198 protein-coding genes and 10 pseudogenes (2 of these 208 only partly in view) are annotated in these 230,686 nt (G+C 60.1%); 77 read left to right on the forward strand and 131 right to left on the reverse strand.

Annotated elements, in window-relative coordinates; translation table 11 throughout:
- Both AWB64_RS00255 and AWB64_RS00260 read right to left on the reverse strand, forming a co-directional pair.
- Nucleotides 1-850 carry the 5' portion of an MFS transporter gene (locus AWB64_RS00255; protein ID WP_060816645.1) on the reverse strand. The gene continues 449 nt to the left of window position 1, outside the view, so only the first 850 of its 1,299 coding nucleotides appear in the window; it begins with the start codon at nucleotides 848-850; its stop codon lies off the left edge, out of view.
- Nucleotides 851-1,233: 383 nt separating this feature from the next.
- Nucleotides 1,234-1,917, reverse strand: coding sequence for a GntR family transcriptional regulator (locus tag AWB64_RS00260; RefSeq protein ID WP_060816646.1), 684 nt, complete (start codon nucleotides 1,915-1,917; stop codon nucleotides 1,234-1,236).
- A 137-nt stretch (nucleotides 1,918-2,054) separates the two neighbouring features.
- Between AWB64_RS00260 and AWB64_RS00265 the strand changes: the two genes are divergently transcribed.
- From AWB64_RS00265 to AWB64_RS00355, 19 genes are all read left to right on the forward strand, one after another.
- Complete coding sequence (locus tag AWB64_RS00265; RefSeq protein WP_060816647.1) at nucleotides 2,055-2,456, forward strand: carboxymuconolactone decarboxylase family protein; 402 nt, start codon at nucleotides 2,055-2,057, stop codon at nucleotides 2,454-2,456.
- A 178-nt stretch (nucleotides 2,457-2,634) separates the two neighbouring features.
- Nucleotides 2,635-3,429 carry an alpha/beta fold hydrolase gene (locus tag AWB64_RS00270; RefSeq protein ID WP_060816648.1) on the forward strand — a complete coding sequence of 265 codons (795 nt, stop codon included), beginning with the start codon at nucleotides 2,635-2,637 and terminating at the stop codon, nucleotides 3,427-3,429.
- A gap of 113 nt (nucleotides 3,430-3,542) precedes the next feature.
- On the forward strand, nucleotides 3,543-4,223 hold the full coding sequence (locus AWB64_RS00275) for an SRPBCC family protein (protein ID WP_075643206.1): 681 nt from the start codon (nucleotides 3,543-3,545) through the stop codon (nucleotides 4,221-4,223).
- 29 nt (nucleotides 4,224-4,252) lie between these two features.
- Complete coding sequence (locus AWB64_RS00280) at nucleotides 4,253-5,134, forward strand: FAD binding domain-containing protein (protein ID WP_060816649.1); 882 nt, start codon at nucleotides 4,253-4,255, stop codon at nucleotides 5,132-5,134.
- An 18-nt stretch (nucleotides 5,135-5,152) separates the two neighbouring features.
- Complete coding sequence (locus AWB64_RS00285) at nucleotides 5,153-5,674, forward strand: (2Fe-2S)-binding protein (protein WP_060816650.1); 522 nt, start codon at nucleotides 5,153-5,155, stop codon at nucleotides 5,672-5,674.
- 4 nt (nucleotides 5,675-5,678) lie between these two features.
- Entirely contained in the window at nucleotides 5,679-8,045 is a 2,367-nt protein-coding gene (locus AWB64_RS00290; protein ID WP_060816651.1) for a xanthine dehydrogenase family protein molybdopterin-binding subunit, read from the forward strand.
- A 66-nt stretch (nucleotides 8,046-8,111) separates the two neighbouring features.
- Nucleotides 8,112-8,840: an enoyl-CoA hydratase/isomerase family protein gene (locus AWB64_RS00295; RefSeq protein WP_060816652.1), complete on the forward strand. Its 729-nt coding sequence runs from the start codon at nucleotides 8,112-8,114 to the stop codon at nucleotides 8,838-8,840.
- A 145-nt stretch (nucleotides 8,841-8,985) separates the two neighbouring features.
- Nucleotides 8,986-10,653: a UbiD family decarboxylase gene (locus tag AWB64_RS00300; protein ID WP_060816653.1), complete on the forward strand. Its 1,668-nt coding sequence runs from the start codon at nucleotides 8,986-8,988 to the stop codon at nucleotides 10,651-10,653.
- Complete coding sequence (locus AWB64_RS00305) at nucleotides 10,640-11,233, forward strand: UbiX family flavin prenyltransferase (protein WP_060816654.1); 594 nt, start codon at nucleotides 10,640-10,642, stop codon at nucleotides 11,231-11,233. Before AWB64_RS00300 ends, AWB64_RS00305 begins: the two co-directional genes overlap by 14 nt.
- 78 nt (nucleotides 11,234-11,311) lie before the next feature.
- Nucleotides 11,312-12,784 (forward strand): NAD-dependent succinate-semialdehyde dehydrogenase, encoded by a 1,473-nt coding sequence (locus AWB64_RS00310; RefSeq protein WP_060817138.1) that lies wholly within the window; start codon nucleotides 11,312-11,314, stop codon nucleotides 12,782-12,784.
- Between the two features lie 144 nt (nucleotides 12,785-12,928).
- Nucleotides 12,929-14,590, forward strand: coding sequence for a UbiD family decarboxylase (locus AWB64_RS00315; RefSeq protein ID WP_060816655.1), 1,662 nt, complete (start codon nucleotides 12,929-12,931; stop codon nucleotides 14,588-14,590).
- A gap of 58 nt (nucleotides 14,591-14,648) precedes the next feature.
- Entirely contained in the window at nucleotides 14,649-16,007 is a 1,359-nt protein-coding gene (locus AWB64_RS00320) for an MFS transporter (RefSeq protein ID WP_060816656.1), read from the forward strand.
- Between the two features lie 60 nt (nucleotides 16,008-16,067).
- Nucleotides 16,068-17,105, forward strand: coding sequence for an XdhC family protein (locus AWB64_RS00325; protein ID WP_060817139.1), 1,038 nt, complete (start codon nucleotides 16,068-16,070; stop codon nucleotides 17,103-17,105).
- Nucleotides 17,106-17,660: 555 nt separating this feature from the next.
- Complete coding sequence (locus tag AWB64_RS00330) at nucleotides 17,661-20,102, forward strand: alkaline phosphatase family protein (protein WP_060816657.1); 2,442 nt, start codon at nucleotides 17,661-17,663, stop codon at nucleotides 20,100-20,102.
- A 281-nt stretch (nucleotides 20,103-20,383) separates the two neighbouring features.
- A complete protein-coding gene (locus AWB64_RS00335; RefSeq protein WP_244163891.1) occupies nucleotides 20,384-21,538 on the forward strand; it encodes a cytochrome-c peroxidase in 1,155 nt (384 codons plus the stop codon).
- A gap of 526 nt (nucleotides 21,539-22,064) precedes the next feature.
- The gene (locus tag AWB64_RS30645; protein ID WP_075643226.1) at nucleotides 22,065-22,433 is read left to right on the forward strand and encodes an NUDIX hydrolase; all 369 of its coding nucleotides are present in this window, start codon (nucleotides 22,065-22,067) and stop codon (nucleotides 22,431-22,433) included.
- A gap of 259 nt (nucleotides 22,434-22,692) precedes the next feature.
- Nucleotides 22,693-23,511: a MipA/OmpV family protein gene (locus tag AWB64_RS00345; protein ID WP_060816659.1), complete on the forward strand. Its 819-nt coding sequence runs from the start codon at nucleotides 22,693-22,695 to the stop codon at nucleotides 23,509-23,511.
- A 10-nt stretch (nucleotides 23,512-23,521) separates the two neighbouring features.
- The gene (locus AWB64_RS00350) at nucleotides 23,522-24,199 is read left to right on the forward strand and encodes a response regulator transcription factor (protein ID WP_060816660.1); all 678 of its coding nucleotides are present in this window, start codon (nucleotides 23,522-23,524) and stop codon (nucleotides 24,197-24,199) included.
- Nucleotides 24,200-24,255: 56 nt separating this feature from the next.
- Nucleotides 24,256-25,626: a sensor histidine kinase gene (locus AWB64_RS00355; RefSeq protein ID WP_060816661.1), complete on the forward strand. Its 1,371-nt coding sequence runs from the start codon at nucleotides 24,256-24,258 to the stop codon at nucleotides 25,624-25,626.
- A 29-nt stretch (nucleotides 25,627-25,655) separates the two neighbouring features.
- Here the strand turns inward: AWB64_RS00355 and AWB64_RS00360 are convergent, their stop codons facing one another.
- The gene (locus tag AWB64_RS00360; RefSeq protein ID WP_060816662.1) at nucleotides 25,656-26,636 is read right to left on the reverse strand and encodes an aldo/keto reductase; all 981 of its coding nucleotides are present in this window, start codon (nucleotides 26,634-26,636) and stop codon (nucleotides 25,656-25,658) included.
- 542 nt (nucleotides 26,637-27,178) lie between these two features.
- Here AWB64_RS00360 and AWB64_RS00365 point away from each other — a divergent pair.
- On the forward strand, nucleotides 27,179-29,566 hold the full coding sequence (locus AWB64_RS00365; RefSeq protein ID WP_060816663.1) for a phosphocholine-specific phospholipase C: 2,388 nt from the start codon (nucleotides 27,179-27,181) through the stop codon (nucleotides 29,564-29,566).
- A gap of 52 nt (nucleotides 29,567-29,618) precedes the next feature.
- Here the strand turns inward: AWB64_RS00365 and AWB64_RS30650 are convergent.
- A pseudogene (locus tag AWB64_RS30650) lies at nucleotides 29,619-29,729 on the reverse strand (IS3 family transposase); the annotation flags it as partial.
- A 9-nt stretch (nucleotides 29,730-29,738) separates the two neighbouring features.
- Between AWB64_RS30650 and AWB64_RS32665 the strand changes: the two are divergent.
- Nucleotides 29,739-30,002: a hypothetical protein gene (locus AWB64_RS32665; protein WP_374728597.1), complete on the forward strand. Its 264-nt coding sequence runs from the start codon at nucleotides 29,739-29,741 to the stop codon at nucleotides 30,000-30,002.
- Nucleotides 30,003-30,275: 273 nt separating this feature from the next.
- On the opposite strand, the gene argC is transcribed toward AWB64_RS32665, so the two are convergent.
- Nucleotides 30,276-31,205: an N-acetyl-gamma-glutamyl-phosphate reductase gene (gene argC / locus AWB64_RS00370; protein ID WP_060816664.1), complete on the reverse strand. Its 930-nt coding sequence runs from the start codon at nucleotides 31,203-31,205 to the stop codon at nucleotides 30,276-30,278.
- Nucleotides 31,206-31,328: 123 nt separating this feature from the next.
- Between argC and AWB64_RS00375 the strand changes: the two genes are divergently transcribed.
- The gene (locus AWB64_RS00375; RefSeq protein ID WP_060816665.1) at nucleotides 31,329-32,213 is read left to right on the forward strand and encodes a LysR family transcriptional regulator; all 885 of its coding nucleotides are present in this window, start codon (nucleotides 31,329-31,331) and stop codon (nucleotides 32,211-32,213) included.
- 46 nt (nucleotides 32,214-32,259) lie between these two features.
- On the opposite strand, the gene AWB64_RS00380 is transcribed toward AWB64_RS00375, so the two are convergent.
- Together AWB64_RS00380 and AWB64_RS00385 are read right to left on the reverse strand one after the other, a co-directional pair.
- Nucleotides 32,260-32,859, reverse strand: a complete 600-nt coding sequence (locus AWB64_RS00380) for an NADPH-dependent F420 reductase (protein ID WP_060816666.1) — start codon at nucleotides 32,857-32,859, stop codon at nucleotides 32,260-32,262.
- Nucleotides 32,860-32,931: 72 nt separating this feature from the next.
- A complete protein-coding gene (locus AWB64_RS00385; RefSeq protein ID WP_060816667.1) occupies nucleotides 32,932-33,666 on the reverse strand; it encodes an SDR family NAD(P)-dependent oxidoreductase in 735 nt (244 codons plus the stop codon).
- Nucleotides 33,667-33,773: 107 nt separating this feature from the next.
- On the opposite strand from AWB64_RS00385, the gene AWB64_RS00390 reads away from it, so the two are divergent.
- From AWB64_RS00390 to AWB64_RS00400, 3 genes are all read left to right on the forward strand, one after another.
- Nucleotides 33,774-34,796, forward strand: a complete 1,023-nt coding sequence (locus tag AWB64_RS00390; RefSeq protein ID WP_060816668.1) for a LysR family transcriptional regulator — start codon at nucleotides 33,774-33,776, stop codon at nucleotides 34,794-34,796.
- Between the two features lie 139 nt (nucleotides 34,797-34,935).
- A complete protein-coding gene (locus AWB64_RS00395) occupies nucleotides 34,936-35,739 on the forward strand; it encodes a CbtA family protein (protein ID WP_082850319.1) in 804 nt (267 codons plus the stop codon).
- A gap of 37 nt (nucleotides 35,740-35,776) precedes the next feature.
- Nucleotides 35,777-36,109 carry a helix-turn-helix domain-containing protein gene (locus tag AWB64_RS00400; protein WP_157766552.1) on the forward strand — a complete coding sequence of 111 codons (333 nt, stop codon included), beginning with the start codon at nucleotides 35,777-35,779 and terminating at the stop codon, nucleotides 36,107-36,109.
- Nucleotides 36,110-36,896: 787 nt separating this feature from the next.
- Here the strand turns inward: AWB64_RS00400 and AWB64_RS00405 are convergent.
- The 11 genes and pseudogenes from AWB64_RS00405 to mdcA form a co-directional block, all read right to left on the reverse strand.
- Nucleotides 36,897-39,323: an HAD-IC family P-type ATPase gene (locus AWB64_RS00405; protein ID WP_244163892.1), complete on the reverse strand. Its 2,427-nt coding sequence runs from the start codon at nucleotides 39,321-39,323 to the stop codon at nucleotides 36,897-36,899.
- A 104-nt stretch (nucleotides 39,324-39,427) separates the two neighbouring features.
- Nucleotides 39,428-39,829, reverse strand: a pseudogene (locus AWB64_RS32030) (CBS domain-containing protein); the annotation flags it as partial.
- Nucleotides 39,724-40,047 carry a CBS domain-containing protein gene (locus tag AWB64_RS32670; RefSeq protein WP_374728598.1) on the reverse strand — a complete coding sequence of 108 codons (324 nt, stop codon included), beginning with the start codon at nucleotides 40,045-40,047 and terminating at the stop codon, nucleotides 39,724-39,726. The pseudogene AWB64_RS32030 and the gene AWB64_RS32670, both read right to left, overlap by 106 nt.
- A 390-nt stretch (nucleotides 40,048-40,437) precedes the next feature.
- Complete coding sequence (locus AWB64_RS00415) at nucleotides 40,438-41,553, reverse strand: alpha/beta fold hydrolase (RefSeq protein ID WP_060816670.1); 1,116 nt, start codon at nucleotides 41,551-41,553, stop codon at nucleotides 40,438-40,440.
- A gap of 158 nt (nucleotides 41,554-41,711) precedes the next feature.
- Complete coding sequence (gene mdcH, locus AWB64_RS00420) at nucleotides 41,712-42,632, reverse strand: malonate decarboxylase subunit epsilon (RefSeq protein WP_060816671.1); 921 nt, start codon at nucleotides 42,630-42,632, stop codon at nucleotides 41,712-41,714.
- Nucleotides 42,633-42,698: 66 nt separating this feature from the next.
- The gene (locus AWB64_RS00425; protein WP_060816672.1) at nucleotides 42,699-43,655 is read right to left on the reverse strand and encodes an AEC family transporter; all 957 of its coding nucleotides are present in this window, start codon (nucleotides 43,653-43,655) and stop codon (nucleotides 42,699-42,701) included.
- Nucleotides 43,656-43,847: 192 nt separating this feature from the next.
- A complete protein-coding gene (mdcE, locus tag AWB64_RS00430) occupies nucleotides 43,848-44,678 on the reverse strand; it encodes a biotin-independent malonate decarboxylase subunit gamma (RefSeq protein WP_060817142.1) in 831 nt (276 codons plus the stop codon).
- Between the two features lie 14 nt (nucleotides 44,679-44,692).
- Entirely contained in the window at nucleotides 44,693-45,556 is an 864-nt protein-coding gene (locus AWB64_RS00435; RefSeq protein ID WP_060816673.1) for a biotin-independent malonate decarboxylase subunit beta, read from the reverse strand.
- Entirely contained in the window at nucleotides 45,553-45,846 is a 294-nt protein-coding gene (locus tag AWB64_RS00440; protein ID WP_060816674.1) for a malonate decarboxylase subunit delta, read from the reverse strand. Before AWB64_RS00440 ends, AWB64_RS00435 begins: the two co-directional genes overlap by 4 nt.
- A 12-nt stretch (nucleotides 45,847-45,858) precedes the next feature.
- Nucleotides 45,859-46,815 (reverse strand): triphosphoribosyl-dephospho-CoA synthase, encoded by a 957-nt coding sequence (locus AWB64_RS00445; protein WP_208603231.1) that lies wholly within the window; start codon nucleotides 46,813-46,815, stop codon nucleotides 45,859-45,861.
- Between the two features lie 4 nt (nucleotides 46,816-46,819).
- Complete coding sequence (mdcA, locus tag AWB64_RS00450) at nucleotides 46,820-48,478, reverse strand: malonate decarboxylase subunit alpha (protein WP_060816676.1); 1,659 nt, start codon at nucleotides 48,476-48,478, stop codon at nucleotides 46,820-46,822.
- A gap of 440 nt (nucleotides 48,479-48,918) precedes the next feature.
- On the opposite strand from mdcA, the pseudogene AWB64_RS32135 reads away from it, so the two are divergent.
- Nucleotides 48,919-49,145 (forward strand): annotated as a pseudogene (locus AWB64_RS32135) (transposase domain-containing protein); the annotation flags it as partial.
- A gap of 487 nt (nucleotides 49,146-49,632) precedes the next feature.
- Here AWB64_RS32135 and AWB64_RS00455 read toward each other — a convergent pair.
- From AWB64_RS00455 to AWB64_RS00485, 7 genes and pseudogenes are all read right to left on the reverse strand, one after another.
- Complete coding sequence (locus AWB64_RS00455; protein ID WP_244163893.1) at nucleotides 49,633-50,898, reverse strand: TIGR02679 family protein; 1,266 nt, start codon at nucleotides 50,896-50,898, stop codon at nucleotides 49,633-49,635.
- Nucleotides 50,899-50,923: 25 nt separating this feature from the next.
- Entirely contained in the window at nucleotides 50,924-55,108 is a 4,185-nt protein-coding gene (locus AWB64_RS00460) for a TIGR02680 family protein (RefSeq protein WP_060816677.1), read from the reverse strand.
- A complete protein-coding gene (locus AWB64_RS00465; RefSeq protein WP_060816678.1) occupies nucleotides 55,101-56,384 on the reverse strand; it encodes a TIGR02678 family protein in 1,284 nt (427 codons plus the stop codon). Before AWB64_RS00465 ends, AWB64_RS00460 begins: the two co-directional genes overlap by 8 nt.
- The gene (locus AWB64_RS00470; RefSeq protein ID WP_060816679.1) at nucleotides 56,381-57,901 is read right to left on the reverse strand and encodes a TIGR02677 family protein; all 1,521 of its coding nucleotides are present in this window, start codon (nucleotides 57,899-57,901) and stop codon (nucleotides 56,381-56,383) included. Before AWB64_RS00470 ends, AWB64_RS00465 begins: the two co-directional genes overlap by 4 nt.
- 318 nt (nucleotides 57,902-58,219) lie before the next feature.
- The gene (locus AWB64_RS00475) at nucleotides 58,220-59,212 is read right to left on the reverse strand and encodes a helix-turn-helix transcriptional regulator (protein ID WP_244163894.1); all 993 of its coding nucleotides are present in this window, start codon (nucleotides 59,210-59,212) and stop codon (nucleotides 58,220-58,222) included.
- Between the two features lie 734 nt (nucleotides 59,213-59,946).
- Complete coding sequence (locus tag AWB64_RS00480; protein ID WP_060817144.1) at nucleotides 59,947-65,574, reverse strand: DUF3320 domain-containing protein; 5,628 nt, start codon at nucleotides 65,572-65,574, stop codon at nucleotides 59,947-59,949.
- Nucleotides 65,575-66,089: 515 nt separating this feature from the next.
- Nucleotides 66,090-67,352 (reverse strand): annotated as a pseudogene (locus tag AWB64_RS00485) (tyrosine-type recombinase/integrase).
- On the opposite strand from AWB64_RS00485, the gene AWB64_RS32140 reads away from it, so the two are divergent.
- The gene (locus AWB64_RS32140; RefSeq protein ID WP_244163895.1) at nucleotides 67,275-67,634 is read left to right on the forward strand and encodes an SAVED domain-containing protein; all 360 of its coding nucleotides are present in this window, start codon (nucleotides 67,275-67,277) and stop codon (nucleotides 67,632-67,634) included. The pseudogene AWB64_RS00485 and the gene AWB64_RS32140 overlap by 78 nt on opposite strands.
- A gap of 52 nt (nucleotides 67,635-67,686) precedes the next feature.
- On the opposite strand, the gene AWB64_RS00490 is transcribed toward AWB64_RS32140, so the two are convergent.
- The 7 genes and pseudogenes from AWB64_RS00490 to AWB64_RS32145 all read right to left on the reverse strand — a co-directional run bounded on the left by AWB64_RS00490 (nucleotide 67,687) and on the right by AWB64_RS32145 (nucleotide 74,700).
- Entirely contained in the window at nucleotides 67,687-68,709 is a 1,023-nt protein-coding gene (locus AWB64_RS00490) for a tetratricopeptide repeat protein (protein WP_063493146.1), read from the reverse strand.
- A gap of 11 nt (nucleotides 68,710-68,720) precedes the next feature.
- Nucleotides 68,721-69,137 (reverse strand): hypothetical protein, encoded by a 417-nt coding sequence (locus AWB64_RS00495; protein WP_060816682.1) that lies wholly within the window; start codon nucleotides 69,135-69,137, stop codon nucleotides 68,721-68,723.
- Between the two features lie 144 nt (nucleotides 69,138-69,281).
- The gene (locus AWB64_RS00500; RefSeq protein ID WP_157766553.1) at nucleotides 69,282-70,751 is read right to left on the reverse strand and encodes an AAA family ATPase; all 1,470 of its coding nucleotides are present in this window, start codon (nucleotides 70,749-70,751) and stop codon (nucleotides 69,282-69,284) included.
- 35 nt (nucleotides 70,752-70,786) lie between these two features.
- On the reverse strand, nucleotides 70,787-71,782 hold the full coding sequence (locus AWB64_RS00505; RefSeq protein WP_244163896.1) for a nucleotidyl transferase AbiEii/AbiGii toxin family protein: 996 nt from the start codon (nucleotides 71,780-71,782) through the stop codon (nucleotides 70,787-70,789).
- Between the two features lie 44 nt (nucleotides 71,783-71,826).
- Nucleotides 71,827-72,423 (reverse strand): DUF6088 family protein, encoded by a 597-nt coding sequence (locus tag AWB64_RS00510; RefSeq protein WP_060816684.1) that lies wholly within the window; start codon nucleotides 72,421-72,423, stop codon nucleotides 71,827-71,829.
- A 73-nt stretch (nucleotides 72,424-72,496) separates the two neighbouring features.
- Nucleotides 72,497-73,731, reverse strand: a pseudogene (locus tag AWB64_RS00515) (tyrosine-type recombinase/integrase).
- Nucleotides 73,732-74,310: 579 nt separating this feature from the next.
- The gene (locus AWB64_RS32145) at nucleotides 74,311-74,700 is read right to left on the reverse strand and encodes a putative endonuclease domain-containing protein (protein WP_244163920.1); all 390 of its coding nucleotides are present in this window, start codon (nucleotides 74,698-74,700) and stop codon (nucleotides 74,311-74,313) included.
- Between the two features lie 37 nt (nucleotides 74,701-74,737).
- On the opposite strand from AWB64_RS32145, the gene AWB64_RS32150 reads away from it, so the two are divergent.
- Nucleotides 74,738-74,938, forward strand: a complete 201-nt coding sequence (locus AWB64_RS32150; protein WP_244163921.1) for a hypothetical protein — start codon at nucleotides 74,738-74,740, stop codon at nucleotides 74,936-74,938.
- Between the two features lie 114 nt (nucleotides 74,939-75,052).
- Here the strand turns inward: AWB64_RS32150 and AWB64_RS32155 are convergent.
- The 6 genes and pseudogenes from AWB64_RS32155 to AWB64_RS00535 all read right to left on the reverse strand — a co-directional run.
- A pseudogene (locus AWB64_RS32155) lies at nucleotides 75,053-75,535 on the reverse strand (AbiJ-related protein); the annotation flags it as partial.
- Complete coding sequence (locus AWB64_RS32160) at nucleotides 75,532-75,675, reverse strand: hypothetical protein (protein ID WP_244163897.1); 144 nt, start codon at nucleotides 75,673-75,675, stop codon at nucleotides 75,532-75,534. The gene AWB64_RS32160 and the pseudogene AWB64_RS32155, both read right to left, overlap by 4 nt.
- Before the next feature lie 10 nt (nucleotides 75,676-75,685).
- Entirely contained in the window at nucleotides 75,686-76,558 is an 873-nt protein-coding gene (locus tag AWB64_RS00525; RefSeq protein WP_208603232.1) for a nucleotidyl transferase AbiEii/AbiGii toxin family protein, read from the reverse strand.
- Nucleotides 76,546-77,628 (reverse strand): type IV toxin-antitoxin system AbiEi family antitoxin, encoded by a 1,083-nt coding sequence (locus AWB64_RS00530; protein WP_060816685.1) that lies wholly within the window; start codon nucleotides 77,626-77,628, stop codon nucleotides 76,546-76,548. Before AWB64_RS00530 ends, AWB64_RS00525 begins: the two co-directional genes overlap by 13 nt.
- 241 nt (nucleotides 77,629-77,869) lie before the next feature.
- A pseudogene (locus AWB64_RS30665) lies at nucleotides 77,870-78,090 on the reverse strand (DUF2274 domain-containing protein).
- Between the two features lie 144 nt (nucleotides 78,091-78,234).
- Nucleotides 78,235-78,534: pseudogene (locus AWB64_RS00535) on the reverse strand (flavin reductase family protein); the annotation flags it as partial.
- Between the two features lie 279 nt (nucleotides 78,535-78,813).
- Between AWB64_RS00535 and AWB64_RS00540 the strand changes: the two are divergent.
- The 4 genes from AWB64_RS00540 (at nucleotide 78,814) to AWB64_RS31435 (ending at nucleotide 82,634) form a co-directional block, all read left to right on the forward strand.
- Nucleotides 78,814-79,188: a response regulator gene (locus AWB64_RS00540; RefSeq protein WP_157766554.1), complete on the forward strand. Its 375-nt coding sequence runs from the start codon at nucleotides 78,814-78,816 to the stop codon at nucleotides 79,186-79,188.
- A gap of 129 nt (nucleotides 79,189-79,317) precedes the next feature.
- On the forward strand, nucleotides 79,318-81,498 hold the full coding sequence (locus AWB64_RS00545) for a putative bifunctional diguanylate cyclase/phosphodiesterase (RefSeq protein ID WP_060816687.1): 2,181 nt from the start codon (nucleotides 79,318-79,320) through the stop codon (nucleotides 81,496-81,498).
- 526 nt (nucleotides 81,499-82,024) lie between these two features.
- Nucleotides 82,025-82,444 carry a hypothetical protein gene (locus tag AWB64_RS00550; RefSeq protein ID WP_157766555.1) on the forward strand — a complete coding sequence of 140 codons (420 nt, stop codon included), beginning with the start codon at nucleotides 82,025-82,027 and terminating at the stop codon, nucleotides 82,442-82,444.
- The gene (locus AWB64_RS31435; protein WP_157766556.1) at nucleotides 82,422-82,634 is read left to right on the forward strand and encodes a response regulator; all 213 of its coding nucleotides are present in this window, start codon (nucleotides 82,422-82,424) and stop codon (nucleotides 82,632-82,634) included. The genes AWB64_RS00550 and AWB64_RS31435 overlap by 23 nt, the downstream gene beginning before the upstream one ends.
- Nucleotides 82,635-82,641: 7 nt before the next feature.
- Here AWB64_RS31435 and AWB64_RS00555 read toward each other — a convergent pair whose 3' ends face one another.
- The 3 genes from AWB64_RS00555 to AWB64_RS00565 are packed head-to-tail and all read right to left on the reverse strand — an operon-like array spanning nucleotide 82,642 to nucleotide 86,211.
- Nucleotides 82,642-84,360 carry a diguanylate cyclase domain-containing protein gene (locus AWB64_RS00555; RefSeq protein WP_082850321.1) on the reverse strand — a complete coding sequence of 573 codons (1,719 nt, stop codon included), beginning with the start codon at nucleotides 84,358-84,360 and terminating at the stop codon, nucleotides 82,642-82,644.
- Nucleotides 84,278-85,780, reverse strand: coding sequence for an ATPase domain-containing protein (locus AWB64_RS00560; protein WP_060816690.1), 1,503 nt, complete (start codon nucleotides 85,778-85,780; stop codon nucleotides 84,278-84,280). Before AWB64_RS00560 ends, AWB64_RS00555 begins: the two co-directional genes overlap by 83 nt.
- Complete coding sequence (locus AWB64_RS00565; protein WP_060816691.1) at nucleotides 85,777-86,211, reverse strand: hypothetical protein; 435 nt, start codon at nucleotides 86,209-86,211, stop codon at nucleotides 85,777-85,779. The genes AWB64_RS00560 and AWB64_RS00565 overlap by 4 nt, the downstream gene beginning before the upstream one ends.
- A 1,381-nt stretch (nucleotides 86,212-87,592) precedes the next feature.
- Between AWB64_RS00565 and AWB64_RS00570 the strand changes: the two genes are divergently transcribed.
- The 7 genes from AWB64_RS00570 (at nucleotide 87,593) to AWB64_RS00595 (ending at nucleotide 97,315) form a co-directional block, all read left to right on the forward strand.
- Nucleotides 87,593-89,134, forward strand: coding sequence for a sensor histidine kinase (locus AWB64_RS00570; protein ID WP_244163898.1), 1,542 nt, complete (start codon nucleotides 87,593-87,595; stop codon nucleotides 89,132-89,134).
- Between the two features lie 28 nt (nucleotides 89,135-89,162).
- On the forward strand, nucleotides 89,163-89,438 hold the full coding sequence (locus AWB64_RS31440; RefSeq protein ID WP_157766558.1) for a hypothetical protein: 276 nt from the start codon (nucleotides 89,163-89,165) through the stop codon (nucleotides 89,436-89,438).
- A gap of 418 nt (nucleotides 89,439-89,856) precedes the next feature.
- Nucleotides 89,857-91,512: a hybrid sensor histidine kinase/response regulator gene (locus tag AWB64_RS00575; protein ID WP_060816693.1), complete on the forward strand. Its 1,656-nt coding sequence runs from the start codon at nucleotides 89,857-89,859 to the stop codon at nucleotides 91,510-91,512.
- 1,732 nt (nucleotides 91,513-93,244) lie between these two features.
- On the forward strand, nucleotides 93,245-94,234 hold the full coding sequence (locus AWB64_RS00580) for a cytochrome ubiquinol oxidase subunit II family protein (protein WP_157766559.1): 990 nt from the start codon (nucleotides 93,245-93,247) through the stop codon (nucleotides 94,232-94,234).
- Nucleotides 94,235-94,299: 65 nt separating this feature from the next.
- A complete protein-coding gene (locus AWB64_RS00585; protein ID WP_082850346.1) occupies nucleotides 94,300-96,342 on the forward strand; it encodes a cbb3-type cytochrome c oxidase subunit I in 2,043 nt (680 codons plus the stop codon).
- A complete protein-coding gene (locus AWB64_RS00590; protein ID WP_060816695.1) occupies nucleotides 96,339-96,962 on the forward strand; it encodes a cytochrome c oxidase subunit 3 in 624 nt (207 codons plus the stop codon). The genes AWB64_RS00585 and AWB64_RS00590 overlap by 4 nt, the downstream gene beginning before the upstream one ends.
- Nucleotides 96,959-97,315 (forward strand): cytochrome o ubiquinol oxidase subunit IV, encoded by a 357-nt coding sequence (locus AWB64_RS00595; protein ID WP_060816696.1) that lies wholly within the window; start codon nucleotides 96,959-96,961, stop codon nucleotides 97,313-97,315. The genes AWB64_RS00590 and AWB64_RS00595 overlap by 4 nt, the downstream gene beginning before the upstream one ends.
- Nucleotides 97,316-97,340: 25 nt before the next feature.
- Here the strand turns inward: AWB64_RS00595 and AWB64_RS00600 are convergent, their stop codons facing one another.
- The 3 genes from AWB64_RS00600 to AWB64_RS00610 all read right to left on the reverse strand — a co-directional run bounded on the left by AWB64_RS00600 (nucleotide 97,341) and on the right by AWB64_RS00610 (nucleotide 101,076).
- Nucleotides 97,341-98,135, reverse strand: coding sequence for an SDR family oxidoreductase (locus tag AWB64_RS00600; protein WP_060817146.1), 795 nt, complete (start codon nucleotides 98,133-98,135; stop codon nucleotides 97,341-97,343).
- Between the two features lie 131 nt (nucleotides 98,136-98,266).
- Nucleotides 98,267-100,054 carry a glycoside hydrolase family 15 protein gene (locus AWB64_RS00605; protein WP_060816697.1) on the reverse strand — a complete coding sequence of 596 codons (1,788 nt, stop codon included), beginning with the start codon at nucleotides 100,052-100,054 and terminating at the stop codon, nucleotides 98,267-98,269.
- Nucleotides 100,055-100,080: 26 nt separating this feature from the next.
- Nucleotides 100,081-101,076: an SDR family oxidoreductase gene (locus AWB64_RS00610; RefSeq protein ID WP_060816698.1), complete on the reverse strand. Its 996-nt coding sequence runs from the start codon at nucleotides 101,074-101,076 to the stop codon at nucleotides 100,081-100,083.
- A 258-nt stretch (nucleotides 101,077-101,334) separates the two neighbouring features.
- Here AWB64_RS00610 and AWB64_RS00615 point away from each other — a divergent pair, with 258 nt between their 5' ends.
- Genes AWB64_RS00615 through AWB64_RS00635 form a run of 5 tightly spaced genes read left to right on the forward strand, consistent with a single transcriptional unit; the run spans nucleotide 101,335 to nucleotide 105,757 of the window.
- A complete protein-coding gene (locus tag AWB64_RS00615; RefSeq protein WP_060816699.1) occupies nucleotides 101,335-102,912 on the forward strand; it encodes a GMC oxidoreductase in 1,578 nt (525 codons plus the stop codon).
- Nucleotides 102,913-102,934: 22 nt separating this feature from the next.
- Nucleotides 102,935-103,432, forward strand: a complete 498-nt coding sequence (locus AWB64_RS00620; protein ID WP_075643208.1) for a DoxX family protein — start codon at nucleotides 102,935-102,937, stop codon at nucleotides 103,430-103,432.
- Between the two features lie 24 nt (nucleotides 103,433-103,456).
- On the forward strand, nucleotides 103,457-103,915 hold the full coding sequence (locus tag AWB64_RS00625) for a cupin domain-containing protein (protein ID WP_060816700.1): 459 nt from the start codon (nucleotides 103,457-103,459) through the stop codon (nucleotides 103,913-103,915).
- A 10-nt stretch (nucleotides 103,916-103,925) separates the two neighbouring features.
- Nucleotides 103,926-104,840 (forward strand): SMP-30/gluconolactonase/LRE family protein, encoded by a 915-nt coding sequence (locus AWB64_RS00630; protein WP_060816701.1) that lies wholly within the window; start codon nucleotides 103,926-103,928, stop codon nucleotides 104,838-104,840.
- Complete coding sequence (locus AWB64_RS00635; RefSeq protein WP_060816702.1) at nucleotides 104,837-105,757, forward strand: VOC family protein; 921 nt, start codon at nucleotides 104,837-104,839, stop codon at nucleotides 105,755-105,757. Before AWB64_RS00630 ends, AWB64_RS00635 begins: the two co-directional genes overlap by 4 nt.
- Nucleotides 105,758-106,847: 1,090 nt before the next feature.
- On the opposite strand, the gene AWB64_RS00640 is transcribed toward AWB64_RS00635, so the two are convergent.
- Nucleotides 106,848-108,206 (reverse strand): chloride channel protein, encoded by a 1,359-nt coding sequence (locus AWB64_RS00640; RefSeq protein WP_060816703.1) that lies wholly within the window; start codon nucleotides 108,204-108,206, stop codon nucleotides 106,848-106,850.
- A 106-nt stretch (nucleotides 108,207-108,312) separates the two neighbouring features.
- The gene (locus AWB64_RS00645; protein ID WP_060816704.1) at nucleotides 108,313-108,735 is read right to left on the reverse strand and encodes a MarR family winged helix-turn-helix transcriptional regulator; all 423 of its coding nucleotides are present in this window, start codon (nucleotides 108,733-108,735) and stop codon (nucleotides 108,313-108,315) included.
- A gap of 247 nt (nucleotides 108,736-108,982) precedes the next feature.
- Here AWB64_RS00645 and AWB64_RS31445 point away from each other — a divergent pair, with 247 nt between their 5' ends.
- Together AWB64_RS31445 and AWB64_RS00650 are read left to right on the forward strand one after the other, a co-directional pair.
- The gene (locus AWB64_RS31445) at nucleotides 108,983-109,303 is read left to right on the forward strand and encodes a hypothetical protein (protein WP_157766560.1); all 321 of its coding nucleotides are present in this window, start codon (nucleotides 108,983-108,985) and stop codon (nucleotides 109,301-109,303) included.
- Nucleotides 109,304-109,648: 345 nt separating this feature from the next.
- Nucleotides 109,649-109,846 (forward strand): hypothetical protein, encoded by a 198-nt coding sequence (locus AWB64_RS00650; RefSeq protein WP_060816705.1) that lies wholly within the window; start codon nucleotides 109,649-109,651, stop codon nucleotides 109,844-109,846.
- Between the two features lie 640 nt (nucleotides 109,847-110,486).
- Here the strand turns inward: AWB64_RS00650 and AWB64_RS31450 are convergent.
- The 5 genes from AWB64_RS31450 to AWB64_RS00675 form a co-directional block, all read right to left on the reverse strand.
- Nucleotides 110,487-110,645 carry a hypothetical protein gene (locus AWB64_RS31450; protein WP_157766561.1) on the reverse strand — a complete coding sequence of 53 codons (159 nt, stop codon included), beginning with the start codon at nucleotides 110,643-110,645 and terminating at the stop codon, nucleotides 110,487-110,489.
- Complete coding sequence (gene yghU, locus AWB64_RS00660; RefSeq protein ID WP_060816707.1) at nucleotides 110,642-111,520, reverse strand: glutathione-dependent disulfide-bond oxidoreductase; 879 nt, start codon at nucleotides 111,518-111,520, stop codon at nucleotides 110,642-110,644. Before yghU ends, AWB64_RS31450 begins: the two co-directional genes overlap by 4 nt.
- Before the next feature lie 29 nt (nucleotides 111,521-111,549).
- A complete protein-coding gene (locus tag AWB64_RS00665) occupies nucleotides 111,550-112,254 on the reverse strand; it encodes a glutathione S-transferase family protein (RefSeq protein WP_060816708.1) in 705 nt (234 codons plus the stop codon).
- A 10-nt stretch (nucleotides 112,255-112,264) separates the two neighbouring features.
- Entirely contained in the window at nucleotides 112,265-113,062 is a 798-nt protein-coding gene (locus AWB64_RS00670; protein ID WP_060816709.1) for a DMT family transporter, read from the reverse strand.
- 134 nt (nucleotides 113,063-113,196) lie between these two features.
- Nucleotides 113,197-113,850: a peroxiredoxin-like family protein gene (locus tag AWB64_RS00675; protein ID WP_060816710.1), complete on the reverse strand. Its 654-nt coding sequence runs from the start codon at nucleotides 113,848-113,850 to the stop codon at nucleotides 113,197-113,199.
- A gap of 155 nt (nucleotides 113,851-114,005) precedes the next feature.
- Between AWB64_RS00675 and AWB64_RS00680 the strand changes: the two genes are divergently transcribed.
- From AWB64_RS00680 to AWB64_RS00695, 4 genes are all read left to right on the forward strand, one after another.
- Nucleotides 114,006-114,605 (forward strand): TetR/AcrR family transcriptional regulator, encoded by a 600-nt coding sequence (locus AWB64_RS00680; RefSeq protein ID WP_060816711.1) that lies wholly within the window; start codon nucleotides 114,006-114,008, stop codon nucleotides 114,603-114,605.
- Between the two features lie 385 nt (nucleotides 114,606-114,990).
- Complete coding sequence (locus AWB64_RS00685) at nucleotides 114,991-115,503, forward strand: carboxymuconolactone decarboxylase family protein (RefSeq protein ID WP_244163899.1); 513 nt, start codon at nucleotides 114,991-114,993, stop codon at nucleotides 115,501-115,503.
- A gap of 77 nt (nucleotides 115,504-115,580) precedes the next feature.
- The gene (locus AWB64_RS00690) at nucleotides 115,581-116,252 is read left to right on the forward strand and encodes a peroxiredoxin-like family protein (RefSeq protein WP_060816712.1); all 672 of its coding nucleotides are present in this window, start codon (nucleotides 115,581-115,583) and stop codon (nucleotides 116,250-116,252) included.
- Between the two features lie 65 nt (nucleotides 116,253-116,317).
- Nucleotides 116,318-117,043 (forward strand): SDR family oxidoreductase, encoded by a 726-nt coding sequence (locus AWB64_RS00695; RefSeq protein ID WP_060816713.1) that lies wholly within the window; start codon nucleotides 116,318-116,320, stop codon nucleotides 117,041-117,043.
- On the opposite strand, the gene AWB64_RS00700 is transcribed toward AWB64_RS00695, so the two are convergent.
- Nucleotides 117,020-117,958, reverse strand: coding sequence for a LysR family transcriptional regulator (locus AWB64_RS00700; RefSeq protein WP_060816714.1), 939 nt, complete (start codon nucleotides 117,956-117,958; stop codon nucleotides 117,020-117,022). The two genes, AWB64_RS00695 and AWB64_RS00700, sit on opposite strands and share 24 nt — an antisense overlap.
- A gap of 130 nt (nucleotides 117,959-118,088) precedes the next feature.
- Nucleotides 118,089-119,201, reverse strand: coding sequence for an alkene reductase (locus tag AWB64_RS00705; RefSeq protein ID WP_060816715.1), 1,113 nt, complete (start codon nucleotides 119,199-119,201; stop codon nucleotides 118,089-118,091).
- Between the two features lie 218 nt (nucleotides 119,202-119,419).
- Here AWB64_RS00705 and AWB64_RS00710 point away from each other — a divergent pair, with 218 nt between their 5' ends.
- Entirely contained in the window at nucleotides 119,420-120,052 is a 633-nt protein-coding gene (locus tag AWB64_RS00710) for a glutathione S-transferase family protein (RefSeq protein ID WP_060816716.1), read from the forward strand.
- A gap of 739 nt (nucleotides 120,053-120,791) precedes the next feature.
- On the opposite strand, the gene qatD is transcribed toward AWB64_RS00710, so the two are convergent.
- The 5 genes from qatD to AWB64_RS00735 all read right to left on the reverse strand — a co-directional run bounded on the left by qatD (nucleotide 120,792) and on the right by AWB64_RS00735 (nucleotide 126,202).
- On the reverse strand, nucleotides 120,792-121,601 hold the full coding sequence (qatD, locus tag AWB64_RS32675; RefSeq protein WP_063493138.1) for a Qat anti-phage system TatD family nuclease QatD: 810 nt from the start codon (nucleotides 121,599-121,601) through the stop codon (nucleotides 120,792-120,794).
- Nucleotides 121,598-122,875, reverse strand: coding sequence for a Qat anti-phage system QueC-like protein QatC (gene qatC / locus AWB64_RS00720; protein WP_060816717.1), 1,278 nt, complete (start codon nucleotides 122,873-122,875; stop codon nucleotides 121,598-121,600). The genes qatD and qatC overlap by 4 nt, the downstream gene beginning before the upstream one ends.
- Nucleotides 122,872-123,477, reverse strand: coding sequence for a Qat anti-phage system associated protein QatB (gene qatB / locus AWB64_RS00725; RefSeq protein ID WP_208603233.1), 606 nt, complete (start codon nucleotides 123,475-123,477; stop codon nucleotides 122,872-122,874). Before qatB ends, qatC begins: the two co-directional genes overlap by 4 nt.
- 238 nt (nucleotides 123,478-123,715) lie before the next feature.
- On the reverse strand, nucleotides 123,716-125,611 hold the full coding sequence (locus tag AWB64_RS00730) for a KAP family NTPase (protein WP_060816719.1): 1,896 nt from the start codon (nucleotides 125,609-125,611) through the stop codon (nucleotides 123,716-123,718).
- A gap of 54 nt (nucleotides 125,612-125,665) precedes the next feature.
- Nucleotides 125,666-126,202 carry a gamma-glutamylcyclotransferase gene (locus AWB64_RS00735; protein WP_060816720.1) on the reverse strand — a complete coding sequence of 179 codons (537 nt, stop codon included), beginning with the start codon at nucleotides 126,200-126,202 and terminating at the stop codon, nucleotides 125,666-125,668.
- A gap of 481 nt (nucleotides 126,203-126,683) precedes the next feature.
- Here AWB64_RS00735 and AWB64_RS00740 point away from each other — a divergent pair, with 481 nt between their 5' ends.
- Entirely contained in the window at nucleotides 126,684-127,589 is a 906-nt protein-coding gene (locus AWB64_RS00740) for a hypothetical protein (protein WP_060816721.1), read from the forward strand.
- A gap of 51 nt (nucleotides 127,590-127,640) precedes the next feature.
- On the opposite strand, the gene AWB64_RS30675 is transcribed toward AWB64_RS00740, so the two are convergent.
- The 19 genes from AWB64_RS30675 to AWB64_RS00830 all read right to left on the reverse strand — a co-directional run bounded on the left by AWB64_RS30675 (nucleotide 127,641) and on the right by AWB64_RS00830 (nucleotide 144,423).
- Entirely contained in the window at nucleotides 127,641-127,907 is a 267-nt protein-coding gene (locus AWB64_RS30675) for a DUF2274 domain-containing protein (RefSeq protein ID WP_075643210.1), read from the reverse strand.
- On the reverse strand, nucleotides 127,904-129,196 hold the full coding sequence (locus AWB64_RS00745) for a TraB/TrbI/VirB10 family type IV secretion system protein (RefSeq protein ID WP_060817148.1): 1,293 nt from the start codon (nucleotides 129,194-129,196) through the stop codon (nucleotides 127,904-127,906). Before AWB64_RS00745 ends, AWB64_RS30675 begins: the two co-directional genes overlap by 4 nt.
- A complete protein-coding gene (trbG, locus tag AWB64_RS00750) occupies nucleotides 129,183-130,190 on the reverse strand; it encodes a P-type conjugative transfer protein TrbG (RefSeq protein ID WP_060816722.1) in 1,008 nt (335 codons plus the stop codon). Before trbG ends, AWB64_RS00745 begins: the two co-directional genes overlap by 14 nt.
- The gene (gene trbF / locus AWB64_RS00755; RefSeq protein ID WP_060816723.1) at nucleotides 130,187-130,894 is read right to left on the reverse strand and encodes a conjugal transfer protein TrbF; all 708 of its coding nucleotides are present in this window, start codon (nucleotides 130,892-130,894) and stop codon (nucleotides 130,187-130,189) included. Before trbF ends, trbG begins: the two co-directional genes overlap by 4 nt.
- Nucleotides 130,895-130,906: 12 nt before the next feature.
- Nucleotides 130,907-132,262 carry a P-type conjugative transfer protein TrbL gene (trbL, locus tag AWB64_RS00760; protein WP_060816724.1) on the reverse strand — a complete coding sequence of 452 codons (1,356 nt, stop codon included), beginning with the start codon at nucleotides 132,260-132,262 and terminating at the stop codon, nucleotides 130,907-130,909.
- Nucleotides 132,259-132,549, reverse strand: a complete 291-nt coding sequence (locus AWB64_RS00765; RefSeq protein WP_060816725.1) for a hypothetical protein — start codon at nucleotides 132,547-132,549, stop codon at nucleotides 132,259-132,261. The genes trbL and AWB64_RS00765 overlap by 4 nt, the downstream gene beginning before the upstream one ends.
- Before the next feature lie 5 nt (nucleotides 132,550-132,554).
- Nucleotides 132,555-133,283, reverse strand: a complete 729-nt coding sequence (trbJ, locus tag AWB64_RS00770) for a P-type conjugative transfer protein TrbJ (RefSeq protein WP_060816726.1) — start codon at nucleotides 133,281-133,283, stop codon at nucleotides 132,555-132,557.
- Entirely contained in the window at nucleotides 133,280-135,706 is a 2,427-nt protein-coding gene (gene trbE / locus AWB64_RS00775; RefSeq protein WP_060816727.1) for a conjugal transfer protein TrbE, read from the reverse strand. Before trbE ends, trbJ begins: the two co-directional genes overlap by 4 nt.
- A 20-nt stretch (nucleotides 135,707-135,726) precedes the next feature.
- Nucleotides 135,727-135,999 carry a VirB3 family type IV secretion system protein gene (locus tag AWB64_RS00780; protein ID WP_060816728.1) on the reverse strand — a complete coding sequence of 91 codons (273 nt, stop codon included), beginning with the start codon at nucleotides 135,997-135,999 and terminating at the stop codon, nucleotides 135,727-135,729.
- Nucleotides 135,996-136,367 carry a TrbC/VirB2 family type IV secretion system protein gene (locus AWB64_RS00785; RefSeq protein WP_060816729.1) on the reverse strand — a complete coding sequence of 124 codons (372 nt, stop codon included), beginning with the start codon at nucleotides 136,365-136,367 and terminating at the stop codon, nucleotides 135,996-135,998. Before AWB64_RS00785 ends, AWB64_RS00780 begins: the two co-directional genes overlap by 4 nt.
- Nucleotides 136,364-137,380 (reverse strand): P-type conjugative transfer ATPase TrbB, encoded by a 1,017-nt coding sequence (trbB, locus tag AWB64_RS00790; RefSeq protein WP_060816730.1) that lies wholly within the window; start codon nucleotides 137,378-137,380, stop codon nucleotides 136,364-136,366. The genes AWB64_RS00785 and trbB overlap by 4 nt, the downstream gene beginning before the upstream one ends.
- Nucleotides 137,377-137,841 carry a CopG family transcriptional regulator gene (locus AWB64_RS00795; protein WP_060816731.1) on the reverse strand — a complete coding sequence of 155 codons (465 nt, stop codon included), beginning with the start codon at nucleotides 137,839-137,841 and terminating at the stop codon, nucleotides 137,377-137,379. Before AWB64_RS00795 ends, trbB begins: the two co-directional genes overlap by 4 nt.
- Nucleotides 137,838-139,841: a conjugal transfer protein TraG gene (locus AWB64_RS00800; RefSeq protein ID WP_060816732.1), complete on the reverse strand. Its 2,004-nt coding sequence runs from the start codon at nucleotides 139,839-139,841 to the stop codon at nucleotides 137,838-137,840. The genes AWB64_RS00795 and AWB64_RS00800 overlap by 4 nt, the downstream gene beginning before the upstream one ends.
- 219 nt (nucleotides 139,842-140,060) lie before the next feature.
- Complete coding sequence (locus AWB64_RS00805) at nucleotides 140,061-140,309, reverse strand: EexN family lipoprotein (protein ID WP_060816733.1); 249 nt, start codon at nucleotides 140,307-140,309, stop codon at nucleotides 140,061-140,063.
- Nucleotides 140,306-141,253, reverse strand: coding sequence for a LysR family transcriptional regulator (locus tag AWB64_RS00810; RefSeq protein ID WP_060816734.1), 948 nt, complete (start codon nucleotides 141,251-141,253; stop codon nucleotides 140,306-140,308). Before AWB64_RS00810 ends, AWB64_RS00805 begins: the two co-directional genes overlap by 4 nt.
- A gap of 27 nt (nucleotides 141,254-141,280) precedes the next feature.
- Complete coding sequence (locus AWB64_RS00815; protein ID WP_060816735.1) at nucleotides 141,281-141,973, reverse strand: SDR family NAD(P)-dependent oxidoreductase; 693 nt, start codon at nucleotides 141,971-141,973, stop codon at nucleotides 141,281-141,283.
- Nucleotides 141,970-142,425 carry a DOPA 4,5-dioxygenase family protein gene (locus tag AWB64_RS00820; RefSeq protein WP_060816736.1) on the reverse strand — a complete coding sequence of 152 codons (456 nt, stop codon included), beginning with the start codon at nucleotides 142,423-142,425 and terminating at the stop codon, nucleotides 141,970-141,972. The genes AWB64_RS00815 and AWB64_RS00820 overlap by 4 nt, the downstream gene beginning before the upstream one ends.
- 115 nt (nucleotides 142,426-142,540) lie before the next feature.
- Nucleotides 142,541-143,587 carry an aldo/keto reductase gene (locus AWB64_RS00825; protein ID WP_060816737.1) on the reverse strand — a complete coding sequence of 349 codons (1,047 nt, stop codon included), beginning with the start codon at nucleotides 143,585-143,587 and terminating at the stop codon, nucleotides 142,541-142,543.
- Nucleotides 143,588-143,670: 83 nt separating this feature from the next.
- Nucleotides 143,671-144,423 (reverse strand): SDR family NAD(P)-dependent oxidoreductase, encoded by a 753-nt coding sequence (locus AWB64_RS00830; protein WP_060816738.1) that lies wholly within the window; start codon nucleotides 144,421-144,423, stop codon nucleotides 143,671-143,673.
- Nucleotides 144,424-144,547: 124 nt separating this feature from the next.
- Here AWB64_RS00830 and AWB64_RS00835 point away from each other — a divergent pair, with 124 nt between their 5' ends.
- From AWB64_RS00835 to AWB64_RS00850, 4 genes are all read left to right on the forward strand, one after another.
- Complete coding sequence (locus tag AWB64_RS00835; RefSeq protein ID WP_060816739.1) at nucleotides 144,548-145,189, forward strand: TetR/AcrR family transcriptional regulator; 642 nt, start codon at nucleotides 144,548-144,550, stop codon at nucleotides 145,187-145,189.
- Between the two features lie 417 nt (nucleotides 145,190-145,606).
- The gene (locus tag AWB64_RS00840) at nucleotides 145,607-146,356 is read left to right on the forward strand and encodes a glucose 1-dehydrogenase (RefSeq protein ID WP_060816740.1); all 750 of its coding nucleotides are present in this window, start codon (nucleotides 145,607-145,609) and stop codon (nucleotides 146,354-146,356) included.
- A gap of 176 nt (nucleotides 146,357-146,532) precedes the next feature.
- Complete coding sequence (locus AWB64_RS00845; RefSeq protein ID WP_060816741.1) at nucleotides 146,533-147,579, forward strand: aldo/keto reductase; 1,047 nt, start codon at nucleotides 146,533-146,535, stop codon at nucleotides 147,577-147,579.
- A gap of 69 nt (nucleotides 147,580-147,648) precedes the next feature.
- Complete coding sequence (locus AWB64_RS00850; RefSeq protein ID WP_060816742.1) at nucleotides 147,649-147,921, forward strand: YciI family protein; 273 nt, start codon at nucleotides 147,649-147,651, stop codon at nucleotides 147,919-147,921.
- 169 nt (nucleotides 147,922-148,090) lie between these two features.
- Here AWB64_RS00850 and AWB64_RS00855 read toward each other — a convergent pair whose 3' ends face one another.
- The 13 genes from AWB64_RS00855 to AWB64_RS00915 all read right to left on the reverse strand — a co-directional run bounded on the left by AWB64_RS00855 (nucleotide 148,091) and on the right by AWB64_RS00915 (nucleotide 157,807).
- A complete protein-coding gene (locus AWB64_RS00855; protein WP_060816743.1) occupies nucleotides 148,091-148,957 on the reverse strand; it encodes an enoyl-CoA hydratase/isomerase family protein in 867 nt (288 codons plus the stop codon).
- Between the two features lie 167 nt (nucleotides 148,958-149,124).
- Entirely contained in the window at nucleotides 149,125-149,949 is an 825-nt protein-coding gene (locus AWB64_RS00860; protein ID WP_060816744.1) for an alpha/beta fold hydrolase, read from the reverse strand.
- A 113-nt stretch (nucleotides 149,950-150,062) separates the two neighbouring features.
- A complete protein-coding gene (locus tag AWB64_RS31825; RefSeq protein ID WP_060816745.1) occupies nucleotides 150,063-150,260 on the reverse strand; it encodes a hypothetical protein in 198 nt (65 codons plus the stop codon).
- A 191-nt stretch (nucleotides 150,261-150,451) separates the two neighbouring features.
- Nucleotides 150,452-152,410 carry a relaxase/mobilization nuclease and DUF3363 domain-containing protein gene (locus AWB64_RS00870; RefSeq protein WP_060816746.1) on the reverse strand — a complete coding sequence of 653 codons (1,959 nt, stop codon included), beginning with the start codon at nucleotides 152,408-152,410 and terminating at the stop codon, nucleotides 150,452-150,454.
- Entirely contained in the window at nucleotides 152,407-152,850 is a 444-nt protein-coding gene (locus AWB64_RS00875; protein ID WP_060816747.1) for a hypothetical protein, read from the reverse strand. Before AWB64_RS00875 ends, AWB64_RS00870 begins: the two co-directional genes overlap by 4 nt.
- Nucleotides 152,847-153,446, reverse strand: coding sequence for a S26 family signal peptidase (locus tag AWB64_RS00880; RefSeq protein WP_060816748.1), 600 nt, complete (start codon nucleotides 153,444-153,446; stop codon nucleotides 152,847-152,849). Before AWB64_RS00880 ends, AWB64_RS00875 begins: the two co-directional genes overlap by 4 nt.
- Nucleotides 153,443-153,976 carry a DUF2840 domain-containing protein gene (locus tag AWB64_RS00885; protein WP_060816749.1) on the reverse strand — a complete coding sequence of 178 codons (534 nt, stop codon included), beginning with the start codon at nucleotides 153,974-153,976 and terminating at the stop codon, nucleotides 153,443-153,445. The genes AWB64_RS00880 and AWB64_RS00885 overlap by 4 nt, the downstream gene beginning before the upstream one ends.
- The gene (locus tag AWB64_RS00890; protein WP_060816750.1) at nucleotides 153,973-154,224 is read right to left on the reverse strand and encodes a hypothetical protein; all 252 of its coding nucleotides are present in this window, start codon (nucleotides 154,222-154,224) and stop codon (nucleotides 153,973-153,975) included. Before AWB64_RS00890 ends, AWB64_RS00885 begins: the two co-directional genes overlap by 4 nt.
- A complete protein-coding gene (gene parA, locus AWB64_RS00895; RefSeq protein ID WP_060816751.1) occupies nucleotides 154,221-154,859 on the reverse strand; it encodes a ParA family partition ATPase in 639 nt (212 codons plus the stop codon). The genes AWB64_RS00890 and parA overlap by 4 nt, the downstream gene beginning before the upstream one ends.
- A gap of 253 nt (nucleotides 154,860-155,112) precedes the next feature.
- On the reverse strand, nucleotides 155,113-155,973 hold the full coding sequence (locus AWB64_RS00900) for a replication initiator protein A (RefSeq protein WP_244163900.1): 861 nt from the start codon (nucleotides 155,971-155,973) through the stop codon (nucleotides 155,113-155,115).
- Nucleotides 155,973-156,254, reverse strand: coding sequence for a helix-turn-helix transcriptional regulator (locus AWB64_RS00905; protein WP_060816752.1), 282 nt, complete (start codon nucleotides 156,252-156,254; stop codon nucleotides 155,973-155,975). The genes AWB64_RS00900 and AWB64_RS00905 overlap by 1 nt, the downstream gene beginning before the upstream one ends.
- 124 nt (nucleotides 156,255-156,378) lie before the next feature.
- Complete coding sequence (locus AWB64_RS00910; RefSeq protein ID WP_060816753.1) at nucleotides 156,379-157,134, reverse strand: DUF7011 domain-containing protein; 756 nt, start codon at nucleotides 157,132-157,134, stop codon at nucleotides 156,379-156,381.
- A 322-nt stretch (nucleotides 157,135-157,456) separates the two neighbouring features.
- Nucleotides 157,457-157,807 (reverse strand): DUF2958 domain-containing protein, encoded by a 351-nt coding sequence (locus tag AWB64_RS00915; protein ID WP_060816754.1) that lies wholly within the window; start codon nucleotides 157,805-157,807, stop codon nucleotides 157,457-157,459.
- 299 nt (nucleotides 157,808-158,106) lie between these two features.
- Here AWB64_RS00915 and AWB64_RS00920 point away from each other — a divergent pair, with 299 nt between their 5' ends.
- Nucleotides 158,107-158,397 (forward strand): helix-turn-helix domain-containing protein, encoded by a 291-nt coding sequence (locus AWB64_RS00920; RefSeq protein WP_060816755.1) that lies wholly within the window; start codon nucleotides 158,107-158,109, stop codon nucleotides 158,395-158,397.
- A gap of 53 nt (nucleotides 158,398-158,450) precedes the next feature.
- Here the strand turns inward: AWB64_RS00920 and AWB64_RS00925 are convergent, their stop codons facing one another.
- The 3 genes from AWB64_RS00925 to AWB64_RS00935 all read right to left on the reverse strand — a co-directional run bounded on the left by AWB64_RS00925 (nucleotide 158,451) and on the right by AWB64_RS00935 (nucleotide 162,447).
- A complete protein-coding gene (locus AWB64_RS00925; RefSeq protein ID WP_060816756.1) occupies nucleotides 158,451-158,768 on the reverse strand; it encodes a DUF736 domain-containing protein in 318 nt (105 codons plus the stop codon).
- 730 nt (nucleotides 158,769-159,498) lie between these two features.
- Complete coding sequence (locus tag AWB64_RS00930) at nucleotides 159,499-161,547, reverse strand: ParB/RepB/Spo0J family partition protein (protein ID WP_060816757.1); 2,049 nt, start codon at nucleotides 161,545-161,547, stop codon at nucleotides 159,499-159,501.
- A gap of 75 nt (nucleotides 161,548-161,622) precedes the next feature.
- Entirely contained in the window at nucleotides 161,623-162,447 is an 825-nt protein-coding gene (locus tag AWB64_RS00935; RefSeq protein WP_060816758.1) for a DUF932 domain-containing protein, read from the reverse strand.
- A 664-nt stretch (nucleotides 162,448-163,111) separates the two neighbouring features.
- On the opposite strand from AWB64_RS00935, the gene AWB64_RS31835 reads away from it, so the two are divergent.
- From AWB64_RS31835 to AWB64_RS00960, 5 genes are all read left to right on the forward strand, one after another.
- A complete protein-coding gene (locus AWB64_RS31835; protein WP_060816759.1) occupies nucleotides 163,112-164,374 on the forward strand; it encodes a hypothetical protein in 1,263 nt (420 codons plus the stop codon).
- A complete protein-coding gene (locus AWB64_RS00945; RefSeq protein WP_082850323.1) occupies nucleotides 164,371-165,429 on the forward strand; it encodes a hypothetical protein in 1,059 nt (352 codons plus the stop codon). Before AWB64_RS31835 ends, AWB64_RS00945 begins: the two co-directional genes overlap by 4 nt.
- A 90-nt stretch (nucleotides 165,430-165,519) precedes the next feature.
- The gene (locus AWB64_RS00950; protein WP_060816760.1) at nucleotides 165,520-166,737 is read left to right on the forward strand and encodes an ABC-three component system protein; all 1,218 of its coding nucleotides are present in this window, start codon (nucleotides 165,520-165,522) and stop codon (nucleotides 166,735-166,737) included.
- Entirely contained in the window at nucleotides 166,734-167,222 is a 489-nt protein-coding gene (locus tag AWB64_RS00955; protein ID WP_060816761.1) for a three component ABC system middle component, read from the forward strand. The genes AWB64_RS00950 and AWB64_RS00955 overlap by 4 nt, the downstream gene beginning before the upstream one ends.
- The gene (locus AWB64_RS00960) at nucleotides 167,219-169,183 is read left to right on the forward strand and encodes a DUF3732 domain-containing protein (protein ID WP_060816762.1); all 1,965 of its coding nucleotides are present in this window, start codon (nucleotides 167,219-167,221) and stop codon (nucleotides 169,181-169,183) included. Before AWB64_RS00955 ends, AWB64_RS00960 begins: the two co-directional genes overlap by 4 nt.
- Before the next feature lie 122 nt (nucleotides 169,184-169,305).
- On the opposite strand, the gene AWB64_RS00965 is transcribed toward AWB64_RS00960, so the two are convergent.
- From AWB64_RS00965 to AWB64_RS00980, 4 genes and pseudogenes are all read right to left on the reverse strand, one after another.
- A complete protein-coding gene (locus tag AWB64_RS00965; protein ID WP_208603235.1) occupies nucleotides 169,306-169,872 on the reverse strand; it encodes a hypothetical protein in 567 nt (188 codons plus the stop codon).
- Between the two features lie 16 nt (nucleotides 169,873-169,888).
- Nucleotides 169,889-170,265: pseudogene (locus AWB64_RS32680) on the reverse strand (TIGR02391 family protein); the annotation flags it as partial.
- A gap of 360 nt (nucleotides 170,266-170,625) precedes the next feature.
- Nucleotides 170,626-172,056: a UvrD-helicase domain-containing protein gene (locus AWB64_RS00975; RefSeq protein ID WP_060816763.1), complete on the reverse strand. Its 1,431-nt coding sequence runs from the start codon at nucleotides 172,054-172,056 to the stop codon at nucleotides 170,626-170,628.
- Nucleotides 172,049-173,752 (reverse strand): ATP-dependent nuclease, encoded by a 1,704-nt coding sequence (locus AWB64_RS00980; protein WP_060816764.1) that lies wholly within the window; start codon nucleotides 173,750-173,752, stop codon nucleotides 172,049-172,051. Before AWB64_RS00980 ends, AWB64_RS00975 begins: the two co-directional genes overlap by 8 nt.
- Nucleotides 173,753-173,926: 174 nt before the next feature.
- On the opposite strand from AWB64_RS00980, the gene AWB64_RS00985 reads away from it, so the two are divergent.
- Together AWB64_RS00985 and AWB64_RS00990 are read left to right on the forward strand one after the other, a co-directional pair.
- Nucleotides 173,927-174,313, forward strand: coding sequence for a helix-turn-helix transcriptional regulator (locus AWB64_RS00985; RefSeq protein ID WP_082850324.1), 387 nt, complete (start codon nucleotides 173,927-173,929; stop codon nucleotides 174,311-174,313).
- 321 nt (nucleotides 174,314-174,634) lie between these two features.
- A pseudogene (locus tag AWB64_RS00990) lies at nucleotides 174,635-175,842 on the forward strand (IS110 family RNA-guided transposase).
- Between the two features lie 87 nt (nucleotides 175,843-175,929).
- On the opposite strand, the gene AWB64_RS00995 reads toward AWB64_RS00990, so the two are convergent.
- From AWB64_RS00995 to AWB64_RS01030, 8 genes are all read right to left on the reverse strand, one after another.
- Nucleotides 175,930-176,346, reverse strand: a complete 417-nt coding sequence (locus tag AWB64_RS00995) for a helix-turn-helix domain-containing protein (RefSeq protein ID WP_060816765.1) — start codon at nucleotides 176,344-176,346, stop codon at nucleotides 175,930-175,932.
- A 1-nt stretch (nucleotide 176,347) separates the two neighbouring features.
- Nucleotides 176,348-176,719, reverse strand: coding sequence for a type II toxin-antitoxin system HigB family toxin (locus AWB64_RS01000; RefSeq protein ID WP_244163901.1), 372 nt, complete (start codon nucleotides 176,717-176,719; stop codon nucleotides 176,348-176,350).
- Between the two features lie 18 nt (nucleotides 176,720-176,737).
- On the reverse strand, nucleotides 176,738-177,994 hold the full coding sequence (locus tag AWB64_RS01005) for a tyrosine-type recombinase/integrase (protein WP_060816767.1): 1,257 nt from the start codon (nucleotides 177,992-177,994) through the stop codon (nucleotides 176,738-176,740).
- A 311-nt stretch (nucleotides 177,995-178,305) separates the two neighbouring features.
- Complete coding sequence (guaA, locus tag AWB64_RS01010) at nucleotides 178,306-179,886, reverse strand: glutamine-hydrolyzing GMP synthase (protein ID WP_060816768.1); 1,581 nt, start codon at nucleotides 179,884-179,886, stop codon at nucleotides 178,306-178,308.
- Nucleotides 179,887-180,090: 204 nt separating this feature from the next.
- Nucleotides 180,091-180,939 (reverse strand): hypothetical protein, encoded by an 849-nt coding sequence (locus AWB64_RS01015; RefSeq protein WP_063493140.1) that lies wholly within the window; start codon nucleotides 180,937-180,939, stop codon nucleotides 180,091-180,093.
- A 2-nt stretch (nucleotides 180,940-180,941) separates the two neighbouring features.
- Nucleotides 180,942-182,402, reverse strand: coding sequence for an IMP dehydrogenase (gene guaB / locus AWB64_RS01020; RefSeq protein ID WP_060816769.1), 1,461 nt, complete (start codon nucleotides 182,400-182,402; stop codon nucleotides 180,942-180,944).
- Between the two features lie 221 nt (nucleotides 182,403-182,623).
- On the reverse strand, nucleotides 182,624-182,953 hold the full coding sequence (locus AWB64_RS01025) for an RnfH family protein (protein ID WP_060816770.1): 330 nt from the start codon (nucleotides 182,951-182,953) through the stop codon (nucleotides 182,624-182,626).
- Nucleotides 182,953-183,387, reverse strand: a complete 435-nt coding sequence (locus AWB64_RS01030) for a type II toxin-antitoxin system RatA family toxin (protein WP_060816771.1) — start codon at nucleotides 183,385-183,387, stop codon at nucleotides 182,953-182,955. Before AWB64_RS01030 ends, AWB64_RS01025 begins: the two co-directional genes overlap by 1 nt.
- Before the next feature lie 99 nt (nucleotides 183,388-183,486).
- Between AWB64_RS01030 and smpB the strand changes: the two genes are divergently transcribed.
- The gene (smpB, locus tag AWB64_RS01035) at nucleotides 183,487-183,936 is read left to right on the forward strand and encodes an SsrA-binding protein SmpB (protein WP_056352727.1); all 450 of its coding nucleotides are present in this window, start codon (nucleotides 183,487-183,489) and stop codon (nucleotides 183,934-183,936) included.
- Between the two features lie 110 nt (nucleotides 183,937-184,046).
- On the opposite strand, the gene AWB64_RS01040 is transcribed toward smpB, so the two are convergent.
- From AWB64_RS01040 to ppsA, 3 genes are all read right to left on the reverse strand, one after another.
- Nucleotides 184,047-184,988 (reverse strand): SPFH domain-containing protein, encoded by a 942-nt coding sequence (locus AWB64_RS01040; protein ID WP_060816772.1) that lies wholly within the window; start codon nucleotides 184,986-184,988, stop codon nucleotides 184,047-184,049.
- Nucleotides 184,989-185,046: 58 nt separating this feature from the next.
- Entirely contained in the window at nucleotides 185,047-185,475 is a 429-nt protein-coding gene (locus tag AWB64_RS01045) for an NfeD family protein (RefSeq protein WP_060816773.1), read from the reverse strand.
- Nucleotides 185,476-185,587: 112 nt separating this feature from the next.
- Nucleotides 185,588-187,993 (reverse strand): phosphoenolpyruvate synthase, encoded by a 2,406-nt coding sequence (gene ppsA / locus AWB64_RS01050; protein ID WP_060816774.1) that lies wholly within the window; start codon nucleotides 187,991-187,993, stop codon nucleotides 185,588-185,590.
- A gap of 462 nt (nucleotides 187,994-188,455) precedes the next feature.
- On the opposite strand from ppsA, the gene ppsR reads away from it, so the two are divergent.
- Nucleotides 188,456-189,274, forward strand: coding sequence for a posphoenolpyruvate synthetase regulatory kinase/phosphorylase PpsR (ppsR, locus tag AWB64_RS01055; protein WP_060817153.1), 819 nt, complete (start codon nucleotides 188,456-188,458; stop codon nucleotides 189,272-189,274).
- Between the two features lie 52 nt (nucleotides 189,275-189,326).
- Here ppsR and AWB64_RS01060 read toward each other — a convergent pair whose 3' ends face one another.
- The 16 genes from AWB64_RS01060 to rpsB form a co-directional block, all read right to left on the reverse strand.
- Entirely contained in the window at nucleotides 189,327-190,112 is a 786-nt protein-coding gene (locus AWB64_RS01060; RefSeq protein ID WP_060816775.1) for a TrmH family RNA methyltransferase, read from the reverse strand.
- A 10-nt stretch (nucleotides 190,113-190,122) separates the two neighbouring features.
- Nucleotides 190,123-190,842 carry a ribonuclease HII gene (gene rnhB / locus AWB64_RS01065; protein WP_060816776.1) on the reverse strand — a complete coding sequence of 240 codons (720 nt, stop codon included), beginning with the start codon at nucleotides 190,840-190,842 and terminating at the stop codon, nucleotides 190,123-190,125.
- Nucleotides 190,842-192,008, reverse strand: coding sequence for a lipid-A-disaccharide synthase (lpxB, locus tag AWB64_RS01070; protein WP_060816777.1), 1,167 nt, complete (start codon nucleotides 192,006-192,008; stop codon nucleotides 190,842-190,844). The genes rnhB and lpxB overlap by 1 nt, the downstream gene beginning before the upstream one ends.
- 11 nt (nucleotides 192,009-192,019) lie before the next feature.
- Complete coding sequence (gene lpxA, locus AWB64_RS01075; protein ID WP_060816778.1) at nucleotides 192,020-192,808, reverse strand: acyl-ACP--UDP-N-acetylglucosamine O-acyltransferase; 789 nt, start codon at nucleotides 192,806-192,808, stop codon at nucleotides 192,020-192,022.
- Nucleotides 192,809-192,899: 91 nt separating this feature from the next.
- The gene (gene fabZ, locus AWB64_RS01080; protein ID WP_060816779.1) at nucleotides 192,900-193,370 is read right to left on the reverse strand and encodes a 3-hydroxyacyl-ACP dehydratase FabZ; all 471 of its coding nucleotides are present in this window, start codon (nucleotides 193,368-193,370) and stop codon (nucleotides 192,900-192,902) included.
- A gap of 101 nt (nucleotides 193,371-193,471) precedes the next feature.
- The gene (gene lpxD, locus AWB64_RS01085; protein WP_060816780.1) at nucleotides 193,472-194,590 is read right to left on the reverse strand and encodes a UDP-3-O-(3-hydroxymyristoyl)glucosamine N-acyltransferase; all 1,119 of its coding nucleotides are present in this window, start codon (nucleotides 194,588-194,590) and stop codon (nucleotides 193,472-193,474) included.
- 48 nt (nucleotides 194,591-194,638) lie between these two features.
- Complete coding sequence (locus tag AWB64_RS01090) at nucleotides 194,639-195,154, reverse strand: OmpH/Skp family outer membrane protein (protein ID WP_060817154.1); 516 nt, start codon at nucleotides 195,152-195,154, stop codon at nucleotides 194,639-194,641.
- Between the two features lie 163 nt (nucleotides 195,155-195,317).
- Entirely contained in the window at nucleotides 195,318-197,630 is a 2,313-nt protein-coding gene (gene bamA, locus AWB64_RS01095) for an outer membrane protein assembly factor BamA (RefSeq protein WP_060817155.1), read from the reverse strand.
- A 98-nt stretch (nucleotides 197,631-197,728) separates the two neighbouring features.
- Complete coding sequence (gene rseP, locus AWB64_RS01100) at nucleotides 197,729-199,114, reverse strand: RIP metalloprotease RseP (protein ID WP_060816781.1); 1,386 nt, start codon at nucleotides 199,112-199,114, stop codon at nucleotides 197,729-197,731.
- A gap of 7 nt (nucleotides 199,115-199,121) precedes the next feature.
- On the reverse strand, nucleotides 199,122-200,327 hold the full coding sequence (locus AWB64_RS01105; RefSeq protein ID WP_060816782.1) for a 1-deoxy-D-xylulose-5-phosphate reductoisomerase: 1,206 nt from the start codon (nucleotides 200,325-200,327) through the stop codon (nucleotides 199,122-199,124).
- Nucleotides 200,328-200,447: 120 nt separating this feature from the next.
- Nucleotides 200,448-201,272 (reverse strand): phosphatidate cytidylyltransferase, encoded by an 825-nt coding sequence (locus tag AWB64_RS01110; RefSeq protein WP_060816783.1) that lies wholly within the window; start codon nucleotides 201,270-201,272, stop codon nucleotides 200,448-200,450.
- Entirely contained in the window at nucleotides 201,266-202,048 is a 783-nt protein-coding gene (gene uppS, locus AWB64_RS01115) for a polyprenyl diphosphate synthase (RefSeq protein WP_060816784.1), read from the reverse strand. Before uppS ends, AWB64_RS01110 begins: the two co-directional genes overlap by 7 nt.
- Before the next feature lie 64 nt (nucleotides 202,049-202,112).
- Entirely contained in the window at nucleotides 202,113-202,673 is a 561-nt protein-coding gene (gene frr, locus AWB64_RS01120) for a ribosome recycling factor (RefSeq protein WP_056352706.1), read from the reverse strand.
- Nucleotides 202,674-202,780: 107 nt separating this feature from the next.
- Nucleotides 202,781-203,494, reverse strand: a complete 714-nt coding sequence (gene pyrH, locus AWB64_RS01125) for a UMP kinase (RefSeq protein ID WP_060816785.1) — start codon at nucleotides 203,492-203,494, stop codon at nucleotides 202,781-202,783.
- A 344-nt stretch (nucleotides 203,495-203,838) separates the two neighbouring features.
- Nucleotides 203,839-204,720, reverse strand: coding sequence for a translation elongation factor Ts (gene tsf, locus AWB64_RS01130; RefSeq protein ID WP_060816786.1), 882 nt, complete (start codon nucleotides 204,718-204,720; stop codon nucleotides 203,839-203,841).
- A gap of 255 nt (nucleotides 204,721-204,975) precedes the next feature.
- A complete protein-coding gene (gene rpsB, locus AWB64_RS01135) occupies nucleotides 204,976-205,728 on the reverse strand; it encodes a 30S ribosomal protein S2 (protein WP_056352701.1) in 753 nt (250 codons plus the stop codon).
- Between the two features lie 463 nt (nucleotides 205,729-206,191).
- On the opposite strand from rpsB, the gene map reads away from it, so the two are divergent.
- The 4 genes from map (at nucleotide 206,192) to AWB64_RS01160 (ending at nucleotide 212,071) form a co-directional block, all read left to right on the forward strand.
- Nucleotides 206,192-207,001 (forward strand): type I methionyl aminopeptidase, encoded by an 810-nt coding sequence (map, locus tag AWB64_RS01140; protein ID WP_060816787.1) that lies wholly within the window; start codon nucleotides 206,192-206,194, stop codon nucleotides 206,999-207,001.
- Between the two features lie 173 nt (nucleotides 207,002-207,174).
- Nucleotides 207,175-209,760, forward strand: coding sequence for a [protein-PII] uridylyltransferase (locus AWB64_RS01145; RefSeq protein WP_060816788.1), 2,586 nt, complete (start codon nucleotides 207,175-207,177; stop codon nucleotides 209,758-209,760).
- Between the two features lie 6 nt (nucleotides 209,761-209,766).
- Entirely contained in the window at nucleotides 209,767-211,614 is a 1,848-nt protein-coding gene (locus AWB64_RS30690; protein ID WP_075643212.1) for a pseudouridine synthase, read from the forward strand.
- A 220-nt stretch (nucleotides 211,615-211,834) separates the two neighbouring features.
- The gene (locus AWB64_RS01160; protein ID WP_060816791.1) at nucleotides 211,835-212,071 is read left to right on the forward strand and encodes a hypothetical protein; all 237 of its coding nucleotides are present in this window, start codon (nucleotides 211,835-211,837) and stop codon (nucleotides 212,069-212,071) included.
- A 119-nt stretch (nucleotides 212,072-212,190) separates the two neighbouring features.
- Here AWB64_RS01160 and def read toward each other — a convergent pair whose 3' ends face one another.
- The 4 genes from def to smc all read right to left on the reverse strand — a co-directional run bounded on the left by def (nucleotide 212,191) and on the right by smc (nucleotide 219,940).
- Nucleotides 212,191-212,724: a peptide deformylase gene (def, locus tag AWB64_RS01165; RefSeq protein ID WP_060816792.1), complete on the reverse strand. Its 534-nt coding sequence runs from the start codon at nucleotides 212,722-212,724 to the stop codon at nucleotides 212,191-212,193.
- Nucleotides 212,721-214,817, reverse strand: a complete 2,097-nt coding sequence (gene ligA, locus AWB64_RS01170) for an NAD-dependent DNA ligase LigA (protein WP_060816793.1) — start codon at nucleotides 214,815-214,817, stop codon at nucleotides 212,721-212,723. The genes def and ligA overlap by 4 nt, the downstream gene beginning before the upstream one ends.
- A gap of 136 nt (nucleotides 214,818-214,953) precedes the next feature.
- Entirely contained in the window at nucleotides 214,954-216,198 is a 1,245-nt protein-coding gene (locus AWB64_RS01175) for a cell division protein ZipA C-terminal FtsZ-binding domain-containing protein (protein WP_060817156.1), read from the reverse strand.
- Nucleotides 216,199-216,424: 226 nt separating this feature from the next.
- Nucleotides 216,425-219,940, reverse strand: coding sequence for a chromosome segregation protein SMC (gene smc / locus AWB64_RS01180; RefSeq protein WP_060817157.1), 3,516 nt, complete (start codon nucleotides 219,938-219,940; stop codon nucleotides 216,425-216,427).
- Between the two features lie 449 nt (nucleotides 219,941-220,389).
- Here smc and dapC point away from each other — a divergent pair, with 449 nt between their 5' ends.
- The 6 genes from dapC (at nucleotide 220,390) to cls (ending at nucleotide 226,486) form a co-directional block, all read left to right on the forward strand.
- Complete coding sequence (gene dapC / locus AWB64_RS01190; protein WP_060816795.1) at nucleotides 220,390-221,601, forward strand: succinyldiaminopimelate transaminase; 1,212 nt, start codon at nucleotides 220,390-220,392, stop codon at nucleotides 221,599-221,601.
- Nucleotides 221,602-221,639: 38 nt separating this feature from the next.
- Nucleotides 221,640-222,467 carry a 2,3,4,5-tetrahydropyridine-2,6-dicarboxylate N-succinyltransferase gene (gene dapD, locus AWB64_RS01195; RefSeq protein ID WP_060816796.1) on the forward strand — a complete coding sequence of 276 codons (828 nt, stop codon included), beginning with the start codon at nucleotides 221,640-221,642 and terminating at the stop codon, nucleotides 222,465-222,467.
- 3 nt (nucleotides 222,468-222,470) lie between these two features.
- The gene (locus tag AWB64_RS01200) at nucleotides 222,471-222,833 is read left to right on the forward strand and encodes an ArsC family reductase (RefSeq protein WP_060816797.1); all 363 of its coding nucleotides are present in this window, start codon (nucleotides 222,471-222,473) and stop codon (nucleotides 222,831-222,833) included.
- A 103-nt stretch (nucleotides 222,834-222,936) separates the two neighbouring features.
- Nucleotides 222,937-224,076, forward strand: a complete 1,140-nt coding sequence (dapE, locus tag AWB64_RS01205; RefSeq protein ID WP_060816798.1) for a succinyl-diaminopimelate desuccinylase — start codon at nucleotides 222,937-222,939, stop codon at nucleotides 224,074-224,076.
- Nucleotides 224,077-224,103: 27 nt separating this feature from the next.
- Nucleotides 224,104-224,988, forward strand: coding sequence for a 50S ribosomal protein L3 N(5)-glutamine methyltransferase (gene prmB / locus AWB64_RS01210; protein WP_060816799.1), 885 nt, complete (start codon nucleotides 224,104-224,106; stop codon nucleotides 224,986-224,988).
- A gap of 34 nt (nucleotides 224,989-225,022) precedes the next feature.
- Nucleotides 225,023-226,486, forward strand: coding sequence for a cardiolipin synthase (cls, locus tag AWB64_RS01215; RefSeq protein ID WP_060816800.1), 1,464 nt, complete (start codon nucleotides 225,023-225,025; stop codon nucleotides 226,484-226,486).
- 34 nt (nucleotides 226,487-226,520) lie between these two features.
- On the opposite strand, the gene AWB64_RS01220 is transcribed toward cls, so the two are convergent.
- Nucleotides 226,521-227,000 carry a glutathione peroxidase gene (locus tag AWB64_RS01220; RefSeq protein WP_060816801.1) on the reverse strand — a complete coding sequence of 160 codons (480 nt, stop codon included), beginning with the start codon at nucleotides 226,998-227,000 and terminating at the stop codon, nucleotides 226,521-226,523.
- A 178-nt stretch (nucleotides 227,001-227,178) separates the two neighbouring features.
- Between AWB64_RS01220 and AWB64_RS01225 the strand changes: the two genes are divergently transcribed.
- Entirely contained in the window at nucleotides 227,179-229,122 is a 1,944-nt protein-coding gene (locus tag AWB64_RS01225) for an ATP-binding cassette domain-containing protein (RefSeq protein ID WP_060816802.1), read from the forward strand.
- Here AWB64_RS01225 and AWB64_RS01230 read toward each other — a convergent pair.
- Together AWB64_RS01230 and radA are read right to left on the reverse strand one after the other, a co-directional pair.
- Nucleotides 229,119-229,382: a DUF2866 domain-containing protein gene (locus tag AWB64_RS01230; protein WP_060816803.1), complete on the reverse strand. Its 264-nt coding sequence runs from the start codon at nucleotides 229,380-229,382 to the stop codon at nucleotides 229,119-229,121. The genes AWB64_RS01225 and AWB64_RS01230 overlap by 4 nt on opposite strands.
- 142 nt (nucleotides 229,383-229,524) lie before the next feature.
- Nucleotides 229,525-230,686, reverse strand: partial view of a DNA repair protein RadA gene (radA, locus tag AWB64_RS01235; RefSeq protein WP_060816804.1) — the 3' portion only. 227 nt of this gene lie beyond the right edge of the window; only the last 1,162 of its 1,389 coding nucleotides appear in the window; its start codon lies off the right edge, out of view; the stop codon is at nucleotides 229,525-229,527.

A 230,686-nucleotide genomic window follows, 5' to 3' on the forward strand; every position in this document is an offset into this window, starting at 1 on the left:
TGACCGTCTTGCTGATGTCGCCATGGTCGGCGGCTGCAATCGACAGTTGATGGATCCAGCTCGGCAGGAAAGTGAGGCCGCCCCAGCATCCGAGCATCGCGGCCGACGAAACAATCACGCCGATGATCGTCTTGCGGCGCAGTCCTGGCGCAAAGATGGCGGTGAAGGTTTGCATCGCGGATTCGGCTATCACGCTGTCGCGCACCTGCACCCAGCGTTGGGGCTCGGGCACGAAGCGGCGCACGAGAATGGTGACAAGCGCGGGCGCGGCGCCCACACCGAGTACGACGCGCCAGCCGAAGCGGCCGAGCAGCAGGTTGTCGAGCGCCGCCGCGAGAAAGCCGAACGCGAACGCCATCTGCATGATCTGCATGGCGCGGGCGCGTTGCCGGCCGGGCCACGACTCGGCAACGAGCGCGGCGCCCGCCGCCCATTCACCGCCGATGCCGAAACCGGCCAGCGCCTGCGCGACAGCAAGCTGGCTCCATGTCCTCGAGAATGCGCTCAGCAGCGTGAAGGCCGCATAGATGAAGATGGTCCAGGCCATGATGCGCGAACGGCCGAAGCGGTCGGCGGCCACGCCGAACAGCACGCCTCCGATACCCCACGTCAGCAGCTTGCCCGCAATGATGTAGCTGCCGATCTTGCTGATTTCTGCCGCGTCGGTGCTGTGCAGCAACTGGCTGACGCTCGGCACAAGCACGAGCGTGAAGAGATTCAGGTCCATCGAGTCGAACATCCAGCCGAGGAACGCTGAAATCAGCGCCAGCCACTGATAGCGCGACAGCTTGAATCCCTGCGGCTCGGCCGAAGCCACCGACACGGGCTTGGCGCCTTGAGATGTGCCCATTGTTCTTGTCTCCTGATCTTCCGCCGAGAGGCGAGCGATTTGTGTGGTACGGGTCATATCGCCCGATCTCATCATTTGGCGCAGTATAGCGTAATGCAATTAGATTGCAATACAGATTATTGTATTACGGTCGTGCGTAATACTGTTGTCGTTCAGGGTTCGGCGTGGAGCGACGCGGGAAGACCGACAGAAAAAGGCGATTTTTACAGCAGGCAAACTGACAGGAATCCGGCTGAAAGATGTACTGAAAGCAACGACAACGCGGATGAGAGAGATAAAGCAGCGGCTTGAATTGCGCCGCGCCGCGAAGGGCCCTTCCATGCCCGACGTATCAAGATTGTCGAGCGTGAAAAGAATAATTAGCAGGCGCGGCGTTCGCCGAGTTAAGTGGTCACCGCAGCAAGCACCTGCACAGCAAGCCTTTCAGCTTGCTCCACATGGCGCTTGCACGCCGCGGCAGCCGCGTCGGCGTCGTTGCGCATGACTGCATCGACGATCGTCGCGATTTCGTCGTAGCTTTGTGGAAGGCGCCCTTCTTGAGAAAGCGTCGTCGCGCGCAACATCATCACGCGCGTGTGAACCAGACGCAGCATTTCAGTGAGGACCGGATTGCTGGCGCCTTCGAGCATTACGTCGTAGAACTGCGCCTTCTGTTTCAGGAACAGCATGGTGCTGTCCTCTCCCTTCATGTCCCGTATCAAAGCGAGCTTGGTCAGCGCCAGCTTCAACGCCGCGCGGTGTTCGTCCGTCGCCCGCTCGGTGAACTGGCGGCCCGCCAGCGCTTCCAGCACCGCGCGCACTTCATAAAGGCCTCTCGCCTCATCTCCGGTCATTACGGAGACGATCGGACCTTTGTGCGGAATGATCTGCACAAGCCCTTCCGCTACCAGTTGGCTCAACGCCTCACGCACCAGCGTGCGGCTCACGCCCAGCATTTCGCACAACTCGCGCTCGATCAACCGGTCGCCCGGCTTGAAGGTCAAGTCGCTGATACACGAGCGCAAACCATCGATCACCTGTTGGCGCAACGTCGCCACCGGCCGCACTACCAGTCTGTTGGTATTCATTCCTTCCCTTTGCCATTTGAATTAACGGGAGCCGCGCCAATCTTCGTAATACAATCATATTGACATTTCGTGGCGATGCTCCGATACTGCCTCTCATTATACAATCCTACAACACCTCGATGAATCGAAGGATACTCATGGAAGACATCACGCTGTCCGAACGTCGCGCTATCGGTGCAAAAATTCGCACGGAAGTGCTGGGTACGAGCCACACGCAAGGCAACGCCAACCCTCACCTTTTCGACACCGTGTTTCTCGAGTACACGGAAGACGTTTGCTGGGGCAACGTCTGGAATCGCGAAGGTCTCACGCGCGCGACGCGCAGCATGCTGAACCTCGCGATGCTGGCGTCGCTTGGCCGCTGGCACGAGTTCGAAGTGCATACGCGCGGCGCGGTGAACAATGGTGTGACGGAAGAGCAGATTGCCGAAGTGGTGCTGCAGGCCGGCGTTTATGCAGGCATTCCTGTCGCGGCCGAAGGGCTGCGTCGCGCGAAGGCTGTCGTGCTCGACCTGAAGGCGAAAGCTGCCGCGGCCTGAAAGCAGCTTGCGGTTCGCGACGGCGTCCGCGTGTTTGTCATCCGATAGTTGTCATCTCATCCCAGGCGCGCATGCCTGGTGGTCCAGTGGGTCGCAGGCGTTTTGCGCAGCGGGTTGCCGACCCGGCGGCCGATCGCGCAAACCACCTGCCGCACCCCGCGCATTACCCGTACACGTCATGTCTCATTCAACTTTCTGCGAAATCCCGGCTGGCCGCATTGCCTATTCCCGTCGCGGGACGGGCCGGCCACTGGTTCTGCTTCATCCGATCGGCGTCGACCGGAGCTGGTGGGACGAATACGTCGAGCACTGGGCGGCATCGCATGACGTCGTCGCGATCGACATTCGCGGCCACGGTGACTCCAGCCTTGTCACTGCCCCCATCACGCTCGCGGATCATGCTGCCGATATCGCCGCGGTGCTGCGCCACGAGCGCCTGACCGGCGCGACCCTGATAGGGGTATCGATGGGCGGCATGATTGCGCAGCGTGTCGCGATCCAGTTTCCCGAGCTTGTTGGCGCGCTGATCCTGTGCGCCACGGCGGGCGGCTTCCCCGACGAAGTGCGCCCGCGCATTCTTGCGCGCGGCGACATGAGCCGGCAAGGCTCGATGTCGGAAGTGATCGACGACACCATCGCGCGCTGGTTCGCCACAGACACGCCGCGCCCCGACCTTGTCCAGAAGTGCCGCGAACGTCTCGCCGCGGACGATTGGTATAGCTGGAGCGCGAACTGGCAAGCCATCTCGCTGCTCGACAATCTCGGCGAACTGCCGGGCGTGCCGGTACCGGCGCTCGTCGTTGCAGGCGACGCCGACGCGAGCATTGCGCCCGCGGTATCGCAAAAGATCGCCGATGCGTTGCCGGACAGCCGCTTCGTCGTGGTTCCGGGCGCGGCGCATTTTGGAGCGTTCGACATGCGCGAAGTCTTTACAACGGTATTCGACGATTTTCTATCGACTCCCGCTCGATGAAATGAAACGCGGGGCCGCCCCCCGCGTCAGGACAGTCACGCGCCGCGTGGCTCAGTAGCGACCAGATAAGTGGAGCGCCGCCCGTAACGGACCGAGCGCCCCAAGGAGGCAGTATGGCAATCACAATCCGTTCGTCTTTCACCGTCGATGCACCGCTCCCGGACGTCTGGAAGACCATGATCGACATCGAACGGTCCGCACCGTGTTTTCCGGGCGCGGAACTCAAGGAACAGCAGCCCGACGGCAGCTACAAGGGCGGCTTCACCGTGAAGCTCGGCCCGCTCACGCTCAAGTTCGCCGGCAAATTCAAGATTGCTGAACAAAACGACGCCGACCATACGGTCGTGGTGTCGGCAAGCGGCACCGACACGAAAGGCCGTGGCGGCGCGGATGCGCAGATCAACGCAGCCGTCACCGACGCGGGCGGCGGCAAGACCAAGGTCGACGTGGTTTCGGACGTGAACCTGTCGGGCACGGTCGCGCAGTACGGACGCGGCGCCGGCATGATCGAGGCGCTCTCGCAGCAACTGCTGAATCAGTTCGCCAAAAATCTGACCGCGCTCATCGAAGCAGACGCGGCGCATTCCGCACAAGCCGCACCGGACACCGCGAATGATCCGGTTGCATCGGGTGCGGCCGGTGAACCGGACGCACCCAGGCCCGCCACTGAAACGCGCCGTCCGCCGCCCGTGCCTGTCGCACCACTGGACGCCGGCGCGCTCATGCGCGGGGCAATGTGGCAGTCGATCCGGAACTTCTTCGCGCGGCTCTTCGGGACCAAGCAGCAGCACTGAAGACACCACGCCGCACTATTGGAGCACGCATGAAACCCAGTGAATTCCAGTATCACGCGCCCACCACCGTCGACGAAGCCGCGCAACTGCTCGGCACGCTCGAAGATGCGCGCGTGCTCGCCGGCGGCCAGTCGCTGATGCCGATGATGAACTTCCGGTATCTGATGACGAGTCACCTGATCGACCTGAACGGCGTCGAGGCACTGACCCGCATCGAGGAGCGCGATGGCCGCCTGAACATCGGCGCAATGGCGCGGCAGCGCGATATTGAACTGTCGCCGCTCGTCATGAATCGCGCGCCGCTGATCCGCGAGGCGTACCAGCTCGTGAGCCACAAGCAGATCCGCAACCGCGGCACGCTTGGCGGCAGCCTGTGCCAGCTGGACCCGTCCTCGGAGCAGCCCTGCTTCACCGCCGCGCTCGACGGCGTGCTGACGATCGCCCGCTACGAAGACGGCGCAGTCACGACCCGCGAGTTGCCCATGTCCAACTGGGCCATGATGTACATGACGCCTGCGCTCGAAGAAGGCGAACTGCTCTCCGGCATCTCGCTCGAAGTCTGGCCCGAAGGCCACGGCTACGCATTCGAAGAGTTCGCGCGGCGCCATGGCGACTACGCCATCGTCGGCGTCGCGGCGCTCTGCACCGCCGATCCGCGAGGGAACCTGACCCGCGTTTCGCTGACGATCTGCGGCGTCGCGCCCGGTCCCGTGCGAATGCACGAAGTGGAGACCGCCCTCCTCGGCCAGCCGATGGATGAAAGCGCGTTGCGCATCGCCAGCGACGCCGCACGTGCGCTCGACGTGATGACGGACGCGCACGTGAGCACCGACTACCGCCAGCATCTCGCCGGCATCCTGACCGAAAGAGCGCTGAAGACAGCGTTCTCTCGCGTCGCAAAATATTCGTAGCGTGACAAGGAGATGGACATGGAGACACGTACCGTCAGAGTCGTCGTCAACGGCATTGCTTATGAGCACGAGGTGGAACCCCGCCGCATGCTGGGCGACTTCCTGCGTCACGACCTCAATCTCACCGGCACGCACTATGGTTGCGAACATGGCGTCTGCGGCGCCTGCACCGTGCTGATCGAAGGCCGCACGGCGCGCGCCTGCCTGACGCTTGCCGCCCAGGTGAACGGCCGGTCGCTGACCACCGTCGAAGGGCTCGCCCATGCGGATGGCACGCTCAACGAGCTGCAAAAAGCCTTTACCGAGACGCACGCGCTGCAATGCGGGTTCTGTACGCCCGGCATGCTGATGACGCTGACCGAACTGTTGAACGAGACGGATTCGCCGACCGAAGCCGAGATCCGCGAAGCGATCACGGGCAACCTGTGCCGCTGTACGGGCTATCAGCCGATCGTGGCCGCTGCCCTGCTCGCCGCGCAACGCATCCGCGATCAGCGTGCCGGAACACCGCTGACGCCGGCTGCACACGCTACGGAGTAACACGATGGAAATTTCCGACCTGAAGGGCGCGCCGACCGACCAGCGTTTTATCGGCAAGCGCATTGCACGCACCGAGGACAAGAAGCTGCTGCAAGGACAAGGCTCCTATGTGGACGACGTGCATCTGCCCAACATGTTGCAGGCCGCGGTGCTGCGCAGCCCGCATGCGCACGCGAAGATCGTCTCTATAGACTGCTCGGCCGCCCGCGAACTCAAGGGCGTGCACGCCGTCTACACACACGCGGACCTGACAGGCCGCGCGCGCGGGCGCGCGCCGTCGATGCTGCCAAACCCGGCAATCCGCTTCGAGCGCACGCAGGAACTGCTCGCCTCGACCGAAGTCACGTTCGCGGGCGAAGCGGTGGCGTTTATCGTCGCGGACAACCGCTACATCGCGGAAGATGCGTGCGGTCTGATCGAGATCGAATACGACCCGCTGCCCCCCGTTGCCGACTGCCGCGACGCCATGCGCCCCGAGTCGCCGCTTTGCCACACCGACGCGAAAGACAACGTCGTCGCGCATATCGAAATGGGTTTCGGCGATATCGATGCAGCGTTCAACGACGCGCCGCACGTGGTCGAGGAAACGTACTGGCAGAACCGCGGTTCCGCGCATCCGATGGAAACGCGCGGTTATCTCGCCGAATATCACGCGACCAATGGCGAGTTGACCGTCTGGTCGTCGGGTCAGGCGCCGCACCACGAGAAAAAGAATCTCGTCGAACTGCTCGAGTGGGATGCCGAGAAGCTGCGCGTGCTGATGAACGACGTCGGCGGCGGTTTCGGTCCGAAGCTGCCGTTCTATCCGGAGGAAGCGCTGGTCTCGATCGCCGCGGTCGCGCTCAAGCGTCCCGTCAAATGGATCGAGGACCGGCGCGAGCACTTTCTCGCGGTCACTCAGGAACGCGACCAGTGGTGGACCGTGCGCATGGCGCTCGGAAACGACGGCAAGATCCGCGGCGTCAAGCTCGAGATGGTGCACGACAACGGCGCGTTCCTGCCGTGGGGCATCATCACGCCATACATCTCGATCACCACGACGCCCGGTCCTTACGTGATCCCCGCGATGGGCGCAAAACTCGACGTGGTCTACACGAACAAGTGCGCGACCTCGCCGGTGCGTGGCGCAGGCCGTCCGCAAGCGGTGTTCGCCATGGAGCGGATCCTCGACAAGGCCGCCCGCGCGCTCGGCATGGACCGCGCGGAACTGCGCTGGCGCAACCTGATCCAGCCGGAGCAGATGCCGTACGACGCGGGCTTCATCTATCGCGACGGCAGCCCGCTGCGCTATGACAGCGGCGACTATCCCGCCTGCCAGAAAGCGGCGCTCGACCGCGCGAACTACGCGAGCTTCGCCGCACGCAAGGCCGAAGCGCGCAGCCAGGGCCGCTTCGTTGGCATCGGCATGGCGAGCTTCGTTGAAGGCACCGGCATGGGCCCGTTCGAAGGCGCGACGGTGCGCGTGCAGGCGAACGGCCGCATTGTCGTGATCACCGGCGCATCGCCGCAGGGCCAGGGCCACAAGACGACCTTCGCGCAGATCTGCGCCGAGCAACTGAACGTGCCGCTCGAAACAATCGACGTCGTGACCGGCGATACGGGCGGTATCTCGATGGGCGTTGGCACGTTCGCGAGCCGCGTGACGGTCAATGCCGGCAACTCGGTCTACATTGCCGCTCAGGCCGTGGGCGAGAAGATGCTCACGCTCGCCGCGCACCTGTGGAAGTGCGAGCCGGAAGAACTCATGCTCGTGGAAGGACACGTGGCGCGCCGCGCGGGTATCGAACAGCGCATGAGCTACGGGCAGCTCGCGAAGATCTCGCAAGGCATGCCGGGCTTCACCATGCCGAAGGGTCTCACCGCCGGCCTTGAAGAAACGAAATACTTCTCGCCCGCGCAGTCGACGTACTGCAACGGCACCGCTGTCGTGGAACTCGAAGTCGATCGCGAGACCGGTCACATCACGATCCTCAACTATGTGATGGCGCACGACTCGGGCAAGCTCATCAATCCGATGATCGTGGACGGCCAGGTGATCGGCTCGGTCGCGCACGGCATTGGCAACGCGACGCTCGAATGGATGCAGTACGACGAGAACGCGCAGCCGACCACGACCAACTTCGGCGAATACCTCCTGCCGATGGCAACCGACGTGCCGAACATCGATATCGTGCACCTCGAAACGCCGTCGCCGCTGAATCCGCTCGGCGTCAAGGGCGCGGGCGAAGGCGGCACGATTCCGGCCGCTGCCGCGATTGTCGGGGCAATGGAGGATGCGCTCTCCGAATACGGCGTCGAATTCACCGAAGCACCGCTCGTACCGCAGCGTGTGTTCCAGAAGCTCAAGGAGGCCGGCGCGTACGCGCGCTGACCTTGCGCGGGCGCCGGTTCATCGCTGGCGCCCATCCCCTGTTTTCATTGTTTGGACCTTTTCTCCATGACGACCGAATTCACCGCAGCGCTCCACGATTCCGAATACCGGATCACCCTTGGCCAACCAGACCTCGGCAACACGCTCACGCTCGAGGCCATGCGCGCGCTCGCCGCCGAGATCCGCAAGGCTGGCCGCGACAGCGCCGTGAAGATCATCCGCATCCGCGCGTCCGGCCCCGCGTTCTGCCGCGGCCGTGCAGCCAGCGCGCCGCCAGCCACGCCGCCCACGTCCGCGCAGTTCCGCCGCAACGTGGCCGATCCGATTCTCGACGTCTACCGCGCGATGCACGAAAGCGAAGTGCCGCTCCTCGCCGAAGTGCAAGGCGACGCCGAGGGTTTTGGCTGTGCGCTCGTCACCGCATGCGACATGGCCGTCGCCTCGGACACCGCACGCTTTAACCTCCCGGAGTTGCAGAAAAACCTGCCGCCAACGCTCGTGCTGTCCGTGCTGCGCCACAAGGTGCCGCCGAAGGCGTCCGCGCACATGGTTTACCTGACGGAAACCATCGACGCCGCCAACGCGCGCGAATGGGGCATCGTGGCCGAAGTCGTGCCGGGCGCGAGCTTGAGCGAACGCGCGGACGCAATGGTCGCCTCGATCTGCACGCGCGACCGGATCGCCATCGCGACGCTGAAGACATACTTCCGCGAGATCACGATTCCTGACTTCTCGCTTGCAAGTGAAGTGGCGGGAGCGTCGCTCGCAAACGCAATGACGTCAATGCGCCGCTGACATGGAAGTGACCTAGCGCCGAAGTGCCTCGCACCGCGCGCGGCACGTGAAGGCGCGATCGAACACGCACTACCTCGCCCGCGTCGGGCAACATTTCAAGCAATAAGGGCGCCCCGCAACGCGGCGTCTCACGGGACTTCTAGCCATGACCGATCAAGACACCACTTCCAAGTCTTCCGCGAACCCGGGTTACGCGGACCTGCACGAACACATCGCCCGCCTCGACGCGGCAGGCCTGCTGTACCGGATCGACGAGCCGGTGAACAAGGACACCGAAATGCATCCGCTCGTGCGCTGGCAGTTCCGCGGCGGCATTCCCGAAGCCGATCGCCGAGCGTTCCTCTTCACGAACATTGTCGACAGCAAAGGCCGCAAGTACGACATTCCGGTCATCGTGGGCGGCATTGCGGCGAATCCGGAGATCTACCGGATCGGCATGAATGTGGCATCGCTCGACGATATTGGCGACGCCTGGAACCGCGCGATCGATCATCCCGTGCCGCCGGTCGTGGTTGAAAGCGGCCCCGTGCATGACATCGTGATCGAAGGTAAGGATCTCGAAGGTCCGGGCAACGGTCTCGAATCGCTGCCGCTGCCCATCTCGACGCCCGGCTTCGACGCCGCGCCGTACATGACGATGACCGGCGTGATCTCGCGCGACCCGGAAACCGGCGTGCAGAACATGGGCACGTATCGCGGTCACCTGAAATCGGCGACGCGTCTGGGCATGATGATGCTCGTGAACCTGCGCGCGGGCGGTCTCGACCACTGGCGCAAGTACGCAGCCAAGGGCGAAAAGATGCCGGTCGCCATCGTGCTCGGCGCGCCACCTCTCGTCGCGTTCCAAGGCCCGCAGAAGCTGCGCCCGAACGTCGATGAACTGAGCGTCGCGGGCGGCCTCGCCGGTGCGCCGATCCGCGTCGTCAAGGGCCGCACCGTCGATCTGCTGGTGCCGGCGGAGGCGGAAGTCGTGGTCGAAGGTTATGTCGATCCGCAGTACCTGGAACCGGAAGGTCCCTTTGGCGAAAGCCACGGTTACGTGGCGCTCGAAGACTACAACCTCTCCATCGAAGTCACGGCGATCACGCGCCGCAAGGACGCGGTGCTGACGTCGATCATCTCGCAGGTCACGCCGTCCGAGTCGAGCGTCATCAAGCGTCTCGCCTACGAGCCCATGTTCCTGCGCCACCTGCGCGACCATCTCGGCATTCGCGGTATCAAGAAGGTGTCGTTGCACGAGCCGCTGACCAATTTGCGCCGCTTCGTATTCCTGCAGTTCGAGCGCGGCGCGAAGCGCACCGAAGTCTGGCGCGCGTTGTACGGCACGATGTCGCTGCAAGCCGCAATCGGCAAGTTCGTGATCGCGATCGACGACGACATCGATCCGGATAACGCGGACGCCGTGTTCTGGGCGATGGGTTATCGCTGCAATCCGGTCGAGGACGTGAAGATGATTCCGTACCGCGAGCCGGGTCACGGTCCGCGCTCGGACCACGCAACCGGCCTCGATTCGGCCATGCTGATTGACGCGACCATGAAAACGCCCATGCCGCCGCTCGCGCTGCCGAAGAAGGAATACATGGAGAACGCGAAGCTGTTGTGGGAACGTCTTGGCCTGCCGAAGCTTACGCCCGAGTCGCCATGGTACGGCTACTCGCTTGGCGACTGGACCGAGGAATGGGACCGCAACGCCGCGCAGGCGACGCGCGGCGAATGGATGCAGCGCGACGCGTCCTACCAGGCGCGCCGCCGCAGCGCGGTCGAGCCGAATTCGCCGGTGCGCGGTATCGAGGGCGACCGTGACGGCGAATAACAGTACTCCGGAACGGATCATCGTTGGCATCACCGGCGCGTCCGGCGTGATCTACGGGATTCGCGCGCTCGAACTGCTCGCCGGGGCGGGCGTGGAGACGCATCTCGTGATCAGCAAGGCGGCCGAGCTGACCATGACCTACGAAACCGATATACGCGCGGCCGACCTGCGCGCGCGGGCATCGCGATGGTATTCGCCGGGTGACATCGGCGCGGCTGTATCGTCGGGTTCGTTCAAGACGAAGGGCATGCTGATCGTGCCGTGTTCGGTGCGCTCGATGAGCGAAATCGCCACCGGCATCACGAGCTCGCTGATCAGCCGCGCGGCCGACGTGGTGTTGAAGGAGCGCCGCCGTCTCGTGCTCGGCGTGCGCGAAACGCCACTGCACGGCGGACATCTGCGCACGCTCGTGCAGCTCTCGGACATGGGCGCGATCATCGCGCCGATCGTCCCGGCGTTCTACTCGAAGCCGCAAACGATCGCCGACATTGTCGATCACACAGTTGGCCGCATGCTCGATCTGTTCGACATCGAAACCGGCGTGGTCAAGCGCTGGAAAGAACACCAGCAAGAGCCGTAACGCGCGCGCCCGTGCGCGCTCGCCCTCCTCAACAGGCCCGCCGCGACGCACGCCGGCGGGCCGCCCTTTGCGATGACCATGACTGAATCCACTCTGCTTTCCCGGCTCGCCGACCCGAGCCTGTTGCGCACGCTCGCGTATGTCGACGGCGCGTGGTGTGGCGCCGACGATGCACGCACGTTCGCCGTCAACGATCCTGCTACCGGCGAGAAAATCGCCGACGTGCCGCTCATGACCGGCGTCGAGACACGCCGCGCGATCGAGGCGGGCGAACGCGCGCAGCGCGGCTGGCGCGCGCTGAGCGCGGCGCAGCGCGCGGCGGTTCTCAAGCGCTGGCACGCGCTGATGGTCGCGAACACGGACGACCTCGCGGCGATCATGTCGGCCGAGCAAGGCAAGCCTCTCGCCGAAGCGAAAGGTGAGATCGGTTACGCGGCGTCGTTCATCGAATGGTTCGCCGAGCAGGCCAAGCGGATCGATGGCGACGTGCTCGCTTCGCCCGCCGCCAGCAAGCGCATGCTCGTGACGAAAGAGCCGATCGGCGTCTGCGCCGCGATCACACCGTGGAACTTTCCCGCCGCGATGATCACGCGCAAGGTCGCACCCGCGCTTGCGGCCGGTTGCGCGATGATCGTGAAGCCCGCTGAAGCCACGCCGCTGTCGGCGCTTGCGCTGGCCGAACTCGGCGCACGCGCGGGCGTGCCGGCTGGCGTGTTCAGCGTCGTTGTCGGCGATCCACGCTCGATCGGCGCGGAGATGACCAGCAACCCGATTGTGCGCAAGCTTTCTTTCACTGGCTCCACGCCCGTGGGCCGCATGCTGATGAGCCAGTGCGCGCCGACGGTCAAGAAGCTCTCGCTGGAACTTGGCGGCAACGCGCCATTCATCGTATTCGACGATGCCGACATCGATGCGGCGGTCGAGGGCGCGCTCGAATCGAAGTACCGGAATGCCGGCCAAACCTGCGTCTGCACGAACCGCTTCTACGTGCAGGATGGCGTGTACGACGCTTTCGCCGAAAAATTCACGGCAGCGGTCAACCGCATCAAGGTCGGCAACGGTTTCGAGAGCGGCGTCACGCAAGGCCCGCTTATCAACGAGGCGGCCGTCGAGAAGGTCGAAGCGCATATTGCCGACGCGGTGGCGCACGGCGCACGCGTGCTCACCGGCGGCAAGCGTCATGCGGCGGGCACGCTGTTCTTCGAGCCGACCGTGGTGGATGGCGTCACTGCGTCGATGCGCTTCGCGACTGAGGAAACTTTCGGGCCCGTCGCGCCGCTTTTCCGCTTCCACGACGAGCACGAAGCAATCGCCGCCGCGAACGCCACCGAATCCGGACTCGCCGCCTACTTCTATAGCCGCGACATCGGCCGGATCTGGCGCGTGTCGGAAGCGCTCGAATACGGCATGGTCGGCATCAACACCGGCCTGATCTCGAATGAAATCGCGCCGTTCGGCGGCGTGAAGCAATCCGGCCTCGGTCGCGAAGGCTCGAAGTACGGCATCGAGGAATACCTGGAGATCAAATACCTCTGCATGGGCGGCCTCTAAACAGTGACGTCTTGATAGCCGTAAACGCCGCCAAGCCGCCTTGGATGCAGCCGATAAAGCCTCATTGACACTCGTAATACTGCTATGCAATCATACAATAATACTTTGCTACCCATCCGCTGGGTCTCACGTTAAGGAGACAGAATGTCATCAACGCTTCACGATCTTCCGCGGCCGGAAACTGCCGATGGCGCTCCCCGCGATTTGCAGGAACATATCGCGCGGCTGGAGGCCCGGGGCCTGCTGATCCGCATCGACCGGCCGATCAACAAGGACACGGAACTGCATCCGCTCGCGCGCTGGCAGTTCCAGGGCGGACTGCATGAAGATCAGCGCCGCGCTTTCCTGTTCACCAACGTGGTCGACGGCGAAGGCAACACTTATGACATCCCGGTGCTGATCGGCGGCCTCGCGGCCTCGCCGGAGATCTATGCCACTGGCCTCGGCTTGCCGGTCGACCAGATCGGCAAGGTCTGGATGGAGGCGATCGCCGAACCCGTCCCGCCAGTGATGGTGGAAAAAGCGCCGTGTCAGGAAGTGGTGATCAGCGGCGACGAGTTGAAGCACAAGGGTTTGTCGCGCCTGCCGGTGCCGGTTTCCACGCCCGGTTTCGACGCGGCGCCCTATCTCACCGCCACGCTGTGCGTAACGAAAGATCCTGAGAGCGGTGTGCAGAACATGGGGACTTACCGCGCCGCGCTGAAGTCGGAGGACCGGCTGGGCGTGCGCATGGCGAGTCGCCTGTCAGGCGCCGGGGGTTATCTCCACTGGGAAAAATATCGGGCAAAAGGCCAGCAGATGCCTTGTGCCATCGTGCTGGGCTGCGCACCGGCCGTGCTCTTCACCGGGCCGCAGAAACTCCAGATCGATCAGGACGAGATGGCCGTTGCCGGCGGCCTGATGCGCGCGCCGGTCGAGGTGGTGCGCTGCAAGACCATTGATCTTCTCGTTCCCGCCGATGCCGAAATCGTGATCGAAGGCTTGATCGACACCGACGCGCTGGAACCCGAAGGCCCGTTCGGCGAAAGCCACGGCCATATCGCGCTCGAAGACTACAACATGTCCATGCACGTCACCGCGATCACGATGAAGAAGAAGCCCGTCTTCGTCTCGATCATTAGCCAGGTGACGCCCAGCGAAAGCTCCGTGTTGAAGAAGGTGGCTTATGAGCCGCTGTTTCTCGACCACCTGCAGAAGGTGATGGGCGTGCGCGGCGTCAAGCGCGTGGTGATGCATGAGCCGCTGACCAACCTGCGCAAGGTGATCTTCGTGCAGTTTGCGCGCGGCACGCCGCAGGCCGAGGTATGGCGCGGCATGCAGGGAGCGGCAACGCTGCAGGCACAGTGCGGCAAGCTGGTGATCGCCGTCTCGGAAGATATCAACCCGGAAAATGCCGACGCCGTGTTCTGGTCGCTCGCCTATCGCTCCGACTTCACGCACGACGTGCATGTGACGCCGTATCGGACGAGCGGGCATGGTCCCAAGTCAGGCCGCGCGCCGCTCGAAAGCACCTTGCTGATCGATGCCACGCTGAAGCACGACATGCCGCCGCTGGCCCTGCCGAAGGAGCAATACATGACTGCGGCACGCAAGATCTGGGAAGAACTGAACCTCCCGCAACTCGCGCCACAGCCGCCGTGGCATGGCTATCACCTGGGCGACTGGGACAAGCGCTGGGACGAGTATGCCGACGCGGCGACCTCGGGCGGCTGGCGCGAGACGGGCGAGAGGACCTGGGCCAACCGGCGCGGCGGCGTAAAGCCAGAAACGCCCGTACGCGATGCTTCAGGCGGCCACAGCGAGTGAGCGCCAACGCGCCAGCCGAATGTGAACAACCCCAGGAGCCAAGGCATCCGGAGACACCATGACTCAAAACAATACCGTCGATATCGCCCAAGTCGTCGAAACGCAGGAGCGGAGCTGGTTCACCGTCACCCTCTTCGTTCTGTGCGCGCTCGTCATGCTGGCGGACGGCTTCGACAATCAGGCTTTGAATTACGCCGCCCCCGGCATCATCAAGGAATGGGGCATCAACCGGGCCTTGATGACGCCCGTGTTCAACATCAGTATCGTTGGCTGGATGGCGGGCTCGATCCTCTTCGCCATGCTGGCCGATCGCATTGGCCGGCGTCGCGCCATCCTGCTGGCCACCGCGCTGTTCGGCAGCTTCACGTTCGCCGTGCCCTTCGCCCATAACCTGGTCGAACTGTCGATCCTGCGCTTTTGCGCCGCGCTCGGCATCGGCGGCGGCATGCCGATGGCGGTCTCGCTGATCACCGACTATGCCCGCTCGGGCAAGCGCGGGCTGATCATCACCCTGCTCTATCTCGGCTACACCGCCGGCTCGTCCGGCGGCGGCCTTCTCGCGGCGGAGATCATCCCGGCGTATGGCTGGCGCTCGGTCTTTTATCTCGGTGGCGCTGGCGCCGTGGTGGCGGTCGTCATTTTGTTCGTCGGGCTGCCTGAATCCATCCGCTACCTGATCCTGCGCAATCCCGCCAGCGACCGCATCCTGGCCTATGCGCGCAAGCTGAAACCCAGCGCGCAATTCGCGGACGACACGCGCTTCACGATCCAGGAGCAGGTCCGCACGGGTGTGCCGGTAAGGCATCTTTTCACCGAGGGCCGCTCGGCCATGACCGCCTTCCTGTGGCTCGGGCTTGGCCTTTCCTTCGTCACGCACTTCTTCCTCTCGCAATGGATGACGACGCTCCTGACCGACGAAATCGGCTTCGCCAACGCGGCCCGCAGCCAGGCGCTGTTCCAGCTTGGTGCCGGTTTCAGTTGGTTCTTCGGCTGGTTGATCGACAAGAAGGGGGTACGGGTCATGACGCTGACGATGATCCTCGGCGCCATTCCAGTGGCGGCTCTCGGGCTGGCCGTCGGCACGGGCGCCAGTCTCACCATGGCGCTCGCGCTGGTCTCGGGCCTGCTGGTCCTGGGCGGGAACATTGGCCTCAATGCCATTTCGAGCATGATCTACCCGACCTTCATCCGCTCGACCGCGACCGGCGCGTCCTTCGCGGTGGCGCGCATCGGCGCTATTGTCGGCCCGTTGCTCGCCGGTGTCCTGATCGCCATCGGAACACCGATTGGAACGATCTTTCTTCTCGGTGCGTTGCCGTTGCTGGCGGCCGGTGTGGCCTGCTTCATGCTCAACCGGACCATTACGCCGGAAGCCGCGCGGGAGATGGCCTTGCGCTCGGCACTGTCGCGGCATTGACGCTTTTCTTCCGGCACCAAGGTCAACCAGGTCGTGGTCATGTAACCATTCGGTATGTTCATGGATAGTGTCAATCTCGACGTGCTGAAGGCGAGCGTTCGCTGGATCGAAAGCGGACGCCGGGTACTGCTCGTCACGATAGTCAAGACGTGGGGCTCGTCGCCGCGACCGGAAGGCGCGATGCTTGCCATCTGCGAAGACGGCTCGGTGGCCGGCTCGGTATCCGGTGGCTGCATCGAGGACGACCTGATTGACCGCGTGCGCCGGCTCGGCATCGAGCAGACGCTTCCGGAAGCCGTGACGTACGGCATCTCCGCCGACGAGGCGCACCGCTTCGGATTGCCGTGCGGCGGCACGATCGAACTGGTGCTCGAACCACTGACCCGCGCGAGCGGTATCGATGCGTTGTGTCGCCGGGTTGCTGCCGGTGAACTCGTCGCGCGCTCGCTCGACATGAAGAGCGGCGTGGCGAGCTTCGCGCCGGCGCACTCGACTGACGGCGTCGCGTTCGACGGCCATCGGCTCGTGACCATTCACGGTCCGCGTTACCGGATGCTTGTGATCGGCGCCGGACAGCTTTCGAACTATCTTTGCCAGATCGCGCTCGGGCTCGACTATCAGGTGACCGTCTGCGATCCGCGGGAGGAGTACACCGATTCCTGGCACGTTCCCGGCACGACGCTCGTGCGTACGATGCCGGACGACACCGTGCTCGACATGAAGCTCGACGAGCGCTGCGCGGTCATTGCACTGACGCACGACCCGAAGCTCGACGACCTTGCGTTGATGGAGGCGATCAAAACGCCCGCGTTCTATGTCGGGGCGCTGGGCTCGCGCCGGAACAATGCCGCACGACGCGAACGGCTGGAGACGTATTTCGATCTCGGCAAGGACGAACTCAGCCGGTTGCGCGGCCCCGTGGGTATTTATATTGGCAGCCGTACGCCGCCTGAAATCGCGGTGTCGATACTCGCCGAGGTTACAGCCCTCAAGAACGGGGTGACATTGCCGGGAGAATTCCAGGTGGGAGGAGCCAAGGCCATGCTGGATATCGCGGCGGATGAACGGACGAGCTGCGGCGTGGCGGGGCCTCGATGACAATCACTTGTGTTCGATCAAAACCGTAGCAGCGACATGAACCGGACGAGCCTTTTCGCAAGACACCTGCCTCTTGCCAGCATTTAATGGCTTTTGTAGGACCGGACGGGAGTATTCATGCCCGCGACAGCCCCGCCATCGCACGGATGTCTTCCTTCGCCCTAATCGGAGCTGATCGGCTGATCCATTCCGGATTCCACCGCACGACACAGCATTGTGCGTCTCTCGCCGTCGCAGGCTTTTCCGAAAGCATCCGGCTTATGTTGACCTTCCATTAAAACGCGCCGGGCGCCTCAAAATCGGTCTTTGCGGTCGCTCGCACCGAGCATGATCTAAGGGCCACGCGTGAGCCGCGGCTTTTTGCGGCGAAGCCAATGAAAAAGAAAACAGATCACAACACTGTCATGTGAGGTTGGGATTATCTCGGCGCCAACGGTGCTCGCCTGGACGAGCGGTCTTTCAGGATGGCAAGCGAATACAGCGAAAGATAACCCACACGACCAAGCCATAACAATCATGAAAATGCGCGCCTCGACAATAGCCTGCCTGGGAGTCATGCTTTCGCTCGCTGCTTGCGGTGGGTCCGACAAAGACAGTCCGCAAACCGCCAGTATCAACGCCACGGGCGTCGCAGCCTCCGGCGAGCCAGTGGTCGGCGTGAGCGTCACGGTCACCGACAGCGCCGGGAACAGCACGCAATCGAGCGTCACCGACGCGACCGGCAAGTTCACCGTTTCAATGGCCGGCAAGCCACCATTCATTCTGACGGCGCCCTTCAACGACGTGGACGGCACGCCCGCCACACTGTCGGCGGTGATTAATCCCGCGGCTTCGTCATCGAGTACGCCGGTGTCGCTGGTCGCCAATCTGAATCCGCTTACGTCGCTGCTGACGCAACGCGTGCTGGGCATCGTGCCGAACGGCGCGCCTACCAGCGACCAAATCAAGGCGGCGAAGATTTCATCGAACAGCATCGCCCAGGCCGACGCGGATGTCGCGGGCGCACTGCAGCCGCTGTTCACCGCGTTAAACGTGCCGGCCGCTGCCGTCGCCGATCCGATCGGTACGCCCTATCTGGCGAATTCCACCAATCCTCTCGACAACCTGTTCGATATCGCGCACTTCACGGTGCATACCGGCGCGGTCGCGGCCGGCACCGACGCAAGCCGCGCACAGATTTCGATTCCAGCCGCGGGCGCGGTATCCGGCGCGATGCCGGCTGCCGCCGCGAATTCGGCGCTTGCGTTGAGCAACGGCCCGACGACCACCCCGATCCAGCACCTGATCGTGGTCGTCGGCGAGAATCAGACTTTCGACGGCCTGTTTGGCGGCTATGTGGCCCCGGCCGGCCAGACGGTCAAGAACCTGCTGTCGCAAGGCATGATCAACGCCGACGGCTCGCCCGGCCCGAACTTTTCGCAGGCCGCGCAGACCCAGGGCGCGACGCAAACCGCCTTCACACTCAATCCGACCCGCACGACGGCTTTCCCGACGCTGCCGCAGCCGGAACAGATCGGCATCGAAAACCTGCAGACCTTCACGACAGGTGGCGGCACGCCCGATACGCGCTTCCCGGCCAACCTGCCGAACGGGCCATTTCAGATCTCCAAATATGTGCCGTATGCGCAGGAGATCACCTCCGTCGAGCCGTTGCTCACGCTGTTTTCGATGACAGGCGACCCGGTCCACCGATTCTTTCAGATGTGGCAGCAAACCGGCGGGGACAACAGCAAGCACGACATGTTCACATGGGTCGCGACCACTACCGGCCAGGGCGGCGATACAAGCGGAATTACGCCCCAGAATCCGTCGCAGGGCGGCGAGCTGATGGGCTTCATGAATATGTCGACGGGCGATGCGCCGTATTTCCAGTCGCTCGCGCAGACCTACGCGCTCAGCGATAACTACCATCAGTCGGTCATGGGCGGCACGGGCGCCAACTTCTTTTCGATTGCGACCGGCGACGAGCCGTTCTTCAATACCGCCGGCGCCGTCGCGACCCCGCCGGCGAACCAGATCGAAAATCCGAATCCGATGTCGCAGACGGCGAACTTCTATACGCAGGACGGCTACGAGGGCGGCTCCTACGTCAACTGTTCAGACGCGGCTCAACCGGGTGTCAGCCCAATACTGAGCTTTCTCGCGGCAAAACACGTCGCGAGTAACTGCGATGCGGGCAAGTACTATCTCGTGAACAACTACAACCCTGGCTTCGACGTAAACGGCAATGTCCAGCCGATCGGCCCGAACAACTTCAACTATCCGCCGCAGACCGTGCCTACTATCGCCGAGGCGCTGGCGGCGAAAGGCGTGTCGTGGAGCTGGTACACAGGTGGGCGCGACACGGCGGACGTGACCGCCGAAACCCAGCTTCTGGAAGTGGCGGACCATTTGCCCGCGGCGGCCGCCGCCGCTGCCGCGCAAGCCGCACAGTACAACGTGATCGGCGATCCGCTCGTAGGATCCAGCAATGTGATGGGCAAGGCGTCGCTGAAGGCCAACCTGAGCGATCTGACGACGTTCAACAACGCCATCGCGAGCAACACATTGCCTGCAGTGTCGTTCGTGGTGCCGAAGAATCTGGACAGCGGTCACCCCGGCTATTCCGCGCCCGCCACCTACGAAGCGTTCCTGAAGAAGCTGGTGGCTAGCGTGCAAGCCAATCCGACGCTGTGGGCCCATACCGCAATCGTGATTACCACCGACGAAGGCGGCGGCCACTTCGACAGCGGCGCTATCCAGAACCTCGATTTCTTCGGCGACGGTCCACGGATTCCGATGCTGGTGGTTTCGCCGTATGCCCGCGCCGGGATGGTCGATCACACGTACTACGATCACGCGTCGGTGCTCAAGTTCATCGAGCATAACTGGCGCATGCAGCCGCTGTCGGCACGTAGCCGCGACCGCCTGCCCAACCCGGTGACGTCGACGCAGAGTCCGTATCTGCCGGTCAACACGACGTCGATCGGCGATCTGACGGCGATGTTCAAGTTCTAAGCGTCTGCACGTCGAGTGAATGGCGAAGCCGTTCGCTTCGCCATCTTCTTTTAGGTTGCGCAAGCGTGCTGAAGATTCGACATTGCCACAAACCTGCGACTCGACTGTCCATTGTGACGATAGCCGCATTTGCATTGAGCGTAGGCCTGGCGGCGATGGCTCAACCACCGGCTGCAGGCGACCCCGGAACAGGTAATGGTGCGGGCGTGCCTGCAGCGGCATCAACTGCCGCTATGCCGGCCGTCTCCAAGGTATCGGTTCAGAGGTGGGTTCGATATCCAGTGAGCGCGACTGAACTGAGCCCGAGTGCCAAACTCGGCAAGCAGATATTTTTCGATGCGTCGCTGTCCGCATCGGGAAAAATGTCGTGCGCGAGCTGCCATAGCCCGGAGCATGCATATGGTCCGCCTAACGGACTTGCCGTGCAGCTAGGCGGTCCCGACATGCGCCAGCCGGGAACGCGCGCGGTGCCGTCGCTGCGATACCTGAACTTCACGCCGCTGTTTAGCCGCCACTTCTATACGCCGGCCTCGGAAGATACCGAAGACGAAGGGCCGACGGGCGGCTTCATGCAGGACGGCTCCGCAGCCTCGCTGCATGAACAGGCGGCGCTTCCGCTGCTCAACTCCAACGAAATGGCCAATGCCGGCGCGGCTGCGGTCGTGGCGAAGGTGGAACACAGCGCTTATGCCGATACCTTCAAAAAAGTCTTCGGCGCGCAGATTTTCTCTCAAACCGATCAGGCATTCGCGCACATCGGCGAAGCACTCGAAGCGTTTCAGATCGAAGACGTGAGTTTCCATCCCTATACGAGCAAATTCGACGCTGCGATGTCGGGCAATGCGGATTTTACGGCGCAGGAACTGCGCGGCTATGCGCTGTTTAACAACCCCGACAAGGGTAATTGCGCGAAATGCCATCTGGACATGCCGGGCCCCGGCGGCCGTCCGGCACAGTTCGCCGACTTTTCGTTCGCTGCGCTCGGCGTGCCGCGCAATCCCGCCATTCCGGCTAATCGCGATCCGAAATATTTCGACCTCGGGTTGTGCGGTCCCTATCGCCATGATCTGGCGAAAGAAACCGACTTCTGCGGTATGTTCAAATCACCGACGCTGCGCAACGCCGCGACCCGCTCGGTATTCTTCCACAACGGCCGGTTTCACAGCCTGGAACAGGCGATGCGCTTTTACGTCGAGCGCGACACCAATCCGCGCAAGTGGTATCCAAAGCTCGCCCACGGCAAGATCGACAAATTCGACGATCTCCCGATCCGCTATCGCGAGAATATCGACGTGGCTGATGCTCCGCTGAACCGTAAGCCGGGCGACAAGCCTGCACTGAACGAGGCGGAGATTCGGGATGTCATCGCGTTTTTGCAGACGTTGAACGACGGCTATTCGGCCACGCCCGGCGGACCGAAAGTGCAAGCGCGTTAGAGGAGCCACTAGGCCCGCGCGAACCTGTCCCGAGTAACTCACTGATACCGCCGCGCGGGGTTGCAGTAATACGACGCAAAGCTGGCTGAATTTTTCAGCATCGCGATTCGTGGCCAGATCTCCCGCCCGCCGCACAGCCTCGGCGACAATGGGAGTCGCCAGTGATGAAAAGGTGCTTGCGATTGAACCCGTTCTTTCTTGATAGCGATGAAACAACTGGCCGCCGATCTTCCTGAAAGAGATTGATTGGCTGCGGCAACGGCCAGTCAGCATCCATGTCCACCATTCAAGCGTCGAGTCGGACAAGAAAACTTTCACCCGCGACATTACCCACAGCGATATTTTCCACTTCACAATCTCTGTGGCGATTTGATGAACGACTTCCAAATTGTCGCTTATGGACCGCTCCCATATCGAGACCTTGCCGGGAATCTACGGTTTTGTATTAGCATGTTCGCTTATATCAAGCGTCGCGCGACATGCCGACGCACCGAAGACACCTGGAAGAGATAAGTGGGAGTTCAGTTTGAAGACACGCGCCACCGTTATCTGTCGCCGAGGTAAGCGAATTCTCCTGGTCGCACGTAGTCAGTCGAAGTGGGCTTTGCCGGGCGGGATCCTTAAGCGAGGAGAACATCTCCCGGACGCCGCACTTAGGGAACTCAAGGAAGAGACGCGGCTTTCCGGGAAGTCGGCCAGATATCTCTTCGACTTTCGTGGAAAGCAAAAGCACCATCACGTGTTCTCCTGCGAAATCTCGAATCGCGCCAAGGCTCGCCCGAGTAACGAGATATCCAAATGCCGTTGGGTCCACCTCGAAGACATCCCTCGCCTCTTGACCAGTGCGCCGACGACCGACATCGTGAAGCTCATGGGTCAACGGCGTAAAAAGTAGCTGCGCCACGATCTGCGCGGTCGACAACTGCGCGCGCGAAAGCGTGACCTGCGTGGTGTAAGGAGCGATGAATCCCGGACTACTATTCGACTCGGAAAAAGAAAAACGCCGTCCTGTCATCTGCTGTTTTTCCTCGTCGACTCAGGATCGTCCGCCTATCGACCTCTCTGCGGAAATTAGACCACTACAGTAAGTGACCAGTAAGTCAGTGGGTCTTAGAGTCGGGTCCGTTCGGACCCTTCCCTATCAAGGAACCACTGTGAGAAAGCTACTTTGCCGTGGTCACCGCTTTTTGCTGGTCATTGCATCAGTGTTGGTATATTCCGCTGCCGCACGGGCAGAAGGTATCGTTACCGATCTGTCCGACTCGGACGACACGGGATTTACGGTGTTGAGCAACGCGACCAACGTTACGCACTGGGGGCTCGGCGCGGGCGTAGGCTACCAACAGTCGCCTTACACAAGCTATGGCCCGAGGTTTTCCCCTCTCCCGCTGTTTTACTTTGACGATAAATGGGTGCACGCCGCCGGCACCACCATCGACTTCAAGGTCGGCAAGTGGAGTAACGTGCTGTTCTCGCTGCGCGGCCGGTATGCTCTCGGCGACGGCTACAAGGGCTCCGACGCCTCGGCCCTCAACGGCATGCAAACCCGTAATGGCGCGTTCTGGTATGGTCCGGCGCTGTCGTGGCACACCGCGTATGGCACGCTCTCGGGCGAATTCCTTACCGGCGGAAACAAAGGGCAAAAAGCGAGCGTGGAATTCGGCAAGGCCTTCCAGTTCAAGAATGTTTCGATCGAGCCGCATGTGGGCGTCGACTGGCTGAGCCATAAATACGTCGACTATTATTACGGCGTAAGGCCCAACGAAGTACGGGCAGGCCGGGATCAGTACACCGGCCGCGCCGCTTACAATGTCTCCATAGGCACGAAATTCGACTATCAGGTCACGCGTCATCAACTCGCTACGCTCGATCTGGGCGTGTCGCACCTGGGCAGCGGGATTACAGACAGCCCGATCATCGGGAAGAAATTCGTTCCTGAAGTCAGGCTGGGTTATCTCTATCAATTCAAATGAGCAGCGCAGCATGTCGCGAGTCGCACTGATCGAAGACCACGCGCGTCTGGCGGAGATGGTCAGGCAAGCATTGTCCGGGGCGGGCGTGGAGACCGATATCTTCTGCAGGCTTTCCGAAGCGTCGTACGGCCTGAGCCACGCGGAGTATGTGGTGATGATCGTTGATCGCGGATTGCCCGATGGAGACGGGCTCGAGTTCCTGCGCAGCTTGCGGGCAACCGGAAACATGACACCGTGCCTGATGCTGACGGCGCGCGACGCGCTGCACGACCGGATCGACGGGCTTGAAACGGGCGCGGACGATTACGTCACCAAACCCTTCGCCATGAGCGAGCTGGTTGCCCGCGTGCGTACGCTGATGCGAAGACCCGCAGTTCTGACGAAACTCGTGCAGTGCTTCGCCGATATCTCACTCGATCCGCAACAACGCGCGATGCATTGCGGCGATCAGCTGGTCGTGCTCGCACTGGCGGAATCGCAGGTCATGTCCTTGTTGTTGAAAGCCGAAGGGCAGACCGTCCGGCATTCAGCGCTGGAACACGCGGCCTGGGGACTAGCCGAAGCGGTGACGCCAAATGCGCTCGAGGTGACCATTCATCGCTTGCGCAAGAAAATGCTGACAATCGGCTCGACGACGCGGCTTGCCAATGTGCGGGGAGCGGGGTTCGGATTGCTGGCATCGGAGTAATCGAAGTAATGGCGTGCGTCCAGCGGCCCTCACTAGCAAATACGGGAAGTAGCATCATGCTCAATTACTGGATCCGAAGTCTGTCGGCACGCTTGTGGATCACGAGCGTCGCGGCGCTGGCGGTCAGCCTGACGCTCATCGCCGGCTTGGCATTTTATGGGCTGACTCACATGCCGCCCGAGCACTTCCGTCACGCTGATGACATTCGCATTGCGCAACGTGTGGCGACGTCGATGGAATTCGACGCAAGCGGCCAGCCGGTATCGGTCAAGTTCAATGAGAAGACCGAATGGATGTTCGAAGCCGTACCGACCGAACTTCTGTATCGCGTACTCGATGAGTCCGGGAAAATTTTGCTGGCGTCGAAGGGCGTCACAAACGGTCCTGGTTGGGACACAACCGGTTTTACCAAACAGATTGGCGTGCGCCACGCCGTGACGATCGGCAACAAACCGTTCGAGATGATCACGCTTAAGGTCCCTCACCAGCAGCACTGGCTGTATGTGCAAAGCGCGACGAGCGTTGCATTCAACCGCGCCGTACTCGGCGAGAAGATCGAACCGTTGCCGAAGATCGTGGCTATCACATTGTTGACCGCGACCATTGTTTTCAGCCTGACGCTGACCTTCACCGTGCGCCGCGTGCTCAAGCCGCTCAGGGATGCATCGAGCGCCGCTGCGTTGATCACGCCACGCAATCTCCGAACGCGTTTATCCGTGAAAAGCGTGCCCAGCGAACTCAAACCGCTTCTCACCGCTTTCAACGACGCGCTGTCTCGCCTCGAAAACGGCTTCGCGGTACAGCAGCAGTTTCTTGCATCCGCCGCGCATGAATTGCAGACACCGCTGACCTTGATACGAGGGCAGATAGAAATGCAACCGGAGATCCGGAACAAGAACCTGTTGTATCGCGAAATCGATTTGATGGCGCGCCAGGTTCGGCAGTTGTTGCATCTCGCCGAAGTAAGCGAATCGCAGAACTTCAACTTCGGCGAGGTTGATCGCGTCGATGTAGCGCAAGACGTCGTGGGTTATCTCGCACGCAAGGCCGATCAAAAGCGCGTGACGCTGCATGTGGACACGCGAAGCGCGCAGCCCGCGATGAATGCGGATCGCAGCGCGCTTTTCATCCTGCTCAAGAACATCGTAGAAAACGCGATCAACGCTACGCCGTCGCACGGGATGGTGGTCGTTTCAGTGGACGGCGACTCGATCCGCGTCTCGGACGAAGGTCCCGGCATCAACCCGGATCATTTGCCGCGCCTTTTCGACCGGTTCTGGCGCGCTCCTGATTCGCTTCACGATGGTGCCGGCCTGGGTCTCGCTATTTGCAGGGAGATAGCCATCGCACACGACTGGCGGCTCTCCGTCAGGCCGGCGCCATCGGGCACCCAGTTCGTGGTGTCGTTTGCAAACTATTCCCCTTAATGTCAGTCCGATCGGCCGATGTGGTCTCCTTATTTGAAGCCCATTACCGCATGAGGAACGTATCGTTCTTCGAGCAAGTGGATCTCGTCCATTGTTAGCTTGAGCGAGAGGGCATCGACCGCATCGTTCAGGTGATGCAGCTTGGTCGCGCCGACGATTGGCGCCGTCACCGGCCTTTTCTGCAGAACCCACGCAAGCGCAACCTGGGCCCGAGGCACGCCCCGCTTCGTCGCAATCTCGCTCACCCGTTCGACGACCTGACGGTCTGCCTCTTCGGTAGTCGCGTACAGTGTGCGGCCGAACTCGTCAGTCTCCGAGCGCGCGCTGCTGCTGTCCCAATCACGAGTCAACCGCCCCCGCGCGAGCGGGCTCCACGGTATCACCCCGATGCCCTCGCTTTCGCACAGCGGCAACATCTCGCGTTCTTCTTCGCGATACAGCAGGTTCACATAGTTCTGCATCGTCACAAAGCGCGTCCAGCCATGTCGTTCGGAGACATGCAGTGCTTTGGCAAATTGCCACGCATACATTGTCGATGCGCCGATATAACGTGCTTTGCCAGCTTTGACGACATCGTGCAATGCTTCCATTGTTTCTTCGATTGGCGTCGTATCATCCCAGCGGTGGATCTGATACAGGTCGACGTAGTCGGTGCCGAGGCGCCTCAGGCTCGCGTCAACTTCCGCCATGATGGCCTTGCGCGATAACCCCGCCCCGTTCGGCCCCGGACGCATCCGGCTGTGTACTTTAGTGGCGAGGACGATCTCGTCCCGGCTCGCAAATTCCTTTAGCGCGCGTCCAACGATCTCTTCGCTAGTACCGTCTGAATAGACGTTGGCCGTATCGAAGAAATTGATACCGAGATCAAGCGCCTGTTTGATAAAGGGGCGTGCGGCGTCGTTGTCCAGCGACCATGGGTGCGGGCCACGTTCCGGCACGCCGTAGCTCATACATCCAAGGCATATACGTGATACATCGAGACCTGTGCGGCCAAGTTTCACATATTCCATCGTACAACTCCTGTTGAAAGTGCAGAACGAATCTGGCAAACATGCAGGTTACTTCTGCCTTTGGCGAGACAAACGAAGGATGCCGGACGAAGCGTCATTCTTTACTTTGGCATTCCCTCCGGTGACGCGTAAATACTAACAGGCGTCATCAAAATTCGTCGGCAGCACGCCGGACATCGAAACAAGCGAGCAAACAATTGGGCCTTAAGCAAGGATGCCGACTTTTGCGCCCGACTGTCTTCGACTAGAAAAACTATTTCGGCACCGACACCATACCGTCATTCTCGCTGCTTATATTCCACATTCGTCTGAACCTGACAATCACCGCACTACAGGTTACAGACGTGCAACAAGACATCCTTGGGCTTCTACGAGTGGGGTCTCGGCAAGCGGCTTTTCCATCTGGCGACTTCGAGCATGGCGCGCGACCGGTGCAAGCAGATCGATCGTGACAAGCCGTGCCAGTTCGCGGGGCGGATCGGCTGCGGTGAACGCTACCGAAGGTTTCTACGATCAGCTAGAAAAAAAGGAGCACCCGCACTGTGAACTCCCGCCGCAAATTTCTCCAAAGTACTGCCACTGCCGGACTTTCGGCTGCGGCGCTCAGCGTATTTCCACCCAGCATTCGTCGCGCGCTCGCGATCCCCGCGCATCACGAGACTGGCACGATCAAGGACGTCAAGCACGTCGTTATCCTGATGATGGAAAACCGCGCGTTCGATCACTACTTCGGCACCTATAAGGGTGTGCGCGGCTACGGCGATCGCTTCACCATCCCGCTGCCGAACGGCCGTAACGTGTGGCAGCAAATCGATGCCAACGGCAATGTGGACCTGCCATACCATCTGGATGAGACCAGGGGCAACGCGCAACGTGTGACCGGCACGCCGCATAGCTGGGTCGACACGCAAAACGCGTGGGACGGCGGCCGCATGGCCGCATGGCCCGTGTCCAAGCAAAACCAGACGATGGGATATTTCGACAAGGCTGAAATCCCGTTTCAGCGGGCACTGGCTGAAGCGTTCACCGTCTGTGACGATTACCACTGCGCGTTTTTGGGCGGCACGCACCCGAATCGCATCATCCACGCCACTGGCACGAATGGTCCGGCATATGGCAAGACCTTCGTCAACAACTTCAGCGGCGATTTCGACGTCACTACGTCCGCGTCCGCCTACTTCGACTGGAAGACTACCGCCGAGCGCCTGGAAGAGGCCGGCGTAACCTGGAAGGTGTATCAGAACATCAAGAACACCTACGGCTGCAATCCGCTGCTCGGTTTCAGGCAGTATCGCCGGGCCAACGAGGCGCTGCCGTCAGCGCGCCAGGTCAATGCGTCGTTGAGCCAGGCTGCCGAGCCGGCCTTCAACCCGGCCGATGCCGTGGCCCAGCCGCTGATCAAGGGTTACGCGAACACGCTGCCAACCACCGACGCCGACCCGAACACCAACGGCACCTTCGTCGAAGCTTTCGCCGATGATGTGAGAAATGGCCGTCTGCCGGAAGTCTCGTGGGTTGTTCCAACCGACGTCTACTCGGAGCATCCCGGGCCCTCGAGCCCGGTACAGGGCGCGTGGTTCGTGCAGCAATTCCTGGATGCGCTGACGGCCGTGCCAGATGTTTGGAGCAAGACGTTGCTGCTCGTCAACTTCGACGAGAACGACGGCTTTTTCGATCACGTGCCCCCGGCCGCTGTCCCGTCACCGAATGGAGATGGCACCTATGCAGGCAAGACCACGCTGAACACTGCCGACCTGAGCGCCGAGTACTTCACCCATCCGTATGTCACCCGCGCCGACACCGGCGCTGCGCCCGGCAGTCAGCCGCCCGGGCCAGACGGCAAGCCATACGGCCCAGGTCCTCGCGTGCCGCTGTGGGTGATATCGCCATGGAGCCGTGGCGGCTGGGTCAACTCGCAGACCTTCGATCACACTTCGGTGCTGCGCTTTCTCGAAGCCCGCTTCGGCATCACGGAAACCAACATCTCGCCGTATCGTCGGCTGATCAACGGCGACCTGACCTCGGCCCTCAACTTCGCGACACCCAACAACGAGCCGCTTCCGACTATCGCCGGCGAAAAGAGCAAGGCCGACGCCGATGCGCTGCGCGCCACGCAGCAGGCGCTGGGCCAGATCGTGCCGGACGCCAACCGCGGCCTGCCTGTACAGGCAAACGGCTTCCGTCCATCGCGGGCGCTGCCCTACGAGCTGCATTCCAGCGCGCACGTGGACGCAAACGCCGGCACCGTCAAGCTGCTGTTCGCCAATACGGGGCGCCAGGGTGCAGTGTTCCATGTCTATGACAAATTGCATCTGGACCGCCTGCCGAAGCGTTACGCGGTCGAGCCGGGCAAGACGCTGGACGACGTATGGACACCGACCTCAACGGACCTCGGCAAATACGATCTCTGGGTACTCGGCCCGAACGGCTACCATCGCGCATTCAAGGGCGACCTCACCGCGCTGAAAGGCCGCCGGGCTGCCAATCTGGAGATTCGCGTGGGTTACGGCACGCTGACCGGCAGCCTTCACCTGCAACTGCGCAATGACGGCGCCGGGCCCGCACAGTTCACCGTCAAGTCCAACAAGGTCTACGGTGCGCTGGAGGTGATTCCTGGTTTGCCGACTCCTGGCTTTGGCCGGGATCTGCTGGGCTTCGGTGGCTTCCCAGTCGCGGGCTTTGGCGCATGGCCGACTCCAGCGCCGTTCGGTCGGGAAGAACGTTTCGACCCAGGCCACACGTGGACAATCGGTGCCAACGGCCAGCTCCCGGTCGCGCTCTTCTGGAACCTCGCCAAGACAGGCTTTTGGTATGACTTCGAGATCACCAGCAGCACGGATCGCAGCTTCTTGCGCCGCATCGCCGGGCGTATTGAAACTGGCCGTCACTCGGTCACCGACCCTGCAATGGGGATGACCGACATTTTCTGATCGAAAGTGAGGCACTGAGCAATTGGGGATGCGGCGAAATTCTTGGACTGGTTTATGCTGCAAGCCCGGGACTTTCCCGGTATTCAAGCGGGCTGAGTGAACCGGGGGAGACTTTAATCCGCTTCTCGTTATACCAGCGGATGTACGCGTCGACTAGCTGGACGGTCTGGTTATTACCGCGCCGCCAAACTATCGCTACTTCACAGGCTACGACACGCAGTTCTGGGAGAGCCCGGCACGCCCCTGGTTCCTTGTCATTCCCGCGAGAGGCGAGACGATTGCGGTCGTTCCCGAAATTGGCGAGCCCGTTGTAGCAACGTACGCGGTCGGCAGCATTCGGACCTGGCCCGCACCGCGTCCTCAAGACGAAGGGGTTTCGCTCCTGTCTTCGACGTTGAGCGAACTGCCGCGACGTTTTGGCCGTATCGGCTTTTAACTCGGTCGTGAATCCGTCCTGCGGATGCCTGTGAACGACTTCCTTCAGGTCCAGAGGAATCTGGGTTCCATTCAACTCGTGGATGGCTCCCCGTGTATCTGGGAAACACGGAACATCAAGTCGCAGGCGGAAATTGAAATGATCCGGAACTCCGGCCAGATCGTCAGCCGTCAAGGGTGGCACGCCACTATCAGACATTAGAAGGTCATGACCAGATTGACAACAATCGCTGGCATGTAGGTGCAGCCGACCGTTATCTCAAGCAATCGCTCGCTATTGCCGCGTGAGCATAAGGTTCAGGTTCTGAACCGCAGCGCCGGATGCACCTTTGCCGAGATTGTCGAAAACCGCGGCCAGCAGGACATGCCCGTGTTCCTCATTGAGCAATACGCTCAAGCGCATGTCGTTCGTACCGTTCAGCGCCTGCGGATCGAGGTGCGTCAAGACACTCGCTTCATGAGGCGGCAAGACACGCACATGCAACGCATCCGCATAGTGGAGTGCGAGGCATGCGTGTAACGTGGCGCCGTCCACATCGGGTGCGAGCAGCCGCAACTGCAACGGCACCGTCAGCACAATGCCCTGACGAAACGCACCATATGCAGGCACGAAGATGGGCCGCTTCGCGAGTCCGGCGTGCGTCTGAATTTCCGGAACGTGCTTGTGCGCGAGTTCCAGACCATATACCTGGAATGAAGGCGCGTTGAGTGCATCTTGCCGCTCGTGTTCCTCCACGCCGGCACGACCGCGTCCGGAGTAGCCGGACACTGCATGGATTCCGATGGGGTAGTTGCTCGGTATGAGCCCAGCCTGCAACAGGGGACGCAGCAAGCCAATTGCCCCCGTCGGATAGCAGCCGGGATTGGTGACCCGACGGGCGCTTGCGATGCGCTCAGCTTGTCCCGGCGTCATTTCCGGAAAACCGTACGTCCAGCCCGGCTGAGTGCGATGGGCCGAACTGGCGTCGATGACTCTGACGGCAGGATTGACGATGGCGTCCACTGCCTCGCGTGCGGCCGCATCAGGCAAACATAGAATGGCGATGTCGCAGGCGTTGATGGCTTCCGCGCGGCGGCGCGCATCCTTGCGTTCTGCGGCAGCTAGCGTGAAGAGCTTGATATCGGTCCGATTGCGCAGCCGTTCGTGGATTTGCAGTCCGGTGGTGCCTTGGTCACCATCGATGAAAACAATGGGAGCGCTCATACGCGGAATCCTCCGAGTGGTTGTAACGGGCAGAACGAGCGTCCATGTTCGCTGAACCGCTAGAATAGAGAAAGTTGAATTTCATGACCTAAACATTCAGTTTTTCTGAATCTGGACGCCGATATGCGAGAGATCAGCCTGGACCGCTTGCGCACTCTCATTGCGATTACCGAACGTGGCTCATTTGCCGATGCAGCGCGTGCGCTGAATCTGGCGCCTCCGACAGTCAGCCTCCATATCGCTGAACTCGAAGAGCGCATTGGGGCACCACTCCTGTCACGCAAGCGCGGGCAGGTAAGGCCGTCGGCAATAGGAGAGGTGCTAGTGGAGCGCGCGCGTCGACTGCTGGCCGATGCGGAGCAGGCGTTGGACGATATTCAACGCCAGGTGCAGGGGCTCGAAGGTCGCGTGCGGCTCGGTGCATCGACCGGCGTGATTGCGTACTTGTTGCCGCAAGCGCTCGAGGTGCTGCGCCGGCACCACCCCGCAATCGATATTCAGCTTGCGGTGCTCACGTCGCATGAAACGCTGGTCCGATTGGCGGATGGGACGCTGGATGTCGGGCTGGTCGCGCTGCCTCAGTCCCCAGTGGCTGGACTCGCGATAAAGCCTTGGCGCCGCGACCCCGTGATGGCCTTCGTGCCGGCGCATTGGCGATGCCCCGCCCGTGTAACGCCTGATTGGCTCGCTGCTCGGCCTCTCATTCTCAATGACGCGACTACGCGTCTCTCGCGCCTGACCGCGGAGTGGTTTGCGGCCGCGGGACATCACCCTGCGCCGCGCATTCAGCTCAACTACAACGACGCGATCAAGAGCCTGGTAGCGGCAGGTTACGGCGCGGCGCTTTTGCCCCATGAAGCCACAACGCCATTACCCGACAGGCGCGTCGTCATGCGTGCGTTGCGCCCGGCGTTGTGGCGTCGACTAGGCATTGCACACCGCGCGGGGCATGTCGAGCGCACCACTCAACACGTACTCGATGTCTTGTGGGATCTGCGATTAGCGTAGGCGTTCCACGAGGCATGATCGCATCAGGATTCGCGATCACGATTCATCAGTCGAACTTGACCAGGTCCTTGAAGATCAGTTGACCCCAGCTATTTCCGCGCGCCTGCACAAGCAGGCCGCCTTCGGAAAGCCCGCCGAGTTTGATCGGCGAGAAACCTAGATTTTCCGCAAGCGCACCAATCTCCCCGGCGGCGCCGTCATCGTCGCTCGCCAGGAACACGACTCTCCTGCCACCACGTACGGCCGGATCTTGCTCAAGGACGGCAGCGCCCAAATGGTTGAAGCCCTTGACCAGTCTTGCACCGGTGAAGGCCTGCGCGACGGCCTTGGAAGACGGCTGTCCTCCCAGTTCCCCAGGGGACACGCCATAGGCATTCGTCACATCGATGATGGTCTTGCCCTTCCAGGTGGGCAGCGCCTTCGCGACATCCCGGTGTGACTCGAAACGGACAGCCAAAAATACGATGTCCGCCTTGAGCGCTTCCGCCAGTTTTTTGGGAATGATCCCAGATCCGATCGCGGCCGCGGCGGATGCAAAACTTTCCGGCTCGCGGGTGGTTGCAACGGATACTTCAATGCCGCTTCGGACAAACGCCTTGGCAAGAGCCTGACCGATCTTGCCGAACCCAATAATTGCATAGCTCATATATTTTCCTTTGAGTTACCACGCGCTACGGGCTCCGACTATCGAATGGAGTGACCGGCCGGGCGTAGCATGTCAGAGTTGCGCCAGGCCACCGTCGACGGCGACCTCGCTGGCCGTCATGAAGCTGCTGTCCGGCGACGCGAGAAAGGCCGCCGCCGCCGCGATCTCCGCCGGATCGGCCATGCGCTGAAGCGGAGTCATCGAGGCGAAGACCTTCTGGCCCTCCTCGCCTAGCGCTTCCTTTGCGAGTTCGGTCGCTGTTGCCCCAGGCGACAGCACATTGACCCGGATGCCGGTGCCCTTCAGGTCTTCCGCCCAGGTCCGCGCAAGGTTGCGCACTGCCGCCTTGCTCGCGCTGTAGGCACTCATTCCCGGGGCGCCGGTAGTGCCAGCGCTCGATCCGGTCAGAATGATTGAACCGCCTTCTCCCATCAGCGGCAGCGCCTTCTGGACCGTGAAGATCGCGCCCTTCACGTTGGTGTCGAAGGTTTCGTCAATGTGCCCGGCGGTGATCTTGCCGAGCGGAAGCTGGCTTCCGGCCCCGGCATTCGCGAAGACGATATCGAGGGTGCCGCGCTCGGCCTTCACCGCCGCGTAGAGCCGGTCGAGGTCGGCGAGATCCGAGACCGAGCCCTTCACCGCGCGGGCATTGGGGCCGAGGTCGGTCAAGGCAGCGTCGAGCGCTTCCTGCCGGCGGCCGAAGATGAAGACGAAGGCACCCTCCTCGATGAAGCGCTTTGCCGCGGCGCGGCCAATGCCGGTAGCGCCGCCGGTGATCACAGCGGTCTTGCCATTCAGTCTGTTCATATCGTGCGTCCTTCGAATCAAAAAGCGAGAAACACGATTTTGAGACACTTGATTCATGAAGCCAACTGACTGAATATCTATAAATCCCATCTACTTTTTAGATACCTATGCTCGACAACGTCACGATCAATCAACTTCGGGCCTTCGTTGCCGTGTGTGACCAAGGAAGCTTTTCCGGGGCTGCACGGGAGCTGAGGCGTGCACAGTCGGCGATCAGTCACGCGATCAACGCGCTCGAAAGTGCCTTTGACGTGCTGCTGTTCGAACGCAACACCCGCAAAGCGACGCTTACGGCCGCGGGCCGCAGCCTCTTGCCTGATGCTCGCGGGGTGATTTCACGCACCGAGGAAATGAAGATGCGCGCGGTTTCGATTGCTGAAGCCGGGGTCCCACAGGTCTCGATTGCCGTGGATACCTATTTCCCGCGTGCGCACCTGATCGACTGCCTGCGCACCCTGCAGGCGGACTTTCCAACGGTTGCAATCAATCTGCGCATGACGACCATGCAGGGCGGCGAGCGTTTGGTTCTTGAAGGCACATGCGCGTTGGCGGTGACGATCACGGACGTGCCGGAGCTGAGCCCGAATACCATAGAAAGACAGCATTTAAGCGAAGCGCACATGGTGACGGTCTGTGCGCCATCGCATCCGCTGGCCGCAATCGCGGCGCCGATCCCGCGGGAGGAATTTGCCCGGCACATCCAGCTTGTCGTAACCGATAATCAGCCCAATGCGGAAAAGACGCAACAGGGAGTCGCCAGCGAACGCCAGTGGTGGGTGAATGACCTCGGCGCGAAGCACGATCTGCTGAGAGGAAGCTTGTGCTGGGGGCACATGCCGCATCATATGGTTGCCGAAGACCTGGTGAGTGGAGCACTTGTCGAACTCAAACGGCGCGCATGGCACATGCGCGCCCTCACTTTCATGGTCTCGCAGCGGCGCGGGTACGCGTTTTCCGAATGCGAGACACGGCTGGTCGAGCTCCTTGGTAATCCTGAACATTTGCCAAAAGATGTTAGCCAACGCTCCGTCGCGCGCAAAGGCGAAGGCAAAAAAAGCCCGAAGGCCGCTGCGCTTGAGCAACAGTCAATCCGGTCCGCCGCTCCTCCACGGATGTCCGTAAAACGGTAACTGCAAGCACATCGCATTACCCATAAACCGCCTTAAGATCAGCGATCCATTGGACGATTACAGGAGAGGTCGAATAGCCCGGAACACCCATGTGGCTGAAGGCAGCAGACTCCTTTTCAACATTAAAGCGGAGTCCGCCATGGTCGGTAAACTATTGGTGCGGGGCATGCTGGCGGGGCTGGTCGCGGGCTTGGTCATGTTCGGGTTTGCGAAGGTCGTGGGCGAGCCGCAAGTAGACCGCGCAATTGCATTCGAACAACAGGCCGATGCCGCGAAAGGGGAAGCCCCGGAACCGGAAATCGTAAGCCGCCACACGCAGGCCGGCGCGGGTCTGCTGACCGGTGCGATCGTCTATGGGACAGCGGTTGGCGGCCTCTTCTCGCTGGTGTTCGCCTTTGCGAATGGCCGTGCCGGCAAGATACCTGCGCGAGAATTGTCGGTATGGCTCGCCGCGGCGGCGTTTGTCGCGCTGGTGTTAGTCCCCGCGCTCAAATATCCGGCGAACCCTCCGTCTGTTGGCGATCCCGAGACTATTGGCTATCGGACGGCGCTCTATTTCCTGATGATCGCGATTTCCATCTCGGCCATGGTGTTCTCGATCAGGATTCGTGGTGCACGGGTCGCGCAGTGGGGCGCGTGGAACGCGTCCGTGTTGAGCGCAGGTGTGTTCGTGGTCATCATTGCGGCCGTGATGGCGGGCTTGCCGGCCATCGACGAAGTGCCGAAAACCTTCCCCGCTGCGCTCCTGTGGAATTTTCGCGTGGCTTCGCTCGGCATGCAGCTCATTGAAGGACGACCGCATCTACACGACAGCGGGCGTAACCGCGGGTATAGACCTGGCGTTGGTGATGATCGAAGAGGACTTTGGCAAGAAAATGTCGGTCGATGTCGCCAAATATCTGATCGTCTATGTCCGGCGCGCCGGTGGACAATCGCAATTTAGTCCGCTGCTGGAAACGCAGGCCACAACCGATTCGCACGTGCAGTCGATTCAACATTTCATGCTGGACAACCTCGGCACGCGGCATACGCTGACATCGATTGCAGAACGTCTGCACATGAGTCCTCGAAATCTCTCGCGGATCTTCGTGAAGGAATGCGGAATCAGCTTGATGGCGTATCTGAACGACGCCCGCATCGATTCGGCTCGCCAGCATCTCGAGACTACTGACCTGGCCATCGCCGAGATTGCGCGCAGGTGCGGATTCGATGGTACCGATGCGTTGCGGCGCAGCTTCTTCCGTCGCCTTCGAATCAATCCGGCAGAATACCGAAGCCGGTTCCGGTCATCCATCAGCGCGTCGAACAAGTAGCTGCTTGCTATGAATCTCCGAGGCAGTCGTGCGCATGGCGCCGACGTTGCCTCGCCGATGAGGCGTCTCCAAAACCAGAACTAATTTTCAGCTTTTGCCTCGCTCGCCGACATTGCGCGATGAATTTTTCTCAGAGTACTTTACCGGTACCATCTAGCCCCTCTAAGCTGAAGTGCCAGCGGACAACACGAAAAGTGATCCATTTCAATGCTGGGTCGGCGGAGTCAGCTCATTGGCGCCGCGCGGACGACGCTTGAGTCGGATGGCGACGCGCGTTTCGGCTTCCCTGAAATGACGTTGGGAGCGTACCCTGGCGGCGGTGGACCGGTGACGTTGAGCGGTTTGGTGTGAGCAGCTCGGCATCGTACAGCGCGTGGTCCAGCGAGGGCACATTAATTGGCTCAGGCCGTGTTGCTCGATCGGTCGCCAGTGCTTGAGCGCAGGATATTGCTTGATCGAGCCGAAGCGCGAGAGAAACAATCGAGTCTGCCCTAGATCACGAAACCCGTACAGTGTCGCTCACGTTCACGCGTACGTTGATGGCCGTTTTCCAACGGGATAGTTTACGCGGTCTGCACGTTGTCGAACACGTATCTGATCATGGAACCACTGTGACGTGATGTCCTGGTGGAACGAGGTATCGTTACGGTCTTCTGGCACCGCGAGTCCAAGAAGAGAAAGCGTCTCCTTTTCATACAGTTCATTTGTATCCTGCCACCTCTTTTCAAGAAAGAACCTGCACAGCGCCTCGCGTCGCACGTCGTTTGCACCGCCTTTTGAACTATTCTCAAACGGCCGGCGCCGTCGCTGCCAAGTCTGGTTCGGACAAGACCCCAGGCCGTCGATCCAAAGGCAACCGGCTCATCAAGACCACCTTTACTGCGTCCAAGAATAGACAGAACAAAAGATTGGTCCCATAGATTGTTATCAAGAGCCAGCCCGGCAGCGCCGCCATAAACCATCCGAGCCAAGCGAACACTGAGGCGAGTGCGGCCGCTGCGAAAATCGCCCAGAGCATCACAGGCGCCGGACGTGAGTACCAGACATGGTTACGCTCGCGCAAAACGAGACCCGTCGTTTGGCCGGCCAGCACCAAGGTCAGAAAGGTCAGCGTGCGCATCGTCTCCGTGTCCAACCTGAGCCAGAACCAGCCAACCGCCAAAACCCCCATCACATACGCCAGCTTAACCATTCCCAGCGGTATTGCCGCCAGGGTCAGCTCCCGGATGCGCCACGCGTTCGGGTACGGTGTGGGTTTTGCCCTGTCGCCTGCGCGGGCCATCATGGCGACGTCACTTGTCAGCATCCACAGGACCTGCAACAGGGGCGTCATCACTGCATGCCCGGTCATTACTAGTCCTCCTCCCATCACAATCAAGGTCACGGCCTTGTTTACCATCGTGCTCAACGTGAACGTGAAAACTCGCCGAAAAGCGGCCCGGCCCTCCTCGATACAGGCGACGATGCCGCGCAAGCCAGGCTGGGTCAACACAAGTCCGGCGGCGGACTTTGCAACGTCGGTCGCCGTGGACACTGCAATGCCCATCTGGGCTTGACGCAGTGCGGGCGCGTCGTTTGCGCCGTCCCCACACATACCGACCGCGTGTCCCTCCCCTTGAAAAGCCCGAACTAAGCCAAACTTGTCTTCGGGAAAGACCCCGGCATACACCGCATAGTCGTTCGGGCCAACTTTCTCCGGGATCTTGCCCGCGGGGCACACCGGTCCATCCAGGCCGATCTGCCTAGCCACGGTTTCAGCCGTAAGCGTTGTATCACCCGTGGCCATGACCGGCACGATGCCGAGCGCTTTCAACTGGGCCAACAAAGGCGCCGAGTCCTTGCGCGGTGGATCGCTTAGCCCGATGAGGCCGATGACCGCCATAGCTCCGGGTTCACCGGCGCTGACCGCCAGCACCCGATAACCAGCCGCGCTGAGACGCGACAGTTCCGCATCGCCCTTCGCCAGCATTGGTGCGAGTGCGGAGATGGCAAAGGGAGAGCCCTTCGCAATACGCAGCTCCTGCCCATTGGATCCCGCGATTCGCGCTTCGGACATCTTGGCGGCAGGATCGAATGGCACAAATCGCAGGACCGCTAGCGCAGGCATATCCTTCGACGAGGCGGCCGCACGGATGGCAACATCGACCGGGTCCTGCCCGTCACTGGAACTGGCCGCTGCTGCGTGGGACAGCACTTCGGCGGCAGTCATCCGTTCGACCAGGGGTACTACCTCGCCCACCCCGAGACTGTTTTCCGTCAACGTGCCAGTCTTGTCGACGCAAAGCACGTCGATCATCGCCGCCTCCTGCAGGGCCGGAAGCCGGGCCAGCAGCACGCCCTCCTGCGCAAGACGTCGAGCACCCAGAGTCGCCGACAGCGTAAAGACAGCCGGCATGGCAACCGGAACCGCGGAAAGCAATGCGGCCAGCACGAGCGGAATAATCTGCGTCACCGTCATGCCAATAACGTGTGCATAAATGACCATCGCCACGACGATCGTCATGTTCACCGCAGTCAGTGCCTTGACCACGCTCAGCACGGCCCTCTGCTCACTACTTTCGACGTCCGCGCTACGCACCAGTTCGGCCGTGCGACCAAAGTAGGTATGTGTGCCGGTTGCCACAACTTCGCCCACTGCTTCACCGCGTCTGACCAGGGCGCCTGCATAGGCCAATGCTCCAGCCGTCTGTTCAACGGCCGCCGACTCCCCGGTCAACATCGACTGATCAAGGAGCATCGAGCCTGAGACAATGCGGATATCCGCTGGAACAATCGCGCCGAGGGTCAGCTGAACGGTGTCGCCCACGACCAGACCGGATGCAGCAATGTCCTGCCAGGTGCCGTCGCGTCGGGCGCGTGCCCTCGGTGCGAGACGCTGGCGAAGAAGCGCAAGGGTCGCGTTCGCGCGCCCTTCCTGGACGATGCCCATCGCAACATTGATCAGAAGCAGCGTGACGACCATGGCCGCCTCCAGCCACTCACCCGCCACGATTTGCAGGACGATCGTCGCCTCGAGCATCCACGGGACCGGCGACCAGAAATGGCGCAATATGCGAAGGACAGGGCGCTCCCTGTCCGCTGCAACTTCGTTCGGCCCTGATTCGGCCAGCTGTCTCGCCGCCTCCGCGCTGGACAGCCCTGCAGGCAGGCCAACGCCGTTCGACGTCGTCGCCCCGGCCGATGATCCCTTCGAAATTTTTTTATCGCCGCTCACATCGACATCCCTTTTCCCCGCGGGATGGAATGAGCGTGCCCATTCGCTTTCCCTTTCCTTCCTGAATTCATCCGCTTAGGGCACTTCCCGGTCTGCAGATGTCGCTATATGTCGGTTGCCGGCGCAGCGGCAAGATACACACCCGAGATCGGCTCAACCCAGGCCAGTTGGTCGGTCACCAACCTGACGCCCGGGACGTTTTCGGCGAGCACACGCGCCGCTTCACGGGCATGTTCATCGAAGATGATGCCGCTGAGGTCCACTATCCCAAGATGAAGATCGACCTGGACAAGTCCGGACCAGGGCTGCTTCGCTAAGCCGGCGATTACCCCTTGGCGAATCTTTTCATCGTCGGTGGACGCCGATTGCGTGTCTGGGAGCGCTTTCAGCAGCGCGCGCATCAGGTCCGCCCGCGCAACGACCCCGACCAGCTTGCCGTTCTCGATAACGAGCACCCGTTTAACCTTGTGCGACGCCATGAGCCTGACGAGTTCGTCAAGCGGAGCGTCCGGCGAAAAATGGTCTCAACGTCCGTTGTCATCACTTCGTCAACGCTGCGCCCCTGGCACGTGCGTACTCGTCGGCTTTTTGTCCGACTGGTGAAAAGCTCCAACCAGCTCGGGCGGCGGCGCTCAGTACCCAGCTCACTGCGGCGCAAGAAGTCACCTTCGGTCACTATGCCCACCAGTCCCTTTGCCCGATCAACCACGGGTAACCCGCTGATTCAGCTGCCAAGCATGAGCTTCGCGGCGTCAACGATTGCCGCGCTGGGCTCGATTCCGATGACGGGTGAATTCATGATGTCTGCAACATAGATAGTCATACTGTCTCCACACAACGAAATTTTTTCGGGACGGCGTTTTATCCCAACTCGCGGTCCTTGGACAATATGAGTAGCGAACGTCGGCCGCACGCGTCCTAAAGCCAAAAATAACCGCGCACGCTTTTAACTCTGAAGTCTGCCTCTGATCCGGGGCGGAACAACGTTACGAGCTTTGCAAGTGCGATCATGTAGGCTGTCACCATTCGTGACGGAATCGAGTTAATCGAGTTTAGGCACCTAACACGCGTGCCCTGAGCCCTCGGGAAGCATGCTTCCAGTTATTGACTCGCTTTACACGGTCGCGGCAATCCACGCAGCGATACCGGGCCAAGTCTCTTTCAGCGTACGCGAGCCCATGAACAGACCGATATGGCCGCCCGGCACGAGTTTCTGCACGATGTGTTCGGCTGGCGTACCCAGATACTTCGTCGCATCTAACACCTGCTCCCGCGTCGTAATGTCGTCCGATTCTCCAGCGAGCAGGTAGACCGGACACGTGATCGCTTTCAGGCTCAGCGTGCGACCCAGCGCTACGAACGTACCTTTCGCCAGCCGGTTTTCCCTGAAAATCTGCCGGATGACCTGCAAATACCATCGCCCTGGAAGGTCGAGCGGATTCTCGTACCAGCTTTCGAACGCCTCTTCCTTCTTCAAGTACGCTGGATCATCAATGTGCTCATACAGATCGACATGTTCTGAGATGTAGTGCTGCTCCGGGTGCATGTTTTTCCACCCACGAAGCATAAAGCGGCCGCGCATCAGGCCGCCGCCAAGCTTGACCAGTTCCTCGTAAAACGATTCCGGATAGGTATGAGCCATCCGCTTGATGGGACCATCACCTGCATCGGTATCCACGGGCGAACCGGCCAAAACGAGACAGGCCACTTTCTCCGGGAAGCGAGCGGCATACATCGCGGACATCCAGCCGCCCTGGCACAGGCCAACGAGATTCACCCTGCCGCCCACCTCGTCGACGCACACATTGAGTTCGGCCAGATACTGGTCGATCTCCAGATCTTTCATGTCGTCGGTCGCGGACTTCCAGTCGGTCAGGTAGAGCCGCGAAATCCCGTTATTGCGCAGCGTCTCCATGAGGCTTTGACCGGGCTGATAATCGGCGATCATTGCGCGATGGCCAGCGTAAGGCGCATCCACAATGGTCGGCAGCCCCTGGGCACCCATACTGGAGTAATCGCGTAGCACCATCGTTCGCAGATCCAATAGAGGCCGGTTGGCTGTTGCGAACGACGGTTGAAGGCCCGAGTGGAGCTTTTCTTCCTCGGCTAAAAACGCAAGGTTCCTCGCCGTCAATGCTGCGCCTGCTTCAAACATCGCGGAAGCAGCCACTATTGGCCAAAAGAAAGGCAACGCCGGAATCGATGTCTTTTTGCGTGGCGGATGACTCATCAAACATCTCCATGCTGGAATTGCAATTTCGCCGCCGAATGCCCGGACTTTGACACCTCTCGGACCAAGTCAGGGCTGCATTCACTGTAAAAGGTTTTCTTTGCAATTAGCCTTCACCGTCATGTTTCTTGCGAGACTCGATCAAACCCGCGAGCCAGTCAGGTGCGGCCGGTCAGGTAAGCAATGGTCGCCATCGGAGTATCGGCAACGCTTCTAGCCTGCGCGTCATCGAATGATTCGTGAATGAGCCCGGTCAGCACGCTTCCCGGCGGAGACTCGACAAAATAACGTGTTCCCCTCTCGTACAATATCGTCATAGAGTCGTGCCAGCGCACCGTGTGCGCAACATTGCCTGCAAGATCGCGAGCAATGTCTTGCGGGTCGCGCAAGACTCGCGCGCGTACATTGCCGACATAGGGGATCCGGGGTTGCATCAGAGTCACCCCCGCAAATGCCTCGCTCATCTTCGCGGCCACGCCATTCATCAGCGCGCAGTGCGAAGGGACACTGACTGCCATCCTCTGTGCCTTTCTCGCCCCGGCGCGCTTTGCAGCCTCGATGGCGACCTCCAGCGCCTGGTCGCTACCTGCGAGCACGATTTGCCTCTCCGCGTTCAGATTGGCGACATACAGTGGCCGATCTTCGCGATGAAGTTCATTCACCAAACGGACCACACGAGCTTCGTCAAGGCCGACGAGCGCGGCCATGCCAAAGCCATGGGGATAAGCGCTTTGCATCAACTCGGCGCGCAGCTTCATCAGCGAAAGCGCCGTCGAGAATGCCAATGCACCGCAGGCTACCGCAGCCGTGTAGGCGCCGCTGGACAAACCGGCAACGGCCTGCGCTTCTACCCCTTCTTCGTTCAGCGCCCTCGATACCGCGACCCCGGCAATGAGCGCTGACAGCTGCACCGCGACGGTGGAAGCGAGTGCCACTTCAGTGTCCAACCCGCGGGCGTCGAGCGCGAGGACATCGCTCGCCTCGTCAAGCGTGGCGGTCACGGTGCCATGCGCCGGCAAACGCGCCAGAAAGCCGGGGGTCTGCGCTCCCTGGCCTGGAAACAGAAATGCGATGTTCATGGTCTGTCCTTGACGATGCCATGTACCTGATGGCCGCGACCTGGCGCGGCACAGGATCGTGGCGTCTCACTTTGGCGCGAGCAACATGATGGCGACCGCCAGCGTGACTATTCCTGAAACCGACGAGATAATCAGGGTCGCGCCGGCAACCGGCGTCTTCGTTCCACTACTGGCGCCAAAAACCAAACCGAAGAAGCCCGCTGGAATGGCCGTGAGGAGTGCGGCTTGTGCCGCAATCGCCGGCGGAAGCCCTAGCAGTTTCGCGAGACCGAACACGAGCAGCGGTTGCAGTACGTTCTTGACGGTCGTGCCGAACACCACGTCACCGGTTATCTTGATCGTTTGTGCCGACAGCATCAGACCCGTCAGGAATAGACCAATGCCCGCGGTCGCGGCGGTGATCGGCCCCAGCGCCGTGGCAACGAGCGCTGGAAGATGAAACCCGATGAGTGCGACCACCAGACCGAGCATCGGTCCGACGAAAATCGGCTTTCGCACCGAGTGTCCGAGCGCGATGAGAAACTGGCGGCTGGCGGACACCGAATGACCGGTGTCCGCCTTGCGGGCCTTGTCGAGTTCGAGAAGCGCCAGGGTCATCGGCGAGATGGTGACTGAACCTACCGCGATTGCAATGGCCACGGAAAGTGCGGCCTGCGGGCCGAAGATAGGTAGCAGCAAAGGAAGCCCAATCGACGCGAAGTTGGGAAACGCGATAGTGAGCGTCTCGACTGCCGCGTCGCCCAGCGACAGGCCGAAGAACTTGCGCTGCGTCCAGCCGACGACCGCGTAGGTGATGACGAGACCCAATGCAAGCACCAGAGCAAGCGGTCCGTTCTGGAAAATCACCGTTTGCGGCGTCTTCGCGATCGATACGAATAGCGTGAGCGGCAGCGCAAACTGCATCAGAAGAACATTCAGGCTCGAAACGTTCTGGTTGTCGACCAGCTTGCGTTTGCCGGCAAAATATCCTAATGCCAATACTAGAAATACCGGCAACAATGCCGTGACGATAAGGTTGAGCACGTGATTTCCGTTGGTTTGACATTGTCAGGACCGCGCCGCGCCTGCGCATGCAATTCTCGCTGCGGTCCATCGGACTTTCGGTTCTTTCGTGTGGACTTTTTTGTCCCGGTCATCACAAAGGGCAGGAGCGGCCTGCAGCCCCCAAGAGGATCCTCGGCGTGCTTCCTGCCCTTGCTGACGCGGACGTCCTCGCTACCACTGTTCAGCGATACGCTTTCGCACTTCGATGGAAGCCGCACGCGCCGTCTGCGCCTCCTTTGAGCGGTAACGCGCAGACAGATCGCGCGTGCTCTCGGCCAGCACTGACTCGATCGTATTGGTCAGAACCTGTCTTACTGTGGCCAACGCCGCAGCGTCCGGAGCATCAGCGTCGACGTTTTCGATCAGGCGATCGAGCAGCCCGAGCTTGTGATAATTGCGTATGTCGTAGGACATCGGCGGGATGCGTTCTCCCAGCTTCACGAGCTCCTCCACGCTACGGCGCGTGATGCGGGCCGCCGCCGCCTGCCCCATCGCATGAACCAGCACGTCCGGCGCGTCGAGAGCAATGATGCGGTTGGCCTGATAGCCGTGAGCGAGAAAGGCGCCCGACATGGCGTGCCCCACGATGAGCGCAATGACCGGGTGGCCCGCCATGCGCGCGTCTGCATAGGCATTGGCGGCTGCAGCGCAGGCGATGTGAATGCCCATCAGTTCTTCGCGACGTCCGTAGGCCTGACCGACCACGTCGACGATCGCAATGATCGGAATATGCTCGCCGCTCCCGGCTGCCTGTGCTTCATCGATCGTCTCGCGTACTTGCCGGGCAAGCGCCCAGCCTTGCTCGAGGCCCACTTCGCCGTGGCGCGCGCGGGGAAAACGATTGTGCGGATCAGGCACGACCGCGATGAAGCGCGCGTTGTGCTTGCACAGCGTGGCGTCCGCTACCAATATGGATTGCGCCACGCCGGGGCGTTTCGGAGCCTGTTCGGTCAACCCGTCGAACCATGTTCGCCCACGGCTGACGGCAGACGCATCCTGCATCGGCACTTCGTTGCTCATTTCGAATCTCCGTTGCCCCAAAGCGTCGCCAGTTGCGCGCCCGTGAGTTGAGTGCCGGTATCGACGTTCTTGATACGCGGCAGATAAGTGTCGATATCTTCACTGCGGTATTTGCCGGGGACGCCGCACTGAAAAGCCTTGCGAACGTGATTCGCGATCTGCGTCGCGTCGTCTTCCACGAGCATGTCGACCATTCCTACTCGCGAACGTTGCTCGCCTCCGATCAGACTCCATATGAGCGCCTTGTCGGCAGCATCGATTTCAGCGATACCGGCTTCCTGCTCTATCACCTCGGGACCGTTCATGCCGACGCGGGCCTGGCGCGTTACGATCAGGTAGCTGCAAAGCGCCGCCGCGAGCGACATACCGCCGAAGCAACCCACCATGCCCGCGACGACCCCCACGACAGGCACGTGGGCACGCAACGCGATGATGGCCGAGTGAATCTCCGCGATCGCGGCAAGGCCAAGGTTCGCTTCCTGCAAGCGAACACCGCCGGTTTCGAGTAGCAAGACGGCGCGCGTTGGAATGCCGCTCTGGTTGTCGACGAGCGCCCGCTCGAGCGCGCCGGCTATCTTCGCGCCCGACACTTCGCCCATGCTGCCGCCTTGAAAAGCGCTCTCTAAAGCAGCGACAACAGCCGGGGCGCCGTCAATCGTTCCCCGACCGATCACGACTCCGTCGTCGGCTTCCGCCACGATGCCCTGCATGGGAAGCCACGGTGACTTCAGCCGGTCGAATGGGCCCACGATCTCGCGAAACGAACCGGCATCGAGCACGGCAACTGTACGTTCGCGCGCATTGAGTTCGATAAAGCTTTTGCGAGCCAGGAAGTGTTTCCAATCCGTTGGTGCGTTCATTGTCCGAGTTCCTCAACGGCTTGTTCAAGCCGCAATAGCACGACGCCAGGTGTCGCGCCGAAATCGTTGACCTCGATGGCCACGCAAGCGTCAAAGCGAGAAAAAAACCGATCGACCACCGCTTTCCATACCGATCCGAATCCATCTACGCTGGTGTTGATCACGATCTTCGCGACCTTGCCTTCCAACGGCTCGATAAGGACTTCAAGATCTCCCGATCCCACCACACCCACATGGACACGGCGGTTCACTATTCTCGATGCCGGGTATTCGTAGTTGAGTACTTCCATTACCTGTTCCCCTTAAGATGGCGATATCGACAATGAGCCGTCTCGCTCGATGCGGTCCAAAAAAAGTGTGGCGGCGAGCAGGTCGGCCGCTCCACCGGGAGATGCGTTACAGGCAACCAATGCGCAATCGAGACGGTGGAGATGAACCCTTCCCGTCAGCGTGCCCGTGCCTCCGGCAGCAAGCGCCTCGGCGGCGCCGCGCTTGGCGATGGACAGCGCTTCGTAGCCGCCTCGATGCAACAGGCAGGTATCGTCAAGCGACGACATGATCGCCAGCAGCGCGTCAAGCCTTGCCGCATCCTCGTCGTCGCCACTCGAACGTGACTGCCTTAGCATCGGAAGAGCAAGTGACACGACGTGTGGAAAGCCGTCTGCCGCCTCACCACGCGCCCCGCGAACGCCATATCGGCGCTTGACGCGCAAGCCGTTGGACAAAGAGAGCGTTGCAAACGGATCGCGATGGCGCGAAATGTCTGCCGCGATCGCCGCCACCTCGAGGGGGCAGCACGTGCGTTCGCGGGCCGCGGCTGCCACCAGCAAGCCGAGCACCCAGACCGCGCCTCGGTGAGTATTGCTGCCATGCGTGACGGCGAGCATTGCGTTTTCTGTTTCCCGGCCAATTCGACCCAGCGTTTCGCGCAACACCTGGGTGGGGCCGTCAGCGGCCGCCGCCGTCGCCATCGCTGCAAACCCAGGGTGCAACGAACGGGCCGAGCGCACCATCAGTGCGAGGTCGAGATCCGCATGGGCACCGTTCCCCCTGCGGTCCACCAAAGCCGGTTTGGGTGTCAGCTCTGCTTCATCGATCAGTGCTCGCACCGCGGTGCGGGCGAGATAGTCCGACGCATCGCTGCGGGTCTTCGACGGCATGGCCTCAGGCAAAAGGCAACTTGCTCGCGCGGTGCCGGAAAGAGCAGGTCGCCCGGTTTCGAAGGCAAAGCACCTGGCGTGTTGCGTCGCGAACTCCATCGGCTCACCAGCTACGGAATTTCGACGGCGGCTCGTACAGTCCGCCGGACCATGCGACCAGATCGTCGATGCTTCTTGCCGCCAGCAGCGAGCGCTTGGCGTCGGTCCGTTTCACGCCGAGATCTTCGGGGTAGGCAACCACGCCGCGCTCACGCAACCGAGCCGTGCGTTTCGGATCCGCCTGGCGCCCTATGTCGGTGACACCCGCGACGGCTGCCAGTGCAGCCTTTCTTTCTTCCCCTTCAACCTTGTACAAATAGGCAATGCCTTCCTCGGTGACGACGTGGGTGACGTCGTCACCGTAGATCATCACCGGCGCGACCGCCATTCCACTATGCTTGCCGACCTCAATTGCATCTAGCCGTTCGACGAATGACGGAACCCCGCCCTCCCTGAACGTCTCTACGGTCTGAACGACCAGTTTGCGACCCCTGACAATAGGCGCCTTTGAGGTGATCATCTCAAGCCACGGCGTGCTGCTATGCCGCCTGCCATGCGGGTCATGCCCCATGTTCGGCGCTCCGCCAAACCCGGCCAGCCGGCCGAGGGTGACGGTCGATGAGTTGGCGTCCGAATCCATTTGCAAGGTCGATCCGATGAAAAGATCCACACCATATTGGCCGGCCAGTTGGCACAGCACGCGATTCGAGCGCAGGCTGCCGTCGTGACCGACGAAGTAGACGTCGGATCGGGCACGGATGTACTCCTCCATGCCGACCTCGCTGCCGAACGAATGAACGCTCTGCACCCATCCGCTCTCGATCGCGGGGATCAACGTCGGATGGGGATTGAGCGCCCAATTCCGGCAGATCTTGCCTTTGAGGCCGAGTGACTCGCCGTAGGTGGGCAAGAGCAGTTCGATTGCAGCCGTGTCGAAGCCGATGCCGTGATTGAGCGCGGTCACGCTATGGCGCTCGTAAATGCCGCGAATCACCATCATGGCCATCAGGATCTGCAACTCGGTGATATGTCGCGGATCGCGTGTGAACAGCGGCTCGATCGCAAACGGGCGGTCTGCCTCGACGATAAAATCCACCCACGACGACGGAATGTCCACGCGCGGCAGCACGTCGACGATTTCATTGACCTGCGCAATGACGACTCCGTGCCGGAAAGCGGCTGCCTCGACGATCGTCGGCGTGTCCTCGGTATTGGGGCCTGTGTACAGGTTGCCTTCGCGATCGGCCTGAACGGCGCAGACCAGCGCAACATCCGGCGTCAGGTCAATGAACATGCGTGCATACAGCTCGATGTACGTGTAGATGGCGCCGACTTCCAGCTTGCCGTCCTCGAGCAGTTGGGCAACCCGCAGACTCTGCGGTCCGGCAAAGGAGAAGTCGAGCTTGCGGGCGATGCCTGTCTCGAAGATATCCAGATGTTCAGGTCGACTGATGGTCGAAATTAGCAGGTGCACGTCGTGAATCACCGCCGGATCGACCTTTGCCAGGGAACGTGAGAGGAAGTCCGCTTGTTTCTGATTGTCGCCTTCCAGAGCGACGCGGTCGCCCGGTTTGATGATCGCCTGAAGAGCATCAACCAGACGCGCAGAGTTGAGAATCTTGCCGCTGCTGAAGGGCCGCGCGGCTTTCAATCTCTCTTGTTTGGCATCGCTGCGTTGAAACCAAGAGCGCGGAAGTCCAGCTACGTCGGTGCTGTCCGTCATTGTTTATCCTCAATCAAAAGGCTGATTTGTTCACTTTCGAGATTTAGACCACTCCCTACCGCATCGGTCCTCTGATTACAGCTACGAGCGTTGCCCGGTCGCAGACTCACCCCTGGAAATCGCCTGTGACCATCACTAAGAATCAACCATGAAGCATGTATTTAACGTATACGCTAAAGTAATCTAGACCTCGGTCTTTGATCTCTATCAACTTCCGGTTTATCCGAGAGGAACGCCGCAAGTTCGCGGTTTCCAAGCGGCGGCTAGGACAAGATAGCCAGGAGTCAGGGCGCAAAGTCTCGTGAGTCGCCCGCGCGCAGCGAAGGCGGTCTTGTCGCAGTAAACCGATCTGCTATGGTGATCGGTCCTGAAACGAACGATGTCACGAATGATCGAGGCGCCGAATGGCACCGTGAACAAGGCGCTCAACGACTGCATTACCGCTTGATGTAATGCTGCCGTGCGTGCGTTGGCACGTGGTGTATCCGTTGAGTCGGCGTCATCTGGAAGAAATAATGTGTGAACGGCAGTGTCAGTCGATCACTCGACAGCGCACGGCTGGACTATCCAGTTACTGCCTGCGCTCGGCAAGGTATTCGGACCGGGCAATAAAAAGGTCAGTCGAAGTTGGCAAATGAATAAGACCTACATTAACGTCAAAGGTGAACGGGGCGTTGTCACGTTAAAAGCGTTAGCCTCAAAGTACTTCGACATACTAACTTTTATCAAAAGCTGAACGGATTTCAGGAGACCTGGTTCAATCCTAGCGGCTTGCATTAACGACGCCGTTACAGCATAAAAAATTCTGTTGCTGTAGGCCGCCTGTCTGAGTCGGTCCATTGACGTCCACATATCGGTCAAGCGAGCTATACGTCGCCCCCCCAAAGCGCTCCCCTGTCACTGACTGACGGTATCACGAATGGCAAAACACCCGCAAACATCGATACCGTCAGTCGGTACCGTCGAAGTCGTGAATTGAGTGCGTCCCAGCAATTTCCACTAACTTGGGAAAGCAGTAATCACGGAACTGGCCGGTGCTGAACGGCTAGCATGCCAGTCACAAGGTTACATCGACTCTTGCTGCAGGGGCTGCGATCCATGGTGAGCGAAGTCTGGCGACACACTACTGTTCCGATGTCGTGACATTATCGCGCCTATCGCGCACGACATAGATCTTGTAAAAGGGTTTCAACTACCGCTTCTTCCGCAATCGAAAAACCACGACAAGACATTGCCTCAGTTAGCACTGGATCCCACGATGCAATCACTGGCGCACCCGACAGATCTCGAACATCGTCCTCACTCCGCCGTGAAGCGGCCAACTCGTAGTCTTCCGCATTAAAATGCCAAGATGACGCGACCCACTTTCGCCGGACAAAATTGGCAATTGACAAGCCAGCCCAGTCAAAGTCGCCGTGATACACAAGCTGGGCGCCCGCGCCCACCAGTTGATTGAGCAAAACGCGCTGCGCGGCTGCGGGCATCCCGTCTGTACAAATAAGCGGTGCACACGCCCTGCCCAATCGATCTGCCGCAATTGTTACGACCTCGGGGTTTTCGCAGACGTAAACCATGCGATCTTTTACCGCCCACGCCGGTGGGCTTCTTACCAGCGATCGCAGCGACATGTACGATGGCTCACCGAAGCGTCCCGGTTGGCGCACGGCTCGCACCGGAACGTTCAGGAATAAAGCCGGCCTGGCCAGTTCGTTGACAAAGACGCCCTGTTGCGCCCAAATCTCGCGCGAGGATTCATCGGACTGGCCCGCATCCGCCGTGTTGAACGGCGAATCGCCGTCATCCGACTCGACAGCCTTCTGACGGCGACGGCATATAGACAAGACCAGTGTTGCGACTGCCTGCCCGTTATCGAGACTGTGTGCGTCACCAAGAACCTCAGCAGCAAGCTGCGCTCGCGGGATTCCGGATGCAGGCAAACGCGAAAGCACGGCGAACGCCCTCTGAAGCAGGCGCCGCGCGACCTGCAGGTCCCTCCTCGATAGCCGCTTGAGCAGACCAAGCGAACTGGGAGACGTAAGGAACTCCACTATTCTTGAGTCGTCTGCTGCTTTTTGCAGCTCAATCCAACGTGCCTCACTCTCAGCTTGCACAAGCGCAGAAAGAATCGGTCCATCCAGGCGCTCCAATGCTTCCCTGAGAGACGCCGCAACACCACTCGACCTTAGCGTGGTGTCGACCGCGACGACATCGAGCGTAATCGATCGCGAATTACTGACCGCTTTCCCGCTCAACAGCGCTAACGCCTCATACTCGTGCGGCTGCAACCCTGTCAACTTGACGATCGACGGAGATCGTTCAAGGGAAAGACGCGCATAGCGTGCCCGCATCCGCTGTCGAAGCCGGATAAGTGCTTCGCCCCCTAACAGGTTCTGTAGCCGCATGTCTTCGTTATCGTTCATCGCTGTCAAATCCATGCTGCCATCGTTACCCAATAAGTCTTTCTGGCTCGGGCCCACGGCGTCGGGCCTTACCATCCCAGATCCATCTGGATACAAATACCGCGTCGACGCCTTCACGCCGCTGCAAGTGGCAGATGGCTACTCCTGGTAAAGTAGCGTAACAGGCCCATTCACGTTCGCTCGTGATAACGAAGTCCAGATCGAACTCCCTGATGAGCCCCATGCAATGTGCACGAGCGGGGTCGTCGATGCCCGCAAACGCCTCATCGAGCAACATCAGCCTCGGTGCGTGGGGATTGGTACTCTGACCATAGAAGCTGGCAATCGCGGCAAACAGCGGGACAGTCAAACCCAACGCGCGCTCACCACTGGAAGCGGGACCACTGAGCTTTTTCCACTGGCCTGCCTGCAGACGCTCAACCCGGAAACGGTGCCACCGGCGATAGTCGAGCGCACGCGAAAGCTGATCGAACAAGCTACCGGCGTTGTCACTCTCGCCCGGCAGCACAGCGAAATCTGCCCGATCGCGCTCCGCCTTAATCTGTAGGTGCAACATATTGCCGACCACTCGCCGATCCTCCATCGACCACAGGTCTGTGCTCGTGTTCAGAAGACGTTCGCGCGCAACATCAAGGCCAACCGGAGCACCTTCGAGTTCGGACAAGGGTTGCCAGCGCAACCTGTATCTGACACCGGTCGACGTAGGCCGCTTTTCCAGTTCTTTGTTGACGGCATTGACGTGTGTCTCAGCCGCCCGAAGCATCCGTTGTATCTCCGTGGCAATTTCGGCCTGAAGGTGATTCTCGAGGACTGCGCGCTCGTGGGCGGACAGTAGCTCTCCCCGTTGGGCGATCTCGTCTGCAAGCCGCGCTGCAAGTTGGTCCGGTCGATCCTGCTTACCGTGAAAGATTACGTAAACGATGAGCCCCCAGTCGCTTGTCTCGGCAACAGCCTGATGACCCAAGCTGCCCAAGGTGCGTTGAAGGTCCATCAGATCTTCGCTGACACGCTTCTGCACCCGTGTCCAGCTGTTCTCATCGTCGGCGACGTCGACGAGTTCCTGCTCGATGCGGCGTGCGACTGTTAACGCCGCCTCAATCGTCCACGCCATTGAGACGTCGGGAAGACCGAGCCGTGGCAACGCAGAGGAAAGCAGACTGCTTGCGGCGAAATGTTGCAACTGGACAACCGCGCGCGTTCGTGCCCCTATCTGGTCATCGAGTACGATTTGAGCGCTCTTAGCGCGCTCCGCAGCGGTCGCGCGACGTTCGCCAGCAGTGCGACGCGCGTCATTAGCAGTGGTCAAAGCGCACTCTGCCGCCGCCACGCTCTCCTTTGCTGCGTCGAGTTTGATCAGGAGATTCGCTACTTCAGTTCCTACCGTGTCGCGAAGCGTCTCGAACCGAACGGCGGCTTCCTGAGCTTCCGCCCGCGCTTCGCCCCATCGTTCCAACGATTCCGAATGCTGCAGTCGCGCGTCGCGTTCGCGTGTTTCCTGCACCTCGAGATCGGGCTGCGCACGCCGGTAGTCGCGTGCCAAACTGACGATATCGTGATGTTTGTCGATGCAATAAACCAAGGCCTCTTCAACGCTTGCCAGTGCGAGCTCATCGGTCGGAAGACGGAGATCGGCAGCGTCTCTCTGCAACCGGTCCATCGCCGCGTGCCATGTCTGCTCTGCGTCACGACACTGTACTTCAGCCCTGTCCAGACGAGCGCGTGCTGCTTGCAGCGTCTGCGTTGCGACCGATACGGCCTGTAGGGCGTTGAAAAGTTCCGTTTCAGCCGGTGCCGTTGACAGCTCCAAGTCGGCCTGTCGTCGATCGGCTGCGAGCGTCTCAAAGGCCACCAGGACGTTTTGCAGACATACGTCTAACCTTTGAAGTTCGGCCCGGATGGCCTCAAGACGCCGCGATCGCGCCTCCGCGCGTGCGCGCTGCCCAATGTACACCGCCTGTGCCTTGCTCCCCCGGCCAGACAACGAGCCAAGCCGGAACTTTCCGGACGGTGACACCCAGGTTTCACTTTCAGCATCGATCGTTGTTTCGTCTTTGGCGCATGCTACACCTGACAGCAAGCGGTGAATGACATCACAAGGAATGGGTCCATCGACTGGGCAATCGGGCTGCAACCAGTCCGCGAGACTCCGCACAACAGCAGGCCGAGACGCCCAATGCGTATCGAGCCATGGCTGCCCATCTTTGGCCTGGACAACACCATCAGCGGTGACCCAGGCATCCAGGAGGCCCGAAACTTCCAACGCGGCCTCAATGCCTGCGCGCTGTGCATCATCGACATGTTTCCTGAAATCTACAAGCCGATAGAACGCGGCACCCTCAGACTCTGCCCGGGTCTGCTCGCCGCGCATGTAAGGTGCAGGAGGCATCGCGTCGCGTCCAGCGCTCAATTCATCACGCTCTACCCGTAGCTCTGTAGCTTGTCGCTCATACACTTTACGCTGCTCGATGAGCGATGCCTCGTCGGCTGCAAACTGTGATTGACGTTGCCGATGCGCGAGCTCAAGACCGGCTTTCGCCGGGTTCTGGGCATCCGTCTTCGCTACCCACTCAGTCAATGCAAGGATGTGCGGATGCGCGTCCCATGCGAGCTGGACCAGTTTTTCCGAGTGCGCGGTCCAAGCGTCAATGAGCGTCTGCCCCACCTGCTCTGCTTCCATGTCAGCTTCGGCACGCCGCGCCGCAGCCTCGACCATCTCTTCTTTCGCTTCATTGACCGCGCGTTGAATCTCCTTCAAGCGCATATCGGCCTGCTCCGCAGCGCGTCCACGTTGCCTAAGCGTCGCGATCGCTTCGCGACGAGCGGCGGTGGCGTTTCTGATGTCTAATGCCGCTGCGTCAAATTCCCCGTCGGCGAGCGAGCCTACCTTTTCAGGCGTCCCCTTGGTCAGCAGATTGTCAGTAAATTCGGACGCAACGCCTGCCTTGAGAGCGTACGGCACGCAATCGTTTCTGGCATCAGTGAACATGCGCTCGATTGAACGGACCTTTGCTACATAATCTTGCGTTCGGGCAGTCTCGTCGCGAAGCCGCCTTTGATTCGCCTCACTTGCTTTTTCTTCTGACGCAAGGGCTCGCAATCGGCGCTCGTAGTCCTCCTTCGCATTTTGCAACCGGTTGGCGTCCTGCATTGTCGGGTTCGACCGTAGCGTCTCCTGTCTCGCCCGTTCTGTATTTACCTGACTCTGTGCATCCTCGAACGCTTTCGCCGCACCCGCTTCAACCTCAATTGCTGTGTCCAGTGCAGCCTGTTCAGCGTTTCGCGACGCACTAGCGTTATCGAACTCCGTCTGCGCCTGACGCAAAACCCGCGCCTGGCGACGACTCTGGATGCATGCGTAACGTTCGTAGTCGGTGTTGAAGCTGTCCACAGCTTTGTGCAGCGCCTTGATGTCATCAAGCTGCTGACGGTCTTCTTCGAGCTGGTTCAATGAATCCGCGATATCGGTCAGCATGTCAGCTGGCATCGGCGGAAGCGCCTCCGTGAGCGCATGCGAAAGCCCCGCTTCGTCCGGTTTGCGTGAAAGCTGTGGCTGGCGCAACTGGATCAACGTATCCATCAGGGCGTCGTAGCGCTTTTCGCCGAGACTAAAGAGCTTCTCGTCAACCGCACGCCGATATAGCGTGGCATTGTCAAAGAGCTTGCCGTGACCTTCAATGGATTCGCGAAGTCGCTCTCGCGTCAGCGTATTTCCTTGCTGGCTAACGAGCTGGAAATCCTGGCTGATTCTTGAGCCATTGTTCTCACCATTCGCGAGGATAAAAAACCATGCTTCGACATTGGGTTTTCCTTCTACAGCGGAGAGTCCCGCACCAAGCGTCACATAGTGAAAACGTCCCTCGCGGTCGCGGCGACCGAACTCGATCCATGTGTAACCAATTCGGCGTTTGTATCCTCCAACCAGCAAGTTCCATGGCATTTTCTTACCGCTGTCGCCATCGGGTTCAACTCGACTGGAGCGCAGGTTGGCGTCAAAAAGAAATGGCAACGTGAGCGACAGAACCTTTGATTTCCCGGTTCCGTTATTGCCACGGAACAGCAATCGGCCGTCGTGAAACCAGAACTCTTCCATGTCGTAGTGAAACAACTCGACGACCCCGAGACGCAATGGCTGCCATCTCTCAAGCACCGGCTCAGGTAGCTCAGCTCGGATCGCAGGAACAGATTTCTGGAAGAGATCGTCTTCACTCATTTTCAACTGCTCCAATTTGCGGCGGTTCGGAGTTGCGTCTCGATTGCCTCACGTCGGTTTCACCGATGGCGAAGCGCAAAATAGCGGGCAGTGGACGAACAGCTCCGTCGACGCACTCGACAAGATGCAAGCAGCTTAGCCGTCCCAGTGCAATCGCCGTTAGTTCAGCTTCCGCGCCGGGCTCTCGCGCAGACTTGCGCCAATACCTCCCGTGGAGGTCCGTTGCTTCGCGAACGAATGCAGTGACGGCAGCGACAGTCGTGATGCCCGCCGTTTGGCCCTCTCTGGAGCGGGTTGCAAGGTATTCAGCGATAAGCAACGTGACGTGCCCTTCTGTCCCTTCAGCCGGCATCGCGATGTCCGTCAAGGTACCGTCATCCGTCAAAGCAAGCCCTTCGGCACGCTGCTCTGCCACGAGGCCCGTGGCATCGCACAACCGGCTCGCCATCGGGCCACGCTGATTGACGAAATAATTCAATTCTTCGGCCCGAAGCGAATCGAGGTAAACAACCGGGTCGTCGAGAAGGCGTCGTGACAAGGCATGGCGAATCGCAGTCCGTCGTCCATCTTCGTTTTCCGGCACGTGCTCCGTTACCAGTGCGTGCAATCTCTCATCCAAGCTGACCGGGGCCTGCCCAGCAGTCCACGTAGACGGTCCGCGAGCGGCGGCAAGCATTCCGGATAGCGCCCTGGGTTGAACGTCGTAAAGCGCATCCGCTTCGGAACCAGCTTGAGAACGAACGAAGTCATCCTCGTCTCCGGCAACACGTGTCAGGACCCCCAAATCCAGCAGTAGTCGGCAAACCGCGACAAGTTCCCGACGTTCGGAGGCGCTTGCAAGCGCAAATGAGAAGCCCCGCCCAGTGATGGTGGTATCCGCTGCTAATTCCATTACCCGCTCGCCAAGCTCACGCAGGGTCGTCTGCGAATCTGTCCGCTCCAGTACAGCGCACGCAAGACAAAGCAGGACATAGCGTCGCCGGTCGAAGTCAGGCAGCCCCCGCGTGGGGTCATTTGTGTCAGAAGGTCGCTTGTACAACCTTGCACCCTCACGCTCTACGACGAGGGACCACCCGGTTTCGCGCGAGAACCATTCGCGGAGTTTGTCCGCCTGCCGCCGAACAGATGCGAACCCGGGATGTGTCGAGCTAAGCAAAGGTCGCATCAGGATCGCACGTAGCCCGTTCTGGAAATCTTCCCGTTGCTGGCGTGCCTGCAATTCCCCAATTTGCCTGCTATCCGACGCGCTACGCGTCTCGCGAGGTGAAGTTGTCATTGCAGGCCAACCTCCGTGATGGTCAAGAGATGATCTCGGCCGCTAAAAACGCCGTCTGGAGTGCGAACTTCAGCTCTGGAATCACTCGCCAGCGGCTCGAGACGTACCAGCAATAGTCCATCTCCCGTAAGCCGTTCGACCGGAACCTCGGGGTTTTTCTGCTCGCCTAGCGCCTCTCCCAAGAGGCCAAGAAACAGGCCGAAGGCGGCCGGGTCAAGCTCGCCCAGTTCTGACAATCGCATCGGCCGGCCAGTTGCCAGCCGCTGCCTGGCTGCCTCGACCTGCCGAAACTCTTCCGCGAACAGAGACGACAGCGTCTCTCGCTCAGCAGCGCGGCTGCGAATTTTCGGGAGCGGTCCTCGCGGTGTCATCTCCCCGTATTCACGAAGGCGTGGGTTAATTTCGACGGGCGGCGCTTCGGCCCACGGCGTGTTTGCTGGAAGGTCAGCGTCCAGGTTCGGATTCTTGACAAAATGCCTCGCCGGATTCAGCGCGAACGTCGCGCGTGCCATCCGGTGCGCGTCGTCCTCGATCTCACATGCTGCAAACCAGCCAGCAAGTACCCGAAAGTCAGCCGATCGGTCGCTGCGACCACTTCGGCGGTCATTGATCGCTGCGATCGCCTGCAACAGTTGAGGGATTGCCGTGCGCGCTTTGTCTCTGAGCAGTTCGACTTGTGGACGAGTATGCTCGCCGGGAAGGAACCAGCCGCGTAACCCTTTCCAGCGGTCAAGCCATTCGCGCCATCGCCGCACTCGTTCCTGAGAAGCCTCAAGTTCGTCGCCAGGCGCCGCATCCTTCGCTTCCCGCTCTGCCACGTGCTGCAACGCTGCATTGATGCGCGGTGCAATCTGCAAAATCAGGGAAGAGATGCCGTCGGACCGACGTACCAGATCGCCGAGGAAACGCTCAAGATAGTCAATGAGGCGCCTCTTGTATGCCGCCACAGCAGCCGCTTCAGCCTGTTGCAATTCCAGAGTTCTTGCAACTCCGGCCATGAACGCCTGCGCATTGTCGGCAAGCTTTTCGAACACCTGTACGAGGTCGCGCAACACCTCATGCACCTTTGGCACGTCTATATCACCGTGCGTATCGAGCAGGGCTTTCAACATGCCGAGCCGAGACGCGATATCCTCGAGCGCAACTGACTGCAGTTCGGCGCGCCTACGAAGGCTATTGCTGAACGCCACGAGCGCTGTTTCGATAGCTTCACCACCAGCCGAGAGGCGGTAAAGAAATCGGGCCCTATAGAAGTCACTCAAACTTGAAACGCGAGCAGTATCCGGTTGCGATTGAAGATTGCCCCACTCTGTGAGCTGCACTAGTGCCGCGTTAACGTCCTCAATCCTCGGCACACTGCTAGCCCAGGCTGCCTCGAAAAGCACCTCGTCTGGGCGCAACTGCAATCGATATTGCCTTTTCGCGGCAGCGAACAAGTCGAGAATGTTCCGGTAAAGAAGTGCCTTATCCGCAGTTACGTGACGGAACAGCGCTGCATTATCGACAACAGACTGCATGTCTTTTCCCCTTCGATCAGCAAACACCGCGGCATATTGGATATGGGCCAAATCGATGACAACAGAGACTGGCGCTCCCGAAAATCACGTTATGACAAGCAATGGTGGCGGGAGAAATCGCCACGCAGTTTCATCCAGGCTGCACAGCGTGCCCCGGAGCGCCGCCTGTGACGCATTATTTACGGCGGTCATAAAATCGGCTTGAGAAGCTTTTTGGAGTCCTCAAATTGCCAGGTCGGTCCGCGTTGACCATCTACTAGCCTCGTGGAACGTGTCTGATGAGGATGATACGGAACGAGTGGCTCACAAAATGAGCCACTACCGCAAGCAGTCTCCATATTTTTGTGCGGCAGCGCACAAGATTTCGCATATCTTCTGACGCAGCTCCGGTGGATCGAGCACTTCGACGTGTTCCCCATGCCGAAGAACGTCCATAACTAATTCGTGATCACTCGAATACGGTACTTCGAGCAGATAGCTTCCATCGTCAAGCCAACTGCCCGACTGTTGCTCGTGCCAAGTTTCCTGCGCAACCCACTGCGCGCGCTGCGCAGAGAATTTTAGTTTCGCCCGGTGCAGAGGGGCGCCCGCGAAGATGCCGTAGCCACCCTTGAAGTGGTCAGTGACAACGGATTCATCCACGTCGACTGCGGGCACGTCGAGGATCGATGCGGCTTTGATTGATTCCAGCGAGAAAATGCGCAAGGCATCACGCGAGTGACACCATGCATCGAGGAACCAGTTATCACGATAATGCACAAGCTGAACCGGCGAGATCTCCCGTTCGGTCGCCTCGAGCTTCGCGCGACTCCAGTACTCGATGATTAGTCGTTTACGCTCCAGAACTGCGGTCGCGAGCGTCTGGAATCTTGTGCCGTCTAGCTTGCGAGTTGCGAGATGGACGATCTTGACCCTTTGCTCGATTGACATAGCCGTATGGTTCCCCTGTCCCAACATGTCACGGAGTCGCTTCTTCAGCGGACCAATATGCTCTTCAAGCAACCCGGGCTGCACCCCGTCCAGCAAATGAATCACCGACAGCAGCGCATACACTTCCGAGGCATCGAACCAAACGCCAGGCAACTCAAAAATACCACCGCCGAAAAGCTGGCCGTCTTCAATCACATATCCGCCCTTGTGCTTGTCCCACACAAGAGGGCAGCCCAACCGGTCGCGTAAGATGTCGAAATCGCGCTTCAGCGTCGCCGGCGAGACCTCGAGTTCGGCCATCAGCTCATCTTTGGTCGCTACCCCGCGTGCGCGGATCCGCTTCACAATCTTGTGGATTCGCTCGATGTTCTGTTTCGACACACGTATCCCCGCTGCATGGAATGATGCTGTAGTCGTTCGGTGACTGCGATTAACGCAAGCGTTGCATCCAAGGCGGCCGGAAGCATAGCTATTTCCGGCGTAGCCCCATGTGCATTAGCTTTATGGCATCGTCATCTGATGCGCCGAATCCAGTTTGCAATAAATTTCCACCGCGATCTTGGCGCTTCACGCAATACCGCAGAAAGATTGATCGGACATCTTTCAACGGCATGACATCTCCTTTTTTCGTTGTATCGGAGACGACCGGCTGCTTTTCTTAGCATAGCCACTAGCCCGCAAAGAGCACAAATCTCTGTAATCAGGGCCGCGATGCGTCGCGTAACGCCGTCATCATCACGACCCAGAATCGTCCTGCACAGCGCAAGGCTGACGGCCGAGCGCAGCAGTTTCTAGGGTCGCTCGTATTCCTTTGCCGGAAACATGCCAGAACACACCGATTCCAGCGACAACCTGCACGCTTGACCAGCATGTCTGACGCCTTTTGGCGACTGAATGGGTAACGTTTACGTCATCTGCCTTGCGCCGGAGCGCTGTGGATCAATCGCCTCCCTGGCACCAGTATTTAGCTCCATCGAGGGTTATACAATTCTAAAATTCAGCAAAAGAGTTCGCTTATTCGAGCTCTTTCTATTTCCATCATCCAGCGGCGCCGAGTCGCTTCTAGCACTAACCCGTCTCCAATGTATTAGATATGCCGCTGGTTGTTCGGCAGGTCACACCGCCCGCCTCGATTCATCCCTGGCAGTCAACACTCCCGAGATTTCCTTCAATTGCCGTCGAGCGATCATGCTGTCGACGGCCTGCTCAAGGACGCTTCGAACCTGACTGCTTGTGTTGCGGATACCAAACCCACGTGACACCGCCTGAACGACCTGCTCTCGCGTGGCACCAAAGCTCCTCTCAATCAGTTGAAGAGTGGCGACTTCGACCTCCGCCGGCGGTAGCATATCGGCTCGACGAAGGGCAATCGCGTTGACCCCCGAACGATCACGAGGCACCGGGACGTGGTTCGGCGTCGACAGGAACTCTCCGGAACGCGTAATACGGCCCATCGTTACCGCAACATCAATGGATCGCCCGACCACATCTTCAATCCGGACACCGGCCCGCTTCAAACCCCACGCTTCCCGCATCCGGGTAATGACGTGATCGCGATGCACGGGCCCCTCCACCTGGACTACCTGAACCACCAACTCCATCAACGCGCCCTGTGGCGCTTCGTGCAATTCGCCGGTGAGATGGTGCGGCCGCAGCAAGGTCACTTCTTCGTAGGGTGCGAAACCGGCAGCGTCTTCCTTGTCCGTGACCGTCTCCCGCTCTACATAAGGCGCCTCGATATCCAGTTGCTCGGTGAGCACAGCGTCTTCCCGCAACTCATCGAACTCAGACTTGAGCGCTTCAATGCGACGAATCAGAACGTCCAATTGTTCAATCGGGCGCTGGAACCAGTCAGTGCTCCATATCCGGTGGATGGTCCAACCGTGCTCCTCCAGGATGGCCTGCCGCAGCCGATCGCGATCCCGGGCCGAGCGGGCACTGTGGTATGCAGCACCATCGCATTCGATACCCAGTAGAAATCGCCCGGGGCGTTCGGCATCGAGGACAGCCAGATCGATAAAGAAGCCAGCCAAACCTACTTGTGCTTGGACTTCGTAACCTCTCGCCCGCAATGCGTTGGCCACCTGTTCCTCAAATACGCTGTGATGATCGCGCCCCGTGACCTCCGCCATTGGCAGGCGCCCCGTGCGGGCATACTGGAGAAATATCCGGAACGCGTTGACCCCAGCCCGCTCCGCCGCATAGGCCGGATCAATGTCTTCATCCGTCATGGACGCAAACACGTCGCATCGCTGCTTGGCGCGGCTAATCAAAACATTCAGGCGTCGCTCGCCGCCTGCCGTACCCAGTGGGCCAAACCGCATCGGCACTCGGCCGTTAGGCACGGATCGGCCATAGCCGACGGAGATAAAGATGACATCACGCTCATCTCCCTGAACGTTTTCCAGATTCTTGACGAAGAACGGTTCCGAACGATGCGCCTTGAAGAACTCCTCAACGTCCGGTGACAGCTCGCGGCGCAGAAGTTCGAGTTCGTCAATGATGGCGCGGCGCTGGGCAGCGGAGAAAGCTGCGACTCCCAAGGAGAGCTTCGGATAGGTGCGCGCATGAGCAATGATCGCCTGTGCCACTGCTTTCGCCTCGATCAGGTTATTGCGCTTGTTGCCCGCATCGAACAGACCTTCGTGGACGTGATGGAATCGCAGGCCCCTACCACCCTGTGCCGTGTAAGGGCTAGGCACGATGTAAAGTTTGTTCTCATAGAACTGACGATTGCTGACCGCAATCAGTGACTGGTGACGGCTCCGATAGTGCCAGCGCAACATCCGGGCAGGCAGGCCACGAGCTGCGAACAGTCCAAGGATGCTCTCAATATCTGCGACTGCGGTCGCGCCTTCGTCATCCTCGTCTTCGTTGCTCGAGGTCATCTTGGCAAAGAAGGCGGTGGGCGGTAACTGCTTGGGGTCACCGACTACGACAACCTGCCTTGATCGCGCGATTGCACCCAAAGCATCAACGGGCTGAATCTGACTGGCTTCGTCCATCACCATCAAGTCGAACTCCATACTTCCCGGCACGAGAAACTGCGCAACAGATAGCGGGCTCATCATGAAAACTGGCTTGAGCGCTCGTAAAGCTGGCCCGGCCCGCTCCACAAGCTTGCGCAACGAAATGTGCCCCTTCTTTTTCTGAATTTCGCCCCGGAGTACTCCAAGCGGCCCGAGCGCGCCACCATCGCGAGGTGGAACGTTCTGGTAATGCGCCTGTACCACTTCCGAGCTCGCGACAATAATCCGCTGCCGATCCAGCGTGGCAAACTCCTGCACAAGACGTCCATGCGTGGCCCCATCGAACCGGGCGAGATCTGGTTGGGGACGAACCATGCGCGCATAAGTTGCCTCGAAATAGGCCATCTCAAATGCCGTGGCCAATGCTTCCGGCGCAAGTCGGCCGTCATCCAGGCGAGCGACCAGATCACCGCAACCCTGAGTCCGGGCCCGTGCCGAGCGATCCCGATAGTTCACCCAGCGGAAGAGCTGTTCGTGTTCCTCGCTCCAGCGCCGCAGGCGCCAAACAATAACTTCGAGCCGTGCATCCGGTATCGTGCCGCCAATGGACGCTTCCAGGTCCAATTGGAGTTCGTCAGCCAACGCCTTGAGGCTGCTTTGGATAAGCGCTTGGGATTCCGTCAGCACTCTGGTACGAGGTACCAAATGCTCTCGCTCGCTGATCCGGCCGGCTAGAGCCCGGATGTCCGGGTTCTGTGCGATCCAGTCCGCAGCGGATTTGAGCACGGTCCAGTTGGACTGTTCTGCCTGCCACGCACTGTCGAAGGCTGCCTGCCCCAAAGTTAAACCTTCGCGCACGGCCTGACGATCGCGTTGACCAGCGGCCAGCGTTTCCAGTAGAGAGCAGGTTTTACCGGCGTCAGAGACTGACGCGGAGAATAGCGCGCTGGCGGCTGAATGCGCGCTCGTATATCGCACTGCGAGTTGGAGCAGGGAACTCAAATCGGCACGCTCCACCGCTGCCACGTCGCCGAATACCGGCCCTCGAACCGCCCCCAGGTCTTCCCAGACTTCTCTTAGTCCGTGTTCGATCTGCAGGCAAACGGACGACAGTTGCTTGGCGCGCGCCGCCACTTCCGTTTTTTCCGGGCTGCGCGCGGCGATCAGCCGGGGTTCGGCACCTAACCCCTTCAGAGACCGCATCCACTCGACCAACGCCAACAGCGGTGCTGACTGCGATCTGGCGCCACGCCAATCGTCGCCAAACGCGCTGCGTCCAAAAGCATCTTCGGCGTCGATGATCTTCTTCGCGTCCTGCCCCTTGGCCAAGGTATCCAGCAATCCCAGCACGATGGGTAGGGGCTGATTTGGGGTTGCCAAAACCGATTCGACCAAGCGACGGGCTGCACGCCATTCACCGCTTAAATGACGGAAGACGCTTGTGCCGCGTGATGCCAAAGTTGCACGCGCGGGAGCTAAGCTGAGGGACCACGCCATCTCGGTCAACTGCGCCCCAATGGCGATCTTGGCGGCATCGAGGTCGACCACGGCTTGCGCGAGTTCACCGGCCCGCTCAATCCCATCACTCCATAGGTCCGACGCGAAGGTTTCCGGGCTGGCGGGCGGCGCCGATCCCACACGCTCACCTATGCGCGCCAGCATCTGGAAGTCTTCAAACGAGGCCCCTGCCTCCCGCCCCAGTTGGCGAGCGAGCGCCGCCGCTTCGCCCAGCAAACCGGGAAGTTCTTCGGCTAGCCGGGCGAGGCGCTGGAACTGCTCCTCATTGAAGGTCTCGGGAAGCTCCGCGAAGGCACGGAGCGTGTCGCCCACGTCGATGTCCCATGCATTCCCGACAACTCGGCCAGCCAAAACCTCTTGTTGTGCTGCATACCGTTGCCCAAGCTCGAGCAAATGCAGGATGGGATCGGGATTCTGCCAGGCATCATGCCCCATGGCCGACGCGGAGAGAGTGGGTGCCACCGCGATGCGCTGGAGCAGTTCCACCATCGAAGGAATGTCAGACAGCCGAAGTGGCGGCGCGAGTTCCAGAAGCTCCGCTGCAACCGCGAACTGCTGCTGCTCCGCCACGACCCGATGCAGCAACTGCTGAACGCGTGCGACCAGACGCTCGGCATCCATCGGTGAAATCGCAGCCAGCCCCACACCCACCCAGGCGTGATCAGTTGGCCGACCAATTTCAATCACACGGCTAGCCAAATCAGCCAGCAAACTCTGGCGCGCCGCGAAACCATCTTTGCCCCACTCCTCCGGGGTCTCCAGTTGAATGTCGTTGGGACGTTCACCCTGTTCGCGAAGACGAACCAGGTGCCCAATCACCTGGAACGGAGATAGCTCCGATTTCGAATCGACGGCGTGCAGATTCTTGGCATGGGCGTTGAGGCTGTCGCGCGCCTCGGTCAGACGTGCGAACAGGCTTCCCGGATCTGCAACCTTAGGAGCGCCCAATTCCCATGTTCGCCGAAGCTCGTCAAGCACCGCGCGCTTGTTGGCTTTGTTACTGTGCAGCTCCAGGCACGCGTCGCCGACGCCTTTATCATCGAGACGGCGTTTCACAACATCCAGTGCAGCCATTTTTTCGGCTACAAAGAGTACACTTTTCCCGTCCTTGACCGCAGCAGCAATGATGTTGGCGATCGTCTGACTTTTACCTGTACCCGGCGGCCCTTGAATGACCAGGTTCTTGCCTCGTCGCACTTCATGGATTGCCAACGCCTGCGAACTGTCGCAATCCAGGATATGAAGCATTTCCGATGGCGGGATCAGCCTATCGATATTGGCGTCCTCGTGTGCGAGGTCCTCACCGTCGGCAAAACCATCTGCTAGCAGTGAGCGAATCAGCGGACGGTCAGCGATCGTAGCACCCTTGGGCCAAACCGCTTGATCCAGGTCCCGGTACATCAAGAACTTCGCGAAGGAGAAAAAACCCACCGATATATGGTCGGGGAGCACTTCCCACATGTCCTTGGTCTCAACGCTCTTTCGAACCAGCTCCATATAATTGAGTGGCTCAAACGTGTCATTCGCCTCAAAAGCTGGCATGCGAAGCGCATGCACTCGATCGAGATAAGCTTCGAGCGACAGGTTCGACGCAAAGTCCTCCTGCCTGACCTTCAGATTGAAGCGTTCGCCCGCGTTGCCGCGATCCAGCTGAACGGGGATCAATAGAAGCGGCGCATACCGGATGTTCTCCGCGTTATTCGGATCGACCCACTTCAGGGCGCCGATCGCCAGGAAAAGCACGTTGACGCCCTGCTCTTCCTCCAACGTACGTGCATCCAGATAAAGTTCCAGCAGTCGCTTCTGGAGACCCTTGCTGGTCAAACGTGTTTGCAGACGCGTGTCGGCATGCCGGCGCAAAACACCCCGCTCGTCAATGCTGTTATCTTCGGGCTGCGCCAATTCGTCGATCTCATCGAGTTCGGTCGGCGCCTTGTCCGAAGCGTCTTCTACTGAGGCTTCGTCAGCGCCCTCCCGCATCGGATCCCCGGTTTCCGCGACGCGCCCTGCCAGGAACGTGAAAGTCTTCCCCTCTCGGACCAACAGCCGAAAAATCTCACCCGCTTTCTCATCGATAATCTCGATGGAGCGACCTCCCCGAGCACCTCGGGGCATATTAAGCAGGCGATTGCGCGCTGATAAATCGAGTAACTCGATGCGGGCTCGCTCCAGTTTTTCAACAAGCGGCAAGTTACTCTGAAAAATGGATTGATCGTCACCGGCCGCAGACGCGGCTTGCCCCCGTACTGATTCCATGAATCCCCCGGTCCTTTTTGCCTTCTTGTTATTCGAAGGCCCCTTTTCGACGAAGACTATAACTCTTCTCTGAGAACGAAACGCCAGCGATCCCAGAAAAATCGCGACGGGGACATCTTGAACCATACGAATGAAGCGGGTACGGGTTCACACCGTCTCCGATTCATCCCCTCATGCTGATGCTCCGACTGGCATGACGAGTGTGAAGAAAAGCCGCAGCGTGCGGCTTTTCTTCACTTGGCCAACTTTCCGCTACTACTGAATTGTCCAAAATTTCGTCGGTACACGCATCGTGGACAGCAGGAACTGTTGTACGAGCTTGCCCACGACCGAGAACCCGATTCTGGAAGCCCCGGCATGCAATTCCGACGCTGACGGGTAACGCTCAGAAAGGTCGGCCAGGGTTTAAGTCCTTGAGCGCGCGTATGGCGCCCCAAAGGACTGACCTCAACCCTGCTGATCAGCACGCGCCGGTAATTCGGCAATCTAACGGAGCATAGGAAGGACGTCCGGCGTCACAGCGCGCGGGCGATGACCGTCGGCATCGCCATATCAGAAAGCAGTAGATTCGGCCTATGTCCGCTTCCCTGCACCCACGCATCGACCATATCCGCCCACTCCTGGAGCATATGCCGACGCTGCACGGCGTACTCGGCCTTGTTGTACACAGCTCGCGACGATCGCCCTTCTCCGCCATGCGCAAGAGACCGCTCAATCCAGTCGCCATTGAAACCTGCTTCATTAAGCAGCGTCGAGCCGGTTCGCCTCAAATCGTGAACGGTGAATGGCTCCAAAGGCAGTCCGGTTGTTTTTGCCCGTTCGGCAACGAGCTGCGTGACGCGATTTAACGTGGCCTCGGACATGCACCGATCCGCAGAATAGCGGGAAGGCAGCACATATCGGGAGCCTGCTGCGCCGGTATGCAACGCAACCATGATGTCGATCGACCGGCGGGACAAATATACGTTGTGGGCTCGGCGCGCTTTCATCCGGGACTTCGGTATGGTCCACACTGCGGCTTCGAAATCGACCTCATCCCACGTTGCCTCGATCAATTCGCTCTTGCGCACCATCGTCAGCAAAATGAGACGCAAGGCGAGCCGGATCGTCGGGTAGGTCGCCACCTGCTCCAACTGTCGATGCATGAGCCGAATTTCCAACGGCGACAGGACCCGGTCCTTCGGCACAAATGTGGCGATCGACGCGATACCAACGTCATCTGCCGGATTCTCGACTTTCTCGCCGTGCAGATTCGCGTCGGCATAAATTTGCTTGATGATATCGCGAAGCTGGACTGCGGTAGCCGGCGCTCCCCGCTCCTTGACCCGCATGCAGAGCGCCCGCAGATCATCCGCGGTGACCTCACAAAGCAGCCTTCCCTTGAAGGCGGGCAGGATGTCGCGCACAACGATGCCCCTGCGCACGGACCGCCTCGTGTCCGCCATTCGGGCTCCATCGAGCCAACTGTCGGCCCATTCACCAAAGGTTTTCGCCACCGCGCGCCGCTGCTTTTCCCGCTGTTTCTCTACGGCCGGCGACCTGCCCTCACGGACGGCACGACGGGCGTCCAGCAGTTTTTCCCGCGCCAACGCCAGCGAGATGCCATCTCGACCCTAGCGGCCGATTGTCAGCGTTTCTCGCCGCCCGTTAACGCGGTAGTCGTATCGAAAAGAAATGGTGCCCGCCGGAGAGACTGCAACATGCATGCCGTCACGGTCGGCGATCTTGTACAAGGCTGTACGGGGTTTGAGGTTGTGAAGTGCAAATTCGGTGAGCATCGATTCTGGTTCTCGTGGTTGGTACAACTTTTACCGTCACCAACCACGAGCCCTCGATGTGCCTGCAAACCCGCACTACGCCTGGCTTTCTGGAAAAAAATTTTCAACCAGAAACGCCACGCGAACAGGCCACCTCTGCATCTCTTCATCGCAGCACCCAACGCCTTCACGTTCTTCTTGGGGCAACGGCAGCCCGGCCTCGGCAAGATCACGCTGTACGAATATGACTTCGAAGGCGCAAATGGCGGCGGCTACAAGCCGTCACTGTCGCTGCCTATCTGATCCATCGAAGTTGCCAAGAGCGCCTTCGCGGGCCTCTTGGTGAGCAATCCGGTCAACCGGTGCCAAGCTTCTTGTGAAGTGCCACCGCCCGTTTTTGAACCCCGACCTTAGGATTCAGAGATAAGGCCTTGTCGAAGGCTGCCAACGCCTCAGGTAATTGCCCAAGTAATTCGTAAGACTCGCCGCGTACGCGATGCGCGATAGCTCCCCAATCGGGCCTGTCCTTGGCTCCTTCGACGAGCGCCGCATCGGCAGTACTCAATGCCTTCCTGGCATCGTCCTGCGTCGCGGCGGTCTTGAGCAGGTCACGGGCGGCCATGAGCTTTGTACTGTAGTCGCCCTTGTCGAGCCGGGCCGCCTGAAACGCCTGTGTATCTTGGAACTCGCCAGAGGCGGAATATTTGAAGCTGCCGAGATTCTTATGTTCAACGCCAATTGCCTTGAGGTGACCTTCAACATCCACATCAAACGAATACCTATCTGCCCACCCGGTAGCCGGCTGCAAGGAGAACACCACGCAGCCGCGATCAAGATCGAGAACTTCCAGCAGATTACCATCGTCGCTGGGGGCGTTCGCGGTTTGGACGGCAGCGTACTTTCCGCACTTGGAGAGGCCCATGTTGAAGACGTTGGCCCTGTAGTGCCGTCGATATCGTTCATGCCCCTCTATATTAAGAGCGATCACATCGCCTTGTAAGGCCGATCCGAAGCCTGAATCTTGAACGATGTAGTCGCCCGCGTCCGAGACGGCCGCATCCATTGGCCGGGCAAAGCAGGTCAACTCATGTATTACCGTGTCCGATTGATGATCGACCAGGACCGCCCTACCATTGCCACTTTCCCTATACCCTCCTCTGCCAACGCCGTCAGAGTCGTTGCAACCGACAATCCAGCGTTTGTTAGAAGAGCGATGCGCCCGTCCGAAGAAGTCTGGCTGGACCAGCGTGAGCCAGTCATCGCGTACCGTGGCATTGCGTGTAAGGCGGCCGCCGCTTGGCTGAACCGGAATAGTTCCCCTAGCCTCGGTTTTTCTTGGGCCGCCTAGCATACCCAACAGTCTCGAAAATAATCCCATCTCATACTCCCTCATGAATACAATCGACCTTCGGGGCAAAGCAGCAAATACCATCGTTGCAGTTTCTTCTCCCGTGTAGCGAACGCACCTTCGAGTGTTCCGAGGATCAGGTAGTGTGCATCGAGCACGTCATGCTCGATCTTTTCATAGGCCTTGCCAGTCGGCGCCTGAGGAACCCGCCCGCCGTAACGGCAATAGGCATCCAGTGCAAACAGCAACTGGATCTGTCGCCAACGAAACAGTGCCCAGTCTTGAGTCAAGAACTCTGCCGACGGTAAAAGGCGTTCGCCCGGCGGAGGCACAGCCGAGGCGATCGAATTACGATGGAAACTCAAGATTGCGTCAATCTCGGTCGCAATAAATATCTCAGCCTCCTCGCGCAATACCTGCTGCTCATCGTCATTGCCTTCCAGCAGATTCGGAATCAACGTGGGAATCTGGCAACATGCGAAAGAAGCGATGCGACATCGTGACGCAATTGCTCGGCTTCCTTTTCCATCGTTTCGGCAGCTTTAGGTGGCATCTGGTAGTCCGCTAAGGCCAGCTCTTCTTCGAATCGAAACCGGGTGTCCTCAAACACTTAAAGCCGGCGCCGACGACGCGGTGACAGCGCAGGTCAAGGCCTCGATGATGCCACGATAACCCTCTACATGGCTGACGATAGTTGATGCCAATTCAGCGTCCAACTTGTCCACCGTGCGACGTGCGACGCTCCCCTCAGCGAAGAAGGCAAGGCTCACCTCGCCCAGCTTCACGCCATACGTGGCCAACGTCGCCTTGGCCTCGGTCAACCGTGCTTCGACATCGCTGCTGGTGACCTGATAGAACCGTGCGAGGCGAGCGGCACTCTCCTCGTCAAGCACTTGATGACAAAGCACACAACGTGCGCCATCCACCTCCGGAGGGAACGGCTCGCCCGGGTAGATTTCCGTATTGAAGGTGATTGCTGCCGACACCAGCTCGCGCCATGCTGCCGTGCCGATCGGTTGAACAGGTTCCTCGCCCAACTGCGCGGCAGATAAGGCCGCAGCCCTTTCGGTCAGTGTCCGAACCTGTTCGACAGCTTTAATGATTTCCTCCGCTAACCCGGACGAAACGCTTGCGTGCAAAGCTGTAAGGGATGCCTTCAGTGCATTCAGATCGACGATCCGCTGCTCATTCTTCCGAATAATCTCCTTGGGATCAGTGCTCCTAAGCGTCGCAAGCTGCTGCACCACTGCCTCAAGGCGGGATGCTTCTTCCGTGCCAAATACCGCAACAGCCTTCAGCCGAACCAGATCCGTGCGTGCCGTCAGCGTCGCCAGCAGAGTGGCAACCTCGGAGGTGCCGCCTTGAATCGCGAACTTATCCGTAACTGGAGACCGCTGAGTGATGTCATCGCGAAGCTTGCGTTGCAGTTTGCCGAAAGCATCCACCATACGCGGAAAGACGTCGAACAAGTATGGCATCACCTGGAATGCATTACGGTCATCCAGATGGACCTGAACACAGGTCGAGTCAAAGACTGCGAAATTGTCACGCAACCGCTGGCAGGGCTCTTTGTAGACGAACGTCGTGCTGGAGCCGTCGTCGAAGGTGAACGTGGCGTTCGGCTTAGGTTGTTTGTGCTTCGCAAGCTTCACATCACCCAGGATGCTGGTCTGCTTGGAGCGGGTGAAACATGCCGACTTAAGCACCCGGGCATAACCCGACTTGCCTGCGCCATTGGGGCCGTAGACTACCGTGAGTTTTGGCCCGAAGGTCAGCGTCTCGCCAGCGGCGAGTGCATTGACACCGGACACCCCGGACATTGCGGTCATGACGCTGGCGACCGCTTGCGCGCTGCCCTGGAATTGCGGCCAGACAATGTCCCACGTTGCACGTGGCGATTCCGGAACGACCAACTTCTGATCAATCAGGTACTCGGTATACACCTCGTCCAAAGCAACATCAGGAAGCTCGACCACACTGACCAATTTAGTCAATAGGCAGCACTGCCAACTCGGTAAGGTCTTGCCCCAAGCGGACAATGCATCGAAAATATTGAATGCCGCTTGAGACATAGAAACTCCTTCAGTTCGGGTTCGTCATGAGGGGTCTACATAGGTATGCCGGAAGAATTCTCTTCCGGAGATGATGGTGCATTTGCCTTTTGCTGGATCACCCGGCATCGCTGCAGCAAAGTCTCAAACGGCTCGGCATCATCGAGAAACAAGCCGTCATCGACCATGTGCTGATAATCGGAAGCTAGCGTTGCCAGCGCACCGTCGTCAGGTACAAGCTGCAGGCCGCCAGAGACTGCCGCGTGGTAGTCGATCAGTTCGCCCTGCGGGGATTTCTCGGCGAAGAACATGCTCTTATGATCGGCAACTGCTTTACCGAGCGCCGTGTCGGCGATAGCCGCATCCACGAAACCGGCCGCATCCAGCCGAGCCACGTCATGCCAATGCCGGGCAAATCGTTCACCCCCACGGAAAGTACCCTGGGCACAGAAGACATGGATCGCCGTGGCCTTCTCCCAAAAGGTGCGCTCGGCACGCATCACCTGCGGCGTGGCCGTCGGGAATACGAGCATCGGCAGGTATGCAGCCGCATCGCACTGGATAAGGCGTGGTTCGCTAGGCTCGCCGGTAGAGCGGGCACCGAATTCCAGCATGACAGCTGGGGCAACGTAGCCCGTACCTGCTGTCAACGGAACGTAGTCGATAAAAACCTTGTCATCTTCGGCGCGTACAGATACAGGTAGAGACTGCCGCTCAAGGTCCTGCTTGAGCCTTGGCACAATTTCGCTAGCAACCCATTCTGCCAAGCGCGCCCGGATCTCTTTGCTCCATTTCTTTTCTTGGCTCTTGCTAGCTGGTAGCGGCGCGTCGGCGTCTCCAACCAGATCACCTGCGATCGCACGGATATCGTAGGTCAGGTCGACATCTTCCGAAAACCGGCGGATGACACCATAGGCCTTGGACAAAGATGTGCCACCCTTGAAGACCAGATGACCGGCATGGGGGCCATCGAACAGGTGTCGTAGCGACCAGACGACCCAGATATCTTTTTCAAGCAGATGAGGCAGACGGCCGGAACTGCTGGCAGCCACTGTTGAGCGCCTCCAGACGCTCAACAGTGGAGAGCTCGAAAAACTCAGCCATGCGTCAGCAAAGCGCTAACTTCTTGCGCCATCCAGGTCGGCAGGCGCGCACGCGCCGATGCGACTTCTTCGAGTTCGGACGGTTGCAGTTTGGACCGAAGCTTGCGTAGTGCTTCGCCAGCCTTCTCAGGCCCCAGCCAAGCGAGCGCCCGCACTACTTCTCCCGCTGGACGGCCAGGAAAGATCAGTTGCCAGATGGGCGCGTGCCGGAATTCGACCGTTTGCACGCCGACCTTCAGACGCCGATTGCGCCCGGATGTCAGATAGATGGCCTTCATTGGCACTTGAGTGGTGAGGCCAAGCGCATTGGCCGCAGCTGCCCCATGGGGCACGATTGTTTCCCCACGCTGGCCAGCCAGTCCCTCGACCAGTTTGTTGGTGGACGGCGCATGCGCCCCGAAACGGCTCTCCACGGGCAAAACGTAAATACCTCGCCCAGCCCGCAACAAGGCACCTCGCTTCACCAGGCGAGAGAGCACTTGATCGACAGCAGCCCTGCCACCCAAATGCAGAAGCTCCTTCGCGACCAAAGGGGTGCCTTCCGGCAACCCGGCTGCGTATTCCAGTACTTTTTTGGCAATGGTTTGCATAATGAAACGTCCCTATTTGGTAGAATTATGCAAAAACTTCTGACACTTGTCAAGTTGGCTGACGAGTGACTTATCACCCTCCTTTAGGCGCCGGGAACAGCGTGGAGGTATAGGCACCTTCTTCCGCCCAAGCATCAACCATATTCGCCCATTCCTGCAGCATGTGGCGCCGCTGTTCGGCATACTCGGCTTTGTTGTAGATCGACCGCGACGAGCTCCCTTCCTCGTGCGCCAAGCACTTCTCAATCCAGTCGCGGTTGAAGCCCGCTTCATTCAAGAGTGTCGAGCCGGTGCGGCGTAGATCGTGGACAGTAAACGGCTCCAACGGTACGCCCGCGGTCTTGGCTCTTTCTGCAACGATCTGCGTGATCCGATTCAAAGTTGTGCGGGACATGCATCGATTGGCATCGTAACGCGACGGCAGCACGAACTTAGAGCCTGCGGCACAAGTGTGTAGTGCAATGAAGATGTCCACCGCTTGTCGCGAAAGATAAACCACGTGAGGCTTACGCCCCTTCATACGTTGTTTTGGAATCGTCCAGATCGCATTCTCGAAATCAATCTCGTCCCAGGTTGCCTCTATCAGTTCGCTCTTGCGCACAAGCGTCAGCAAGATCATGCGTAGCGCCAATCGGATGGTCGGATAGGTAGCCACAGAACCCAGTTGCTTGGACATCAGGTAAATTTCAAGCGGAGACAAGGCTCGATCCTTCGGCACGAAAGTCGAATGGAAGCTGCATCTACGCTGTCGGCGGGGTTTGCTACTTTCTCTCCGTGCAAATTCGCGTAACCATAGATCTGCTTCACAATGTCGCGAATTTGAACGGCGGTTGCTGGAGCACCGCGCGCTTTCACGCGCATGCATAGTGCGCGCAGATCCTCACCATGAATCTCACTAAGAAGACGTTTTTTGAAAGTGGACAGAATGTCGCGATCCAGTACGCTTTTTCGCATCGATCGCGTCGACTCAGCCATCGTGGCTCCATAAAGCCACCGGGTCGCATGATCGCTAAAAGTCTGGGTTTCGGGTCCACGAGCCTTCTCCCGCTGCTTCTGTAGTGCTGGTGAAGTTCCCTCACCCAGCAGTCGTCTGGCATTCCGCAGCCTTTCCCGGGCTTCGGCGAGTGAGATGCCACCGAAGCCATAGCGGCCGATGGTCAACGTCTCACGCCGGCCATTGATCCGTTAGTCGTATCGGAAGGAAATAGTGCCTTTCGGCGAGACGACGGCGTACATACCATCGCGATCCGTGGCTTTGTAAGGGTTCGCGCGAGGCTTAAGGTTGCGCAAGGCAAAGTCTGTGAGCATGGGATTGGGCTCCTGATTGAGACGGCCGATTGCCGTCACCCATCACGAGACCTGCATATCCATGCGAACCCGCATACGCCTTAGTTTCTGTGAGCAATTATTACCGTCATAGACGGTATTGCCACGGCTGCAAGAGGAATGTCCAACTGAAAGAGCCCATGCGGCCCGTCGGTTTTACCGTCAAATTCGCCGCCTTGGGCGCGGCGCAAGAGCAAAAGCTCTTGCTCAACACCTTTAAAATCAACAACTTAGGAGAAGCGCATTCTAATTAACTATCCTCGGACGATTTTCCAAGCTATTGATTTATATGGGAAAAATCCTTCCCCTCACTCCCACTCGATCATCAACAGACCGCCCAGACCCGCATGGTTAAAGGGTTTGGTTGTGATCGACATAGGCCTTTACCGTCGCTTTTACCGTCAGGAAAACACACCCTTTGCTAGCGCGGGATTCGGGGCGATTGCGGGGCGCCGACTTATCATCAATCAACATCAATCATACCGAATAGGCGACAAGACTTCAGGCTCTTCTGCACTGGGCTCTCCAAAGAATTGCCGGTGTTAGCACGAGGCTGGCTCGTCAGTTCGTTGGAACGCCGTAGCGCTTGAACAAAGCCTCGAAGAAGGCCTTCAAGTCCGCCTTGGCTGCTGGCGCCTGCAGCTCCACGGCCCCAAAGCGAAAGACTTCATATCCCGCGAGCTTGAGTTCGCGATCACCCCGGACCATCTGCGCATAGCGTTGCACGTCGGCACTCCCTGCGCCGTTCGCGTAGTGGTGCTTGCCGTCCACTTCGATGACGACGCGCACGCCGTGCGGTAGCAGCAACAAAAAGTCCATGCGAAAGCGCAAAAGTGCGTCCGGCCCTCGCTCCTTGACCGTGCGTGGATCCCAGTGAAGCCATACTTCCGGCAGCAGTGCGGGCAGATTCGGTACGGCGCTGCGGAACCCCTCGAAGAAGGCATCGAACAACAAGGTCTGCGGCGGAGAGTTGCGGGGCAAGCTGGCCTTGAGACGCGTACAGCGAACGCTTGGCTTGCGCGGCATCAGCGATCTGCTCGGCATCACCCCACCACTGCTGCAGATCGCTCCAGCGCAGTCCATCGTTGCCGATGGGACGGTCATAGACGAGCACCTTATCGGCATTGGTGACGATCTCGATGTCGTTGTCCAGCGCGTCGCGGAAACGCAGGTCAGGCTTGTCGGGTGAGGCAAAGATAAGATTCTTCGGCCGACCTTTGATCGTCGCGTGCAACGAGACCATCGAGAAGACCGGGTAGCCTCCTTCCGAATCTGTCTCGCGCAGTTCGACGCCGCAATTGCGCAGCGACTCGTTGACGCAAGCGACGAAGTGGCGTTGCGCTGCCTCGTCGGGCCGCACGTCGGCCGAAGCCAGCCCCTCAAGAAGCAGCGCAAAGCGTCAATCGGAAGCGTCATAGGCACCCAACTGGTCGAACAGCGTTTCGGCCGGCCAGTCCTCTGGATTTCGGTGGACGTGCTGCTGAATGTCCGCGCGCAATCCGCTGGGCTTGCCGCCTAGCAAGTTCATCCAGTCATCGGCATTCAAGATCCACAACTGATCCAGAAGGTCATCGAACCCGCAAGCATCCCCATACAGCTCTTCGCTGTTGAGTCTTCGAGCGACCTCACGCCGATAACGCTTCGGGATCGGCGGACACCCACTGTCACTCCAGAGAATGTCCTGAATCTGGTTGCGCGTAGTGGCATTGGGCGGATGGCGCACCAACAGCTTGCGTGCAACCGCAGGCAGATCTGTGTCGGCGGCCGCCTCGAAGCTGGAGGTCATGCGGTCACGCTGGAACCGTCAGTGGCAGGAACGGGCAGCCCCAATTCTTCGCAAAGCGTCGGCAACATGGTGTGCGTGCCGGCGTCTTTTAACGCCATGATAAGCGGTGCCAACAGCGAGCGAAGATGCGCGTAGTCCATCGGATGCGACTCAACCTCTCAGCACCATGGCGCGCAGCAGCGCGTCGATCTGACCGAACGCATCCTGCTGCCATTGCTCGGGCGTGCGATCACCCAGCGCACGCGTGTCTTCGACGAAGCGCCTCACACAGGTCGGCCCGTATCCCTCAAACGTATCGAACTTCTCGGCGATGTACCGGAAGCCGCGTTCGCCGCTTGCATGCCCCAGCAGCGGCTGACATTCCCGTGCCAGTGCGTCGATGCCATCGGGGTAGTTCCGCACGCAGTAGTAGATGTCGTAGGCGTCCTTCTGCTTGTAGCGGCCCACCAGTGCATGACCCTTCATCGCCAGCAGAGCGGGGATGGAACACACCGCGATCTCTACACGGTTTGTCCCGCCGTCCGGCATCGCCCCCGTCACCGCCACGAGTTGATAGAACCGCATCGCCAGATCAGCGCCATCCGCCCGCTGCACGGCAAAGTCGCTGATCAGTGGGGGATCGTTTTTTACGATTTCGGCGTCGCGGGGCATCAAAAAATCAACTACGACGTCGATTGCTTCCCCGCCATCTCGCGCGGGAACCTGGCGAACCAGCTGGAAGCGCCTAGGCCCCTCGCGCTGGATGTATCCATGGCCTTGAAGCGCGCCGATCAAGGTGGCGTACTCGCCGTCGCCGAGTGCTTCCGCGTCCAGCCCAACGTCCACGTCGAGCGTGCCGACGTGGGGCATGTCTTCACTGGCCAGCAGCAGCCAGGGAACCGCGCCGCCGACGATCGCGAACTTGCCCTTGAAGCTGCCAAGGATCTGCCCGATTTCGATCAGCACGGACTTCACGGCCGCAGTCGTGCGGTCGTCGTACTCGGCCGCCGACTGAGGTTCCTGTGGGGGTGTTATTTGGGCCATGAGAGTCGTTCCTGTCGCAAGTGGTCCGCCGCCTCGGCGCCACGCTCGCCGGCAATGGAAAGATCAAGGTAGGTTTGAACCGGGCTCGTACAGATCGCACCGGGCGCTGGCTCAACGGTATCGGCGAGTAGTCCCAAGTCCTTCGGCACAGTGACGACCACGTTCTCCCCTTTGGAGCTGAGCGTGAGCTTCAACGCTGCCTGGAGCTTGCGCAGGCCTTCGTCGTCGGCAAAGAAGTAATGCGAGCCGGCGCGCGCGTATGGAGAAAGCCACTGCGCAGCCGAAAACGATGCGAAGGCCGCACGTCCAGGACTATTGTTCGCACGCAAAGCGCTTCGAGCCGCATCTTCAAGTGCGCTGCCATGCAGCGGCGTGTAGAAGCGCAGCCGCTCACCAGGTGGCGCGGTGTAGCTCTCCCGCCAAGCGTCTAGCAGTGCATCGGGCTCGGAGAGGACCAAGCCATCATCCGAGGCACGTGCCCATTCCCGATCAATCAAGCCGGTGCGCACATTGCTGACGTGTCCAAGACTGACCCCGGAGATTTCCGACAACTCAGTGACCCGCCATGCGCGGCCAGGCTCACGCAGCATAGCGCGGAGCACTTGGGCGGACTTTGGCTTGAACAGCGACTTAAGTTCGCGTTGTTCGGCCGCAGGCCTGTCCGCCACCATGCGCTCAATGAACACACCGCCGAACGCGATCCGGACGTTTCCCTCCAAGTCGAGATAGCTGACGCCCTTCTCTTCGCATAACTGCCTAACTGCGGGTGAAATGTAGGGGGCGATGAAAACGGGCGTCGCCTCGGGGACTCGATGCGCAATGTAGTTCCGCAGCTCCAGCAGCGCGGACCGTGCGTACCGCGGTTGCCCGTTCGACTTATACTCGCAGATAAGCAGGTGCGGCCGACCGTCCACGAGCAGCCGGGCGATCAAGTCCGGCTCCCAATCGCCGGACATGACTTCGGCGTCGATGCCTTCGATCTGAAGGATCGGAATCTTCTCAAGCACCGCGCGTAGCGCCTCACCAGCGAGAGCCTCTGCCTCTTTCATCAAACTGACCTCTTTCAACATACGCTGAAAATAGCATATTTTCTGAAAACTGCGGACCTATTCACCAGAATACCGACTTTCAACAATCGATGAAATATTATGATTTACTGAAATTCCTAGATTGTTGAACCGGTTGGAGTCAGGCTACGATATCCACAACTATCCGAATACCTGCATCTGCAGCCGGCAGGCCGCGTCGACGCAAGCATTTGGCAACTTGACGAGCAACGCGCAGGCCTATGTCCACAAGGGCTGCTGGAGGTCAGCTCCCCACCCTCTTCTTGAATCTCCGATCTCCGGCGACGAACGCCTCCAGCATGTGGGAGATCAACACCATCACATCGGCCGCTTCGCCGTAGGTCTCGCGGGCATGACCGCGTAGCGGTCAAGATTGGTCTTGAGCGTGGCCGGACACGCGAAGGTCAGCTTGATACTTTCGGTTTTCGGCAGTGGCCCGAGCCGCAGTCTCCTAGTCGTGCCCATTGCATTGGCCCTCGCTGGACAGAGAGCGGCTGGTAGGGGTGTCGATCAAACTGTAAGTGCGGCCGCTGCGATGAAGCAGCGGGGGATCATGGCTGCCGGTAGCAATTCAAAACCGGCAAACACCTCGCGACTAACCTGCTGCACCTACTCGCAAATGAACGCCGATGCCGCTTCCCGAGCGTGATCGACGTCAGGACTGCGGTAAGCCTTTTCTGGAATCTCCGAGAGCCTAGATCCATGCACCTGTCCGCTGAGGCCATAGAATTTCTGGAAACTCATGATCAGCGGAGACTATTTGTCCGGATCGATGCAATTGATGTGGCCTTCCATTAGCAGGTCCGGGTGGACATGCACGCGCTGGATTCTCACCTCGATCAAGGTGATGAAGCCACGCAGTTCGGCGCTGTCTTCCCCGACGCCATGCGTTGCCGCAACGACCGCTTCCGAAAAACCGAGTGGTCGAGGGTCGACGCTACCCATTGCCGCGCCCATCGTCGGCGTCGCCCTGTGTCAGTTCGAGGTCGTGCATTGTCATCGGTACCTAAAATATCTGTGCCTGTCTTTATCGAGCCGTGCGCCCCGTTATGCCCCTATCGCAAGGCGCAGAATTGCTGCCGCGCTTCGCGGACGATCCTATCAGCGTCTGAAACAGTTGATGATTGGACCAGAACTTGCTTGTTTCGTCGGAACTAATGGCGGTCGACGATGATTAGAGTACGTCTGGTGGACGATGAACCTGCCATCGTGGAGGTGTTGGGATTGGCCCTGACGGAAAATGGGCTCAAGGTCCGCATAGCTTCGAATGGCGTGCGCGCGCTCGACCCGGTTGCGCAATGGCGGCCTGACGTTGTCCTGTCGGACTGGATGATGCCTTTGATGGACGGCGGTGCCCTCGCACGAACTCTTAAAAGCGCGCCTGAACTGGCCGCTATCCCAATTTTCATAACAAGTGCACTGCATCCAGCCGGCAATCTGCCCATTGACGAGTTTTTGCAGAAGCCCTTCGGAGTGTCTCAACTTCTGCGGCTTATCCAGCGCCATACGCTCCGCCGTGCGGCGGCATCTAGATGCGGGCGGGTGAATCGCGAAGGCAAATGACTAGGCAAGTCATCGTACACACGGACAGATGAATCTTACAATTCTTCATAAATGCTTACATCACCGGGCGGTGCTTCGGGAGTTCGGTGCCAGCCCAAACAAATAAAGTCGGCTTCCAGGGAGAGGCGTATGTCATCGATTGCGGAATACGCGGACGAACAAATCCGCCTTGCGACACTTGCAGAATACGGCGTCCAATCAGCACTTGCGGACCCTGGGTTTGATCGTCTGGTGCAGCTCGCCGCCAGCATTTTCGGGGTTCCGATTGCGCTTGTGTCACTGGTTGAAGCCGAGCGTCAGCTTTTCGCCGCCAGCGTCGGGCTGGACGTGTGCGAAACTTCGCGTGATGTCTCGTTCTGCGCGTACGCGATGCGGGGTGAAGACATCATGATCGTCCCGGACGCCCGCGCGGATCTACGCTTTCGGAATAACCCGCTCGTGACGGGCTCACCTTTTATCCGTTTCTATGCGGGCGCGCCGCTGCGCACCGCCAACGGACAGTCGCTGGGGACGCTGTGCATCATTGGCCATCAGCCGCGCGAAAGCTTCAGTGAGCATGACAGGCGCAACTTGCGCGATCTTGCAGCGCTCGTACTGGACAAGCTCGAGCTTCGCCGGCTGGAAATGGCACGGCGTGCGAGCCAGTTTCGCTTTGAGAAGATCGCCGGCACCTCGCCTGATGTCATCATCTGCGCGGACGATCAGGGACGTACGACATTCTGGAATCCGGCTGCCGAGAAGCTACTGGGTTATCGCGCCGACGAAATACTAGGACACAGCATCGATCTTATTGCGCCCGAGGAGTTCACCGCACGCCTCTATCAGTTGGCGGCCGCCGGCGAGTCGCTCACCGAGGGGCGCACAGTGGAAATGACGGTGCGTGCGGCCAATGGCACGACGATTCCGGTCGAATTGTCAGGCTCGATGTGGCGCGAAGACGGCCGGCCGAGTTTCGGCGCCATCCTGCGTGATATCACGGAGCGGCGTCAAAACGAAGATCGATTATTCCGCCTGGCTCACGTCGATCCCCTCACGGAATTGCCCAACCGCACCATGTTGCGCGAGCGCGTAGAGCAGGCGCTCAGCGATGAGATGTCAGCCTGCGTGATGATGGTGGATCTCGATGGGTTCAAGGACGTCAACGACAGCCTCGGCCATTCGGGCGGCGACGCGGTTCTCATCAATGTCGCCCGCCGGCTGCAAGCTTGCGTGCGAGCCGGCGATACGGTTGCTCGGATGGGCGGCGATGAATTTGCGATCCTGCTTCCGGGATTACCCGACGCGAACTCGGCCGGACGCATCGCCGACAGCGTGATCGCCGCGGTGTCACAGCTCCTGACGATCGACGGGCAGCCCGTGAACATTGGTGCAAGCGTCGGTGTCGCGATGTTCCCAGGGGATGGACTCACGGTGCGGGAGCTGCTCTCAAGCGCCGACCTTGCGCTCTATCAGGCAAAGGCCGAAGGACGGCATTGCCGACGTTTTTTCAGTGCTGATCTGCGCGAGGCGGCGACGTTGAAGCGAGCCTATCAGGGTGAACTCGCCAGGGCGTTTCGCGAGCAGGAATTCGAACTGTACTACCAACCGCAGGTGAGGCTGAGCGACGGCGCGCTCGTAGGAGCCGAGGCATTGCTAAGATGGAATCACCCGGAAAAGGGCCTGCTCGGACCCGGCGCATTTCTTCCTGCGATCGAAGCGGGGCTGCTGGCGCCCCAGATCGGCGACTGGATCATTCGTACCGCTTGTCAGCAGGCGGCACTTTGGCGTGGCCCGTCGACAACCGATTTCCGAATGGGCATCAACCTGTTCGGCGCTCAGTTTCGCGCGGGTGACCTCGCTGACAAGGTCATGGAAGCACTTGATGAGTTCAACCTCCCGCCGACGGCGCTCGAACTGGAGATCACGGAGAACATCATCCTGCGCCACGACGAGCATATGCTCCGGCCGCTGCGGAAATTGCATGAACTTGGCGTGGGTATCGCCTTTGACGACTATGGCACTGGCTACGCGTCCCTCAGCATGCTCAAGCGCTATCCGTTATCGCGCCTGAAGATTGACCAGACGTTCGTGCGGGCGATGCTTGACTCGCCTCCGGACGCCGCCATCGTTCGGGCGATCCTATATCTGGGACACAGCTTTGGTCTTGAGGTCATCGCGGAGGGCGTGGAAACGGAGGAGCAGGCGACGCGATTGCGCAAAAAGGGATGCGGAACGGCACAGGGCTTCCTGTTCGGCAGGCCAATGCCCGCGGACGAGTTTACGCGGCGATTTGTTCTCGGCGATTCGCTGGCCAGCTCTCTCGGTCAGTAGCACAGCATCCGATGATTGATTTCCAGCTCTTAGTCAGAGAACTACATTTTGTCGACTCTTGGGCGCAAGAGATCGGGGTCTCGAGGCGGGCTATCGTCGAAAAGCGTTTAGACAGGCGATAGAGGCGGATTTTACCTGTCGCCCTATCAGTTCGCGAAAAGATGGCCGTGGCCCGCTCCTACGGTTGACTGATGCTAAAACAAGACCGCACCGCCGCGATCGACTTGGATGCAGCAGGGACGATCGGAGATGGATTACGAAGAAGTGCTGAACGTCGGACTTTAAAGTGCACTACCACGAGTTTCGGGCTTGCGAACGCCTGACCTGTGCTTGCTTCTTAAACTGGCATCGCTCATTCCTTGAAGTAGCGCGGCATTGCGTAGTTGATCAAAGTGGTCGATTGTTTAAACAAGCCGCACCTGGCTGACCGTCAACGACGAACTGACGAATGAAGCGTTCCATGGCTGGAAAATCCCGAAAGCGCAAATGCGCCTCTCCGCGTAGGGGGCCTCCGAAGACCCGCGAGATGCTACTCCCCACGGCGTTGGCCTCGGCTCGAAGCGTCTCTCTGCACAACCACCTCGCGCTCGTCGCGTTGCGGCAGGGACAAGGCAACATCGATCTCGCGGGTGAGTTGTTGAAGACTGTCTACCTGACCCACTTCTTGCCCAGTTTTGAAAACACTCGTGCAACGTTAGAGCACGTCGTCGCAGCGGAGCAAAGTCTCAAGGCGTGCATCTTGAACGCCGCGACAACCGGTGAGTGGATTTTGAGCGACATTGACTGTCAGGCTATCCAAACGGTATTAGAGCTACACGATGCCCAGCTCTCGTCGGTTCCGGTTCATCGGATCGTCGCAGCGAAAGCTCGACTGTCGCGCATACTGGAAGCAGGAGCTTTTCCGAATCTCGCCACGACATTTCGTGAAAGCAGTCGACAAGACTGACCGATTAACGCCGATCAGCAGCATGTTCGAATTTTGCTCAGTGGAGGTTTGGTCAGCAAACCTGTTTGCCTTATTTCCGCACTTCCCAAAAGCCCTTATTCAGACTCGTACGACGGATGCCGGTTTCGATCGCTATCTGGTAAAACCGGCTGATTCCGACGTGTTGATTCGCCTGTTACGCGAACCATAAGAAAACGCTATGGTTGACGGGCAAGCGGAAGGGTAACGACAAAGCAACTGCCCGAGCCGCGTCCAGCGCTCTGCGCTATCACAGTGCCCCCGTGAGCGGTGATCAGTTCGCGTACAACCGTGAGTCCAATGCCAAGGCCCACATCATTAAAAGCAATCGCATGAGTATCCTGTAGAAAGGGTTCAAACACATGAGGCAGCGCCTCGGCGGTGATTCCAATCCCCGTGTCCGAAAGTGTTATCACAACCGATGGATCATCAACTTTTACTTCAAGGTCGATTGCTCCTCCGTTTGGAGTGTACTTCGATGCATTGTCCAGTAGGTTACTCAAAGCCTGAGCCAAGCGCGCAGCATCGCCATTAACATTCAACGTAGACTGAGGTTTAGATACAGTCAACTCTTGGGCACGGGCGTTCACTAGGTGACGGCAGTTCTCGATCGCCATTTCAACGATGCCGGTCAGGTCGACATGTTCTTTCTCAAGTGTGAACCGACCCGTCGTCAGGCGCGACATGTCGAGCAGATCGTTCACCAGTCGCGACATCTGAGCGACTTGTCGTTCAATAATCGCTTGAGCCCTGGGTGCGGGTGATCCGTTCGTTCCAGTTCGACCGAGCGACTGCGCGGCGGCAAGTATGGGTGAGAGTGGATTACGCAATTCATGTGCTACGACAGCAACGAATTCATGCTGTTTGCGCAAGGCTTGCTCGGCGGCCGCCCGTAATTCTTGTTCCCCGATTGCGGCGATTACCAGTTGTTCGTTCGCCTCTTTGAGATCTAGATACCTTGCGGGATGAAGCGTCGTAAGTTCGAATTCGGTCGCCCGCTTCATGATCAAATCCGTACCCGCGCGCGGGTGATCAAAGGCGAGTGCATCATTATTGTGGAAAGCATACCCGCCGTTGCCGTGCCCCCGCCGCTTGGCGCGATACATCGCGGCATCCGCTCGATCTACAAGGGTTTGAATATCGTCGGCATCATCGGGATAAATACTACCGCCGACGCTCGCCGTCAGCCACAACTCGTCCTCGCCAATGTGCGCCGGAAACGTCAGGCCTTCAACGATCCGGCTGGCAGCGATAGCAGCAGCGCCGGGCGAGATGTCGGTAAGCAGCACGAGAAACTCGTCCCCACCCCAGCGGGACACGGTGTCTGTTACCCGAGCCAATGCGACCAGCCGTTGTGCCGCTTGCTTCAAAACGTGGTCTCCGACTGCGTGCCCGCGTGTGTCGTTGACCTGCTTAAAACCGTTCAAGTCAATAAATAGCACTGCCAGTCGCTGTCCATTGGCCTTCGTTTCGGCGCTTGCCCGTGCAAGACGGTCGAAGAAAACATTACGGTTCGGAAGTCCCGTCAACGCGTCGATGTCATGACTTTTCGATACCTCATCGAACGCGCGGGCGGAGGTCTCGGACTCGGACTGCGCCCTGAGTGCTGCGATTACAAGCTTTTCGTTCGCCTCTTGGAGATAATCCGTTGCCTGGAGACTTCCCAGCCTGCGCTCGGCTTCTGCGACTGCCTGGCGCAGCGCTAAAAGCTCGGCTCGCAAGTCGTCCGCCTGCCGGCGAAGGCTCGCCAGTTCGGCATCGGCAGCGCTTATAGCACCTGGTCCGCGCACTTCAGGTTCGGTCACGACAGCGTCCTTATGGATTACCGTCCGGCTGGTGAAGCGGCGGATTTCCGGACGAATCTCTGCGTTGGCGGTTGCGGGTTGGCCGGCCGCCAAGCAGCCCTTCCTGATCCGACAGCATCTCCCCGATACAAATGCCGCTGTCATCGATGGTGTACTCGCGCAACTCATCCGAATGCCCGCTGCCCCGGACCTTCACCACCGCCATCACACGACGCAAGCGACTCCCGACCTCAATATATCGTTGCACAATGATCGCGTCCGTCAGGAATGCCGTGCCATAGGGGCTGAAACGAAGGTCGGAATACCGATCCTCCAACTCGGAAGTCATCAGCACAGTCACGCCCTCTGCGGCGAGCGCTGAGACGAGTTGCAAGAGTGATTCTCGAAAGTCCTCTCGAAAGGTCGGTGCCAAAGCGAGCTCGAATCCCGATAGCGAATCGATCACCACACGCGTTGCTTTGCGTTTGCGAATCTCATTTCGCAACAAGATAACAACCTCATCGATCGAAATATCTGGTGCGCGCGTATCAACCAATCCCACCTGCCCGGATTCAATCAATTTGGCCAAGACACCGTTTCGCTGCCGATTTCGCCGCTGCTCAAATGCCACGAACACGCCGGTCTCACCGAGGCGAGCCCCCTCGGCAAGAAATCCCGCAGCGAGGATGCTTTTGCCCGAACCAGAAGGACCAGCAACGAGCAGCGAATACCCTCTTGGAAGACCGCCCATTAACATCTCATCAAGCCGGGGGGTACCCAAAGGTACGCGGACATCCTCGCCGTCCTCTTGCTCACCTACGTCCGCTATCGCGGCTCTTGCAGGAGCAAAAACATTAATGCCGGCGTCGGTGATTCGAAACGAATGCAAGCCAGGGAGCGTTGCCTGACCGCGCAGCTTCATGATTTCCAACTTGCGCACCATTGAATTGCGCTGAACGCTTTGACGAAGCCAGATCAATCCGTCTGCCACCGTGAAGACCGGGTTCGTATCGATCTCAGTAAAATACTCACCGATCAGAAAGGTTGTGGCTTGCCAACTCGTCATCACCATGCCAAGCCGCTGCATGAACTGTTGTAGCTCATTCTGCTGATCGCTAGGTGCGCTCCCGGAAAGCACCACCGAGCGAAACGAATCGATAAACACCAGCGCGGGCGAATAACTTTCGACCTCGGTAATGATGCGCGTCAACACTTGATCCAAGTTGCCTTCCTGGGTGTCGTCGCCTAGATTGACAAATCGTACCGAGCGATTGATCGCGTCGTTGTCGAAAAAGTCGAACTGTTGCTGATACCTCAACATCTTCAGCGGTGGTTCACCCAGAACCGTGAGATAGAGTGCCGGACGCTCCGGCGTCGCAAGAGCAAACATGATCTGATGGGCGAGCGTTGTCTTACCACAGCCGGGCGGACCCGCGACCAAATTGAAGGAGAACTCCGGAAGACCACCGCCGAGCACCTCATCCAATCCTGGGACACCGGTCGCCAAGCGGTTAATTTTCACTTTGGCATTCATAACGAGTGATCCTGCGCGGTCTCGCCGCTTGATGAGTCGACCCACGCCGATTCGAGTATTCGCTCGGCGAGTGAGGGACCGATTAGATTTGTCAGCAATCCGTAGAATTGCAAAAACAGAGTCGTACCGCCAGCGAATGCCTCATCCGCCGTCCGGTCTGCAATGAGCAATTTGAGGGCATTGAAATCTAGGGGCTTCTTGTCATTCTTGGAAAGGTCCAAGAACCACGGATGCACAGACGCGGACAGAAACAGGCTTCGTCGCAAGAGCGCAGCGACCCCTTCCCGTCCAATGATCGGTATCAGTGCGGATTCTGCGTCGCTCCATATTTGAGCGATTGCCTCGGCGATTTGTGTCGAATTTGCAGCTCGTCCGACGCGCAGCGCAAGAGTCGACACAATTCGGGGGCCCTCTCGGTTTTCGATGGACATGAGTCGCTCGTAGTTTGCTGCATAGTAACCTACCGGGGAATCGCCATGATTGGCAGGGGCGGGACGGATCGGCAAACGCGAAGGGCCGCGCGTCAGCGGAAATGCTGCCTTCCGACTGCCGTCCTCCCTTTTTCACCGGGAAGGTTTGAAAACGCGCATTACATGTTTTCGTCAAAGTTCCAGCGGCCGAAGCGTCGCCACAGCCAGCCGAGCGTAGCCATCCGTCAGCGGTTGACCGCGAACCCTGCGCCGCAACGCGGGAACCTTCGCATCTACCCAATTAGAGGGAAAAACCGCCCTTCGTTGCCGTCGTCCCATGTGACAGCCGCTCGGTCAGGGATTTTCTACAGCGAATTCAGCAACAACAGCGCTATGTCAACAACTGACGATAGGCCCCACGAAGTGCTCGGAGCGGATGTCGGAAAAACTCTCCACTGCTCTGCTTCAGCACCGAGCGTGCCCGCGAGGGAGAAACGTCTCATGACGAAAAGTTTACGCATCTTGAGTCAATGAAATATCAAATTCTCCCGGTTTAAGCAACGGATCGCGCGCTTCAGTGAGACCGCTGAAAGCTCCTTACAGTTAATTGCTCGCCCCGGTGCTGGTCGCCAACTAGCCGATTTAGGTCGAATTGTCCGCTGCGTAAATCCATTGTTTTGTAAGCGACACCGTCGCAATGTCGGAGATAGTAGACATCAGCGGCCAAAACACGGTCATAACCTCTTTCTTGCATTAGCGGTTGATCATTGGGTCCGCGAACGGCGATCTCTGCCGAGCGAGTGGAGACCGGTCCATGAAGGCGACGCGCCATCTCAGGTTGACGGGTTTGATGCTAAAGCGTCGCCTTGATAATGCAACCGCCGCTGCTGTCACCGAATTGCGCTATCTGCGGGACCATGCCGCGGATGAACGGCGGACACAGGAAGCCAAACAGCGACCGGGGTTTTCGCTCATGAACTGCTTAACGCCCTCTCCGTGGCGACGCTGGCTTTTGAGGCGACAAACGCTTGTAGCTTGAACTTGTCGGGCACACCGGCGGCGTGCTGCGGGGCGGAGTGATGGCGCTACGGCCCTCACGATCGCGCCCTGGATGATGGCCAGGTATCGGCTGACAGGCGCGACTCGGCGCAACCGATACCATAATGAATGTCGCCTTGCGTACAGCGCGAATTGAGCTCTGAGATCGTTTCTTCATAGACCTTTGCATCTTGCGAGGCGTTGTCAACCCCTCGCAGCGTTCGCGTGAGAGGTGATCATCGTTCGCTCTGCAGTAACAACGTGGAATAGGCTCATGGGCGAATGGGCGCGCATGTATTGAAATCGGTCACAATAGCGGGTCGGCTCAATGCCATCAAATGATACAAAAATGGAAAATTTACCGATGTCCGAAGTGGTCAGGAGCGCGACACAGATTTCCGCGACCCGCTTGCGCCGTCAGCACGAGTTGGCCGTGCGCTTCGGCATGTGGGCATTGAAAGAGCCCCGACCCGAAGCTGTCCTGAGTGAAGCATGCCAAGTGGTGTCACAAGGCATGAATTCACGTTTCGCAAAGGTTCTCAAGTATCTACCGGACGATAACGAGTTCGTGCTGGAAACCGGGGTGGGTTGGGATCGCTCGGATATCGGACACACGCGGTTGGGCGCCGACGATGCCAGTCCTGCGGGATTCGCCTTCGCAAACGGTCGGCCGGTGATTTCCAATCATTTGGGCCAGGAGCATCGGTTTCGCACGCCTGAAATCTTGATGAAATACGGCATTGAACGGGCGATTAATGTGCCGATTCGAGGCACGCCGACAAGCTGGGGTGTGCTCGAAGCGGATAGTCCCGACGGCGACGAGTTTACTGAAAGCGACCTCGTCTTTCTTGAGGGGGTGGCCAACGTCATCTCGATGACGCTGGAACGGCTTATGGCCGACTCGCACGCGCATGCGTCCGAGGCGTTTTCCGCAAGCGTACTCAACGCCAGCCCGGACAGCATCAAGGTCTTGTCGCAGAACGGTGCAATTGAGTTCATGAACCTAAGCGCCCTTCAGCAAATGGAAATTGATGACCCGACGCTTGTCGAAGGAAAACCCTGGCTCACGTTGTGGCCTGAACTTGCCTGTGCACAGGTCGAACACGCCCTCGAACACGCGTTCGCGGGCGAGTCGGTCCGCTTCGAAGCTTCTCGGCCAACACAGAAGGGACAACCCCGATGGTGGGACGTATCGATTGCACCAATCGTCTCAAACGACGGCAAGATCGAGCGCGTTGTCACGGTTGCGCGTGACATCACGGAACGCCGCAGACACGAGGAAACCCTGGCGCAACTTAGCGAAGCACGTGAAAATCAACTCGACTCGAGCGAAATGATGATGAAGGAGGTGCACCACCGCGTGCGTAACAGCCTTCAACTCGTACAAACACTTTTGTTTTTACAAGCAAACCTGGCCGTCGAAGAGGAAGTCAAGAGCCAATTGAGAATTGCCGCCCGCCGGGTTTCGACAGTCGGTTCGGTCCACGAGCGCCTCTATATGGCAGACGGAGCCGAAGCCACCGATGCGGCGTTGTATCTGGAAGGCCTGATCGACGATCTGCGTGCAGGATTCAATGACCGGCCCATCGAACTGTCGGCGAAGTCATTAATTCTTCCCGCAGCGCGGCTTGCTCCGCTCGGGCTGATTGCCTGCGAGCTTGTGACCAACGCATTGAAATACGGAAAGGGAAAAGTGAGCGTCACGCTGGAGCGGACCACAGACGCCGTTGAACTCGTCGTCTGTGACGAAGGAGATGGATTTCCGGACTCGTTCCCGAAGCCACAGGGAACCGGCCTCGGGATGAGGCTGGTGAAGACGTATTCCGGCTTCGGGCAAGACGCGATTGCAGTCGATCGCTCCGTCCCTTTCAGCAAAATCTCGGTGAAATTTAAGGCGGTAAGATAGTCTGCGAGGTGCGGTCGCACTCCTCTGGATGTTTGACGGCACCGCCATCGTGACCTTGCGTGCCGATCTGGCCGGAGCTTATGCCGAGGCATTTGCAAGCGCGTTCGCCTATATACGCGTCTGGCATTATCTGGCGGCCCGCTGTCAAGTGGTGTCAGCACAGAGTTCAATGCTGACCGATTATGCCGGCTCGCGGCCGACATGTTTCTCTGTAAGCAGAACATTAGGGTTCAACGCATTGCGATGGGTGGCCCGCGCGCCCAAACCGATGCTTCGCCCTATGGCGGGGCATGCTCTTTCTTGATCGTTTCCTTGGCGTCGCCGTCGTTCTTTTTGGCTTCCCAACGCCTTGTTGAATGTCTTCTTTTACCTCTTTGGGCCGTGCATGTTGATTTTGTCCGCATCCCCCACCTGACGCGGTAGGTCAGCATTCCGTGCAAACCAACACCGTATAGACGGTCACACTGCCTACAACGTCAATTCTCCTTACCCTTGACCTTCACCGACCTTCGGCCTGATCTTTGTTCACGACGACCGTCGGAAGCGGTTGTTCATTCGACCGCGAGCGTGTTAGGCAAGGAACGTTTCTCTCTGTATTTAGGTTTTCTTATTGTTGACGCCATCACCCTCGCGTAAAAGAAGAACTCTTTTGCGACGATAGGCGCGCCACAGGCACGAGTATTGCTCATTAATCGACACTATTCGAAAAGCGGGTCCGTACCATGTCATCCGCCCTTCGCCTCGACGACCCCCTTCGGCTCCAGCGACTTCGTTCGATTGATATTCTTGACACGCTCGCCGAAGCTCACTTCGATGGTTTAGCCGAACTCACTGCGAAACTTCTACGTGCGCCAGTCGCATTGATCAACTTCGTCGATGACGTTCGCGTCTGGTGCAAAGCTGCATGGGGGAGCGAACGCAGGCATTACCTGCATCATGAGGCGTTATGTTCCCACGCACTGCTCACCGGGGACGCGCTCGTCATTCCGGATACCTTAGCAGACGAGTCGTTTCGTCACCATATAAGCATCACCGACGAGCGTCAGGTGCGGTTCTATATCGGGATCGTGCTTCGCACTTCTGACGGAGCCGCGCTGGGTACGCTGTGTGTGATCGATCACGTTGCACGCGCCGTCGACGAAGGGGACATACGCACGTTGCGGCAGCTTGCGCTGCAGATAGTCGCGCACCTTGAGGCCAGGCTACCCCAGTTACGAATAGCTGCGCTGGAAGAACAGCTTGAGTCGGCGCAAGAGAATCGCGACCGTTTCCTCGCGATGCTTGCTCACGAACTGCGCGCACCGCTCGCACCGATCTTGACAGCCGTTCAAATTCTGAACCGCAAAGGCATCACACTCGATCAGCGCATGTGGGCAAAAACGCTGATTTATCGGCACGTTCGATATATGGGTGAAATCGTCGATCATCTGCTTTCCACCTCACTTGTTTCGTTCGGTGCACTTGAACTCCATCTCGAACCCATAAGTGTGAAAACGCTCCTGGAACACGCGATTGAAATGAGCCAAGCCGCCATCTTGGAAGGTCAGCATTCGTTTTCATGGCGCATTGTTGGCGACGCGCCATGGGTGAGTGCAGATCGCACACAATGCCCCCTCGTCATTTCGCACCTTCTAACCAACGCCGCGCAATATACGCCGGCGGGCGGCGCTATCAACCTCACTGTTGAGGAAACCGATGCGACCGTCGCGATCCGCGTGCGCGATACGGGAATAGGGATCGCCGAAGCCGACATGAACGAGATCTTCCAGATATTCGGGCAATCGAAACAGCCTCTCGACCGCGCAAAGGGCGGCATGGGCCTCGGGCTCGCATTGTCGAGACGACTCGCGGAATGGCATGGCGGATCATTGAGCGTTACGAGCGACGGTCCTGGAAAGGGAAGCGAATTCGTTCTCGCGCTTAAACGGACGAACCCACCAGAACAAGCGCCGAGCGTGGGCCTTAAGGAACACGAACAGTTCGTGCCGCTCGATATTGTGATCGTCGAAGATAGCGTCGACACGGCCGATGCTCTTGCGCTCTACTATGACCTCTCAGGTCACAACGTACGCGTGGCCTACCGCGCTTCTGATGCGGTGGCAATGGTGGCACAGCGCCAGCCTGACATTATCTTAAGCGACATCGGGCTACCTGACACCGACGGCTACGAATTGATCAAGAGATTGCGCGAACTGAACTCGCTGATTCCAACCGCGTTTATCGCTATTACTGGTTACGCGAGCGAAAAGGACAGGGAAACTGCTTTCCAAGCAGGTTTTGACGCACACTTTTCCAAGCCCGTGGATTTGGAACAACTCGACAGGGAATTATCTCGCCTGCAAGCAAGTAAGTCAGCCCGGGCTGCTTCTCGTCCCTAACTCCCCGCCCAGGGATTTGGTCAAACCGAGTCTCACGCATTCTGTCATAGCGCTGACGAACCAGCCGGCGATGCGGTTTGTGCTGATACTGTCTGGACAAGGTTCCGGTTGATACCGCGATCAATGGCCGTCTGCACTATCGACACGCCTGTTATGAGGCACGCCTGTAACAGTTCGCGTTTTGCCCTTTCGTCGTAGCCACGCCGGCCGCCCTGCTTGCAACCCACCACTAGACACAAAGTATTGGACCTGCTCTCCTCAATTGCGGCTCTGAGCCTTCGGTTCTTTTGAGCCTCAAGCTTAACCCGCGTCGCTTGAACTACAGCAGGCTTAATACATTGTGTCTAGGTTCTGCAATCGTTCATCTCGCACGCCCATGTCCGAGTTCGTTGAACATGCACACGTATCCTCTATGAATCAGCCGCGCCATGCAAAGGCAGCCTTCAAAAACCGCTTACGGTTTACCCAATTTGTAACATCGGCGCCGATACCGGACGGCCCTCTCGCCAGAGATTAGCTCACATGCTCCTATTCTCACGCCGGATGAGGGTCATTCATCTAATTCACTTCAACAGATATAGGCGTGCCCGGAAACGACAGTTATCGGCCCGGCTTCGGTCAGCTATGGAGATTTGAGGAGCGTCCGTTACACAGCCAATATGGGACGCCACCGTTGTTATGTTGGCAGCTGTGGTAACGGCTGATGCTCCGGTTACTGCGCAGGTGATTGAGGATGGCTTCCGATAGTCAGCGGCGGGGGCATAACCGCAATTGATATGTCGCCGGTCCGTGTCCTAGGCATCTTTGCAACATAGGTCGCCGTGGCACCGCCCCAATATACCCAGTGATTTCCTGCGTGAACCTTTACCCTGTCACTGAGCGGACCGCCCACGGGCAGGCGCACCGGCGTTTGGGATTCGATAAACACCTGTGCGACACGCCCTTTGATTGTCGTAACTGTAATCACTCCGCGAGCCCAGGACGGTCGGCTTTGCATCCGGAGCGTATAAACATCCGGTGCGATGGCGTGCAAACACGGTGGTGCACTTGTGTCGCATTTCGGCAGTTGGGAGATAGGCGTTGCCAGGTTCACGCCTAATAACGTAGCCGCATGCACCGACCTGAGCGCAAACAACAGCGAACTGCAAAGAACGTACTTCATTATTTCGTCCTGAATGTAAAGCTATGAGTCGGCCGTCCATTACTCCCCTTAGCAATCTTCGGACCTATGGGCTCCGACGGACCTTTGGAAGCTTGAACTCTTGCTGCAGCCCATGTTGCACATGGCAAACTGTCAGGCTTGCGCGGAGGTCGCCTTCGACCGCGCCGAGTGGCACATTTTCCGCAAAGCCACCGCCGGGTACAGTAAATGCTGCGAAATCGCAGAACACCGAGCCTCGTTCTTGCTGACGGACGGAGGAATTACTACAGAGCTCCGTCTGCGTTGATCGGCGCCTCGTCGTTATTGCGGCAAAATCTCATATTCTGACCGACCGGTTGCTCACGATTTCTCGATAAGGGCGCCAAGCCGCTGTGCTTCGGCCGTGGCCAGCCCTACTCGATCTGCCAAGGCGCCGGCACCAGAATGCTGGTCCGGCAGGGCGCAGGGGTACTCGGATCTTAATTGGTGAATTTTGACAACCGACATCGTGGTCTTGCGCATCAACCGAAGCCGGGATGCCCGAGCGAGCCATCGATCGATACGTATCCCTTTCCATCGGGGACGCCATTCGTGAAAGTCGCAGCCGTTTCCCGCTACGTTTTTCCTTACGCTGCCCTGCTCATGCTCAGTTCTTGCGCCGGCAACACCCATCTCAGTTTTCTCAATCCGCAGGGCCCCGTGGCATCCATACAGCGTACCCACTTTGTTGAGATGGTGGCGCTGCTGGCGATCTTTGTTGCGTTGCCGATCTTTGTCCTCATCCCGTGGCTTGCCTGGCGCTACCGCTTTGGCGTCAAATCCTCGCGCTACACGCCTAAATGGGCGTTCTCTAGAACTCTGGAAGTCGTTGCGTGGAGCGGCCCTGCGGTGATCGTGGCGCTATTGGCCGTGCTTGTCTGGCGTAGCACGCACGCGCTTGATCCGTATAAGCCCCTGGCCTCCAAGACGCCAACACTCCGCGTACAAGCAATCGGTTACGACTGGAAATGGCTATTCATCTATCCGGACCAGGGTGTGGCCAGCATCGGCGTGCTGCCGCTGCCCGCAGGGCAGCCCGTGGCGATGCAGCTAACCTCCGCCACAGTAATGCAGTCGCTGCAGATACCCGCACTGGGCAGCCAGATCTACGCTATGGGCGGCATGGTCACACAGTTGCACTTGCAAGTGGACAAACCTGGCCGCTTCATGGGCGAAAACACCATGTACAACGGCGACGGCTTTCACCAGCAACGATTCACCGCTGTGGCGATGACGCCCGATGCATTCAACGACTGGGTGAAACATACCCGGGCTCACGGCGCGCCACTGGATGCAAGCACGCTCAAGCTGATTTCCGAACGCACGACCCGCGCGCAACTCACGGCCGCACTGGGACAAAGTCAAGCCAGCGATGGCGGCATTTATTTCAACAACGCGGAAGCCGACGTTTTCTCCACCGTCGTCAGAGCAACCATGGACGGTAACGTGGCCGAGCCTCAGACGACCGTTCATACCGCACCATCCACAGCGGTACATCTAGTTGGAAACGCGAACTTACCCTCTGTGGAGCAAAAGCCGTGAGCCTTCCCTACGTTTTTGCGCATCCGCTGGGACGGCTGAGCCTAAATTCCCTGCCGTTCTGGCAGATGCTGCAAGACCCCAGCGAAGCAAACGTGATCAACGGCATCATCGCCACAGGAGCAGCATCGATGGTGGTGATTGGTGCCATCGTCACCTTTGCATTGATCACTCGCTACCGGAAATGGGGCGTGCTCTGGTCGGACTGGCTGACCAGCCCAGACCACAAGAAGATCGGCATCATGTACGTCGTGCTGGCCTTCGTGATGCTCGCGCGTGCGCTGATTGAGGCCCTGTTGATGCGTACCCAACAGGCGTTCGGTCTCGGCGGTGGCTTTCTCTCGCCGGATCACTTTGCGCAGCTGTTCAGTACGCACGGCACCATCATGATCTTTTTCATGGCGATGCCCTTTCTCACGGGGGTCATCAACTACGTCATGCCGCTACAGATCGGCGCGCGCGACGTGGCTTTTCCCGTACTCAATTCGATCAGCCTCGGATTGACTGCTGCCGGCGCGGCCCTGGTGATGATTTCGCTTTGCTTCGGCACGTTCTCGACCGGAGGCTGGTTCGGCTATCCGCCCTACACAGAGGCCACGTTCAGTCCCGGAGTAGGACCGGATTACTGGATTTGGTCACTCTCGCTGGCTTCGCTCGGTTCCACCTTTACCGGCATCAATTTCGCGGTCACCATTTACAAACTACGCGCGCCAGGGATGACGGTCATGCGTATGCCGTTGTTCACTTGGACCGCTCTCTGCACAAGCATCCTCATGGTATTTGCCATGCCACCGTTGACTGTGGCCACAGCCCAGCTTGCGCTGGACCGTTACCTCGGTTTTCACTATTTCACCAATGCGCTTGGCGGCAATATGATGCACTTCGCCAATCTGTTCTGGCTATTTGGCCATCCGGAAGTCTACATCTTGATATTGCCGGCGTTCGGTGTCTACTCCGAAGTCATCTCGACTTTCTCAGGCAAGACGCTTTTCGGCTACCGCGCGCTCGTCATGGCCACCATGGCCATCGCGGTCCTGTCATTCACCGTCTGGCTACATCATTTTTTCACCATGGGCCAGAGCGCTAATATCAACGCGGTGTTCGGCATCGCATCGATGCTGATCGGCATTCCCACCGGCGTAAAGATCTACGACTGGATGCTCACGATGTTTCGCGGGCGGATTCGATTTACAGTGCCAATGATCTATTCCATTGGCTTCATGCTGCTGTTCGTCTTGGGCGGCATGAGCGGAATTCTGCTTGCCGACCCCGGCATCGACTACCAGGTGCACAACAGCGTCTTTCTGGTCGCGCACTTTCACAACGTCGCGGTTCCCGGGGTGCTGTTCGGAATGATCGCTGCCTACCATTATTGGTTTCCCAAGGCTTTCGGCTTTCGCCTTAACGAGCGTTGGGGGAAAATTTCCGCGCTATGCTGGATCGTCGGCTTCATGCTGGCGTTCTTTCCACTCTATGCGTTGGGATTGATGGGCATGCCACGCCGCACCGTGTCCTACTCCGAGCCCGCCTACGTGCCGCTGGAGATGGTCGCCTTGCTCGGTGCCGTCATTGTCGTCGTAGCCCTGACGGCACTGGTCGTGCAGTTGTGGGTATCCATCAAGCAACGTGATGCAAATCGGGTGTTTGCGGGCGACCCTTGGGATGGACGCAGTCTCGAGTGGTCACTCTCAGCTCCCCCACCAGAATACAATTTCGCGATGATTCCGCGGGTCACCACGCGCGATGCATTCACAATCGCCAAGGAGTCCGGCAGTGCTTATCGACGGCACGAAACGTACGAAGATATCGAGGTACCCAAGAATAGCGCGATGGGGCCGGCTATAGCAGCCACCGGCTTTGCGCTCGCCTTTGGCCTGGTTTGGCATATCTGGTGGATGGTGATCGTGTCTTGTCTGGGCGCCCTGGCCGCAATGGTCGTCCGCGGCTTCACGCGAGACACCACGCGCATTGTCAACGCACAGGACGTGCGAGCGGAACATCATCGTTGGCTCGATGCTGTTACCGGTGCCACGGCCATATCCCGTGCCGACGAACGCACGCCGGCCAATAACGGTCTGGCCGAACATCAAATCGACGGGGCGGTGCCATGAGCCGCGAAGCCGCCAAATACCCAGGCTTAAATCTGAACTCCGCGCACGGCAAGGATCACGAAGTAGCCGAAAGCCTGATGTTCGGCTTCTGGGTGTTCCTCATGAGCGACGCAATCCTGTTCGGCATGGTGTTCGCGACTTACGTTACCTCGTTGCATGCCACCGCTGGCGGCCCCGGCCCTCACCAGCTTTACGATATCAATAGCGTCCTGATCGAGACGTTGTTGCTTCTGGCGAGTAGCGTCACTTTCGGAATGGCGTCGCTCGCCCTCAAGTACAGGCACACCCCGCTGCGGCTGGTCGGATGGCTAGCGGTAACGCTGATACTGGGAGTCGCCTTCTTGTGTCTGGAACTGCACGATTTCAGCGACATGTTCGCGAAGGGAGGCGTGCCCAGCCGCAGCGGTTTTCTGTCCGCCTTCTTCGACCTGGTGCCCCTACACGGGCTTCACGTCACCGGAGGCTGCATCTGGCTGATCTGTCTCGTGGGTCAAATCGCCCGCTACGGGCTCGATACCAAGACGAAGCTCGGCATTATGCGACTCGCGCTGTTCTGGCATTTTCTGGACATTGTTTGGGTCGCGATTTTCTCTGTGGTGTACCTGGCGGGGCTGACATGAGCGAGCCACTAAACGACGGCGTGGGCGGGCTGGCCCCAATGCGGGAAGAGGAAAATCGAGAGTTCCGATCGTACGTCTGGGGCGCAGGCATCGCGTTATTGCTCACTGCGTTGCCGTTTGCGTTACTGCACTGGGCGGGCTTGCCGCGTTTGACGATGCTGATTGTTATTGGCGTATTCGCGCTGGTACAGATCCTCATACACTTCCGCTGTTTCCTGCACATCAGCTTTGCCCACAAGCGCGAGGATCTGCAGCTAATCCTGTTCTCGGCGCTGCTGTTGACGATCATGGTGGCGGGCACGATCTGGATCATGGCGAGCTTGGCACTGCGGATGGCGATGCCCGCCGCTTGATACTTCAGGGTGCTGTTTGTCTCAATCAGCCGCCGGTTGCAAATCCTGGGTACAAGGTCATCCCACCGTCCACAAAAAGCGTCGCGCCAGTTACGTAATCAGCCGCGTCGGACGCAAGCCAAACCGCAGCCTGCGCAATGTCATCAGGTTCACCAATGCGCTTGTAGGGGACTAATGTCATCAGGTCGGCATAGGCTGCGGGCGTGCTCCACGCTTCCGTGTTGATCGGCGTGCGAATGGCCCCGGGCGCGAGACTATTGACGCGGATGCGGTAAGGCGCGACCTCCTGAGCGAGACTTTTCATAAGCAGCATGACACCACCTTTGGACGCGGCATAGTTGGCATGACCCGCCCACGGTATCTCCTGATGCACCGAACTCATACATAGGATCTTCCCCGCCGCAACCGATACCGCTTCGTCGACGCCTCGCCGCTTGAACTCCCTGACCGCCTCCCGCGTGCAGAGGAACTGTCCGGTCAGATTGACTCCGATCACCGTGTTCCATTGATCCAGCGTCATCTTGTCGAACGGCGCATCACGCTGCAATCCCGCGTTGCTAACCACGATGTGGAGGGTACCGAAATGTTCGATGGCACGGACGAACATCGCCTGTACCTGGTCTTCCTTGCTAACATCAGCTTGAAGCGCGATCGCACGTCGCCCGAGGCTTTCTATCTCGTGGGCGACCTCCTCTGCCGCCTCCGGATCCGTCACGTAATTGACGATCACATCCGCACCCGCGCGGGCAAGCCCCAGGGCGACCGCCTTTCCGATGCCGGAATTCGCGCCGGTGACAAGGGCTGGTTGCCCCGCGAGCATCGGATAGGGCGTGGGATGCGGCAAACGGCGGGCGTCTGGAGCTGCCGGCGCGGAAGGATCTTTAGGGGTTACATCGGTCATGGACACTCCGGAACGTTGATTGATTGGTCATATATGGGCGGTGTGCGATATCAACTGCCACCCCGGTTGAGCGTCGGACCGCAAAGATTCAGCGCAGTATTGACGATAGCAAGATGGGTCAGCGCCTGCGGAAAATTGCCGGCGAGATGTTTGCCCGGCACGTTGTACTCTTCCGACAACAGCCCGAGATCGTTGCTCACGGCAAGTACACGCTCGAATTGCGCCCTTGCTTCATCGGTGCGTCCCTGCAGAATCAGGCAATCAGCCATCCAGCATGAACACGCGAGAAACACGCCTTCGCTCGGGCCGCCCTGGCGTGCTTTCGTTCGGCGAATCAGGCCGCCTTCCGACAGCTCTCGCTGGATCGTGGCAATGGTTGCGGCCATGCGGGGATCGTCGGCCGGCAGAAAGCCCATTAGTGGAAGCAGCAGCAGGCTCGCGTCGAGTTCCTGACCGCCATAGTGCTGCGTGAAGCTGCCTAAACCTTCATTCCAGCCGTCACGGCAAACCTGTTCGTGAATCTTCGAACGCAAGGCAACAATACGATCGAGCGCTTGCCGATCAACCGTACGTACAGTTCCGGACGCCTCATGGTGGCGAATAAAGCGGTCGAATGCGACCCACGCCATCACCTTCGAGTAAGTGTAGTGCCGCGGCTCGGCACGGGACTCCCAGACGCCCGAACCTTCGCTGTCCCACATCGCAGCAAGGTGCTCGACGATCTTCAGCGCGACCGCAGCTTCCTGCTCCGATGCCGGCACGCCACCCCGCCGAGCGAGGTCTAGGCAATCGAGCACCTCTCCAAAGACATCGATCTGATGCTGTGTCGACGCGGCGTTGCCCACACGCACCGGCTGCGAATAACGATATCCTGGCAACGCGTCGACGGTCCACTCGGCCAGATGCCGCGCGCCGTCGACGCGATACATGATCCTCACTCGATCCGGCGAGCCGGCGATGGCACGCAGCAACCAATCCCGCCAGGCCTGCGCTTCACCGTGAAAGCCGGCATTGAGAAGTGCTCCCAAGGTAAAGCTCGCATCGCGCAGCCAACAGTAGCGGTAATCCCAGTTCATCTTGCCACCCGGTGCTTCGGGCAACGATGTCGTGGGCGCCGCGATCAATCCACCACTCGACTGATGGATCAACGCCTTGAGCGTGAGGAGAGAGCGGCGCACCTCGTGAGGCCTGTGGGTCTTTGAATCGTCGAACCGGCCGATCCAGTTGCACCAGAACTCCCGAGTCGCCAATAACGCGGCTTCGGCATCGATGGCGGCAGGCGGCGGCAGATGGGATGGCCCGTAGCTCATCACGAACGCGAGCCGGCTTCCAGCCTGGACCTCGAATTCGGTTTCGGTGACATGTGACTTGACCTCGAGTGGCATCGGCGCGCGTAGGATCACGAGATCGGGGCCGACTTTGGCGACCATGCTGTCACCTTCTGCCGTCGACCATGGCGGCAGTGCGCCATAGTCGAATCGCAGGCGCAAAGTCGAGCGCATGTTCACTCTTCCGCGCAGCCCGACGACGATCCGCACGACGGATGAAAACGTGGTGCGCATTGGCATGAAATCGATGACCCGTACGGCACCATCCTCCGTCTCGAAGTCGGTTTCCATGACGAGCGTGTCTTGCTGATAGCGGCGGCTCTGACAGATCACCGACGCAACTGGCGCCATCGACCAGTGACCATTTTCCGGCGTACCGAGCAAGGCGGCAAAACAGGCATCGTCATCGAAGCGTGGCCAACACAGCCAGTCAATCGAGCCATCGCGGCTGACCAGCGCGGCAGTTTCGCCATCACCCAAGAGGGCATAGTCTTCGATCGGCTTGCTCATCGCGGTTTTATCCTGAGCGATTTCATTCAGACTTTGTATTTCTTGGCGAGCAAATGAAGTCCGCCGACGAGTCCCACCGCCGCAAGCAGCCAAAACGCAGAGCGGTGTCGGTCGGTGAACATTTCTAAGCTACCTACCTTCGACTCACGATCAAACCGCCCGTGCGCGCCATAATTTCCTGGTACCGGCTCGTATAGGTTGGCCGGGGCGCCCTTCTCGAGCGGTACATCGGTCAGTTGACCCTCATAGCCCGCCGACGCCAGGTATTTATCGATCAGCCCCGGCGCGATCCGGTTCGCCAAAATCGCTTTCACGGTCGGGAAGCCGACCCAGACTTCGCGCCGCTTGTGTGTCGCGGCGAAAAAGATCGCGCGCGCCGGCACTTCCGGCTCGAAGATCGGCGCGACGGGCTTTGCCTTCACACCCATCTTGTTCATCGCCCAGTCGAACTGCGGCGTGTTCACTGCCGGCAGATCGACCATCGTCAAATGCACCTTCAGATTGTCGTGGATGATTTCCGAGCGCAGCGCATCCGTAAAACCGCGAATCGCGAATTTCGCGCCGCAATAGATCGATTGCAGCGGCACTGATCGATAGCCGAGCGCTGACCCGACGTTGACGATCGTGCCGCGATTGCGCAATCGCATACGCGACAATGCCGACATCGTGCCGTGAACCTGACCGAGATAGGTGACTCGCGTGCCGCGCTCGAATTCCTGTGCAGTGAGCTTGGAGACCGGTGCAAACACAGTGGCCATCGCGACGTTCACCCACACGTCGATCGGGCCAAGCTCTCCCTCCGTGCGCGCGGCGGCCGACTCGACGGCATCGGCATCGGCAACGTCCGTGGCGATCGCGAGGGCACGAATGGGGTAGCGGCTCTCGAGCTCCGCGGCCACGCGCGCCAGGCGATCAGGTTCTCGCGCCAATAGCGCGACGTCGTAGCCTTGACGGGCGAACTCTTCGACTGTCGCCCGGCCGACGCCCGCACTTCCTCCCGTCACCACAACTACTTTTGTCATGCTGTTAGACCGATGAAATATGCTGGATGGGGCTCGCGTGCTGCTGACGGTTCAAACGACTTGAAATCGAGCAACGGGAATGTACGTCATTGTATGCAGCAAGCGCCGTACCGGAACGTTTCCGCTAAGGAGCTCAGATTTAAGGATCACGAAATATTACGGAAGACCCACAGGTTTGCTTCTTGCATCAAAACCTGTATTCCGGAATGTTATGCGCCGGCCGACCAAATCATCGTGTTTTCGATCGCAAGGGGACTTATGAATCACTACGACGTCATCGTGATCGGAAGCGGACCGGGCGGCGCCTCCCTCGCACAGAAGTTGGCTTCCACAGGCAAGCGAATCCTGCTGCTGGAGCGAGGCGACTACCTCAAGCGCGAACCCGCGAACTGGGATTCGAAAACGGTATTCGTCGAGGGCATGTATCAAACGCGCGAGACATGGTATGGCGGCGATGGCAGTACGTTTCAGCCTGGATTGCACTACTATGTCGGCGGAAATTCGAAGGTGTATGGTGCGGCGCTCTTCAGGCTGCGCGAGCGCGATTTCGAAGAGCTACAGCATAAGGACGGCGTCTCGCCCGCGTGGCCGCTCAAATACGCCGATTTCGAGTCGTACTATGGGGAAGCAGAACGCCTGTTTCACGTCCACGGGCAACGCGGTGAGGATCCTTGCGAACCACGCTCAAGTACCCCGTTTCCCTATCCAGCCGTCTCCCACGAGCCACATGTCCAGGCGCTCAACGAGTCGCTGCTCAAGGCAGGTCTGCATCCGTTTCACCTGCCGCTCGGCATACTGCTCGATGAAAAGGACAGCAAGGTAACGCCGACGAGCACGTGCATACGCTGCGATGCCTTCGATGGTTTCCCGTGTCTGCTTAACGGCAAGGCGGATGCACAGGTGATGTGCGTCGATCCGGCACTCGCAGCCTACCCAAACCTCACCTTGATGACGAACGCGTACGTCAGCCGGCTTGAAACCGACGCAGCCGGACGGACGATTACGGGTGTTTTCCTACACCACGCTGGCATGGAAGAGCGCTACACGGGCGATATCGTCGTGGTCGCTTGTGGGGCGTTGTCATCGGCGCTGTTGCTGTTGCGCTCCAGTAACGACAAACATCCCGGCGGTCTGGCCAACGGCTCCGATCAGGTAGGCCGCAATTACATGCGTCATAATCAGTCCATCCTGATGGCGCTCATGCGCGAGCCGAACGACACGATTTTTCAAAAAACCCTGGCTATCAGCGACTTCTATTTCGGCGCGGACGACTGGGAGTTTCCGCTCGGTCTGATCCAGATGTGTGCGACTTCCCACGCCGACCAGATCCGGGGCGAGGCGCTGCCGGGCTGGCTCGAATGGCTACCGGAAATGCCGTTCGAGACCATGGCGCGTCATTCGATGGACTTCTGGCTGTCGACGGAGGACTTGCCCCGCCCCGAGAACCGCATCCGGTACGACGGCAAGCGCATCGTGCTTGAGATCGAGGAAGGCAACATGGAAGCACATCATCGGCTCAAGAAGAAACTTGAAGGGCTGCTCGCCGACGCGGGCGCGCACGCGAAGATGATGGAACGCAAACTGTATCTGGGGAAGAACATCCCCATCGGCGGGACCGCCCATCAGGCGGGGACGCTGCGCTTCGGCACCGACCCTGCCACATCTGTACTGGATGTGAATTGTAAGGCACACGAACTCGACAATCTGTACGTCACCGACGCGAGCTTCTTTCCATCGATCGGGGCAGTCAATCCAACCTTGACGATCATCGCCAACGCGCTTCGTGTCGCCGAGCGGATCGGCGAGCGCTTGGGCGTAAAGCCGGTAGCCGCATGACGGCCACCGGAAAGGAACAAACGTGGATTTTTTCAACCTGATTGCCGTTCCACTGATCGCGCGGGTGTGTCTCGTGCTCATGTTTCCGTTCAGTGCCTTCGACAAGATCGTCCACTGGAAGGAAGCGATGCAGCAGGCGACGTCATCCATTTTGCCGGGCGGCGCCGTGTTGATCGTGATCGCCATCGTCGTGGAGTTCGTGACACCGGTATGCATCGTGATCTGCTGGCATGATCGGCTGGCGGCATTCGTACTCGCGGGCTTTTGTGCCGTCACCGCTCTCCTGTATCACCCTTTCTGGAAATACCCGCACTTCTGGTCCAAGGCTGGCGAGGGACGCAGCCACTTCTGGGATTTCCTCAAGAATTTCGGCCTGGTTGGCGGACTGTTGTTGATCGTGATCGGCGGGATACCTGTGAGCGCCCTGTCGGTACTGGAGCATCCGCTCTCCACGGTGCCTTACGCAGACGCGGTGACGATACCGGCTGCATCGATTTCCATCAACAATTCCCGGCCGTAAATAACCAACTTCGCGAGAATCCCCATGTCCGCCTCCGAAACAAACAACTCATCCCCGAAGGTCCGTTACTGGCATTTGTGGACAGACGACGCAGGCGTCAGTCATCAGGTGCGCTGCGAGTTGGATAAGTTCGAGCTGAAGGGCGTTGGCAATGCCGCACCGCAATGGAACGACAAACAGGATCGCTCGGATGCGACCGTCGTCATTACAGTGCAGCCCGTGGGCTGGATCGGCGAATGGCACGAGAACCCGGCGCCGCAATGGATCGTTCCCCTCTCCGGCCGGTGGTGGGTCGAGTCCATGGACGGTGCGCGCATCGAAATGGGTCCGGGCGATCTCTCGCTGGGCGAAGACCAAGGCAGCATCGCCAGTGCCGACGGCCGCAGGGGTCATCGTTCGGGCACGATCGGCAACGAGCCGGCGGTGCTCATGACGGTTCAGTTGCACGTCGATCCGGTCCATCGGCCGGGACACTTCCGGTAGCGGCGGACTCATGACCACGCATTCGAATGTGGTGATCATCGACCCACGCTTCAAGGCGATGGTCCTTCCAAACGCACCGCTTGAGTTGCTCGGCGACGGGTTCCGCTGGCTCGAAGGGCCAGTGTGGTTCGCCGATCTGGATTGCCTCCTGTTCAGTGACCTGCCCAACGACCGGATCATGCGCTGGACGCAAAGCGGCGGCGTCAGCGTCTTCCGGCAGCCGTCGGACTTCGCCAACGGGCATACACGCGATCGCCAGGGACGGCTGATCGGATGTTCCCACCGTGGGCGATGCATTACCCGCACCGAACTGGACGGGCGCCTCGTCGTGCTGGCGGACCGATACGAGGGCAAGCGCCTCAATTCACCCAACGATGTGATCGTGAAAAGTGACGGCACGATCTGGTTCTCGGATCCGCCTTATGGCATCCAGACGGACTATGAAGGCGGCAAGCAGGAATCTGAACGTCCCGCGTGCGTGTACAGGCTGATACCTGATACGGGAGAAATCCGTGTGATTTCGGACCAGTTCGAAGGGCCCAACGGGCTGTGCTTTTCACCGGACGAGACCCGCCTTTACGTCTGCGAGAGCGGTCTCCAATTTGATGTAACTCCGGTCCAGCACATTGCCGTGATGAACGTCAACGCGGCGGCTATTTCCTGTTCCGAACCGAACTTATTTCACAAAATCGATCCCGGCTTCGCGGACGGCATTCGCTGCGATGAAGACGGCAATATATGGTCGAGCGCAGCGGATGGCGTGCACTGCCTTTCGCCATCCGGTGAATTGCTCGGAAAAATTCTCGTGCCGGTTACAGTTTCGAACTTGACCTTTGGCGGGCGAAATCGCAGCCGCCTGTTTATTTGCGCCTCGCAATCTTTGTTTGCCATTTATACCAATCAGCGCGGCGCGCAACGTCCATGAAACTCGCGGCTATCACCAAGATCATCCGCATCAGCCGTAACGTCGTGGACCTCGACCGGAGCATAGCGTTCTATCAGGACCGGCTCGGCTTCCAAGTCTGCGGTCCAGCGTTCATCATGGAACCAGCGCTCGCGGCTGAACTTGGATTCGGCGCGCGTTATATCAACGTGCAACGCTTGCAACTCGGCGAGGAAGAACTCGAGCTTGTCGAGGCCGGGCCGAACGTACGTCCCTACCCGTCGCCAAGCACATCGGCGGACCTGGTGTTTCAACATCTAGCAGTACGTTGTTTGGATATCGACGCCTCGTTCAAGCGGCTTTATCGTAAAGACAGCGACTCCGTGTTGCCGACGGCAATTTCACGCAATCCGAGTTACGATCCGACGCCGATTCGTCTGCCCGTTAGCAGCGGCGGCGTCACGGCCTTCAAGTTTCGCGACCCGGATGGCCATCCGCTCGAATTGCTGCAGCCTGCCCGGCACAAAGGCGCCCGATCAACTGTGTGCGCTGGGATCGACCATACCGCCATTTCCATATCCAGCACCGCGTCGAGCATCGCCTTCTACGAGGACTTGCTAGGGCTAACCGTGAGTGCATATGAAACCAATTCTGGGAGCGAGCAGGGATCGCTGGATGCGCTTGAGAGCCCGATAGTCGATGTCGTTGCTCTCCAGACCAAGTCTCAATTGTCACCTCATCTTGAATTGCTTTCCTACCGTCGCCCCATCGCGTCGGCATATCACGCACGAGCCGAACCCGCCGACATCGTTGGCGACAGAATCGTCATCCGTTGCAGCGATGTGCGCAGTCTCGCGACGGAACTTGGCATCGCGTCGCGAATCGTCCGATCGGCGTCCGGGAGACCAGCCCTTCTGTTTCGAGATCCCAATGATCATCTCCTTTGGGCTATCGAATAGCTCGTTTGTTTTAAGGTGCAGATACTGCGGATACGACAACGATTCGTCATCAGGCGGAGAAGACCGTGACGCCTCAGGGAACGCTACCTGCGCCTTCGGCCTCTGTCCCCAGGCACAGCCAGAACGCGTCCACGCTAAGCAATCGCGAGAGGCGCCGGTACGCTATGCGCCCCGGAGCGATAATGCCGGCATGCCAGTAAGACACGTCATGCGTCGCCACACCGATCTGCCTGGCGGCCTGCCCGGACGAGATATTGTTTCGCTTTAGACAGTGATCCAATCGGGCCGCGAATGCACGACATCCGGCAGCTGCGCCAAACTATCCTCAAAACGCAAACATGCGCTGACATGTAAGGCCATTTATGTCCCCTCCCGTGCACTAACGCATTGCGCCGCAGTCTCTACCACTGTCAAGTAGAATACCTACTCGCGCCCCGATACGTACAACCTTAATCGCTAAACCTTAACTCGCCCTTAATCTCACGGTTCGAGAACCCAAGGTTAGAGCACTGCCATCCAGCGGATAGCCATTTCGCAAGCAGATAACGCTCAATAAAACCTATGCGAACAATTGAACACTGCTCACTCCTGCGCGTAGTAGCCAGGAACACGGTCGTTCCTCGGAAATATACCTTCTGCTACGTGTGAAGCGATATATAAAGAAGGTCAAAATCCTAGGGAAGTCACCGGGTTGCAGGAATAAATATTGCCAGCACGACCATACACTTTGGCTAATTCCGGATCACTAACAGTATCGCTATCAGACCGAAAGCTTAGGATTATCCAGATCCATCGCGACGATGTCGATGCAAACCATTGGGCGCAGCGTGGTGCCGCTCGGCCCTCAAAAATCTGCCACAGCGTACTCAAAACGAACCCAAGCGCGTGACCGATAGCCGTGACGATTTTCCCGACTGGCCGCAAGTTCGAAGCAACATTGTCGGACGAAAACAACTCGGTCCAGCACAAATCGCATGACGCCCCACCTACTGGTACGCTGATATGGCCACCCACTGCGAACTCGGTCGCGATAAGACGCAAGTTCGCTAGAGTCTCGCTCGCGCAAGATCTGCTAGCAATCTCCTCTGACTTATTCGGGATCCACCTGGAAGTCTGGGAGACGCGGGATCTCGGGTTCCGGTTTAGCGCTGCGGTAACGCTCCGATAAAGCCTCGTATAACGCGGGCGCGAACAGCTTTGACACTTGACTTGATATTAGTGCGGTCGCCATCAGAGAGATCACCAGCGAGTGACCGTTGATCATCTCGATCACGATCACAAATGCGGTAATCGGGCTTTGCGTCACTGCGGCAAGATATCCGACCATACCAAGCGCAATTAACATCGGGAGTTGCATTTGGCCAAACATCAGGTGTAGTGCGTTGCCAATGCCAGCACCGATGGCCAGTGACGGTGCAAACAGCCCGCCCGGCGCTCCCGGCAAGTATGATCCGACCATCGACACCATCTTCAATAGCGGATAGGTGACCCCAAGCTGTGCACGCCCCTCGAGCATCGCGCGGGCTTCAGCATAGCCACTGCCGAAAGTATGCCCACCTGCCGCGACGCCGATCACCGCGATGAGCACGCCGCAAACGGCGCCGAACGCAACTGGCTGCCGGCCACGCCAAGCGGTAAGGTATGCTGGCATCCAGCGCCGGGTATTTAACAGCAGCCAACAGAACAGTCCGCCTGCAACGCCCGACACCACGCCGATCAGCAGAACCGCAACTGCAAGCAGATCTGGAAAGTGGCCGTTGATGTTGATCGTTCCGAAGTACGTATAGTTACCCTGCAATCCCAAGGAAACCACGCCTGCGAAGATGATTGCGGTAATCAGCACGCCGCTCGTGCGCTGTTCGAAGCTTCGGGTCAACTCTTCGATCGCGAAGACGACTCCCGCAAGCGGTGCATTGAACGCTGCCGACAACCCCGCGGCGGCGCCTGCAAGCGCAAGCCTTCGTTCCAGCTCGATGCCACGTATGGACCGAAACCGTTGCGGGTAGAAGCGACGCAGGTTGAACATGAGCGCCGCGCCCACATGGATCGTCGGCCCCTCCCGGCCGATCGTGAATCCGCCCAAGATTGAGAGGAACGATACGGCAATCTTTCCAACTAAAACTCTAATACTCAGTAACTGAGCGGCGAGGGCACCATCGCCGTGAAGCGTCGCAATGACTTGAGGAATCCCGCTGCCCTCCGCCCCCGGGAAGTAACGTCTGGTAATCCAAACGCTCGCCGCGCCAATGACGGGCGTAACCGGAAGCGGGAGCCACCAATATCGCGTCTCACACCTTAGGAAGACGTTATAGCCGACGTCGATCAACTGGGCGTATAGAACAGCGATAAGGCCGGTCGCGATCGCCCCTAGCCAGAATACGCCATAGTGAAGCCACAGCCGACGCCCGCGCTGTAATGCACGTTTATCAATAAACTTTGGTATGGGCATGACACCGCCATGACGGCATGACTATATGATATTGCGCATATCATGCCATATCTTCCGGCATGCGGTTCGGTCTGCTCGGTGATGCCACAACAAAAGCGGGAGGATGTCACTGCTTCTTTGTTGGACGAAATATCCAGCCGAAGGAGTCGATCTCCGACTTGTGCAGCGTCGCCAATTTCAACAAACAGCGCTCGCCCTTCGTCGTGAGATGCACCTGAACCTGACGACGGTCCAGGCCGTCGGGAACACGAACGACCAGGCCTGCGGCTTCGCAGCGCGAGACGAGTGCGGCGGTACCGTTCGGTGCGGCCTGCAGGCGTTCGGCAAGCTCGCCGACACTGGCCCATTGCCGGCCGGAAAACCCTCTGACATGTAGGAGCAGTTGATATTGCAGCGTAGTCACACCTTCTGCGCGAGTGATCTCCTCCGAGAACCGCAGAAATTGCCGTAGTTGGTAACGGAACTCGGACATCGCCTCCAGATCCTGTTTACCCGGCGGCGCGGCGAGTAGACCTCTGCAGGAACTCATTCAGTCTCCAGATATTGGAAAAATACGGATTGAAAATATGGCATCTTGTGCCTAAACTGGCATCAGGTTGCAGATCGAGGTTTTGGCTCGTGCGTGAAACAAGCAGCGAATCCTCCAGCTGCTCAATGTGGCCGTGTTACCACCTAGAAGAAGATTCTAATGCGTTCGACGCGTGGGGACCAACGTCGACGTTTCGCTTTTTTTCTAATGCCGGTTGCTACGGTGTATCCGCGCTAGGGAGCGGTAAATGAATCTCTGCTGCGCCTGCTTGCTACTCACGGTGTCGACGGCACTTGTGCCGATTCCAGCCATCGCAAAAACTCCAGGCGGACTACATATTGCAATGTTGGAGATTGATGGCCGTGAACTCAATCTTGAGCATCCCACATTCAACGTGCGTCACCGCGAAGATGCGGTGTTGAATCGAGGTGAATACGGGCTGGCCCCGATAATCTATGGTCCTTCATATTTCACCGGGCTACCGCGTTTCGACCATCAGAACGTACGGGAGCACCATCGATTGCAGGGAAACGGTGTTGGTATTCGTTGGGACAGCAGGTCACGGTAGCCAGTAGCGATCTGCTCGCCGGGACGCAGGGCGACATTGAAACGATGACTGTCTAAAGATTTGAGGGGATTCCGGCGACGCGCTACAAGGGACCTTAAACGATGCTGGCATGGCCGGGATTCAACCTGATCCTCTCAAGCATTGAGTGCATGCGCATAAGGGCGACGCGCGCCCGGGTACGGACAAGTTGGTCAGTTACTGGCGGGATGAACATACTGTCTTGCCAAAAGCATCGCCGAAGGCGGATCTTGACTTTCGTTGACCATCCGCAACGGAAGGTCAGACCTCCAAGGCGAGACCGAACAATGTCAACTCGCGGCTCACTGATACCCAAGGATTAATACCATGCATCTTTTGCTAGTTAGTGTGAACGTCAATCGCAATGCACATCCGAATACCGTATTCGCTGTGCTGCAGAATGGAGCTGGAGAATCGGTCACCGTTCAGATTCGCTTCGATCCGAGCACCAATGTTGACAATCTAACGCTTCGCGAAATCACGGCACGCGCCCGCGAAGAGATGAGGAAGCTCGAACTCGGTTAGATTCTACGATCATTCATTTCATCCAAAAGCCGGCGAGACAACTGAGTATCCAACCATTTATGCCGACGTTGTATGAGGCATTGTCGGAGCGGTACGCCAGCAGGAGCGCTGCCCCCCAGAGCCCGGCGCAACGCGAGCAACAGATGACTGATCTGGACTTCGACAATCTGGTGAAACAGGCTTTAGCGGCAGACGTGGAAATCGCAAGATATGAGACACACCTCCGCGCGCTATGGGCCGAGACCATGTGAGAACTCAGTTTTTGGCGTTGAACGGCCGCCTGTCCATCTCAGACTGGGAGCCCGGGGGGGCGGGATCACAATGGCATCCACTCCGATCCGATTTGCAGAGATGCGCTCGCAGCTCGAAGCGGCGCGTGCGGGCATGGGCATCTCCCTTCTCCCCTGCTTTTTGGGAGATGCCGATCCGATGCTCGTACGCGTTCCCGGAAGCCCGGTCTCGCACATTGGCGATGTCTGGCTCCTGACCCATGGCGACACACGGAGAACGAAAGTAAGCGCGCAGAAATGGACATCTGGAAGTCTTTGATCTGAGCGTGCAGGCTATGTCCAGGGCCTGCCTGGATCGTTGTCACTCGGCCCTCGTGTATCGCAACATCGGCAGCTACTCCCCGACGGAATTAGAAGACTTTGAAGCTCCTGTATCGCACTTGCCAGAGCATCAGGCCGCCGCCCTGCGCAACAATTTTCGCGCCTTTCGCAAGCGGCGCATGCGCAAGTGCAAGCCCGATGCCGCTTGAGCCGGCCGTGCTCAGGAAATGTTTGCCTTCGACCTTCATGGTTGCACCCCTTCCATCCTGTCCTGCGTCGCGGTCTCGAAATCTCGCGCGTCATGGCGCTCCCGAAGCTGCCCGAACAACTCGCCGCTCGTCCTGTTGACCATGCGGCCGCGCCTCACGGCCGGCCGCGCGAGGAGCATGTCGGCCCAGCGTTGAACGTTCGTGTAGTCTTGCACGGACAGGAATTCCGCCGCGCCGTATTGCCAGCCTTTAACCAGGCCGCCATACCAGGGAAACACCGCCATGTCGGCAATGGTGTAATCGTCACCGGCGAGATACTCGTTGGCGGCGAGGCGTCGGTCGAGCACGTCAAGCTGGCGCTTCACCTCCATCGCGAAACGGTCGATCGCGTATTCGATCTTCGTGGGCGCGTAAGCGTAGAAGTGGCCGAAACCACCGCCCAGGTATGGCGCGCTGCCCATCTGCCAGAACAGCCAGTTCAGCGTTTCGGTGCGGGTCTCGACGTCTTCCGGAAGAAACGCTTCGAACTTCTCAGCCAGATACAGCAGGATCGAGCCCGATTCGAACACGCGGACCGGCTTCGGCCCGCTGCGGTCCAGCAGCGCGGGAATCGTCGAGTTCGGATTGATGTCCACGAAGCCGCTGCCGAACTGCTCGCCCTCGCCTATCCGGATCAGCCACGCGTCATACTCGGCGCCGGCAAATCCGGCCGCGAGCAGTTCCTCCAGCATGATCGTGACCTTCACGCCATTGGGTGTGCCCAGCGAATAGAGCTGCAGCGGATGGCGACCGACCGGCAGCACTTTCTCATGTGTCGGCCCGGCGACCGGCCGGTTGATGTTCGCGAAGGTGCCGCCGCTAGGCTTGTTCCGGGTCCAGACTTTCGGGGGAATGCAGTCGCGGGAATCTGCCATGCTGTTCTCCATCGCTGCTCAGCGTCGGCTCAGGCCGCCGGAGGAAAGTTGGACGGGAAGAGCGCGCGCCGCGTCTCCTCGTCGTTGACCCTCTTGAATGCGTGATCCTTGCCGACTGCTCTGGCGCGGGCCACCGCAGGACGTGCATCGACCGTTTCGAACAGACGCCTGAGATTCGGAAACGCTGCCAGCGGATCGTCAGCACCTTTAAGCACGCGCGAGGCGCGATCGAGCCATCCCCAGGCCGAAATATCCGCGATCGAATACGTTTCACCGACGATATACGTCTGCCCTTCCAGATGGTCGTTCAGAACCTGGTAGTGGCGCTCTGCCTCTCGCCGATAGCGGTTCACCGCATAGTCGAGTCCCTCGGGCGCGGCGAACTGGAAGTGCACGGCCTGGCCTGAGAATGGGCCGAGACCGGAGGCGAGGAAAAGGAGCCACGAAAGCAGCTCAGGCTTGTCCTGAGGGGAACCGAGCAGCTTGCCGGTCTTTTCCGCCAGATAGAGGAGGATCGCAGTGGAGTCGAAGACACGCGCTTCCTTGCCGCCCGGTCCTTCCGTATCGACGATGGCGGGCACCTTGCCGTTGGGGTTGATCGCGCGGAATTGCGGGGTGTGCTGTTCGCCCTTGCTCGTATCGACGGGGATCGCCTCAAAGGGCAGGCCCGTCTCCTCCAGAAACAGAGCGATCTTGGCCGGGTTCGGCGTCGGGTGGAAATAAAAACGGATCATGGCGATATCCTCAGGTTTGTGGACGGGTGGATGCACGGCGGGTTGACGATCGGCCTGCGGGCGCGGGCCTGGAAGCGAGCAGCGCACCGAGAATGGGTATGGCGAGGATCGAGGCGACAGCAGGAAGCAGCGCAATGACAGCGGTCGCAGCCGAAGAACCGAGCAGCGAGACGGCGCGGTTATAGGTGATCAACGCGACGCCGCTCATCAGCACGCCCTGATAGAGCGCCTGCAGGGCGATCTCCCCTGCCGAGGCAACGCTAAACCTGCCGAGCCCGAGAAACAGATAGGCCGGAAGATAGAGTGCCGTCGACCAGATGCAGATCAGCGCAGCCGACTGGATAGGTGTCAGCCCGCTGCGGCGAAACAGCAGCGTATAGATGGCCCACATGGCGGCAGCCGCGCCCAGCGCGGCAATGCCCCAGGGGTCTGGTGCACCGTGGGCTGCCGCGCCAGCACCCGCTTGGCAGACAAGGCCAGTGACGATCGTCGCGTAGCCGAGCCAGCGTAACCTGCCCTGCCGCTCCCGCAGGAAACCCCACACGAACACGCCGGCGAAAACCGGCATCAACGTCGGTGCTACGGATGCGGCCTGAGCCGCCGAAGTCAGCTTCAGCCCGAGCGCGACGAGCAGCACGAAAGGCACGCCCCAGAGCACTGCAAATATCAGTCCTTCGCCCCAGGCAGCGGCAGGCAGGCGCGAACCCCGGCGCACGACGGCAGGGGTAAGAAGAATCGCGCCGATACCGAACCGGAGCGCGGCAATGTCCCAGATACGAAGCTCGCGGGTTACACCGAACCGCGTCACGACGAACCAGCCGAGAAGATCATGACCGTGAGCGCTGCCCAGGCGAACCCCACCGGGCGTACGCGCGGGGTGCCTTGCTGCGCCCGCTTGGAATCAACGGTGGCCGTGACCGATACCTTGCCGCTTGCCATCGGTCAGACCGGCCGAAGCGATGTCAGGGCAGCGAGGATCGCATCCGGTTCAAGCCGCTTCCGGTAATCGACCTTGATACTGGCAAGCGCAATATGTCCATCGGAAGCAATCACGTCCGTGGCGGGAACCGGCAGCTCCCAGCTGCCATCGCCGTTGATCGTGGGTAATGCCTTGTTGTTCGAGCGAAGTGCCTCGCGAAGGTCGTCGGGCAGCGCATACACGAGCCCGAAGCGGCGCGCAACGGAATTGCCGGCATCGCTCAGCGCGTCGAAGGTTAGTGCGTTTGTCTCCGCAGTGGTGAGCGAACCGTCGGGAAGCTGCGGCGAGACGGCAACCAGCCTGGCACCCAGCGCACCGATCTCAGGAAGGATTGTCTGGTAGGCGCGCAACTGGATATTGCAGTAGGGGCACCATCCGCCACGGTAAAACGTCAAGACGACGGGACCGTACTGCAACAGCTCAGGCAGCGAGACCGGATTGCCTCGTACATCCGGCAATGAGAAGTCCGGTGCCTCGTCCCCGGTTCCCACCGCTTTCTCCAGCGCAAAACCTGCACGCAGCGCCTCGATCCTCGCCTCATAGAGCGCGTCACGCCCCGACGGCGCCGTGCGCGCAAACTCGGCCCTGAACGTGTCCAGTTGCTCCTGTAGTCCCATGCTTCCCTCCTCTTTCGCCCAGACTTTTCACGAACCTGATATGTCGGTGGTTGAACTCGCGTCACGCCTTTCTGTTTTAGAACATTCATTCTATAATCGCTGATTACAGCGAAACTGGCAAGTGCGTTGCCCGACGACCGGACAGGTGAAAGAGAATGGCAAGACCCAGGGAGTTTGACGAAGCGGCGGTGCTGGACGCGGCGGCCCAGTGCTTCTGGAGGTTCGGCTATGAGGCAACGTCGGTGAAAGATCTCACCGAAAAAACGGGCCTCACTGCAGCCAGCCTTTACAACGCGTACGGGGACAAGCGCGGCCTGTTCCGGGCATCGCTCGATCGCTACGTGAGCGAAAGCATAGGGAACCGCCTGCGCCGCTGCGAAGCGCTCCCTCCCTTCGAGGCAATTCAGGCATTTTTCGATGAAATCCTGCGCCGCTCACTGAATGACCGTCAGCACAAGGGCTGCATGCTCGTGAACTCGGCCCTGGAGATGGCGCCCCACGACGCTGAATTCCAGCAGATCATTGCGAGCGTTCTTTCCAGTATCGAGAGTTTCTTTCTCGGATGTATCAGAACCGGTCAGGCAGACGGAACCATCGCGCAGTCACTGCCGGCCGAAGTTCTCGCTCGGCATCTCGTTGGTGTTCTGATGGGTGTCCGTGTCCTCGCCCGCGTTCGTGCGGAAAAGGCGCTACTCGAAGGGGTGGTCGCGCCAGCACTTGCCCAGCTTGCGCCGTTGCGCGACGATCCCGTCTGATGACTGACGGTGAGCGTCTCCGATTAGCACGATCAAAAAACATCGTCAGCGATCGGCGATTCGCTGTTCAATGGTCTGTCTCGTCAGGAAACATGCCGCTCCAGGCGCGTTGGACCTTCGCACCTTCGGCGGATACCGTCCGTAGAGGCATGCGTTTCGTTCACACTACAGGCCTCCCGGAAGCCTTATTTCTACTGCGAGACTTCCTAGACCGGATAGTTCGACTCAGCGAGCTCGGTCTCTTGTTTGCACGCGTCTTGCGACTGCCCGCCTCTGGTCCGGCGGCCATTCCATACGGTAATGGCTGTTATTGCCGCTGGCGATCTTCTCCAAAGGCGCACAGCGGCCGATCATCTGCTCACCGCAACTCAACTTCTTGACCGCGATGAGCACCTTCCCGAAACACACAATTGACGACGCGCCCGAAGCGTCCAAAGCCCTTCTTGAAGGCACGAAAAAGGCGTTCGGCTTCGTGCCGAACCTGCAGTCGTACATGGCTGAAGCGCCGGAGCTACTGGCCGGCTACTCGGCGCTTTGGGACCTGTTTTCAAAAAGCACGCTGACGCCGCACGAACAGCAGGTCGTCTATCTCACCTCGAACTTCGAGAACGACTGCCATTACTGCATGGCGGGCCACAGCACGCTCGCGAAGATGATCCACATGGACGAAGGCGTGATTGCCGCACTGCGCGCCGGCACGCCGCTGCCGGATGAAAAACTTGAAGCGCTGCATCGCTTCACGACGCTCGTTGTCCGCGAGCGCGGATTCGTGCCGGACGCGGACGTCGATGCGTTCCTCGCCGCCGGCTACACGCGACGCAACGTGCTTGAAGTAATTTTGGGCGTCGCGACCAAGGTCATGAGCAACTACACGACACATCGTGCACACACCGTATGACGCGTTCATGCACGGCAACGAGTGGACGAAGCCACAGACTGTTTCGGCATAACGGCATCGAACGACGGAGAACCATCATGTCCCTGCAACAAAAACTCGATGCATTCAAGGCCGACTTCAAGGGCGGCAAGCCGCCGTACAACGCGCCGCCAGAAATCCATCCGGTCATGGAGCGCGCCACGGCCGAGCTGATCGCGAGCGGCCAGGCGGCCCGCGCGATCAAGGCCGGCGATCGCGCGCCGCCGTTCAGCCTGAACGATCAGAACGGCCATCCGGTATCGTCCGCAGACCTGCTCGCGCAAGGACCGCTCGTCATCACGTTTTATCGCGGCGTGTGGTGTCCGTACTGCAACATCGAATTGCAGGCGCTGAACGAGGTGTTGCCGCAGATCCGGGCGCTGGGCGCGAACGCCGTCGCGATCTCGCCGCAGACGCCGGTCAACAGCCGCAAGTCGGTGCGCGACAACCGCCTCGACTTTCCGCTATTGAGCGACGAACAGGGTAAAACCGGCGCGGCGTTCGGCCTGCGCTTCGCGCTGCCCGATTATCTGGTCGCGCTCTACCAGAAGCTGAAGAACGACCTGCCCGCGTTCAACAACGACCCGTCGTGGACGCTGCCGATGCCGGCACGCTACGTGATCGGACAGGACGGTATCGTGCTGTACTCGGAGATCAACCCGGACTACACGCACCGCCCCGAGCCGGCCGACCTGATCCCGGTGATTGAAAAAGCCGCAGGCCGCGCCTGACGCCCCCTTCCTTGCACCGCCCGAAGTGACACACCGGGCGGTGATTTTCTTTTGAGATTCCACAGATGACTCAACCCACCCAGCGTACCTTCCTGATCACCGGCGCGACCAAAGGCATTGGCCTCGCACTCGGCAAGCGGCTCGCGAGCGCCGGTCACCGGGTCGTCGGTCTCGCACGCAGCGAAGCCGACTTCCCCGGCGAACTCGTGACCGTCGATCTCGGCGACCGCGCGGCAACAGATGCCGTATTGCAGGATCTGACGCGCCGTTTCGCCTTCGACGGCGTCGTGAACAACGTCGGTCTCGTGAAGCCGCAGCGCATCGGCCATGTCGATCTCGGTTCGCTGGACGACGTGCTCGCGGTCAATCTGCATCCGGCTGTGCAGACCGTGCAGGCGTTGCTGCCCGGCATGCGTTCGCGCAGTTGGGGCCGCGTCGTCAACATCTCGAGCCTGACGATTCTCGGCATGACCGAGCGCACTGCTTATGCCGCAGCGAAGGCGGCGCTCGTCAGCTTCGCGCGCTCGTGGGCGCTGGAACTCGCGGATACCGGCATCACGGTCAACGCCGTGGCCCCGGGACCGACCGAGACCGAACTGTTCCGCGCGAACAACCGTCCCGGCAGCGAAGGCGAACGGCGCTACTTGTCCGTCGTGCCGATGGGCCGCTTCGGCAAGCCCGACGAAATCGCCGCGACCATCGCGTTCTTGCTGTCGGACGATGCAGCCTTCATGACCGGCCAAACGCTCTACGTGGACGGGGGCGCATCAATCGGCAAGCTGGGCTTCTGAAGCCGGCCCCGGCGCCGCGGCGACCGCCGTGGCGCCCCCCAATACTTCCTCGACGAAGGCAACGAACGCGCGCGCCTTCGACGTCGGCATGCGGCCGGCCGGAAAGACCGCCCACAGATCGACGGGCGGCAAGGTCCAGTCCGTGAGCACGGCTCGTACTGTGCCGTCGGCGAGTTCCGGCGAGAACATCCATTCCGAGGCAATGGCCAGACCCAGGTGGCCGAGCACGGCTGTGCGCATACCTTCGGCAGCGCTCACGCGCACACGACCGGACACCACGACGGCGACTTCGGTGCTGTTCTGGCTGAACGCCCACGATTCCCCGCCGCCGCGCAGCGAGTAGACGATCGCCTGATGACGGCTCAGTTCGGCCGGCGTGCCGGGCACGCCCACCTGCGCGAAATAATCCGGCGTACCAACCACGAGACGGCGGCTCTGCGAGATACGGCGTGCAATCATCGATGAATCATCGAGGGAGCCCATTCTCAGCGCGACGTCCACGCCCTCCTCAAGAAGGTCGATCGAGCGGTCGTCGAGGATGACGTCGAGTTCGAGGTTCGGGTGGCGGTCGAGAAAAACCTTGAGCGCGGGCAGCACGTGCAGCCGAGAAAACGTCACTGCAGCGCTGATGCGCAGACGGCCCGACAAACCCGCGGACGATTCATGCACGGCCTGGTCCGCATGGTCTGCCTCCTCGATCGCGCGGCGCGCATGTTCGTAAAAGCGCTGCCCGGCGTCCGTCGGCGTCAGACCACGCGTCGAACGCAGCAGCAGACGCGCGCCCAGATGCTCTTCAAGCTGCGCGACTGATTTCGACACTGCGGGTTGCCCCAGTGCCAGGCGCCGCGCAGCGGCCGAGAACGATCCCGCCTCGACTACCGCGACGAACGTTTCCATTGCTGCCATCCGGTCCATGCAACCCCCTGCTTGGTTATGTTGTTCAACGGGTGGCCTGACGACGCGAAAGACAAACAGCCGTACCGGCAATCGTGCACGGTACGGCAGGCGTTCAAGAGCCCCTGGCAATCGGGCGAACCGGTTGCAATCAGGCCGTTTCAGGTTGGTAGAAGCCATAGTCGGTATAGCCGCGCGCGTCGCCACCGTAGAACGTCGTCCGGTCGTAGCGATTCAGAGGTACGCCCATGCGCAACCGGTGCGGCAAGTCGGGGTTCGAGATGAACAGGCGCCCGAACGCGACGAGATCGGCGACGCCTGCGTCAATCACCTGTCGTGCGCTGTCCGCAGTAAATCCGCCGGCCGCGACAATCGTGCCAGTGTACACACGGCGGATATCGGCGGTCGAAACGGCGGATGCGGTGGCCTCCGTATCCTCGTTGCCGCGAACCCGCGGTTCGATCACGTGAAGATACGCGAGGCCGTAACCGTCGATCCGGCGGCTGACGTAGCCGAAGGTGGCGTGCGGATCGCTGTCGGACATCGTGCCGTAAGTGCCGCTGGGCGACACGCGTATTGCAACGCAGTCGGCGCCCCAGACCGACACCACAGCGTCGAGCACCTCGAACAGAAAACGCGCACGGTTTTCGATCGACCCGCCGTATTCGTCCGTACGACGGTTCGAGCCGTCGAGCAGGAACTGGTCGAGCAGATAGCCGTTGGCCGCATGGAGCTCGACACCATCGAAACCGGCTTCCATCGCCAGCCTCGCAGCACGCCGGAACTCGTCGACGACGCCCGCGATTTCCGCAGTGTCCAGCGCGCGCGGCATCACCTGTTCGACTTCGACGATATTGCCCGCTGCATCGCGAATCGCCGCATGTTCGCCCGCCTGGATTGCAGACGGTGCAACCGGCACTGCGCCGCCGATATTGGCCGGGTGCGCCTGCCGGCCCGCATGCCAGAGCTGCACGAATACGCGAGCGCCTCTCGCATGCACGGCGTCGGTCACGCGCCGCCATCCGCGCGCGTGCGCATCGGTGTAGATTCCGGGCGCGCCGACATAGGCGATGCCGAGCGGCGATACCGTCGTCGCGTCCGTCACCAGCAGCGCGCCGGCACTTGCCCGCTGTGCGTAGTACTCGACCATCAGGTCGCCCGGCACGTTATCCGCTTCGGTGCGCATCCGTGTGAGCGGTGCGAGCACGACACGGTGAGAAAGCGAATACGGACCAACGCGAACTGGAGAGAAGAGGGTATTCATGTGTAGGCGGCGTAGTGCGGTGGTAAAGCGTCATCATCGACGCCGCACGCTGCCGACAGAAGTCATCTCCGAGCGATAACACCCATTCCGTCGCGGAATACAGCCCGGCCATTCCCCAACGGAATAACATTTATGACCTGCACCGCGCTTCTGTCGCCGGTACCGGCAAGGCAAAGTTCCGTCCTTCTTCATCGCACCATTCGACAGGAATTTTTGCCATGTATCACGTCTTTGCCTTTGCAACGCCGAACAGCGTCAAGGTACCCATTGCGCTGGAAGAACTCGGCCTCGACTACGAACTGCACGCCGTCAACGTGAAAAAGGGTGAGCAGAAGCGCGACGACTTTCTGGCGCTCAACCCGAACGGCAAGGTGCCGGTGCTCACCGATACGCATCGGACCTTCGTACTGACTGAGTCGGCTGCCATTCTCGTTCATCTGGCGGAACGACACGGCAAGCTGCTGCCGACCGAACCGCTCGCGCGGGCGCGCACATTCGAGCAACTCTTCATTCATGCTTCGGGGCTAAGCCCCGCATTCGGGCAGGCCGGCTACTTCCGCAAGATGGCCCCCGCAGGAAGCTCCGCCCATGCAATTGAGCGCTTCGGCAACGAGGCACAGCGGCAGCTAGGGCTGCTCGACCGCGCGCTTGCGCAACGAAAATTCGTCGCAGGTGACGATTACTCGATCGCGGACATCGCCCACTTCGGCTGGATCTGGCGGCGCGCGTTTCCCGACCTAGAATTGACCGGCACGCCGAACGTGGAGCGTTGGTACGATAGCATCAGCCAGCGTCCTGCCGTGAAGACGGCTATTGCGCGGGCAGAGGCGCTCGCCGCAGCGGCAAGCTGACAGCGGCTCGCCCGCTAGATGCGTTGCGCGAGCACCGCTAAAAAGAAAAATCGGTCGCACTCCGTATGCAGATCGGTACGAACCGGCGCGTGGGTCAGACGACTCTGACGTCTGCCGGCTCATTCATGACTTGTCGGGCACCGTGATCCTTGCAGGTTCCCGAAATCGCCGATCAGCGACGCGCGATGAAACATGAACAACTTCTTCAATCAGGACAACGGCGAATGACTCGAAATGTTCCAGCTCAGCGTCACGAGCAGAATTTGCGACGCTTCACTAAATGCCGCACATGACGGCACGCCGGTGGGAACGTATCGCCTTCGTCGGTGACCAGTCACCGGTGAGCATTCCGAAGGAATGATCATCCGGCATCACCAAGACCGCGATCCTCGCGATTTCGAGGACTGACTGAACTCGTAGGCGGCACGATAAACGTCTGATACGTGCAGCAGATGTGCCCTGACGAACCCGTATGCGTTTCGTTGGACTATGATCCAGTGCGCTGACGCATGCTGGGCCCACTCGATCATCAACAGATCGCCCAAACCCGCGTGGTTAAAGGATTTGGCTATGATCGACATGGGCCTTTACCGTCGCTTTTACCGTCAGAAACACACGCCCTTTGCTAGCACTGAAGACAGCGCGATTTGCGGGTAACGACTCCGGCGACACCATTGTCAATCGGCGTTCATCATACCAGCGCAGATGTCCCTTGGATTCTTGCTTGACAAGCAACCGACTAACACTCAGCACAACATCTCGGATATCCGAGTGGTCCCGTCTCAACAATCATCTCCAGGCCCCCCTGCAATGAAGCCGCGACTCCTACAAGGCAACGCAGGTTGGCGTGCAGCAGGCGATCAGTCTCCTCTACCGTCATACCCCCCCACAACTCAGCAAGCTTGGCCGTGGCTCTCCCAGCATCCCACGGTTTGGCACTTTCGCCAGAAATCTGCGCAAACGGACCGTCGGTCTCTGTCAGCACACGATCTATAGGCATACTTCTTACCAACGATCGTGCCTTCTCGGAGACCAACATGGCGGGGCCGACGCTGAACCAACAGCCTAGAGCGATTGCCCGCTCTAGGTCTCGCTTGCCGCCTGTAAACCAATGAAGAATTGGCGTCCCGGCTCTGGGAAATGCCTCCAAGCGATCTAACACTGCCTTGGCTGCACGACGGCTGTGAATAGACATGATTCTGCCACCAACAAACTGACAGGCATTCAGTATGTGATCAAAGGCAGCGACCTGTGTATGCCAGTGCTGCTTTAACTCAGGTCCACCATCTAGACCGATCTCTCCGACATACATGGTCTCATGCAAATGCTTATCAAAGAGCGGCAGTTCTCCGATTCGCTCATGTGCGATTTGCGGATGCAAACCGAGCGCTGTCCTTATCCGTGAGCCTGATGCGGCGAGCGCAGAGGTACCTTTCCAAGCGCTTGGCGTCGTCGTCACTGATAGAACATATACCCGCCGCGCAATGATCTCCTTCACGATCAACTCGGGATCGGGATAGAGGTCTAGATGTGCATGAAAATCGATCACCGCACACCCAGCGCAAGCATTAGCGACTCGATTTCCGCCAGGCCTCGTTCGACCACCGCAGCAAGAGACGGCTTGTCAGTCACCAGGCTTGAACTTAACGTGGAGCCGAGCCACCGATTAGTTCCTACCTCCCGGCGTTCTGCGATGCCAATCAGCGCTGAGCGAACGTCATCGAAACCAGCATGCTCATCATCATCCAAGGCGAGATTGTCATAGACGTAGTGAGTCGTGTCGCCTCCATTCCATGCGTGAAATGCAGCTCGCCGAACCAAGCACGGTACACACCGCCCGCAGTGCTTATAGCCAAATTGCTTGAATCGCCCGCAGCTTGTTGTCTGATACGCGTGCGCGGCAAGCAGGGGCTGTCCGAGGCATTCCTCGAGCATCTCGCCTTTGGTCTTAAAGCGATACGGATTGACAATCCGGACTCGTAGACCGGCAGCGTCCAATACCTGCTGCAACAATGAAAAAACGATGGGATGCGTTGTCCGAGTGCTGAGGCTTCCGAGTCGCCCACCTGTCAGAGGAGGGTTGAGCGCGATAAAACCATTCTCACACACGTATAGCGTGACTTCGTCACCCGCGTGGTACCGTGCTAGGGTCGTCGCCATGAGTACGCCGTAAGCGAGAAAGATAATTGAGCGTGCACGCTGCGACGGCGGATTTTCGGCGTCTGGAACGTCGGCATTGTGGTTCACTTGGAAATGACGAAGACCTCCACCAATTTCCGCAGCGAATGCCACTTGCTTTTCACCATCGCCTCGAACCATTTGACTGACCGCGAGCGGCCGCCTACCCTGCTCCACCAAATCGATGGCGCCGATGTAGCTGTCCAATCCTCCAGAAAGCAAGACGATACAGTCCTCTGATGGATGCTCTGGTTGCCGTTCGGGCTGTGGAAAGATGCCTCCCTCGACAAATCGCAAAGTCCAACGATCCGTGCTTAGGTACGCTAGCAGCTGTTGTAACGTTGCAGCGTTATCGTTCCAGAATGGCGCATCGGCAACCGATACCGTCAGATCGAACTCTCTGGTCCACCCGTCCGGACTGCGGTCTCTGTGACCGGCAAGGTCCGAGGACACAACGGCTAGTGCAAGCGACAACAAATCCCATGCCCGAGCCGCAGGAGCAACTTTCTCTCGCACAATGGCTTGTTTCAATGCCGCACCAACAGACCCTCGCATAGGATTGCCCGAGTTGCCGTAGAGCACCACATCGAGATCGCTGGCGATTCCGGAAAAATCGAAATCTGAAAGCGCACATGTAATTTTCATTCGGCATACCCTTCAAATACTAGGAAAGTCTCTCGAATCGCGCTCTGGACAATTTGGGTAATCCTCCCCGCTGACAAATGCTGCCCGGCTTCTCTGAGCCTCCGGAATGAGGCCGCGACCGTTTCCCGAACGTACTCCCGAATTTCCTTGAGTCGACCAAGCCCAATAGCGGCGTTCGGGGCCTTCTCACGGATGGTTCGGCCTATGTCTAGGTCGATGCGACGAAAAACATCTCCAGCCACAAAACGCTCGACGGCCAGCTCACGCTGCTCCGGAAGTAGGTTCAACAGATCCGCATCCGGAAATTGGTTAAGAACATCCGAAAGAGCGTCCTTAATCGAAGTTCGGCTCGCCTCGGCGTCCTGTGTGCCATCGACTGGACGGACTGCTTCGACCACAGCATCCATAACTTCATCGGCCGATTTACCAACGTTCAGCGCGGGGTCAAGGGGATTACCTGGTGCTCCAGCAGAATCTCCTTGCACGCCGGAAAGTGCTGAGTACAGCGCCTGCGCAGTCTGCGCGGTGCCTCCCATACGACGAGTTGCCGTCGCACTTCCCCCATAGCCCTTCCTTACATATTGCCCGAGGCCGCGGCGCATGCTTGCGCGATCTCCGCTACGTGCGTATTCCCCCAAATTTCGGTTGGCGCCAAGAAATCGGCGAGCGGGTGCTATCGGGATCGGTTGCTGAGACTCAGCAGGTGCTGAAGGAGGAGCAACAGGCGTAGGCTCTCCTGGCGCTGGCGCCGCCTCGGTTGGAGCGCTTTCGGGTAACGGTGGTGGGAGCGAAATATCAGGAACCCATGGCGGAACCATGGGAACGCCCGACGGCGACCCACTACTTGATTGCGACGTTCCCACTGCCCCTCCTTGCCTTTATTGCATTCTTTACTGGCTTGGCAACATCGTCATCATCGTTCCACGCATCAAAAACAGTCTTTGACCACTGCTCATCGGCAATCTTGGGAACAATGCTGGCCTTGATTTGCGCGGCCGGGCGCTCTTTCAAAAATCCTGAAAGACGGGCTCCTTGTGGCGCATCTGCAGCCGCCACAGCCATACAGGCGTCCAAAATCGGAGGTGCTCCCCATTCCTGTTCCTGACGGGCGCGGCCTAGCAGCCTATCCATAATTACTGACGTCTCAGACCGCGGCAGGGCAACAAGTCGATCTCTGATACTGCCCGCCATTTCGGGATGCTCAAGCAACGCTTCCAGGAGGTCGGCAGCTTCAGCTGACAGCCGGTCTTCTGGCGTAATCAATGGGGCATGTTCGCGACTCACATAGAGCGCCCCTCGCAGATCCGCTCCACCTAATTGCGGTGGCAATCGCAGCCATTCCGTGATGAACGAATCATCCCATGGCGGCCTTCTGTCAACTGTCTCCCCCGCCATGGATTTTTGCTCCCAGTCCAGAAGAAATGCAGGCTTTCCGTCATCGCTTTCTGTAACAGCCTTGATCAGATCCAAATACGCCTTGGGATTACCGCACCTCTCAAACAGAAGCACCTTTGCAAGTTCAGACTCATCCACCCCAACGCCCTGGGCGCGAGACATCGACATGCGGATCGAAAGAGCGTTCAAGAATCGCTTTATCAGGCGTGGATTGCCGGCAATTCCCGTCGCGCTTGTCATCAATGGAGCGAGACGGTCTGCAACATCAAGCCGAGCTATTAGCTCATCAGGTAATTTGTCATTAAGACTTCTGATGAACCTTAGATCTACACGCTTTCCTTGCCATGTGAGGCCCAACTGAGCGCAGACCGCGCTTCGAATTCGTTCTCTTTCTTCTAATTCTAAACCACTATTTTCGACGAACAACATCATCATATATGCTCGGACCTCCTGCGTTCCTAGTGGCGGAACGCGAATCGGAACCTGAATGAGCTTGTCGAAGTAGTTAACGACCAAATCGTCATCCACACCCTGGAAGTGACGTTTAACTGCGTGCTTTATCATCTCGTCGTCGGCCGCGATAACGAATGCCGTGTGCTCCAAGAAGAGAAGCAGACGGATTGCCTCCAGCGTAGAAATCGTAGTCTCTGGCAAGCAACGATCCAGATCATCGATAAGTACCACGAGCGTGACGCCCATATCCTTGAGCACATCTTCAAAGTTGCTTCGAAGTGCCTCAATTTCTTTAGGCGGCGACGATACCTTCTTGGGTTTTAGGAGTCCGGTTACGGTCTTTTCACCGTCTTCTGCTGCCGTCTTGACCTCGCCCAAGTCGTCTTTATCGAATTGACCAGCAATCAGATTTTTCCCAATGCCCCACAGCTCCCCCAAAAATCCGGGCGGAGGGAGGCCCAGTGCTATGGATGCCGCGGAACCTGTTGCGAGTTTCATTGCACGGAACCAGTTGACCCGAGCAAGTAAATCTTTCGCTTTATCTACCGCCGTCTTTCGTCGTTCCGCTTCCGCTGCCAACGTCGAAGCGACGACCTCGATTAGCGCGGCTCGTGCGTCATCGTAACCTTGGTAAAGCCACGCGTTGAATTCAACAAAGATAAAATCATTTGCCTGTTGATCGCCGTCAGTCGTTTTCGGGGCTTTGTCTTGCTCCTCCGATAACTCCTTGCGAATCAACTTGATCATCGAAGACTTTCCAACACCCCAGGCGCCGGAAACACCAATAGAGACAGGACGAGCGTGAGCCTGCCGGATAATCTCCGCAACAGTCTTGGCGATACCATTGAAGTTCAGAAAGTCCTGTGCAGTTTCGTTGTCAGTCCACATTGCCGCTAGCTCCCATAAACTTCATAACTCAGCTTTGCAATTGTCCAAGCGGTTTCATTGTCCATGTTCTCTCGCAAATTTGACCAAGAAATTTCGAAGCGAAGTGACGGCGGCGTCCTGAATACCGGCCTTCGCTAGTTCGTCGTAGACATTCAAGACGTATGTGGTGCAATTCCCCGATTTTCCGCTAGCTTGCTGAATGAGCTTCAACAAATCATCCCTCGACGTTGCGATCAAGACATTCTTCCCCGTATAGATAGGCACGAGCGCCTGCACTACTCCGGCGCCAGTTGCTGTAACCTCAAGGCTCTTCAGTTCAAACCCCTTACCCTCCCGTTTCACCAAGTATGCCTCGACATCGACCCTACGTTCATCCGGAAACTCGAAGGCAGTGCCAACGCACCCATCCAACTTTGAGCAAGGCCTCAGATTGAGCGTAGGACACGGACACGCACGTGTTCCCCAGTTCACAATCGACGCTTTGTCGAAAACACGCTGATAACCACGGAGTTCGGCGACAACCCGCTGCGTGCAGCCGTAGCCGTCCTCCCATCCGTCTATCATTAGCGAACCATATCCAAATACCCACATGGCATTTCACCTTTGGAGATTTGAGGACCTCGTGCCGGGATTTCCCCCAACGAAACGCTGAGGCGCGAGCACAGCTGCGGCGCGCCGAGCGAGAACGCAACATTCCCCCAAAAAATGGCCGCTGTTAAACTCGCCGTGAAAATGACTGAAGCGATCAAAGGCTACATACTACGGCCTTACGTGAGTCGCCAAGGCTTCTGATTAGTCTCGGCATCCGGACCACCAAGGAGTATGCCCAGTGGCTGCGTCGGCGTATCTCAGAGTATCACTTACGCGCACCCACGCGAATTCTCCAGAAGAGCCGAAGAGACCTGACACAAAGCACGGGCAGGCGTAGAATTGCTGACCGCATTGCCCCTAGCTTCATTAGTCATGAGTAACCCTGTTGGGCCAGCGGCTGTAGCGAGCTGCTCGAACCGCACTGCAATGAACTTCGGGAAGTTCTGTGGAAAGCAATAACCTAAATGGATGGAAGGGTCTGGTGAACTACAGTGCCAATGTCGATGCAGCGATTGCACAACTGATGACGCTCTTTCCGGGAGTCGCAAATTTATTTACATGGAAGGATGCGATATACCGTGCCCAAACCATGTATCAAGCGGAACAACCGGGGCAGGCGGATCTTCAATTGTATGTGGCACATCGTTGGGTCCAACTGGCGGAATCTAACTGCCTCGAAGTGTCTTCGGACCCGATCAGCGGCCTTTCGGTTCGTGAATCCCTTAATAGTGAGCAACCGTCACCAGCCGGCGCAATTATGCGCAAAAAAATCGCGAAGCTTCTTTTTAAGAAACTGAGCGTGCTTGCCGATGGCAGGCTGTTGCAAATCTATGAATTCATGGCAGCGTTTAAGAGCGCGACCAACGAATCGCTGGCTTCATATCAAAGCGATTTCGAAGCAGTAATCGATGACCTGTGTGCAAAGCAATATGTAGTTCACCGACGGGCTGGTCGTCATGGGATGGATCTATTCTCTAAGGGAATCGACTTCGACAGTTGGGCCGAGGAGATAACGGGAGGTGTTCGCGTGGCAACGGGTAATATATTTAACTTCCACGGCGCAGTCGGCGCGGTGCAGACCGGACCTGACGCGGTAGCGCACGTCCAGCAGGTTGTCGGCGCCGACCAGCTTGCTAATCTAAAAAGCGCACTACAAGCGGTTCAAGCTGACCTAGGCAAAGCAAATATCTCGACAGACGAGCGCGACGAGGCACAAGAACTGATTGAGAACACCATCGCTGAGGTAGACAAACCGAAGCCAAGTCGTCTAACGCTCAACTCGCTCCTAAGCGGTGTAGCCGCTGCAACTCAGATGCTGAGCGCAACGTCGGACGCATATAAAACGGTGAAGGATGCGCTTGTGCCCTTTGGGATCTCTCTGCCATAAGCAGCTACTCTTTCCAAACACGGCTTACCGACCCATCGATTCTTGGGCGCACTAAGATGGATTTGCATCGCGTCTCGCCGGAGAACTATGATGCACAGCTTTGGCGCCCTTACGGAAACCTCGGTCCGCAGTCATGAATGCCTCGAGCATGTGTGGGATCAGCGTCGTAGCGTCGACCGCGTCGCCGTAGGTCTGCGTGTGGAGCGCCGCATAACGGTCAAGGTCGACTTTCAGATGGGCTGGACATGAAAACGTCAGCTTGACGGTCTGCGTATCGGGCAACGGCCCCAGCCGTAGCTTCTTCGGAGTTGTACTCACGGCATCGGCCCTCGCTGGACAAAGAGCGGCTGGTACGGCCGCAACACCAGATCCTTGTTCACCATCACATTGACCTGAAACCCCGGCCGTACTGTCAGCGTCGGCTGGATGCTCAGGTCGCGGCGCGTGATTTCCTGACCGACCTGATTGGCCGTGTCCTGCGAGCTATCCCGCAACGCGATAACCGTATTGCCGTTGGCGCTGCCCTGATTCGAGACGGCCAGCTCAGAGCCGACGCCGAGCATCGTGGACAGCACAGCACCCGTCAGAATGCGCCCCCAATGCCAGTCCACGCCATCTTCCAGGCCCGCATAGCCGGCCGGGTCAATACCCGGCAGTTTGTCGAGCGCGATCGACGAGGTATCGGGCAACACCAGGCGCAGCCATACCAGCAGCACGCGCTGCTGCCCGAACGCGACCTGGCTGTCGTAGCGGCCGATCAGACGCGAACCTTGGGGGATCAGCAGATAGTGGCCGGTTGCCGTGTCGTATATGGGCTGCGTGACCTCGGCGATGATCTCTCCGGGCAGGTCGGAATTGATGCCAGTCACCAGCGCCGCCGGAATGACCGTGCCAGACATGACCGTGTACGGCGAGGCCGGCGCCAGCAAGCTGCCCGTGTTACTTGTCGCAGCATCGCCGCCCTTGGCCATGAAAGCTTCTTTCTGGTCCTGCCGGTTCTGGATCGCCGTCGGGTCGTTGGGTTGCGCGGCTGTGGATGCCCGGCCAGCACCCATCGGATTGAATGCGCCTGCCCCGGCATTCGCCATCGGCGTAGTGCCCGCCGACGCGGAGACCGCATCGGGCTTGCCGGCGTCGCTGCCGGTGTGGAAGAACACCGCCGAGCGCGCAATCTCGTCGGCGTGGCGCTGCCGGTCGATGTTCTCGGCCGATGGTCCCGGATTGACATTGCCACCCGGCAGCGGCGGCATCGCCGACGCTGCGCCCCAGTCGCCGGGCAATGGCGGACCGAGCTGCGGCACGCTGGGCGGCGACGCTGGCGCGGGCTTGGCTGGTAGCTTCGAGTAGTCGGCCGGCAACTGGTCGAGGTCGTCGGCTTTGGCGATCCGATCGACGTTGTAGAGGTTGGTCTTATCGCCCGAGCCGTGCCGGTCCTTGGATTGCAGCGCCCACATCGACGCGCCAGCCACGGCCACTGCGAGCAGCGTGGCGGAGAAGGCCAGCGTGCGACGATTGAGCCGCGTAACCGCGCGCGGTGCTGCGCGCAACGCAATGCCCTCGGGCGCGACCTTCGGTGCGGGCTGGGCCTCGTGGTCAGTCGTGCCCATGACCGGCTCCCGCAGCGACGCCATCGGTACGCTCGATGCGTACCACGGCCGCCTTGTCTCCGCCCAGACGCAGCTCGGCCGCGCCGAACAGGCGATCCACGATGTCGTAAGGCGCATGGAAACGGTAGTTCACCAGCTCGCCCTTGCCATCGGGGCCGACCACGAACAACGGTGGCAATTCGCCCTGCGCGATGCCGGCAGGAAACTGGATATAGACGTGCTGCCCGTCGTCGAAGGCGCGTACCGGCTTCCACGACGGACTGTCGCCCGTGATCGCATAGCGGAAATGCAACTGGTCGAGCGACAGCCCTTCCGCGGCCGGTGCCTGCGCATCGGCGGCCTGTGCCTGAGCCTGCAAGGCCAGCATCTGGTCCTTCGGATATTCCCACGACACGGATGCCATCCACGCTTTCGCGGTGGACGTGAGTTCGAGCAGATAGGTGCGCCGGCTAGTCGTGATGACGAGATTCGTCTTGATCCCCGCGTGTACTGGCTTGACCATGACGGCCACGCGCCGGCTCGCACCGCTGCCACTCGCGGTATCGCCCACGATCCACTGAACGGTATCGCCGGCGGCGACCGTTACCAGTTCCTCGCCCGGCTGCAAGCTGATGACCGTCACGCGGGCAGGACTCGCATAAACTTGATACAGCGCACCATCGGAGAACGGCCAGACCTGGATCGCGTTGATGTAGCCCTCGCGTGTCGGCACCACACTGGCCTCGGCATTAGCCTGCTCGACACGGGCTTTCGCGTCTGCGAGTTCCGGTGCCAGCTTCGCATCGGCATTGCCCGGCAGCGGCTTCATCTGGTCCGGCAACGGCAAGGGCTTCGGCACTTCCACGACCGCGACCGGCTTGGGCGGTTCCGGCAACGGCTGCGCCTTGACGGATTCGTCCAGCGAGATCGCCGGCGGCGGCTTGCCTTGCGCGGCGCAGCCGGCAAGGCTGCCTAGGAGGCCGAGGAAGGCAATGGCGGTGATTGACGGTTTCATGGCTTCTTCGCTCCTTCAGGCGCGTCCAGGTCACGGCTCCAGGACAGCCCGTTGATGTAAATGCCGAGGGGATTACGGCGCACCTGCTGCTCGGTGCGCGGGGTTTGCATGACGAGCGTGAGCATCGCCGTCCATTGCTCAGTGCCGGTGGGTGTGCCGTCGTTGAAGTGCTGTTCGGTCCAGCGCACCTGGAACGAGGTATCGCTGACGCGCACTACGCTGGTCACGTCCACCGATGCGGAGTCCTGCCCGACATGGGCGAACGGATCATGAGCGCGCGCGTAATCGTTCAGCGTCGCCGCGCCCCGGTCAGTGGTGTAGCCGTAGGCTTCAAGCCAGTCCTGCCGTACCACCACCGGGTCGATCGACAGCGAACGCACGTCGGTCACGAAGCGCGCCAGGTGGTACGCGATCTGTGCATCGGTTGGCCGGTACGGTGTCGTAGCTGCCCCGACCGCGCGGACCTGCCCGGCGTGATCGACCTCGACCACGTAGGGCGTGACGCGCGACTGGCCGGACTGCCAGACAAGGCCCGCAGCCATCAGCAGCGCAAGGCCCAGGCAGCCGAAGGCCATCAACCGCCAGTTCTTCGCCTGCACGCGCGCGCTGCCGAGGCGTTCATCCCATACCTGCGCGGCGGCCTGATAAGGCGTGGCGGGCGCAGGTGATTCGCTGTAGCGCACGCCGGGTCGTGTGAAGCGCATGGCTCGCCTCCCTTACTCGTTTGAGGAATCGTTGATGTCCGGCGCGGCTCCGCCGCCGCCGTGATCGGCCGAGCGCACGACATGCGTGGCGGTCGTTGCGCCATGCGCGATGTGCTGGCTACGTTGCAGGCGTTGCGCCCAGTCGGGCGGCTTGTCGACGGATGCCGGCGATGCGTTATCGGCGATCGTCGACGACGTGGATGTTTCGCTCGCGGCTTCGCGCGAAGTGAACGATGTGCCGGTGCTTGCGCCGGCAGCGGGCGCCACGCGATCGCGCACGGCACGGGCACCTGCCGCGACCCGCTCACCGGCGGCCTGCCCGCCACTGCGCGCGACGTTGGCCACGCCAGCACCGAAAGCTCGCGCGCCCGTCGCACCGGACGCGGTTGCGCCGGCGCGATACGCCGATGCGGCGCCGCTGGCTGCGCGCGCGGTGCCGACTGCACCACGCGCAGCGAGGCGTGCGCCAGCGGCAACTGCCGCGCCGCCGGTCACCACGGCTGCGCCGCCGGCGACAGCAAGACCCGCAACGCCGAGCGCCGTGCCAGCGGCAGCGCCCGCGCCGAGCTGTGGCGCACCGGACACCAGGCCGGTCGCAATGCCCGGCCCGAAGATGCCGAGTCCCAGCATCGTGAGCGAGGCCAGCATGATGGCGAGTGCGTGGTTCAGCGAGGGATCGGTGCCGGCCGGCGTCTGGAACTGACTGAAGATCGTCGAGCCAATGCCGACGATGACGGCGAGTACCAGCACCTTGACGCCCGACGACACCACGTTGCCCAACACCCTCTCGGCAAGAAACGCGGTCTTGTTCCAGAGTGCGAACGGCACCAGCACGAAGCCTGCGAGCGTGGTCAGCTTGAACTCGATCAGCGTCACGAAAAGCTGCACGGCCAGGATGAAGAAGCTGATGACCACGACGACCCAGGCGAGCAGCAGGATCACGATCATGTCGATGTTGCTGAAGACCGCGGTGACGCCGTTGGACATCGTGCCGACCTGTTGCAGAATCGGCTGACCGGCCTGAACACCGACGGCGGCCAAACGTCCCGGTTGCAGGAAGTTGCCAATGCTCAGCGACGAACCTGTAGCGAGCAGGCCGAGGCCCACGAACGAGCGGAAGACGATGCCCGCGAGCGTATTGAAGTTGCCGATGATGTAGGCGAACGCGCCGACGTAGAGCGTCTTGCGGATCAGCTTCGCCAGCACTTCCTCGCCACCCATCGCCCAGAACAGGCCCGCGAGCGTCATGTCGATCACGATCAGCGTGGCCGAGAGATAGGCGACTTCGCCGTGCAGCAGACCAAAGCCTGAGTCGATGTACTGCGAGAAGACGGCCAGGAACTGGTCGATGACGGAAAGATCATTCATGGCCGATCTCCTTGCGACGCCTCGAAGCTCGCCGGAATCGGCGGTAGCTCGGCGAGCGTCTGGTACTCGCCGACACCGCCCAGACCAAGGAAGAAGCGCCGCGCATACGCCGCGTCCACGACGCGACAGATCGCCCTGTCCATGTGTGCGTGCGCAACGGTGCAGCGATGGCGCAGCGCGTAAAGCCGCTGCGGATCATGTGCGAGTGCATCGGCAGTCAACGCCGGCTCATGCCGACCGCAAGCGGTCAGCATGGCGATGATGGGCAGGACCAGTGGGCCGCGCATTGCCGTCAGTTCCCGTAGAAGCTCACCGACTGCGGCGTGTATTGCGGGCCGCCGCCGATGAAGCGGGTACGGACCTGCTGGGCCTGTGCCTCGTCGGCCGCTGCCCGCGCCTGGTCCAGTGCCGCGGCGCGCTGCTGCGACACGGTGAGCTGCTGAGACTGGATCGCCTGACGTGCGATCAGCGCGAGCAACTGGTTTGTCGCCTGGCTCGCCTGCAAGGCACCGACCGCGCCCTGGCTCTGCGTCACCAGGCTGCTCAACACCCCCTGGTCGGACAGCAGGTTTTGCGCGGCCTGCGATTGCATCTGCGTCGAGGTCTGCAATGCCTGCACCGAGGTCTGCCAGCGCGTCTGTGCGTCCTGCACCATCTGCGCGTTGCTCGTGCCAGCGCCATAGGACGACGGATACAGCCGGTTGAACGTCGCCTGTGACTGCGCGACGTTGAACGTCAGTCCCTGCGCCTGCGAAATCAACTGGTTCGTCGTCGCCAGCGTGGACAGCAACTGCGACAGCGAATTGAAGTTCAGGCTCGTGAGATTGCGGCCCTGGTTGACCAGCATCGTTGCCTCGTTCTGCAACTGCTGGATCTGGTTGTCGATCTGTTGCAGTTCGCGCGCGGCAGTCAGCAGGTTCTGCGAGTAGTTGGCCGCGTCGAACACCGCCCACTGTGCGAAGCTCGTGGACGACACTGACAGCAACAAGGCCGTGACGACGGCCAGCCCGGTCTTCTTCATGGCTGAATCTCCGATGGCGTGAGGAACGAAGGCATGAGGTCGGCGGCCCAGTCGAGGCCGCTATGACGCAGCCAGGCGCCGGCGAAGCCGGGCGTGCCGGCGTTCAGCAACACGCGGTCAATGTCGCGCTGGTCTTGAGGCGTTGAAGCACCGGCGAATGCCAGGGTGGCCGGCCCCAGGTCGAGGTCGAACAGGCGATTGCCGAGACGCGACTGGTAGTAGTAGTCGCGCTTGGGTTCCGCGGTGGCGACGATCTCGATCTGCCGGCTGTTCAGGCCAAAGCCTTCGTAGATCGTGCGAATCTGTGGCTCAGTCGCCTGCGGGTTTGGCAGGAAGATGCGACTCGCGCAGCTCTCGATGATCGCGGGCGCGATGCTCGAATCCTTGATGTCGGCGAGCGACTGCGTGGCGAAGATCACGCTGACGTTCTTCTTGCGCAGCGTCTTGAGCCACTGCCGGATACGCGCGGCAAACACCGGGTCGTCGAGGAACAGCCAGGACTCGTCAAGGATCAGTAGTGTCGGTGCCCCATCGAACCGCTCGTCGAAGCGCGCGAACAGGTAGCCGAGCACGGCGAGCACCGCCGCCTTGCTCGGCATCAGCTCCTCCATCTCGAAGCCCTGCACGTCGGCGCTGCCGAGCCGGTCATGATCGGCATCGAGCAGCCGACCGTGCGCACCGCCGAGCACGTAAGGCGCGAGCGCCTGGCGCAGCGCATTGGACTGGAGCAGCACCGACAGGCCCGTGAGCGTGCGCTGTTCGACCGGCGCACCGGCGAGGCTGCCGAGCGCCGACCATACGGTGGTCTTCTCGTCAGGGCCGACGGCAATACCCTCGTGCAGCAGACGGCCTTCGACCCATTCGACGGCCCAGGTGCGGTAACTTTCGCGGTCGATGCGCGCGAGCGGTTGGAACGCGATTGCGCCATCGGAGCCGAGGTCGTAGTGCTCGCCGCCCAGGCCGAGGATCGTGGCGCGCATCGAACGGCCCATGTCAAACGCGAAGATGCGCGAGCCGCGATATCGGCGGAACTGCATCGCCAGCGTGGCGAGCAGTACCGACTTGCCCATGCCAGTCGGACCGACCACCAGCGTGTGGCCCACATCGCCGATGTGCGTCACCAGCCGGAACGGCGTGTCGCCGTCAGTGCGCGTGACGATCAGCGGCGGCCCGTCAAGGTGCTTGTTCTTCTCCGGCCCGGCCCACACCGCCGACAGCGGCATCAGGTGCGCGAGGTTCAGCGTGGAAATGCTCGGCTGCCGCACGTTGGCGTAGGCGTGGCCGGGAATCGACGAGAGCCACGCTTCGACCGCATTAAGGGTTTCGGGAATCGTGACAAAGCCCCGGCCCTGGATGACGCGCTCGATCCTCCGCAGCTTCTCGTCGGCCGCCGCCGCGTCCGTGTCCATGACGGTTACGGTCGCCGTCACGTAGCCGAACGCCACCTGATCGCTGCCGAGTTCCTGCAAGGCGGCGTCGGCATCCATCGCTTTGTTGCTCGCGTCGGTATCGACGAGCGGCGATTCCTGCTGGAAGATGGTTTCGCGCAGCAATGCAATGACGTTCTTGCGCTTGGCGAACCATTGCCGGCGCAGCCGCGTCAGCTCCTTCTCTGCTTCGGCCTTGTCCAGACAGAGGAAGCGCGTGCACCAGCGGTAAGCGAAACCGAGCCGGTTGAGGTCATCGAGCAGGCCCGGCCAAGTCGAGGTCGGAAAGCCGCGCACCGTCACGACCCGCAGGTGCTGATCGCCCAGCATAGGTGCGAGGCCTCCGATCAATGCCGAGTCGGCCAGCAGCGCGTCGAGATGAAACGGTACTTCGGGCACACCGATGCGGTAGCGCCGCGTCGAGATGGTTGCGTGCAGGTACGTCAGCGTCTCGCTGTCGTCGAGCCAGGTGATCTCCGGCATCACGCCGTCGAGCAAGTCGAACACGCGATCGGTTTCCGCGACGAAGGCGGCGAGCCGTTCGCGCCAGTCCACGCCGGACGTGGGCGTGTTCTCGTACAGGAGCTTCGCGGCGCGGGCGCGCGATTCCTCCGGCGGCAGGTACACCATCGTCAGGTGATAGCCACTCTCATAGTGGCTGCCGGTCTGCTCGAACGCGGCGCGCCGTTCCTCGTCCACCAGCCACGACAACGCCTCGGGAAAGTCCGAGTGCGGATAATCGGCTGCCGGCCGGCGCTCGGCGTCGATGAACAAGGCCCAGCCCGACCCCAACCGGCGCAGCACGTTATTCAGGCGCGCGGTCGTCGCGATCAGTTCGCCCTGTGTAGCGCTGTCGAGGTCCGGCCCGCGAAAGCGTGCCGTGCGCTGGAACGAACCGTCCTTGTTGAGCGCCACGCCGGGCGCGACGAGTCCGGCCCACGGCAGCCAGTCGGCGAGCATGGCAGGACGCTGGCGATATTCGGCGAGGTACAACATGCGAATGTCTCCACCGGTCCTCACACGTCCAGCAGCGACTTGTGCTTCAGGTGCCGTGCGAAGATCTGCATGAACTGCGGATCGACTTTCGCGCCCCATACGGCAAGCGAATGGCCGATCAGCCAAAGCGCGATGCCGGGAATCCACAGTTGCAGGCCAAGCCCGACGGCAGCGGCGAGCGTGCCGTTGGCGATCGCCACGGTGCGCGGCGCACCACCCATCAGGATCGGCTCGGTGAGCGACCGATGCAGCGGCACCTCGAAGCCGAGGGTGATGGTGGTTGGCTCGTTCATGCCACCACCGCGCCGCCGGAGAAGCTGAAGAACGACAGGAAGAACGAGGATGCGGCGAAGGCGATCGACAGACCGAACACGATCTGGATCAGACGTCGGAAGCCGCCGCTCGTGTCGCCGAACGCGAGCGTGAGGCCCGTCACGATAATGATGATGACGGCGACGATCTTGGCGACTGGCCCCTGGATCGAGTCGAGGATGGATTGCAGCGGCGCTTCCCACGGCATGTTCGAGCCGCTCGCTTTCGCGGTGCCAGTCAGCGCCAGCATCACGACGGCCAGCATCAAGCCCTGCCGTACGGGTTGAATCAGACTGCGAAGGCGTGCAAGCGGATTTACGGAAAAGCGCAGAACATGGGCATAGCTCATGAGAGTTCTCCAGAGGGAAGCACGGATGGGGATGGCGACGGCATGGCGTCGCAGAGCTGGTAGCCGGTGGCATCGAAGCCGGTCACGCGGGCGATGCGCTCGATGCGGCGACGCCGGCCGCGGCCGGCGATATGGATGACGACGTTGACGGCTTCGGCGATCAGCGCGCGCGGCGGATTCACCGCTACTTCGAGGATCAATTGTTCGAGGCGCAGCAAAGCGCCGAGCGCGGAACCTGCGTGGATCGTGGCGATGCCGCCGGGGTGCCCCGTGCCCCAGACCTTGATGAGATCCAGCGCCTCGCCACCGCGTACCTCACCGACGATCACGCGGTCGGGCCGCAGGCGCATCGTGGCGCGCACCAGTTCGGTCATCGACACGACGCCCGCACGCGTGCGAAGCGGTACGTGGTCGCGCGCCGTGCATTGCAGCTCGATGGTGTCTTCGAGCACCAGCACGCGGTCGCCGGTCGCAGCGATCTCCGCGAGCAAGGCGTTGGCGAGCGTGGTCTTGCCGGTACTCGTGCCGCCGGCGATGAGAATGTTCTGCCGCTCGCGCACCGCGTCGCGCAGGAATCCGGCCTGCTCGGTGGTCATCATGCCGTCAGCGATGTAGCGTTCGAGCGGGATGACGCCGACCGCGCGCTTGCGCAACGCGAAGGCCGGCCCCGGCGCAGCCGGCGGAAGAATGCCCTCGAAGCGTTCGCCGGTTTCCGGCAGCTCGGCGGTCAGCAGCGGCTGGCCCCGATGCACTTCCGCGCCGACGTGCGCGGCAACCAGGCGGATAATGCGTTCGCCGTCTTCCTCGGACAGCTCGGCGCCCATCGGTGCGCGGCCTGACGACAGGCGATCAATCCAGAGCGTGTGATCAGGGTTGAGCATGATTTCCACTACATCCGGGTCTTCGAGCGCGGCGGCGATCAGTGGTCCCATCGCCGTGCGCAACATGCGGATACGCCGGTCGAGCGATGTGGTGGCGAAGGATTGGCCCTGGTTTGAAATGAGCGCGCTCATGAGGCACGCTCCTGTGCTTCGGCCTGCGCCGCCGCATCGTCCAGCCGTACCGCGTCGGGGTTCAATTCCTCCACCACCTCACGCACGAGACTGCGCCCGCGCATCAGGTGGCGGCCGAGCTGTTCGACGAACTGCTCGAAGCGCGCCTTGCCCTGCGCGCGAGCGGCATCCTGGTGAGCTTCGGGAACGGGCGTGCTGACCGTGAGGAAGTAGCGGACGAACAGCGCCAGCGTCTCGATCTCGATGTTCTGGTCGCGCTCCAGCTTTTCGAACTGGCGCGAGAGTCGGTCGAGCCGTTTGGCGATGGCGGCCTCGCGCTGGTCGCCCGCGTCGGGCGAGAGCCAGGATGCGAGCGCGGCGGCGACGATGCTGGACTTCGAGACGCCTTTCTTCGTCGCCAGTTCGTCGAGGCGCCGGGCGTGCTCGGGCGGGATGAACAGGTTGAGGCGGTACTGGCTCATAGCTGGAGTCCGTCGTCGTGATCGAGGGACGCCAGCCGGGCCGTGCGTTGCATGGCGGGGTCAAACTGGCGAGGGAGCGGCAGCGGCAGATCGTCGTCATCGAGCAGTGCGAGGTCGCTGCCGGCTGGCGGCTGTTCGGGGCTGTATTCGGAGACTTCCGACAACTCCGGCTGCCTGCGTGGCCCACCGTCGTCGGCGGCGCCTGTGCCTTCGCCGACCAGACCAGCGGCGACCGACGCGGCCGGTACAGTGGGAATCGCCAGCCGGCTCCAGTCGTCGGGGCGGATCGGCGGCGCATCGGCGTAGTGCCCGATGGCGAGCGCAGGCGGTGGCAACACACGGCGCTTAAAATTTGCGTCGGTGTAGTAACGCAACTTCTTCGCCTTGATCGGTGCCAGACTGGACACCATCACCACCGCATCGTCGGGCGGGAGCTGCATCACTTCGCCCGGCGTCAACAGTGGTCGTGCGGTTTCCTGGCGCGACACCATGAGATGACCCAGCCACGGCGCGAGCCGGTGGCCGGCGTAATTGCGCTGCGCGCGCAGCTCGGTAGCGGTGCCGAGCGTTTCGGAAATGCGCTTGGCCGTGCGTTCGTCGTTGGTGGCGAATGTCACGCGCACATGGCAGTTGTCGAGAATCGAGTGGTTCTGGCCGTAGGCTTTGTCGATCTGGTTGAGCGACTGCGCGATCAGGAAGCTGCGGATGCCATAGCCGGCCATGAACGCCAGTGCTGTCTCGAAGAAGTCGAGCCGACCCAGTGCCGGGAACTCGTCGAGCATCAGCAGCAGCTTGTGGCGGCGCGCGATGCCGTCGCTGCCGTCGAGCGATTCGGTCAAGCGTCGGCCGATCTGGTTGAGGATCAGACGCACCAGCGGCTTCGTGCGGCTGATGTCCGACGGCGGCACGACGAGATAAAGCGAAACGGGATGCTCGGACGCGATCAGGTCGGCAATGCGCCAGTCGCAGCGTGAGGTGACTTCGGCTACCGTGGGATCGCGGTACAGGCCGAGGAACGACATGGCCGTGGACAGCACGCCTGATCGTTCGTTATCGCTCTTGTTCAGCACTTCGCGCGCGGCCGATGCGACGACGGGATGCGGTGCATCGCCGAGATGCTTCGTCGTCATCATCCGGTGCAGCGTCAGCTCGAACGGGCAAGCCGGATCACTGAGGAAGTTGGCGACGCCACGCAGCGTCTTGTCCTCGCCCGCGTAGAGCACATGCAGGATTGCGCCGACCAGCAGCGCGTGCGAAGTCTTCTCCCAATGGTTGCGGCGTTCGAGCGCACCTTCGGGATCGACCAGGATGTCCGCGATGTTCTGCACGTCGCGCACTTCATGAGCGCCGCGACGGACTTCGAGCAGCGGGTTGTACGCGGCCGACTTCGGATCGGTCGGGTTGAACAGCAGGCAGTGCGAGAAGCGCGAGCGCCAGCCTGCCGTGATGGCCCAGTTCTCGCCCTTGATGTCGTGGATGACGGCGGACGCCGGCCAGCTCAACAGCGTGGGGATCACCAGGCCCACGCCCTTACCCGAGCGCGTAGGCGCGAAGGTCAGAACGTGTTCAGGGCCTTCGTGGCGCAGGTACTGCCCGTCATGCAGGCCGAGAAAGACGCCCGCCGGTTGCGTCAGGCCCGCCTTGCGGATGTCGCGGGCGTCGGCCCAGCGTGCCGAACCGTAAGTGGTGACGAGGCGCGATTGCCGCGCACGCCATACCGACATCCCGATGGCGACGCCCGCAGCAGTAACGCCACTCGCGGCGGCAATGGCGCCACCCTTGAGGAACAGGCGCGGCGCATAAGCGTCGTACCAGTACCACCACTCGAACAGCCGCCACGGGTGATAGAACGGAATGCCAAGGCAGTCGAACCACGGCGAGCCAAGGCGTAGCTGGTAGCCCAGGTGTGCGGCGGTCCATTGGGTGGCACCCCAAGTTCCCGCGACCACGATGCCGAACACCGTCAGCATCTGGCCGAACAGCACACTGGTCCCGTTCATACCGGCCTCCGACTTTCTCCTGCGTCACGCGGCGAAAACGTGCCGCGTACCATGGAGCATCGGTGCCGGGTCAGTGCCGGTCAAAGACCGTTATCGGAAGATATATCGAGAAAAATGCAATATTTCGCGCAAAGGCGCATATAAGAAATACGCTGCAAACAGTGGCGCATTACAGCGTACCGAGCGAGGAAACCGAGGTTTTCGGCGATTCGATTACGATTAAAACTTTGGCGCCTGTTTCGGTGGGTTGTAGGGTGCCTTGCCATCTCCGAAGAAACGTCTGCGCGTTGCTTCGGTTACACGATCGCAGAGTTCATCGCCGACTTTGGCGTGGTCAACTTTGCACTGCTGTTGCAGTTCTTTCAATAGCTCGGGATTGGCCATCAGCGACTCGACCGTCTCGGTCGGGTCCGATTTTCCGCAGGCGGCCAGAGCAACGATAAGTAACAAGATCGCTGTCCTGCTCATGATTTCATTTCCTCCGGACTAGCTGCGTGGGACACGCGATCAGGTTTAGTTCTGATATTGGAAGATGTCACTGCGCCGACCCGCTTAATGAAACGAGTCAGGTTCTCCGATGGGTCGCGATCCGCCCTCAGCAGATACGTGGTCAGCATAGGATGTTGCCCTGCAAGCGGCCGTGCCACTATATCTAGCTCGCGACTGAAAGCTATCTGTGACTCACCAGCTAACCCCAACGCGAATCCAGCAGATACCAGCGTCATCATCAAGTCAATGGAGGCAACCCTTTCCGCGATCAGAGGTTCTTGATCGACTTGTCGCAACACCCGCTCGATCTGACGCACACAGCCCTCACATGCTTGCGGATCGCCAAGTACCAAGGGATAACGTAATACTTCTTCAAGCGGGATGCGTTTGTATGTCAAGAGCGGGTGGCGAGCGGGAATTGCTACCATCAGCGGTTCTTCCCAGACCGATTCAGCAATGATCCCATCGGCGACCTCATTCGACCTAGAAAAGCCTACGTCATATATATCGTGATGCAATCCTTTGATCTGCTCGGCCAAAGGTACTTCCGACAGGCGTATCTCGATCTCGGGTTCCTCTTGCCGACACAGTGCAAGGAAACTTGAGAAACGTGGCGGCGTGATGCCATCAGAGAGCGCGACACGCAACACACCGTTGAAGCCATTCGCAGCCGCCTTCACGCTGTCACGCGCCTGCTGGAGAGCAGTAAAGACCCGCGGCACATGTTCCCGAAAGAGTTCGCCAGCACGTGTGAGGCGGGTGTTCCGCGTAGTCCTCACGAATAGCTGTACGTCCAGTTCCTCTTCCAGTTCTTTTATCGCACGTGAGAGCGGCGACTGCTCGATGTGTAGTCGCTCAGCCGCCCGCGCAAAGTGAAGCTCCTCTGCGACGGCGATAAAACAACGTAAATGCCGAAGCTCCATGTCACATACTCGACAGAGACATCGTGATCAGAAGTTCTCCAACCAAGGCCGAACTTCGATCTCCCAAGACCAGGTACTGCGATGCTGGCGCAACAGATCCATGTAGCATTGCGCCAAGGCATCGGGGGAAAGTGTGCGATCCGACGGGTCTGATTTGCCATTCGTGCCAACGGTGCCATCAACGACTATATGTGCGACGTGTATGCCTTGCGGAGTAAGTTCGCGCGATGCACTTTGAGCCAACCCGCGCAAGGCGAATTTCCCCATTGCAAACGCCGCCGATCGCGGAAAACCCTTTATCCCGGCAGTGGCCCCCGTCATCAGAATTGCCCCCTTCCCGAAGGGAAGCATGCGCTTCGCAGCATGCTGTACGGCATGAAATGCTCCCAAGGCCGTAACGGCGATAGCTCTTTCGACTTGCATAGGATCGACGTCAGCGATCGGGCCGCGAACCATACTGCTGGCGTTATAAATCACGATTTCCGGCGCACCGATGCGAGCCTCGACCTCCACGAAAAGTCGTTCGATCTGGCTTGAATCAGAGGCATCGACTGGCAGAGCAATCGCTCCGGTTTCGGTCACCAGGGGTGCGAGCCTGTCAGGACGACGAGATGCGATGGCAACGGGAAGTCCTGCAGAGCGAAGATGCCGCGTCAGGGCTGCGCTGATACCGAAGCCAGCCCCGATGATGAGCGCGTTGCTATAGGGAATGGCGCTCATGGGGCTACCGTGGGCTGAGTGTTGGGAGCAAACTGTGGCTCTGGTCCTTCCCGCTCAGGAAGAAGGTGTAGATTTAGAATTTCGAGCGCTACGCCCATCCAAATGGGATGGTCCAAATGGTCAGCTTTCGGATGGCCGGTATTAGGATGGACCAAAACGGTCAGCTCCTGCCGGTTGACCATGAGCCAAGGCACGAAGCGGCCGAATTCATTGGGAGCAAAGGCTACTTGGTACATCGGCCTCGCATGAGGGCCAATCGGACTGTCGTGCCAGCGGCCTAGCAGAACAGCAAAACGTTGCGCTATGTTTTCGCGTAGAACTTCGGCGATGCGCTTTTGCTTCGGACCGTCAAAATAGATGTGAGCGTGATAGCTCTGTACCGCCTTGATGGATCGTATTGGCACTTCCTCTACGGACGCTCGAGGTGCTCCCATTGGAATCTTTTCAAACATATAACTTATCTCTCTACGCAAGAACCGCTCGTTTCAATGACGAGCCGCAGCGGCAACAGATTAAGCGTGTTGTCTTGTTGACGCCGTGCAAGTCGGCCCGTCCTGGTGAGTACCTTCAGGCAACCGGCGCGGCAGGTCGATCGAACTCGTCGAATTTGCCGCCGGTGTAACCCTGCCGGGTGCTAGGTGCGTCGATCACGGTGTACGGGAACACCGGCGGAATCGCGCTCACTTCGTCCAACCGTGCAATCTGATCGCCAGAGAGGGTCACCCCCGCAGCGGCCAAATTGCTTTCGAGCTGAGCAAACGTGCGCGGCCCAATAATTGGCAACGGGCCCTTCGTCGCAACCCAAGCGATAGCGACCTCTGCTGGTGTAATGGAGGCTTCTTCCGCAACCGTGATCAAAGTGTCCAGAATGGCGGTACGCTGGGGCGAGTTTTCTGCCTGGAACACGTTGCCGCCGAAGCCTTCTCGTCTTCCAGTTTCGCCCTTGCGATATTTCCCTGTCAGCATCCCGCCTCCCAACGGCGACCATGCCACGATACCGAGTCCCAAACCCTGACCAGCCGGGATCAGCTCATGCTCTGTGCTGCGCTCGACAAGGCTGTGTTCGACCTGAAGGCCCGCGATGGGAACAGTTCCACGCAACTCGGCGATCGTTGCGGCCCTAGCCACGCGCCAGGCGGGAAAATCAGACAAACCTGCGTAGAGGATTTTTCCGGCGCGAACTAAATCATCGAATCCACGCACGAGTTCTTCGAGCGGCGTAACGGCATCCGACATATGTGCCCATAGGAGGTCGATACGATCCGTGTTGAGCCGCTTTAGGCTAGCCTCGACCGAGGCCACCATCGCCTTGCGGCTGTTGCCAGTGATAAGGATTCCGTCTTGCGGCGTGGATCTGAAAGTGAATTTCGATGCGAGCACGAAATCGTCTCGACGACCCGCAAGGAGCTCACCAAGAATCTCTTCGGACTCACCGAATTGATATCCGTTAGCAGTATCGATGAAGTTGCCGCCAGCGGTAGCATAGGCTTCGAAAATACGGCGCGCTTCATCCGGTTCAGCGCCATGTCCCCAGCGGGTGCCGAAGTTGCCGGCGCCAAGTACTAATTCCGAGACCCGTAGACCTGTGTGCTCACCAAATAGCTTGTAACGCATGAACTTGCTCCAAAGAAATCAAAGTGGCTCAGGCCGCCCTCAAGTCGGCAGTGACGATTCACCGCGCATCGAGACCGACTGCTTTAAATCTGACCCGCGCCGCCATCAACGGGAAGTTCGATGCCGTTTATGTACGCGGCATCGTCAGAAGCGAGGAAAAGTACCGCAGCGGCGACGTCGTCGGGCTCCGCGATGCGACCAAGCGGAATTTGCGACGCTACGTGGGCCTTCATACCAACTGCGGCATTCGGATCGCCAGCCAACGCATCGATTGCTGGCGTATCCACCATGCCCGGGCTGACGACATTGACGCGGACTTTCCTGGCTTTCAAGTCGAGAATCCAACTGCGCGCCAACTGACGGATCGCAGCTTTCGTGGCGCTGTACACGCTGAACGCCTCCATCCCCTTATAGCCGGCCGTGGACGAGGTGAGGATGATCGAGGCGCCATCGGACAGCAGTGGAACTGCCTGCTTTACAGTGAACACGACGCCTTTCAAGTTCGTGTCGACGATGCTGTCGTAATGCTCCTCGGTGATAGCCGACAGTGGCACAAACGCGGCGATACCAGCGTTCGCGAACACGATATCGAGCTTGCCACTCTTTTCGCGAATCTTGGCGTATAGCTTGTCGAGGTCAGCGACGACACTCGAATCAGCCCTTACAGCCGTGACGTTGCCGCCGATTGCGGCTACGGCGGCATCGAGCGCCTCGGGTTTGCGACCGGTGATGTAGACCGTTGCGCCCTCGACCGCGAAACGCTTCGCGGCGGCCAAGCCGATGCCGGAGCTTCCGCCCGTCACCAAGGCCACCTTTCCATTCAAACGACCTGTCATTTCCTTCTCCGATAAATTTGACTTTGCACAGCATTGTGTACCGTTTGGTAAGTTTGTTCTACTGGACTGCATTCTGTCAACGGTTTAACATACCGATCGGTAAAAATATTTTGTGGGCGGCTTCATGGTGATGGGTAGGCCAAGAGAATTCGACGCGGAGAAGGCACTTGATCGGGCCGTTGAGCTCTTTTGGGCTCAAGGGTATGAGGGAACGTCACTGACGGACCTCACCGAGGCGATCGGCGTCAACAAGCCAAGTCTTTATGCCGCTTTCGGAGGGAAGGAGCAGCTGTTCCTCAAGGCGCTCGATCGCTATCAGGAGCGGCTTGGTTCGTTCGCAGCCCCCTCGTTAATGCTGCCCTCCGCTCGTAGCAGCATTGAGACATTCCTTCGTGCTCTGGCGACGTTCCAGAGCACGGATGGGACGCCACGGGGGTGCCTGCTTGTTCAAGGAGCCCTCGCCGGAAGTACGGATTCGAAACGGGTAACCGAAGCCTTGTGCAAGGTCCGGGAGTCAGGGGTGGAGATGATCCGCCAATGCCTGGATCGCGCACGCAAGCAAGGCGAGTTACCGCCTAGGACCGACATTGATGCGCTCGCGCGATACTTTGTAACGGTGTCGCAAGGAATCTCGGTTCAGGCGACCAGCGGTGTACCGACCGAGGAACTGCACAAGACGATCAGCATCGCGATGAACAGTTGGCCCGCATCGCCACCTTCCAGATCAAAAAGACACACCAAGGAGACAGCTGGCGGCAAGGCTTGAGACAAGCATCTGCCTGCATTTTGAGTGGCAGGCGTAGGAATCCTGCTTTCGCGCATGGTGGGCTCAGCTATTCCTTCTCCGTGCCTGCTATGGCCTCAAGCCTCGCCGTCGCCATCGACACACAAGGCGGACACCAACGTTGGAAGGGGCGCTCTCTGAGTGCCTAAGTCTAAGGCCCGCCTCCACACCGCAGCCGCGCACTTCTAATAATGTGCAACTCGTTGCCACACTCTGAAGTGTGGCCGTCCGATTGCCCGCGCACATTAGCAGACACAAAATCCCTTCGGACGTCTGCGGTAGCCTAAAAAATATTCTTACCGATCGGTATGCAAAGCATTGACAACGAACTACTGCGCGCCAGATACTTACCGAACGGTACAAATATGCCGTGCAAAGTCAAATTTATCGGAGAAGGAAATGACGAATCGTTTGAATGGAAAAGTTGCTCTGGTGACCGGAGCCTCAAAAGGAATCGGTGCTGCGATTGCAAAGGCGTTCGCAGCAGAAGGTGCGCAGGTGGTGGTGAACTACGCATCGAGCAAGGCTGGCGCCGACGCGGTCGTGCAGGCGATCACCTCCGCTGGAGGCAAGGCGATCGCCGTCCAAGGCGACGTATCCAACGCTGATCAGGCGCAAGGTATCGTAGACGCTGCCGTCAAGCAGTTTGGCCGCCTGGACGTTCTGGTGAACAACGCCGGTGTCTTCGACATGCGTCCGCTTGAAGCGATCGACGTGGACCACTATCGCAAGATGTTCGACATCAACGTGCTCGGCACGCTGCTCGTCACCAAGGCAGCCGCGGCGCACTTTGGCGAGGGCGCCAGCGTGATCAACCTCAGCTCCCAGATCACCAGCTTCAACCCGCCGGGCTCGGCGGCCTATTCGGCAAGCAAAGGCGCGGTGGACAACATCACCAGCGTGCTGGCCAACGAACTTGGTCCGCGCAAAATCCGCGTCAACGCCATCAGCCCGGGCACGACCGAGACCGAGGGCACCCACGCGATGGGCTTTATCGGCTCTCCGTTTGAGGCTCAACTCGCCTCACAAACGCCTTTGGGCCGCACCGGCCAACCGGGCGACATCGCCGCCGTCGCCGTCTTCCTGGCGTCCGATGACGCCCGCTGGTTGACTGGCGAGAAGATCGCTGCGAGCGGTGGCTTCCGCTGATAGCGGGCTGCATATGGGCGTACTCCTTTGCGAGAGTACGAACACTGCCTCTGTAGTCGGAGCGCGGCTGAACGAAAGTCGGCCGCGCGACGGCATCAAGTCCCCGAGTACATCCCGCCCAAGAAGAACGTGCGACGTTCCTCTACAGGGCACGAAATCATTCTCAGAATTAGGCCATGCGATACAAACTATTCGGCAGACGTACAGGACTGCGAGTTTCCGAGCTCGTTCTCGGCGCCGCAATGTTCGGGCATCGGTGGGGTTACGGCACTGAGCCTGACGAGCCACGTCGTATCTTCGAGGCCTACGCGGAGGCCGGCGGTAACTTCATCGATACCGCGAACGCCTACCAATTCGGCGAATCGGAGGAGATCGTTGGTGGGCTGCTCCAAGGAAAACGAGACGATTTCGTGCTCGCTACCAAATACACGAACGGCGCCAATCCCGAGGCCAGCATCGCTGCCACCGGCAACAGCCGGAAGGCAATGGTCGCCAGCGTCGAGGCTAGCCTGAAGCGGCTGAAGACGGATCATGTTGATCTTCTCTGGGCACACCTCACCGATCTGGTGACGCCTATGGAGGAGATTGTCCGAGGCTTCGACGATCTCGCGCGAGCCGGAAAAATTCGCTACGCGGGTTTGTCAAATTTTCCGGCTTGGCGAGTGGGCTATGCCGTGGCGATCGCAGAGCTGCGTGGTGCCGTTCCCATTGCAGCGCTCCAGGTCGAGCACAGTCTCGTCGAACGCACCACGGAACACGAACTTATCCCAGCAGCGCACGGCCTTGGTCTGGCTGTCGGGGCGTGGTCTCCGCTCGGCGGCGGCCTACTTACCGGTAAATATCGTCAGGGCGAGGCAGGCCGGAAGGAAGGCTTCGGCGGCAACGTGTTCCAGGCAGAAAACTCGCAACAGCGCACTGCGATTGTTGACGCTGTCATAGCCATGGCCAAGGAGATCGGTGTGACTCCCGGCGAGGTGGCGATCGCTTGGGTGAAAGCGAAAGGATCATTTCCGATCATCGGGCCGCGTACTCTGAAGCAGTTCGAAGAAAATCTTCGGTCGGCAGAATTGACGCTGATGGACGAGCAGATCAAACGCCTCGACGACGTTAGCGCGATCGCTCCGACGTTTCCCGAGCGCCTCGTGGTCGGCGCATGGGAACGGAACATGTTCACCGGTGGAAAAGCCGATCAGCTCGATTGGCCTCAGTTACCTGTCGCCTGAGCAGCAAATCACCCGTCCCCGGCAGACGCAACGCTTTGCTGGGCGATAGAATGTGAAAGAGAGGACGTCTTGAAGTATCTGCTATTTTACGAGCCCGTTGAGGGCATCTTGGCGCGGTCTCAGCCTTACATGGAGCCGCATCGCGAACATATCCGGCGCTTCCATGAGCAAGGGAAGCTACTGATGATCGGCGGCATGGAAGACGTAGAGCGCAACGGTGCGGTTGCAGTGTTCACGACTCGCGAAAGCGCCGAGGCGTTCGCGAAAGCCGATCCTTTCATCGTGAACGGCACAGTCGGCCGGTGGCACGTCATCGAGTGGCACGAGATCCTAGCCCCCTGAAGGCGGTGGTCTCGTCCTCCTAGAAATGCACGCGTCGTCACGTCCACGATGATCGACGCTTTGCCTTGCAGCCAGTGCGGGCCGGCTGGGTTACGTTCGAGGAATAGACGATCGCCAGCCGGTCGCATTTCCGGGTCTGTCAGCGGACCCCGGTTGGGCCCGCAATGAGCTAACGGCCGCTGCGCACCGACATCTCCGCACCACGTGGACTCAGGAAATCGGCCAACCAAAGTTCCGTCTCGCCAGGACCACCCCAGCCCTTCGCGACCAAGGCTTCGAGCCGGGCACGCCCCTCGGGCGAGACGGCGAGTTTTCCGCTCTCGGCATAAGACTCCACCAGTTCGGCTTCGGTCGGTACGGCCGATCGCGCGTTGACATGTCGCTTGGTGGCGGAAAGTGTCGCACGATCGAAGGACGCGATCCGCCGCGCCATATCATCGACCCAGGCGTCCAGTCGATCGTCTGGCAGCGCCCGGTTGATCCATCCGTAGCGCTCAGCCATATCCGCATCGTAATCCGCGCAGCCCAGCATGATTTCGAGTGCTCTTGGCCGTCCCACAACGCGCGATAGCCAGTCGACGCCGCCACCGCCGGGAAACGCACCGAACCCTACTTCTGGCTGGGCGAAAATAGCCTTCTCGCGACTTGCAAAACGCATGTCGCAAGCGAGCGCGAATTCACTTCCTACGCCGCGGGCGCGGCCACGCACCTTGGCGATACTAATGATTGAGCTACGGGCGAAGCGTGCGATGAAAGCTGGCCATATCTCTCCCAACTTCACTGGCGCTTTTCCGGGGGGCGGCGATAAAAAGCCATGCACGTCAAGATGCGCGATGAAGAAGTCCGGGTCAGCGCTCTCGAAAACGATGACGCGAAGCTCCGAATCGGCTTCGGCCTGGTCAAGAAGATCGCATAGGTCCAGAAGGAGATCCCCGTCGAGCAGGTTTATAGGGGGGTTATGCAATATCGCTCGCCAATAGCCCGACGTTGGGCGCTCGACATGGAGCTTGGCCGACGCCTGTAAAGCGTCACTCATGTTACGACTCCTGTCCGGTGTTGGATTTGTACTAGGCCGCTGTCTGCCTGGGGGTCAACGCGGTTGACGAAGCTGAGCGCGAGCATCAATGATGGCGTGGAGCACAAAGTCGGCCTTGATGATCTTGTCGACCAGCGCCACGAACGGACGGCGCCGGTACGGGCGAATTAGGCCTTGATGAACGCGAGAATGTCGGGGTTAATCACGTCGGCATGCGTAGTGAGCATGCCGTGCGGAAAGCCCGGATAGATCTTCAACGTAGAATTCTTGATGAGCTTCGCTTGGTGGAGCGCGGCATCCTTGTACGGGACGATCTGGTCGTCGTCGCCGTGGAGAATCAGAGCTGGCACGTCGATAGCCTGCAGGTCGGCAGTCTGGTCGGTCTCCGAAAATGCCTTGATGCCTTCGTAATGCGCGAGAGCGGATCCGATCATGCCTTGCCGCCACCAGTTGCCGATAACGCCCTCCGAAACACTAGCGCCGGCACGGTTGAAACCGTAGAACGGTCCGGACGCTACATCACGAAAAAACTGGGCGCGGTTCGCCGCGAGTTGCTTGCGCAAGTCATCGAATACTTCGATCGGCGTTCCCTCTGGATTCGATGCACTCTTCACCATAATCGGTGGTACGGCGCTGACCAGAACAACCTTTGCGACACGACTTTTGCCATGGCGTGCCACATAAGCCGCAGCCTCGCCGCCTCCGGTCGAGTGGCCGACGTGAATGGCGTCCTTCAGGTCCAGATGGTCAGCGACCGCGGCTGCATCGGCCGCGTAAGTCGCCATGTCGTGGCCATGAGCCGTCTGGCTGGACCTGCCATGTCCACGACGGTCGTGGGCGATCACACGATAACCGTGCTGTAAGAAGTACAGCATCTGGTTATCCCAGTCGTCGGAGCTCAGGGGCCATCCGTGATGGAAGACGATCGGCTGGCCTTTTCCCCAGTCCTTGTAAAAAATTTCTGTGCCGTCTGCGGTCGTGACAAAAGACATTGCTCGCTCCTTAGTTTGCTTTGTGAATTTACTGCGGCCATCCGGCGCTTGTGCTTGCCGGCTTAGGGAAGCCCGGTTAAATCGTAAATCCTCCATCCACATTCAAGGTCATGTCATTGATAGGCCGACTTGGTATTGCCGCCAATTGCGGCCACAGCGGCACCGAGCGCCTTCTGCTTACCACGACCGGCGATGTAGATCGGTACTGCCGTTGGCCGCAAGTTGCTTCGCGACGGCGACGCCGATGTCAGAGCTTCCGCCCCCTCAAGGTCACTTTTCCATTCAAGCTTCCAGTCATCTTTCCTCAGCATTTATATACCGAATGGTAAGTTTGTACCGCCAGGCCGCGTTGTGTCAACGGCTTAACATATCGATTGGAAAAATATTTTCTGGGTAGCTTCATGGCGATGGGTAGGCCAAGAGAATTCGTCGAGACGCTGGCGCACAAACTCTGTCGCCTGGCCTTACCGACCACGGTATAGGGGCCACCTCTGTTCTTGAGTTAAAGACCGTGCCCACGCAGCCTTCCGATGGCCCAAGACACGCCGCTGGGATGCACCGTTGCGGCGACCTGCTGCCCCAATCGCTGTTCAATCACCGGCTTCCATGGCACCAGCGAAAAACCCATCCCGTCGTCGAGCATCGCATAGCGTCCGCTGGCGAGCATGACGCTGCGCCGATAGATGCCAGCCACGCGCTGCCCGCTCGCCACTGGCCGATGTTCCAAGCCGGTTTCGACGGCAATGTCTTTGGCGGCCTGCGCCAGCTCGCGCCCGCGCAGCGTCGCCAGCAGGTTACGCGCGAGAACGACACGCTGCCCGCGCTGCTCTGCCAAGCCCTGTTCGGCCAGGAAGTCGGCACGCTCGCGTAGCGCGTCCTTGACCTCGGCCCCAAAGCCCAGGTCGCCCAGCCCCTTGCCGCCGCCGATCAACTGCTGGTCGAGCCAGGTGGCACCGATCACGCGGGCCTGCCGCTCGATCGGCAGGTGCGATTTCAACTCCACAGCCACGCCACCACCAAGCCGCTGCGCGTCGTACTGGCGACCTCGTTCGGCCAGGTCGCCGGGGATGCGCCAGATACCTTCCGCCTCGCGCTCTACGATCCCGGCCCGGCGCAGGGCTTCCAGCCGGCGCACATGCGCGGCCACCACTTCGTGCGGGTCGCGGTCGGGCGTGGCCTGGCCTTGGGCGACGGCCAAGTGATGATCTGCGCGGTACACGCCATCGACGGCCAGCGCGGCGATGTTGCGGTCGGCGGCGCGCACGTCGGCAGAGCCTTTGACCTCCACCACGGCGCCGGTCGGGTACTGTTCCAGCTCTGACCGCGGTGGCAGCGCGACATAGTGCGCCTTGCCATCCGCACCATCGACGATCAGGTAGCCTTTGTCGTACAACTCGTCGGCAAGCCCCTTGCTGGCTACTCGGCCGATAAGGGTACGACCGTCGCTGCCCGGCTCGAACACGGCCAGCTCGCGCTGTCGGCCGCTCATGGCGCGCTGCATCGTGCGGATGATGTCGCCGCGTTCGCCCATTGCCCGCAAGGTCGGCTCGGCCTCGGCATGGATGGCCCATGTGCCGGGTTGCCGCTCGGTCGCCAGACCCATGCGCTGCAAGCGTTGCAGGCGGCCGATCAGCACCTGCCGCTGGCGTTGCAATCGGGGTTCGGCGAAGCGTTCGACGCGCACCAGGCCATAGTCGCCGGCCTCGCGCTGCAAGGTACGATCCAGACCCGTCCACCGTTGTTGATCGACTTCGCGCTGCATGGCGCGCTGCATCTCCAGCTCGGTTCGCGGCCCCAGCCATTCGGTCGCCAGTTCCGACGCCCGCCGGCGCATCCCCTCGGCGATGTAGTCGCGGGAAATAATGAGGTCTTTGCCGGTGTCGTCCTTGCCGCGCAGGACGACGTGCGTGTGCGGGTTGTCCGTGTTCCAGTGATCGACCGCAACCCATTCCAGCCGCGTGCCCAAGTCGGTCTCCATGCGCGCCATCAGGTGCCGGGTGTAGGTGCGCAGGTCGTCGAGCTGTTCGGCATCTTCCGGCGAGACGATGAAGCGGAACTGATGACGGTCGCCTTCGCCACGCTCCTTGAACGCTTCGAGGTCGGCATCGTCGGCCGGCGGCCCGTAGGCGTGGCCCGGCCCGCCCCGGCGATCGACACCTTCACGCTCGATGTAGCGCAGGTGCGCCGCAGTCGAGCGCGGCCCAGCCTTCGCCAGATTCACCAGCCGGGCCTTGATCGTCACGCGCCGGGCATTCGCCCCAAGTCCTTGCCCGGCGAAGCGCGCCGCGACGTGGCCGCGCCCCAGTCGGGAGCCGGGACGCTGGCCGACCTTGCCGGCTGTCTTGCCGAGCTTCGCGCCGGCCTTGTTGGCCTGCCGTAGCACCTTGTTGATGTAGGTGTCGCCGCGCTGCTTGGGCGCACCAGGCCGGGCACGGAATTGGTCATCGTCGCGCTGGCTCATGGCGTGGTTCCATCCAAGACCGGCGCAGTCCAGCGGACGAAGCACGCGACTTCGCCAATGCCGATGCGGTATTGCGCACCTCCGCGGTACGCTGCCGCTCCCTGGCGCGTGCCGCGCCACCCCCACGTGCAGACAGGGTTTTCAAGCGGCCATGTGCCGCGACCTTTTATCTTGCCTTCCGCCTTTGCCCCTCGCTGTCGCTCCGGGCATCGGCGGCCCGGCGGCGCTGCGCTGCTCGCAGCCAGCGCGCCGGGGAACGCGGCCACGGCCATCGGCCGGGCGCGTTCAAGGCAAGATGCCTGCACGGGAGAGAGCGTCGCGGGATGTTGCGCGATGTGCGGCGCGGATGCGCTCGCACGACATGCGCGACGACACGGCGACGGCCAGCAGGGCGACACGCCGGATGGCACGATGAAGCGCAGCGAATCGGCGGCCATCATCGACGTGTCTCCAGCCCGACCGGATGCGCAACACCTATCACGGTGGACGCAGCAACCGGGCCGAAATACCGGCTGTCGAACGACGCCGGATTGGTCACGCTCAACAGGAACAGTTCGCCCGGTTCGAGGCGGCGACATTGCGGCCACGATGACAGCGAACGGCCCAGCCGGTCGGCACGCAGCACGGTGGCCGAAGGCACGCCGTCGATGCGGATGATGCCGCCCGCGATGCATACCTCCTGCGGCGCGATAGCACCAATGCGCTTGAGCAACGGCACGCGCGTCGGCAGGTAGCCGCGCTGCGCAGCCAGCGCAGCGGCCTTGGCCGGCAGCGGGACAAGCACGATGCTGCCCACGAACAACAGACGTGGCAGCGAGTCAGCCCGGTGGTCGAGTGGGTCGATGCGATACCAGCCGACCGCCACGCTGTCGGACGGGTTGTAGGTCAGGCGCGGCAGCGGCGACACGAAGGACGCCCAGGCCAGCGCAGCGAAGCCGCAGGCGGACAGGCCCGCCAGCACGAGGCGAGCGCGCAGGCGCGAGCGAGGACGCGGCGCTGTTCCCGTGGTGTTTGCGGACGGGGGAAGCGTCGTCATGGCAGCGACCTCCCAGCCAGCCAGGCGGCGTGCCGCTCGGCGGTGTATGTCGGCAACGGCAAGCGTGCAGCGAGCCGGTTGCCGAGCGTGCGCCAGTACGCAGGCGACACGTCGGCGGGTGTGATGCCTTGCGCTTCGATGGCGTCGAGCTGCGCCAGCACGGCGCGCACAGCGGGTTCACCTTCGGCGTGCAGCAGCAGGCGCGCGCCCGGCAACACGCCGGGGATGCGCTGCGCCGCGTCGAGCGGCGTGCAAGCCTGCATCACCATGAGCTGCCAGCGGGTCGTGCCGTAGTCGTTGGCGTGCCAGCGAATGCGGCAGAACAGCGCTCCCGACAGGAAGACCGCGACACGCCGCCAGCGGTCAAGCCGGACGATGCGCGCCGGTTCGCCGAAGCGCAGGTACAGGTCGATGCGTTGCTCGATGTAGGCGAGCGAAACGCGCGTCAGTGGCGCGATCCCGGCCTGGCCGGCGAGCACCGCGAGCGACGGCGGCGGCGCAGCCGTGACCGCCAGAGTGGATGTGTTCATGGGGTCTTCTCCGGGAACTCGTGTTCCAGCAGCGCACGCAGCAACTCGGCGACGGTCACGCCTTGCGTGAACGCCGACACCTTGATGCGCGCCCGCATCGCGGGCGTGATGTCGAGGGTCAGGCGCGCGGTGTAGAGGTCGCCTTTCTGGATGCCATCGGCGTCGCCCTGGCGAACCCACGCCTCGGCGTGCGGGTTCGCCGGCGGACGTGCGCCGATACCGACGCGCTTGCCGTTGCTCTGGCTCATGTCGGCCACCGCAGCAGCTCGTCGGTGAGCGCCGCGATCTCGCGCGCGGCGGCGCTGTCAGGTGCCGTCTCGCGTGCGAGCCGGCCAGCGGCCACACTGTCCGCGAACACGATGCGCTGATGCACGTCCGAGCGCAGCGCCGGCAACGGCTGGTCGGCGAGCGCGTTGTGCGCCTCGCGGCCGATGACGGTGGTACTGACACGCCTATTGACGACGAAGGCCGCGCGTAGCGCAGGCCGGAAAACCTGCGCTTCACGGATCAGTGCCACCATCTCCGCCGAGGCCCACAAGTCGTAGGGGCTGGGCTGCACGGGAATCAGCACGCGCTCGGCCGCCAGCAGCGCGGAGCGCGCCAGGGCGGCGATGCGCGGCGGGCCGTCGATGACGACGTGATCGGCGCGGCGGGCCAACTCCGGCGCTTCCTGGTGCACCGTCTCGCGGGCGAGGCCCACGGCACTGAACAGCCGTGGCAAGCCTTGTTGGCTTCTACGCTGCGTCCAGTCCAACGCAGAGCCTTGTGGATCGGCATCGAGCAGGATGACGTGTGAGCCACGCATCGCCAGCTCGCCGGCAATGTGGGTGGCAAGCGTGGTCTTGCCCACACCGCCTTTCTGGTTGAGCAGCGCAACGATCATGGCGCGGCCCTCCGTGTTGGAAAGCCGGGCTTTCGCGGTTGCGTGTGGTGGCGTTTGGCGGTTTTCCACCGGAACGGCGTGCTCTTATTACCAGTTAGAGCTTTTAAGTTAGAGAAGTTAGAGAGCGCGGAAACCCGCGCCGTTATTGGCTTTGCGGTGTTTTCGCACGCCTGATAGCACGATAGGGACACGCCTGATCGCACGATACCCAGCACGCCTGATAGCACGAGGCCGTCCACACGTTTTCCCCGAGTTATCCCCGTGCCGTGAACGGCACGGGCCGGAAGGTCAGCAGTTCTGCGCCGGTGCCCGGCATCCGCTCGATGCCGAGCACGTAGCCGGGTGACGACTGCCGCGCGACCAGCGCGCGCAGGTCGCAGGCGAAGTCGTAGGGCTTCGCCGTACTGCCGGATTTCTTGTGCAGGTGCCGGAAGTCGAATTGCCAGCCACCGGGCTGTTTGCCACCGTGCTTGCGCACCAGCCGGTACAGCCACCGCTCGATGCCGCCGGTCAGCCGGAAATACGCCGGGTCGATGGTCAGCACCAGGGCGGCGTCCAGCACGCCGGCATAGAACCAGTCCGGCAGGATCAGCTCGATGCCCAGCGGCGTGCCGCGGGCGTCGGCCAGCTCCTTCCATTCGTTGATCCAGGAAAATCGGTGCAAGCGCCGCCCGGTCGTCTCGCGGATGGAAGTCGCCACGGTGGTCGATTGCAGCCGGTCGAGTGCAGCTTTCAGGCGCTGGTAGTCGCGCAGTGATACGCCGCGCCCGATGAAGCGCAGGATCTCGTAGGGCGTGGCCTGCATCAGCCGCGACGGGCGCAGGCCGGCGTCGCGCGCCTCCACGATCTGCGAGGCCGCCCATATCAGCACGTCCGCGTCCCAGATGGTCGCTATGCCGTGCTCCTGCGTGCCCTCCACCCGGATAGTGACCTTGCCGCTGCGGAAGTCGATCGGCGTGGTGCGCCGCGACTTCGCCAGCGAGAAGAACGGAAAGGCCATCAAGTCCTGGGCGTCGCGCGGCACCATGTCGCCAGGCAAGGCGCGGAACAGGTCGAGCTGTTCCCGCTCCCGCGATGGGCTGGGCATGGCGATGGCCACCGGCGAGTTGCCCATCAACGCGCACGGTTGTCGGCCGAGTGATGCTCGGCGTATTCGGGATCGGACGTGGTTTCGTAGCTGCGCTGGTCGGCCCAGGCATTGAGGTCGGCTGCTGCATACATGACTCGGCGGCCGAACTTGCGGAACTTCGGCCCGTTGCCGATCACGCGCTGCTTTTCGAGCGTGCGCGGCGACAGCCGGAGGTACTCGGCGGCTTCGTCATTGGTGAGGTAGCGTTGGGGTTGCGGGGTCGTAGCGACGGGTGCGGTAGCAGGCCGCAAGGGAGCGGGACGCATCGGATGAACCTCCATCGGTCAGGAACGCCCGGCCACACAGCGCGACCGGATGGGGGCAGTCTTGGGAAAGCGATGCGTTGCGCAGAGGGTCGTTTTGCAGCGCAGGCAAACGACCCTGCGCAGGTCAATCGAGCTGTGCCAGGCGGCGGTAGCCGCCGCGCATCAGTGATTGGCCGCGCCGCACCAGGCGGCGCACGCGCGAGCGCAAGCCGCCGTCGGCGTACCAGCCGGCGGCCACGGCATCCGCACCGAACAGTCCAACAGCGGTTTCGCGCAAGGACGCGCCCGCGAGGGCCGCGTCGAGCGCCTGCAAGGTGTGCAGCTCCAGCAGCGCAGCAGGCGTGGGCCGCGAGCGGGCCGCTGCCGCAGGCACGGCCGCGTCTACCGTTGCCAGGATGTCCAGTTCGGCCGTGAACGTGCGGTAGCTCGCACAAGCTGTGGCGCCGGCGCGGACGGCATAGAGATAGGCCATGCCATCGGCCAAGCCCGGCGCCAGTGCAAGCCGCACGCAGCAGCCAGGCCAGTGTGCGGTCAGCACGAGGCGCTTGCCATCATGGATCAGGCGCTTGTGGCCGGGGATGCGCCAGAACTCGAAGGCATCGGCTGCCGGTGGCGGGTCGGCATCCGGGTAAAGCTGGAGTACGCCAACAGGATCGGGAAACCAGTCGAGATGCGCGTCGCGCGCATCCAGTGCCGGGTCTTCCAGCAGGCGCAAGCCCCAGGCGTGCGCCGCGACTGGCTGGCGGTGACGGCGCAGCCAGTCGCGCCGGTAGTCGGGATGGCGGCGAAGGTACTCCCAGGCCAGCGCAGGGCCGTCCAGATGCAGCACATACAGATACGCGGCGGTGGGATACCAGGCATCGGCGCTTCGATCAGCCATGACGCGACCTCCTGTTCAACAGGATCGTCGCCACGGTGTTAAACGCAGAGCTACGGCATCAACAACATCAATACGTCATCAGGAAAACTTAAATTAAGCTGTAACGAGGGATGTCAAAACCGATTAGCTCCAGTGCCTGCAAGGGTCGTCCGAGTGCGACGGCTGGCAGCACGGAAATGGCTGCTCATCACCGGACACCCTGCCGCAAGCCACACCGCGCATCATGTCTCTTTCAGTCAGGGTCGCACCCGTCTGGTGCAAGAATACCGATCAAGACTATATTCGTCTGATATTAGACCGGAAAAGACACAATACGCTCCGCTTAGTCAGGAATGGAGCCGTCACGCTGCGCCAGCCTGACGTACTCCGATAGCGGCCGTGCCGGGTGGAAATACACGTCCCGTAGGACGGGCCGCTGCTGTGGCCCGACGATGCCAGCCAGGTCGGACAACTTGACGGTCCCGAGCGCAGGCATCCCGATGCCGAGGTCGATCAGTCCCCAGGCGGTATCCCCATCAACCGGATCGAGCGCAGCCAGCAGCCAGGTCGCATGCGCGTCTGGCGTAAATAGGCGCACCGCAGGCAGTGCGTCAATGTTCTGCCCCGCAGCACGCGCCGCACCGGCGGCGAGTAGCTGCGCGCGCTGTTCTGCGGTGATAAGTGGATGGGTCATGGGCGGGTGTCCCACGAATCCGACAATGCAGGGATGCGCTTTTCTTGCGAAGCACGAAACTGACGAAGCGGATGCGTGCTTTCGTGTGAAAGCACGAAGGCGCAAGCCATCGAATCCGTACAAGCCCGGAAACGCAGAAGCGGAATCGTGGATGTCAGGAAAGGCACGGATACGGCTCCCTGATTCTGTCGGAATCCGCCGATGCGGATTTCAGTAAAAGCACAGAGGCAGATTAAATTTCCGCCAATGAGTTAAAGATAACGTGGTTTTAATTGTCCCTCGACTGGACGCTTCTGTCCATGCAGAAGCGATCCATCCAGCCCGGCAGACCGGCCGGCTCCACCACCTTCGATGCCGAGCTGGCGCAAGCCTTCGGTGCGGCGGTGCGTGCGCTGCGAACGGAACGCGGGATTGCGCAAGAATCGCTGGCAAACTTGGCCGGCATCGAGCGTTCCCACATGGGCAAGGTCGAGCGCGGCGAGCACATGCCCACGCTGGCGATCATCTTCAAGATCGCCAGCGCGCTCGGATGCAGTACGGCTGTGGTGATGGCCGAAACGGAACGCCAGCTCGCAGCGTCCGCGGCATAAATAAGCATTTCGAAAAGCGCCCCGTCGCAAGAGACGGGGCGCGGTGGGCGGCGTCAGTCCGCCTGCTGCGGCTTGCTGCGCGACCAGATCAGGTCGTGCGTGCCGTCCTCGCCTTCGATCAGGCGGCCGTAGATCGTAGCCGGGAACGAAGGATCGTCGAGGGTGACGGACACGTAAGGCCGTTCGGCCTTGCTGACTTTCTTCCACGCCGCGCCGATGTCGTGGCCTGCCGCCTGCACGCGAAAGTCGGGAGCGTTCTCGCTGTCGCCCTTGTCGTTGGGAACCAGCTTGACCTTGACGTTGAGCGTCAGGGTGCGCAGCGTGCCAGTGAAGCCGTCTTTCTCTGCGGTAAAGGTGCCTATGTTAGCCATGATGTTTCTCCTTTCGGGTTGAACGAGGTCGCGCCAGTGCGTCCTTGTTGTGATCCGGCCGGCGAGGGATGGGTGGGTCGCACCGCGCAGCGGTCGCAACAACGTGGAGAACCTGGAAGCGAAAAGAATTTGTCCCGCGAGGAATGCGCGCAGCGCAGGGGAAATTGTTTTCGCTGGAAGGTTGCGGCCATGAAGCCCAAGGCGCAGCCGCGCCCCCGCCAGGATTCACGACAAGCCAAGGAGGCACAGGCCGCCCGCTCCCGAAAGGAGATGTGGCTGACTCGGCCTCCCCGCATGACGGCTGCACCGGCTTGCGCCCTGACGCGGGCAAGGACAACCGCCAGCGACAAAGCAAGAATGCCCCTTGCCGCCAACGGGCGGCCCCCGTGGTTGAGGCGTGGCGTGGAAGCTCCATAGCAAGGCCGGGCGGCGTGTCGGTGAACCGTCCTTCGTGACGTACAGGCGGCGAACCGTCAGCGTCGAGGACGGCACGCTTTGGCACAACCTGTCGCAGCAAGCTGGGGCGTAGCCCCACAAGCCCGCCCCTTGCGGCGGGGCGCAATCAGAACCTTGCCCGCGCCAGCGGGCACCGATTCGCCGTGCTGCGCGCAAGGCCGTTGCGCGCCCGCCCCGTCGCCGCCTGGTCAAAGGCGGCGACGGGGCGATTTTGCTGTGGACGTCGAAACCGGGCGAAAACCCCGGCGCGGTACGCCGGGGCCATGCTGCGACCTCACGCGGCCGCCGCGTGCGCGTCCTCCACCTCGGCGGCGTCTTCGGGCGCATCCGCTTCGTCCCCCGCCTCGCGCACACCTCCCGGCTCGGTGTGGTGATCGATCTGGAACACGGCGGGCATCCAGCCGGTGCCACCTGCCAGCCGTTCGGCTTCGCTGGCAATGTCGCCCTTCTTCAACTTCGACAGGCGGGTGACGTGCGCCGGAGCGTACTGGTTCACGGCGTCCAGAATCGCGGGCTTGGCAATGTGGCGGAAATAGCCCTCGGCGGTCGGCGTCCACCATGCGGCCATGTCCAGCCCCACGGCCTGAGCCAGTTCCGTGCCGGGCTGTTGCTGCGTGGCGCGAGGCGTCACCACGTCCACCGTGGACGCCACGCACACGGCCAGCAGGCGCACCAGTTCGTCTTGCGACTTCGCCTGCAACGCGGCGAACAGTTCGGCGCTGTCCTGAGGCAAGGCTTCGCCCGCGACTTCCTGCAACGTGCGCAGCGCCACGGCGGCGGGCGATTCCGGCACGTCCGGGGCCATGCCTTCCAGCCGGTCTTGCACTTTCAGGCTTACGCCAAGCGGCAAGCCGTCGCCGTAGGTGTCGGCCTGCAACACGGTCTGCGCCACGCCATGCACCAGCGCGGCCAGCGCGACGTGCGGATGCCGAGCCACTTCGATTTGCAGCGCCGCCGTGCGGTGCGCGCTCAACCGCTGCGCCAGCCGGTCGGATAGGCTCACGACCTTCGGCGCTTCGTCGTGGCCTTCCTCGTCGTTCGCACCGTCGCCCACGCTGAAACCCTGCCGCAGCTTTTCCAGCGTCCGCAGCGCCTTCGCCTCGGCGTCGCGCAGCAGGCCGCGATGAATCACGGCTTCGCCTTCGCGGTCGAGCGTGACGATGGCACCGGCCACGGCGCGCACGTCGGGGGCGTAGTCCCGCAAACCGTCCTCGATGGTTTGCAGTTCCTCAGCCACCTGTTCGCGGCGCGATTCCAGCACCCCGGTCTTGTCCTCGTCCACGTCCTCGGCGTCGTAGGCATCTTCCAGTTCGGCGTCGATCTTTTCGAGGCGGGTTTGCAGCGAGGCAATGCGGCGGGCTTCGCGAGCGGTCGGTTCGCGGCGCTGACGCGGTGCGTTCTGGAATGCCTGCCGGTCGGCGGAACTGATGTGTGGCGTGGCATCCACCCACGCCCAACCCTCGGCGCGCAGGTCCTCGGCCAGCGCGTCCAGCTTGCCGCGCACCAGCGTTTCCAGCAGCGCGGCGTCGGTCAGGTAGGTTCCAGCATCGCCTTCCGCGAACAGGTCGCGGCGGATGCCGCCGCCTGCCTGCGTGTAGGCGTCCAGCCCGACGAAACACACCAGCGGATGCGTGGCGGTGATTTCGCGCTCGGTCAGGCGGTCGCGCAGCGCGGATGCGCCGCGCTGCCATTCGGGCGCACCGTAGTACGCGGCTTCCTGTGCGGCGTGGTCGTCGGTGATGGTCAGGGCCATCAATTGTTCCAGCGTCGCGGCTCCGGCTCGGTAGTCGGTCAGCAGGCGCGGCGAGACGTTCGCCAGCTTCAAGCGGCGCTGCACTACCAGCGGGGACACGCCGAAGTCGGCGGCAATGTCCTCGATGGGACGGCCTTCCTTGACCAGCGCGGCGAACGCCGCGAACTGGTCGGCGGGGTGCATGGCCTCGCGCTGCACGTTCTCCGCGAGGCTCACGGTACGCGCCGAAGCGTCGGCCACCAGCAGGCACGGCACTTCGTAGTCGGCGGTGATGCGCTTCTTCTTCGCCAGCAGCTTCAACGCGGTCAGGCGACGGTCGCCCGCGACGACTTCGTATTGCTCGCCATCGGCGGACAGGATGATGATGAGGTTTTGCAGCAGGCCGACGCGAGCGATGCTCGCGGCAAGTTCGGGAATGGACTGGCGCGGGGTCGTGCGGACGTTGCGCTTGGAACGGCGCGGCAACAACTGCGACAGCGGAACCAGAATCAGGTTCTTGGTCGGGTCGGCCACTTCCAGCGGCGCGGCGGTTTCGAGGGCGATGGCTTCGGTGTTGGTAACGGCGTTCATGGTGACAACTCCTAGCGGTTGGAATGCAGCAGCGAAGAAAGCGGCAAGGGCTGCCTGCCCCTGCCGCGTGAGGAATCAGGCTTTCAACTGGCGCAGGCCATCGGCGAGCAGCCACAGGGCGCGATTGAGGCGGATGCCGTTGTCGATGCCCTGAACCGGACGCGTGGTCTGGCGGCGACCGTTCGCAGCGCGGGCGGACAGGCCGCCTTTGATGAGGTTTTCCTGCGTGCGGTTGAACACGCTCCACAGGTCGCGGCGGCTGTCGTCGTGACGGCGTGGCATCAGGATTTGCGATTCCGTGATGGGCGCGGGCTTGTCCTCGTCGTACTTCAACGCGAGCGCAGCGCGGGCAAACACTTCGGCTTCGCCGTTGTCGAGCGTGATGCACTGCATGGCATCGCGAGATGCCTGCGCCTGGTCGAAGCCGTGCAAGACTTCGTAAGCGCCCTCGATGACCTGCTCGGCTACATTGCCCTTGTGCGGTACGCGCACGTCCGCCACGGTGTCGCCGCAAACAAGGCCGTTCTGGCACACGAAGCGGAACATGCCGGCGAGCATCTGATAGCTGCTCGTGCCGTCGTGCGAATTCAGCAGGATGATTTCGTTGGCTTCGCGTCCGTTGATCTGGCTGGCGTGGCGCAGCCGGATCATGTGCTTGGTGTAGTCGCGGCGGTCGTCGGCCCGCACGCCGGTCTGGCACACCATGAAAGGCTCGAAGCCTTCGCCGCGCAGTTCCTGCAGCACGGTCGCGGTCGGGATGTAGCTGTACCGTTGCGAGCGGCTTTCGTGCGGGGCATCCGCGAAGATGGACGGGGCCACTGCGCGAATTTGGTCATCCGACAAGGGATATTCGGAACGCAACACCGGGGAGCGCGAAGCGAAACGGGATGCGAGTTGCATGGCACTTCTCCTGACAAAGAAAGGGTTGGCTGTTCACCCGCAACCGGATTCCAAGATTCGGAGCCCGCTGTGGACTTCCGGTGCGGTCGGCACGAGGAACCCGGTTGGCCTCGTTGCCACCGTCTTTCCTGAGTTCATCGCCCGCGACGGTCAGGAGCGCGCAGACGGGGGCCGTCAAGGAGCAAAGCGCAGGGTGGGTGCGGCCCGCAGGCGTAGCCGAGGACACGGCCCTGCGCGCCTTGACGGCACACGGCCGCGGGCTACAGTCGCGGACAAGGGGATGAAGTCAGGGAAGATGGCTGGACAGGCAACGGCCGCTTCGATGTGCCGACCGCACGCAAGCGAAGCGCGCAGGCCCGGATCGGAGAATCCGGGCCGTAGGCGTCAGCGATGGAAGCCGAAGGGGACGAAACTCGCGCAGCGAGGTTCGTTGCGAAGCACGACAGCGCGGCCCGGCTCAGCCGGGGACGCCGGATCAAAACCGCAAGGACCCGGATATTTCGTGGCACAATTTACACAGAGGGGTGAGCCGATTCGGTAGCTTTTAGCTGTTTCGCATATGGGCATTCTCCACGCACAACGCTTATGGGATGCAAGCGATTTCGGCGCCAGATTGAAGATCGAGGGTCACTCGAAACAAATGCGAATGGGTGGAACGGGGAAAATGGACAAAAAGACCAAGGGATCGTGGCTAATCCACCATACCAACAAGCTTCAGGGCGTAACCAATCAGGTCGGCTACGAGAAGACCTATCTGGCAGGAAAAGCCGGGATACTGCTTTCGGCGATATCTGCCAATAAGCAGATTACCGTCAACAACGACCGACTGACTGTATTGGCGCAAGCCGCAAACATCAACACGACGTTTGAACTGCCGAAGCTCGTCGAGGTTTTGGAGCATCAGAAGCTCGTTGACAAATCCTCCGGCGGGATCGCCGTGCTTGGCGTCACAACTGCTACTGCGCTGGAGCGCACCTCCGATATTTTCGATGCCCTCTCGCCCAACTTGAATGAAGTTGCTTCGATTACGCTCGCGGAGCGTGCATCCGTCGCTCCTGTGCTCGCCAACGAAGTGACCCAGGAGCTGGCCGACACCTATAAGCTTGCTTCGGCAAACCTTAGCCAGTTGCTGTCCGATGCAGAGCAAATCGGCTTTGTCGATACCGAGAAACTTAGCAGCACCGATACATTGCTATTCAATGGCAATCTTTTCCGTCGAGATACCACCCAGAAAATCAAGGCCGTTCTCGATTCGCTTAAGTCAGCAGAGCAAACCAAGCTTAATGAACTCACCGAAATGCTGCGTAAGCGAGCATGTGTCACTGCCGATTTTGCAAAACAGTTCCTGGGCGATGCGCTCTTTCAGAAGATAACTGCGATCGGACTGTTCGACATCAGCGTGGTCAGCAACTCCACCGAGGATGTCGGCTTCCTCACGTTGCCGTCCGCGTTCTCCAAATATAGCAACTCGATGGTCGATGACGCCTTCGATCTCGCAAAAGCCTTCGTAAGCTCCGTTACGTATGGCATGACCAAGAGCAATTACGCTCGCGGACAGATTCAAATGGTCGACGCCCTGTTGAGTGCGCTCGTGCGCGGTGAGAGCGTAGGGCCAGTGCGAGCTATTGCGGAAGACTATAAGGTGCTTGAACTGAAAGGTGTGGTCGAAGTGAAGCAGGGAACCAAAAAGGGGCGCACAGGCCCTATGCTCCGCCTGCTGAAAACGGAGGTTGGCGAGCTCGCCCTTCAGGCGATTCGGCAGGGCGATGTCAGCGAACACTCTCTCAACGCCCTGCCGACTGCGGCCGTTACCACGTTCAGCGGTCCCGAGCACAATCGCGAGAAGGTACGGAGAACGCAAACCAAGATGAGCCCGAAGGCAACAAACGATATGCTGTCCATCCTGCGGACTGGAGGTGGACTGTGAGCAAGAGCCAAAGCAGCTTGCCCAAAGGCCCCTTGATGGAAGAGTTGCTGCGCAGCTATTTTCTCAAAGCTGGTTATTACGTAGCTCGTGGCGTGCCGTTTGTGTATGAAGGCTTTGACGTGACGGATATTGATCTATGGCTTTACAGCCGGACGTCATCCGTATCGCGCGAAGTCACTTTGGTGGACGCAAAAAACAAAAAAACGCCGCAGGCCATAGAGCGCATTTTTTGGGTACGGGGCCTGCGCATCGCAACGAAAGCGACGAATGCGATTGTGGCCACGACGGAGAAGCGTCAAGAGGTCAAAGATTTCGGACGTGAACTTGGCGTGCTTGTTCTGGATGGAACCTTCCTGAGCAAACTTGCCAACTCGGATGATCCTAACGGAACTCGACTTTCGGATGAGGAGTTTTTTGCAAAGATCAACGAATATTCGCTGAGCAAACTGGACGGCGACTGGCGGGGACGGATAGCGCTTTCGAAGAGCCTCCTCGCAAAATCACTCTCATTTGATAGCTGCAACGAATGGCTTGGACAGGGTAAGTTCTTCGCCGAACAGTCCATCGTCAAAGGCAATCAGCGCGAGACGGCGCTACGGTGTCTGTACCTGGTGTGCTCGTTTCTTGCCATCGCGATCGACTACTGCATGAAGGAACTCTCATTCCACGAACAGTCCGAGCGAAGCATACTCATCAAAGATGGCTTCACTTATGGAGCCAGAGGCAGCACAGGACTAAAGAAAGTCTTGAATGTCGCCATGGGACTGGTCGAACAACATGCAAGTGACGGCCCTGCGATCTCCCGGCAAGTAAGGCTAAGCGTTGAAAAGCAGTTGGCTCAGTTGAACACCGCCATCTTGGGCGAGTTCTTTTCAAAGAACGAAATAGCCAGGACGCTGTTTTCCGTTGCCAAAGAGTTCGAGCAGATGGCGATGGCGAGGGCCTTTACATTTCATGGCGCGGCAAGCGTTGAGCTTCGTAGCATGCTCTTTTGTTTGCTCGATTACTGGGGTATCGACCGAGTGCTGTTTTCAGAGGCGATAGAAGCGAAGTAGTCGATCAGGGCGCTATAGCTGCTGCACCTTTCCCGCGAGAGACCGCTCGGGAATCCCGCCTTCCTACAACATTGCAAAAAGGACTTGGGCATGGCAACCACAGACAAGTTCTCGGCTGGCGAACAGGGACTGGGGTATATCTACCAGGCACGCCTTGCGCTGCTTCAGTTACTGCAATTGCCAGAAGACACAGCCGTATTCCTGGAGAAGGATGACGACCTGGATTTCGTGGACAGTGACGGCAGCAAGTCGCTCGCATCGTTAAAGCATAAAGCTGTCGGCGACCGCTTAACCGACCTGTCGACCGACTTCTGGAAATCCGTGCGCATATGGTTGGCGCGATATAAGCGCGATGGCCGCAGCGTATCGAACCTCCGGTTCTTTCTATTCACGACCGGCACGGTTTCGGACGCCTCGTTCCTGACGAGGTTCTTGCCTGTTCGACTTGGCACAGACGACGAAGCGACAACCTTATCCGAACAGGCCGAAGAAGCGCTCAGCAGATCGAAATCGGATCTCATCGGGGAGATCGCCCAGGCATTTGACGAACTCACTGGCACCGAGAAAGAGGATTTCCTGACACGCATTCTGATTTTTGATGGGAGTCCCAGAATCCAGGATATCCCGGACACCATCAAAGACATGCACATGCGAAGCGTCCGGCGTGAACACAGACATGCCGTGTTTGAGCGACTGGAGGGATGGTGGAACGACGCTGTTATCAAGCAACTGATTGGCAGCCGAGCCGAAGGAATTTTCGGTTACGAGGTATCGGACAAGCTCTCTGCCCTGTCCGAGGAATACAAGTTGGACAATCTTCCGATCACGTTTCGCGGAAAGGAGCCCACTGGTGAGATCGACACGGAGAACGACTCTCGAACGTTCGTGGCGCAGCTCCGCGACATCGGAATTTCCTCCAACCGCATCCGCAACGCGATTTTGGACTACTACAGAGCGTTTGAACAACGATCGGAGTGGGCGCGCGAAAACCTGCTGGTTTCAGGGGAGATTGAGGACTATGAAGACCGTCTCGTTGACGAGTGGAGCCGTTACAAAGACGTTGTCTTCGAGGAACTCGATGAGAACAGCGCTGAGGATGTGCTGCTGCGAGCCGGCAGAGAGCTTTACACATGGGCGGACCAACAGACCGGGAACTATGAATCACTGCGTATCCGCGCGCGCGTGACGGAGCCCTATGTCACACGCGGCTCTTTTCACATTCTGGCCGATGCCGCACCTGCACCCAGGGTCTATTGGCATCCCCGATTCCTCGACCATCTTGGTCAGTTGCTGGAGGTCACCAAGTGAAACGATGGGACCATCGCCCCATAGAAATACGGAACCTGTTCAACCCTGCGTTCTGTGGCCTGGTTCTGTTCCGCGCCATGCAGGGCTATGAAGAAGAAGACGACAGAGGCATCCCGTTCTCGCTTTCCTTGCTCATCCTGCCGCTGTGCCTGCACAAGGACTCGCGCGAAGTGATCGCCAGCCATTCCCGGAGCTATCTCCTAAAGGCTACTGAAAAGAATCCCCAGGTGCAGATAGGCTTCGCCGAAAGGGCCACAGCCATGCTTCCTTATGCGTTTGAAGGCTTCGGCCTGTTGATGGAGAAGGGCTGCATCTCCATTGCGCCGGAGGGACGCCTCCAGACAGTTCCCGACAAGGTTCGGAAATCGGTAACGGGAACCGACGAAACCAAATCCTGCCAGCGGGTCGCACGCATCGTCGGGAAAGAGTTCGCCCGTATCGCGGACCGAGTGACTATATATACGACCTTCGGGATTCGTCCATGAAGATTAAATCCATCCATATCTACAGCCACGATGGGCAGCGCCGGGATCTGCATTTCCAGGTGGACGGCCTCAACGTCATCACCGGACGTTCTTCTACCGGCAAGTCCGCGCTCTCCGAGATCGTCGAATACTGCATGGGACGATCGTCGTTTAATGTCCCGGAAGGCATTATTCGCGACAAGGTTGCCTGGTTTGCAGTCATCTATCAGTTCGAGCGCGAACAGGTGTTGATCGCCAAGCCCACGCCGCCTGAGGGCGGTGCGAGCTGCAGCACGGCGATGTTGCGCCGGGGAGGAGAACTGCAGGCCCCCTCGTTTGACGAATTGGCAGTCAACTCAGACGACGATGCCGTTGTCACTTTACTCTCTCGCCTGCTTGGGATTCCCGAGAACCGCACCGACGTCGCCGTGGAGCACAGCAGGGACAGCTACGACGCCAACGTCAAGCACACGTTTTATTACCTGTTTCAGAAACAGGGGCTGGTCGCAAACAAAGACCAACTCCTCTACCGTCAGAACGAGCAGTTTCAGCCTCAAGCGATTCGTGACACGTTACCGATCCTGCTCGGCGTCTCCTCCCATGATCGCTACGAACTCGAATCCAAGCTGCGCGCCGCGCAACGAGATCTCCGGCTCAATGCGAAATTGCTAGAGCAAGCACGGGATGCCATCGACACGTCTCACGAGAAAGCGATTGGCCTGTACTCTGAGGCCAAGGTTGTTGGCGTGGTCGGCGGCGCGGACCTCGACATGACGGGCGACGGAATCATCGAAGCGTTGCGATCTGCCCTTTCCTGGAAACCCGAGAAAATTCCCGAAGACGACGGGAGCAGGATTTCTCGCCTCGAGGAAGAAATGGGTCAGTTGCGCAAGGATCGGCGGGAAGTGCAGGCAAGAATCGACGCAGCCCGCCAGTTTTCCAAACGCGCCGGCGGCTACGAGAGCGAGGCCACTGAACAGTTGGATCGGCTTGCGTCAATTAAGGCGTTACCGAAGTATCCGGATACTGGCGAGTGGCAGTGGCCATTCAGCGAGTCGAACCTTGCGTTGGAATCCCCTGTTGCCACAGTCCTGCTCAACGAACTGCAATCGCTTGACGCCGAATTGCGCATCGCCGTCGGTCAGCGTCCCAAGCTGGATGCCTACCTGTCTGATCTGAATGAGAAGACTCAGCAGATCGCGGGTGTCATCAAGGACAAGGAAGCCGAGATTGCGGCAGCGATGGCGGCCAATGAAGCAATCGCGCAGATGGGCACACGCAACAATGCAGCCGCGCGTGTCGTCGGCCGCATCAGCCTGTTCCTGGAAAACCTCGCTCCGAACGAAGAACTCGCAAGACTTGAGCGGGAGCATCGTCGTCTGAAGCTGAAGGTCGAGGACCTGGAAAGTCGGATCGGCGCGGACGACAGCAACGACCGGCTGAACTCGATACTGAACATCATTTCGACGCAGGTATCGCAATACATTCAGAAATTTGAAGCCGAGTTTAGTGTGTATCCAGCACGATTCGACTTGGCCAACATCACGATCGTCTTCGACCGTCCCGAACGTCCGGTTCCCATGAGCCGAACGGGGGGCGGCGAAAATCATCTGGCCTACCATCTATCGGCGTTGCTCGCCCTGCATCTGTTTGCCGTCAAGAACAACCGCCCAATCCCGCGATTCCTGCTGATTGACCAGCCAACACAAGTTTATTTCCCGTCCGAGCAGGTCTACAAGGACGCTGACGGCTCAGTTAAAAAGACGGAAGAGGCCGATGCCGACATCAAGGCGGTTCGGCGATTGTTCGAGTTGTTGCTCAAGTTCACACAGGAAGACGCACCTGGCTTCCAATTGATCGTCACGGAGCACGCCAATCTTCGCGAACAGTGGTTCCAGGACGCATTGGTGGAACAACCGTGGACCAAGCCACCGGCACTCGTGCCGGAAGACTGGCCCGAACTATCAAGCAGCCCGATATGAGAACTTGTCATTGCGTGAAGCTCGCTGGGCCAACCATGACGGGTTGCTCCATAAAACGTCGGCACCGGGTACGATGCCCGCCGCGCAGCTTCGGCAAGCGTTCAACTGGGCATCCTGGTCGATTACTCCTGGCGGTGTTCCACGCTGAAGTTGCGAAAGGCAAACGTGATCAAATCGCGCACCAATTCCAGAAGGCCGCCGACCGGAAACCCATCGAATGGATCGCCGTGGGCCATCGCATTTCGGCGCTGTGCCAAGGTCGGTCTATGCGTGCCGATTAGTTGGCCGATGGCGTTACCGCCACAGCGTGCGACCATCGGTATCTGCGCGTCGGTCAGATCGTCGACTTCCAGCAGATGCCTGAGCACTCCGGCGAACGTCCGCTCACATGTTTTAAGTTTGGTCCAATAGCGGTCCATTAGCGCGAGTTCCAGCGTGGTCAAAGCGACCAGTTCACCGGCCTTGATCAGATCGGCGTCTATCCAACCAAGCAGATAGAGCTTCTGCGCACGGGCGTATTTCAGTCGCACAACATCTGGGATGCGAGCATCCATATCTAGTTTAGCGATGAAGGCGCGCCATTGATCAGCGTGGTCGAATTGAATGAAACCACCCGGGTTCCCTTGCACCGGCCACGGCATCAAGAGCGGTTCTGGCCGCGGCGGCAAATCAATATGTGACAGGCCCACGGATGGGATTTCCTCCTTACGATGATGAGGCGGCCGCTTTCTGTGCGCGATCGAGCTTGCGATGAATCAGTGACACCAACGTCAGAATGTCGAGCGCATCCTGCTCGGACATGGGCCAGTTCGTCTTGGACGCATGGGCCAATGGATTGCGCACGGCACCGAACAGACCGATCAGGAGACTCGCAAAGCCTTTCTGCTTGCTTTTCTCGGATTCCGTAATGAGCGGTCCTAACACCAAGACGGGCTGCAGACCACCAATGCCTTGTTCACGAAGTCGGCGCCATCGCCGTTTAGACCTGACAGCGTGCGAATCCGTTCAGCAACACCTTTTGTCGCCTCGAAGACCGCGTGGAAGTAGTTTCCGTCGAGCAATTCCGCACGGCAGTAGCTCAACACGTCCTCATACACAGTCCGGCTTTCCAGGGCAGCCTTGAGTCGTCCGGCGCGCGCGTGCCACGTCCATTGTCGTTGCCTTGTCGGCATCCCCAGCGGGTCAGAATTCGGTGGACATCAACAGAGATGCGCCACGTCCGCCGCGGTGGTAAGTCTCAGTCACGGCTGATCCTGATCGTCAAGATTACTGGCCGGAGAAAGAGGCCAAGCAACCTTACGAAGTTTGTCAAAGCCAAACAACTTTAGACGATGAGGGCCGAATCCCGCCGGCCAAGTTCGCCGCCGAGTATCAGCTGCACGCTAGCGATGCTCGGCAATCACCGGAGATCGAATAGTCTCCCCCGATCGAAGAAAAGACCACTACCGCGGAACAGCGTTATCCGTCGTGACAATGGTGATTGACTTCGCGCCACGGGTCAACGCCACATACAAATGTTTCGATGACATCGACCCCGCTTCGAGAATGATGGCATGGTCGTACTCAAGGCCTTTGACCAGCAGCGTCGTCCCAATAAGCTTGTTGTGACGAATCGGTCGGCCCGAATGCCGAAACTCATGCTGGTATCGCTTCGCGGCTTCTGTAAGCGTCAGGCTTGGGTTGCCCTTGTGCACGCGCAACACTCCCATCATCCGCCCAAAGAGATCACGGCGGTAGGTCGTGACCTCTGGGCGGCTGCGGACAAGATCAAGCAAAATGGCCATGTCCTTGAATGATGCCGTCGTCAAGTAACGATTCGCCACGCTCAGAATCTCGGGGCATTTCGTCGCCTTTGTCACCTTCCCCTCTTGACCTTTCTTGGTTGCCGCCGTGAGCACGCCATCCACCGCGTTGCAACAGGTCTTGCAAAAATCGATCACAGATCGGAGTCGCTCCCCCGCCGACTTGGCGCTATCGATCTTTTTTATGAAGCGAAAGAGATCCTTGCCTTCGACCTCCTCCAGGCTGGAAAACTTGCCGGCCATGCTTTGTGCCAGCTTATGTGTCTTGTTTTTCGATTTTTGGTCGCCTGCGTGGATAGCGATGACAGAATCCTGATTCTTCAGGTGGTCGTAGAACACGCTCAACCGTTTCTTATTGCCAAAGTCGTTCAAATCGACAGAGCAACGACGAACCCCATTGGGCAATTGCCCGGCGAGTGGAATCTTTTGATTCTCGGCCAGAAGCGCCCTCGCCTGACTCAGCCACTCCCCGAGTTCATCGGCCTGCGCCAGTTTCCACCGCCAAGGCGTCTTCAATTCGCCGAGCAGTTGGTAGTTAGGATAGACGGCTACGTCCCAATCGATCGGCGGCTCACCGAAGTCGAAGATGGCCTGCATAGGATCACCGAGCAGCCTGCATGGAAGCAACTTTGCTAAGGACTCCACCAGTTCATGCTGCTGATCGGAACAATCTTGATATTCGTCGACGTAAACCCCGCCATATGAGCACTTGATCATGCGCTGCACGAATGGTTTGTTCAGCAGCACGGCGCAGGCCCCGTAGAGTTTCCCCCAGTCCTTTCCTGCTGGGTGGTCCTTTTTCCACTTTGACGTCTTCGGGAAGTAAAGGCAGGTACGGAGCGCCCAGCTCGCGATGGTGTCGATCTGATATTGCGCCGGCGGAATCCGCAGGAGTTGCATCTTCCGCCTGATCGCGTTCACGCCAGCATAGGTGTGGGTCAGCACCAACTGGCGACGGGTAGCCGCCTGCACGGCCTTCGCGATCAGATGAGTTTTTCCGTAACCGGCTGGGGCAATTACATATCCCTTGCCGTTAAACTCCGCCAAGAGTTTGGGCAGATCGTCATCCATTGTCCACCCATGCGCGGAACCGCCCCAGCTTGGTCGCAAACTCCTTCTGCAGGAACGCGGCATCCGCGAACGCGGGAAAGATAGCCTGCGCCCATTGCTCTCCATACGCGATGTTCTTGAACCAATTGGACGATTTCGCGGCAGCGCCGATCGCTTTGCGCAGCTCGGCCGAGTCCTGCCATTTACCGATATCCTCGTCGAACTGCATGTTCAATTTCGATCTGACCTGATCGTGGACTGGAAACCCCAGCTCCTTCGCAAGCTTGGTGCTCGCCAGCACCTGTTCCCAGGGCAAATCCACCATCGCCCGCTGCTCGATCGACAGTCTATCGGCCCACATCACAACCGGTACCTCCTTCCCGTTCAGGTCGGCGGCATCCTTATCGGAGAACTGGTCCTGAGCGTCGCCATCGGCGAGGACCATGACGTCATAATGCAGCGCCTTGAACCCCGTCGCGAGCCCCTTTACCTTGCTTGCCCCATGCGCATCGACCGGCGCCAGCCCCTGGTACGAAAATGGCAGCTTTCCTGCAGCCGCCCAAAGATCGTCCATACCGCGTAGGAATCCCACTTCTGTCGCGCCTTCGCAAACGATCACTTTGCGGGACAAGAACGCTTCCGCGCTGGAACGGATATGGCCCTGAATATTCAGTCCTTCCAATGCGTTTCCTGCTGCCGCAATCACGCGCACGCCAGCGTCTTCCTTGCGTAATACATATAACTGTTCCACCGTCAACTCGCGCAGCACCGTGGGAGAATGTGTCGTGAGAAAGTACTGCCCCTTCTGGTCGTCGCGGATGTGTTTGATCAGGCGCGCGACCCGGTGCGGCTCCAGCCCGTACTCAACCTCATCGAACAAGGTGATGTGCTGGTCCTCCAAGCCTTCCTGCTGGATACCACACAGCAGCATGCGTTTCGAACCGAGACCCAGCTGCCTCAAGGGGATGTCGCCGTCGTGCAGCGTCAGTCCACCGATCCGGATGCTGATCGCATTGAGATCGAGGTGTGCCTTGTATCCGTGTCCAACTGGAACACCAAGTCCCTTCGCCACTTGCTCCGATTTGGCCGCCGCGGCGTCAAACTTCTTCAAGACGAGTGCCCGTTGACCGTCGAGCGAGCTTCTCGCCGCACGTGTCGCCTCAACGAGCGACTCGTTCAGATTTTCAGATTCGGTGATCTTCGCGAGCGCCGTTCCTGCAGCCCAAGTCAGTTGTTTCTCGCTGTACGTGCCGATCAAGCCAGCGCCGACTTTAGCGCGATCAGTCGCCTTGAAGTCGACGCCGTCGGGATTGCGGTCGGTAAAGACCTTCCACTTCGGTTCCAGATCCTTTGCGACGACAAGCCGAATACTGAGAACGTGCTCGTCATCGTCATCAGGCTCATCGTTCAACTTGAGCGCGCCTGTGTTCCAGCCGCGTAGATGCGCGCCGTACTTCTGCTCCGCGCAGAACTCCGGCAACAAATCCCCAATAACAATTTCAATCTGGATCGAATCGTCGGTGTTGCACAGGTGAAAATCGGAATCGTAGAACGCATGATTCCACTGCGGGCTGAAGGCACAGCGGATCGCTTCTAGCACCGTCGTTTTCGTAGAATCGCCCCTGCCAATCAGGCAGAATGTCTTCTCGTTGGGGAGATCCCATTCGAGCCTCTTGATTCCCCTGAAGTTCTGGATCTTAAGTTTTCTGATCTTCATCGCATCCCCATGCGTGCCGCACCAGTACCGCGCCGGCTCCCTCCAGCCTGACGCACGCACCTTTTCTTTAATACGCCCTTCTACGCCTCAGCGAGTTTCCACGATAGCCAATGAAAGCCACCATAGCTTCGTGCGGCAGCAAACCTCGCGCGCCGAACATCCTCGGAGTCCAGTATGGAGAATAACCCGTTACAGCGAATCAGCCGAGAAAACGATGCTGGTGAGCCGCCGCGACATATATCCGTTCCCCTGCCCGGTTCGGACGCCTACGACGATTTCCCTCAGTTCCCAGGAAGTAGTGTTTTGCCCTTTCGCCGCACCATCCGCCGCCATGAACTGCGGCAGATCGTCCCTCTGGCCGAAACAACGATCTACGAAATGGAGCGCCGCGGCGAGTTTCCGCGCCGCTTCAACCTGACGCCGCGCTGTGTCGTGTGGGATCTGGCCGAAGTGGAAGCGTGGATCGAGCAGCGCAAGCAGGCCCCTCGCCGCAGTGTCTCAAAGCCGGATGTCCGCCTACGAAAAACCCGCCCAGTTCGGGCGGGTTCCAGTGAGGAATGAGGCTGGGCAGCGACTCACATCCACAAACCTTCGAGCCCTTGGACGCTGAGGCAAGCGCCACCCTTCCTCCGTCACGTTGATCTACAAAGCCCCCGTTACTATCTTCATTCCTCGACAATCGGGGATTTGGCCAGCTAGGCCCGGCATGATTCTCGCCCCCAGTCGCAGTCATGATCCGGGGGGTGTTGTCACCGGGCCTGGTGGGTGGCTGGTGATCGCTAATAGGGGCTCGGCCAGGATATCTTGAGGCCGTCCGTAACGTGGATGCCGAGACTTGCCACCGATGTTGCAGGCCAAACCGTTCAACCTGCAAAGCCTTCGATGCAAGAAAACCAACACAACATAGCTCTGTCGATGTATTCGTCGGCGTCGATGTCGGCAAAGGCCACCATCACGCCGTCGCCCTCGATCGGCGCGGAAAGCGCCTTTACAACAAGGCACTGCCCAACGATGAGGCCAAGCTGCGCGCCCTCATTACCGAACTCAAGACGCACGGCCAGCTCCTGTTCGTCGTCGATCAACCTGCCACCATCGGCGCGTTGCCCGTGGCAGTCGCCCGTGATGAAGGTGTTCTGGTCGCATATCTACCGGGTCTGGCTATGCGCCGCATCGCCGACCTGCACGCCGGTGAAGCCAAGACTGATGCTCGCGATGCCGCCATCATTGCTGAAGCCGCGCGCTCAATGCCGCATACGCTGCGCTCACTTCGGCTGGCCGACGAACCACTCGCCGAACTCACCATGCTGTGCGGCTTCGACGACGATCTGGCGGCCCAGATCACGCAGACCAGCAACCGCATTCGAGGTCTGCTCACCCAGATTCATCCGGCGCTGGAAAGGGTCCTGGGGCCGCGCCTCGACCATCCGGCCGTGCTCGATCTGCTTGAGCGATACCCGTCACCCGCCGAGCTCGCCTCAGCCAGCGAGAAAACACTCGCCAACCGCCTCACCAAACTCGCACCTCGCATGGGCAAGAGCCTGGCTGCCGACATCGTCCAGGCGCTCAGCGAACAGGCTGTGATCGTGCCCGGTACTCAGGCCGCAACCATCGTCATGCCGCGTCTTGCCCAGCAACTCGCATCCTTGCGCAAGCAACGCGAGGAGGTTGCCAGCGAAGTTGAACGTCTGGTGCAAGCACACCCTCTTTGGCCGGTCCTGACCAGCATGCCGGGAGTCGGCGTCAGGACCGCCGCCAGACTCCTCACTGAAGTCGCTCACAAAGCCTTCGCATCGGCCGCGCATCTCGCCGCCTACGCCGGCCTCGCCCCGGTGACCCGACGCTCGGGCTCGTCCATCCGTGGCGAACACCCATCCAGACGGGGCAACAAGGTACTCAAGAGAGCGCTCTTCCTCTCGGCGTTTGCTGCCCTGCGAGACCCGATCTCAAGGGACTATTACGCGCGCAAGGTCCAGCAGGGCAAGCGCCACAATCAGGCGCTCATCGCTCTCGCTCGACGACGCTGCGACGTGCTGTTCGCCATGCTGCGCGACGGCACCCTCTACCAACCAAAATCCGCCCCTACCGCTTGACGAATCACATAGGGGCACCTCTCTCGTACAACACGTCCCCTATGTGCCAGATCAACGCGCCGCCCTCATGCACCCGCTGGAATCAACTTATCCGAAGAAAACAGCCGGGCTGACCGAGAACCGCTTGCTCAATGCCGCGATGTGGTCGCGAGTCAGATTGCGGCCCCGGCCATTGAGAATCTTCGACACCAGCGACTTGCTACCGATCTCCGGCAGGTCGGTCACGCCCAACCCATGCTGCTCCATTAGTAACCGGAGCACATCGACGCCACCCAGCTTCGCCACGCGCGCGTTGAACGCCGCAAACTCGTCGGACTCGTTTTCCCAGTGTTCGATGGAACGGGCCAGAATCTCGATCAGTGGACGGTTGCCCTCGTAGTCCTCGACCAGCTCGTCCATCAACGCTAGCGCCTGGGCGTAGTCGTCCTCACTGGTGATGTGGCCAATGAAACCTGCCTCGTCGAACAAGGCATGGGCTCGTTCCTTGATGGCGGCAAATCCCATCTCAGTCACCCTCCTTCCGGTAGCGTTTGCAAAGCTTGTCGTACTCGGCATGGCTTGCGATGTGCTTGACGTACATGCGCTTGTCTCGGAACTCGATGAAGGCAATCAGTCGAAGATTGTTGCCACCGATGTCCAGCACCCACCACTTGTCCTTGTACTTGAAGTTGTCCAGCGACGGAAAAACCTGCCGCAGTCCCTGCGGCGTATCGAAATCACCGGATCGCAGCACCCGATACGTGCGGTCGATTGCTTCAGCGTCGTTCGGATAAGCCTTTGCTGCGTCGTTGAACGGCTTTCTGGATATGACGTGCATATCGTTCCATGCGCATAGTAAAGGATAGGCAGGAGTTGACTTTTTGTCAACTTCTGCCATCAAGGCAAGTCAGCCAGCTCAGGCAAACGCGCTCAACGCCGGCACAGCCACGTTTTCCGGCATCAGCTTCGGCACATAGGTCTGGCCACCGCCCCAGGCATCGACCAGATTGGCCCACTCTTGCAGCATGTGACGTCGTTGCTCGGCGTACTCGGCCTTGTTGTAGACCGAGCGTGAGGAGCGTCCCTCCTCGTGCGCCAGGCACTTCTCGATCCAGTCGCGGTTGAAGCCGATTTCGTTCAACAGCGTCGAGCCGGTGCGGCGCAGGTCATGGACGGTGAACGATTGCAGCGGCAACCCCTTGGCTTGTGCGGCCTCTGCCACGAGTCCTGTGACCCGATTCAAGGTTGCATTGGACATGTATCGCTGTGCATCGTAACGAGATGGGAAAACAAACCTTGAGCCGGCCGCACAAGCGTGCAGCGTCACGAAGATGTCGAGCGTCTGGCGCGACAGATAGACCACATGCGGATTACGCCCCTTCATCCGCTGCTTCGGAATCGTCCAAGTCTTGTTCTCGAAATCGACCTCATCCCAAGTGGCTTGGATCAACTCGCTCTTACGCACCAGCGTCAGCAGAATCAGGCGCAGCGCCAGCTTGATGGTCGGATAGGTCGCCACCGATTCCATCTGTTGCGCCATCACCCGGATCTCCAGCGGCGACAAGGCACGGTCCTTTGGCACGAAGGTGGCGATCGAGGCCGCGCCCACGCTGTTCGCCGGGTTGTCCACCTTTTCACCGTGGGCGATGGCGTAGACGTAGACCTGCTTCACGATGTCCCGAATCTGCACCGCAGTGGCCGGCGCCCCGCGTTCCTTGACCTTGTTGCACAAGGCCCGCAGGTCTTCAGGCTGGATTTCGGTCAATAGACGATTGCGGAAAACCGGCAGGATGTCGCGGTCGATGATGTGCTTGCGCATGGCGCGGGTGCTGTCAGCCAACTTTGCATTGGCGAACCACGTGTCCATCGCCGTACCGAAAGTCTCGATGGCATGGACGCGGCGCTTCTCGCGTTGCTTTTCAAGCGCGGGGGACATGCCCTTGAGAACGGTCTTTCGCGCGTCCAGCAGCAGCTCGCGCGCCATCGCCAGTGAGATGCCGTCTGGGCCGTATCGCCCGAGGGTTAGCGTTTCGCGGCGTCCGTTGAGGCGGTAGTCGTAGCGGAAGGTGATGGTACCGCTGGTCGATACCGTCACGTACATCCCGTCCCGGTCAGAAGCCTTATAAATCTTGGACTTAGGCTTCAGATTACGTAGTGCAGCGTCAGTGAGCATCGAGGTTTCCTCCGGCGTTTTGACGGCTTTACCGTCAGGTTTTACCGTCAGGGACCAGGAGACCTGTTGATGCCCGGAAAGCCGCGTAGAACAAGCTTTCCTGAGAAGACTTTTACCGTCAAAGACGGTAAAAGTCTGAATAGTGAACGAGAATGTCTTAATCCGGCTTCGATTTTTACCGTCAGTTCTACCGTCAACCTGTTTTGCTGGCCGGCGATAGCCACCGATAGATACCGTAACGTATTTTCTTCTAAATCAACACGTTATGGCAGTTTCCCGATAGCTGGCGATAGTCCTCGAAGGACGTCAATTCACTCCCACTCAATCGTAGCCGGCGGCTTCCCCGAAATATCATAAACAACGCGATTAATCCCGCGCACCTCATTAATGATCCGGTTAGAAACATGCCCTAACAGCTCATGCGGCAAATGTGCCCATTGCGCCGTCATAAAATCCAGCGTCTGCACGGCCCTTAACGCAACAACATACTCATAAGTCCGCCCGTCCCCCATCACCCCCACGCTTTTCACCGGCAAAAACACCGCAAAAGCCTGACTCGTAAGTTCATACCAAGACTTGCCCGATTCCTTATCGAACGTATTCCTCAACGTCTCGATAAAAATCGCATCCGCGTGACGCAGCAAATCCGCGAACTCGCGCTTTACTTCGCCAAGAATGCGCACGCCCAGCCCCGGGCCCGGGAACGGATGCCGATAAACCATCGCCGGCGGCAACCCAAGCTTCACACCGAGTTCCCGCACTTCGTCCTTGAACAACTCCCGCAACGGCTCGAGCAACTTGAGATTCAACGTTTCGGGCAAGCCGCCCACATTGTGATGGCTCTTGATCGTATGACCCTTCTTGCCCTTGCCCGCCGACTCGATCACGTCCGGATAAATCGTCCCTTGCGCGAGCCACTTCGCGTCCTTCAGCTTGTTCGCTTCCGTCTGGAACACTTCAACAAACTCAGCGCCAATAATCTTCCGCTTCGCCTCGGGATCCGTCACGCCAGCAAGCTTCGACAAGAACACTTCACTGGCATCGACGTGGATCACCTTCACGCCCAAATGATCGGCGAACGTCGTCATGACCTGCTCGGCTTCGTTCAATCGCAACAAGCCGTGATCAACGAACACACAGGTAAGTTGCGCACCAATCGCGCGATGCAAAAGCGCCGCCGCCACCGACGAATCCACGCCGCCCGACAGCCCAAGAATGACGTGCTCATCGCCAACTTGCGCGCGGATTTTCTCGACGGCTTCATCGATGTAATGACCCATCTCCCAATCCGGGCGCGCCGCGCACAGCTCAAGCACGAAGCGGTCGAGCATCGCGCGGCCCTGCACCGTGTGCGTGACTTCCGGATGCCACTGGAGGCCGTAGAAATGACGCTCGTCGTCGGCCATCGCCGCAATCGGACAAGCCGGGGTGGACGCCATCAGCTTGAAACCCAGCGGCATGTCGGCCACCTTGTCACCGTGGCTCATCCAAACCTTGAGCATGCCGTGACCTTCAGACGTCTGGAAGTCCTCGATGCCGTTCAGGAAACTCGTATGGTTATGCGCGCGCACTTCCGCATAGCCAAATTCGCGCACGTTACCGAGTTCGACCTTGCCGCCGAGTTGTTCGGCCATCGTCTGCATGCCGTAGCAAATGCCAAGCACAGGCACGCCGAGATCGAAGACGACTTGCGGCGCGCGCGGCGAATCCAGTTCGGTGACCGAGTTCGGGCCGCCCGACAAAATGATGCCCTTCGGCGCGAAGTCGCGAATGAACGCTTCGTCGACGTCGTACGGATGAATCTCCGAATACACGTGCGATTCGCGGATGCGTCGTGCGATCAATTGGGTGACTTGGGAGCCGAAATCGAGAATCAGGATCTTGTCGTGCATGGCAGCGGCCAGAAGGCGAGTAAGCGGAAACGGTTGGCAAAACAGAAACGCGAAGCCGCGGGCCCGAGGTCCCGCACATCGCGTCACGCAGAAATATCAGCGGCCGGCGCTGGATGCCGACCATGGCGAAACAGGTTTTATCGATGGAACACACCCTCAGTTCCCCGATACTTGATCGAGCGGCGCATTTGCCGCTCAAAGCGTTTAATGCGGATCCCGGCGAGCAGGATCGGTGCTGTAACCGGGTCCTGTTCGCGCGCCCGTCACGGGATCGATGATTTGCCCGGTCACCGGATCAATCGCGCGGCCCGTTTCGGGATCGATCTTGTGGCCGCTGCTCACGGGCTCGAATGCGCGGCCGGTCGTGGGATCGCGCGGACGGCCCGTGATGGGATCGATGGCATGTCCAGTCGCCGGATCGAACGCGGTCGCACCCGGCGCGGGCGCCGCTGGCCGCGATGCGGATGGCCGCGGGGGAATCGGTTCGCCTACAACCGGCTCCGCATCCCACCGGGGATTTGCCGGCGCGACAGGATCCGACGTCATGGGCGGCCGCACAGGCGCTACTACAGGCGACGCCGCGCGCTCTTCCGCCCGCGTCTTCGCTGCCTGCTTCTCGGCACGTTCGGCGGCAGCCGCACCGGCAATCGCTGCACGCTCACGTCGCCGTACCGCACCAGAAAGCCGCACGCTGCCAAGGCCCAGGATCAGCAACGCGGCGCCAATCAACGCCCCAAGCAACTGGCCGAAACCCGTCACTTCCGACATGCGCAGCCCAAGCCACACAATCAGGATCAGGCCGGACAACCACTCCACATGCCCCGAAACCTTTGCAGTCGTGGCGGTAAGCGCCCCGTCGATAGCCGCGTGAAATCCAAGCCACGACATTCCGAGCAGCGCGACGCCAAACAACTGGCCGACCAGAGGCGGCTGCACGTTCACGAGATGCATCGACTCCCATAACGCTGCCCACGGCGTCAGCAGAAACAGCACGCCGAAAGCGAGGAAAATCAGTGCATTGATGACAAGGACAACGCGCAGCAGCGGTTTCATGATCAATCCACGTGGTAGTTGGGAGCTTCCTTCGTGATCTGCACGTCGTGCACATGCGACTCGCGCATGCCGGCACCCGTGATCTGGACAAATTCGGCCTTGTCGTGCATTTCGCCGATATTGCGGCAACCGCAATATCCCATGCTCGCTCGCACGCCGCCGATCACCTGGAACAAAATGGCGTTGACCGAGCCCTTATAGGCCACGCGCCCTTCGATCCCTTCCGGCACCAGCTTGTCGATGTTCGCCGAGTTGTCCTGGAAATACCGGTCCGCCGCGCCGTCCTTCATTGCGCCAACCGAACCCATGCCGCGATACGCCTTGTACTGGCGCCCCTGAAACAGGAACACGTCGCCGGGCGATTCTTCCGTGCCGGCCAGCATGCTGCCCATCATCACCGCGTCCGCGCCTGCGGCGAGCGCCTTGCTGACATCGCCGGAAAAACGCACGCCGCCGTCCGAAATCACCGGCACGCCCGAACCGCGCAGCGCATCCGAGACATTCGCCACCGCCGTGATCTGCGGCACGCCAACGCCCGCCACGATCCGTGTGGTGCAGATGGAACCCGGGCCAATGCCGACCTTCACGCCGTCCGCGCCGTATTCCACCAGCGCCTTGGCCGCTGCGGCCGTAGCGATATTGCCGCCAATCACTTCAATGTGCGGATAGTTCTGCTTCACCCAGCGCACGCGTTCGAGCACGCCCTGGCTGTGTCCGTGGGCTGTATCGACGACGATCACGTCCACGCCCGCCGCCGACAGCAAATCCACGCGCTCTTCGTTTTCAGGACCTACGCCGACTGCCGCACCAGCGCGCAGCTTGCCGTGTTCGTCCTTGCAGGCGTCCGGGTGCTCGGTCTGCTTGGTGATGTCCTTCACCGTCATCAAGCCACGCAGTTCGAACGCGTCGTTGACCACCAGTACGCGTTCCAGCCGGTGACTGTGCATCAGCGCCTTCGCTTGCGCGAGCGGCGTGCCTTCCTTGACCGTCACCAGACGTTCGCGCGGCGTCATGATCTTGCGCACTTCGTCGTCGAGACGTTCCTCGAAGCGCAGATCGCGGTTCGTCACGATACCGATCAGTTGCTGCCCTTCGACAACCGGAAAACCCGAGATGCCGTGCTGTTGTGTCAACGCGATCACGTCGCGCACTTTCATTTGCGGCGGAACGGTGATCGGATCGCGCACGACGCCCGATTCGAAGCGCTTTACCTTCGCGACTTCGCGGGCTTGTTCTGCGGCGGTGAGGTTCTTGTGAATGATGCCGACGCCGCCAAGCTGAGCCATCGCGATGGCGAGCCGGCCTTCGGTGACCGTGTCCATGGCGGCGGACAACAGGGGCATATTCAGGGAAATCTTGCGGGTAACCTGGGTTTTCAGGCTGGTGTCGCGCGGAAGAACGTTGGAAAACGCGGGCACGAGGAGCACGTCATCGAACGTGAGTGCTTTCTGGATCAGACGCATGGCAAATCCTATGGGCGCAAAACCGAATTATACCGATAGTTCCCCGGATTTTCACTGCCCGAACAGCGGCTTAGGTCGCGTTTGCCCTTTGTCTTGCAATTTGTGGGCCTCGGTTTAACCTCGCTGTTTCGGTTTTTCGCTCGACTCGAGTTCGATCAAAGTTCGGTTTTGCGGAATGCCTCGCGCTCAGCCGCTACGCAAAGAAACGCGAAGTTGCCGGCTTACCGTGCTTCCTTGCGCGTCCACCGCCGCCCTTCAATCGAGCCGCCGCGCCGCGTTTTTTCGACCCGCCGTTGTCGCGCAACTTTCGGATCGACCTTCAACGGCCGATAAATCTCCACGCGGTCGTGATCGGCGAGCATTGCGGTAAGCGGCTGGATTTTCCCGAAAACACCCACTTTCTGCATTCCAAGATCGATCTCGGGAAACATCGCGAGCAACCCGCTTGCGTCGATGGCCTGCTGGACCGTCGCGCCCTCGGCAAGAGACAGCGCACGAACCACCCCTTTGCCATCCGGCAACGCGTAACACACCTCAATGGAGAGCGTCATCACTTCCCATACCGCTGATCGGCACGCTTCACGAACGAATCCACGAACGTGTGCGCAATGTGGCTAAAAACCGGCCCGATGATCTTCTCGAGAATGATGTTCGAAAACTCGTAGTGCAGCGCGAATTCGATCTTGCAGGCGTCCGCCCGCAACGGCGTGAACCGCCAGTAGCCGGTGAACTTCTTGAAAGGACCGTCAAGGAACTCCATATCGATACTGGTCGGGCGCGTATGCACGTTACGCGTTGCGAAATGCTGCTTGATACCCTTGAAATTGATGTGAATCTTCGCTTCCATGCTGTGTTCGTCGTGGTGGCCTACCTCCACGCCACCACACCAGGGCAAGAAATTCGGATAATCGGGGACATCGGTGACGAGGTCGAACATCTGCTCTGCAGAATGCCGGATCAATACAGTTTTCTGAACATCTGCCATAAAGGGCGCAACGCGTGGCAAGAGTGGGAAGCATTGCGGGCTTTACCGCGCCCGCGCTGCTAAAATCAGGATTTTAAACGAGTTGGGCACTTTTCATTCATGAGCATCATCGACAACAGAAAAGCCTTCTTCGATTACTTCATCGAAGATCGCTACGAGGCGGGGCTCGTGCTGGAAGGGTGGGAAGTCAAAGCCCTGCGGGCCGGCCGCGGCCAGATCAAGGAAGGCTACGTCATCATTCGTGACAACGAGCTGTTCCTGATCGGTGCGCACATCAGCCCATTGCCGGAAGCCTCGACCCACATCCATCCGGATCCGGTCCGCACGCGCAAGCTGCTGCTGCATAGCGAAGAGATCTCGAAACTCATCGGCAAAGTCGAGCAAAAGGGTCATACGCTCGTACCGCTCAATTTCCACTACAAAGGCGGCCGCGTGAAATGCGAGATCGGCCTGGCCAAGGGCAAGAAGCTGCACGACAAGCGCGAAACCGAGAAAAAGCGCGACTGGGAACGCGAAAAAGCGCAGATCATGCGCGGCGCCAAGCACTAAGCGCCGTGCGAATGACCGTCAATCGCCATCAGTATGTCAAAACAAAAAGGGCGTCGACTGCTTGAGTCGACGCCCTTTTGAATTTATCCCGCTTTCAAGTCAATCCAGCGTCAACCCTTGCGGATTACACCGCCCGGGGCGGCGTCGCCCTTGATGATTGTCAGCGCGGACGCAATCATCGAACTCATCTCCGACAAATTCCCCGGAACGATCAGCGTATTGCCCTGCTTCGCAATATTTCCGAACGCCGTAACGTATTGCTCGGCCACTTTCAGGTTCACCGCTTCCATACCACCGGCCGTCTGGATCGCCGTGCCGATTTTCTCGATCGCCTGAGCATTCGCCGCGGCCACCGCCAGAATGGCCGCCGCCTCGCCTTCGGCCTGGTTGATCTGCGCCTGCCGCTCGCCTTCGGACTTGTGAATGGCCGCCTCGCGCGCGCCCCACGCAATATTGATCTGCTCCTGCTTGCGACCTTCGGACGCAGCGATCACCGCGCGCTTCTCACGCTCGGCGGTGATTTGCGCCTGCATCGCGTGGAGGATTTCCTTTGGCGGCGTCAAATCCTTGATCTCGTAGCGCAGTACTTTCACGCCCCAGTTCGCGGCGGCCTGATCCAGCGACGTGACAATGCTGTGGTTGATGTAATCGCGCTCTTCAAACGTCTTGTCGAGTTCCAGTTTGCCGATCACCGAACGCAGCGTAGTCTGCGACAACTGCGTGATTGCATAGATAAAGTTGCTTGAACCGTACGACGCTTTCATCGCGTCGGTCACTTGAAAATACAGCACGCCATCTACCTGAAGCTGCGTGTTGTCGCGCGTGATACAGACCTGGCTCGGCACTTCGAGCGGAATCTCTTTCAGCACGTGCTTGTACGCCACCCGGTCGATGAACGGCAACACAATCGTCATCCCCGGTGTCAGCGTTGCGTGATAACGCCCAAGCCGCTCAAGCACCCAAGCGTGTTGCTGCGGCACGATCTTGATCGTCTGCGCGGCAATCGCAATAACGATAATCAACAAAATTGCCCCGATGATAGTCACGTCCATCTCCACTCCTTAACAATGCGTGTTCCGCTTATAAAAGCTCAAGCCCTGGTCCAACGTCCTAGCGCTTCGCGGCTACCACCAAGGTGTTGCCGGAAAACGCCGTGATCCTGTAAAGCTGCGCGCCTTCGGTTTCGCCGGGCGCCAGTTCTATATCCCATTCCGCGCCGCGATACATCGCCCGCGCACGGCCTTCATGCCATTCGTTGACCTTCAGCGTCTCGCCTATGTCCAGGTTCACGCCCGGGTCATGCGAGGCATCGCGCCGCGCCGTATGCCCGAGTTTCGACCGACGCAACACCGCTCCCGCAATGACCGCGACCAACGCGGCCACGAGCAATTCAATCTCAAGTCCCGCTCCCACCAAATGCGCGATGCCGCCCGCGACAAATCCAAGCGCGATCATCAACAGATAAAACGTGCCGGACATCAATTCGAGCAAGACGAGCGCACCGGCGCCAATCCACCAGAAAAATCCGTTAGCAGCCATGGCCTACCTCCAAACAAAAACACCCCGGATGTTGTCCGGGGTGTTATAGCACGCTTACGGTTTTGAAAGCTTGATAATCGCCTTCTTGGCCACTGCGTGACCTGCTGTGACGCTACTTGTTCAAAGCTGTTGCAAGCGTCTTCCACGTGTCGATGATCGTATCCGGATTAAGCGACATCGACGCAATGCCTTCCTTCGCCAGCCATTCGGCCAGGTCCGGATGATCCGAAGGACCCTGGCCGCAAATGCCCACGTACTTGTTCAGCCGCAAACAGGTTTCAATCGCGCGTTTCAGCATGAATTGCACAGCCGGATCGCGTTCGTCGAAATCGACCGCGAGCAATTCCATGCCCGAATCGCGGTCCAGACCCAGCGTAAGCTGCGTCAGGTCGTTCGATCCGATAGAGAAGCCGTCGAAGTATTCCAGAAACTCTTCGGCAAGAATCGCGTTCGACGGAATCTCGCACATCATGATCAGGCGCAAGCCGTTCACGCCGCGCTTGAGGCCAAACTTCTCAAGCAGGCCAACGACCTTCTCGGCTTGCTTCAAGGTCCGCACGAACGGCACCATGATCTCGACGTTATCGAGGCCCATTTCTTCGCGCACTTTCTTCAACGCGATACATTCCATCTGGAAGGCTTCAGCGAAGTCCTCCGAGATATAACGCGACGCGCCGCGAAAGCCGAGCATCGGGTTTTCTTCGTCCGGCTCGTAACGCGAACCGCCAATCAGCTTCTTGTACTCGTTCGACTTGAAGTCCGACAGACGCACGATCACCGGCTTCGGATAGAACGCCGCCGCGATCGTCGCGATACCTTCCGTCAGCTTGTCGACGTAAAAAGCACGCGGCGACGCATGACCGCGCGCGACGCTTTCCACGGCTTTCTTCAAATCGGCATCGATGTTCGGATACTCGAGAATCGCCTTCGGATGCACGCCAATGTTGTTGTTGATGATGAACTCAAGCCGCGCGAGACCCACGCCTGCGTTCGGCAAATGCGAGAAGTCGAACGCCAGTTGCGGATTGCCGACGTTCATCATGATCTTGACCGGAATCTCCGGCAATTCGCCGCGCAGGACTTCGGTCACTTCGGTTTCCAGCAGGCCGTCGTAGATCTTGCCTTCGTCGCCTTCCGCGCACGACACCGTCACCAGTTGCCCTTCTTTCAGCAGGTCGGTGGCATCGCCGCAGCCCACGACTGCCGGCACGCCGAGTTCACGCGCGATAATGGCCGCGTGGCAAGTGCGCCCGCCGCGATTGGTCACGATCGCCGATGCACGCTTCATCACCGGTTCCCAGTTCGGGTCGGTCATGTCGGCGACCAGCACGTCGCCCGGCTGCACGCGATCCATTTCCGACGGATCGTGAATCACGCGCACCGGACCCGCGCCGATCTTCTGGCCAATTGCGCGGCCCGTTGCGAGCACGTTCGACTGGCCCTTCAACTTGAAGCGCATTTCAGCCTTGCCGGCGTTCTGGCTCTTCACCGTTTCAGGACGCGCCTGCAGGATGAAGATCTTGCCGTCGCGGCCGTCCTTGCCCCACTCGATGTCCATTGGACGCTGATAATGCTTTTCGATGATCACCGCGTACTTCGCGAGCTGGATCACGTCGTTGTCGGTGATGGAAAAGCGGTTGCGCTGCTCGTGCGAGACATCGACCGTCTTCACGCGGCCCGCTTCGCCGGCTTGCGTGAATTCCATCTTGATGAGTTTCGAGCCAATAGAACGGCGAATGATCGGGTATTTGCCCTGTTCGAGCGTGGTCTTGAAGACGTAGAACTCGTCCGGATTCACGGCGCCCTGCACGACCGTTTCGCCCAGACCATAGCTCGACGTGATGAACACCGCGTCCTTGAAACCCGATTCGGTATCGAGCGTAAACATCACGCCGGCCGCGCCCACGTCCGAGCGCACCATGCGCTGCACGCCGGCCGACAACGCCACTTCAGCGTGCGTGAAGCCCTTGTGCACCCGGTACGAGATAGCCCGGTCGTTATAGAGCGACGCGAACACGTGCTTCATGCGATCGAGCACTTCGTCAATGCCGACCACATTCAGATAGCTTTCCTGCTGACCCGCAAACGATGCGTCCGGCAAATCTTCAGCCGTCGCCGAGGAACGCACGGCGAACGACAGTTCTTCAGGCGAGCTTGCTTGAAGCGTGTCGAAGCCCTTGCGGATCAGTTCTTCCAGGCGCGGCTGAAGCGGCGCATCGACGATCCATTGACGGATCTCCTTGCCGGCTTCGGCCAAGGCTTTCACATCGTCCACGTCAAAAAGTTCCAGACGCTTGGCGATGCGCTCAGTCAGGTTGTTGTGATGCAGGAAATCGCGAAACGCCTGCGCCGTGGTCGCAAAACCGGTCGGCACCTGCACGCCGGCTTCGGCGAGCTGGCTGATCATCTCGCCGAGTGAGGCATTCTTGCCGCCGACAATGTCGACGTCGGTCATTCGCAACTGCTCGAACGGAACTATATACGCCTGGTCCTTTGCAACGTTAGCTTCGTTAGTCATACAAGCCCCTAAGGTGGATGGAATTCACGATCATGCAAGTGGGCTCATAGCGGCAGCGCCGATTGGCAGCACATACCGCAACCTGCATAACCTGTTTGATAAGCAGCCGCATAAGACCGATGAAGCTGTCCGGGCGGCGTCCCAACGCACGCTGCAATGCCCGGAAACCAGACTTCCAAACTCGCCGCCAACGATCCGCTTCGCTCATAAAATCGAGGAATTTCTCGCAAAACACACGATTTATATGCAACTTCGTGTGATTACTTGCCAGATCGTTCGCAATTGCTTATCGAACAGGTTGTCGCTATTCTACCGTGATGGCTCTCGAAATGTTTCATTACGGGGCACAAATCCGCTGCGCAATGAGACCCTTCACACGTGCTCCGCGCGCTGGCGCACACGGGCGATACATCGGCGATAATCGCCCTCATTCTTTCACGTCATTCAACGCTCACCACGCCGATGCCGCCAACCGTATTCATTGTTTCAGATGGCACCGGGATCACTGCCGAGACCTTCGCGCATTCGATCCTTTCCCAGTTCGACCAGAAATTCAGGCTTGTGCGCGTCCCGTTTGTCGACTCCTCCGACAAGGCGCATGCAACGATCGCGAAAATCAACGAGGCTGTGTCGCTCGACGGCCGTCGTCCGATCGTTTTCACCACGCTGGTCGACAGCGAGTCGAACGAGATCGTGCAGCGTTCGAATGCGCTCGTGCTGAACATGTTCCAGACGTTCATCGAGCCGCTCGAGATGGAACTCGACATCAAGTCCACGCACGCAATGGGCCGCGTTCACCAGAACGCCGATACGGACGAGTACAAGAACCGCATCGAGGCAATCAACTTTTCGCTCGCGCACGACGACGGCCAGTCCAACCGCAATCTTGTCGACGCCGACGTGATCCTGGTTGGCGTATCGCGCAGCGGGAAGACGCCGACGTCGCTCTATCTGGCAATGCAATACGGCGTCAAGGCGGCGAACTATCCGTTGATACCGGAAGACTTCGAGCGAGGGCGCTTGCCTACGCCGCTGCTTCCGTATCGGGAGAAGATGTTCGGTTTATCGATCGATCCGCAACGGCTCGCGGAGATTCGCAACGAGCGCCGGCCGGGAAGCAAATACGCGGCGCTGGAGAATTGCCGGTACGAGATCAACGAAGCGGAAGCGATGATGAAGCGCGAAGGCGTCAAGTGGTTATCGTCGACGCACAAGTCGATCGAGGAAATTGCCACGACGATCCTGCAAGAGATTCGGCTGGAACGGCCTTCGTATTATTAGGTTGAGTGACCGTAGGCAAAAAGCCGTTTCAACGCGAGTTGAAACGGCTTTTTTATGCGCGTTGCTGCCGGCACTGCTCGAAGATGCACACCGCCGCGGCCGCCGCCACATTCAACGATTCCATTCCGCCCGGTTGAGGAATGGTCACGCGAAGCGCCGCGTTATCGCGCCAGAATCGTGAAACGCCCGCGCCTTCGTTGCCCATTACCCACGCAAGCGGACCGGATAAATCGGCATCGTAGATTGCCTTTGCGCCGTGCGAATCCGTGATGGTCACGAGCACGTTGGGATTCAGCCGCGACGTCAGATCCGCTGTCTCGACATCTTCGTAAATGCTCAGCAGAAAATGCGCTCCCATCCCGGCGCGCAGCACTTTCGACGACCATGCGTACACCGTGCCGGGCACGCAAAACACGTGCTGAATGCCCGCGGCGGCCGCGCTGCGCAAAATGGAACCGACATTGCCAGCGTCCTGAACGCCGTCGAGGATCATGCAGGTTTGATCCATGCGCTCAGGCAACACAAGTGTAGGCTTCTCGACCAGCAACACCATACCCACGCCATGCACGACGCCCGACAACTGCCCGAACAACGCATCGGGCAATGTATAAACCCGCGCCGGATCGATTCGCCCGACAATCTCGCGCGCTTCATCGTGCCGCAACACGCCCTCCGTCACCACGCACGTTTCGGGTTGCCCGGCGGCTTGCAAATAGGCATCGGCGAGATGCAGGCCTTCCAGCAACGCGTGTCCGCTGCGGCGCTGCTGCGCCGTCGATCCGGCGAGCGCCTTCAACCGCTTGTAAAGCGGGTTGTCCCGCGAGGTTATGGATTTCACTTGAGGGGAATCAAAACGGAGGTGCGTCGACACTCTGCTCGGCAGCGGCTACCGCAAGCAATTCCGGAGCAACGGCTGGCAGCGGCGAGCCGAGTCGTGCATGAGCCTCGCGCACGGGCGCAAAAGATCGCCGATGATGCTCGCAAGGCCCGTGTTCGAGCAAGGCCTTCAGATGCTGTGGCGTGCCGTAACCGGCGTGAGCATCGAAGCCATAAACGGGATGGGTGCCGTGCAATTGCAGCAGCATCCGGTCGCGCGTGACCTTGGCCAGGATCGACGCCGCCGATATCTGTGCAATCAGTGCGTCGCCGCCGATTACAGCCACGGAACGCATCGATAAGACCGGACACCGGTTGCCATCGATTTTAGCGACCGTCGGTGCGACCGATAGCCCTTCCACCGCACGCTTCATGGCAAGCATGGCGGCATGGAGAATGTTGATGGTGTCGATTTCCTCGACGCTCGCCGACGCCACGCAGTACGCGAGCGCGCGATCGACGATCTTCTCGTAAAGCTCTTCACGCTTCTTGGCGCTCAATACTTTCGAGTCATCGAGGCCGCGAATTTTCGGCTTCGATGGATCGAAGATGACCGCCGCCGCAACCACCGGACCGGCCAGCGGACCGCGCCCGGCTTCATCGACGCCGCAAATGATGTCGGCCGGGGAATCGAAGTCGAACTCCGGCTGTTTCGCGCGCCGAACTACACCCTTGACGACGATCTTCGCCATTACCGCGGCCTCCTCGTTTCCAGCACCTGCGCCACCGCATCCGACGCGCGTTGCGCTGTATTCTGGCGCAGCACATGGTGCATTTCAGTGAAGATTTCCGTCAGTGTCGCTCGGTTCGCTTCGTCGTTCAACTGTTTGAGGGTTGCGTCGGCGAGCGCTTCGGGCGTGGCAAAGTGCTGCAGGATTTCCGGCACGACAAAGCGCCCCGCCAGGATATTCGGCAAGCCAACATACGGCAGATAACCCTGGCGCTGCATGATCTGGCCCGTGAGCCAGGGCACCTTGTACGAGATGACCATCGGCTTTTTCAGCAGCGCCGCTTCGAGCGTCACCGTGCCGCTCTTGACCAGAATGGCGTCGGCGGCGGTCATCGCACGCTGGGCCTGGCCTTCCGTGATGGTCAGCGCAAGGTTCGGATGCGCCGCCACGAGCGGCTGCAGCAGTTCGCGCAACGCGGCGGTCGCAGCCGGCATTACGAAACGCACGCCGGGTTCGCGCTGCTGCATCAGTTCCATTGCGTCGAAAAACGTCGGGCCAATCAGCCCGATCTCCGAGCGCCGGCTGCCCGGCAACACGGCGATGATCGGGCCACCGGCAGGCAGCCCAAGCTCGCGCCGGGCGCCATCCACGTCGGGAACAAGCGGGATTTCGTCGGCGAGCGGATGGCCTACGTAGGTAGACGCCACGCCTGCCTTCGCCATCAGCGCGGGTTCGAACGGAAACACGCACAACATGTGATCGACGGCTTTCACGATCTTCTTGATCCGGCCGCCGCGCCAAGCCCAGATGGAAGGACACACGAAATGCACGGTCGGAATGCCTGCATCGCGCAGTGCGTGCTCCAGACCAAAATTGAAATCAGGCGCATCCACGCCGATAAACACCGACGGCGGCTCCGCAAGCAGTTGACGCTTGAGCTCGTTGCGAATGCCTAGGATCTCGGGAATGTGCTTGAGCGCTTCCACATAGCCACGGACGCTGAGCTTTTCCATGGGCCAGTGAGCATCGAAACCCGCGGCCGTCATGCGCGGACCGCCGATTCCGCTGAACTGCGTACCCACAGGCAAACGCGCGTTCAGGCCGTCGAGCAGCGAAGCCGCGAGCAGATCGCCCGACGGCTCGCCTGCGACCATCGCAACGCGCAACGGTGCGGGCGCGAGCGTCATTGGCCGCTCGATCAACGGATGATGCCGCGTTGCGACGCGTCGATGAAATCAGCCAATGTGGTGACCGGCGCATCGCCGTCACCGCCCGCGGACGCGAGTTCGCGCAACTGCACCTTCGCTTCTTCGAGCGTCGCGCCGCTCTTGTAGACCAGCCGGTACGCCGAGCGCAGCGCGGAGATGGCTTCAGCCGAAAAGCCGCGTCGCCGCAGCCCTTCCACGTTGATGCCATGCGGTTCGGCCTTGTTGCCGGCCGCGATCACGAACGGCGGAATATCCTGCACGAGCGCCGAAGCGCCACCCAGCATGGAATGCGCGCCAATCCGCACAAACTGATGCACGCCCGACATGCCGCCCACGACCGCGTAGTCGCCAATGATCACGTGGCCCGCAAGCTGCGCGTTGCTCGACATGACAATATTGCTGCCCAACTGACAGTCATGGCCGATGTGCACGTAGGCCATGACCCAGTTGTCGTCGCCAATGGTGGTCACGCCCGTATCCTGCACCGTGCCCGTGTGAATGGTGGTGAATTCGCGGATCGTGTTGCGATCGCCAATCACGAGCCGGGTGGGCTCGTCCTTGTACTTCATGTCCTGCGGCCGGCCACCGACCGATGAGTAATGGCCAATGCGGTTATCGCTGCCGAGCACTGTGTGGCCTTCTATCACGCTGTGCGAGCCAATGGCCGTGCGCGCGCCGATCTGCACGTGCGCGCCGACGATCGCGTACGGACCGACTTCAACGGATTCGTCGAGCTGCGCGCCCGGTTCGATAATCGCGGTAGGGTGAATCTTGCTCATGCGCCCTCGCTATGTGTTCTGTTGCTTGTCTGCCGCGCGGATTGTGCTGCCTGCGTCGCTTGCACTGCTCGTACCGATCGCACTGCGGCCATTATTTTTCGGTAGCCGAGTTCTTTATTGTGCACATCAGCTCGGCTTCGGCTGCGACCACGCCATCCACTTCCGCCACGGCGCTGAACTTCCAGATGCTGCGCATATAGCGCTCGAAATTCACGTTCAGGATCAGTTGGTCGCCCGGCTCGACCACGCGCTTAAAGCGCGCCTTGTCGATACCAACGAAGTAGTACAACGTCGTCTCCGGATCATGCGGCTCGTCTTCCTCGACAAACGTCAAAAGCGCCGCTGCCTGCGCAAGCGCCTCGAGAATCAGCACGCCGGGCATCACCGGCCGCTTCGGGAAATGGCCCTGGAAATAGGGTTCGTTGATCGACACGTTCTTGAGCGCCTTGATGCTCTTGTGCGGCGTGATTTCGAGCACGCGATCCACGAGCAGGATCGGATACCGATGCGGCAGCAGCGTGAGAATCTTGTGAATGTCTAAATTGATTTTTTCGGTGCTCATAGTCGTTCTGCTCGCGCGCTTCACAGCGCGGGTGTTGACTGCGAAGGCGCTCGTGGATTTCGTCTCGGGCGACTTCGCATGGGATGGCGGTTTTTACCGTCTTAGTGTGCGTCAGGCGTGCTTTGCGGCTTGCCGTACGGCGAGCCTTGCGGTTTATCAACCGCAGCTTCCAGCGTCTTGATGCGCTCGCGCAGCTTGTCCAGATTACGCACAATGGCAGCGCTCTTGTTCCAGTCAGCGTGATTCACGGCGGGGAATGCGCTGGTGTACATGCCAGGCTTCAACAACGATTTCGATACGCCCGACTGTGCCGTGACAATCACGTAATCCGCGAGCGTGACATGGCCGGCAATACCTACGGCGCCACCGATCATGCAGTGCCGCCCAATGTTCGTGCTGCCCGCAATGCCGGCGCAACCCGCTATCACCGTGTACGCGCCAATCCGGCAGTTATGCCCGATCTGCACGAGATTATCGATCTTCACGCATTCCTCGATAATCGTATCGGCCATGGCGCCACGATCGATAGTGGTGTTTGCGCCGATTTCCACGTCCTCGGCAATGACCACCGCGCCGACCTGCGGAATCTTGACCCAGCTGCCGGTACGCGCTGCGCCATCGCCCACGAAATCAGGCGCAAATCCGAAACCGTCCGCGCCGATCACCGCACCTGCATGCACGATCACGCGCGCACCAAGCTTGCAGCCATAATAAATGGTCACATGGGGGTAAAGGTGTACGTCCTCGGCGAGCGTGACGCCCTGGCCTACCGAGACGCCCGCATCCAGCCTCGCGCGTTCGCCGATCACCGCGCCCGCTTCCACGCTCACGTGCGGACCAATCACGGCGCTCGCCGCGACCCTGGCCGCCGGATGGATAAACGCCGTGGGATGCACGCCAGGCAAGACCGGCGGCGTGGCAAGATCAATGAAGACCTGCGCCACACGGGCAAAATAAGCATAGGGATTGGGTGTGACGATAAAGTTGCGTCCATCCGGCGACGCCACTTTTTCCAGGTCGGCCGGCGAGATCAGCACGGCGCCCGCCTGCGTACTCTCTACCTGCGACAAATATTTCTGGTTGGCGAGAAACGCGAGTTGTTCGGGCCCCGCTTTATCCAGCGGCGCGAGGCCGTTCACACGATATCCGGCATCGCCTGCAATGTCTCCGCCGAAGCGCTGTGTCAATTCACCCAACGTGATCGCGCTATCTGATGCCATCCGCTCTACCGCTCCAAATCAGTGCAAATTCAGTAACTTCAGTGATACTTAGTTAGACGTACCCGGATTGGTCGACAGGCTCGACTGATTCGCGGCCAGCGCCTTCAACACCTGGTCGGTGATATCTATCCGCGGACTGACGTACACCGCTTCCTGCACGATCAGGTCGTAATGCTGCTGCTCGGCAATCTGCTTGATGACCTTGTTGGCCCGGTCCAGCACGCCCGCAAGTTCCTCGTTGCGGCGCTGGTTCAGGTCCTCACGAAACTCACGCTGCTTCCTCTGGAAATCCTGATCCAGTTGCGACAGGTCACGTTGTTTGGCGGCGCGATCTGCGGGCGCCATGCCCGCTCCGTTCTTGTCCATGGCGTCCGACATGGACTTCAAACGCGCGGCCATGTCCTGCAGCGCTTTGTCGCGCTTCGAAAACTCCTGTTCGAGCTTCGATTGCGCCGCCTTGGCCGCCGCCGACTCGCGCAGAATACGATCGGAATTGACGGCGGCAATCCGGGCCTCTTGCGCGTCTGCGGTAGCCACGCCCATCAGTCCAAATGTCACCGACATCAAAAGCGCCAACGCCACATGTTTCGAAAGCTTACCGGTTCGCAAAGTCTTCCTCACGTTACTTATTTACACCACTTGATTTATGTTGCAGCAAGATTCGTCCCGTCTCGACCGGTTCCTGCTCTCACTTCGAACCGGGTCGCCAAAGCCGCTTGACCCGATATTAGAACGCCGTACCAATCTGGAACTGGAACTTCTGATACTGGTCGCCTTCATGTTTCTGCAGCGGGAAACCCAGGCTCAGCTTGAGCGGACCAATTGGCGAAATCCACGCCAGACCCACACCGTAACCATAGCGCAGGCCGTTCGCCCCAGTGGTCGTGCCGCCTTGACCCGGATCGCCCCAGACGTTACCACCGTCGAGGAACGTGAACACGCGCAGCGTGCGGTCATAGCCGGTACCCGGCAATGGGAACGTCAACTCGATATTACCCACCGCCATGCGCGAGCCGCCGATCGGGTCACCCGTGGTGGTATCGCGAGGACCGAGGGAGCTTGGTTCATAGCCTCGAACCGAGCCGATACCACCCGCATAGTAGTTCTTGAAGATCGGGTATGTCTGGCCCTTCAGGCCCTTACCGTAGCCGCCTTGCAGGTTCAGGCCCAGCACGAAGCCGCGGGCGAACGAATAGTAATACTGGGCTTGCGCGTCGACCTTGACGTAAGTGGTGTTACCCGCGGGAGTGCCATATTCAGCATTCGTCTGCGTGTAGTAACCGCGGCTCGGGACCAGCGCGCTGTCGCGATTGTCCCGCGACCAGCCCACTGTCACCGGCACGTTGTTCACGACACGGCCGAACTCGTTGACGTAGTCCTTGTAGCTTTGCGGCGTCGATGCGTCGACGTCGAGCGTGTTCTGCTCCAGGCCCGCGCCGAAGTACACCGTGTCCTGCTCCGAGAACGGAATCCCGAACTTCAGGTCGCCACCCACCGTCACGATCTTGAAGCTCGAATCGGTCGAGTAATAGAGCGGCTGATATGTACGGTAATACAGGTCGGTAATGCGCTTGATGCCGTCGATGGTGAAGTACGGATCGACCTGGGTCACCGTCAACGTCCGGTACGTCTTGGCGGTATTGATGTTCACCGAGAGGCTGGTTCCCGAGCCGAACACGTTGTCCTGGGACACGCCGGCCGAGAGCACCACCTTGTCCGTCGATGAAAAACCCGCACCCAGCGTGATCGCGCCGGTCGGTTTTTCGGCGACCTTCACGTCCACGTCCACCTGGTCGTTCGTGCCTTCGACCGGAATGGTCGTCACGTCGACGTCGGTAAAGTAACCGAGACGATTCACCCGATCCTTCGAGAGCGCGAGGCGGCTCGAATCGAACCACGAGCTTTCGAGCTGGCGCATTTCCCGGCGCACGACTTCGTCGCGTGTACGCGTGTTGCCGACAATATTCACGCGCCGCACATACACGCGGCGGCTCGGGTCCACGTTCAGCGTGAGGTCGACTGTGTGATTGGCCTGGTTGATCTGCGGCTGCGCATTGACCTGCGCGAACGCATAACCGTATTCGCCCAGCTTGTCGACAATGGCCTTCGTGGTCGCCTGCAGCTTTTCTGCCGAGAAACGATCGCCTGGTTTGATCTTGATGAGCTTGTTCAACTCGGCCTGACGGTCGAGCAGATTGCCCGAAAGCTGGATGGCGCTGATCTTGTACGGCTCGCCTTCATGCAGCGTGACCGTCAGATACATGTCCTTCTTGTCCGGCGAGATGGAAACCTGCGTCGAGTCGATATTGAACTCGAGGTAGCCGCGATTCAGGTAATACGAACGTACATTTTCGAGGTCGCCTGTCAGCTTTTCCTTCGCGTACAGGTCGTTCTTCGTGTACCACGAGAACCAGTTCGGCGTGGAAAGCTGCATTTCGTCGCGCAGCGTGCTCGTGCTGATCGCATTGTTGCCGATGAAGTTGATCTGGCGGATCTTCGCGCTCGGACCTTCTGCCACCGAGAACAGGATCTGCACGCGGTTGCGGTCGACCGGCGTGACCGTGGTCGTGACTTCCGCCGCATAGAACCCGCGCGTCAGGTACTGGCGCTTGAGTTCCTGCTCGGCCTTGTCCACCAGCGCCTTGTCATATGAGCGGCCTTGCGACAGGCCGACCGAGCGCAACGCCTTGATCAGGTTGTCTTTCTCGAACTCGTGGATGCCGGAGAAATCGATCTGCGAAATGGCTGGACGTTCCTGCACCTGCACGACCACCACGTTGCCCTGTGTTGCGATCTGGACATCGTTGAAGAAGCCCGTTGCATAAAGCGCCCGAATGGCTTCGGAAGCCTTGTCGTCGGTGAACGTGTCGCCCTGCTTGATAGGCAAATAGGCGAAAACCGAGCCAGGTTCGATGCGCTGAAGGCCGTCAATCCGGATGTCCTGCACGACAAACGGCGTTGTCGCGTGCGCCGCCATGCCGGTGGCGGCCAATGCTGCGGCCACAGCCGACTTAGGAACAAAGCGATGAGGTTTGAACAACGTGCTTCCCCAGTGTGTATAGCTGCATCGAGCCGGACCGCGTTCGTTCAAGCGCCGCCGGACAAGATGGAAAGGATCAAGGTGAATCAGAAACCGGATCAAAAGCGAATCAGGCGAGCCAAGTCGTTAAAGAGCGCAATCATCGACAAGGCGACGATGCAAACCAGACCTGCTCGCTGCAAAACCATCTGCCATTTATCCGACACGGCTTTGCCTGTTGCGGCTTCAACCAAATAATATAACAGATGCCCACCGTCAAGAACCGGAATCGGTAACAAGTTCAACACTCCGAGGCTAATACTCACGAGTGCGAGGAAAGAGAGAAACGCCGACAAACCGAGCCGCGCGCTTTTGCCCGCGTAGTCCGCGATCGTCACCGGTCCCGAAAGATTCTTGAGCGACGCTTCGCCCGTAATCATGCGGCCGAACATGCGCAGCGAATAAATGCTGATGTCCCAGGTCCGTTTCGCGCCAAGCTGCAGGCTTTCGAGGGGACCGTAACGCACATCGACCGACGGAATGCGCGTGGCAAGCGACGCGCCGATACGGCCAACATTGCGGTTCGTCGTTGCATCGGCCCTGAGTTCCGGCACGATCTGCACGGCGCGCTGCGCGCCGTTGCGCTCGACTGTCAACGAAACCGGCGTACCCGGACGATGCTGCACATAGTCGATAAAACCCATGGCGTTATCGATCTTCTTTCCATCGATTGCGCGCAGCACATCGCCCGCCTGGAGACCGGCTTTCGCCGCCGCGCTGCCCGCTTCCACGCCCGCCACCGACAACGTGCCGCCGCCCGGCTCGAAGCCGAGCTTGTCCATGAAGTCCTGGTCGATGTCCTGGTCGTCGACCTGGCCCACCGTCACAGGGAAGTCGAACGTGCCTTCGCTGGTCTTCGCCGCGAGTACGACGCGCCGCTGGTCGAACGATGCATCGAGGAGTTTCCAGCGCAGGTCGGACCACGAGCGGATCGGCAGCGTGTCGCCGGTAGCGCCGCCGCCTGGCGTCATGTCGCGCATCGAAATAACGGTTTCGCCGCCTTCGAATCCGGCTTTCGCCGCCACCGTACCGGCCGCTGGCGTGGCGACAATGGCGGCTGGCTCCGAGACGCCCGCAGCGAACACGCCCGCGAACAGGAGAATAGCGAGAATGAAGTTGAAGACCGGGCCGGCCGCAACAATAGCAATACGCTTGAACACGGACTGGCGGTTGAACGCGTGCGGCAAGTCGGCTTCGGAAATGGTTGCTTCCGTTTCACGCTCGTCGAGCATCTTCACGTAGCCGCCAAGCGGCAGCGCCGAGATCGTCCATTCCGTGCCGGTGGTCTTGCTGACCCATTTAACGAGCGGCTTGCCAAAGCCGACCGAAAATCGCAGGACCTTCACGCCGCACAACCGCGCAACGCTGAAATGACCAAATTCGTGGACGACGACCAGCACGCCGATAGCCACGACAAACGCAACGATTTCAGTCAGGAAGTTCATGTGCGCCTCAATGCAGGACGCGTTCGGCTTGCGGCGCGTCCATGGTCAGCAGGGCTGAGAACTCGCTCGCGAGACGGCGCGCTTCGGCGTCGGCTGCAAGCACTTCGTCGAGTGTCGATGCACTGCCGTTAGGCATCGCGCTCAACACGCGCTCGACCACTTCGCCAATCGACATGAAGCCGATACGGTGATCTAGAAACGCCTCCACCGCTACTTCGTTGGCCGCGTTGAGCGCAGCGCTCGCGGTGCCCCCGGCTTCCAGCGCCTTCAACGCGAGCGCGAGACACGGGAAGCGCTTCAAGTCGGGTTTTTCGAAGGTAAGCGTTGCGATTTGCGCGAGATCGAGCTGCGCAACGCCGGAATCGACACGATCCGGAAACGCCAGGGCGTGCGCGATCGGCGTGCGCATGTCCGGGTTGCCGAGTTGCGCGAGCACGGAACCATCGGCGTAGGACACGAGCGAATGAATCACGCTTTGCGGATGAATCAGCACTTCAATGCGCGATCCCGGCACGTTGAAGAGCCAATGCGCCTCGATCACTTCGAGGCCTTTGTTCATCATCGTGGCGGAATCGACGGAAATCTTTCGGCCCATCGCCCAGTTCGGGTGCTTGCAGGCTTCGTCGGGCGTGACGTGTTTGAGCGAGGATGGCTCGCGGGTGCGAAACGGGCCGCCCGACGCGGTCAGGATGATCTTCGATACCCCGCCGTGCAACGCCACTTCACGCGGCAGGCACTGGAACACGGCGTTGTGCTCGCTATCGACCGGCAACAGGACCGCGCCGTTATCGCGCACTGCATCGATAAAAATCTGCCCCGACATGACCAGCGCTTCCTTGTTCGCGAGCAGAATGCGCTTGCCCGCACGAGCCGCGGCAAGCGTTGGCGCCAAACCCGCGGCACCTACGATCGCGGCAACCACCGTGTCGCAACTCCCGCTCGCCGAGACGTCCACGAGCGCTTGCGGGCCGTGGCTCACTTCGGTCTTGCAGCCCTTCGCTTGCAGGGCGGCAGCGACTTTCGCGGCCGTATTGGCGTCGCCTACAACGGCGACTTCGGGCTGGAATCGTACGCATTGCTCAACGAGCTTTTCGCCATTGCGATGTGCTGTCAACGCATAGACCTTGAAACGGTCGGGATGCCGTTCCACCACATCGAGGGTGCTCTCGCCGATCGAGCCCGTCGAGCCGAGCAGAGTCAGACGTTTTTGCATAAATCCTTCTTTAGCTGGCGGCCCGATCAACCGGCCGCCGATTTAGCTTCGATTTGGCGCATGTAGCCCCGTCTTTGGCCACGCCCGTTTGGCCACCCGTCAAGCCGCTTTCCTGGCCACTCAACGGCCAAACGATCCGAGCAACAGCAGCGCGATCGGCAAGACGGGCAACAACGCGTCGATCCGATCAAGCACGCCGCCATGCCCTGGGAGCAAGCCGCTCGAATCCTTCACACCGGCCTGGCGCTTGAGCAGCGACTCGAACAGATCGCCGATCACGCTGAACGCGGTCAGCACCGTCAATGAGAGCAGCGCCCCGGGCCAGCCGAGATGCTCCACGAGCGCCGTATAAAGGGTTGGCGCGAAAACCATCGTCGCAGCCGCCGCGGAACCTACGATCATCACCGCCAGCCAGCCGCCCAGCGCGCCTTCGCGGGTTTTGCCCGGACTGATGGACGGCGCAAGCTTGTGACGCCCGAACGCTTTTCCGGCGAAGTATGCGCCAATGTCAGCCAGCCATACGACTAGGAGAAGCGATAGCACGAATGCTACGCCAACCGTGCGCGCCGCCACCAGTGCATGCCAGCAGGCTATAAACGTAACAATTCCCGCAAACAGCAGGAAAACGCGCCACGCGCCTTCGGCCAGCATGGGCTTGCGAGCAAGTGCAAACGGACCAGCCAGGACCCAGAAAATCGCGGCCATCTGATACAAAGGTTTGTAACCGAGGCCGAGCCGCGTGCTGGCCACGAGCGCGACGCCCGCGATCACCGCGTACACCACAGGCGACCCGCCTGTAAGCTTCAGCAGCCGCGCCCATTCCCAGGCCGCGAAAATCACGACGACGGCGATCAGCGCCGCAAAAGCGCCGACCGGCGCGAGAAAGGTGATCGGCAGAAGCACTGCCAGCAAGACGATTGCCGTGATGACACGGGTCTTTAGCATGAAAGGGTATCGGCCTTCTGCGATTGCGGTTCGAGTTGCGCACTCGTGCGTCCGAAACGGCGTTCACGCTCGCCATACGATTCGATCGCGCGTGCAAGCGCCTCCGCGTCGAAGTCGGGCCAGTAGGTGTCGGTGAAATAGAACTCTGTGTAGGCAAGTTGCCACAGCAGGAAATTGCTGATGCGCTGCTCGCCGCCCGTGCGAATGAAGAGATCCGGCTCCGGCGCGTAGGCCATGGCCAGATGCTGCTCGAATGCCGCTTCATCGACCGGGACCACGCGGCCTTCCGCCACCGACTGCTCGGCGAGCTTTTTCGCCGCCTGCATGATGTCCCAGCGGCCGCCGTAGTTCGCGGCAATGGTCAGCGTCAGGCGCGTGTTGCGCGCCGTTTTGGTCTCGGCGCGCTGTATCAGCGCGCGAATGCGGTCGTCGAACATGGAGGTGTCGCCCACCACGCGCAGACGGATGCCGTTTGCGTGCAGTTTGCCGACTTCCCGTTCCAGCGCCGTGACGAACAGGCGCATGAGGAACGAGACTTCGTCGGTCGGACGCCGCCAGTTTTCCGAACTGAAAGCGAACAGCGTCACGAACTGGACGCCCTGGCGCGCGCAACTTTCGACCGTTGCCCGCACGGCATCGACGCCGCGCGTGTGGCCGGCTACGCGCGGCAAGCGCCGCTGCGTTGCCCAACGGCCATTGCCGTCCATGATGATCGCGATATGGCGCGGGACAGCCGCGACATCGGGCACGCGAACGGTAGAGCTGGTATAGGTCATGGCCGCTGAATCTTAGTATCGACAGAGTGACGCGCCGGCACGACGCAAGAGACCGTTATCGGCCTCAAACCGTCATGATTTCGGCTTCTTTCGACACTACGAGCTTGTCGATTTCCGCGACGTTTTTGTCAGTGAGTTTCTGGACGTCATCGCTTGCGCGACGCTCGTCGTCCTCGGAGATTTCCTTGTCTTTCACGAGCTTCTTGAGTTGCTCGTTCGCGTCGCGGCGCAGATTGCGAATCGCGATCTTGGCGTTTTCGCCTTCACTCTTTACCACTTTGGTCAGTTCGCGACGGCGCTCTTCGGTCAGCGCGGGCATTGGCACGCGGATCTGATCGCCCTGGTTCGACGGGTTCAGGCCGAGATCCGAGTCGCGAATGGCCTTTTCGACCACCGGCACCATCTTCTTTTCCCATGCCTGCACGCCGATCGTGCGCGCGTCGATCAGCGTCATGTTCGCGACTTGCGAGATAGGTACGCTCGAGCCGTAATAATCCACCTGGATATGGTCGAGCAAGCCCGTATGGGCGCGACCCGTGCGAATCTTGGCGAGATCGTTCTTGAACGCTTCGATCGACTTCTGCATCTTCTGATCGACGCTTTTCCTAATGTCAGCCACACTCATTTCAGCCTCCGTACTTGCCTTGTTACACGCGGTGCAGGCATGAGAGGCGCCGGTCCCGTAGAACCCGCGCACGCCTCAAGCCTGCTTGCCTTGCTTACCGCGAGAGTTTACACGTGGACGAGCGTACCTTCGTCGTCGCCCTGGATGATGCGCTTGAGCGCCCCCGGTTTATTGATCGAGAACACGCGAATAGGCAGTTTCTGGTCGCGGCACAGCGCAAAAGCCGTCGCGTCCATGACCTGCAGGTTCTTGCCGATCGCCTCGTCGAAGCTGATCGTGCTGTAGCGCGTGGCGCTCGTGTCTTTCTTGGGATCGGCGGAATATACACCGTCCACCTTGGTTGCCTTGAGCACGACCTCCGCGCCGACTTCCGCACCGCGCAAGGCGGCGGCGGTATCGGTCGTGAAAAACGGATTGCCCGTGCCGGCCGCGAAAATCACGACCTTGCCTTCTTCAAGCTGACGAATGGCGCGCGGCCGGATATACGGCTCGACCACCTGGTCCATGCGCAGCGCCGACTGCACACGCGCTTCGATACCGGCGTGACGCATGGCGTCCTGAAGCGCCAGCGCATTCATCATGGTGGCGAGCATGCCCATGTAGTCGGCCGTTGCCCGGTCCATGCCGGCCGCGCCGCCCGCAACGCCACGGAAGATATTACCGCCGCCGATCACGACAGCGAGTTGCGTGCCCATGCGCACCACTTCCGCAACGTCTGCCACCATCCTTTCGATTGTCGCGCGATTGATGCCGAAGGCATCGTCGCCCATTAGTGCTTCGCCGGAGAGTTTGAGGAGTACGCGTTTGTAGGCTGTGGGCATATGAGATTTCCGTTTCGCGCCGAGAGGGAGTGCAACAACGTAGAACTGTAGGGGTGAAACGATATTTACGGCAAGCATCCCATATTGGGCAAGCCGCGGCGGCATGACGGGGTGACCCCGGCTTGCCCATCCGGCGCGGTTCTGGCCGCTATGAGGGTGCGGAACGAACGGTCCTCGATGGGAACGCCAGACCCGCATCCGACTGCTTTTTGCTGCGTTTTTGACGCGATGACAACACGGCGGCGAACTATTCAATGGTCGAGCGGCCCGATTGAAAGGACCGGCTGACCTTCGATTACGAACATTCGCCGCTGCTTGAAACTTGAAGCCTGAAACCTGCTTCCTTAACCTTGCTTGGCGGCGGCCACTTGCGCAGCCACTTCAGCCGCAAAGTCGTCCGTACGCTTTTCAATGCCTTCGCCGACCACGAACAGCGCGAACTTCTGCACCGACGCGCCCGCTGCCTTCAGCATCTGCTCGATCGTCTGCTTGTCGTTCTTAACGAACGTCTGGTTCAAGAGCGACACTTCCTTCAGGTACTTCTGCACGCTGCCGTCGACCATTTTCGCGACGATTTCAGCCGGCTTACCCGATTCGGCAGCCTTTTGCTCGGCGATGCTGCGTTCCTTGGCGATCAACTCGGCCGGAACGTCATTCGAGGACAGCGAAACCGGCTTCATTGCTGCGACGTGCATGGCGACGTCCTTGCCGACCTGCTCGTCCGCGCCCGTGAACTCAACCAGCACGCCAATACGCGTGCCGTGCAGGTACGAAGCCAGCTTGTTGGCCGATTCGAAACGCACGAACCGGCGCACCGAGACGTTTTCACCAATCTTGCCGATCAGCGCGAGACGCACGGCGTCGACCGTCGAGCTTTCCAGCGGCAGCGCCGACAAGGCAGCCACGTCAGCCGGATGGTTCTTCGCGATCAGTTCGGCAACCGTCTTGCCGAATGCGAGGAAGTCGTCGTTCTTGGCAACGAAGTCGGTTTCGCAGTTCAGTTCGACCAGAACGCCCACGCCATTGGCGATATGCGCCGCGATAATGCCTTCAGCCGTCACGCGCGATGCCGCCTTGCTCGCCTTGTTGCCAAGCTTCACACGCAGCAGTTCTTCGGCGCGATCCATGTCGCCGTCGGCTTCCGTCAGCGCTTTCTTGCATTCCATCATGGGCGCGTCGGTCTTTGCGCGCAGTTCTGCCACCATGCTTGCGGTAATTGCCGCCATCATTTGCTCCTTGAGTCTGTGCCGTGCCTGGGGCACGTAAATCGCACTATTGACACGCGCCGCCGGCGAAAAACACCCGCGGCCAGAATGGGGTACTGCCACTACTTCAACACTATTCGATGACCCGCATGTTGCGCCGCGCAATGCGTCGCCGACCACTTTTGCTGCAGCGACTTCGGCTGGCTAAAAAAAGGGGGCCTTTCGCAAAGCCCCCTTTCTTGCCGGACACATCACATCGGCGTCAACTGCCGTGAATTACGCTTCTGCGTTGACTTCAACGAACTCGTCGCCTTCACCGCTGCGAACGGCCTGCACCACCTCGTTCACCGCGTTCGAACGGCCTTCCAGGATTGCGTCGGCCACGCCTTGTGTGTACAGCGCGACAGCCTTGCTGGCGTCGTCGTTACCCGGGATCACGTAGTCGATGCCTTCCGGCGAGTGGTTCGTGTCGACCACGGCGATAACCGGAATACCAAGCTTCTTGGCTTCGGTCACTGCAATCTTGTGGTAACCCACGTCGACCACGAAAATCGCGTCCGGAATGCCGCCCATGTCCTTCACGCCGCCAATCGACTTCACCAGCTTGGCCATTTCGCGTTCGAACAGGAGCGCTTCCTTCTTGCTCATGCGTTCCGTTTCACCGGCTTCCAGCGCTGCTTCCATGTCCTTCAGGCGCTTGATCGATACTTTCAGCGTCTTGAAGTTGGTCAGCATGCCGCCGAGCCAGCGTGCGTTCACGAAAGGCATGCCGGCGCGTTGCGCCTCTTCTGCCACCGTGTCGCGCGACTGACGCTTCGTGCCCACGAACAAGATCGTGCCGCGATTCGCTGCCAGTTGACGCACGTACTTCAGCGCGTCGTTGTACATCGGCAGCGTTTTTTCGAGGTTGATAATGTGAATCTTGTTGCGATGACCGAAAATGAACGGAGCCATTTTCGGGTTCCAGAAGCGCGTTTGGTGACCGAAGTGGACACCGGCTTCCAGCATTTGACGCATTGTTACTGCCATGAGAGTTCTCCGCGAGGGTTGGGTCTTAAGCCGGCTGCCGCATCGGGCGCCTCGTGTTTCTTGACCGGGTTTCCCCGCCACGAGGCGCCGGACACCCTGGGTGCGCCGGCTTGCGATTCAAGTCCGATCCCTTTTTGACGGCCTTTGCGCATCAGCTTTTCAGAAAACGCGTGGTTTTCAGAAAAGCCGGATTGAAAAGACGATTGCAAAGTAGATGCAGACTTAGCCAGCGAGTATATCACGCACCAATGTCGCGTTTCAAGTTGCCCGACTCACCCGGAAGGAGTCGGTTAAAGCCAGTTTTTTGGCGATAAAAACACCGCTGGACCCAAGCCGGGCGGTACTTTTGGCGGTACGAGCGGCGGTTTTTCCCTGCGGCGCCCCGCCTAAGGTGCGATAATGCGCGATTGGCTACGCGCGTTCAGCGCAAAACAGCCGCTTACACGCAGTTTTGATACCTGTTATGTCCATCACGCTGAAAAACGATCACGATATTGCGCAAATGCGCATCGCCTGCCGGCTCGCGAGCGAAGTGCTCGATTTCATCACGCCTCATATTGTCGCGGGCGTCACCACGGGCGAACTGGACCGCCTTTGCCACGAATACATGGTGAAGGAACAGGGCACCGTGCCGGCTCCGCTGAACTACCAGCCCCCGGGCTACCCGCCCTACCCCAAGGCCACGTGCATCTCGGTCAATGACGTCATCTGCCACGGCATTCCGGGCGACAAGGCGCTGAAGAACGGCGACGCGCTGAATATCGATATCACCGTGATCAAGGACGGTTATTTCGGCGATACAAGCCGCATGTTCCTGGTCGGCGAAGGTTCAATTTTGGCGAAGCGCCTGGTACAGACCACGTTCGACTGCATGTGGCTTGGCATCGATCAGATCAAGCCAGGTGCGCATCTGGGCGATATCGGGCACGCCATCCAGAAACACGCCGAAGCACAGGGTTACAGCGTGGTTCGCGAATATTGCGGTCACGGCGTGGGCAAGGTGTTCCACGAAGACCCGCAAGTGCTGCATTACGGCCGACCGGGCACGGGCGTCGAGTTGCAGGCGGGAATGATTTTTACCGTCGAACCCATGATCAACGCCGGTCGACGCGATATTCGCACCATGCCGGATCAATGGACTGTCAAGACGCGCGACCGCAGCCTGTCGGCGCAGTGGGAGCACACGGTGCTCGTCACGCCAACAGGGTATGAAGTGCTGACAGTTTCCGCGGGAACGCAGGCGCCGTCCGAACTGATCGCGGCAACAGCCTGAGTTCAGTCCAACCGGCCATAAACCGCGAGGGCTCTCGTCTCCGGGGCATTTTCGACATCGCGCGTCGCCGGGCCCGCGGGATCGTCCAGCGTGACCCGGTGCAATGAAAGACGGCGAACCCCGCGGTTCGTCGAATACAACGGTTTACCACTGACCTCACCATCCGCCTGCCCATGAGCGTACCTGCCGACGCCCCGCCTATCGCCGACTCGCTGAAAGCCTCTTACAGGACGGCGAAAGCCGCGCTGCTCGAGCGTTTCAAGAGCGCGACCAATGTCGATGGCCTCATGCACGCCCTCGCGCGCGCCACCGACGACGCCCTCAAGGGCGCGTGGGACGCGTGCAGGATGCCGGCATCGGCAGCGTTGCTGGCGGTCGGCGGCTACGGGCGCGGCGAGCTCGCGCCATATTCCGACATCGACATTCTCGTCTTGCTGCCCGATCACGAAACGCCGGATCAGGTGGAAACGCTGGGCGAGCGCATCGAAAAGCTGATCGGCATGGCGTGGGATCTCGGACTCGAGCTTGGCAGCAGCGTGCGCTCGGTGTCGCAATGCATTGATGAAGCGAACAACGACATCACCATCCGGACGTCGCTGCTCGAAGCGCGCCGGATCGTGGGCAACGAGAAACTGGTTGGTGCGTTCGAGGCGCGCTATCAGGAAACGCTTGATCCACGTGCATTTTTTCAGGCCAAGGTACTGGAAATGCGCCAGCGTCACGCGAAATATCAGGACACGCCGTACAGCCTGGAGCCAAACATCAAGGAAAGCCCGGGCGGCTTGCGCGACCTGCAACTGATCCTGTGGATTTCGCATGCGGCGGGCTTTGGCAGCAGCTGGCGCGAACTGGATTCACGCGGACTCATCACCGAACGGGAAGCGAGCGAGCTGCGCCGGAACGAGGGCTTTCTCAAGACGCTGCGCGCGCGCCTGCACGTGATTGCACGGCGGCGGCAGGACATCCTTGTATTCGACCTGCAGACCGCGCTCGCGGAAAGTCTTGGGTACAAGGCGACGTCGTCGAAGCGCGCGAGCGAGCAACTGATGCGCCGTTATTACTGGGCCGCGAAAGCGGTGACGCAGCTCGCCACCATCCTGATCCAGAACGTGGAAGCGCAACTGTTTCCATCGACTAGCGGCGTTACGCGCGTGCTGAACGAGCGCTTTGTCGAAAAGCAGGGAATGCTCGAAATTGCCAGCGACGACGTCTTCGAACGCCAGCCGAACGCGATTCTGGAAGCGTTCCTGCTGTACGAACAAACGCGCGGGGTGAAGGGGTTATCGGCAAGAACGCTGCGGGCAATCTACAACGCGCGCGACCTGATGGACCGCGACTGGCGGCGCGACCCCGAGAACCGGCGGCTGTTCATGGCGATCCTGCAAGCGCCAGAAGGCATTACCCACGCGCTTCGGCTGATGAACCAGACAAGCGTGCTCGGGCGGTATCTGCTGAATTTCCGGCGCATTGTCGGGCAGATGCAGCATGACCTGTATCACGTCTATACCGTCGATCAGCACATCCTGATGGTACTGCGCAATATCCGGCGCTTTGCGATGGCCGAGCACGCGCACGAGTATCCGTTCTGCACCCAGTTGATGGGCAATTTCGAGCGCTCCTGGGTGCTGTACGTTGCGGCGCTTTTCCACGACATTGCGAAGGGGCGCGGCGGCGACCACTCCACGCTCGGCATGGCCGACGCCCGGCGTTTTTGCCGCGATCACAACATGAATGCCGACGACGGCGATCTGGTCGTATGGCTTGTCGAGCAGCACCTGACCATGAGCCAGGTCGCGCAAAAACAGGACACGAGCGATCCTGAAGTCATCAAGCAATTTGCCGCGCTGGTCAAGACCGAGCGCAGGCTGACAGCATTGTATTTGCTGACGGTCGCCGATATCCGCGGCACCAGTCCCAAAGTCTGGAACGCGTGGAAAGGCAAGCTGCTCGAGGATCTGTATCGCGCCACGCGTGCCGTGCTCGGCGGCGCGGAAATGCATGCGCACTCGGAACTCAAGTCGCGTCAAGAAGACGCGCTTGCCTTGCTGCGCCTTGAGACCGTGCCGGAAAACGCTGAAAAGGCACTGTGGGACAAGCTGGATGTCGGCTATTTCCTGCGCCACGACGCCGCCGATATTGCCTGGCAAACCCGCGTGCTCTACAAGCATGTGGAAAGCGAAAAGCCGATCGTGCGGGCGCGGCCGTCGCCCATTGGCGCAGCGCTCCAGGTGCTCGTGTACGTAAAAGACCGGCCGGATCTGTTCGCCGGCATTTGCGCTTATTTCGATAAAAACGGTCTTTCAGTCCTCGATGCACGCATCACGACGACCCGTCATGGCTACGCGCTCGACAATTTTCTGGTCGCGCATCCGGATCATGACGGGCATTATCGCGACATTGCAAACCTCGTCGAACAGCAACTGAGCACGTTGCTGACCGCCGAGGGCATCTTGCCGGAGCCGTCGAAGGGACGGGTTTCGCGGCTGGTGCGCACTTTCCCGATCACGCCGCGCGTGGATTTGCGTCCCGACGAACGTGGTCAGTATTACATCCTGTCCGTGTCGGCCAACGACCGGCAGGGCCTCCTTTATTCGATCGCGCGGGTTCTCGCCCAGCACCGGATCGGCGTCCATGCGGCGCGGATCAACACGCTTGGCGAACGCGTGGAAGACGTGTTCCTGCTCGACGGCAAAACCCTATCCGACAACCGGACGCAAATCCAGGTCGAAACCGAGCTGCTGCGCGCGATCGCAGCCTGAGAATCTATGCGCGTCAAACTGACAGCGAAACATCCGCGACCGGCTTCGCCGGCGCGTTCCCCCGTTCGTACCGGCAGTGCCGTTGGACGGAAAAAACCGCCTCGTGCGGAAGCGCCGGGCGGAGACCGGCCTGTGAGGGTTGATAAGATGGATCGGCCTTCTACATTGCGTGGTGCCGGCGGGGATCGTGGACCGCGTCCTGCGTTTGGTGAACGTGGCGCTCCGCGTGGTGATCGTCCTTCGGGAGATGGCGAGCGCCGTCCGTTCACGCCGCGTGGCGATGCGCCGCGCGGTGCGGGCGGTGATCGCGGGCCGCGTCCTTCGTTTGGTGATCGCGGCGCTCCGCGTGGTGATCGTCCTTCGGGAGATGGCGAGCGTCGACCGTTTACGCCGCGTGGCGATGCGCCGCGTGGTGCGGGCGGCGATCGCGGGCCGCGTCCTTCGTTTGGCGATCGTGGCGCGCCGCGTGGCGACCGTCCTTCGGGCAACAGCGAACGCCGGCCGTTCACACCTCGTGGCGATGCGCCGCGCGGTGCGGGCGGTGATCGTGGGCCGCGTCCTTCGTTTGGCGATCGTGGCGCGCCGCGTGGCGACCGTCCTTCGGGCAACAGCGAGCGCCGTCCGTTCAGCCCTCGCGACGACGCACCGCGTGGTGCGAACAGTGACCGCACGCCCCGCCCGGCATTCAACGACCGCGCCGCGCCGCGCAGCCCGGCCACCGATCGCGGACCGCGTCCATCTTTCGGCGATCGAAGCGCTCCACGCAGCGATCGTCCGGCTGGCGATGGCGAGCGACGCCCGTTCAAGCCCCGCGAAGATTCTCGCGGCCCCGGCAGCGATCGCGCGCCGCGACCCTCATTCAACGACAATGGCGCACCACGCCGCGAGCGCAACCACGCGCACGACGGCAGCCCGCGTCCGGCCTCCTTCGACCGCCAGCGTCCCGCAGGCGATCGGCCGTTTGCAAAACGCGCGGCATCGCCGGAACGCTTTGGCGACGAGCGCAAGCCAGTACGCAAGCCGGCAGCAAAACCCTCGAAACCGCGCAACGCCGACGCACCACCCTCTCCGGCACGCATCGCACGCGAAGGTGAAGACGGGCTCGTGCGATTGTCGAAGGTGATGTCGGAACTTGGCCTTTGTTCACGTCGCGAAGCCGACGAATGGATCGAAAAAGGCTGGGTGCTGGTGGACGGCGAAGTCATTGATACGCTCGGCACCAAGATCCGTCCGGATCAAAACATCGAGATCGCTCAAGCCGCGCACGCCGCGCAAATGCAGCAGGTGACCATCCTGATCCATAAGCCGGTCGGCTATGTTTCGGGTCAGGCGGAAGACGGATATCAACCGGCAGTCACGCTGGTCAACCCGTCGAACCATTGGGCCGATGACCAGTCCGGCATCCGCTTCTCGCCTTCGCATCTGCGCACGCTCGCACCCGCGGGACGTCTGGATATCGATTCCACGGGTCTTCTCGTGCTGACACAGGATGGCCGTGTGGCGAAGCAGCTTATTGGGGGCCATTCGGAAGTCGATAAAGAATATCTCGTGCGGGTGAAATTCGGCGAGCACGAACTCGATATTGAATCGCATTTCCCGCCTGTAAGTCTGGCCCTGCTGCGCCACGGACTGGCGCTCGACGATGTTCCGCTCAAGACCGCACAAGTAAGCTGGCAAAACGGTGAACAACTGCGCTTTGTGTTGCGGGAAGGCAAAAAACGCCAGATTCGGCGGATGTGCGAGCTGGTTGGCCTGGAAGTGGTCGGCTTGAAACGGATCCGGATGGGACGCGTGACGCTGGGTGCACTACCGCCGGGACAATGGCGTTACCTCGGCGCAGACGAGGCGTTTTAGGCGAATCTACGAAACACGCGGCGCCAGCGATCTGATAAGGGCGTCGCGGAAAAACGACGGAATTGGCACAAATCGATGTGAACGGCACCTGCCGAGCACATCGATTTTTTTTGACCGATTTTTGGTTAAAGAAAATATGACTCATGACCGATAGGCAGGTACGCGTGCAATTTACCGTTTTCAGCCGCGTGTGCTTTGCGAAAGCTACTGGAGAATTGCCATGTCCGTTGAGATCATTGTTCGCGAAACAAAAACCGGCCTCGAAATCGTCAGCGGCCGACGCCGCCTCGACGCACTGCTCGCCTTGCGCGACGAAGTCGTGGTGATGAGTCCTGGCATTGGTGAAGTAGTCATTGCACGTTTGCCGGATGGACGTTTGCAGGCATCGGCGAATCCTGAACACATCAAGCTTTTTCGCCAGCCGGAGGCTGCTTCGGGCAGCAAGAGTTTCGCCTGAAGCATATCAAGCAGCCAATACGACAAAGCCGCCAGTTGCGGCGGCTCGTTCGTAATTGAAGCGTTGATGCAGCGCGTAAACCGATAAAACCGCATCGGTCCCTCTGACGCGCCGCGTCCTCAGTCGTCGGTATTCGGATCCAGTCCAGGGAACAGGATCTCGGTGAATCCGAATTTCGAAAAGTCCGTGACCCGCATGGGATAGAGCTTGCCGATCAAATGATCGCACTCATGCTGGACGACCCGCGCATGAAAACCTTCAGCGAGCCGTTCGATCGGCGAGCCATATTGATCGAAGCCCTGATAGCGGATCATGGAATACCGCTGCACGGCCCCGCGCAATCCCGGCACCGACAAACAGCCCTCCCAGCCCTCTTCCATGTCATGCGACACGGGCGTGATGATTGGATTGATCAGCACCGTTTCCGGCACGGGTTGCGCATCGGGATAACGCTCGTTGTGAGCGAAGCCGAAGATCACGACCTGCAAGTCGACGCCAATCTGCGGCGCCGCGAGTCCCGCGCCGTTTGCATGGCGCATGGTGTCGAACATGTCCTCCACCAGGGCGTGCAGTTCGGGGGTATCGAAATGATCGACAGGCTCTGCGATACGCAACAAACGCGGATCGCCCATCTTGAGGATTTCGCGAATCATGGGGTTTCTCCCTCCAAAAGCTTGCGCATACCGTCTTCGTCGAGCACTGGGACACCGAGTTCCTCGGCCTTGACGAGCTTGCTGCCCGCCTCCGCTCCAGCCACCACGTAATCCGTTTTCTTCGATACCGACCCTGCCACCTTCGCACCCGCCGCCTCGAGCATTTCCTTGGCGTCTTCGCGCGAGAGCGTGGGCAACGTGCCAGTCAGCACGATTGTCTTGCCGGCCAGCACGCCCTGCGGCGCCTTGGGCGCGGGCGGGCCTTCGGGCCACGTCACCTTGCCGGAGCCACGCAACTGCTCGATCACCATCTGGTTGTGCTCTTCGCTGAAAAAGTTATGCAGCGATTCGGCGACGACCGGGCCCACGTCGTTCACTTCCAGCAATTCCTCGACGCTTGCAGTCATGATCGGGTCGAGCGAGCCAAAATGCTTGGCCAGATCCTTCGCCGTGGATTCGCCCACGTGCCGGATGCCCAGCGCATAGAGAAAACGCGGCAAGGTCGTGTGCTTCGCCTTTTCGATGGAATCGTAGAGATTCTGAGCGGATTTATCGGCGAAACGGTCTAGCGCCGCGAGTTTCGCGACGCCCAGATTGAACAGATCCGCCGGCGTGCGCACAATGTTCTGTTCGACCAACTGGTCGATGATCTTCTCACCCAGCCCGTCGATATCCAGCGCGCGCCGCTGCGCGAAATGCCACAACGCCTGCTTGCGTTGAGCCGGGCAAATCAGCCCACCCGTACAGCGCGCGATAGCTTCGTCCGGCAGCCGCTCGATCTTCGACCCGCACACCGGGCATTCGGTCGGCATCACGAATTCGCGCGCGTCATCAGGACGCCGGTCGAGGATCGCGCCGACCACTTCAGGAATTACGTCGCCGGCGCGCCGCACGATCACGGTGTCGCCAATCCGGATGTCCTTGCGCCGCACTTCGTCTTCGTTGTGCAAGGTCGCATTCGTCACCGTCGCGCCGCCGACGAACACCGGCGTAAGGCGCGCGACCGGCGTGATCGCGCCGGTACGTCCGACTTGCACGTCGATGGAAAGCAACTGCGTCAACGCTTCTTGCGCCGGAAACTTGTGCGCGAGCGCGAAGCGCGGAGCCCGCGAGACGAAGCCGAGCTTGTCCTGTTCCTCACGCTGATTGACTTTATAAACCACGCCGTCAATGTCATACGGCAAACCGTCGCGCTTCTCGCCGGTATTGTGAAAAAATTCCAGCAGCCCTTCCGCGCCCTGCACCACACCGCGTTCCGCGTTGACCGGCAGGCCCATCTCCTTGTACCAGTCGAGCAGCGCCGAGTGCGACGAAGGCATCTCCGCGCCCTCCAGAACGCCGATGCCATAAGCAAAGAAGGATAGCTTCCGCTGCGCGGTCATCTTGGGATCGAGCTGGCGCAGACCTCCCGCAGCCGCGTTTCGTGGATTCGCAAATTCGCGTTGTTCCGCCTTGCGCTGGCGGGCGTTCAACCGCTCGAAATCGCGCTTGAACATCAGCACTTCGCCGCGCACGTCGAGCCGCTTCGGGATGTTCTTGCCTTTGAGCTTGAGCGGGATCGAATGGATGGTACGGACGTTTTCCGTCACCTCTTCGCCCGTCGCGCCGTCGCCGCGGGTGGCTGCCTGCACAAATACGCCGTCGTCGTAGCGTAGCGAGATTGCAAGTCCGTCGAATTTCAACTCACAAGCGTATTCAACTGGCGCGTGGCCAAGCGTGTCAGCGACGCGTTTATCGAATGCAACAACGTTTTCGTCAGCGAAACCGTTATTCAACGACAGCATGGGCACGTCGTGCGTGACCGGCTGAAAACCCGTTGAAACCTGTCCGCCAACGCGCTGGGTAGGTGAATCCGGCGTGATCAGTTCGGGCTCGGCCGCTTCGATCTGCTGCAGTTCCTTGAACAGAATGTCGTATTCGGCGTCGGGCAGGTCAGGCTGGTCGAGCACGTAATACGCGTAGTTCGCGCGCTCGAGTTCCGCGCGCAACCATTCGGCGCGCTCGGCGGGCCGATCAGCGCCCGGAATCGGCGCAGTGGAAACAGCGGGCGCTGCTTTCTCTGCTTTGGCAGCGGCTTTAGGTTTGGCGGACATGCGGCAGGACAGGCTAAAGAGTTAAGAGAAACTGACCTGTCGATTGTCTCAGAGAACGGCGGAACGTGGCATCGGCCAAACGGCCGATGCCTGCGAATTCGTTCACTGATTCCGCACGGCTGCCGTACGATCCTATCTATTGACTGAACAAGCGCCGCGTGGCGGGCGATCCGGCCGGAATGCCAGCTTGCTCCAGCTTCGCGTAGAGCGTCATCAACTGTTTTTCGATGGCGAGCAGCGAGCTTTCCGGCAACGGCCGGCGCTGGTCGTCCACGACCCGGGCGCCGATGCGCTCGGACAGCGATTTTGCGTAATCGCACATCAGGCGAAACGGCAGGATGTCTTCGTCGGCCACCGGCACGTCCAGCACCAGCGTGATCATCTGGCCGCCCTTGTAGGTCAGGTCGTCGCGCAGAAAGTTGGTATCGCCGAAAAGCAACATGAAGACCGGGTTCTGCCGCGCGTCCAGCTTGACGAAGCGCGTGCCGTCGCGCGAGAGCAGCAAGCCGTCTTGCGACGCCACCGCCTGCACGTAGTTGGCCGACCACGGCGCGCCGTCGGAGAGAATGTTGATGGATAACTGGGCGTCGCACTGGGCCGCGAACGCGTCGAGTTCGCGCGCCATGCCGACCGTTTCCAGCATGTCCGGAAACTCGGGAGAACCGTCGATACCATCGGCGAAACGCTGCACGCCCGTCACGAACTCCGAGAACTCCAGTTCGTTCAGCGGGCCGCCTCGATTCGCAAGCTGGGCCGCCGCGCGCAGTTCTTCGTAACGCGCACCGTTCTTGAGCAATTCCCAGGTCGTGCCGCCTTCCGGCTTGCCTTCTATGTGCACCGGCTTCGCGCCCGCCCGCCGCAACTTCTGCGCGCTCGGAATCAGCTTGTCGCCGGGTATGGGCGCAACCAGGCGGATCGGCACCACGCAGTCGATCCGCCGATCCACGATTGCCGGCGGCGCCGATGAAATCGTGGTCGCGGCCGGCAGCACCGGTTCGTCGTCATCGGCAATGATGGGAGGGGAATCCGGTTCATCGAAATCCCCATTTACCGAAGTCGATTCCGCCTGGATATCCACCGCGGTGTCCGCCGGCGCCACCGTGGACATGGGCGCGCCGCCAAAGCTCGGTTCCACGCGCGAGTCCGAAGCGTCGGACTTGTCGCCCTCGCCCAGCGCGGGTTCGCGTCTGACCGGACGCGTTGGTTCAATAAACGGCTGCTCGTCCTCCGCGTCCTGACGGGCGAGCGATTCCGCCGCTTCGTCGGGCATGGGACGGGGCATCCTGCGGCGCACTTTTGCGCCCTGCCACGCGTTATAGACCACCACGCCGCCCACCACCACGGCTCCTGCTCCAATCAACCCGAGTGTCAACTCGTCCATGCACGCTCCGTCATACTTTCTGTTTTGCGCTCGCTCGCGATCGTTTATGGTTGCCGAATCGGTGCCGAGCGCTTGTTTTAAGTTACGCCGCGCGATCTGCGTTGCATGACATTTCGAATGCGAAATCCTCATGCGTCACTCCGCGCCTGGCGCGCCAGAACCGGCCTCCCGGACCGGTTCTTTACACTGTTTTTATCGCCGGAATTGCGTTGATCCGGCGAAACATTCAAGCATTCTGGGCGAAACCCGCCGCGGATTCCATATCCACAGCAACAATGCGCGATACCCCCTGTTCCTGCATTGTCACGCCGATCAGTTGCTGCGCCATCTCCATCGCGATCTTGTTGTGCGAGATGAAGAGAAATTGCGTCTTCTCCGACATTGCCCGTACAAGGTTCGCAAAACGTTCCGTGTTGGCGTCGTCGAGTGGTGCATCGACTTCGTCCAGCAGACAGAACGGCGCCGGATTCAACTGGAACATGGCGAACACGAGCGCAGTCGCCGTCAGCGCTTTTTCACCGCCCGAAAGCAGGTGAATAGTCGAGTTCTTCTTGCCCGGCGGCTGCGCGAGAACCTGCACGCCCGCATCGAGAATTTCGTCGCCGGTCATGACGAGTTTCGCCTGACCGCCGCCGAACAAACGCGGGAACAGCTCGCCAAAATGACGGTTCACTTCGTCGAACGTGCCTTGCAGTAACGAGCGCGTTTCCTGGTCGATCTTGTGGATCGCGTCTTCCAACGTGCCGATGGCGTCGTTCAGATCCGCCGACTGCGAATCGAGGAACGACTTGCGTTCGGTGGCTGCCGCGAGTTCGTCGAGCGCCGCCATGTTGACGGCGCCAAGCGCCGTGATCGCGTTGTTCAGCCGGGTGACTTCGCCTTGCAGGTACGAAGGCTTCATGTCCGGCGTGAGCTTGGCTTGCAACTCGGCTTCGTCCACGCCCGCCGCCGCCAGTTGTTCGACGAACTGCTCGCCGCTGATGCGCGCGGCCTGCTCCTTCAATTGCAATTCGCCGATCTTGTCACGCAGCGGCTGCAGCGAACGCTCGGCGATCAGCCGCAACTCGTCGGCCTGACGCAGGCGCGCGGTGAGATCGTCCAGTTCGATACGCGCCGACTGCAGCGCCTCTTCCTTGGCCGCGCGCAGTTCGAGCGCGTCCTGCAAGCCGGTATGCGCCGTCTGTTCGTTGATGGTTTCGAGCTCGGCGCGCGCGTCTTCGAGCGCGCCTGCCACACGTTCGCTCTGCTCTTTCGCCGTTTCGATATTGCGACGATATTCCTCGATCTTCGCCGCGAGTCCTCGTGCGGCAAAGGTGGCGTCGGTGGCCGCGCGCTCCAGATCGCGGGCTTCCTGCCGGCAATCGGTCAACGCTTCGTCCAGCGCTTCGAACGCGAGCTGATGATCTTCGAAACGCGCCTGCAATTCGGCCAGCTCGCCATCGTGACGCTCGAAATTCGCCTCCGATTCAGCACGCAACGCGCGTTGTTCGTCGATCTGAGCCGTGATTTCCGCGAGTTCCTCACGGATCTGCGTGCTGCGCTGCATGTATCGGTCGTGCGCCTGCGTGAGCTTCAGCACGTCCATCTGCAATGCGTGTACGCGCTGGGTCGCGCGTTCGGCGGCAGAACGCGCCTCGCCCAGCGCGCCCGACGCCTGTGTATGCGCCGCTTCCGCGCGAACGGCGGCGGCCTTGGCTTCGTCGGCGAGCAGTGCTTGCGCGCGGACCTGCCTGGTGAGGTTCTCGATTTCGTGCTGGCGCGCGAGCATGCCCGCCTGCTCGGAGTCGGCCGCGTAAAGCTGCACGCCGACCCGCGTCACCACATGGCCGGCCTTCACCACGAACGCGCCGCCATCGGGCAATTGAGCACGCGAGGAAAGCGCCTGGGCGATGTCATCAGCAACAAACATCTGGCCCAGCCAGTCGGTCAGCACCGCACGCAAACCCGCATCGTCGATACGGATCAACGCCAGTAGCGGGCGCAAACCCGCGGGCGCTTCATGCGGCCGGCCGGCATTGGGCGGCGCGTAGAACGCGAGCTTCGCTGGCGGCGCATCGGTCGCAAACGCCTTCACCCAATCGAGATTCGATACCTCCAGCGCCGCGATCCGCTCGCGCAGAACCGATTCCAGCGCCGTTTCCCAACCCGCTTCCACATGGAGTTTCTTCCACAGGCGCGGCAGCGAACCTAGCTCGTGCTTATCCAGCCAGGGCTGAATCTTGCCCTCTGTTTGCACATTTTCCTGCAACTGCTTGAGCGCGGCGAGGCGCGCTTCGAGCTGGTGAATATGCGCGCTTTCCGCCTGCACCTTCTCTTGCGCGGCGCGGCGCTCGCCGTCCAGACGCGGAACGGTGTCCTGTGCGTCGGCGAGACGGGCCTGAGCTTCAGCGAGAATTTCCTCATGCTCGGCCATCTGCATGCGCAACTCTTCGAGCTGGGCTTCGTCGGGCGCATCCAGGCCGCCCGCTTCGCCTTTCAGGCGTTCGTGGCGCTGCTGCAGTTGCTGCAGTTGCTGGTCAGCATTGCGCTGATGCGCGGCCTCCAGTTTCAAGGCTTGTTCCGTGCGCGCGATCGTGGCGCGCTCGTCGTTCAGCTCATTCTGGGCATCGCGAAAACGCGCTTCGAGCGCGGGCAATTCGTCCTGCTTCGCGGCGGCCGTTTCCTGCGCAATCGCCGCCTTTTCCTCGCCGACAGCCAGCGCTTCTTCGGCCTCGTCAATCTCGCCGCGCGCTTTCTCCGCCTGCATCTGCCATTGTTCGCGTTGCGCGGTCAGCGCGGCGATCTGTGCCTGCACGCGGTTACGCGATTCCACAATGAAGCGGATTTCCGCCTCGAGCTTGCTGACCTCGGAATTCGCTTCGTAGAGCGCGCCTTGGGCGCCCTGCATGGCGTCGCTGGCGCTGTAGTGCGCCACGCGCAGCGTTTCAAGTTGCGCTTCGACTTCGCGCAGCTTCGCGGTTTGCGCTTCGAGTTCGATCTGTGCGTCGCTGATGGCGCGTTGCTGGCGCGCCGACTCGTTGCCGGCTTCGTTCTTGCGCAAGAGCCACAAGAGCCGCTGCTTTTCCTCGCCTTCGGCCTGCAGCGTTTTATATTTCGTCGCGACGACCGCCTGCGCTTCCAGCTTTTCGAGATTCGCGCTCAGTTCGCGCACGATATCTTCCACGCGCGTCAGGTTTTCGCGCGTGTCGTGCAGGCGGTTTTCGGTTTCGCGGCGGCGTTCCTTGTACTTCGATACACCCGCGGCTTCTTCCAGGAACACACGCAGTTCTTCGGGCTTCGCCTCGATGATCCGCGCAATCATGCCCTGCCCGATGATCGCGTACGCACGCGGCCCGAGACCCGTGCCCAGGAAAATGTCCTGGATATCGCGGCGGCGGGCCGGCAGGTTATTGATGTAATAGCTCGAGGTGCCGTCGCGCGTGAGGACGCGCTTGACGGCGATTTCGGCGTAGGTGCCCCACTGGCCGGCGGCGCGGCCATCGGCGTTATCGAAGATCAGTTCAACGCTGGCCCGGCTGCCCGGCTTGCGCGCCGTGGAGCCGTTGAAGATGACGTCCTGCATCGACTCGCCGCGCAGTTCCGAGGCGCGCGATTCGCCCAGCACCCAGCGCACGGCGTCAATGATGTTGGATTTTCCGCAGCCGTTCGGGCCCACCACGCCGACAAGCTGGCCTGGGACCTGGAAATGGGTGGGATCGACGAAGGACTTGAAGCCAGCGAGTTTTATCGAGGTCAGACGCACGGCGATATCGCTGATTGGAATGAATGCTGGAAACGGGCCGGCGAACCTCGTATGCACGCATGTTCGTGCAGCGGAAGGCATCAAACGCCGGTCGAAAACGCTCGGGCGGTGCGGATCGGGCCCGTTGATCCGGGTGGAACCGCGGCGGGCCTGCTCGACGACCTTGCCAACGACCCCAAGCACGCTGCCCAGCGAACGGTGACAATCATACCATCGCCCGGAATGATTTCTTTTCGCTTGCGGCTGGCGTTTTACATCCGGGTTCTGTCTGTGTTTTATTCGCAACCGGACGACTTTCCTGACCGGTGTTTTTACTGGCCGAATGGCCCCCACGTTGAAGTTCCGCGGCCGCCGGCAAACCGCGCGGGGATATAATCGCAGCCTTGTTGTCCTCTTGCCGTCCCCTTTGCCGCCCCTTTGCCGCCCCTTTTTCAGCCGCGACCCAAGCCGTGAATTCACTACTCCAGAAACTTCAGCCGTATCCGTTTGAAAAGCTGCGCGCGCTGTTCAAGGACATCGCGCCGCGAGCGGACTTCGCGCCAATCAGCTTCGGTATCGGCGAGCCGAAACACGCAACGCCTGCACTGATCCGCGACGCCGTTGTGAACGCCATGGCCGGCCTCGCTTCATATCCCGCCACGGCCGGAAGCGAACCGCTGCGCCGGGCAATCGCGGATTGGACAAAGCAGCGCTACGCGCTTCCCGCCGTGGATGCGGCCACGGAGGTCCTGCCGGTCTCGGGTTCGCGCGAGGCCTTGTTTTCGCTGGCGCAAACGGTGGTAGACAGCCGCGGAGGCGCCGAGCCGCCCATTGTGGTGTGCCCGAATCCGTTCTATCAGATCTACGAAGGCGCGGCGTTGCTGGCTGGCGCCGAACCGTACTTCGTGAACAGCGATCCGGCGCGCAATTTCGCCTGCGATTACGCGACCGTGCCCGACGCCATCTGGGCGCGCACGCAACTGCTCTTCGTTTGCTCGCCCGGCAATCCGACCGGCGCCGTGCTCACGCTCGACGACTGGCGCGAATTGTTCGCCTTGTCGGACCGGCACGGCTTCGTGATCGCGTCCGACGAATGTTATTCCGAGATCTATTTCAACGAAGATACGCCGCCGCTCGGCGGTCTCGAAGCGGCGCACAGGCTCGGGCGCGGTTTCGAGCGGCTGGTGATGCTGTCGAGCTTGTCGAAGCGATCAAACGTACCCGGCATGCGCTCGGGTTTTGTCGCTGGCGACGCATCCATTCTCAAACAATTCCTGCTCTACCGCACGTATCACGGCGCGGCGCTTTCGCCAATGTTCCAGGCGGCGAGCGTGATGGCATGGAAGGACGAAGTCCACGTTCGCGAGAACCGCGCGCTATACGTGAAGAAATTCACCATGGTGACGCCCATGCTTGCCGAGGTGCTGGATGTGCGTCTGCCTGACGCCGCGTTCTACCTTTGGGCAAACGTACTGCGCACCGGCCTCTCGGACACCGAGTTCGCCGCACGCCTTTACGCCGACTATAATGTGACGGTTTTGCCAGGCTCGTTCCTGGCGCGCGATGCCCACGGCACGAACCCCGGCAGCGGTTTCATCCGCATAGCGCTCGTCGCCGAGCTCGACGAATGTGTCGAAGGCGCGCAGCGGATCGTCGAATTCTGCCGCGCGCTGCCCCGGTAACTCCTCCTTAATCACAGCACTCACTTCAAGTCACGACCATGTCGCAACAACTTCAGCAGATCATCGATACCGCCTGGGACAACCGAGCCGAGCTGTCGCCGAAAGCGGCGAGCGCCGAGGTGCGCGAAGCCGTCGCTCACGCAATCGAGCAACTCGATAAAGGCGCGCTGCGCGTGGCCGAAAAGCAAAATGGCGAATGGGTGGTCAATCAATGGCTGAAGAAAGCCGTGCTGCTCTCGTTCCGGCTCGAAGACAATGCGCCCATGCCCGCTGGCGGCTACAGCCAGTTCTACGACAAGGTGCCGTCGAAGTTCGCCAGCTACACCGCCGAGGATTTCGCGGCAGGTGGCTTTCGCGTCGTGCCGCCCGCTATTGCGCGCCGCGGTTCGTTCATCGCGAAGAACGTGGTGCTGATGCCGTCGTACACGAACATTGGCGCATATGTGGACGAAGGCACGATGGTCGACACCTGGGCCACCGTTGGCTCATGCGCGCAGATCGGCAAGAACGTGCATCTGTCGGGCGGCGTGGGCATTGGCGGCGTGCTGGAACCGCTCCAGGCAAATCCCGTGATCATTGAAGACAACTGCTTCATCGGCGCGCGGTCGGAAGTGGTTGAAGGTGTGATCGTGGAAGAGAATTCGGTTATCTCCATGGGCGTGTATCTCGGCCAGAGCACGAAAATCTATGACCGCGAAACGGGCTCGGTCACCTACGGACGCATTCCGGCGGGGTCTGTAGTCGTCGCGGGCAACCTGCCTTCCAAAGACGGTTCGCACAGCCTGTACTGCGCGGTAATCGTGAAGAAGGTGGACGCGAAGACGCGCGCCAAGGTCGGCTTGAACGAGTTGCTGCGAGGCGATTGATCCATGGCCGCGAAAAAGATCGTCGTATATGGGATTCCGAATTGCGACACCGTGAAAAAAGCGCGCGTGTGGCTGGAAGAGCATGACGTGCCGTTCGAGTTCCACGACTTCAAGAAGGCCGGGGTATCGACGGCGTTGTTGCAGGACTGGCTGAAGGATGTCACGCTCGACGAACTGATCAACCGTCGCGGCACGACCTGGCGTGGCTTGTCGGATACGTACAAGAACGAAGCGGGCTCGACCGCCGGCGCGATTGCGTTGATGATCCACAAGCCGTCGATCATCAAGCGGCCCGTGCTCGTGGTGAATGGCCGCGTGAAGTCGCTCGGTTTCGACGCGGAAAAGTACGAAACGCTGTTTGGTTGAAGTCTCAGCTTGAACACAGCATCGCCGCTTTTTTGCATGAGTGTAATGTTTGATTCCTGCCGGCCGCCGCGCCGGCATTTTTTATTGAAAGTGGCTCGAATCCATGTCCGGCACCCTTCTTCTTTCCGAACAACTTATCGCGCGGCCGTCCGTCACGCCAGACGATCAACATTGCCAGAACGTGCTCATCGAGCGCTTGTCGGCAATTGGCTTCGAGTGTGAAACCATTGCGTCGGGCGGCGTGACGAACCTGTGGGCCGTAAAACGCGGCACGCAAGGCACCGGCGGCAAGCTGCTCGCGTTCGCGGGCCACACCGACGTGGTGCCGACCGGCCCGCTCGAACAATGGACTTCGCCGCCATTCGAGCCGACGCATCGCGAAGGCAAGCTATATGGCCGCGGCGCCGCGGACATGAAGACATCCATAGCGGCTTTCGTGGTGTCGAGCGAAGAATTCGTCGCGGCCCATCCGGCGCATCGCGGCTCGCTCGCATTCCTGATCACGAGCGACGAGGAAGGTCCCGCCACGGACGGCACCGTCAAGGTGATCGAAGCGCTGAAGGCACGCGGCGAACGCCTGGACTACTGCATCGTCGGAGAACCAACGTCCAGCGCCACGCTCGGTGACATGGTCAAGAATGGCCGGCGGGGATCGATGTCCGGCAAGCTGATCGTGAAAGGCGTGCAGGGTCATATTGCCTATCCGCATCTCGCGAACAACCCGATCCACCTGCTTGCGCCAGCGCTGGCCGAACTCGTCCAGACGCATTGGGACAACGGCAACGAGTATTTTCCGCCGACCACGTGGCAAGTTTCCAACTTGCACAGCGGCACGGGCGCAACGAACGTGATCCCGGGTCACATCGAGCTGATGTTCAATTTTCGCTTTTCCACGGCGAGCACAGTGGAAAGCTTGCAAAGCCGCGTCCATGCCATCCTCGACAAACACTCGCTCACGTACGACCTCACCTGGAATGTCAGCGGCCTGCCGTTCCTCACGTCGCGCGGCACGTTGTCGAACGCAGTGGAACAGGCCATTCTCGACGAAACCGGCGTGCGCACCGAACTCTCGACCACTGGAGGCACGTCCGATGGCCGCTTCATCGCGCAGATTTGCGAGCAAGTAGTCGAATTCGGGCCGCCGAACGCAAGCATCCACAAGATCGATGAGCATGTCGAAATCGCGTTTATCGATCCGTTGAAAAACGTGTACCGGCGCGTGCTCGAAACGCTGCTCGCCTGAACAAACTCATTCTTTAAGGAGCCTGCGATGGCGCTTCCCTTTACCACCGTCCGCGATCTGCTGCGCTTTGCCGTCTCGCGATTCACCGAGGCAAAGTTGTCGTTCGGTCATGGATCGTCGAACGCATTCGATGAAGCCGCGTATCTCGTTTTGCACACGTTGCACCTGCCGCTCGACACGCTTGACCCGTTTCTCGACGCACGTCTGCTCGACACCGAAATCGACGCCATCATGAAAGTCATCGAGCGGCGCGCAAAAGACCGCGTGCCCGCAGCGTACATTACGAACGAAGCGTGGATGCACGGGCAGCGTTTCTATGTGGACGAGCGCGTGATCGTGCCACGCTCGTTCATCGGCGAATTGTTGCAGGACGGCTTGCAGCCCTATGTGCAGGATCCGGACGAAGTCTCGCGCGTGCTCGAACTCTGCACGGGCTCGGGCTGCCTCGCGATTCTCGCGGCGCAGGCGTTCCAGAACGCGGACATCGACGCCGTCGATATCTCCGCGCCCGCGCTGGAAGTCGCGCACCGGAACGTGGACGACTACGACCTGGATTCACGCATTGCGCTATATGAAGGCGATTTGTTCGCGCCGCTGCCCGGCGGCCGCTACGAAGTCATCATCACGAACCCGCCGTATGTCAACGCGCTCGCCATGCAGTCGCTGCCGGCCGAATATCGCCACGAGCCGGAACTGGCGCTCGCCGGCGGCGCGGACGGCATGGATATCGTGAAGCGGATTGTTGGCGAAGCGCGCAAGTGGCTGACCGAAGACGGCGTTCTCGTGGTCGAGATCGGCAACGAACGGGCGAACGTGGAAGCAACCCTTGGCGGCCTCGACATGGTATGGCTCTCGACCAGCGCCGGCGACGACAACGTGTTCCTCATCCAGGCCGCAGACTTGCCGGCCTGAACGCGCAACGCACGACTACGGGCCGACTGCGCACATGCACATCGAATGGCAGGACTGGCTTCATCTTGGCACGTTTGTCATCATCGCCCATTTGCTGGGCGTGGCGGCGGCGTGCCACGCGGTGCTCAACACCCGCACGTCGCAAGGCGCGGTCGCGTGGGCGGTGTCGCTCGTCGCCATGCCCTACTTCACGCTGATCCCGTATCTGTTTCTTGGGCGCAGCAAGTTCGCCGGGTACATAGACGCGCGGCGGCTCGAGAATGAAATCCTGCGCAAGAGCGCGCATCCGACGGAATGGAATTTCCCCGATGAAGCCGCCCGGCTTCGCGGCGTCGCGCCGGGAGATCCGGCCGAATACCTCGGACATCCGACCATCCGTGCGTTGACGCGCTTGAGCGGCATGCCGTTCCTGCGCGGCAATGCGGTACGTGTGCTGATCAACGGCACCACCACCTTCGATGCCATTTTCGAAGCCATCGGAAGCGCCAAGACCTATGTGATCGTGCAGTTTTTCATCGTTCGAGCGGACGAACTCGGGCTGAAGCTGAAAGACCTGCTTATCAAAAAGGCGCAAGAAGGCGTGCGCGTTTATTTTCTCTACGACAGCATTGGCAGTTTCGATTTGCCGCATCGCTATGTGAACGCGCTGCGTGCCGGTGGCGTGCGGACGCATCCATTCGCCACCAAGCGAAAATTCGTCAATCGTTTTCAGATCAACTTCCGCAATCATAGAAAAATCGTCGTGGTGGACGGCGAATGTGCGTTTGTCGGCGGACATAACGTTGGCGTGGAGTATCTCGGCGGCAATCCGCGCTTGTCGCCGTGGCGCGACACGCATATAGAAGTGCGCGGGCCCGCGGTAGCGAGTATCCAGTTTGTCTTTATTGAAGACTGGTATTGGGCGACCCAACGCATTCCCGAAGTGGAAGCCTCGAAAACTTCCGAAAAGGACATGAGTTGCCTCGTGCTCGCAAGCGGCCCCGCCGACATGCAGGAAACATGTTCAATGTTCTTCGTGGAAGCGATCAACGCGGCGCGTTCGCGAATCTGGATCACTACGCCGTACCTCATCCCCGACGAAGCCGTGTTCTCCGCGCTGCGTCTTGCCGTGCTGCGCGGTGTGGACGTGCGCATCCTGATTCCAAGCCGGCGCGATCACCGCGTGGTGTTCGCTGCATCGACGCTTTATGCCTACGATGCGTTGCTCGCCGGCGTGCGGATTTTTCGTTACAAGCCGGGTTTCCTGCACCAGAAAGTGGTGCTGGTCGACGACATGTCTGCGGCTATTGGCAGCGCGAACCTGGACAACCGCTCGTTTCGCCTCAACTTCGAAATCATGGTGCTGACGGTGGACCAGAGCTTTGCCGCCGAAGTCGAAACAATGCTGCTCGACGATTTCGCCCAATCGTGGGAAATCAGCCGCGACGACTACCTCGGTGCGCCCGCATTGCGACGCATGGCAATGCATGTGGCGCGGCTGTTTTCGCCGATTCTTTAGGCTTGGACCAGGGCGCGCGCCGCAGCCCCAGCAATCAAAGCAGCTTTTCGATATCGCCGGAAAGCGCGTCAGGCTTTGTTACCGAGCCAAACCGGTTGGTCACGTTGCCTTCCTTGTCGACCAGAAATTTCGTGAAGTTCCATTTGATGCCCTCGGTTCCGAGCACGCCCGGCGCTTCTTCGGTCAGATAACGAAACAGCGGATGCGCGTTCGCGCCGTTCACATCGACCTTGGCGAACATGGGGAACGTAACGCCGAAGTTCTTTTCGCAGAAACTGATGATCTGGGCAGCGTCGCCCGGTTCCTGCTTGCCGAACTGATTGCATGGGAAACCGAGCACCGCGAAACCCCGGTCCTTGTACTTGTCGTAAAGTTCCTGCAAACCCTTGTATTGCGGCGTGAATCCGCACTCGCTTGCGGTATTCACGATCAACAATACCTTGCCTTGAAATTGCTCCAGGCTGACGGTTTCACCGCCCAGGGTTTCCGCCGAAAACGAATAGATAGGGTTCATTCGAAGCTCCGCTTTAAAAAAGTCAGTCTAAGCGAAACGCCGCACAAAGAACATTCGGCCAAATGGCTAATGGCGACTCTGACGTTGCCAACGGCGCACCGCAGATGAATGAGCGCGCGGCACGCGGCGGCGGCAGTCTAAAATAGCGTTTTCCCGTACTCGCCTGGGTCGTCACGCCGTGATTCGCTTCAATCAGTTCAGCCTTGCCCGCGGCACGAAACCGCTCTTCGAACAGACCACGTTCGCGCTCAATCCAGGCGAAAAAGCTGGCCTTGTCGGCGCGAACGGCGCGGGCAAATCCACGCTTTTCTCCGTGCTGCGGGGCGATCTGCACGCAGACGGCGGCGATTTTTCGATGCCGCCGTCATGGCAGATCGCTCACGTCGCGCAGGAAACGCCGGCCGTGGACCGAACCGCGCTCGAATACACGCTCGACGGCGACACGCAGCTTCGCGGCATTGAAGCGCGGATCGCGGCGGCATCGGCGGCTCACGACGGCGCGGCCGAAGCCGAAGCGCACGCCGCTTTCGCCGATGCCGACGGTTACACGGCGCCCGCACGCGCCGAGACCCTGCTGATCGGTCTGGGTTTTACGCTCGCGCAGACCAAGGAGCCGGTCACGAGCTTTTCGGGCGGCTGGCGCATGCGCCTGAACCTCGCGCAGGCGCTGATGTGCCGTTCGGACCTCCTGTTGCTCGACGAACCGACGAACCACCTGGATCTCGATGCCATCATCTGGCTGGAAGACTGGCTGCACCGGTATCCGGGCACGTTGATCGTGATCTCGCACGACCGCGAGTTCCTTGATTCGGTGTGCAATGTCACGCTGCACCTGGAAAACCGCCAGATCAAGCGCTACGGCGGCAATTACAGCCAGTTCGAAATCCTGCGTGCGCAGCAAATCGCGTTGCAGCAAAGCGCGTACGAGAAGCAGCAAAAAACGGTGGAGCATTTGCAGAGCTTCATCAACCGTTTCAAGGCGCAGGCGACCAAGGCCAAGCAGGCGCAGAGCCGCGTAAAAGCGCTCGAACGCATGGAAATCATCGCGCCAGCGCACGCTTCCTCCCCATTCACGTTCGAATTCCGCACGCCCGACTCCGCCCCCAATCCCATGATGGTGATGGAGGGCGTACGCTGCGGATACCACACGGACGCGGGCGAAGTGCCGATTGTGGAAGGCGTCACGCTGTCCATTCAGAACGGCCAGCGGATCGGCTTGCTCGGCGCGAACGGCCAGGGCAAGTCGACCCTGATCAAGACGCTCGCCGGTACGCTGGACGCATTGAGCGGCACAGTGCGTGAAGGCAAAGGACTGCGGATTGGCTATTTCGCGCAGCATCAACTCGAAACCTTGCGTCCCGATGACTCGGCGCTGCAACACGTCGCCCGGCTCGCACCCGATACTCGCGAACAGGAATTGCGCGATTTTCTGGGCGGATTCAATTTCTCGGGCGAGATGGCGACAACGAAGATCGCCCCATTTTCCGGCGGGGAAAAAGCCCGGCTCGCGCTCGCGCTGATCATCTGGCAAAAGCCGAATCTGCTGCTGCTCGACGAACCGACCAACCACTTGGACCTCGAAACACGTCACGCGCTGACCATGGCGCTGGCGCAATTCGAGGGCACGCTGATCCTGGTTTCGCACGATCGCCACTTGCTGCGTGCAACAACGGACACATTCATGCTGGTGGCAAAGCACAGGCTTCAGCCATTCGATGGTGATCTCGACGATTACCGCGACTGGCTGCTCCAGCACGCGGCCGAGCAACGGGCGGCAGCCAGGGAGGCCAGCGCGAATGGTACGAACGGCGCCGACGACACGCTCGATTCCGGCCAGAATCGCAAGGAACAGCGCAGGCAGGAAGCGCAGGAACGCCAAAAGCTCTCGCACCTGAAAAAACCGCTGCAATCGCGGATTTCCAGGATCGAGAAAGAAATGGACAAGTTGAACGCCGAAAAGGCGCAGCTCGACGCGTTCGTAGCCGATTCCGCCAGCTACGAGCCGTCGATGAAAACCCAGCTGACGGAGTCGATTCGCCGTCAGGCAGACGTGAACACACAACTGGAAACGCTAGAAGCACAATGGCTCGAGGCGCACGAAGAACTCGAACAGATCGGCTAGCGGCGTGGCAAGGTCTGCCGTGGCATGCCTTCGTCGTCGTGCAGCATGTGCTTGCGGCCTTTTACGTGGCAGCGGATCGTAGCCACGACCTCGTCCTCCGTCACGTTTTCAGCCACCACGCGACGGGATATCTGCCCTTCCGAATCGATCCATTCGACGATCCGGCAGCCGCCGCCCCACGGTTGCGGAATGGGCGCCGACACACGGCAGCCACGCAGATGAAATGAAGGGGCTGACGAAGTTTGATTTGCGTGTTTCAAGGCGCCGTCCTTTTCCGCTCGTATCGGGGTTTGTCGCGATAGAAGCATAGAAAAAGGATGCGCCGCGTGGGTTACAGGGACTGCACCGATTTTTACGCAACATTACGAAAGGGCCTGATCCAACCGCATCATTTGCGCATTATCAGTCGAACGAACGCGCCCGGTCGATCGCCTCTTCGATCCGGTCCACCGCAATCACTTCCAGCCCATCGATAGGCTGCTTCGGCGCGTTCGCCTTAGGAATCAGCGCGACAGAAAACCCGAGCTTGGCGGCTTCCTTGAGCCGGTCCTGACCTCGCGGCGACGGCCGGATTTCGCCCGCCAGACCCACTTCGCCAAAAACGATCAGGCCCTTCGGCAACGGCTTGTTGCGCAGCGAAGACTGGATTGCGAGCAGCACGGCCAGATCGGCGGCGGGCTCCGTGATCTTCACGCCGCCTACGGCATTCAGGAACACGTCCTGATCGAAACAGGCAATGCCCGCATGCCGATGCAACACCGCCAGCAGCAACGCCAGCCGGTTCTGCTCCAGCCCCACGGCGAGACGCCGTGGATTGGGAACATGCGCGGTATCAACAAGCGCCTGCACTTCCACCAGCAGCGGCCGCGATCCCTCCTGCGTGACGAGCACGCAGGATCCGGGCACGCTCTGCTCATGCTGCGATAAAAACAGCGCGGACGGATTGGTCACGCCGCGCAAACCGCGCTCCGTCATTGCGAACACGCCGAGTTCGTTCACCGCGCCAAAGCGGTTCTTGAATGCGCGCACGAGCCGGAACGACGAATGGGTATCGCCTTCGAAATACAGCACGGTATCCACGATATGTTCCAGCACCCGGGGACCTGCGAGATTGCCCTCCTTGGTCACGTGCCCGACCATGATGATGGCCGTTCCCGTCTGCTTTGCAATCCGCGTAAGCTGCGCCGCGCATTCGCGCACCTGCGCAACCGATCCCGGCGCGGACGTCAGCGCCTCGGAGTACACGGTCTGAATGGAATCGATGACCGCGACTTCCGGGCGTTCGGCATCGATAGTCGCCTGAATCCGCTCGAGCTGGATTTCCGCGAGCAAACGCAAGTCGGGCGCGGCGTTGCCCGAGTCGCCAAGCAAACCCAGCCGTTGCGCGCGCAATGCGATCTGCGCGCCGGACTCTTCGCCGCTGATATAAAGCGCGGGCCTTTCGCGCGCGATTTCCGCCAGGGATTGCAGCAGCAACGTCGACTTCCCGATACCCGGATCGCCGCCAATCAGCACCACGCCGCCCGCGACCAGCCCGCCGCCCAGCACCCGGTCGAATTCGCCG

It is taken from the genome of Caballeronia sordidicola (assembly GCF_001544455.2).
GTDB lineage: Bacteria > Pseudomonadota > Gammaproteobacteria > Burkholderiales > Burkholderiaceae > Caballeronia > Caballeronia sordidicola.

Bases quoted from the DNA above. Each gene is read 5' to 3' on its own strand.
- AWB64_RS00260 (WP_060816646.1), bottom strand. From the start codon at position 1,917: ATGAATACCAACAGACTGGTAGTGCGGCCGGTGGCGACGTTGCGCCAA.
- AWB64_RS00265 (WP_060816647.1), top strand. From the start codon at position 2,055: ATGGAAGACATCACGCTGTCCGAACGTCGCGCTATCGGTGCAAAAATT.
- AWB64_RS00270 (WP_060816648.1), top strand. From the start codon at position 2,635: ATGTCTCATTCAACTTTCTGCGAAATCCCGGCTGGCCGCATTGCCTAT.
- AWB64_RS00275 (WP_075643206.1), top strand. From the start codon at position 3,543: ATGGCAATCACAATCCGTTCGTCTTTCACCGTCGATGCACCGCTCCCG.
- AWB64_RS00280 (WP_060816649.1), top strand. From the start codon at position 4,253: ATGAAACCCAGTGAATTCCAGTATCACGCGCCCACCACCGTCGACGAA.
- AWB64_RS00285 (WP_060816650.1), top strand. From the start codon at position 5,153: ATGGAGACACGTACCGTCAGAGTCGTCGTCAACGGCATTGCTTATGAG.
- AWB64_RS00290 (WP_060816651.1), top strand. From the start codon at position 5,679: ATGGAAATTTCCGACCTGAAGGGCGCGCCGACCGACCAGCGTTTTATC.
- AWB64_RS00295 (WP_060816652.1), top strand. From the start codon at position 8,112: ATGACGACCGAATTCACCGCAGCGCTCCACGATTCCGAATACCGGATC.
- AWB64_RS00300 (WP_060816653.1), top strand. From the start codon at position 8,986: ATGACCGATCAAGACACCACTTCCAAGTCTTCCGCGAACCCGGGTTAC.
- AWB64_RS00310 (WP_060817138.1), top strand. From the start codon at position 11,312: ATGACTGAATCCACTCTGCTTTCCCGGCTCGCCGACCCGAGCCTGTTG.
- AWB64_RS00315 (WP_060816655.1), top strand. From the start codon at position 12,929: ATGTCATCAACGCTTCACGATCTTCCGCGGCCGGAAACTGCCGATGGC.
- AWB64_RS00320 (WP_060816656.1), top strand. From the start codon at position 14,649: ATGACTCAAAACAATACCGTCGATATCGCCCAAGTCGTCGAAACGCAG.
- AWB64_RS00325 (WP_060817139.1), top strand. From the start codon at position 16,068: ATGGATAGTGTCAATCTCGACGTGCTGAAGGCGAGCGTTCGCTGGATC.
- AWB64_RS00330 (WP_060816657.1), top strand. From the start codon at position 17,661: ATGCTTTCGCTCGCTGCTTGCGGTGGGTCCGACAAAGACAGTCCGCAA.
- AWB64_RS00350 (WP_060816660.1), top strand. From the start codon at position 23,522: ATGTCGCGAGTCGCACTGATCGAAGACCACGCGCGTCTGGCGGAGATG.
- AWB64_RS00355 (WP_060816661.1), top strand. From the start codon at position 24,256: ATGCTCAATTACTGGATCCGAAGTCTGTCGGCACGCTTGTGGATCACG.
- AWB64_RS00360 (WP_060816662.1), bottom strand. From the start codon at position 26,636: ATGGAATATGTGAAACTTGGCCGCACAGGTCTCGATGTATCACGTATA.
- argC (WP_060816664.1), bottom strand. From the start codon at position 31,205: ATGAGCGCTCCCATTGTTTTCATCGATGGTGACCAAGGCACCACCGGA.
- AWB64_RS00375 (WP_060816665.1), top strand. From the start codon at position 31,329: ATGCGAGAGATCAGCCTGGACCGCTTGCGCACTCTCATTGCGATTACC.
- AWB64_RS00380 (WP_060816666.1), bottom strand. From the start codon at position 32,859: ATGAGCTATGCAATTATTGGGTTCGGCAAGATCGGTCAGGCTCTTGCC.
- AWB64_RS00385 (WP_060816667.1), bottom strand. From the start codon at position 33,666: ATGAACAGACTGAATGGCAAGACCGCTGTGATCACCGGCGGCGCTACC.
- AWB64_RS00390 (WP_060816668.1), top strand. From the start codon at position 33,774: ATGCTCGACAACGTCACGATCAATCAACTTCGGGCCTTCGTTGCCGTG.
- AWB64_RS00395 (WP_082850319.1), top strand. From the start codon at position 34,936: ATGGTCGGTAAACTATTGGTGCGGGGCATGCTGGCGGGGCTGGTCGCG.
- AWB64_RS00415 (WP_060816670.1), bottom strand. From the start codon at position 41,553: ATGAGTCATCCGCCACGCAAAAAGACATCGATTCCGGCGTTGCCTTTC.
- mdcH (WP_060816671.1), bottom strand. From the start codon at position 42,632: ATGAACATCGCATTTCTGTTTCCAGGCCAGGGAGCGCAGACCCCCGGC.
- mdcE (WP_060817142.1), bottom strand. From the start codon at position 44,678: ATGCAGGATGCGTCTGCCGTCAGCCGTGGGCGAACATGGTTCGACGGG.
- AWB64_RS00435 (WP_060816673.1), bottom strand. From the start codon at position 45,556: ATGAACGCACCAACGGATTGGAAACACTTCCTGGCTCGCAAAAGCTTT.
- AWB64_RS00440 (WP_060816674.1), bottom strand. From the start codon at position 45,846: ATGGAAGTACTCAACTACGAATACCCGGCATCGAGAATAGTGAACCGC.
- AWB64_RS00445 (WP_208603231.1), bottom strand. From the start codon at position 46,815: ATGGAGTTCGCGACGCAACACGCCAGGTGCTTTGCCTTCGAAACCGGG.
- mdcA (WP_060816676.1), bottom strand. From the start codon at position 48,478: ATGACGGACAGCACCGACGTAGCTGGACTTCCGCGCTCTTGGTTTCAA.
- AWB64_RS00455 (WP_244163893.1), bottom strand. From the start codon at position 50,898: ATGAACGATAACGAAGACATGCGGCTACAGAACCTGTTAGGGGGCGAA.
- AWB64_RS00460 (WP_060816677.1), bottom strand. From the start codon at position 55,108: ATGAGTGAAGACGATCTCTTCCAGAAATCTGTTCCTGCGATCCGAGCT.
- AWB64_RS00465 (WP_060816678.1), bottom strand. From the start codon at position 56,384: ATGACAACTTCACCTCGCGAGACGCGTAGCGCGTCGGATAGCAGGCAA.
- AWB64_RS00470 (WP_060816679.1), bottom strand. From the start codon at position 57,901: ATGCAGTCTGTTGTCGATAATGCAGCGCTGTTCCGTCACGTAACTGCG.
- AWB64_RS00480 (WP_060817144.1), bottom strand. From the start codon at position 65,574: ATGGAATCAGTACGGGGGCAAGCCGCGTCTGCGGCCGGTGACGATCAA.
- AWB64_RS32140 (WP_244163895.1), top strand. From the start codon at position 67,275: ATGCATGCCGTCACGGTCGGCGATCTTGTACAAGGCTGTACGGGGTTT.
- AWB64_RS00490 (WP_063493146.1), bottom strand. From the start codon at position 68,709: ATGGGATTATTTTCGAGACTGTTGGGTATGCTAGGCGGCCCAAGAAAA.
- AWB64_RS00500 (WP_157766553.1), bottom strand. From the start codon at position 70,751: ATGTCTCAAGCGGCATTCAATATTTTCGATGCATTGTCCGCTTGGGGC.
- AWB64_RS00510 (WP_060816684.1), bottom strand. From the start codon at position 72,423: ATGCAAACCATTGCCAAAAAAGTACTGGAATACGCAGCCGGGTTGCCG.
- AWB64_RS32160 (WP_244163897.1), bottom strand. From the start codon at position 75,675: ATGGACTACGCGCATCTTCGCTCGCTGTTGGCACCGCTTATCATGGCG.
- AWB64_RS00525 (WP_208603232.1), bottom strand. From the start codon at position 76,558: ATGGCCCAAATAACACCCCCACAGGAACCTCAGTCGGCGGCCGAGTAC.
- AWB64_RS00530 (WP_060816685.1), bottom strand. From the start codon at position 77,628: ATGTTGAAAGAGGTCAGTTTGATGAAAGAGGCAGAGGCTCTCGCTGGT.
- AWB64_RS00545 (WP_060816687.1), top strand. From the start codon at position 79,318: ATGTCATCGATTGCGGAATACGCGGACGAACAAATCCGCCTTGCGACA.
- AWB64_RS00550 (WP_157766555.1), top strand. From the start codon at position 82,025: ATGCTACTCCCCACGGCGTTGGCCTCGGCTCGAAGCGTCTCTCTGCAC.
- AWB64_RS00560 (WP_060816690.1), bottom strand. From the start codon at position 85,780: ATGAATGCCAAAGTGAAAATTAACCGCTTGGCGACCGGTGTCCCAGGA.
- AWB64_RS00565 (WP_060816691.1), bottom strand. From the start codon at position 86,211: ATGTCCATCGAAAACCGAGAGGGCCCCCGAATTGTGTCGACTCTTGCG.
- AWB64_RS00570 (WP_244163898.1), top strand. From the start codon at position 87,593: ATGTCCGAAGTGGTCAGGAGCGCGACACAGATTTCCGCGACCCGCTTG.
- AWB64_RS31440 (WP_157766558.1), top strand. From the start codon at position 89,163: ATGTTTGACGGCACCGCCATCGTGACCTTGCGTGCCGATCTGGCCGGA.
- AWB64_RS00575 (WP_060816693.1), top strand. From the start codon at position 89,857: ATGTCATCCGCCCTTCGCCTCGACGACCCCCTTCGGCTCCAGCGACTT.
- AWB64_RS00585 (WP_082850346.1), top strand. From the start codon at position 94,300: ATGCTGCAAGACCCCAGCGAAGCAAACGTGATCAACGGCATCATCGCC.
- AWB64_RS00590 (WP_060816695.1), top strand. From the start codon at position 96,339: ATGAGCCGCGAAGCCGCCAAATACCCAGGCTTAAATCTGAACTCCGCG.
- AWB64_RS00595 (WP_060816696.1), top strand. From the start codon at position 96,959: ATGAGCGAGCCACTAAACGACGGCGTGGGCGGGCTGGCCCCAATGCGG.
- AWB64_RS00600 (WP_060817146.1), bottom strand. From the start codon at position 98,135: ATGCTCGCGGGGCAACCAGCCCTTGTCACCGGCGCGAATTCCGGCATC.
- AWB64_RS00605 (WP_060816697.1), bottom strand. From the start codon at position 100,054: ATGAGCAAGCCGATCGAAGACTATGCCCTCTTGGGTGATGGCGAAACT.
- AWB64_RS00610 (WP_060816698.1), bottom strand. From the start codon at position 101,076: ATGACAAAAGTAGTTGTGGTGACGGGAGGAAGTGCGGGCGTCGGCCGG.
- AWB64_RS00615 (WP_060816699.1), top strand. From the start codon at position 101,335: ATGAATCACTACGACGTCATCGTGATCGGAAGCGGACCGGGCGGCGCC.
- AWB64_RS00625 (WP_060816700.1), top strand. From the start codon at position 103,457: ATGTCCGCCTCCGAAACAAACAACTCATCCCCGAAGGTCCGTTACTGG.
- AWB64_RS00630 (WP_060816701.1), top strand. From the start codon at position 103,926: ATGACCACGCATTCGAATGTGGTGATCATCGACCCACGCTTCAAGGCG.
- AWB64_RS00635 (WP_060816702.1), top strand. From the start codon at position 104,837: ATGAAACTCGCGGCTATCACCAAGATCATCCGCATCAGCCGTAACGTC.
- AWB64_RS00640 (WP_060816703.1), bottom strand. From the start codon at position 108,206: ATGCCCATACCAAAGTTTATTGATAAACGTGCATTACAGCGCGGGCGT.
- AWB64_RS00645 (WP_060816704.1), bottom strand. From the start codon at position 108,735: ATGAGTTCCTGCAGAGGTCTACTCGCCGCGCCGCCGGGTAAACAGGAT.
- AWB64_RS31445 (WP_157766560.1), top strand. From the start codon at position 108,983: ATGAATCTCTGCTGCGCCTGCTTGCTACTCACGGTGTCGACGGCACTT.
- AWB64_RS00650 (WP_060816705.1), top strand. From the start codon at position 109,649: ATGCATCTTTTGCTAGTTAGTGTGAACGTCAATCGCAATGCACATCCG.
- AWB64_RS31450 (WP_157766561.1), bottom strand. From the start codon at position 110,645: ATGAAGGTCGAAGGCAAACATTTCCTGAGCACGGCCGGCTCAAGCGGC.
- yghU (WP_060816707.1), bottom strand. From the start codon at position 111,520: ATGGCAGATTCCCGCGACTGCATTCCCCCGAAAGTCTGGACCCGGAAC.
- AWB64_RS00665 (WP_060816708.1), bottom strand. From the start codon at position 112,254: ATGATCCGTTTTTATTTCCACCCGACGCCGAACCCGGCCAAGATCGCT.
- AWB64_RS00675 (WP_060816710.1), bottom strand. From the start codon at position 113,850: ATGGGACTACAGGAGCAACTGGACACGTTCAGGGCCGAGTTTGCGCGC.
- AWB64_RS00680 (WP_060816711.1), top strand. From the start codon at position 114,006: ATGGCAAGACCCAGGGAGTTTGACGAAGCGGCGGTGCTGGACGCGGCG.
- AWB64_RS00685 (WP_244163899.1), top strand. From the start codon at position 114,991: ATGAGCACCTTCCCGAAACACACAATTGACGACGCGCCCGAAGCGTCC.
- AWB64_RS00690 (WP_060816712.1), top strand. From the start codon at position 115,581: ATGTCCCTGCAACAAAAACTCGATGCATTCAAGGCCGACTTCAAGGGC.
- AWB64_RS00695 (WP_060816713.1), top strand. From the start codon at position 116,318: ATGACTCAACCCACCCAGCGTACCTTCCTGATCACCGGCGCGACCAAA.
- AWB64_RS00700 (WP_060816714.1), bottom strand. From the start codon at position 117,958: ATGGACCGGATGGCAGCAATGGAAACGTTCGTCGCGGTAGTCGAGGCG.
- AWB64_RS00705 (WP_060816715.1), bottom strand. From the start codon at position 119,201: ATGAATACCCTCTTCTCTCCAGTTCGCGTTGGTCCGTATTCGCTTTCT.
- AWB64_RS00710 (WP_060816716.1), top strand. From the start codon at position 119,420: ATGTATCACGTCTTTGCCTTTGCAACGCCGAACAGCGTCAAGGTACCC.
- qatC (WP_060816717.1), bottom strand. From the start codon at position 122,875: ATGAAAATTACATGTGCGCTTTCAGATTTCGATTTTTCCGGAATCGCC.
- qatB (WP_208603233.1), bottom strand. From the start codon at position 123,477: ATGCGCCGCGGCCTCGGGCAATATGTAAGGAAGGGCTATGGGGGAAGT.
- AWB64_RS00730 (WP_060816719.1), bottom strand. From the start codon at position 125,611: ATGTGGACTGACAACGAAACTGCACAGGACTTTCTGAACTTCAATGGT.
- AWB64_RS00735 (WP_060816720.1), bottom strand. From the start codon at position 126,202: ATGTGGGTATTTGGATATGGTTCGCTAATGATAGACGGATGGGAGGAC.
- AWB64_RS00745 (WP_060817148.1), bottom strand. From the start codon at position 129,196: ATGGGCACGACTGACCACGAGGCCCAGCCCGCACCGAAGGTCGCGCCC.
- trbG (WP_060816722.1), bottom strand. From the start codon at position 130,190: ATGAAACCGTCAATCACCGCCATTGCCTTCCTCGGCCTCCTAGGCAGC.
- trbF (WP_060816723.1), bottom strand. From the start codon at position 130,894: ATGCGCTTCACACGACCCGGCGTGCGCTACAGCGAATCACCTGCGCCC.
- trbL (WP_060816724.1), bottom strand. From the start codon at position 132,262: ATGAATGATCTTTCCGTCATCGACCAGTTCCTGGCCGTCTTCTCGCAG.
- AWB64_RS00765 (WP_060816725.1), bottom strand. From the start codon at position 132,549: ATGCGCGGCCCACTGGTCCTGCCCATCATCGCCATGCTGACCGCTTGC.
- trbJ (WP_060816726.1), bottom strand. From the start codon at position 133,283: ATGAAGAAGACCGGGCTGGCCGTCGTCACGGCCTTGTTGCTGTCAGTG.
- trbE (WP_060816727.1), bottom strand. From the start codon at position 135,706: ATGTTGTACCTCGCCGAATATCGCCAGCGTCCTGCCATGCTCGCCGAC.
- AWB64_RS00780 (WP_060816728.1), bottom strand. From the start codon at position 135,999: ATGAACGAGCCAACCACCATCACCCTCGGCTTCGAGGTGCCGCTGCAT.
- AWB64_RS00785 (WP_060816729.1), bottom strand. From the start codon at position 136,367: ATGAGCTATGCCCATGTTCTGCGCTTTTCCGTAAATCCGCTTGCACGC.
- trbB (WP_060816730.1), bottom strand. From the start codon at position 137,380: ATGAGCGCGCTCATTTCAAACCAGGGCCAATCCTTCGCCACCACATCG.
- AWB64_RS00795 (WP_060816731.1), bottom strand. From the start codon at position 137,841: ATGAGCCAGTACCGCCTCAACCTGTTCATCCCGCCCGAGCACGCCCGG.
- AWB64_RS00800 (WP_060816732.1), bottom strand. From the start codon at position 139,841: ATGAACGGGACCAGTGTGCTGTTCGGCCAGATGCTGACGGTGTTCGGC.
- AWB64_RS00805 (WP_060816733.1), bottom strand. From the start codon at position 140,309: ATGAGCAGGACAGCGATCTTGTTACTTATCGTTGCTCTGGCCGCCTGC.
- AWB64_RS00810 (WP_060816734.1), bottom strand. From the start codon at position 141,253: ATGGAGCTTCGGCATTTACGTTGTTTTATCGCCGTCGCAGAGGAGCTT.
- AWB64_RS00815 (WP_060816735.1), bottom strand. From the start codon at position 141,973: ATGAGCGCCATTCCCTATAGCAACGCGCTCATCATCGGGGCTGGCTTC.
- AWB64_RS00820 (WP_060816736.1), bottom strand. From the start codon at position 142,425: ATGTTTGAAAAGATTCCAATGGGAGCACCTCGAGCGTCCGTAGAGGAA.
- AWB64_RS00825 (WP_060816737.1), bottom strand. From the start codon at position 143,587: ATGCGTTACAAGCTATTTGGTGAGCACACAGGTCTACGGGTCTCGGAA.
- AWB64_RS00830 (WP_060816738.1), bottom strand. From the start codon at position 144,423: ATGACAGGTCGTTTGAATGGAAAGGTGGCCTTGGTGACGGGCGGAAGC.
- AWB64_RS00835 (WP_060816739.1), top strand. From the start codon at position 144,548: ATGGTGATGGGTAGGCCAAGAGAATTCGACGCGGAGAAGGCACTTGAT.
- AWB64_RS00840 (WP_060816740.1), top strand. From the start codon at position 145,607: ATGACGAATCGTTTGAATGGAAAAGTTGCTCTGGTGACCGGAGCCTCA.
- AWB64_RS00845 (WP_060816741.1), top strand. From the start codon at position 146,533: ATGCGATACAAACTATTCGGCAGACGTACAGGACTGCGAGTTTCCGAG.
- AWB64_RS00855 (WP_060816743.1), bottom strand. From the start codon at position 148,957: ATGAGTGACGCTTTACAGGCGTCGGCCAAGCTCCATGTCGAGCGCCCA.
- AWB64_RS00860 (WP_060816744.1), bottom strand. From the start codon at position 149,949: ATGTCTTTTGTCACGACCGCAGACGGCACAGAAATTTTTTACAAGGAC.
- AWB64_RS31825 (WP_060816745.1), bottom strand. From the start codon at position 150,260: ATGCTGAGGAAAGATGACTGGAAGCTTGAATGGAAAAGTGACCTTGAG.
- AWB64_RS00870 (WP_060816746.1), bottom strand. From the start codon at position 152,410: ATGAGCCAGCGCGACGATGACCAATTCCGTGCCCGGCCTGGTGCGCCC.
- AWB64_RS00875 (WP_060816747.1), bottom strand. From the start codon at position 152,850: ATGATGGCCGCCGATTCGCTGCGCTTCATCGTGCCATCCGGCGTGTCG.
- AWB64_RS00880 (WP_060816748.1), bottom strand. From the start codon at position 153,446: ATGACGACGCTTCCCCCGTCCGCAAACACCACGGGAACAGCGCCGCGT.
- AWB64_RS00885 (WP_060816749.1), bottom strand. From the start codon at position 153,976: ATGAACACATCCACTCTGGCGGTCACGGCTGCGCCGCCGCCGTCGCTC.
- AWB64_RS00890 (WP_060816750.1), bottom strand. From the start codon at position 154,224: ATGAGCCAGAGCAACGGCAAGCGCGTCGGTATCGGCGCACGTCCGCCG.
- parA (WP_060816751.1), bottom strand. From the start codon at position 154,859: ATGATCGTTGCGCTGCTCAACCAGAAAGGCGGTGTGGGCAAGACCACG.
- AWB64_RS00900 (WP_244163900.1), bottom strand. From the start codon at position 155,973: ATGGGCAACTCGCCGGTGGCCATCGCCATGCCCAGCCCATCGCGGGAG.
- AWB64_RS00905 (WP_060816752.1), bottom strand. From the start codon at position 156,254: ATGCGTCCCGCTCCCTTGCGGCCTGCTACCGCACCCGTCGCTACGACC.
- AWB64_RS00910 (WP_060816753.1), bottom strand. From the start codon at position 157,134: ATGGCTGATCGAAGCGCCGATGCCTGGTATCCCACCGCCGCGTATCTG.
- AWB64_RS00915 (WP_060816754.1), bottom strand. From the start codon at position 157,807: ATGACCCATCCACTTATCACCGCAGAACAGCGCGCGCAGCTACTCGCC.
- AWB64_RS00920 (WP_060816755.1), top strand. From the start codon at position 158,107: ATGCAGAAGCGATCCATCCAGCCCGGCAGACCGGCCGGCTCCACCACC.
- AWB64_RS00925 (WP_060816756.1), bottom strand. From the start codon at position 158,768: ATGGCTAACATAGGCACCTTTACCGCAGAGAAAGACGGCTTCACTGGC.
- AWB64_RS00930 (WP_060816757.1), bottom strand. From the start codon at position 161,547: ATGAACGCCGTTACCAACACCGAAGCCATCGCCCTCGAAACCGCCGCG.
- AWB64_RS00935 (WP_060816758.1), bottom strand. From the start codon at position 162,447: ATGCAACTCGCATCCCGTTTCGCTTCGCGCTCCCCGGTGTTGCGTTCC.
- AWB64_RS31835 (WP_060816759.1), top strand. From the start codon at position 163,112: ATGGACAAAAAGACCAAGGGATCGTGGCTAATCCACCATACCAACAAG.
- AWB64_RS00950 (WP_060816760.1), top strand. From the start codon at position 165,520: ATGGCAACCACAGACAAGTTCTCGGCTGGCGAACAGGGACTGGGGTAT.
- AWB64_RS00960 (WP_060816762.1), top strand. From the start codon at position 167,219: ATGAAGATTAAATCCATCCATATCTACAGCCACGATGGGCAGCGCCGG.
- AWB64_RS00975 (WP_060816763.1), bottom strand. From the start codon at position 172,056: ATGGATGACGATCTGCCCAAACTCTTGGCGGAGTTTAACGGCAAGGGA.
- AWB64_RS00980 (WP_060816764.1), bottom strand. From the start codon at position 173,752: ATGAAGATCAGAAAACTTAAGATCCAGAACTTCAGGGGAATCAAGAGG.
- AWB64_RS00985 (WP_082850324.1), top strand. From the start codon at position 173,927: ATGGAGAATAACCCGTTACAGCGAATCAGCCGAGAAAACGATGCTGGT.
- AWB64_RS00995 (WP_060816765.1), bottom strand. From the start codon at position 176,346: ATGGGATTTGCCGCCATCAAGGAACGAGCCCATGCCTTGTTCGACGAG.
- AWB64_RS01000 (WP_244163901.1), bottom strand. From the start codon at position 176,719: ATGGCAGAAGTTGACAAAAAGTCAACTCCTGCCTATCCTTTACTATGC.
- AWB64_RS01005 (WP_060816767.1), bottom strand. From the start codon at position 177,994: ATGCTCACTGACGCTGCACTACGTAATCTGAAGCCTAAGTCCAAGATT.
- guaA (WP_060816768.1), bottom strand. From the start codon at position 179,886: ATGCACGACAAGATCCTGATTCTCGATTTCGGCTCCCAAGTCACCCAA.
- AWB64_RS01015 (WP_063493140.1), bottom strand. From the start codon at position 180,939: ATGAAACCGCTGCTGCGCGTTGTCCTTGTCATCAATGCACTGATTTTC.
- guaB (WP_060816769.1), bottom strand. From the start codon at position 182,402: ATGCGTCTGATCCAGAAAGCACTCACGTTCGATGACGTGCTCCTCGTG.
- AWB64_RS01025 (WP_060816770.1), bottom strand. From the start codon at position 182,953: ATGACGCTCTCCATTGAGGTGTGTTACGCGTTGCCGGATGGCAAAGGG.
- AWB64_RS01030 (WP_060816771.1), bottom strand. From the start codon at position 183,387: ATGGCAGATGTTCAGAAAACTGTATTGATCCGGCATTCTGCAGAGCAG.
- smpB (WP_056352727.1), top strand. From the start codon at position 183,487: ATGAGCATCATCGACAACAGAAAAGCCTTCTTCGATTACTTCATCGAA.
- AWB64_RS01040 (WP_060816772.1), bottom strand. From the start codon at position 184,988: ATGGACGTGACTATCATCGGGGCAATTTTGTTGATTATCGTTATTGCG.
- AWB64_RS01045 (WP_060816773.1), bottom strand. From the start codon at position 185,475: ATGGCTGCTAACGGATTTTTCTGGTGGATTGGCGCCGGTGCGCTCGTC.
- ppsA (WP_060816774.1), bottom strand. From the start codon at position 187,993: ATGACTAACGAAGCTAACGTTGCAAAGGACCAGGCGTATATAGTTCCG.
- ppsR (WP_060817153.1), top strand. From the start codon at position 188,456: ATGCCGCCAACCGTATTCATTGTTTCAGATGGCACCGGGATCACTGCC.
- rnhB (WP_060816776.1), bottom strand. From the start codon at position 190,842: ATGGCGAAGATCGTCGTCAAGGGTGTAGTTCGGCGCGCGAAACAGCCG.
- lpxB (WP_060816777.1), bottom strand. From the start codon at position 192,008: ATGACGCTCGCGCCCGCACCGTTGCGCGTTGCGATGGTCGCAGGCGAG.
- lpxA (WP_060816778.1), bottom strand. From the start codon at position 192,808: ATGAGCAAGATTCACCCTACCGCGATTATCGAACCGGGCGCGCAGCTC.
- fabZ (WP_060816779.1), bottom strand. From the start codon at position 193,370: ATGAGCACCGAAAAAATCAATTTAGACATTCACAAGATTCTCACGCTG.
- lpxD (WP_060816780.1), bottom strand. From the start codon at position 194,590: ATGGCATCAGATAGCGCGATCACGTTGGGTGAATTGACACAGCGCTTC.
- AWB64_RS01090 (WP_060817154.1), bottom strand. From the start codon at position 195,154: ATGTCGGTGACATTTGGACTGATGGGCGTGGCTACCGCAGACGCGCAA.
- rseP (WP_060816781.1), bottom strand. From the start codon at position 199,114: ATGAACTTCCTGACTGAAATCGTTGCGTTTGTCGTGGCTATCGGCGTG.
- AWB64_RS01105 (WP_060816782.1), bottom strand. From the start codon at position 200,327: ATGCAAAAACGTCTGACTCTGCTCGGCTCGACGGGCTCGATCGGCGAG.
- AWB64_RS01110 (WP_060816783.1), bottom strand. From the start codon at position 201,272: ATGCTAAAGACCCGTGTCATCACGGCAATCGTCTTGCTGGCAGTGCTT.
- uppS (WP_060816784.1), bottom strand. From the start codon at position 202,048: ATGACCTATACCAGCTCTACCGTTCGCGTGCCCGATGTCGCGGCTGTC.
- frr (WP_056352706.1), bottom strand. From the start codon at position 202,673: ATGAGTGTGGCTGACATTAGGAAAAGCGTCGATCAGAAGATGCAGAAG.
- pyrH (WP_060816785.1), bottom strand. From the start codon at position 203,494: ATGCCCACAGCCTACAAACGCGTACTCCTCAAACTCTCCGGCGAAGCA.
- tsf (WP_060816786.1), bottom strand. From the start codon at position 204,720: ATGGCGGCAATTACCGCAAGCATGGTGGCAGAACTGCGCGCAAAGACC.
- rpsB (WP_056352701.1), bottom strand. From the start codon at position 205,728: ATGGCAGTAACAATGCGTCAAATGCTGGAAGCCGGTGTCCACTTCGGT.
- map (WP_060816787.1), top strand. From the start codon at position 206,192: ATGTCCATCACGCTGAAAAACGATCACGATATTGCGCAAATGCGCATC.
- AWB64_RS01145 (WP_060816788.1), top strand. From the start codon at position 207,175: ATGAGCGTACCTGCCGACGCCCCGCCTATCGCCGACTCGCTGAAAGCC.
- AWB64_RS30690 (WP_075643212.1), top strand. From the start codon at position 209,767: ATGCGCGTCAAACTGACAGCGAAACATCCGCGACCGGCTTCGCCGGCG.
- AWB64_RS01160 (WP_060816791.1), top strand. From the start codon at position 211,835: ATGTCCGTTGAGATCATTGTTCGCGAAACAAAAACCGGCCTCGAAATC.
- def (WP_060816792.1), bottom strand. From the start codon at position 212,724: ATGATTCGCGAAATCCTCAAGATGGGCGATCCGCGTTTGTTGCGTATC.
- ligA (WP_060816793.1), bottom strand. From the start codon at position 214,817: ATGTCCGCCAAACCTAAAGCCGCTGCCAAAGCAGAGAAAGCAGCGCCC.
- AWB64_RS01175 (WP_060817156.1), bottom strand. From the start codon at position 216,198: ATGGACGAGTTGACACTCGGGTTGATTGGAGCAGGAGCCGTGGTGGTG.
- dapD (WP_060816796.1), top strand. From the start codon at position 221,640: ATGTCGCAACAACTTCAGCAGATCATCGATACCGCCTGGGACAACCGA.
- AWB64_RS01200 (WP_060816797.1), top strand. From the start codon at position 222,471: ATGGCCGCGAAAAAGATCGTCGTATATGGGATTCCGAATTGCGACACC.
- dapE (WP_060816798.1), top strand. From the start codon at position 222,937: ATGTCCGGCACCCTTCTTCTTTCCGAACAACTTATCGCGCGGCCGTCC.
- prmB (WP_060816799.1), top strand. From the start codon at position 224,104: ATGGCGCTTCCCTTTACCACCGTCCGCGATCTGCTGCGCTTTGCCGTC.
- cls (WP_060816800.1), top strand. From the start codon at position 225,023: ATGCACATCGAATGGCAGGACTGGCTTCATCTTGGCACGTTTGTCATC.
- AWB64_RS01220 (WP_060816801.1), bottom strand. From the start codon at position 227,000: ATGAACCCTATCTATTCGTTTTCGGCGGAAACCCTGGGCGGTGAAACC.